This is a genomic window from Lacinutrix neustonica, assembly GCF_026625145.1.
GTDB lineage: Bacteria > Bacteroidota > Bacteroidia > Flavobacteriales > Flavobacteriaceae > Lacinutrix > Lacinutrix neustonica.
This window is the reverse complement of sequence record NZ_CP113088.1, coordinates 173,014-403,699: the sequence shown is the minus strand read 5'-3', so window position 1 is coordinate 403,699 and position 230,686 is coordinate 173,014. Positions and strand designations below refer to the sequence as shown.

Genomic DNA, 230,686 nt, shown 5'->3' with positions numbered 1-230,686 from the left:
CAGCTTCATTATACCAGGCATCGGTGAGATCATTGACTTAGCGTGGGCTCCAGCTTCTGCATGGTTAATGACTAAGATGTATAAAGGACCTGCGGGAAAAGTAGGGGCGGCTGTTTCTTTTATTGAAGAAATTATGCCAGGGTTGGACGTTGTTCCCACTTTTACGTTGATGTGGTTATATACTTATGTCTTTCATAGGCAAAGTGAAGCGCCTACTGACGAACAGGTTATAAAAATTAAATAACTCGAAAGCATACTATTAAGTATGCTTTTTTTTAATACAATAGTTTTCTAATGCCAATAAATATAAATATCATTCCTGAGTAGCAAATAAAAAAAGGGATGATGGCCGCTTTGTAACCAAGGACTAATAATACTGCAATAATTAATAATTGAAATCCTAAACCAAATGTGGAAATGGCCGTCATCAACCAATTTGGGAAGGTTTGTCCTTTCATCGCATTTCGATCTAGAAAATAGATGGTTTTATCAAAGACACCGTAAAGTAATTTATATAAGCCAAATAAAATATTAACATGCTGTTGTTTCTCTCCATCTAGCGCTTTGGGTGTCACGTTCTCAAAAATACGGCTTGTTGTGTCACCATCGAACTTGTTTCTTAAAATGACATAATAATAATTGTAAAGCGTCCCCTGTAATTGTACTCCAAAAAACGCTAATATGGTATACCATATATTATAATCTGTAATGTGCCAGATCGCTAGTAATATAAAAAAATTAAGAACAATATCGGCAACAGAGTCTAAATAGCGACCGGTATAAGAGGGGGTTTTTTTAAGTCGGGCTAATTCGCCATCAGCAGCATCCGAGAATGGATTTCAAAATCAAAAAAAAAGCGGCAAACCAATACCAACGGTAAAGTATACACACGATGGCTATTACTCCTGAAATTATAAAGCCTATAGTTACATGAATAGGGGTGAGTTTCGTGTTTTTTAAGACTGCGGCAATGATTTTAGCAATCGGTCTTCCGTAATCTGATACATCCACAAATTTGTGGGCTTTAGGTAATTTTGACATTAATAGTTATACGCACTCTAAATTTTGTGGAATATACCTCTCTAGCACAAAGGACTAGTGAATTTGCTTTAATGTGAATATTAATCAAAGATACAACATCTTCTTTTGATGCTCTAAACCGGGTTATTAATTATTTAAATTTCTAAAAAAATCTATTACTATTACTTACAAATTATAAATACGCAGTAAGTGTCATAATGATCATTGTAAAAACCACTAAAATAATAAATAAGGGCATGATAAATTTTAGCCATTTATTAAAGCCTACTTTCACTATGGCTAAGGATGCCAAGATCAAACCTGTAGGGTTTATTAAATAAAATAATCCCATACCGTATTGGTAAGCATTAACTACAATTTCTCTACCAACACCTACCGTATCTGCTAGTGGTGACATGATAGGCATTGTTAGAACGGCCATTCCTGAAGAACTTGGAATAAAAAAAGATAGCATGGCGTAAATTCCTGTCATGGCACTTGCAAAGAAGCCTTTATTCATGCCATTGGTTACACCACTAGCATAATATAACATGGTATCACTAATCAACCCATCGGCCATGATTACGGTAATGCCTCTTGCGATACCAATAATTAATGCAACTCCTAATAAATCTCCTGCGCCTTTTACAAAAGTATCAACAAAATCGGATTCTTTAATTTTAGCAATAACCCCAATTACAATAGCGCCAACTAAAAAAGTGGCAGTCATTTCTACAAACCACCATTCTAAGAATACCACGCCATAAATCATAATCGCAAAACACATGGCGAAAATAAAAAGGGCTAAACGGAGACGTGTTGTGAATACTACCATTTCGGTTTTTACATTTCCAAACAACGCTGCTATTTGCTGACTTTGTTCATAAATAATGGATTGTGTTGGATCGCGTTGCACGCGTTTTGCATAACGCATAATATATATAATACTTATCACTAGGCAGGATAGGAGCATTACAATACGCCCAGCTACACCCGTGGTCCAATTAATACCTGCAGAATCACTGGCAATAATAGTACTAAAAGGGTTAATCGTGGAGCACATAGTGCCAATAGAAGACCCCACAAAGATACAGGCAACACCAACCAAAGCATCATATTTTGCTGCTAAAAAAACAGGAATTAAAATAGGGTAGAAGGCAATGGTCTCTTCTGCAAAACCGAATGTCGTTCCTCCAGCAGCCACTAAAACCGTTACTAAAATAATGAGCACAAACTCTTTACCCTTTAAAACAGTTGCTAAAGAAGCAATACCAGCATCAAAAGCACCAGTACTATTTATTATGCCAATAAGACCACCAATAATTAATACTAGAAAAATAATATCTGCAGCCTCTATTATTCCCTTTATTGGTGATTTTATAAATTCTAATACACCTTGTGGTTTGGCTTCTAACTTTTTATACGTGTTTGGAATGTTTATGGCTTTATAAATATCACCATTAGTGAATTTTTCTAATGGGATTTTAACAGTCAAAGCATCTAAGGTATTTTGAGTTGCAGGTAAACTTTTAGTATCCTCCATGCTAGTTTGTATAAAACGATGTTCTGTTTTATTATAGACTAACGTGTCGTATTTTCCTGCCGGAATAATCCAGGTTAATAAGGTAACTAATGCAGCGATAATTAGTAAAATGGATTGTGCAGATGGGAATGTAATGTGCTTCATATGTGTTATTTCTGCAAAGGCAGAAAACTGTTTTTAATAGCTATTAGTTAATTTGTTTTGGATTCGCTTAAGCTGAATCTTCGAGGTCTTACCTTCTTAGGGCGTACAAAATCGTGAAATTTCTTTAACAAGACTAAAGATAGTATTATTTTTAATCTGAATAATAAAAACGATGATAGCAGACATACACGACAGTTGGAAAGTGCATTTAGAATCTGAATTTGAAAAGCCTTATTTTAAAGCGCTTATGCAGTTTGTTTCTTCTGAATATAAAACGACACAATGCTTTCCACCGAGCCAACTCATTTTTAACACGTTCGAAAAATGTCATTTTGATGATTTAAAGATCGTGATTATTGGGCAAGACCCTTACCATAATATTAATCAGGCGAATGGCTTGTGTTTTAGTGTGAACGAAGGTGTAACGCACCCACCGTCCTTAGTTAACATTTTTAAAGAAATAGCAAACGATTTAGGAATCGCTTATCCGCAGAGTGGCAATTTAGAACGCTGGGCCAAACAAGGTGTGTTTTTACTCAATGCCACCTTAACTGTTAAAGCGCATGAGGCAGGAAGCCATCAAAATAAAGGATGGGAACGATTTACTGATGCGGTTATTAAAACGATAAGCTATGAAAAGGAAGGGGTTGTTTTCTTACTTTGGGGTGGTTTTGCTAAGAAAAAAGTAAAACTAATTGATGAAAAAAAACATCATATTTTAACTTCAGGACATCCCTCGCCATTGAGTGCAAATCGCGGGTATTGGTTTGGTAACAAGCATTTTAGTGAAACGAATAACATTCTAAAAAAGAAAAATTTAAAAACAATAGCGTGGTAGCTTAGTTTACAGTAAATGCATAAGCACCATTTGCATTGGCATCTACTATAGTTGAACTTATAGTTATTAATGCTTTCTCGTAAATACCGCCATCTATTCTTAGTTTACCATCATTATCTATTAAAAATCTACTTCCAGCTAAGTAAAATATTCCGGATTCGGTAAAGTGATACTGAATTTATTTTTGTAAGAGGCTCCATCAAAGATACTACGAGCAGTTATAGTTTGATTTTCAACTAGTGTTTCACCTTCAATAGTAGTAATGTTCTCTGAGGTTAGCGGAATTACAGCAATAGTACCAAACGATGTTAGTTTGTAAAGTGTAAGCGTATGTTGATATCCTGACTGTCCAGCCTCAGCATAATCATAATCTGTTAATAGAATATTTTGTCCGGTAGAGGTCATCTGCTCATCCAAAATATTGGTTTCTATGATAATACTTTCGTTTATGTTAAAAGTAGTTTCATTATTTTCAATTTGAACAACAGTATTGTTAATTATATCAATTTGAGTAGGGAAGAGTTCATCATCCTCACATTGGGTATTTGTAAAACATACAGTAATAACAATAAAAAAACTAAAAAGTTTGAAAGCTTTCATATGCAGTGCTATTTATTCTTTAGATGAACGAATAGCGTAGTGGTTGCGTGGAAAAGGCTAAAGTTTTTCAACCAAATCCTCATAGTCCCATTTTTCACGAATTATATTTAGTGCAAGTAGTTGATTCTGAACATTTTCTATAGTTTCTCTAGAAATATTCTTTTGAGACCAATTCGTTAAACTTAACCATTCCTGCACGTCTTCCAATTCTTGCTCATAACGATTAGCAATCATTTTATCGATACTCGGGATGTCTTTAAATTCGGATGTCGTATTGTTTACAATCTCTAAAATAGTCTTAACAGCCGCTTTATTAGATTTCAAAAAATCCTCACGAACCGCAATAACAAAACAAGGCCAAGGGCTAGGACAATTGCCAACACGCCTAAACGTGCCGTTATCAACCAAAGGTTTTGTTGTAAATTTTTCCCACAGGAAATAGTCGGCGCTTCCCTTAGTTAATCCTTCTACAGCACCCTCTAAATTTTTTATGACTTCAAAGTCAAGGTCTTTTTCTAGATTCCAATTATTTTTTTTAGCATTTATATAGGCCATTAAATGAGATCCCGAGCCATAACGACTAATGGCTGCTTTTGTTCCTTTGAGGTCTTTGATGGTTTGATATGGTGAATCACTAGCAACATGAATCCCCCATATAAGTGGCGATTCTACAAATACCTGGACAATTTTACTTTTATTTCCTTCTATTATATCTTTAATAATACCTTCAGTTAAAATAACGGCCATGTCTATGTCACCGTTACGCAAGCCTTTGCACATGGCACCCGTACCACCAAAGTAGTCTTTCCACCGAAAATTTATGTCTGCTGCTTTATACTCACCGTTTTTAAGTCCTAAGTACCAAGCCGATTAAAATGTTCGGGCACACCTCCAATATTAATCGTCTTCATCAATTATTCAACTATTTTATTTAATGTATATTCAATCAATCTATTGACTGTTTCTGTTGGGTTTTTACTGAACTCTCCTGTGGCACGATTCGCAATGATGGCATTCATTGATAATGCACGATGTCCTAAAAGTTTCGAAAGGCCATATATACCAGCTGTTTCCATTTCCAAATTGGTAATGCTTTTACCTTCAAAATTGAAGCTTGCCAATTTGTCGTTTAAATCCTTGTCCTGAAGCGCTAAACGTAATACACGTCCTTGCGGCCCGTAAAAGCCAACGTTAGTCGCAGTAAAACCTTTATGCGTTTTATTAGAAGCTAGTTTTTCCATGAGTTGCGCATCACCTTTTACCACATACGGACTAGATTTAGCCTCAAACCAATTGGTATGATGCATCAGGGCATTTGAAATATCTTTATACTGAAAGGCTTCGCTATCATAGAAATGTAATAAACTGTCAAAACCCGAGGCATATTCACTAATTAAAAAAGCATCTATAGGAATAGCCTTTTGAATGGATCCGAAGTCCCAATACGAATAATATCAAGGCTTTTTAGCGTTTTGTTGATTTCTCTGGTTTCCAAATTAATATTAACGAGAGCATCCAATTCATTAAAAACAATATCAATATTATCGGTACCAATTCCTGTAGAAAGGACGGTTATTCTTTTTCCTTTGTATACACCAGTTTGCGTATGAAACTCACGTTTTTGTGTTTGAAACTCAACAGAGTCAAAGTGCTTAGTGACACTAGCTACCCTATCTGGATCACCAACCGTAATGATAGTCGTTGCAATATGTTCGGACGTAAATTTAAATGATAAACACTACCATCTGGATTTAGTATGAGTTCTGATGCTTTAATGGGCATTTACTATTGTTTTTATAAGTTTATTTTCTTTTTTATTATACTGAAAATCTGTTTTATTAACCCCTCCAAATTGAAAATCAAACGCTAATGCTTTAATGAAATTTTTCTGATGTTCTATAGCCAAATGACCATTTCTATTGAGTACTAAGGCATCTTCAGTTTGATCATAAAACAAGGATAAATCATTAATCATGCGTTCTAGTTGAAGCTCGACAAAGCCATAATATCCTTGATAATGCAAACAATATCCAAGCAATTGATGCCGTGATTTAACTTGGTGTTTTTTAATAAGCATCAAGGTATTATACTCCAATGTGTTTAAACCGCTACGTGTATCGGGAAAGCGTCTCATATGTGCTTTCAGGCAATTACTTAAGTATTTAAAACTTGAAGGTCTAATAATTAACTCTGTGAATAGGTTATGGTCCTCTTCACAATAAATGCGCCATGCCTTTTGAGCGGTAGCAATATCGTCTACGTTAAGCTTAATCTTATTTTCATAATGAGTAAATAATTGTTTTTCTGTTAATCTTGCCGAGACTTTTTAATTCTTTTTCTCCTTCAACCCGACCACTGCAAACCAAGAATAATGGCAGTTTAATGTTTTTTTGTTTAATCAAACAAATGGCAGCAATTAAATTAATGTGGCAAAATAAATTGTATTCAAACCATAAAACAATCTCAGAATATTTTGAGGTGTCCTTTAGTTTATCAAACTCATTTTTAATTTTTTCCACATCATATTCAACATTATAAACACGCTCAAGAAACTTTTTTCTTAATTTAAAAAACGCTGGTGTATTGATTTCTTTTAAAGTAGGGCCTTCACACAGCATTTCATGCCAAGTTAAAATATCTCCTTCAAATTTAAATTTTGTGAGATCGTCTGTTATACTTGAATCATTAACGATATGAAGTGTTGTTTTTGACATGATTAGCCTCCAACGCGTTTTACATTAAATCCTTTTTCTTTTAAGATTTCCATGATTTTGTCACGATAATCCCCTTGAATGATTATTTTATCCTCTTTAAAACTTCCCCCGACACTCAATTTTTGTTTTAACTCTTTTGCAAGTGCTTTAAAATCCTCGGTAGCACCTGTATAGCCTTCCAAAATAGTAATGGGTTTACCTTTACGTTTTTCATATTTACAAATAATCGGGTCGTCTTGTAACCACAAAGAAGCTGTTTCTTTACTTGGCTCAACTTCCTTTTCTTGGTGCTCCGGAAAGAGATTTTTTAGCTGATCTTTTAAATCCATTGTCTTTAGTATGCAATTGATAGTATTCAGTCTACAGTGTATGCGTTTGAAAAAATCACCTAATGTAACCTGTGTACTGTTTACTTTTTTAAACCCAATTCAATCAAACGCTCCTCTAGAAACTCGCCAGCGGTGATGTCTTCAAATTGTTTTGGGTGTTCTTTATCGATACAACTCTCTAATACATCTAATTTCATTTCACTAATAGGATGCATAAAGAAAGGAATAGAGTAGCGGCTGGTTCCCCAAAGTTCTCTTGGTGGATTAATCACTCGGTGAATCGTTGATTTTAATTTATTGTTCGTATGTCGTGATAACATATCACCAACATTTATCATGAGCTCGTCTCGGCTCTGCAATAGCATCAATCCACTCTCCTTTATGGTTTTGCACCTGCAAACCACGACCTTGAGCGCCCATTAGTAAGGTTATTAAATTAATATCACCATGTGCAGCTGCGCGTTCGGCAGCTTTAGGTTCTTCTGAAATTGGCGGATAATGTATAGGTCTTAAAATAGAGTTTCCATTATGTATGTAATCATCAAAATAGGTTTCTTCCAAATCCAAATGCAAGGCTAAAGCACGAAGTACATATTTCGCCGTTTTTTCAAGCATCTGATAGGTTTCTTTCCCTACTTCATTAAACGCTGGAAGTTCTTTAACTTCTACATTTTCCGGGTATTCTTTGGCACGTTCTCGATCATCGTCTACATACTGGCCAAAATGCCGAATTCTTTTAAATCCCCTTCTTTTTTACCTTTGGCACTTTCTTTTCCAAATGATACATAACCACGCTGGCCGCCAATACCAGGTATTTCATACTTTTGTTTTACCTCTAAAGGAAGGGAGAAAAAGTTTTTTATTTCACTATATAATCTATCCACTAGTGCTTCATCTAAAAAGTGTCCTTTTAAGGCCACAAATCCTATGTCTTGATAGGCTTGACCAATTTCATCTATAAATTTTTGCTTTCTTACTGGATCATCAGATAGAAAGTCTTTTAAATTAACACTCGGGATACTTGTCATTATAATAATATTTTAATAGTCTTCTATTACAAATGTAGCGAAAAACGAGCAAATTATATAATTGATAATTCTTATTGTTAATAATTGATTTTTCGGCAATAATCTTATATTTGACAAACTTTTTTTATGAAGTCTAAAACACTTATGGAACCAAATATTACTTATCAGAAGCATACCCTTTCTAGCGAAATTTTAATAGCACTGTACAAGAATATGCTAAAGCCTCGGTTAATTGAGGAGAAGATGCTTATTTTATTAAGACAAGGAAAGATTAGTAAGTGGTTTTCCGGCATTGGGCAAGAAGCGATTTCAGTTGGAGTCACTATGGCACTGCGTCCTGAAGAATACATTCTTCCCATGCATAGAAATTTAGGGGTTTTTACGACGCGTGAGATCCCATTACATCGGTTATTTAGTCAATGGCAAGGGAAAGCAAATGGTTTTACTAAAGGACGTGATCGTTCTTTTCATTTTGGCACACAAGAATACAATATTGTAGGCATGATTTCGCATTTGGGACCACAATTTGGTGTTGCAGATGGCATTGCACTAGCGAGCAAATTAAAAAACAAACAGCAGGTGACTGCTGTATTTACAGGAGAAGGTGGTACCAGCGAGGGGGACATACACGAAGCATTAAATGTGGCTTCCGTTTGGGAATTACCAGTCTTATTCTGTATTGAAAATAACGGCTACGGGTTATCAACACCAACACATGAACAATACAGGTGTAAGGATTTAGCAGATCGTGCTTTAGGTTACGGGATGGAATCGCATATTATTGACGGTAACAATGTCATCGAAGTGTATTCTAAGATTTCAGAGATAACCGCTAGTATGCGCAGCAATCCACGGCCCGTTTTAATAGAGTTTAAAACGTTTAGAATGCGTGGTCATGAAGAAGCGAGTGGAACAAAATATGTGCCTCAAGAACTCATGGATACTTGGGCCGCTAAAGATCCTATAGATAATTTTCGTTCTTATTTGATAGCCAACGAAATACTTTCAGAAAAGCAAGACGCTATTTTTAAAGCACAATATAAAGCAGAAATTGACACCGATTTGGTCGCGACTAACGCGGAATCCCTTATTATAGCTTCTGAAAGTGATGAATTAAATGATGTATTTCAAAAATTTGAATATCAAGAGTTTGCTGAAAATAACAAAACAAAAGAACTGCGTTTAATAGACGCGATATCTGAAGGTTTAAAACAATCTATGGAGCAGCACGATGATCTGGTAATTATGGGACAAGACGTTGCAGAATATGGTGGTGTATTTAAAATAACCGATGGTTTTGTAGAGCAGTTTGGCAAAGATCGCGTACGTAATACACCCATATGTGAATCGGCAATTATTGAAGCCGCCATGGGGTTGAGTATTGCAGGTATTAAGAGTGTTGTTGAATTGCAGTTTGGCGATTTTATAACCTCAGGTTTTAATCCTGTGGTGAATTATTTAGCGAAGGCACATTACCGCTGGAATCAAAATGCAGACATTGTTTTGCGTATGCCTTGTGGAGCAGGCGTTGCAGCTGGTCCTTTTCACTCACAAACAAATGAAGCGTGGTTTACAAAAACGCCAGGTTTAAAAGTCATATATCCTGCATTTCCTAAAGACGCGAAAGGACTTTTGGCAACAGCCATCAACGATCCAAACCCTGTATTGTTTTTTGAGCATAAAGCGTTATATAGGAGTATTCGTCAAGAGGTTCCTACCGATTATTTCACTATTCCGTTTGGAAAAGCAGCCAGGCTTAGAGAAGGAGAAGCGATTACCGTTATCGCTTTTGGTGCTGCCGTACATTGGGCACTAAATGCTTTAGATAAACATCCAAACATCTCTGCAGACATGATTGATTTGAGATCGTTACAGCCGTTAGATACAGAAACCATATTTGCCTCTGCTAAAAAGACGGGGAAAGTGATTATTCTTCAAGAAGATTCCTTATTTGGTGGTATCGCTAGTGATATTTCAGCATTACTTATGGAAAATTGTTTCGAATTTTTAGATGCCCCTGTAAAACGTGTGGCCAGTATGGAAACACCAATTCCATTTATTAATCAATTGGAAGATCAGTATTTATCTCGTGATAGGTTTGAAGGAGAATTACTAAAACTACTTGATTATTAGTAGTTTTATGAAAAAATGTCATCTTTTATGAAAATTTTTCAGTTTTTTTAAATTGGTATTTTATTTGCTGTTATACGAGTAGATAAAATGTTTAATTTAAAATTATTAATTATGAGTAATTTAATTCCAACAAAACGTGGAGTAGATAGCTCCAGTAGATTCTAAATTAAGTACAATTTCAAATTTATCCACTTGGATGGACGATTTACTTTCAAGTAATTTTGGAAATGAATTTGTGTCAAACTTTAATACTGGGATTACGCTTCCTGCAGTAAACATTAAAGATAGCAGTGATGCGTTTATTGTTGAAATGGCCGTGCCTGGTTTAAAGAAATCCGATTTTGATATTAATTTAGATAACAAAATGTTAACGGTATCTGCTGAAATTAGAACGGAAAATAATGATGACAACGATTCTAATTTCACGCGAAGAGAATTTGGATATTCTTCATTTAAAAGGACATTCACACTTCCTGAAACAGTAGAATATGAAAAAATTAGTGCCACTTATAACGATGGCATATTATCACTGAGTCTTCCTAAACGGGAGGAAGCGAAAAAGAAACCCCCAAAATCTATAAGCATATCATAACCTTAAGATGAGCAGCATCAAAAAAGCCTGTAATTATATAATTACAGGCTTTTTTAATAAAATCGATCTAGCAAAATTAATGTGTATAGCGGGTTACGCCGCGCCATAGGCCATCTTTAGTGTTACTAAATTTAAAGACATTTTTATTTATAAAAAAATGGTGATTAGTAATTCTTCGCGATTTTCTTAAGGTATTAATGATTGCTTTCATGATTTTTATGTTTTTTGATTGATTGATGTATAATCGTTTGGGAGTGATTATCTGTGACGTCTTTTTAAGTTCCACGTATAACTTTTTGTACCTTCTAATCTTCCTGATAATTGATTGTTATTTAAAGTTCTCATGATATTGTGTTTTTTGATTGATTGATTGATTGATGATTTTAGGTATTATCTATGACGTCGTTTTGAATTCCACGTATTACTTTTTGTGCCTTGTAATCTTCCTGATAGTTGGTTGTTGTCTAAAGTTCTCATAATATTTTGATTTTAATTGATTGATAATTATTGATTTATACTCTATAGACGATGCAATTTCAAATTTGTTACAGTACTATGTAATACATAATACATTTTTAACAAATTTTAACATTTTAAGAAGGAGAGTAGTCCTTTAAAAGTCCAGTAGGAGGGTGTGATTTCATTAAAAACCCATTAAATTTTAAGACATTAATAAAATTTTAGCATTTAGGTATGGTTTTTGGTTTATTTTCGAAGAACCTTTGCATTACAACAGATGAAATTAAAATTGTTTTTCATACTCACTTTCTTAAGCACACTTTCTGTGAGTGCTCAAATAGATAGTAAAAATAAGTCTCTAGCCATTCCTGCTGAAAAAGTGGAAGATCCAAAGGCAGACAATGAACTCATTGTACAGCCTGCGGAGCAAAAGAATGCCTCGCCGGATGAGACCTCTAAAAAGGAGGTGACCTTACCAAAAACAGAAACACTTCCTGTTGCCGAAAGAAAAGCGTTTTCAATAACCAAAGACAATGAATTTCGAAATCCGGCAGAACTTTACCGAAGCAATTAAATAATGCACTTAAACTAAAAACGGAGCGGGAGCGTAAAAACAATGGTAGTTCCACCACACAATATCTAGGGGTGTATCTTACTAAAGCCAAGCGTATAAATGTGATGTATCGTGACCATAGCGCTGCAGATGGTGACCTTGTTAGGGTGTATGTGAATGATGATGTTATGGTGAGCAGAGAATTGTTAGAGTCTCATACTAAAGGCTTTTTTCTAACGCTAATAGAAGGTGACAACGTAGTAGATATTGAAGCCTTAAACGAAGGTAGCAGCGGGCCAAATACAGCCGAAATAATAGTTTTAGATGACAAAGGTGATGTGTTATTAAGGAGTCAATGGAATTTAAATACAGGTGTAAAAGCTACTTTTACTGTACGACTTATTAAAGACGAATAACCTAAACTTTAATATTTTCTTTAAAATATCAATCCAAATTCGTATTTTTACAAAAATTTTTGCTAATTCCGGCAATAATTAAATTATATACTTAAAAAAGAATGGCAAAGTCGCAACAGACATTTAACAAATTAGAAAAAGAAAAAAAGCGTCTTAAGAAGAAGGAGGACAAGAGAAAGAAGATGGAGGCTCGAAAGGCTGAAAGAGAAGAAAACGGAACAGATGGCATTCAGTTTGCCTATGTAGACTTTAATGGCAACCTGGTAGATACTCCGCCGGATCCGAGAAGATAAAATCAAAGTTAAAGCAGATAATATTGTTTTAGGCGTGCCTAAAAAAGAAGATTTGCCGTAACAAGACCCTATTAGAAAAGGAAAAGTTTCTTTTTACGATTCTTCAAAAGGTTTTGGTTTCATCATTGATGCTGAAGATTCTGAAAAATATTTTTGTCACGTGAGTGGTTTAATAGATGAAATCACAGAGAATGACAAAGTACAGTTTGAATTGGAAAAAGGTATGAAAGGTTTAAATGCCGTTCGTGTTAAGAAAATATAAGCTTACTTTTAATTTGTAAAAAAAACCTCAATTATCAATTAATTGAGGTTTTTTTTTGCGATCCCTACATAAATTCTAAGCGCCTTTATTTAAGGACTAAGTGAATTTCATTGTTTTCAATTAATAATGGCGGCACAACACTAACAGGCCTCTTGGTAGTATTAATAGCCCATGCTTTGGTTCTAATTATTAGTTACTGGCTCTAAGGAACGTCCCAATATATTATACAAGCGCGCTATAGCAATGAATTCTTTTATTTTAAGTGTGTTATCTTTAATTTGTGCATCAATTAATTTTTGTTCTCGAGCGTTGATTAGGAATAAAGAACTTTCTCCAAGAAAAAACTTGCGCTCTTCAGCTGCCACCATGGTTTCATAATCTTCTATAATGTCATTTATAAGCAGGTTTTGTTTTGCTAGTGATTGTATTTCTGCCTGTACGGCATTGATTTTATTTTTCAGGTTGAGTGCTATAGTCTTGCGTTCAAAATTAGCCTCATTTAATTTTAAATTCGCCAGCCTTAAATCCCCACGTTCTTTTCGCAATAAAATTGGAAAGCTAACATTTACAAAGGCTTTATAATTTGAGGTGTTAAAGGCGTTGATCTCATCGAATTGTGAGGATAAAAAATGATACTCTAAATCTATTTTTGGTAATAATTTATTTTGTTTGAGCGCGCGGTTTATGGTCAATCCACCAATTTTCGCATCGATACTTAATAATTTAGGATGGTTGTCCAACAAGGCAATGGTATCTGTGATACCCGCTAACACCAATGAGTTTTCTAGATTTTGTTTTGCGGGAAGTACAGGAATCGCATAGTCTTGTATTTCTAGAGGAATCGTATTTAACCACAAATAGTTACTCACTTTTAATGCGGCTTTTCTCCTTTTTAGTGATGCCTCTTCCGGATTAAGTGCTCTGTTTTTTAATATAATGCGGGCTTCAGTAACCTCTATCATAGCCTTTTCTCCTAATGCCGCGCTGCGTTCCACGGCTTTAAATCGGGTAGAAGCATTTTGAAGAAATGCCTCATAAACATTTTGCTCGTTAGTCGCTTCTAGCCATTCAAAATAAGCGGTACTCGCTTCAAAAATAAGGTTGTTTACTAGTAACTCCCGATCTGCTTTCGTTTGATCTCTAAAAAAACGGGCTTGTTTTAAGGCAGCCATACGTTCATTGATTAAAAAGCCTTGTGCTAATGAAAATGAAACACCCGCACTGTATAAGCCTCCATCAGGAACGGTTAGATTTGGATTTAGGTAGGCGCCTGAATTTTCTTCAAAATTGGCTTTAAACTCGATGCCATACCAAGTAGGGACTTTAAAAGCAGCATTAAGTTGATCATAATATGTTGTCTTCTTAAATGCTTTTCGGTCATAATCGACTTCAATTTTTGGATCAAAACCACCTCGTGCTTTTAACAAGCTAGCTTCCCCCATGCTTAGGGTTAAGTTTGCTTGTTTCATTACTGGATGGTGTGCTTTTACATATGCCAAATATTCCTCAAAAGACAATTCTTGTTTTAACCCACTATTTTCTGATTGGCCAAATACCATAACCGAGGTTAGAAGTAATAAATAAAGCACGTTAGTATTAAATGTTGTCATTTATTTCGAGTCTTTTTTTAGTTCCCCCTGTGGTTGATAATAATTAGGAGGGAAGCCATTAAGTTTTCGCCACAGTTCAAACCAAATGGGTACATCATCTAATAAACCAAGTGCTTTTACACCAGATCCGACACGAATAGCTTCAGGCCATGCATAATCGGTCTCATCTCGCGCCAACAGGATTCTAAATTTTCCATTATCACTAATAAAACTTTCTATGGCTACTACTTTAGCGCCATAGGTGCCAAAAGACACGTTGGGCCAACCACTAAAAACAACAGCCGGCCAGCCATCAAATTGCACTCTAAAAGTTTCTCCTAGGTGTACCAATGGTAAATCTATGGGTTTAATATATGTTTCTACTGCTATATCATAATTTGCAGGCATGATACCAACCAAGCGTTCTCCCTCCTTAAAACTTTCACCAATCCCTGTCTTTATGGCTTTATTTATATAACCATCTAAAGGTGCTTTGATGTAATACATCGCACGACGCATTTCATAATTGGCATAGTCATTTTCTAATTTTGAGACTTGTGCTTCTGTATCAAATTGATTTGACTTAGCCGTGAATTTATCACTTTGCGCTTTAGAGATTTTGTCAATATATTCTGCCTGAATGCGATTTATTTCTACTTCAGCATTTAGCACCTCGTTTTTAGCGGCTAGATATTTATTTTCTAAAGAGATTATTTTAGCCTGAGTTTCCTGAAGCTTTAGTCTTTTTTCTTCCACCTCGGTTACCGATTTTAACCCTTCATTTTGTAAGGTTTCTATGCGGGAAAATTGTTTTTCGGCGATGTTTAAATTGGTTTTAGAGGCTTCATAATCGATGCTATCACTCTTTACTTTAAGTTTGCTCTGTAACAGTTTGTTTTTAGCTTGTTCTAACTTTAAAAGGCGTTCTCTTTGGAGTGCGGCAATTTGGTTGTCTAAGGCATTAACTTTTGAGCCATAGCTTTCTACCGAAAAATTCTTAGATTGAATTTGCTCGCCAGTTCGTTTTACAAGATCTGGATTGAAATAATCATTCTTAACTTCAGAAACAAAAAGAATCGTATCTCCTTTTTTCACAAAATCCCCTTCCTTTACATACCATTTTTCAATGCGTCCTGGAATGGGAGATTGAATGCTTTGCGGTCTTTGATCGGGTGTTAATGTGGTCACGGCTCCATTGGCAGTAATGTTTTGTGTCCAAGGCAAAAACAATATAATCACGCAGAGTACGGCGAATAGTAATAATAACCTATTAAAATTTTTATAGTGTGATTTACCAAAAGCTCTTTTTGAAGATTCGTAATGCGATATATCAACTTTAGTATTTAATTTATTATCTGAAATATTTAACATATTATTTCGTGTTAATTATTTGTCCATCGTTTAAAATCACAATCTTATTGGCCTTCTGTTTCCATAGTTCATTTTGGCTCACCACGACAAGTGTCCAGTTGTGTGATTTGTCTGTTAAAAAATCTATGATTTGTTTGGCTTCACTGGTTTCAAATTGATCTAAGGGTTCTTTTAGTAATAGGAGTTTAGGGGCTCTCACAATGCTTCTAGCCAACATGATTTTTTTCGAAATGGTATATGAAATTTCCTTGCCTTCGGGATATAGTATGGTTTGTAGCCCCGTAGGCATTTCTTTTACGAAATTTTTTAATCCTACATTTTTTATCACACTTATCACTTGATCTGTAGTTATAGTTTTATCCCCAAAGGTGATATTTTCCAATAAGGTGCCTTCAAAAGGTGTTTCCTCGGTTAGTGTTTGCCCCAATTGAGAGCGATAAGAGTTTAAATTAATGCCAAGTAATGATTTATTGTTCACATAAATTTTGCCTTTGGTGGGTGCAATTAAACCAGCAATAAGTTTTAATAAACTTGACTTTCCGAGCCACTTTGGCCTGTAATTAATAGTGTTTGTTTGGGTTCAATTGTTAAGGAAATATTATCTATAATTGGAGCATCACGATTGGGAACAGTAAACGACACTTCATCTAACTCAATAGTTAAGGGGGCGCTATTGTCTTCTAAAATCTCACCGTTTTGAGATTCTAGTGGCTTATCTACAATTTTACCTAATTTTTCTATGGACGTTAACACATCATATATCGTTTCTAATCCCGAATTAATTTCTCTACCGAAGCAATAACTAAAAGGATGATGATCTCAGCGGCCACAAATTGACCAATATTCATTCTTTGGTTTAAAACCAATAAGCCCCCAATGATTAACAGTCCCGCGGTCACCAATACTTTAAAGCCTATAAGTTGAATAAATTGAATCACTAAAATTCTAAAATGATTTTCTCGTGTTTCTAAGTATTTGGCAACTAACTTATCATTTTTTTCCATGGCCAAACTGGTTTTTCCTGAGAGTTTAAAGCTTAAAATGGAACGCGCAATTTCTTGTATCCAATGCGCCACTTTATATTTGTTGTCAGATTCTTCCAAACTGGTTTCCAGTCCTTTTTTAGCCGTGAATTTAAAAACGACATACACTAGTATAAGTAAGAAAAATCCGTAAATAATAAAAAAGGGATGGTAAAAGGATAATAACATTAATCCGAAAATGATTTGTAATAGGGCCGCAGGAAAATCTATTAAAATCTTAGACAATCCTTTTTGTACTGTTAGTGTATCGAAAAACCGATTGGCTAATTCTCGCGGATAATAACCACTCAACCCACTCATTTTCATTTTTGGAAAACGGTAAGCAAATTCAAACGATGCTCTTGTAAATATTTTTTGTTGCACATTTTCAATGATACGTATTTGCATGAGTTGTAATACACCAACAAACACAACCCCTAAGGTTACTAGTCCAACCAAGACAATCCATGAAGTGCTAATTTGTGCACTTTGAAGTAAATTAATAATCGCTTGAATACCTAAAGGAAGAGATAAACTTACCAATCCAGCGAATATGGCGTAAAAGAAAATTTGTCGTATGTCTTTCCGGTCTAATTTAAGCAGGCCAATTAAACGTTGCCATGCGTTGATTACATTTTTCGCCATCTATTTTGTAGTTAAAACATTAAATATTAAATCTTTAAAAAAATCCTTAGGTTGAAGTGTGGTATTACATTCTGTTATGGATTGAAAATGCGCTTTTAAAAAATGTTGATGCATAGCCCCTTCAATAACGGTACTGGCTAAGGTTAACGGATATTTGTATGAAGCATCTACTTCAACAATCATATCCTTTAATCTATTAACCAGGCGCTTATAAACAGAGAAATACCCTTCTTTATTTTCGCTATCGACTTCTTTTGTTAAGTAAGATTTTGAGTATTCATTAATAACAATTCGTTTTAATATAATCTCATCAATATGGCTAAAGGAAGAGTCTAAATTTGTTGTTTGGCTCAATACATCTATCGCTTTTTCTAATTTAGATATTCTATTGTCTATACTATTTGTAGACAATACTAATTGATACTCAAGCCAAGTCCAATACCAAGAGGTCAAGTAGAGTAGTAACTTATGCTTACTTTCAAAGTAGCGGTAAATAGAACTTTCATTGGATCCAATTTTAACACCCAATTTCTTAAATGTAAAGGCATCAAACCCAATGGTATCTATTAGAAGAATACTATGCTGAATGATCCGTTTTCCTAACTCTGAAGATTCAGGGTCTTTTAAATATATCTTTTCATTAATATTTATGGTTAAGTTTGAAAGTAAATATTTCATTATAATAAATTTGATTGCAAATATAATAGTATTACTATTAATACTGAAATCAAATTAACTATAAATTAACTTTTAAAAAACATGAGGGATTAATCGGTATGGCTTATGGCATTTTGCAACTCGAAAAGCTCCAACTCAAAATAAGGTACCGCTGCTAAGAAGTGGTCAAATAAATCGGACATCACGTATTCGTAATTTTCCCAGCGTTTGTCCTTACTAAAACAATAGATTTCTAGAGGAATGCCGTGAGCTGTTGGCTGCAATTGTCTAGCCATAAGCAACATGTTATTGTTAATGGCAGAATGTTGCTCTAAATAGGTTTGGATAAATTTTCTAAAAACACCAATATTGGTCATGTTTTTACCATTTATAAGCAAAGACTTATCTACTTTGAGGGCATTATTTTGTCTTCTTATTTTATTTTGCATTGTAGTAAGGTAATCTGAAATAACTTCAATTTCTTTTAACCGTTCCACATCTTCCGGTGTTAAGTATTTAATCGACGATTGCTTGATGAGCATGTGTCTTTTAATACGTCTACCATCAGAATTGGTCATGCCCCGCCAATTCTTAAACGAATCTGAAATCATGGCATAGGTAGGAATGGTTGTAATGGTATTATCAAAGTTCTGAACTTTTACAGTCGCCAAGTTAATTTCAGTAACATCACCATCGGCGCCATATTTTTCGAATGTAATCCAGTCGCCAATACGCACCATGTCGTTAATAGACACTTGTATACTGGCTACAAAACCTAAAATAGTGTCTTTAAAGATGAGTAAAATAATGGCCGAAGCGGCACCAAAACCAGTAATGAATTTCAAAAGCGAAACATTACTAAAAACGGCAACCGCAGCAAACATACCTGCAACCCAAGCAAAGATCATAAACACTTGGATGTAACTATCTATAGGTTTATCACGTAACCGCGGTAAGGTTTTAAAGTAGTCTTCCGAGTATGTAAAATACTGCGTACAATCCAAAGGGTTAAAATTATAAAAACGACTTGTAAAATTTTACGGATAGGAATTTCTATATACTCAAAATCCACAAAAATAATAGGCAGTAACTTTAATGCTATCATTAGGGGGATAATATGAGCCACATTTCTAGGCACTTTATTGGCTAGCAATAAATCATCAAATGGCGACTTGGTGTGTTTTGCAATACGTTCAGAAAGTGCGCGTAAAATTTTTCTAATAATGCGGTCTAACGTATAAACAAGAATAAAAGCAATTAGCAATAATGTTACCATGTTTAGAGACTTCGCCGAAAATTCAGTGAATCCGAAGCTTATATAGTAATCATAAAAAAAACAGGATATTTGCTCTTGCATAACGATTTCAATTTAGTGCAAAACTACTCAGATTTATTGACTTGCAACTCTTGAAAACCATAAATTCATCTTAAATATGAATATCTATGGCTTCTACTGTGCCTACCAGCATATCCTTTAATAAAATAGAGCCCACACGCACCCTTACTAAACGTAGTGTGGGACACCCTACTGCAGAGGTCATTTTGCGTACTTGTCTAAATTTCCCTTCGGTAAGTGTGATGGAAACCCATGAGGTTGGTCCATGACGTGCGTCCCTTATTTTTTTTGAGCGCTCCGGAAATTGAGGCGCTTCTTTCAATTTAAAGACCTGACACGGTTTGGTCTCGGTACTTTTTACCATCAAAACCAATTTCTACACCCTGTTGTAATGTCTTTATTTTTTCTTCAGAAATGACCCCATCTACTAGAGCATAATATTCTTTTTCTATGCCGCTGGAATTAATATAATCACTCAATTTACCATCTGTGGTTAATAAGAGTAGCCCTTCACTTTTTTCATCTAATCTTCCAATTGGCATAATACCCTCTCGGAAATGCATCAAGCTCACCTAAAAAACGTTTGCGTTTCTGTTGTGTAGAATTACTCGCGAACTGGCTAAGCATGCCATAAGGCTTATAGATTTTGAAATGTTGATGCTCCAAGGGCTTCACTGATTGGTTTAGATTAAAAGAGTTGTTGTGGCACGCGCGAAACGTGTTGAAGGACATTAATTACCATTTAAAATAGAATGTACTAAGACTTTGGTTAAGGGTTGCCCGTTAGCTTTTGCACGAATAGCCTCGTAGCTATATCTAAAATCACAGCCCTGTTGATAGTCACTGCAGCCATAGGCTGTTTTTCCTTTTATGATCGTGCCTTTTTTGCATTTAGGACAGGCATTCTCTCCGGGAGCGTTTTGGATTTTCGTTTTTCCTTTTTTAGGTTCAAATTTTAACTGAAAATGATCGTTAAAACGAATCAAGCCCTCAGAAGACTTCTCATTTATTTTAAACCCTTTTAAATTTACCGTAGATCCTTTTTGCAGCAAACGGATGTATTGCCTTTCAGAAATCGATTTGCCTTCAAATTTAAACGGCATTACAAAATTACAACCGGCTTTAAAAGCAGAACATCCATATGCCGATTTTCCTTTAATAATAGACCCTTTTTTACACTTCGGACAGATTTCAGATGCAATTCCAGCAGCTTTACTCGCTGGTTTTTTCTTTGCGGTTACCGGTTTATTATTGACTGCAGAAATGTTTGCTTTTTTGGTTTCACTGCGCACCTCATAGACCAAGCGGTCCACCATGTGCTTCATTTGTTTAATAAAACTAGCCGCACTAAATTCACCTTTTTCAATGTCTTTTAATTGTTTTTCCCATTTCCCGGTTAATTCAGCAGACTTTAACAATTCGTTTTGAATGGTGTCAATCAATTGAATACCAGTAGCTGTTGGTATGACTTGCTTTTTATTACGCTTAATATATTTTCTACGAAATAGAGTTTCAATGATATTGGCTCGCGTAGAGGGTCTTCCAATCCCGTTTTCTTTCATTATTTCGCGCAGCTCATCATCATCGACTTGTTTTCCTGCGGTTTCCATAGCGCGTAGGAGGGATGCCTCTGTATATTGATTCGGGGGTTTGGTTTGTTTTTCTAAAAAAGAAGGTTCATGCGGGCCTTTCTCACCTTTTACAAAGGTGGGGAGTATCCCGGTTTCCTTTTTATTTGCAGTCTCCTTAGTTTCAAACACCACGCGCCAGCCTTTCTCTAAAATCTCTTTCCCTGTCGTTTTGAAGTTCACCTTTTCGGCCTTACCAATTACGGTCGTGTTGGAGACTTTACAATCGTCATAAAACACTGCAATAAATCGGCGTGTGATAATATCGAAAACCAGTTGCTGGTTGTGCTGTAAATTCATTTGAACGCCGGTTGGGATAATGGCGTGGTGATCGGTCACTTTACTATCGTCAAAGACTTTTTTCGACTTTTTTATTTTCTTAGCTAAAACAGGAGCTGTTAAGGTGGCATAGTTTGTTAAATGTTTTAAAATGCCTGATACTTTTGGATACACATCATTGGGTAGAAACGTTGTATCTACTCTAGGGTAGGTGACCACTTTCTGTTCGTATAATTTTTGAACAATCTTTAGCGTGTCATCTGCCGAAAAGCCAAATTTCGTATTGCAATACACTTGTAACCCGGTGAGGTCAAAGAGTTTTGGCGCATACTCATTGCCTTTCTTTTTGGTAATCGAAACAATCTCAAAATCATGTTCTTTAACAATGTTGGCTAGCTTTTCACCATCTTCCATTTTTAAAAACCGCCCCTCTTCGTAACTAAACAAGGTGTCTCGATATAAGGTTTGTAATTCCCAATAGGGTTGTGGTACAAAGTTTTCGATTTCTTTAAAGCGATTCACTAACATTGCTAACGTAGGCGTTTGCACACGACCAACAGAAAGCACTTGCTTGTAACCCCCATGTTTTACCGTATACAACCGTGTGGCATTCATTCCCAATAGCCAATCGCCTATGGCACGAGAAAAGCCTGCGTAATAGAGGTTGTCGTAATTAGCTGAGGGTTTTAAATTATTAAACCCTTCCTTAATGGCTTCAGTCGTTAAAGACGAAATCCAAAGCCGTTGTACTTCTCCTTTGTAATTGGCTTGGTTAAGGACCCAGCGTTGTATGAGTTCTCCTTCTTGACCAGCATCACCGCAGTTTATAACCACTGAGGCTTTATCAAATAAACTTTTTACAATTTTAAATTGCTTTTGTATTCCGGAATCTTTTGATACTTTGGTTTCAAAACGTTCGGGAAGCATGGGTAAGTTATTTAAATCCCAGCTTTTCCAATAGGGTTTATAATCGTTGGGTTCTTTAAGGGTGCACAAGTGCCCAAAGGTATAGGTTACTGCATAGCCATTGCCTTCATAGTAGCCATCACGCTTCGTGTTGGCCCCTAAAACGGCTGCAATTTCTCTTGCGACAGATGGTTTTTCGGCAATACAGACTTTCATGATATACGGTCTCTTGTTTTTTTAAGGTCAAAAGTGACACTCTTAAAGTGAAAAATATAATTCTTTCCTAGATATCGCTTATTTATTCGCTTTATTTAAGACCTGCAAAATAAGTGAATTTCATAAGTTATAGACCGCAATTTGTCAGGAGTTATTAACGACGGTTTTAAATTTTATACAGCACCCTGCAAACTGATTAAAAACAAAAGGATTACCGTGATATGAACCACCGGAGCCCCTTCATTCCAAGATTTATGCTTTCCTAAAAGGATGACTAAACTGTGATAAAAAACAGCAACAAACAAGATTACTGCTATGCCAAAAAGAAATAGAAGACTTAAGTTAAGCCCATGTTTTGGTTGGTTGAAACCATAGTTAACGATAAGAAAAACCAATGTTATAAAGACATAATATACAGAGGTCTGTCTTATTCCTTTTTTCAATGCTCGTGTTTTTTAAAACTACAAAACACAAAATTTTGCAAGGTCTCAAATGGTGTTTTATGGTCTTCTATGACACAGCGCTTTTTTTCAAATCCATTTTCAAACGCCGAGGTTAATTGTGTTTCACTGTATTGTTGTATGTCTAGACCACTGCATTTTTCGGGACCGTTTTCAGAAAAAGTTCCAATAATTAAATAGCCTGTAACCCATGTTCCGGCAATGGTTTTATATTTTTCAATCTGCTCTGGTGTGGTTAAAAAATGAAATGCCGCTCTATCGTGCCAAAGATCAAATGGCATTTCCGGCTCATAAGACGTGATGTCACTCACCACCCAAGTCACTTTTTTTGCTCTTTCACCCAGGCGTTGTTTTGATTTTTCAAGGGCTTTCAATGAAATATCTAGTACGGTAATGTTTTCGAACCCTTGGTCCAATAAATAATCTACAAGTTTGCTATCCCCACCGCCCACATCTATAATACGTGCACGCCTTGAGAGACCTAAGGATTTTATGAGTTCAAGAGACGTTTTTGGGGTTTCTTGAGTCCAGCTTACTTGGTCCGGGTTTTTCGTTTCATAAACGGTTTCCCAATGTTCTTTTCTGTTATCAGCCATTATAATGAGGTTTTGGTCTTAGTGTTTAATGGTACAATGATATGAAATTGTTTTAAAATGTAATCCAGTTCCTTTGTTTTATCAAAACGCGACCTTTCAAGTCCGATCCATATCGTTAAGACACTTTTCATTAAACAAAATCAAATGATTCTATGGCTGTTTTGTTTAGAGATTTAAATTAAGTGATCTTATTTCCAGTAAAAGACAAGCTTTAAAGCATCGGTAAAAACCACAGGTAAAGTCAAGGAAGTAGACTAGACTAAAACGTTTTCTAATGTAGAGTCTACACAGAAAATAGCAGATATTCGCGATTCGTTCACAATATGAATCATGCTAGCCGTGTCCATACTAGATTCAACACTAAAAATATTAACATCTGCATTTTTGTAATTTTTAACGTTCTCTAAAAGCGGCCCATTCATGACGCTAATATTGGTTTTATTTGGAAATCGAATCATCGCTTTAAGGTCTTCCATATCGGTATTTGAAAATTTCAAATACTGAGCATCGTCAACTATAAACACGTCTATTTCACCTTTCCAGTTCTTACAAATTAAAAGCGAGAGGAGGGTTGCTAAATCGTTATTACCTATATCAAACGTTTGTTTCCAATTATTTGGGATCTTAGTTATCCAAAGATTTATATTTTTTTCAAGCGCTAAACTAGCGGTAGAAAACGGAATATAAATAATCATCCCAAAATTATTCTTTTTAACATCAGCTATTAATGTGTCGTAAAAATTTAGATTAACAAGTCCGGTGTCAATACTAACAAAGATAATATTAGGCTTAAAAAAAGCGGCATTAAGTGATTGCATGCTTATATTGATTGTTGTATTGAGTTCTCTATTTTCAACAAAAGCATAAGACATAGAAATACCACTTTCTTTATATTTTTGTGAGGCATTTTTTAAAAACAACTCGGTGTTTTTTTGTTCCTCCGGGAGCTCATGGAACAGCGATAAAATTTTAATAGAACCATTTGGATGAATGATAGAGTGAATGAGTTTGTAAGAACTTCTAATGTCCTTAGGCATAGTCATGGGAATCAAAAGATCGGGACGCCATGATCTCACTTCTTTCTGAGGACTGAGATTGCTAGATTTTTTGGTTGCCCACTCGGCCAGTGCAGTAAAAAGACCACTGCGTGAATCGCCAACCTCAGATTTTAATTTCAGATTAACCAAATAGAAGTAAAAAATAACAATGAATATCAGGGAGGTAAGTGCCACAATAACATTAATAACAAACATGATGGCTATGGATCCAAAAGCCCCCAACGCTGGGATAATTAAAGGGACTTTTAAAGTAGGCCTGTAACTCGGTAAATTTAAGGATTGCTCAACCAGCACAACAATATTAACCATGGCATAGGTAGTCATGAAAAACATGGTAAGGATGGGAGCAATGGTATTTAAATCCCGTAACGTGATGCCAATAAATACAATAACAGCAGTTATTAACATAGCATTGACGGGTTCTCCTTTTTTTGATAGTCTTGCGAGTTTCTTACTCTTTGGTAAAATTTCCTTTTCAGCTAGCGCCAGTAGAATACGTGGTGCACCAATAAACGATCCTAATGCCGAAGACAGGGTTGCGCCTAATAAACCCGCTAGTACTATGGGTCCGAAAAGTGCTTTGTCGATAAATAAATTATAGTTAGATACTAGTTCTTTTGGGGTTGCTATAAGGGCAGCAACAAATATCAAACTAATATAAATAAGGGTGGTTAAAAGGACTGCTGAGATAGTTCCCTTTGGGATGCTTTTTCGTGGACTGGTTAAATCTCCGGACATGTTTGCTCCCGCCATCACCCCTGTAACTGCTGGAAAAAATACGGCAAAAACAACCCAAAACGACGTGCCGCTAAAATCATTCTCGATAGAGCCTGTGTATTTGCCAAACCATTGGAAGTCGTAATTTAAATCGGTAAAAAATAGAGCGCCATAAATAGAAAGTAACGCGAGTACTATAATGCCAAGGATGACATATTGGATTTTAAAAGCAAAACTCGTGCTCACAAAGGCAATGCCCATAACCAATGAAAAAATACTCACATCTAGTAATAGTGCATTTATATTTGGTAATATAGAAACCGAGACCTTCTCTAAAACCAAAAACATACATGGCCACGGCTAATGCTTGTGCAATATAGAAGGGGATTCCAATAGCGCCTCCAATTTCCAAACCCAAAGATTTTGAAATAATACTAAAGGCCCCGCCAGTACCTATACGAACATTCGTGGTAATTGAAGATAAACTTAAGGCAGTAGTAAAGGTTATGGCCACCGAAATCAATAAAATGGTTAATGCCCCAATAACACCAGCATTACCAACCACCCAGGGTTGACGAATGAACATGATTACACCAAGTATTGTTAAAGTAGTTGGTGTAAAAACTCCAGCAAACGTTCCGAAAGTCTTTTTAGTCATCTAACTAAGTTCGACTATTTTTGTTAGAAAATCAAGCGACCCAATGGCGTTTGATGCAAGTTTCGTTGTTTTTAAAACCCTATGCTATTACCATGCGGTCACAAAACACTTAAAAATCTCACCGTTTTCAAATTTCAACCTGAGCATTGGAGAGTAGCCTTCTAATTCAGAAACTTTTAATATGGGCATTATGTCTTCATAATTTTTCCAATCAACATTAGGTGTGACCTCTAATAACCAATCAGTTTTTTTGGGTTTGTAAAATTTACACCCTTTAAATTTAGGCAAGGTATCATAGGAGAAATAAAAGCCATAAATGCACTCAGGGTTTAAGGTATTAAGTGTTATGGTTTTTCCATAAGGCACAAAGAGTTGTGCTTTAAAGTACAGTTGCTGTTTAAAATTAGAAGCCATAACATTTAAACGCTCTAGTAATGGCTTGGTTTCCGGCCGGTAGAGTAGTGGTAATTGCTTGTTTTTGAGTTTGCTTAACTTCTTATTTAACGTGTCTCTCCGCATGGGACCAATACAGTGATCTATTTCAGTGGTACCCACTGTGTCATCGTATAAATAGAATTTAAATTGAATTTCTAAATGGACAGGTTGCTTATCATCTAATAGCAAACAATCTAACTCTCCAATAGTGAGATTCGATTCTGTTTGAATTTGAATGTTTTCAGACAGAATTTCAATGTTATCAAGACAAGAAATTTCACAAGTAACAAAACGCTCCACCCGTTGCCCTAGTCTAATATTATAAGGCATAAACCCAAAGAATGCGGGGCTTTTACTAGGTTTTTTTAGAAACGGATCCATCCCCAAAACTGATTGTAAAAATAAGTGAGGGGTGTTAAAAAAGCCAATAAATTGTGGTTGTAAATTTTCTTGTTTGTCATTCATATTTCGGCTTAAAAGTAAGCATTATAATTTTTTTTTAAATATTATTCGTGTAAAGCCTTTAAATCGTTGTATTTTTGCACATCGCAAAATCTTAAAAAAATCAATTTCAGGCAATGGCAGTTACTACCTTAGAATTAGAAGAACGCAAAGAAGGCAAGAGTTTATATAGCTATCAAAAGGGTGCTATAGACAAAATCTTTAAGTGTTTTGAAGAAGCCGAAGAAGATTACCATCTGCTTTACCAATTACCAACGGGTGGTGGAAAAACAGTTATTTTCTCTGAAATAGTAAGACAATATTTAAAGCATCACAAAAAACAAGTGTTAGTGATGACACACCGTATAGAATTGTGTAAGCAAACCTCAAATATGCTTACCGAATTTGGTGTGACTAATAAAATTGTAGATTCCAAAGCAGATTTAAGTGATCAAGGCGATTATAACTGTTTCGTTGCCATGGTAGAAACGCTAAATAACCGTTTGAATGATGGGAAACTCGATATTTCAGACATTGGTTTGGTGATTATTGATGAAGCGCACTACAATTCGTTTACTAAATTGTTTAAATTCTTTGAGAAATCTTTCATTCTAGGGGTTACAGCAACGCCTTTGAGTAGTAATATCAATTTACCAATGAAAGACAATTACAACGAGTTAATTGTTGGTGAAACCATTCAATCTTTAATAGAAAACGAGTTTTTAGCGCGGGCGGAAGTGTATTCGTACAACGTGGGTTTAACCTCATTAATTGTGGGTGCCAATGGTGATTACACCGTAAAATCTTCTGAGGATTTGTATACCAATACAGACATGCTTACGAAGCTTATTCAGGCTTACGAAGAGCGTTGTAAAGGTAAGAAGACTCTAATATTCAATAACGGAATTAACACGTCGCTGCATGTTTACGACACGTTTAGACGCGCAGGATATCCTGTGGCCCATTTAGATAATAACAACACTAAAAAGGAACGTAAGGCCATTTTAAAATGGTTTAAAGAAACACCGAGATGCTGTTCTAACCTCGGTAAGTATTTTAACTACAGGTTTCGATGAACCTACAGTAGATGCGATTATTCTTAATAGAGCTACAAAATCACTAACTTTATATTACCAAATGATTGGTCGTGGTTCGCGTATTCTAAAAAGTAAGAATAAGTTTACAGTGATTGATTTAGGAAACAACCTACATCGTTTTGGTCCTTGGGGAAGTGACTTAGATTGGCATAAAATTTTTAGATCTCCAAATTTCTATTTAGATGGTATTTTAAGTGATGATGATTTAGAAAGTAACTTTAGGTATGAAATGCCTGATGAATTGCGTGCTGAATTTTCTAAATCTAAAGACGTCTATTTTGATATCAAGGCCATGTACATCCAATCGGTTAGAGAAGGGGATTCGTCTAAGGTTATTTTAGAGCGCTCTATTCATCACCACGCTTATATTTGTACTGAAAACAGTGAAGATTTGTGGGATGCATTAGCCTTAGCAAAACTATTAAAAGAAGACATCGATTACCGTATTCAGCGGTATACAAAATGTATTAGTAAGAGTACTTTTAACTTTGTAGAATGGCTAAAAGACGATTACAAGAAGAAATTAAACGCCTATCTACGTTCTAATTTTGATACCCTTTTTGAAGAGATTAATGGATTTCCTCCCGAGGATTAAAGCATACAGTACCGTTGCGTTAACGCCTATGTTCTTATAGGATGGCTACGTTTATTATTATATCAACTCATGTCTAACGACTAAAAACTACAGGCTACATGTCCACTTTTAAAGATTTAGGAATCAACAAAAACTACGTTAAGTCGTTAAAAGAATTAGGTATTAAAACCCCTACCGACATTCAAGAACAAGCCATCCCAATATTGCTTAATGCTAAAACCGATTTTATTGGTTTGGCACAAACAGGCACTGGGAAAACAGCGGCTTATGGGTTGCCAGTATTGCATAGGATAGATCCTAATAAAACAGCGGTGCAAGGCTTGATTATTGCACCAACACGGGAATTGGTTCAGCAAATAAAAAAACAGCTCTTTAAATTCACGAAGTATAACGATAAAAAAATTTTTATTGAAGGGGTGTATGGTGGTGAAAAAATAGACATCCAAATTGCGAATTTACGACGTGTTACGCATGTTATTGTCGCAACACCTGGTCGTTTGGTTGATTTGTTAGATAAAAATATTATCGATTTAAATCACATTAACACCGTAGTTCTAGATGAAGCAGACGAAATGCTTAGCATGGGCTTTAAAAAAGACTTAACAACGATTTTAAGTGCCACAAACAAGAGCGCACGAAATACCTGGTTATTTTCTGCGACCATGCCGGAAGATTTAAAGCTCATTGTGAAACGCTATATCTCTGCAACGGCTGCGAGTATTGAAATTAATAGAGAACGTATTGTGAATGCTAATATTTCACATCATTTTGTTCAAACCAGTATTGCTAACAAACCGGACACGCTAATCAAGTTACTTGAGGATCGGGAAGACGTACGTGGTATTATCTTTTGTAAAACAAAAGCAGGAACGCAAGCTTTAAAACAGCAATTACAAAAGGAAGGGTTTAATGTGGATGCCTTGGAGGGTGACATGACGCAAAAAGAGCGTGATAAGGTGATGCGTGCCTTTAAGAATACGAATCTTCAAATTTTAATTTCTACAGACGTGTCTGCCCGAGGTATTGATGTTGATAATCTTGGTTTTGTCATGCATCATCAATTGCCGTAACATTTAGAGTATTACACACATAGAAGTGGCAGAACGGCTAGAGCTGGCAAAAAAGGGGAATCTATTGCTTTAGTATTGCCAAATGAATTACAACAGCTTTACAACATAGAAAAAACCTTAGGCATTAAAATCAAAGAGTTGACACTATAATCTTATGTCGTTATTCACTGAAAGTATTACTTCAAATTACACCCCTAAACGACTAGCAGTCAAGTTAAACTCTAAAGGAGAGCAGTTTGTTTTGCAGGGGCATCCTTGGGTGTTTTCTAATAATATTACTAAAATTAATGACGACGCGAAGACGGGGGATTTAGCCATTATCTTCGGAAAAAACAAGAACAGAGTGATTGGTCTTGGTTTATATGATGCCCAATCACCCATACAAATTAAAATGATTTATAGTGGTACTGCTTCTGCTACTATTGATGCTGCATTTTTCCATAATAGCATTGAAACTGCTTTCGCCAAGCGGGACGCTTTACTAAAAACAAATACAACGAGTTACCGCTTACTTTTTGGTGAAAACGATGGTTTCCCTGGCTTGATTGCCGATGTTTACGCAGGGGTGCTGGTGGTAAAATTATATTCTGAAATATGGTTGCCTTATTTAGAAACCATTCTTAAAAGTTTGCAAGCAGTTTCTCAGGTTGAGACTATTGTGATTCGTTTGAGTCGTGGTTTAGAGCAATCTAAATTACACAAACTCACTAATGGAGAAGTCGTTTTTGGTGTTTTAGAAAATGAAGTGGTGCACTTCGTGGAGCACGGTGTTCATTTTTCGGCCAATGTGATTAAAGGTCACAAAACGGGCTACTTTTTAGACCACCGAAACAATAGAAAGCAAGTAGGTGCGTGGAGTAAAGGTAAAACCGTTTTAGACGTGTTTTCATATGCTGGCGGATTTTCGGTACATGCTTTAGCTAATGGTGCGAAGGAAGTTACCAGTTTAGACATTAGCAAGCAAGCTCTTCAAATCGCCTATCAAAACGGAAAATTAAACGTGTATTCCGGCACGCATAAAACCATTGCCGACGATGCCTTTGTCGCCATGAAGCGTATGATTGCTAATGGTGAGACGTTTGATGTTGTGGTTATTGATCCACCTAGTTTTGCCAAGCAACAATCGGAAATTGATTTAGCCAAAAAGAAGTATGCTCAATTGGCCGATTTAGGGATCAAGCTTACAGCAAAAAGAGGTTTGTTGGTTTTAGCGTCTTGTTCTTCACGCGTATTAGCACAAACTTTTTTTGATATCAACGCTCAAGTGCTAAGAGCGAGCAACCGGAGTTCTGATACCATTTTAAAAACAGGCCACGATCAAGACCATCCTATAGGATTTCCTGAGGGTGCCTATTTAAAGTGCGGCTACTACCGCTTTTTAGATTAGGTATTAATACGCTTGTATGTATTATTATAATTGATAGGAATAAAAAAACGACCCTTTTGGGGTCGTTTTCCTATTACTTTTAACCTATGTTTTTTTTAATTAATACGTCTGCATAGAATCTTTTCTTTTGTCTAATTGCTTTAACAAAGAATTTACTGTTTCCGCCGCGCTTTTATGAAAGGAATCTGTAGCTGTTTCTGCAAACAACCGTGGGCCTGGGGCACTCAATCGGATGGAGGTTTTCATTTTCTCATCTCTATCACTGGTGTTTTCGGTTTTAAAAAAAACATCGGCGCGGATTACAAATTCATACTTATTAAATAATTTTTCTAATTTTCCATTTACATAATCTTCTAATTCCTGGCTAGCTGTTACGCCATCATATTCATAATTCACTGTCATAGTTTTCTGTTTTTGAGTTATATTTAAAGATAGTAAAAACCCCCATAGCTTTATTCAATTTAACCTAAAATTATGAGTTTTGTCTAGCATGTATAAGACCATTCGCTACCATATTTTTCGTACTTTTATTAGACAAACCACTCACCTTGAAACAACTAATGGACAATAAGCCTATTTCTGACCTTCACAATCATCCCAGTTTAAAGCCTTACGGGAATGCTACGGCTATTAAAACCCTTTGGGATTTTTTCAGAAACAAACAGCCTAAAGATTATTTCAAGCAAATAAGCCTTCGTAAATGGATTATTAATATCGTTCTAAAGAAGATGGCGACGTATTCTCAGTCTAACCTAAACAGTTGTTTTGAAGGGCATAACCGCTTGGTATTTTGCTCGGTGTATCCTATTGAAAAGCCCTTTTTAAAACCCAATCGCCCGTTTTTAAAAAGCAAAGCCATCCACACTTTTATTTTAGGGGTAATATTTAAAAAGAAATGGAATAAAACCAGTATTGCTATCGATAAAAAAATAGTCTCTTTATTGTCCGGTATTTCTTTAAAAATGGCCAGTCGCCTCATAGACCCCATACATGACCCGCGTATTGATACCATAGATTATTTTAATGATTATATTTTTGAGTATCAGTACTTACTGCATGCTAGTGGGAGTCAATCGGAAAAAAGGATTCACGGTAAACTGCCCAAGTTTCAACTGGTGAAAAACTATGAAGATTTTATGAGTACTAGGGCAGACGATACTATTTGCGGGATTATGACTATCGAAGGCATGCATGCCTTAGGCGTGTATTATAAACGTGATCTGTTTGAAACGGCTCGTATTGAAGACTTACCCTTGGAGCGACAAAATAAGTTAAAGCTTTCTTTTATTGAAAACATACAAGCCATTAAGAAAGAGCAATTTCCGCCCTTTTTTATAACCTATGCGCATCATTTTAATAATTTACTAGTGGGTCACGCCAAAAGTTTTGCCGATGCCAAAGGTACTTTTGATCCTGGTTTTGCTGATATTTTTGACCAAAGTGTTGGTCAAGATCTTGGGATTTCTAGTTTTGGACTCACGCTTATAACCGATCATTTGCTCTCTAGGCATAACGGACAGCGTATTTTAATAGATGTGAAACACATGTCTGTTTTTGCTCGAAAAGCATATTACGATCTATTAGCCAATAACAGAGCAAAAAGCAGTCTTCTCATCGACAATGTACCGATTATAAGCAGTCACAGCGCCGTGAATGGTCTTGCGACTTTAGACGAGGCACAAGCCAAGAAAGACAGTTTTAAAGGCAATAAGAATTCTTATGTGAGTCTTTGGGATATTAACCTTACCGATGAAGACATAGTCGCGGTTTTTAAATCTGATGGGCTCATAGGGATTTGCATGCATGACGGCAGAATGCCCGGGAATCGCTTCAGGAAAAAATTAAAAGCCTCTAAAAACAATCCGTAAATTACTAATAAACTACATGTGCAAATGTTTCTTACCAATGTGTTTCATGTGGTGAAAGTGACTCTAGAGTACATTAGAAACCATAACAAGAGCAGTAACACATTGCCTATAGATGAAATAGAGGCTTGGAAAACGGTATGTTTAGGCAGTGATAATGATGGGATTATTGATCCCTTCGATAATTTTAAAACAGCTGCCGATTTGCCAGCCTTTAGAGCCGCTTGCTGTCAAGCGCTCAATGATTATGTGCTACCGGAGTACCAAGGCTATAATGTAGTCTCCTTACCCAATGAACACCAAATGACATTGCAAGAAATAGACGCTTTAATGATTAATCAACCCATTGTTGAAGCGATGGATAAAGTGTTTTACGATAACACCCACGCCTTTTTAAAAAAGTATTTTACTAAGCAGTATTTGGGCCAAGAAGCCTCCGATTTCATAGTGTAACGAGCGCCAGGTTTTGCCTTTTATAAGTTTCAAAAAGTCTACTGTTTTGGCTGCTCCGTAGCGCAAACACGCCTCTAAACCTGCTAGATGTTTTTATTTAAGTAAAACCTATTAAAATACTATTAACCAGTTAGTTACCATGTTTTTAATTCGTCATCACCCGCACACTATAGTCTTAAACGGATACATACCACATTAGAGATTAAAGATCGCGTCTCTATTTTTAATCGAGATGTAAAACAGCAGGCACCTGAGTGGTTAAATAAAGGGACACCTGATTTATCTTACCATTAAAAATAGGGCAGAAGGCCCCTTTAAAATTAGTGGAATACCTCAAGACGAATTATTTTAAAAGGCAGCACATAACGCCTGATTATCTTTTAAAACCTAATTAAACAACAGTACCCTTCCCTTTTTTAGGCTGTAGGGTTTAATAGGTGGTTTTAAGGGAGATGTGAAAAAAACAGGTCTTAAAATGTGTTAAATTTTAAATAAAAACTCCTAAAATAGTTTTAAAGCGCTTGACACGTATTGGTATCATTAGTATTTTAAAGCAAAACACTATTATTATGAAAACAGTACTACTAAGTTTTGCCATTGTGTTTAGCGGTCTTTTATCTGCACAAGATATTTATACACAAAAGAACACCGAAATCCATGATGCTGAAGCACAAAGAATAACCAATGCATACAACAGCCAATTGGCATTAGACGCCAATCAATTTTTAATTTTTGAGAAAAAAATTGAAGAATTCTTGATTAAACGCGCTAAAATTGAAGAACGGTTTAAGGGAAAGGAGAAGCTTGACATGCTATACAAAATGCAAGCACGCGAAACGAAGGAAATGAACGACATTTTAACTCGGCCACAACTGGCGCTTTATAAACGTATTAAGAGTGAGATCCAACCGTTAATGGTGGTGAAAGAGAAGTAAAGGATCCCTATATTAACCTAACTCGATACTTGTTACTAAGAGTGTCGGGTTTTTTTATGGATGGTAACAGCAGAACGTGTAGCCGCTTGGATGGTGTGACACCCTATCAATATAGTATCTTCTTTGGAATGCCTACTGGTTTACAGTCTGAGAACACCTTGGGTTAGTCTTGAATCATCATTTTATTGTACACGGCATGAAAGGCTTCTGTACCTTTTGTAGTTAACGCTGGACGTAATAAGCTAAAAAGGAGTTGCAGGTAGTATAATAGTTTTTGCTCATCCTCGGCCTTATTATGAAAATAAAGGGCGTCGGCAATCCAAGCATTAAAGACAATTAAAAGACCATGTATAAACATTTTTACCTGTTTATCATCCGTGACGTTGCGCATGTAGCCATTAGCCATTAGGAATTTAGAAATTTTAAAGAGAACACTTTGATAGACCCGGGCTCTTTCGATGCTTTTTTGCTTAATGCTAGGGTATTTGAGATGTAATTCGTTACTACTTAAAAATAAAAAGCGGTATTTCAGGGTGAGTTCCATCATGTGTTTTATACTAGACATCATAAAATCGAACTCAAAGATGTCGTCTTGCACCCGTTGAAAATGTTCATCCAATTCATCCAATAAGTTTTGATGCAAGCGCATGATAATGTCCTCTTTTTTTGGAAAATGGTAGCAGAGGTTTCCATAACTCATACTCAAATCTTCACTAATGGTTTTACTTGAAATGGTATTCAAACCTTTATCGTTAAAAAGGGCTAACGCCGCGCTAAGAATGCGATCTTTTGTATCCATGCCTCAAATATAGGCATTATTGCCTAATTACAAAATTTTACACTATATTTGCGTCTAGGCAATAATGCCTAATTACAAGTTGCCCTATAAAACAGCCATGGAAATAGCAGTACCACAGACCAAAGGAGGCGAGTTCCTTTTACAAAACACCAATACCGAGACTTTATACAGTGTGGAATACCGCTCTGAAGAAGCACAAATGATACAAGAGACGGTGCGTCAATTTCTATCGAATGAAATTTTCTCTCGTTTAGAGGTGTTAGAAACCCCGGAGGGGATGCAATTAACACCTCAATTATTGAAGCAATGTGGTACTTTAGGTTTGCTGGGGTTGGAGGTGCCTGAAACGCTGGGTGGCTCTGATTTGTCATTAACCAACACCTTGCATTTTGTAGAAGAAATGGGAAAAAGTTACAGTTTTGGTGGTGCAATAGGTTTGCAAACGAGTATTGGGATTTCACCCATTGTACACTATGGGAGTTCTTATATTAAAGAGAAGTACTTACCACACATGATCACTGGGGACTTACTCTCTGCGTTTTGCCTAACAGAACCCAATGCAGGCTCTGATGCCAATTCGGGAAAAACACGGGCGACCATGACTGCCGAGGGTAATTATGTGATTACTGGCCAAAAAGCTTGGATTTCTAATGGCGGTTTAGCACAGCTCTACATCGTTTTTGCTAAGATTGAAGACGACAAGAACCTCTCGGCATTTGTTGTAGAAAAGGCGTTTGGTGGCACCACTGTAGGGGCAGAGGAGCAGAAGATGGGCTTATCGGGTTGGTCTACCACCCCTTTGTTTTTTGACAAGGTGCTGGTCCCGAAGGAGAATTTACTTGGCGAACGAAATCAAGGCTTTAAAATCGCTTTAAACACCTTAAATACGGGGCGTATAAAGTTGGGTGTTTCTGCGCTTGGCATTAGTAAAATGACAGCCAATTACGCGGTGAATTATGCTATAGCCCGTGAGCAATTTGGACAATCGATAAGTGATTTTGGCGCTATAAAAGAGAAATTAGCCCAGTATGTACATTAAGATTTTTGCATTAGAAGCCTTGGTCTATCGTACGGCCAACGCTATAGATCTGTTACGACACGATAAGGTCGCACAAGGGCGCCCTTACATGAGGTCTAAAACCGAAGCTTTAAAAGATTTTAGTATAGAATGTGCTATTGCCAAGGTGTATGGTTCTGAAGTTCAGGATTATATTGTAGATGAAGGACTTCAAGTATATGGCGGCATGGGCTATTCGACGGAAGCACCTATGGAACGCTTGTACCGAAGCGTGCGCATCAGTCGTATTTTTGAAGGCACTAATGAGATTAACAGACTCTTAATCGTTAAAGAATTCCTTAAAAAAGGGCTTAAAGGAGAACTCGATTTGTTTACTCCCTTAACGGCATGCCTTGATTGGTTAGAGAAAAACGAAGGGGGAGACTACGGCAGTAGCCCCTGGAGTGAGCTTTTAACCATCGTTGCCCATTTAAAATCATTAACCTTAGTGGTAGCTGGCGTCACCGCGCAGAAATTCTTACAAGAGTTAGAAGAAGAACAAGAAATTGTAACCCATATTGCCAATTTACTCATTGAAATTTATGCCTTAGAAAGTGCGGTGCTACGGGTGAGGAAATTAAAAAACGATCCTAATCTGGAGGCCAAAGCGATACATATGGATGTGTTACATGCGTTAGCTTTTGAAACCAGCAGTAGGATGGAGGCTAGTGTAAAAGCGCTCATGTTTTCTTTTGATGACCCTGAGGATGCGGTACAGATTAAAAACGCCTTAGCGGCCTATTCAACAGTACCCCATCGTAATATTAAAAAACACAAAAGAGCGGTAGCCAATTATTTTATCGCTGAAACACGTTATACCCTTGGATAATATGAAAAAGATAGGATTAGTACTTTCGGGTGGTGGCGCTTTAGGGGTTGCTCATCCGGCCTTAATAAAAACCATAGAAGCCCATGGCTATCGGCCAAACTTAATATCAGGCACGAGTGCTGGCGCCTGTATAGGGGCCCTTTACAACTGGGACATGGCCCCGAAGCCATGCTTGATATTATAAGAAAAGAGCCTTGGTTTTTTATCGATTATAAGGTGTTGAAGCAACAGGGGATGTTAGACGCGCAAGAGCAATACCTTTCTTTTGATAAGTACATTCCGGAGGAATTCCCCAGCAATCAACTGTACATCACTACGTTTGATTTAATACAAGGGGAGTCCATTTATCACAATTCCGGTGATTTAAGAACGGTGTTAAAAGCCGCCTGTGCGTTATCTACATTTTTTAAGCCTATGGAATATGAGGGTAAAACCATTGTAGACGCTGGATTATCTAACAATTTTCCAGTAGAACCCTTAATAGGACAGTGTGATGTGTTGCTGGGCAGTTATGTAATGCCCAAATTGGCCCCACAAGATTTGCAATTGGAAAACACACAACATCTTATGAATCGCTTAATGACCATTAATAGTTATAATAATGCTCATGCGAAATTTGACCATTGTGATATGGTTTTTGACCATAATTATTTAAAAGACTATAAAATTTTGGATGCTCATAAACTGGATGAAATTTATGAGCAAAGTTTAATGTTTTGCGACGCCCAGTTTAAACAGTATTTAAATCAAACACCAAGCTCGGGTAATAAGATGCCGTTTTAAGGATATCGTATATTTTATCATACCAAATAAAAACAAAGAGAACGGGTTTAAAAAAATCCTATTTGACATAATATTAATTATATTACAAGAATAGCGTATAATCAAGTCTTTAGACAAATATGCGTTGTCTTATGCTAGATGAGAAAACACAGGCTCTAGAGGCTCAATTTGTAGCCTCAGAGGTCAACCGTTTAGGCTCTGAAAAATCTACAGATTTTTCCCTAGCTACTTATAGGGATTTCGTTGTCCGCTCTAAAGTTGGTTTTCGCTATATTCTTTATAAAATGCGCCGTGAAAGTCAAGCTATAATGGTAAAGTCTGAAAAGGAAGCTTTTGTAAATTCGGGTAAAAAACCGAACATAGAATTTTGTGGAAAAAACATAAAATATCAAACGGAAGCCGTCGAACTTGTTTTGAATGATAAAAAACTTCCGTGCTTCCGTAATTTGGCTATGTGCGGTCTTGTTTGGCGTTGTCCTATTTGCAGTATGAAAATATTGCAAGGACGGTCTGAACAACTTTCCGATATTTTGATTGAACACGAAAAAACAGGTAATAAAACTGGCTTTATAACGCTAACGATACCACATACAAAAAAAGACACCTTAAAAGAAACCCTCGATAAAATTAATGATAACTATAGACGTTTTCAGCAGACTCGTTGGTTTAGGAATCATAAAAAAAACATCATTGGTCAAGTTAAAGCCCTAGAAATAACCTACACTAACCAAAACGGATGGCATCCGCATTTGCACATACTTTATTTTTATAAAACTCACAATGTTAATCAAATACAATCTTTCCAAAAAGAGTTAGTTTCTAAATGGGTTGATTTTAGAGATAATAATGCTAGGCTTGTAGGTCAAGATTATCAACTATGTTATAATAACTCAATAGATTCTTATGTTAGTAAATGGGATATAATAAAGGAAGTAACAGCAGTCAACGTAAAAAAATCTAAAGGCTTCACGCCTTTTCAAGCACTTAAACGGCTTGTAATTAAAGATTATTCAAACTTTAATCAGCGTTTCTTTTTGGTTGAACGTTTTCGAGAATATTCAGAAACAACCAAGGGAAAACACCGTTTATCTATATCCCCAAATCTTTTTAAAGAGTATCCGAGAGGTTAAAAATAAATCAGATGAGGAACTATTGAACGAAATCAATGTTGAAAAAATAATATTAAAATTTCAATACATCATTTGGTTACAGATTGCTAAAAAGAACCTCGAACCTCATATAATTAATGCGTACTTATCTCAAGGCGAAAAAGGTGTATTATCCCTTATAAATTCCGTAGGAATTGATTTTGATGTTTTGCTAGATAACGACGAAATAAAAACCTTAATATAATGAAAAACTGTAAAACGTGTCATCATTTATCTTTTGCCGAGCATTATTCGAGTGTCGGTAGATGTGCCAAGTATCGGAAAATTGTCAATTTGGAAGATATTCAAAGTTGCCATTTTGACTTAGACCAATTTATACGTGAAGAACAAATGTTTAACTCTCGAATGATGCGTTACATAGACAGCGAAATACATTTTATAAATAAATCAAATGAACAATTAACACTTAAATTTTAAATTATGAAAACTAGATTACAAAAAAAAGCCCAACTCGAAATGGCGTTATTGCTTGATTTACCATTGTATGAAATTTTAACAGCTTTTGGCATTGAGCTTAAAGAAAAGTATTTTGTTAAGCAAAATTCATACGGGCTATTTGACGTTAGACGTCGGGTTCTCCTATTTTTTTCGCTTAGAGTTGGAAAAAATTTCCCTAACAAAAGTGAAGCGGTTGACTACTTATTAAAATTTACTAATTTGGAAAATTACCTACTTTAATTCTAATTTGTCATTGTTTTAACCCTCCCTAATGAACATGACGTAACATTCTTATATTATGCAAATAAATTCTAAACAAGTTAATCAATTATTACTACAACAAAGTAGGGATGTGAAGGTCGTACACAACCTTTACCCTGAAAATATTATATACCTTTTTTCTGACAATGTCAATATTAACCGCTAAATATTTAGTTCAAAAATTAGGAGTGTCTCTTACAACTGCAAAAACTTACATAAACGATATGAAAGACACCTATCCCAAAGCCAAACGGCTTACAACGGTGCATTATATCGATTATTTTGAAAATTTAGAAAGAGAAGACCAATAATGTAAAAAAAAGTTCAAATGTGTACAGATAAAGCCATAATTCCAATTATGGCTTTTTTTTGTGCCGAACTTTGTAAAAAAACTTAAACAAATTTTATCTATTCTCTTATGAAATTACATTACAAAACAGGCGTAACCGAGACGGGCGAATTACGCATTACTAAATCTACAGGCGCAATTCTTATCGGTTGTTCTAAACCTTTAAGCGACTTAACTAATGAAAGAATTACTATCCATATCGAAAAGGAAGGTGGTAACTCTGAATTGCATACTAATGTGCTTTTAAGGCATTTTATTGCTGAAAGCCTTTACGGTGACGGTAACCTAAAACAAACTACAGTAGGCGTCGATGTTTCGTTCATCGCTTTATGTGAATTAGGAAGAAACGGTTCAATTCCTTTAGGTGTTAACGAATCTATAAAAGTTGCAATTTCTACATTGGAAGCAGCAGAAACTTACAAAGTGTTTTCATTGGAATATCCGCAAATAGCTGAATCTATCTTTTATTCAGAAAAAAACACCATTTTAAATGATGAAACCTCTCGTAGTTTCAATGTAAGTAATTCACGTATGATGACTATTGAGGGATGGCAGTTTACACGTGATACGACGTTTACTTTTATCAATGGTCATAGAGTGAAGTATACGCGTGAAGAATTGGAGATGATAACATTTGATTTAGAATCTAGTTTAGGTGTTGATATAACAAACGGTCAAAACGTCAACGCTATAGGAGATGCACTAGTGCTATCATTAGAAGGTGTTGTTCAAATTGATTTTGAGAAAATTAAAGGTTTCCAAGAAGTAACTTTTGCCAATGAAATGCCAATCCAATAATCTCTGTAAAACCATGTTAAACAAACAATTAGTAACAGATAGTTACCCGTCAGGTGGGGTGGTTTATACCGCCCCTATTATGGGGAGTCTTCCTCCTAAAACAGGAGGTTATAAATTACCTATACCAAAACCGACTTTTATAAATCCCCTTTTAATTAAAGTGGCTCCGACTCAGCCCGTTCTGAGTACTGCTCCATTTGTTAAAAATGAGATTTCGACGGCTACTTCAACGCCTGTTTCGAGTCCAAAGGTTTTGCCAAGTGATGAAACACTAGTAAAGAAAATTACAGAAACACCCGAGAAAACGTCTAGTTTTTTAAATGGCACTTTGAAGAAGGTAAAATTCGGTAAAATTTTAAAATTCGCTATTCCTATAGGCTTTGCACTTTTAGTTATAGTTGGAATATACAAACAAATTAAAGTAAACAATAAATCTAAATACGCTTAAAAAATGGGATTCTTTAAAAATTTATTCAAGAAAAAACCCGGAGGAACATTCTTCGGTAACCTTTTACGAAAAGGGGCAAATGTGGCTACAGGGGGTATCTTAGGTAATGGTGCTGGTCTTGCTGCGTGGGAAGCTAAACAAGCACAACAACAAGAGCAAGCTGATATGATAGCTTGGCAGAACTCACAAAAAATAGGTTCAGCTTTAGGCAATATGGCAAAGCCATTTGTAGAACCTGTGATTGATAAAGGAAGTGAAGCAGGCGCAAAAGTTTGGTTGATGAAGAACTGGTGGAAAGTGCTTATTCCTGTAGTCGTGGTTATAACAGCAATTATTTTAATAGTAAAACGCAAACCCCGTAGAGGTTACGCATAATTCAAACAAATTTCAAAATGAGTCAAAATCAAAATAACGGAGCTGTCCGTTTAACAAAGGAACAACTTCAAGCGTTAAATAATGGCAATGGTCCAAAACGTTCGGAGCAACTTATAAAACTATTCAAAAAGGAAATTTTATAGGTTCAACTATTATAAATGCGTGGAATAAATCACGTGGTAAGGGTTTAATAACTGCTACGGTGTCTCCGTACCACAAGAGTAAAAATCATGTTGAAAGTAAAAAGGGAAATAAGTTTCAACCGATGATGTGTACTATAAAATACTCTAACTCTGGTCATGAAAAAATGTTTCCTGTATTAATGAATATCAACACAAAGGTTGTTGTTTTAGAAGAGGTTGGTATGGTCGTTACTCCTAACGGAAAAGGGCAAACTAGCGGTTTGAAATGGGCAACTGGTTACTTTGGTAAATTCACTCGATAATTATGAAGTCAGTTATAAAAGTAATGCGTTTAGTTTTAAAATATGGTGCTGTAATATTTACCGTAATTGAAATTATAGAGTTCGCAACCGAAAAGTTAGAGAAATATTCAGACACGAAAAATGTGTCTAACTCTCACAGAAAAATGAATCAAAATCTTTAAAAGTAGAATAGTATGTCAAAGTTACTCTTAATTCTAATCACGTTAACAGGATTAGTAATTGCTTATTTCAAGTTAAAAAAACCCGTTGAAACTAAATCAAGCGTTAATACCTCTGAAAAAACAAATTTCCTTAACGGCTTTGAATTAAGACCCGATGATGACTACGGAAGCGGTAAATTTGGGGCGAGCAGAAAAAGAACTTTATTGTCAGGTGAGGTAGTGAAATATTCTCACAGAGGCTTAGATGTTTCTTATCAACCGTTCTCCCCTCTGCCTGCTCCGTTTAAAGGCTATATTAATCGGTTAGGCTATGTCTATGAAGGCAATGACGAACTTCGGTTAATTGAATTTATAGGAGTTGGATTGTTTAGTGGTTACAAAATGAAAATGATGTATGCTAGTGTTCAATCCGGGTTTAGTAAGTTAAAAGTCTATAATCAGTATGAAACTATCGGTTATGTTCAAAACATGAAAAAGAACTATTCAAAGAACATGACAAATCACGTCCACTATGAGTTGTATGACCCTAGCGGAAAATTAATAAACCCCGAAAAATATGTATAATGGAGTTACTCATGGAATCAATTTTAACAGATTCGACCTTTACGATTGTTTTGAAGCTGTTGTTATTGTCTTTCTATGCCTATAATATTCACTTAAAAAACAAAAACGATAAAAATGATAAAAATCCTAAATTTAATTAAAAAACATTTCTTTGTTATAATAGTAATTATTATTGCTATTTCATTGGGCTTATTCAAATTCTTAAAAAAGAAACCAACCGACCAAAACGGTGTTGCATCAGGTTATTTAAACGATATGAACGTCCCCCAAAATGAGCATAAAGATTATAATCATGTTGCTTTGAATGTGGCCCATCATTTGGGAACTGCTTACTCAAAGTTTGACCCAAGGCATTGGACAGAAAACGACCAAGAAGTGTATTCGTTAATCAAGTTGTTAGATCAAAAAGGTTTTGATGTGGTATCTAGTTTATACTTTAATGTTTACGCAAAAGGTAACACGTTGTCTTCTGACTTGGCACGTTTGCTTGATGCTGAATACTATGAGAAATTAACCGTTAAATAAAATAAATAACAAAAATGAAAAATCTAAAATTAATATTATTACTATCGCTTTGCTTTTACTTTACACAGTCAACTAGTGAAGCTCAAAATTATGATAACATGAAAACAAAAGTTTTATATTTTGACGCTCTAGGCGTTGTTAAAGATGTAACTATTACACGCGGTTCAACTGCAACTATTCAAGATTCACATATTGTATGTGGTTTCTCTGACTTGGATAATAACATTATTGATGTGCCAACAAAACTACGTTCTCAATTAACCAATTATGAAAGGCTTATTTGTGAAAATAAGATGCCTATAGGCTGTCTTTTAGAAGGAAACTATAAAGAACATAGAACATTTAGTTTTGGTGACAGATACCAACCTTATTTGCAGTGGGAGGGCGTTTATTTAACATCTGCTAATGAATACCCAAAAATTAGAACCGCTCAAGTTACATTTACTAGAAACGATGATTCTCTTTTCGCTGTTTTTCTAGCCCCTTATTTAGATGGCGTTAATTATGCACTCAATCTTAGAAGTCTTGCAGATTTGAAAAAAGTTGACTATGTAAGATTATATTATTTTTTAAATGCAACGGATGAAGCTAACAACGTTGAATCAAATGCTTTTTTCTTTAAAGTTGCCCCTTACGACCTTATGGAGAATGAGTTGGACTCGGGTGTTTTGAATTTTATTCCTGAGTAATAAAGAGTAGGGGTAAGGCTAAAACCTTGGTTTTCAACTATGTTTCGTTATTTGGAAAATCAAAATTAATAGCTATATTTGGGGTGTCGAATTAAAAACTCTAAAAATATGATTACATCCTCACGAAACAATATGAGCGCACTTAGTGGAATACTTTGTGCGTTTTCTTTTTTAAAAACTTTTTTTTTTAATTTTTTTGATTTTTTTTCTCTGCATACGTAGCACGTGAAAAGGATTTGATTTTTCGAATTAAAATAACTACTTAAGATATAAAAGACAGCTTGCCTGTCTGACTTTCTTAAGTCGTTATAAATTTGAAAAATTCAAATGCTTTTTGTTTACACTTAACACCTTACTTTGATATGAATATAGACCTTAGAAACATTAATAGCGACTTTGAAAGTGCTATACTTAAAATTAAAAAAGCTTACAATTTCAAAACCAATACACAAGCGCTTGAACACGCTTGTACGAGATATTTAGAAATTGTCTTAAAGTTTGAAAAAGAATCTCACGAACATACACAGAGAACTTTGCAATATTATGATTTACTAGATCAAGTTGAAAATTACTTTGAAGTTAAAGAAAAACTCAAATCACGTGTAAAACAGAAATAACTTGTCAAATATCCATTTCTGCAGAAACGAAAACAACGTGAAAGTTGTTCCAGGGTTTTGTTCCTGGTAACCTTAAATCACGTTAAAAGTAAAAACATGACATAAAAAAAACGGTCATTGTGGGGTGTCGAAGTCCCTAGACCGTTTAAATTTCTAAAAATATGATACAAATATATATAAAAATAGTTTTACTTACTATTAATTATAGTACATTTTATAACAATTAGCGAAATAGCGCTTTTGGGCGATATTTTACATAATTAATGATATAATGTCTTTAGACTTATATCGAGTAATTATGTACAAGCTAATTGTGGGTCTTATCTCAATATTTAAATATATTTGTGAAATAGCGATATTTGACATACTATCTAAGTATAATTACCCTGTGGATTATTATACTTAGATACAATGCATTCTATGAATTTAAATATATCCTTATAGTTCAAGCTTATTGTGGCTCGAATCACAAGATATAATTGTAGCTTCGTTAGAATAATATAGATGTGTAGCTATAATGTCCCCAGCCGCATCAACTCGCAGTTTATAGCATTGATGTATTAATCCATTCTAAAACTCGTGTAAAATATCCCGAAGCATTTGTTTTCATTAGAATAATTGGAACTTGGGTCATTAAACTAATAAGCGGTTTGCTTCGCAGCGTTTATAAAACATTTACTCACGTATTTATTATTTAAAATATTTGAGTTCGTGAATACTAAGTATTTGTATCTATAATTTACTCACAGCGATACTATTTTATTGGAGTTCGTGATGTGCTTCGCAGTTGCCGTTATGTAAAATTACTCACAGCTTTAATATTTGATAAATCTGTGTTCGTGATTATAAATCATAGATTTATAGTTGCCGCTGCCAAACGCTCGATTGTTTAATAAAATCAAATTGCTCCGGCAATTTATTTTAAACACAAATGCGAAGCATTCATGAGCTCCTTATTAAAACAATAAAAATTTTGCGAATAATTTCCAACGCTTGCCAACGCCAAAAAAAAGCTAGCTTTTAACTATTATTGAAATTCTCGTATTCGATAAAATGTACTTTATAAAAAATTTAGACGATTACTCACGTCTTTAATATTGTTTTAGACGTGTTCGTGAATGCTTCGCATTTCTCGTAAGTTTGCCACAAGAGTATAAAATTTAAAAAAAATAAATTTCTATACACTTGCTCTATTTACAACTCCTACTAATGTCTTATTTTCATTACTATTCAAAATTCTATTTTACATAATGTTGATATTAATAATCACCAAAAAATATGATTAGATTTGTTCATATGTCTTATTGCTTATAAATAATGGAAATAAACCAATATCAAAAATTATTTGATTTTATATTTGATACTGTAAAACTACAGGAAGCTGATGTCATTAAAATGACCTCAAAGTTATCTGTGGATAAATATATTAAAGGAGATTTTATTCTTAAGCAAAATCAAATTTCTAAATCTTTAAAATTTGTTTTATCTGGTATTTATAGAGTTTACCAGTTAAATGATGGAAAAGAAATTACCAGCTATTTTAATTATGAACAAAGAAATCCTCTTGTAGCCTCTTTTGTTAGTTTATTAACTGAAAAACCAAGTGCCGAATTTATAGAATGTATTGTGCCAGGGAAATTAATTTCTATAGCGTATTCTGATTGGAAAGAATTGTACAAAACAAGCTTAGAATTAAACACTTTTGGCAGGCTGATGGCCGAAAAAAACTACTTATATGCTATACAACGCATAGAATCTTTGCAATATCAAAGCGCATCAGAACGATATGAAATATTTTTAAAACTCTACCCTAGCCTACTTAATCAAATACCACATCATTACATTTCATCTTATTTAGGAATAACTCCGAATCTCTCAGCCGTATTCGTAAGTCCTTGGTTAAAAAGTAAATCTTACCATACATCAATGCAACTACTTTTTATTATTCGGAAATTTGAATTATGGAAACGACAAACATAAATACTACTTGGGAAAAAAGATACCCGAAAGCAAGTTTAGAAGACATTGAGGACTGTTATTCACTAGTTGTGAAACATTATTCTAAGCCGAACAGACATTACCATAATTTAAATCATATTAAGTCCTTAATTAGTCAAATAAAACAATTATCTCTTACTACATATAATGAAAATATATTGATTAATGTAGCCATATTTCATGATGTTGTTTATGTTTCAGATAGAAAAGATAATGAACAGAAAAGTGCTGAATTTGCTAGAAATTGGTTATCAAAATTAAATATGGATGACAATACTTCTCAAATAATTTGTGATATCATAAGAGCAACATCTAATCATGAATCCAATGATTTTCTAACGCAGTTATTTATTGATATGGATCTTTCTATTTTAGGAGAAAACGAATTGAACTATCAAAAATATATCTCACAAATAAGAAAAGAGCATTATAAAGTTCCTAATTACTTATATAAAATTGGTAGAAAAAGATTTTTAACCAAAATGCTATCAAGAACTTTTATTTTTTCTACTCCAAAATATTATGAATCATTGGAGAAAATTGCTAGAAAAAATATAACGAATGAATTAAACTCTTTATAATCATGTCTATAAATATTGAATATATAGAGGGCTTACCAATAATAGAAATTGAAAATTTTATTTCAATAGATCAATGTGATTGTTTATTAAATAACAGGATAAATCAATTTGAAAGTGCTATTAGTCATTATCCTGATTATTATAGAAATAATGATAGACTTGTTGAAGATAATGATGACCTATCGCAAGAGTTGTTTGGGGTATTAAATGAATTTAATGAAAATTATTTTAATGATTTTGTTGGATTAAATAACCGATTACGGTTTTGTAGATATCAGAAAGATCAATTATTTTCTAAACACCAAGATGGTGTACATTACCCAAATGATAACCATGAGTCTAAATATACTTTCTTATTATACTTAAATGCTCCGGAAAGTTTTTCCAGCGGAAATACAGAATTTTTTATTTCAAAATATGATGAGAAACCTTGTAAAACAATTATACCTCAAAAAGGAAAACTAGTAATTTTTGACCATAAAATTTGGCATAAAGGTGCTAAAATTACTTTAGGCAACAAATATATTTTGCGCTCAGATATTTTTGTGAATAGACAAATGGAGTTTAAACATCATAAAGGTTATATATGGAGTTTATTAAGTAGTGATAAGAATCATTTTTTTAGCTGCGGAAGAGATACTACTATTAAACTATGGGATAATGAGTTAAGGCTTATCAATTCAATTAAAATTCATACTAAATCTGTATTAAAAATAGCACGATTGAATAGCGATGAATTTGTTTCTTGCTCTAGAGATTTTACATTAAAAAAATGGAATTATTCGGTACTATTTTAGCATCTATAGCTCTAAATGAAATGATTATAAGTATTATAGCTAATTCTAATAAAAAGCATATCATAGCTGTTGGTACAAGTGGTAGTGTTTATGTTTTTAGTTATGAACTAATATTACAAAAAACAATTAAGGTGCATAATAATTGGATTTGGGATGTTATACTATTAGATAATGATACTATAGTTACTTGTAGTGAAGATGGATCTATGGTTTTGACTAATTTAAATGCAGCATCTACTAAATGTCTTTACAAACAAAATGAAGCACTTTTCAGCCTTTGTAATACAACAAACTCTATTTTTATAGGAACAAAAAACGGTAACGTTATTTACTTTTCTTTAAAAGGCAATACAGCAAAAACAATACACTTACATAAAGATATTATTAGATCTATTAAGTATCATAAAAATGAAATTATAACCTGTGGTGAAGACAACAAAATAATGGCTTATAATCCTACAACAAAACTAAAACGGAAAATTGTACAAACCGATAATTTTATACAAGATACTATTGTGTTAAACAATCAGCTATATTCTGCTGGGTTTGATGGAAGTATTACTATTAGTGCGATATAGAGTATTTTGTTTATCCTCTATTCTATTTACATAATAATTTTAGTCTTTAGAATTTCAATCAATTCTTTAGAACCATATTTATAGATATCATTAATGTTCAGTACAGTTATTTTATTATAATAAGTATTTCCAAAAGCCTCTTTAATGGCTTTTAAATGCTTGTTTTCCATTACAAATACATTATCAGCTAAATCTAATTGTTCTTTGCTTATATAGTTTGTTCCAAGCTTATTACAAGTGTTTTTGTTGGTTCCAGCAGAATCAAAAGAAAAATTAGGATAATGTTTGCTAAAATAATCTTCGGCAGTTTTTGAACGGTCTTTATTAGCTGAACATACAAATAGTATACTTTTCATAACTAAAGTTTTACATTCTCTAAAGCATATTTACTTAATTCTGGAATTGCATTTGTAAATACACTAACTTCCCAATTGGATAAATGTTCTAACATTACATTATTGCTTTTAAATATAGAATTTGGATTTAAAAATTCTGTTGATGGAATTAAATATAAAACTCTCGCTTCGCTCTCAATTAAAAGAACTAAACTAATTAATAGATTTTCATTTAATTCTCCTAAATCTTGCTTTGAGATTTTAATAGATTTTTCTGTTCCAGCATCAATAGACTTAAAGAATAATTGATTAGAATTACCATTATTAACCTCAATATTATAAACTACTGCTTCTCTCCCACTTTCCTTTTGTGACAATTATATTTGAGCTTTTTTAAGCTCTGATTTCATAAAGTTTAATGCATTTTCATTGAGAGAATTCATAGATTACAAGATACTTTTTTAAGTTTAATATCTTTTGTCTTGAAACACTAATAATTAAAGATGTCTCGGTAGACATTTTTAAATTATTACAAAAACAAAAATCAAGTTAGGTATTTTAAAAATTGATACTCAATCAATTCTTTAAAATAGTATATAATTTTGGAAACAATTACGGCTCATTCGCTATATTTTAGGAAACATTGTAACTATTAACATTGCTTTGAAATCCGTTGTATAACTAGAATTCTTAAAAAACTGTATTACTAAACCCCTAAAATATATTGTTTTAACCAAAATTTTATGAGGCCAAGTTTAACATTAAGATTCTATTTTACATAATGTAATAGAATTAAACTAATAGATATTAATCACCTTTTGTGTGCTTATGCTTTTTTAATGGTGGATAATCTTTCTTTTTATCAGGAGAAACTCTTCTTCTTTTGTCTAATGAGCCATCATCCTTTTTAGGTTTTGGACCAGGTTTAATTGCTTCAATTGTAATCATAATTTTCTATTTATTAATTTGATAATAGTTTTAAAAACCAATCTAAAATTCTTCTGAAAATTGATTTTTTAGTTTGTTTTACTTCTAAATCGTCGTAATAGGCTTTTCTTTTTCTTGCTTCAGATTTACGACCAGCGATGATTTCCTCTTCGCTCCAATCATATGACCATTCAATATTTCCATTAGTAATCCAGTAGTGTGACCTACAAGGTAATTCCCAATTACCAATTGATGGATATAAAGTCGGCTTATTATTAGCTTCCTTAAAAGACCATTCGGATGGGTCTAATGGAGTCATTATTTTATTTTTACAGCCACATGGACACAAATGACCTGCAATACCATATTCTTCAGAAACATAAAGTATTCCTTGCTCTAAATCATTTGGTAAATATTTTACTTTTAATAGTTTAACTTTTTCCATTCTCCCCTACTAAATTTACTCCATCGACATTAAATAGCATGTGGAAATAAGAATTGTCATCCAAATAAAAACCTCTAACTTGTTTATATTTTATAACTGCTAAACATGCATTTAAAGCGTTTAGTTCTGAAATTTGTATATTACTTTTATAAACATCATCGGGAATATCACTTAAAGGAGCTAACCTTTTATCTATAATCTTTTGTGTAGATTCAACTGAAAAATATGTAGTACGTAGTGTGCCACTTATTAAACCCGTATCTTTATCTAATCCCATACCCACATCTATAAATGGAATTTTCATTTTCATAAGTAAATTGAATATTTCACCTCTAGAATCTCCACTATCCACACACACAAAAGCAAAAGTGACTCCAGTTAAATCTTCTTCCGAATCGCTTGTAATATAGTTTGGATAAATATTTATACTGTTTCGGAAATTTTGATAACGGTTTTTATATACTTCTGTTTTTCTTTTACCTAAATCTTCTTCATTTAATTTCCCAGGAGAACGGAATGCATTATGAACATGAAACCAATCTCCATCAAATCCTTTAATTTCTTTAACTGGAGTTTTAACCAAGAAATCCAAAAGGTAAGAACCTGTACCTCCAAGTCCAATTATAGCAATTGTATCTTGTTCAAGTTTAGCACTTAACTCTCCTATTTCTGCCCTACTTGTTAGAGTATCTCTAAATTTAAAAACAGATTTAGAATTTTCATCAACGACTCTAAAAGTATAAGGATTGGCATCAAATTTATCCATTGCTGGTCCGGAAATTATGGTAACATAATTTTCAATTTTTTCGAACCAATCTTTAAACTTCCCACTAGGAGGCTTGTTTGAAAACGACCTTTGCACAACTAAATCTTTTGAAGTCAAATGAACTGATGTCGCACCACCACCAAGATTTCTAATTGGCTTTCCGTTTAATTCATGAGGATGACTACCACAAAAGAATATTTGATGGTCTTTCATGCTCATTTTATTCTGCTAATAAAATTTACTATTGAAACTATTGCCCCAATTTTTAGGTTTCCATTATTGTCAAGATAAGGGATATCTCTAACAACAAGATGATTGCTATCTATTGCTAATGCATATCCCTTTTTTAATAATCTTTCAATATCCTGATTATTTTCTGCTAAACTTACTATCATTTCTATTTAAGATTGTCCAGTATGTTTCACTTTAAAAATCATTCCTTCTTTTACTCTAACTTTCCCACCTGGAGATAAAATTCCAGTTGGTTTATTTCCTTGTCCTCTTTCATAAGTAACCGAATAAGTTCTTTACGGATGTTGCGGGAAATCGGGAAATGCAAGTGTAACCAATTCATCATAAGTGATATCGTTCTTTTCTTCTTCATGAGGAGTTCCATTGACAATAATGGTTACCTTTTCTGTTTTTTCGTCTTTTACTAAATTTGAGACCATAATTTTACTTTTTTTGTTATTAAACAATTTTTTATGGTACAAATAAATGAATACATGGCGCAACCCATATGCGCCATTAATTTTTTTTATGATATTTTGTAATTTTCTTTAGCTTTATTAAAATTATTTCGAAATATATCTTTAATTTCATTAGGTGAGATTACCCTTGCATGACTGCAATAACTATAGATTTTTGAAAAGAATTCATATGATGGTTTAACTGTAACTTTTAAAATTAGTTCCTTTTTTGTATCCTTCAGGATTTCTTGAGTTGGATGAATTGGTAGTGTTTTTAGGTAGTGACCTTGTTCGGCATCAAATGAAATTGTTACTTCAACGGGTTCATCTTCAGAAACAGTGATACCAAATGAATATTTAAAATACTCCGCACTGTTAAATTTTATTTCCTCAAAAAAATCTTCAGTTGATAAAACATTTTTAACTCTGTCTAATGCGAATGTTATATAACTATCATACTTAATATTAATGGCTATCAAGTACCACATCAATTTATCTACTTTCAATAATATTGGTTTGACTCTATGTGTTTTAGATTCTTTACCAAATCTTTCATATTCCACTTCGATAATATTCCTTGATGAAATTGCTTTTAGCAAATCAACAATAAATTCTATTCCTGAAATTGGTGGATGTGTTTCTCGGCTCAATTAAATTTTTTAATCTAAATAATTTTTTTCGCTCTTCAGAAATGTTTGAGCTGTCTATAACCTTCTTCATGGCTTGAGATATATCTCTAAAAACAGGATAGTCTTGATATTGATTAATTGTTTTTGCATAAAATAGCAGCGCATCTATTTCTCCATCTTTTAGTTCTAAAGCAGTGAAAATCTCCGCTGGTATTCCTGTGCTATACCACTTCTTTTCTTTTTCATCATATTTAATTCCTAAATTTCTTCCAAAAATAGTCTCGTCATCCCTTAAGTCTTCCGGATCTTTTTGAACGGTTCGATATCCAACATCTATTCCGCTATTTAAACAGGAATGATAAATGTGTTTAGAAGTAAAACTTCCTTCTCTACTCAATACCTTTAAGATGATCCTATATCTTTTTAACGCTTTTTGGTTATCTGCCATTATAAAGTAATTTCCTTAAAGTGTTCATAAACCATAACCATAGCGAGAGTATCTAACTCACAATACTTGAATAAAGCTATACTCAATTCATCAATCTCTGCTTGAGTCATATCAGTATATTGCATTTTACTGTATGTTGTCAATGCCGCTCCTCCATCTGCTATTCCTTCAATTTCGGAAAGTGTGTTTACTAATGCATCTTCTGTCCAATCCTCAAAAACTGGAGGCAATAATTTATAAGGGTTTAATACGTTTCCATTCTCTTGTTTTAGCCATACATGATTATCAGAAAAATTCATGCTAGTTAGATTTATTTCACCAATTGATTGAGAATACTTTTTTAATAAATAAGGACTTGAATTAATTGAAGCTGGTAAAACTTCTTTTAGTGAATTTGAACCTTTAGTAAGAGGGTTATAATAGTAACACTTCTCTAAATCCCATAAATCCACCATATCTCTTTCTCCGAGACCATTCAATTGCACTACCACGTTTAGAATGTGATATGGTTTGGATAAAACTCATTAAGTCTTCTTTATCAGGTTCATCAGAATCTTTTAATTGAATATAAATAGCGTTTAAAATTGTATTTTCATGATGCGAGTATCTAAAAATAGTTCCCTCATAATTAATTAAAGCATCTCTTAAGGCTCTAACAAATTTAAAATTCGGAAACTCTCTTATCGTATTATTTATATACTGATTTGCATGTTCTACAATTCCGTTTTCATGATAAATGTGATGAGAAAATTGAAAAGCAACTTGTTCATATGGTTTGAGCCCTTTATTAAATGGTAAAGCAGACATACTCGTTTCAAAATCAATAAAATGCAAAGGGAATATCCATTTTTCTAATTCATTTTTTAAACCATCTTTGTCAACATAGTAGGAAGAATCATTATTTATTTCTTTTTCAATTTGCAACCATTGTCTATTTGATGTTGTAAGTTTTTCAGCTTCTACTTTTAATCCAATATTATCTACTGTCAAATCCTTTTTAAAAACAATGCCATCCTGAAATAATTTATTCCCTTTTCTAAAATCGTATATGTCAAATATGTTTGGTTGGTTAAACTCTTTTTCTCCCCATTTATGTTGTTTACTAAAACACTCCTTGAAACCAGACTTCAATTTCACATCATTACTTTGAGTTAATTTAAATTCGCACTTCTTGCAAGCACTAAAAGAAGTAGGCCAATTTGCGTAGGTTTCATTTTCATATAACTCTTTGAATATTAAAATAGACTCTTGAAAGGTCAAATTCTCATTATATTTATGCTTATTAGATTCAATACCATCTACAATTTCCGTAACATTTTTTCTACCTAGAACTGAATTGCCAATTTCCTCTATAGCATTAACTTTACTAATAATACCAGTACGATTATTTCCCTTTTTTGTAATCCTAAATAGTTGATTTAGTCCATCAACACTCGCAGTTTTAGATTTATCAGCCATCATTATAAAAGAGTTTATTTTCCAATGTGGATAACAAGATTGGATTACATGCTTTTGAAATGCGACATCAAATAAGTAGGGTTTCCAACCTGCAACCATTCCACCTCTTTTGCCAATGAATAAAAATTCATCATCTGGTAAAAATGATTTAGATTTCACTTCAATCAAATCAATTATATTACCCTTTTTTACTAAAATATCTGTTTTTATATATAATCCTTCAAATAGAAAAGCAGCTTCATAAATTATTACATTCTCTTGTTTTAAAAGCATTTGGGTCATATTCCATGCTTTTTTATACTCCCAAGTATCTTCGTCTATAAGTGTTCCTCCAGGAAAATGCAACCTTGCAAGTTCTTCAACTTGAAATCCGCCTTGAGCTAATGCTTCTAAAAAAGTGTCTTCCTTTTTAGCATTAGCATATTCTTTGTTACTAGTGTAAAAAAGTTTGTTCGGACATTCTAGCCCAAGTTTGAATCTTGACTTTGATAATACCCTCATAATTTTAAATACCGATTTTTACCATAGTTCAAAAACTATAGTCAGTTGAACTGAATAATTAATTACAGGGAGAGTTTAAATATACTAAAATTTAACACGTAATAGATTACGGGAAACCATAATTAGAGTAATTTGTATTAATAAACCATTCCACACACATTATGCTTCCCTCCTACGTCGTCGCATAAAAAGTGTTCTATTAACATCGCAGAAGAATCTTTTGAGAATAAATTTTTTTAAGGAACTGAAGTAATATCTTTCGCTTTTAACCAAAGCTCAAGTTACCCTTCGCCTAATGCTCAGGACAGGCGCCACGCAGAACATTATAGTACATTTTATAACAATTAGCGAAATAGCGCTTTTGGGCGCTATTTGACATAATCAAAGCTATAACCAACACGCAGTGTTTTATATCTGTATTGATTATGTCAAGCTAATTGTGGCTCGAATCATAACATATAATTGTGGCTTCGTTAGAATAATTTAGTTGTGTAGCACATCGAGATTCTATTTTGCATAATAAGTAAAGGATTTATAGTAACCTTTATTGAATGTGAATTTTGTTCATTTATACATAAACCATTCAAAAACTCCATCGTAAGCGAGCAAAAAAACTATTTCCTAACGGTTTATACTCTTCAAATTGAAAAAAGGACTGTCCTGTAAAATCAAGTTCCCAATTTGTGGCTATAGAATACCCTAAACTCGGGATTATAATAACTGATTGATTTGTAGGAGAATAAATAGTGCTGAACGTCCCCTTAAAAAGCGGTGTGAACTCTTTGGCGCATTGTAAAAATCCTGAAAATTCAAAAGGCATTAAGTTTTTAGCATTTAAATTGGTGTAAACCAATGTTCCTAAAGTATTGGATGCTTCATTATGACCACTAATATATAAAATAGAACCGTTGATATAGAGTCCTTTTTTAAAACCATAATCTACAGATAAAGAGGTGCTTAATGTGTTTTTTGAATTGAAATAGCGCTCATATGGCACAAAATAAGTGACTTCGCCTTTAAACCCAGCATTGTTTAAATTCCCAGCCCATCCCGCTCCAAGAATCCAATCTTTTTGGTAAACGCCTGTAATTAACTGAATATCATAAGACCCTGTATTGCATTTGTATAGGGCTGCAACGATATGATTATTTTTAGCACTCCCCTTTTTTACCGCTACTTCAATCTTGTTGAAATCCCCTAAATAATATTGAACGCGAAGCGCATCACTTCCAGGACGCTCTTCGTAATCAAAATCAAGCAGATTGTAGGTATTGAAAATATCGTTGGGGTTCCAGGCTAAATTCATTCCCCAATTAATACGTTGCCTACCCAAAGTGATATCCCAATTGCCTGATGTATAATTAATTAAAGCCCGATCTATAGTGGTATTTAACAGTAGGCTTCCATCATCGATGAGATTCCAAGATAAATCAACCGGACCAAGATCCTGAGAAATGAAATTTGAAAAACCGAATATGTTTTTAACATTATCACCATAAAACAGGCGATTTCTGAATTCTAATCTAACGGAAATTTCTTCCAAAGGCATATATTTAAAATTAAGCCGGTTGTGTAAAAAGGTAGTCCATTGCAACTGGTCGAGCCTATCCATAAAACTAAATTCATTAAGGTTCTTGAGATAACCGGATACCACGAACTGTTGTTCTTTTTCTTGCGCTAATGCATTAAAACTTATAAGCACTAAAGCGGTATAAACCAGGCCTTTTTCATTAGGTTTAACTTGGTGTTTGTAAAACATCTGAATCTATTTTACCATCCACCAATGTGATGACCCTTCCGGCCTTTTTAATCACTCTCCTGGTCGTGTGTGGAAAACAAGAAGGTGATTTTTTCTTCCTTATTCAGTTTTGCCATAATATCCAGCAAATTAGCAGCAGATTTCGAATCTAAGTTTGCTGTTGGCTCATCTGCCAGTATTATTTTTGGTTTAGACGCCAAGGCTCTCGCTACGGCAACACGTTGCTGCTGGCCTCCGGACAGTTCGCTTGGTTTACTGTTTATTTTATCTTCTAATCCAACGTCTTCCAATAACGATAGCACCCGTTTTTTACGGTCGTTTTTTGGCATATGCTGTAACTGCAAAACAAAGCCCACATTCTCTTTTGCTGTAAGTACAGGAATCAAATTAAAGGCCTGAAATACAAATCCTATATTGTGCAATCTAAAATCGATCAGCTTGTTTTCTGAAAGCGTTGTAATTTGAATCCCATCAATAAAAACAGTCCCTTCGGTGGGCTCATCCAATCCCCCCATCATATTCAGTAAGGTCGATTTTCCGGAGCCGGAAGGTCCAACTAACGCCACAAACTCACCTTCTTCTATATGCACATGCACATTTTGAACCGCATGAACGGGAATCGTTTTAGGATTGAATGTTTTACTCACATTATGTGCATCTATAATTGTTTTTGCCATAACTTTAAATTTTACGTATTGCTTCTGATGGGTTTAACTGCAAGGCTCTGTAAGCAGGGTAAATTGCCGAAAATATGGCCGTAATTAAACACATCAAGACGATAATTACATATTTTTCTTGATCTAATGCCGGATAAATCATGGCGCTGAATCCATAGGATGCCAATCCTTCTGAAAACATCGAGATGTTTATTCCTGTTTTCCCAAGCACTGTAACCGTCAACCACCCAAACAGCAGGCCTATTGGAGCCCCTATGAGTGTTAAATAAAAGGTCTCTAACATAATCATTAGAAATATCTTTCGTTTATTCAACCCAATAGCCATTAACATTCCCAGTTCTCGAATACGCTCTAGTACAGCCATAAGCATGGTGTTGATGATACCAAATGTTAAGGCTAATAGAATGATGCCGCTAATGATATAAGTGTACAGGTTAAAAGATTCTATAATCAGTCCTAACTCAGGCGACAATTCTTTCCAATCTTCAATTTTCCCTGTAGAGACTACCGTTTTACTATGGTTTTTAATGGCATCTAGTTGCGCGTCATCTTTTATCAAAATGGCTATTTCATGACTTTCAGAAGGCTTTAATTCTAACAAGTCCCTTAAATGCTTTTGTTGTACATAGACGTTGACTTCATCTAAAGAACTATTTTTAGACCTGTAGAGGCCCCCTACTCTAAAAGCTGCTGATACGATTTCTGAATGAACATTGGTAAAGGTTAACACGACTTTACTTTTCAATTTAATTTTAAGTTTTCTCGGCTAATTTTTCTCCGATAAGAATCTCATTATCCTTTCCTGAATTAAAATAAGTACCTTCTCTTAGGCTTTCTTTTAATCTCATTTGAGTAATTTCTGAAGCAGGATTAATACCATAAATTTTCACACCACTTGCTGTTGTTGGAGACTGTACCATTCCTGTTGCAATAACACGGGAACTTACCGAAGCGATGCGATCATCTGCTTGCAATGAGTTTACAACGGCATTTGTATTTGTAATAGTGAATTTAGAATCGTTCTCATCTTGAAATCTAGGATGGTGTATTTGAATATGAGATAATTGTTTATAAACCGACTCATCGATGTTGTTTTTATACAAACCCCAAGCAAAAGACAGAATAAACACTCCAGCCCAAACCCCAATGATAATAGAGCTTATCACCACTAGACTTCGGATGTATTCCGCCATATATTCCGCCAAGCAATTTGAAATAACATAACTAACTATTTATAGCTTCTACAGGTTTTAATGTCATCACCTTATACCCGGGATAAAAGGCGAGCAATATCGATAATAGTAAAACCACTAAAGTTTGAACAATAAAAATTTTCTCATGACTAGAGAAGTAAATGATGGATTCTATACCATAATCCTCATAAACTTCTTTGAGCTCACCAGTAAAATGAATGGGATACGCGGTAAACCATTTTATAACTAAAAAACCAGCAATAACACCTGTAAAACATCCCAATAAGGTGATCATAATGGATTCTAAAAAAAGGACAAATGCTAGTAAATGTTTTTTCATTCCGATAGCAATCAAGATGCCTAATTCGTGTTGTCGCTCAAAAATCATCATTAATAAAGTGCCAAATAATCCAAACGAAATAACAAAATATAAAATCCCGATAATGATATAATGTCCTGTGCTATCTGCTTCGATGAATTGATCCATTTCTCGCATCATTTCTTTCCAGGTCATCACTTCGTATGCATTAGCATCTATTGATTCTTTTAAAGACTGTTTTACCCTTTCGAGGTTTGTTGTTTTATCCAGCATTACCGAAACGGAGGTCAACCTGTTTGTGGCACCGTGCATATATTGCGCTTGTTGTAACGGCATATACACGACACTGTTATTCAATTCGATAGCTCCTAATTTTATGAGTCCTTTTACTCTAAATTTTGCTGCAGCACTACTGGCATGATAGCCTTGCCCTAAAAGCACCACGGTATCATTCACCTTTAATTTTAGTTGCGATGCTAAACCTTCACCTAAAACAACAGCATGATCAGTAGTGGTTACAATATATTGACCCTCTGTGATTTTTTCGTGAAGGTTGTTGACTGCTTTTTCTTTAGCAGGATCTATTCCTAAAATAAGCACACCTTTAGTTTTATCGGTATTCGATGCTAGTGCAAATGTTTGTAAACGAGGCATTAACTGTGTAACATTTGGATTATTAAGCAAATCTTGATAGAGTTGTCCATCTTCCTCAAATGTATTGTCAATAGATTGTTCTTCCCAATAGCCTTTCTGATGGATTTGTAGGTAACCAGATGAATAACTCACCACATTATGAATCATATTATCGTAAATGCCATCGGTTAACGAACGAAAAAGGATAGCCAATAACACCGCAAAAAACACAGAGGTGGCGGTTATGATGGTTCGACGCTTATTGCGCCAAATGTTTAACCAGGCTAGTTTTAGTAACATTATTTTAATTGTTTCATATTCCTCGTGACAAAGAAGTTATCGTTAATGGGCTTATCGAAAGTGATATCATTGTAAATTATTACAGTGCTGTTTCCTTCCTTATCAACTGGAAACATTTCAATTTTTGAAGTTATTTTCCTGCCTCCTATTTCTTTAACTTCACTGGAATTCATGATATTAACCAATTCACCATCTTCATCATAGAATTCAGCTTTTAACTGTAAAAAATCTTCAGAATCAATCCATACAATTACTTTTTCCCAAACAATAGCTGCTGAAGGCTTTGGAATCATTTCAATTTTGTAACAGTCTTTATTGAAAACCGTTTCATTTCTTAGTAGTTTATGATCATAATCAGAAACAGAAGATGCTTCTTTTACCAAATCATCATTGGTAAAATCGGTTCCCATCCAACTCTGAGACATCATGGATGGTGGTAGTTTGATATTGCGTTCAATAGATGGAATCCAATTCCAAACTTCCTTGATACGCTTTAAAAAAACAGTACCCTTTTCTTTTGCTGGACTCGTTACCAATATCATTGAATAATCATCGCCTTTTGTCCAAGCTTTCATGTTCATTTCTCGGCTCCAAGTAGGTCTAATAATTTTAATGGTTATGTCGGCCTGTGAAGTTTTACCACGCATATTATCATCAGCTTTTTTTACAATTTCTTTTGCTGAAAGATCTTGTTGGAGTTGCATAGACATCAATACTATTATGCAAACTAAATTGTATGCGCTAAATTTTATGAATTGTATTTTCTTCATAAAACCAAAGTTAATTGACTAAATAATATCGAACTATGATATATGTCAACTAAGAAGGACGTATCCGAAATGCTAAATATGTTTAGACAATAGTTTAAAATTTAAACCATTCCACACACTTTACGCTTCCCTCCTACGTCGTTTATTCATTGCTGGTCTATTTTATTAAATAGGAATTCATGCATCTCACAAGTTCGATGTCGTAAAAAGTGTTTATTCACAAGATTTCTATTGTTTTAGAGGAGTTCATGCATCTCGTACCTCGATGTCATTAACATTGTAGAGAAACCTTTGAGAATAAATTTTTTGAAGAAACTGTAGTTTGCCAAAGCGCCAGCTGGCCCATTCGCTAAAATAGTCCACAGGACTATTTCTTAACACGCTGTCCTGCTTTTACCAAATCGACGAAGGAGATTCGCGAATACCTCTAAAACAATAATAAAGAGGTGAGCAAAGCTCAAGTTACCCTTCGCCTAATGCTCAGGACAGTATAATTCAGATTTGAAGTTATAAACCGACATTATATAAAATGTCAATGTAACATTAAAAAAAACTTCAGTTTTATTGTATTGTGGAGAAAAAAATCTAGCTATAAATTATTTTCATAGTCCATACTTTGATTCAGTACACGAACAATCAAAATATCAATAGCTGTAGCCAAATAAAAAATAGTGTGAGATTTATAAGAAAATCGTTTTAAAGACAATACAAATTCTGAAACATCGCGTCCAAGACTGCTATTATCTGATAGCACTTGAAAAATATCGTGTATTCCAAATAAATAGCCTTGCGCCTGCTTTAATCCAAACGTTTCAATGCCATACTCATACATTTTGGCAAGATCAATTTCAGCTTTTCTAGATATTTTATAAACGCCCATCTGCTCGCATGCGTTCTTCGACTTCTTTCATAATATCCGGAACAGCTTTATCGCTAATACCGCTTTCCATACCATCTGTTATGGCTGCTTTTAGTGCAGAAAATTTAGCATTTTTTGCCTGATCACGTCTTACTAAATGACGAAGATATTCACTATCATTGGTAAAGTCCCCAATTGTAATTCGTGATTTTATCCACTCATCTTGTTTTTCTGTAAATGTTATTGTTTTTCTAATGGTAGACATAACGCTTCTTGTTTAAATAATCATACTATTGATGCAATTTAATGTGTTTGATTGAATATTACAAAAAAATAGAGTTCTAATTTTATGTGTTTAGTAACTATTTCCATTCCACACACATTCCTCACGCCTATCTATTGTTTTAAGAATTCGAGAATCTCACAAGTTCGATTTCCACTTCGCTCCTATCCCTTCGACTACGCTCCTATCCTTCGACAAGCGCAGGACTGCTTTGGGCAAAGCGTATTTACGCTAACCGCTTCTATTTTATAAATTAGGTGTTCGTGAACCGCAAGCGGTTTATTCGCAAAACTATAATTGTTTTAGAGGAGCTCATGAACCTCCTTAGTCGGTTTATTTGCAAGACTATTATTGTTTTAGAGGAGCTCATGAACCTCCTTAGTCGGTTTATTTGCAAGACTATTATTGTTTTAGAGGAGCTCATGAACCTCCTTAGTCGGTTTATTCGTAAAACTATAATTGTTTTAGAGGAGCTCATGAACCTCCTTAGTCGGTTTATTTGCAAGACTATTATTGTTTTAGAGGAGCTCATGAACCTCCTTAGTCGGTTTATTCGCAAGACTATAATTGTTTTAGAGGAGTTCAGTAACCTCCTTAGTCGGTTTATTTGCAAGACTATTATTGTTTTAGATGAGCTCAGGAACCTCCTTCGTTGGTTTATTCGCAAGGTTAATAGTATATATTGATCCTGTGGATGATTATATGTAATACAAAAACAAAAGCACTAAATATTATTAAGTACTAATAACGGTAGAAGCTAATTGTGGTTTCGTTAGAGTAATTTAGATGTGCAGCTATATTAAGTAAATGTCCGGCAGGCATTTTTAGCTAAATACGATTTAAAACAAGATTTTAGTAAAGTGTTGTATCCAAATAAAAGAAACTTACTACTTCCCTATTGTATATCTAATCAATCATCCACTGGATAATCGCTTAGAAATAGCCTATTGTTTTACCCAAATCGAGCTAGCGAGATTCATAAACTCAAATTTATCACATATAAAAACGTGAATAAAATTCTATGAGCACATTTTGCTTGGGTTATACTCATGCTTTCAATTTCTAAGACTTAAACAATTATATCTATATTTGTCGGCAACCATTTCCAATATGAAAAAAACTACTGTACTAATTATCGTGTTCCTCATTAGCCAAGTTTGTCTTGGACAATGGACAAATCTTAATTCTGAAATTGCAGATACACTTACAGACATTGTTTTCTTTGATCAACAAGGGGTTGTTACAGGAGAAAATGGCTTGTATTATACTTTAAATGGTGGTGAGGGAAGTGCCAACTGGCAGCGTTTTGAGATTACAGATAATACCCAATCGGCACAACTTTATGCAAATACAAAGTTTACCAGTTGCCACTCTAATGCAAACAGTTCACCAACAAATTTTACGGTTTATGCTGTAGGTGAAGATTTAGTAAACAACAAAGCTGTAATAATGAGTCTTGAATTTCCATCACTCAACTACAACATTGTTAGTTTAGATCTACCCAATAGCCGCTTAACCGATATTAAATATGGAAAGGAGTTTAGTAAGTATTATGCGGTTGGTAATAATGGATTATTACTTACATTCATGAATGATATTTCTAATTATGGAATTGTTAATAACAACATTACAGACGACTACACGGCTATTAATTTCAATACCGCTGGTTATTTAGCGCAGATAGGAAGTTATAATAAGTATTTCAGATTAAATACTTTTACAAACCAACTAGACGAATACAGCACACCTGATGAAATACATAACGATCTTACCTCAATTCCCTATTCTGTTAACGATAAATACATGAGACATAGTTTCACTACTAAAATTGTGTATTCTGAATATGACTATGGTCCAATTAACGGAAATACAATATTAGCTTCACGGAAGCAGAAATTTTATAGGTACAGATCATGGAATTTTCATGTCAAATACAGCTAAAGATATACTACAATGGCAACCAAGTTACGCGTACTTTAGAAATTAATGCCTTTTGGCGCATTAATAGTGCCTCAACAATGTATGCTTGTGGACCTAATGGCACCATCTTAAAACACGAATCGGCTAACGATGAAGCCAAACCTTATGTACGTATTCTTTTTGATGGTGCATGCCTTTCAGAGTCTTCTACCGAAATATCAGCTATTACAGGAGACACAACCACTTGCGCATGGTACATTGATGATGTTTTTGTTAGTTCAGATTGCGAATCATTTAGCTATTCATTTAGTACCGTTGGGACGTATACTATTAAGCTAGAAGCAACTTATAATGGCATAACTACCCAAACCACAAAAACAGCACACATTGTCAACGACCCACAAATTGATAAACCAATAAACATACTTGATAATATCTTATGTCACGAAGAGTCTATTCAAATCGAAATCAGTAATTCCGAACCTGATGTGGTTTACACGCTTCATAAAGAGAATTCAAATGCTATTTATGGCACAAGTGAAGTAGGAAATGGAGGTACTGTTACTTTAAACTCAATACCAGTAAATGAAACCGCTACCTTTCTTTTGAATTCGGCTAATGTTAACGCGCGTTCTTGTACGAGAACATTTACAGATACCTTTGAAATTATTGTAGAACAAACCCAAGCTAATTTTCATGTGGGTTTATTAAATGCCTCTACAAATGAAGACATCACATTTTATCAAACTAGTGCAGATGCTAGTATTTTTAATTGGTCTTTTACAACTGCTGCTAATTCACTTTCTACAACGGGAGAGAATCCAACAAATTCGTTTAATTCCACGGGTGTACATGATGTGACTTTAACCGCGAGTTCTGTAAACCAATGTGTAGACGGTATCACACTAAGCAGCCCAAACATTTATATAAAACCGTTAGAAACAAACGAATGTTGGTCTTACATTAACCAAAGTGAAAGTCCAACTACAGGAGCTAATAGTCATGACATTACGCATATAACGGAAGTCGAAGACGGCTATTTAACTGGCGGCTATTATAGAAATGAAATATTTGGCACTACTCATGGCATAGAGTATACTATCAATGATTCTAATGGAGGTTTCTTATCAAAGAGTGATGATAACGGGACATTAAAATGGTTGGTTTATACCAAAGGTTCTAGCGTCTCTTCCGTATTTTCTTCTGTGGAAGATCAAAATGGCGATATTTATCTATCTATTAACGGTAATGACTGCGAGTTCTTTGATAATTCAGGAAAGAGAGTCACATTTAATAAAGGTGGTAACATTGTAAAACTCAATTCTAAAGGCGAATTAATATGGTATATGGCCATTCGCACGTTTGCTCCTACAGGCTTAACTGTTGATAATAATAACGATCTACTTATATATGGATCCTATGATATTTATGGAGATACTCAGCACCATGTGTATTTAAATGATATACTTGTTGATGAGGTCGGAACTATTATTTTTCGAGAATCAGGAGGTAGGTTTTGTAACGGCATCATTAAAACAACTCCGAGAAGGCAGCATTCTATGGGATAATGAAATATTTTCAACTTCAGGTACTTTTGGAACAGACCAGCACACAAAGTATATTGGTGTAGATGCTAATAACAATTACTATGTAGAAGGACAATACAAAAACCACATGTACATCTATCATACAGGATCTACAGAATCTACCAATTTAGATTATCACCAATATTCTGCTGGCGGAAGTTATTATGCTCATGTTTTAAAGTTTAATACAGATGGCGCTTTACAATGGACTACAAGAAGCTACATCACAGAATATGGACTCTATAAAGGTGTTTTTCACCACGACGTAAAAACCGATAATGATGGTAATACCTACATAACAGGATCTAGTAATTATGGTGGTGCTGGTTTTAGTCATGTTCATAATGTTGAAAATGCAGATGGCTCTACATTTTCTTCCGATCAGGCACAGACCTTCTTTTTAAAGAAACTTAATGCAAATGGTTTTATAGATTGGATCATTGGTACCGAAGAAGATATCAATACAGAGTCAAAATACCCCTCCGGATGGCAATTAGAAGTAAAGAATGGTGTGGTTACCACTATTGGAAAAATAAAAGCGAATATTACAACGCCAGAAAATGTCATATTTAAATCTAGTGATGCTGGTAATATTACAGCCTCTTTAACTGCGAATGATTTATTTATTAATTCTTATACCACAGAAGGTATACTAAATAAAGTCACTATTTTTAATTCAATAATTGACGACCCTTATAATATATTATACAAAGGTTTAATTAGTAAAGATATAGACAACTATTATATTGGAAGTAATTTTGGGTCATCGTTTTCTAACAGGGATGGTCGAATTAATTTTTTAAATAGTGAGTTTTGTGGCACCATTTATAATAACACCTTATCTGTAGAAGAATTTGAAAATCAAGTTAAAGTATCTGTTATTCCGAATCCTAACAGTGGTGCGTTTAAATTACATTTGAACACATTCTATTCAAATTGTAAGGTGAGTTTATATAACGTTCTAGGACAACTTATTTCTAAAGAAGAGTTTATAAATAATTCTGAAATTAACCTGAAAATAACAGGAGAAATCGGTATTTATTTTGCCGAAATTAGTATTGATGATAATTTTAAACAAAGTGTAAAAGTGTTAGTTAAATAAGATTCTATTACAAAAATAAAGCAATAGAATATTTAGATTCACAAGAATATAGGTATCGGGTAGCTACTTTTAACACTCTTTTTGTGTTAAATAATGATTTAGGAGTATTCAGTAAAATACATTTTTAAAGGAAGGTATTGTTCCATCCTTTGTATAGTTTTATACATACTTAAAATCCACTATTCACCCATTTAAAAAAGCTTTGACTACTAAAAATTAAATAAATAATTTATTCAACACACATTACTCACGGCTACATATTGTATTAAGAATTCGTGAAGCTCACATGCTCGATTTACATGACACTCCTACGTTGTTTATTCATTGACTACTATTTCATTAAGAAGGAATTCATGCATCTCAAAAGTACGATGTCGTTAAAGCATATTTATTCAAAAGGTGCGCTAAGCAAAGTTATCCGCTACACATTCTTTTCGTCATCCTTGATTTAGACTAAGATACTCATAGTTAGAGTATTGCTATTTTGTTGATTTAAAAATAGCAATATTTAATCTAGTCAAAATTAACTGCATATCAGCAAATATCATTCGCATTCCTAACTTATATTTAGTACAATAATTCATCTAAAAAAACACTATGGAACTAAAAGACAAAGTAATAATTATAACAGGTGCGTCAAGCGGTATTGGCGAAGCCACTGCAAAAAAATTAGCTAAAAACGGCGCGAAAGTGGTGCTTATGGCACGAAGTGAAGACCAATTGAACACCCTTAAAAAAGACATCGAAAAAGACCATGGACAGGCCTTAGTGGCTGTTGGTGATGTGACTAAAAGTAATGATTTTAAAACAGCTGTAGAGAAAACAGTGAAAGCTTATGGCAAAGTGGATGGCTTGATTAATAATGCAGGCTTAATGCCTTTATCTTTTGTAGAAAAATTAAAAACAGAGGAATGGGACCAAATGGTTGATGTGAACATCAAAGGGGTTCTTAATGGCGTAGCTTCTGTGTTACCGAATTAATTAAAAGTAAAGGCGGCGCTATAATTAATGTTTCGTCTATGGCGGCACACCGTTATTTCCCGGGTGGCGCTGTTTACTGTGCTACGAAATCGGCTGTAAAAATGTTTTCTGAAGGTTTGCGTCAAGAATTGGCTCCAAAATATGGCATTAATGTGACTTCTATTGAGCCTGGTGCCGTTGCTACAAATCTTACAGATACCATTACCGATGAGGATATTAAAGAAAAAATGTCTGAAATGCAGGAAATGACCACCTTAGAATCTGAAGATATTGCCAATGCGATACATTATGCACTAACACAACCAAAGCGGGTTAACATTAACGATGTTTATATTGTACCCAGCGAACAAAAGTAGTACATAGCGACCCAATGCTTAACGACCATTAATATTCTAACTTATACCCTACACCATGGACGTTAGTCAGTTTAATGGAATCATCGTCTTGTAATAGTTTGCGCAGTTTAGAAATATACGTATCTAAACTCCTGCCAACAATAACACCTTTATCTTCCCAAACCTTTTTTGTTAGTGTATCACGTGTGACAATTTGGTTGGGATGCGCAATAAAAATGACTAGTAACTCACACTCCTTTTTAGACAAACTAATTTCAAGCGCTTCTTTAATGAGTTTGTTCTGTTACAGGTAAAATTTGTAGTTTCCTATAACTTCGAAGTTTTCGGTGACTGGTGTATGCGTTGTCTTTGCGTTTTGTTTATGTAGGACAACCATTAACAATACAAAACCCGCAGCTAAAACCCAAAATAATGAATCCCTTGCGGTTACCATTGGTTTTGGAGCTTTAGTAAATTTCACAGTAATGGTGTAACACCCCTTCTCTAAAACTCTACCAATACAGGGCACCATGCCTTTTTCAATAGTATCCTTCATTTGATAGCTGTAAGCCACTTGCGGATCTTTACATTGCAAAACTTCAGTCAAATAGTTTTGTGATACGTTTGCTTTTTTAAAGCTATTTGTCATGATGCGCACTAAACTATCGGGATGGATGATTAGGTGGTTTTCAAACGCTATTTGGTATTTGAATTCTTCTAAAACAATAATAGGTTTAACACGTGATGTTGCGTCTTGATTATTTAGTAATAGTTGATGGCCAACATCACGTAGCGCCACTTTTATAATATCGGCATTAGTGCTATTGCTCTGTGTTGTACACGATTGTATTAGAGTGCCTAATACAAGTATTAACAAGCTTTTAAATAAATAGGTGTTACGTTTCATCATAATTACTTGTAAATAACATACAATTTTAGCACATTTTACATGAGTTGACACTTCTTTTACATTCTTTTGACACTTTTTGAGTGAAGTAACTCTAGTTTTACTTGAACACTAAAAATAACAGTTATGAAAAAAGAAATGAAACTTTTAAGCTTGGTAATGATTACATCGAATCTCATGGTTTTGAGTTGTGACCAATGGCGCAGTGCAGAAGTAAAAGTACAAGTAGAAGAAACGGCATTTAACGTAGTGAATTTGCCTGCTAATCCTTTAAATATTAAGGAAACTAACAGTAATCTCTTTAGCGATTTTATTTATGATGTGGGCCCAAGGTTTCAACCGATGACGGTAAGTGATTTAAAAAAAGCGACTTCCATTCGTGATTTTATGTCTCCGAGAAACGTTTCATTCTATAATTGATTTAAAGTCTGTAGCGGTTGTTGCCATAAAAGATGATAAAACATTTAACCAACAAGAATTAGGGTATACCACAGACTTAACGCCTAAACAACTAGCACTTTTAAAAACTCCAAATGCTACTTTAGATTTTTATATAAGAATAGCATTTACAGCCATAAACTTACAAACGGGGCAGATAGAAGATACTTTTGATTCGCCACATTATTCTGTTGTACGAGATACACAAGCCACTTATGCAAATGGAAAAAAAGCGCTGCTTGCGTTTTTAAGAACAAGAGGCCAAGAAGCCGTTATTATTGAAAAGGTTGAAGCTAGAAAATTACAACCGGCGAAACTTCATTTTACAGTGACTAAGCATGGAACGCTTGATCATATTCGGTTGGACAGATCCTCAAATTATCCAAAGATTGACCAACTCATGATTGATTTAATTCAGCAAACACCAGATCATTGGATTCCTGCTAAAAATATAAAGGGTGAACAAGTGAATCAAGAACTCGTGGTCTCTTTTGGGTTATTGGGGTGTTAGTTACGCTCAGGACAACTGCCTATTTTACGCGTCGCGAAGGCACGAATCTCCCATTGGAGAAAAGGACACATTTAAGCCCGTTAACACAAAAGTTAACGGGCTTGTAATGAGTATTAGATTAATTCCTCTAACGTTTAAAATTAGTCTTATGGTTCTAGTGCAAAAGCGGCATTTTTACTGGCATCATGCTTTACACGACTTTGACCATCGGTAGCCATAGTATAGACATGTAAATTTTGACCGAAAGCCGCCTTACCTATACCACTGTTATAACAGGACCCTAGTAAGGCTTACGGTGTGAACTCCTGGCTATAAATTCCAGTAGCCGTATCTAAGTCATACACTGCGGTAGACGCGATCACCATACCGTTGCTATTAGCATTAGATACAGCACCACAAGTCCCTTTTACCACACCAAAACTAAACACCGCAAAATTGTTTGGATGCCTGGCCTCAAAAGTGATTTCAAGGTCCTCTTCTGCCCCATTTGGTTTGTATTTCACAAAGCCACAACAATCTACAGCAGCAGGAGCACCATCAACATTTATGGTGAATATATCGGCAACACAACTTTCATTGTCAAACCTCATGACCATCTTAAATGCATCTGCAGTACCACCAGTAATGGCATTTCCTGTGGGATCATCCAACAAAATATCTGGCGCATTTTCACTAAGGCCTGCATTGTCATATTTAGGGACCTTAAGAATATCTCTTTGAATATTGCTGAGCAGATTCCCAGCCTTGTCAAACAGTTCTAATTTGAATTCATATAAGCCATCACCACCTGGTAACTGAGTCGTATCAAAATTAATAGTACTCATATTATAGGTTTGCTGATGCCATTGTGGTTCTGACGATTGCGCCACATTAAAAGGGGCCTCACTAGGTGATTGTGGTGGAATGATATACAGATTGTCGTTATCTCCAACAGAAAAAGGACCCAATTTTACACTGTCCGGCCCGATTTGAAGGTCACCATTAGAATCTAAATATTCATAATCATAGCCTTTTCTCACTTCACCTCCGAGACGGAATCAAGGGTTTAAAGGAATCGGCTACTGCCGATAAATCTGCAGACCTTAACTGACGGTAACTCCATCTATAATGATAAATACCAGTATTAGGAAGGTCACTACCAAAGCCCATATAAAATGAAGGTTTGCCTCCAAACGGACGTTTATAATCGCCCACAACTGATTCTAATATACCGGGGTCACCCGTAGCACCTGCATCTGTTAAACCAATACGGTTATACGCTGTTGCTTGATTTGGTGGTGACTGAAAGTGGTCCGTTTGCTGAATATGTCGCACGCTCGTATGGTGGCTTATCGTTCTTAAAAAAACCAGATCACCTCCTATAGGACAGTTACAACAGCAATCTCCTGGTACCCGAGGATCGGTAATTGTTATGTTGATATTTGTACCACAGGCGTAATTCCAATAGGTATGACATGGAATTGGTGGCTTGTACACCGTTGTCCATTCGCCATTAATGAAATATTCTACCCGGATATAAATGTCCGGCTTATCACCAAAGCATGAATAGGTAATGCTGGTATCAAATCTTCCATTGGCATCTGTTTTAACGACGGCCAGTTCTTTACAACGGTAAAAATAAGGCCACCACCAAGGCCATAAACAAAACCACGGATGGAATAAGGTGTAATTGTTTACAATAGATTCTCTAATAGTGTTGAGATTCCCCGAGGCGAGTTGTTGTTTTATCTCTGACCCAAGTTTTGGCAATTGTGCTGTTATTTCTTGACGCTTCATTTTTGCTGATTTCGTATCAAAGATATTCACAGCTTGGGTTTGCCCTACTACAGCGGGATCCAAACGCTCAAATGGCGGTGGATCTGGAAAAGGTCTTGGCACTGGTTTTATAAGTTCAGGTTTTAATATGGCATCCGGGATTTTTGCAATAATATGGTCCGGAATCCTATGGATCCAAAACCGTAGGTGATCAATCTCACAAATATGTACTCCGGCATTACAAACAGCCTTATTTTCCCAAACAAAGCCACTGTTAAACCATTTTGATAATTTTCCTGTGACACGACATTTACAATACAGCCAAAATTGAGAGAGGCTCTCTGGTATGGGTTGTATTTCAACGGTACCACTTTTTATAGTGCTTAGAATAGGTTCGTAAGCTTTATAGCTTTCCATTTCCTGAAGATTCGTCACCTTTAAAATGCGTTTATCGGTTGCAGGAGCAATAAATAATCGCAATTGATCTAAATTAGGGGGTGCTTTACCCTTATCAGAATTGCGTGTTTCCAGTGTATTAAAAACAAGTGTATTGTTTTCAGCTATTTGCTGTTGAAGCAATAGCCCTCTACAGTTAAAAAGAAAGCCTATGAGGTCTATTTTCTCATTGGGTTTCTGTTCGTAGTTCAAAGGCACCTTGAACCATGGTTTCTGTTCTTTTGATTTTTTTTTCATAATAACGTGTTTTAAGATAAGCTGCACTATTTGAAGTCGCCAAAGGCATACTGAAGTGACAGCGTTATGGCGTGTTTACTAAATAAATACACATTAAAATTATGAGTTATAACTAGGTTAAACAAGGGGGAATTCACCCCTTTTCATAAGGGGTTATACTTGTATTAAGAAAAATAAGCAGGTTTTATAAGCCGCAATAATTTTGAAATAGAATGCCTTAAAATACTAGTTTTTAATAGCATTCCACACGTTATGCTTCCCTTCAACCTCATCTCTACTTTGATTGATCGTATTCCAGTAACTTACCTTATTGTATGCATTTATTCCGGATTTAATAGGTTATCAACAAAATTCTCATCAGAACGCGTTCCAAAGGGATCTATGGAAATGTATTTGGGTAGTTTATCCACAATTATTTTAAATGTCATAGTCTCTTTATTAATTTGATGTGGTTTTAGATACAAAATGGTATCCGCTTTTGTTATCGCGTTAGGATGCTTTAAGAAAAGACCTATAGTAATTGGTTCATTAATGGAAATCTGCTTTATTTCTCCACTATATAAACTTTCAAAACGTTTCGCTTTCAGTTTAACTGTTACTTCGAAAGTCCCATTTTCTAAAGCTTTATAAACACTATCCTCAATACTTAAATCATAGGTTATTACTTTTTTAAACCAATCGTCAATTAGTTTATGATGCTCTTGTGGTGAAATGTTATAAATGGCGTTTAAAAACTCTAAAGAATGCACACTCAAATGCGCGTCATCACGGTGGTTTGTTACCAAGGTTTTTAATACTTGATTTACTTTATCTTCACCAATCAAATCTCGCAAAGCAAGCATTACTGTATAGTTCTTCCCATAAGCTAAGTAGCCTTCTTCATCTACTAGATACAAAGGTGGCTCCGCTAAAGAGGCAGAAGCTCTACCCGAAAAATAACGCCTATTAGCCGTTTGACTCAATTGATAAACGGCTCGTTTACCGTAAATTTTTTCCATCACAACAGCTTCTGTATATTTAGCAAAACCTTCGGTGAACAGTGATCCTCCTTCTACAATTTTTGGTGTTAGTATATGCCCCCACCATTGATGTGCTACTTCATGAATGGTTCTTTTTGCAACTAAATTAAAGGCCTCTGTGTCTCTAACATCAGATAAGTACAACTTATCTTCTACCATACTAATCACGCCTGGATGTGCAAAGCCACCATAGCCTTTGGACAAGAATTAGAATCTGTAGGCACGCGATTTAAAAAAATTGGCGCTGTTGTGCGCTGTGATGAATTGATGAGCGGTAATAACACAGATAATGTGCTTGATGTACAGGTAGGATTGGCAAAGGTGGGCGTGCTTAGAGCATTAAGCGAAGCCATATTTCACTCCAATCCATCTAGTGATGATGACGCTGAGTTTTCGGGTCTGCCATTCTATCTTTCTACAACAAGCGCTCAAGAGGTACAATATGATACGGGTAGAGGTATGATTGGCGGCTTATCAGAACTTGAAGCTAGAGTCTGCCCTGGAGATGATGGGTTGGGTACTGGCGCCGATCTCTTTGTGATGTCTAGCAGAGCACGCTGGCGACTCATTAAGGAAATCGAAGATAAAGGGCTTAATCCGAGTTTTTCTTTTGTGAGCTCACTCAAAAAATTCAATTACACTTTCACGGTTTACCAGTCCTTACTGGCAGAGTACGAGAACCAGGTGGAGCCAGTGCAAGCCTTACGGAAGCATGGGCCTTGAAGTTATTTGGTCCTAGTGGTATTCGCATCCTTCATATTGGAGGGGATCATTTTGGACTTCATACCGATGAAGTTAATACTATGGCTACTATGGATGCTCAGGGCGAAGTGAGTTCAGCCTCTTCAGGCATTGCTGTATATGGCATCTATTCATTACTGGTTCCGGAACCACAAAGTGTGGCTCGCCTCCTTCAAGTGCCTACCCAAGATCCCTTTACGCTACCCTAAATAAAAAGAGCATGGGAAATTTTAAAACAGATTCAGAAATTGAAGCGTTGAATGAAGTGGACTTAGTGGCAGAAATCAAAAGCATTAAGGAACTCCTTTTTTATAACGAATTCGCATCTAATCAAGATAAGTTAGAACATGAGGCCTATTGGCAAAAACTAAATAATAGACTTAAAACCTTACGTAAAACACAGTTAAAAGAACGATTGTCCGTGGGTAGACATGTTGTTGCCCAAGATAACACCATACCACACAATGGGAGAAAACTAGGCCCTCCGGACATAATTGGTGAGCTTACCGAAGATGATTTGCGTCAAATTCTTGAAGCGTCTAAGGATTTAGAAAAACACGACCCACAGGTAAAGCACTCTTTACAGGCCATATTAACAAGAAGAGAGCAAGAACTTGACGCACTCGCTATACAAAACAACCACGCTGAAGGTCCCCAAGGAGACTTATTAAATCAAGGTCATTACAATGCGGAAAGAAGACGATTAAGCCGGCCTGCACATAATCAAGCATGGACAGAAAATGAAACTGAAAGACAGCATTATGGGAGTCAACGAAATCGGAAACCATTGCGCGAGAGCATGGTGTTGTTTTTATTCCTTTAGGAGATTTAAGCGATAGAGCGCAATATCAACAGGAATATGATAGGTTACAGCGCATGATCGCACAGCACGAATTAGCGCATCGCACTAGTAAAGATGCTTATGCGCATATGGATGGGTTAGATAAAGTTTTATTAGCCTTTAGTGAATTAAAAAATAGTGATATTCTCACTAATGATATTAAGGAAGAACTCAATAAATTATTACAGCCAGCCAATATCGCACTTTTTTCAGCCATTTTTGCCGCCTTTTTATTGTTACAATCTGGTGGCCCTTTAGCATGGATAGCTACTGGAGCAGGTATCGTTTTACTTATTGCTACTTTTGGTACCCATGTTATAGATTTAGGGCGGGCTCTTGCTGCTATTGCCAATGCAGAAAATGAAATTGAGTTTAGGCAAGGTGTAGAATTATTGGCACAGACCATAGCAAAACTGGGTATAGATTTTCTAATCACCATCGTTTCAATGGGTGCGGCTAAGATTGCTGGAAAAGCAGCATCAACTATTAGAGAGCGATTTAAGGTTCCTGAAGCACCAGCAACTCCAAATCCATCACCATCACGTTATCCACCAGGCGGAAGACGCTTACCCCTGTATAGAAAGCCACCTCCGCAGCTGGTATCACCTATACCACCTAATACAGGGCCCCCAAGATATCCTCTAGGAGGACGCAGATTAACAATGTATACTCCGGAAACGGTCCCGTCTAGGCCAGGAGGTGCACCTACTAAAGCCTCAAATCCGGCGACAGACCCGGAAGGCTATATGAAAGCCTGGGCGAGTGAAGCTGTAAGAGATAGAGCTTTAAGTCTAAAACAATTAATGGAAGCAAATCTTGCAGAACGCGCGTTTCGGTCTATAACCGCTGGCGTTGGAGCTTCTATAGAGTCCCTCGCGCCCGGATTGGTAACCAACCCGTCCGGCGTGGTTAGTCGTGAAATAGGTTTAGTACGGCTTTGGGTGTCTAGCTCAGGAAAGTATGTGCCAAGAAAACCATGGTGGCAAAATAATGTTTGGGAAGATCTCGTGCCTTGGATTAAAAAGGCAAATAAGGCTTCAAGAACTCACCATGCCGAGCGGCAGTTAATTACAGCCAATAGTAAAATATTTATTATTGGAGCTACAAAACCTTATTGCCCCCATTGTGCAGCACATCTCTATTTGAATAAAATAACTCCAGCTACAAACTATACTCGCATGGGAATAAAAAGACTGCAAGCTTTTCTTAATGAAATTGGTGTTTCGGGAAAAGTGTTACAAAAGCATGTTATTGCTTTACGTACACTTTTTGGCTTACAACCTCATTGAAACTGCAAGTGCTGGGGCATTTATCACTAAACCATGTATATTTCTATGATGTTATTCCATAGATATAGAATGGACGAATAACAAACTTTAGCCTACCGTTTGTTAGGTATGGAATAATTATTTAACAAACACACCCACCCGTTTTAATTTAACTCTGTCATGATTTCCGAGAATAATTCGTAAGAACGTATTCTGTCGTTTACCTCGTAAATATTGGTGACCGCGATAAGTTCATCGGCATTAGTTTTCGCTATAAACGCTTTTACTTGGGCCTTAACTGTGGCTTTACTACCAATAAAAGAATATTTTAGCATTTGATGTACTTGTGGGTGTTGCATCAAGTCCCTAAACTCATCTGTCATAGCTGTTGGAGGTTGTACATAATCCCGTTTACCTGTAAATATTCCAACAATCATACGAATTAAAGAAGTGGATAGGCGTTCGGCTTCTTCATCGGTATCTGCTATTATAATATTTACTCCAGTGATTACATAAGGTTTCTCTAAGTGTTTTGAGGGTTGAAATTCTTTACGGTAAATGTCAAGTGCTTCCCATAAATGCGTGGTTGCAAAGTGACTCGCAAAGGCATAAGGCAATCCTTTTTTTGCAGCTAAATGCGCACTATCTGTACTAGAGCCTAAAATATAAATAGGGACTTTAACACCCTCGGCTACGGTGGCACGCACTTTAGCACCTGCATTTTCGACAGAAAAGTAGGTTTCTATTTTTTCTAATTCCTTAGGAAAGGAATGGGCGGCTTGCATAAAATCCGAACGTATGGCTTGTGCGGTCTCCCTGTCGGTTCCTGGTGCTCTCCCTAAACCGAGATCAATGCGATCGGGATATAAAGCGGCTAAGGTACCAAATTGTTCCGCCACAAGTAATGGGGAGTGGTTGGGTAGCATGATTCCTCCGAGAACCAATGCGAAGTGTGGTTGTGCCTTGGGCAACATACCCAATTAATACAGACGTTGCACTACTCGCTATGTTAACGGCATTGTGGTGTTCTGCCAACCAATATCCGGTGTAGCCAAAGCTTTCAGCCCGTTGCGCCAATGCAAGCGCATTGTTATAGGTTTCTTTAAGCGTATGGTCTTTAGAAACTAAAGCAAGGTCCAAGATGGAGTATCGGGTGTGTTTGGTGTTCATAAACGTATAAGTGAGCTGTATTGTACGGTTTGAATCTAAAACGAAACAGAATGCGTCATTGCATCGCCGCGTTTATCACTTGTATTTACAAAGATACTATTTATGTGCAAAAGGGGATTTAGTCTAATGTGATTACCTCACTCTTTAAGACCCACTTCCCATTAATCTGCTCACTGCGTGTTACGGTAATCTTACTGGGACCTGTTTTTTTAAAAACATCGATAAGATCGAGGTTTTTATGAACGCTAGTATTTATTACAATAGGCTCGGTAAGTAAAGTTCCATTGGTTGCATTAAAAACATAGAGGGTCTTGGTATTGGGTTTAAAATCCCAAAAACCAATCTCGTCTGCACCGTCGTTATTAAGGTCTTTTAAATTTTCCAATTGTGATTGGTACGCCCCTTGGATTGTGATGGACTCTAAGTCCTTCGCACTAAAAGTAATTACACTGTTGCACGCCCCTTTACACGAAATCAGGGCGTCGCTTCCAGCCTCCGTTTTTGTAGTAGTGCTTATTTCCGGAGAGATCACCGTTGCATAGTCTGATATATCATCGCCGTTAAAATCACCGAACAGCTGCCTGTTCTCAGATTGAAAAGCCATATTTTCACGTGCACTGGGAAAAATGGGAGCATCAAGATCTTTAGCATTTTTAGCAACCCCTTCTCTTATTATTTGGAACGCACCATTTCTAAACATTACAGAAAGATAAGCGGGATAGTCTGCTTCTATTCCGTTATAGTTAACGCGTTTGGTGAAGGCTACTAAATAGCTTCCTGCCTCTTTCGTGATAACAAGGTCATCATTTAAAATACGCTGTGTATAGTCCGGAAACTGTTGAAACAGTAAATTCTTATCGCGTTGCACTTGGGGCCTGGTGCGCTCTTTGCCATAATAGTTTACCCTAGCCATATAGTCGCGTCCTAGATATGGTGCCTTGAGTTGTGTATGGGCTTCGTTCCATTTTTTTACAAATTGACGCACTTCTTTTTCACCTTCAGGATTGATCTCATTGCAACCAAGTAATAGTAAGACAAACAGGCAGGACATCAACGGGAAATACTTCATAGATTTAATGGAATTTTAGCTTTAAAATTGAATCATAAAGATACATGATTTTTTGTTGACTTTAGGTTTCATGTGTTTACATAAAAGCACTAATTTGATCATGCCTTTATGTAATTATATAAGATGGATGCTCTATTTTCCTATTCTGTAAGTGCAACAGACTGTTTTGATACTAAAAAAAAGCCACTTACACCAAGGTCCGTCTTTTTTGGTTTTTATAAGAGATCATGTATACTGATATAAAAAATTGCCAACGCAACAAAACAGATCTATTTAAAGTTTTATTGTTTTCTCTCACAGAAAGGTTTTATGGCAGGGTAAGAATGGTGAGAAAATAAAGTATATTGCCTAAAAACAGAATTAGAAACTAATTACTCCTAAATAAACCCTTATTTAAAACAACTACTCAATTTTAAAACAACTATTAAATGGATTTTACAAACCCGTTGGTTTATGCAATTCCTTGTTTTTTAGGCTTTATTGCAATAGAGCTTACCTACAGCAAAGCTTTTGATAACAAACAACTCTATAAATGGAAAGATTTGTTATCAAGTCTATCGCTTGGTATTGGGTCTGTAATAGTCGGTGCGCTCGTGAAAACAGTAGCCGTAGTCTTGGTTTTTAATTTTGCTTATGAACTATTCAATCCTATGTTAGATGGCGTTCGTACAAATATAATGGGCTATGAGTCTTTTGGATATGCCTGGTACCTGTGGTTGATTTGTATGCTTTTAGATGATTATTCTTATTACTGGTTCCATCGACAAAATCATATGATCCGCTTTTTATGGGCAGCACATATTGTTCATCATTCTTCAGACAATTTTAACTTAGGAACTGCTGTACGCAACGGTTGGTTCACTATTTTTTATAAGCCTTTTTTTTATGTTTGGATTGTAATCATTGGTTTTCCACCGGAAATGCTAGTTGTTTGTATGGGAATTGAGGCCATATGGCAATTTCAACTCCACACGCAGTACATAAAAAAAATGGGGTTTATAGAAAAATTTATAAATACCCACACCATGCACCAAGTACACCACGCGCGAAATATTGAATATATGGACAAAAACCATGGGGGGATTCTCAATATTTTCGATAGGCTTTTTGGAACTTGGAAAGAATTAGACGATTCCATCGCTATAGAATACGGGGTTTCTGTACCTCCGATTCGTATAACCTGTATGTTATTTTAACCCACGAATACAAAAACATTTGGGACGACATCAAGAAGTCAAGCAATTGGTATCATAAGTTTATGTATGTTTTTGGTCCGCCTGGCTGGAGCCATGATGGCAGTACCCTGACCATAAAGCAAATAAGGAGAGAAATGGTAAAAGCACCTGAAAGCAGCCTTGTAAAGACGGCCTTATCCTAAAACTATAAACAACCCTGTCTGATTCATTTTAGTTTTAGGGAAAAAGAATAGAAACAGAACGTGAAAGTGGGGTAATGCTTCTCTTTTTCCTTAACAAGACCAGTTGTTACTCATTGCTTATCAACACAGTAAAAACAATCCTTTTATTATATTAATAAAGGGCGTATTTGCAACTAATTTAATTATATTTGATAATACCAATAACTACTTATACGCTATTGAATGATGAAGAAAGAACTTGTGGTTCTTGATTTTTTTAAAAATAAATCTTTTTTAGATACTTTATTTTACCTGTCTATTTTTGTTTCAGTAATGGTTAGCTTATTTTTAGAAAAAAAGTGTTTATTGTACACGGTTCCTGTTGTTATTTTCATCATCTTTTTAAAATATATCAGTCTTACCAAAAAGAAAGCAAACCTTCTTTTTGTTTTTGCCTTGAGTACTGTAATCGTTTCAGATAGTTTAGCCTTTTACTGTTTTGAAGATTATTTTATGTGGATTACTCTATTTACTTCTGCTTATTTAGTGTGCTCTACAATCCTACTCATAAAATATTTAGATAAGCGCAAATTAAAATCATTATTATCTATATCCTTGCTTATCGGTTTTTTATTAGTGGCTTACCTATTGTATGCTATCCTTGAATTGCTAATGAACTATATTCCAGATCATTTACTTTTCTTAACTTTTTTATGTGCTTCTAGCCTCGCCGTTTATCTAATCACCATTTCAATGGTTTATGTCAATGATAATTATGGCAATGGCGTTTTGCTTCTAATATCTCGGACTTTTTTATTTTTTCCAGTTTGCTTTAAGTCCTATTAATGAGTTTTTATATTATAACAGAACGTTTACCGTGTTAATAATAATAGCTCATATTTTGTCCATCTATCTTTTTATGAAATTTATAGCTGAAACTAAGGTTATTACTTCCCGCGACATGAAAGAAAACTATTTTTAAGAATTAAGCGTTTCTGTTTTTATAGCGTTTCACAGCATCTTATAAAGATGATGTTTTAAAAATGGATGTTATAATTAACTTGAGAAACTTTATAAAAGGGCTGTTTCCCTATTAGTCTTCATTTTGCGTTAAAAGTGAATTGGCTAAGCCGTTAAAGGGACTCTCTTCATCTTTAGCCAATGCATTAAGTAATTTTTTAGATTTAGTAGTATTTAGGTAACTTAAGCCTGTTAGTGCACGTGTTTTCCAACCGTTTATTATGCTTTTTTTAATTTGAACCCTAGCGGAATCAAGAGACATTTCTGATGCAATTTGCAAGTCTTCTTTACTTAAACCAGTTTCAATTTTTTGTTCAGAAATTAGCTTTTGGTTCATACGCATCCGATTCAATTCGGATCCTGTTGTACTTTCTAGATATTGAGCAGGAGGTCCTTCCTGAAAACCATTAAATAACAGGGGTTCCGGATTAGAAACGTTTTCCAATAACAATTGGATAAGCGCTTTGTCTTCATTGATACCACAATTTGAAGTCTGCCATTCTGTATATATTTTGTTCGCATTCACATTGATTTGAGCCTGAGAAAAAAGACCTATAATCAAAAATCCTGTGATACAAATAATATGTTTTGTTTTAAATAAATACATGATTTTTAATATTAAATTGATTCTGAAATTAATTTGCAGGAAAAGCCCCATCTGTCCAAATACGCTTATCAATACTTAAACAAGTTGCAGAAGATGCATTATGCCCACAACCTCGGTAGGGGCTCCTGGTCTTGCATTGTAGACGCTATTTATAGCCGAATTAGATAACAAATGCGCCCGAAAAAGCTGCCCTTCAGTAATAAATTCCCTAGTGCTGCTAGCAGAATGCATGATTCCTGTCTGATTGAAATTGGCATTACTATTGGTATGAAACAATCCAAAATCATGCCCTAATTCATGTACGAGCAAATCTGAAAGTGTGTTTTCTCCCATAGCTACAAAATCACTACCAATAGAACACGCCTGCCCTCCGGAACTTCCTCCATCTACAGTCCCCACGTAATAAATATTAATTTTATTGGCATCCTTACCTATATCATTTTCAATCCCTGATTGAAGCGCACAGGTATAATTATAATACGTTGGGGCATCCGGGTCGCCTGTAGCATCTACAATTTCAAAAGGACTAAACCGCACGCCCATTCTTTCGGTATTCCAAACATTGGCCGTATAAATACAATGACTGATGGCAAGTGCGCGTTGTGTCGCAAAATTGCCTTTTACTATCCAAACTTTTACTGGAATCTGTATCATATTGTTAAAATTCAAATCGGGTTCATCACGATTGGCGGTCCAGTTTACTGGAGTTGTAATGGCCACAGGACGTTCACTATTAAACCCTATGATTTCCCCATTGGTACCCGCTCCTGTAAAGCTTCCTATATTTCTCAAATTAGAGGAAGCTGTAAAGCTATTATCATTTTGCTGTACGCCTCCCTTGATGCCATCAACTAAGATCCCTGTTTCACTGGAAGAAGCGTTATTGATTTTTACCAAATCATCATCCTGGGGCACAGGTGAGCAGAAATAAGAAAAGCGGCAATATCATATATTGCATGCCTTTAATTTGTTTTTTTTGATATAGTGTATGCATGTTTTCCCAAAATTTAATTCATTACAAACAAATTTAGGATATTGAAAATCAGATAACCACGGGTATTTCCCCTTTTTTTCACGGGACATTTCCCCTTTTTTTTTGAATTTTGGAGATGCAAAGTGATTACATTGAGCTGTCTTTCTTGCATTCAAACGTTACCGAGTCTTGAGTTTAACTTCTATACTGTTTGGTTAACTGGCGTGGTTTGATTAGATAAAATACGCTCAGATTATAAGTGTTTTTATTATGTATTTATTGTTTTTTCATGGCTCTTATGTTGTCAAACAATTCCTTGTACAACCCGCGAGCGATTAATACTTTCATGATCTCATTGGTGCCCGCATAAATTACGGCCACTCTATTATCGGCATACATTACGGCAATGGGGTACTCCCACATATAACCATAGCCGCCAAATAATTGTAGACACTCATCGACCACTTTACCATGCATGTCTGTGGCAGAAAACTTCGCCATCGAAGCACTTTCTGCCGTGAGTTGATTCTGTGATAATAAGCGTGTACAGCGATCTACAAATGCTTGATGTATTTGTAATTGCGTCGCACACTCAGCAAGTTTGAATTGTGTGTTTTGGAATCCAGCAATGGGTTTCTTAAAAGCGGTTCTTGTGGAGGTGTATTCTATGGTGTTTTCTATGGCGCCCTCTGCTCCTCCAATAGCATTAATGGCTACGGTTAAACGCTCCCTAGGCAATTCAGCCATCATGATTTTAAAACCCAAACCTTCTTCTCCTAATAGATTTTCTTTAGGAACTTTGACATTATCAAAAAATAATTCACAGGTATCTTGTGCTTTCATACCTATTTTTTTTAGAGGAACTCCTTTTTCAAAACCTTCAAAGTGACTCTCTATTATTAACAAAGACACGCCTTCGTTCGAGGTGCCGAGACTGGGTTTTTACTGCGACTATAGACATATCACTCATATACCCATTGGTTATGAAGGTTTTCTGCCCATTTACCAAATAATAGTCTCCTTTATCCTCGGCCGTTGTTTTAATGGCTTTCAAATCACTACCACAATTTGGCTCAGTCATACCTAAGGACGTAATCATTTTTCCTGTAGCCATTAAAGGAAGGTATTTTTGTTTTTGAGACTCGGTACCATATTTTAATAAATATGGAGCAATAATATCTGAGTGTAATGAAAACCCTGGACCACTGATGCCTTTTTTTGCCAATTCTTCAATAAATAATGCGCTAAAGCTAAAATCTAAACCACTACCACCATAGCGTTCCGGCATGTCGATACACAGTAAACCCAATGCGCCCGTACGTTCCCAAATCTCTCGGGAAACCATACCCTTTTTTTCCCATTCATCGGTGTGGGCTATAATTTCATTGTTGATGAAATCTTGAATCATTTGTTGCATCATGTGATGTTCTTCTGATGCATAGATTTCTCGTGCTAATAAAACATTTTGTAACATATCTCCTCCTCTATTAATGTGCTTTTTCTTATAAAATATAGTAGGCTTTCAAGGGTTTAAAAGTATTCTTTATAATAATAATTTTTAAAACCATTAGCGTCATCTTACATGTAAGCATTATTATAGACACAAATTACGGTTTACATCAAAATTAATGGGTATTTCTTTGAGATAATTGAGATTGGTGACGCTTTTAAAATAAAAAAAAGATGCTTCAATTATAAACTGAAACATCTTTTAGCGACTAATTAATTATTTTTTTATTTTACAATCAATCTTTTTACAATCGCATTATTGCCTTCAGATTTAATTTTTACAACGTAAATACCGGAACTAAGTCCTAAGCTGTTGGCCGAAAAAGTAGTCACACCAGACTGCAGTTTTGTTTCATGTTTTTGCTGTCCTAGAATGGAATAAATGCGCACCGTCATTGCTTTGCTGTTCATATGGCTCACACTCAGTGAGAATTGATCTCGTGTTGGATTAGGGGTCATTAGTATGGTTAACCCATCTTCATCTTCGGTGCCATACATTGGCGTTACACCAGTATAATCAGTCCCTTTTTGTGCTACTACAGAACCTCCACACGATCCTTCATAAATTTTGACATTGGAAAAAGTGGAGTTATTTCCGAGCCTGCATCATTATCATTAATAAATACTAATCGATCCATATTTCCAGTATAGAATGCCCCTACAGGAATGATATAGTTTTTAGTACCACTAACATAGTTATTATAGTTGGTGACTCCATAATTTTGATTTCCATGAACTTTGAAATATCTAGTGGACGATAATGTATTATCATTTTCAAAACCAAGCCCATGAATTTCTCCTTCAGAGGTACTACTAAAATCAAATGCGATCACTGTATTTGGAGTTACTGTATAATTTAGAGGGATATATTTCCATGTATTATTTTGTAAAGCTAATGTCGTTCCACTTGCTGTATAATTCCCTGCTGCATCTTGATTAGAAAAAGAAAGGAGTTGGAAAGCATCAAAATTAATAGAATCACATGTTGAAGGCGGTGTTACAGTATCATTTTGAATGTGTATCGCATCAATAGCGATATCACTTTGCCATCCACTACTGCCCGAACCGGTAACCGCATTAAAACGCAATTGGACGCTTGCTTCTCCAGCAAATGCAGAAAGTGCTATACTGGCTTGATTCCAATTGGCGCCTTGTGTTCCTGTTCTATTAAAGACAGGCACCCATTCGCCAGTGTTGTTGGTTCTTGCTTCGACATCTAAGGTTTCTATGGCTGTTCCCTGCATATGATATTGGAACACTAACGTGGGCGTATCGAGCGCGCTAAAATCTAAGCATGGAGAATTTAAAATGGCTCTTTTATTTGGGAATCCTGTGCCATCTCCTGAAGCTTCTACATAAAGGTAGAAGTTACCGTCTGCGCCACTACTAGGTCCTGTTCCGAGAAGAGGGTGTGCCGCCGAATCTCCTGGTCCAGTCCAAATCATCAACTGAGGTCTCTTGAGACCAATCTCCAAGGGTAGTTTCAAAACTTTCTGTGCTAGGGAAATTAGAAATGTTCCCTACACAGTCCGTAGACCCTGGGCCATCTATATTAGCACCTATTTGAATGGCATCAATAGCAACATCTCCTGTGTAATTACTGCCGGTAACCGTGTTAATTCTTAATTGTACACTTGTATTTCCTGCATAAGCATCCAGATCAATAATTACGGCATTCCAATCACTACCTTGTGCACCAGTTTTACTAAAAAGGCTCACCCAATTGCCGGCATTTCCTGTTCGTGCTTCTACAGTTAATGTCCCAATAGTAGCACCAAACATATGATATTGAAAACCAAATTTAGCCGTTGACAAACTACTTAAATCTAAACAGGGCGAATTTAAAATCGCTCTTTTTGTTGGATATCCTGTTCCATTTCCTGAGGCTTCCACATAGATATACGAAGTACCATCAATAGCACTGCTGGGTCCAGTACCAGTAGAAGGTGTGCCGCCTGAATTGATTGTCCAGTTTAAATCATCCCCAGTAGCTTGTTTCCAGGCACCTAAATTGCCTTCAAAACTCTCACTATATGGGAAAATAGATACATTTCCTGAACAAATCTCACCAGTAGGAGGAGATGGATCTAATGCACCATCAATATCAAATCGAGAAAAGAAATTCCAAATTTCTTGTGAAGTGTTTACGTTCCCTCCATTCCAGCTATGCCCTTTGCCTTGAACTGTAATAAATTCTGCCGTGACACCATTATCACCATTATCCCAAATAGCGCGTGTAGACCCACCTCCTAATTGAATAACTTCGGTGTAGCATCCCCATTGTTGTAATCAGACCAGTATTCCATTACATCCTTTATAGGTTTATTAGACCCGTTACCGTTTATAGAAATGGTACCATCATTAGTCCCTGTGATTTGTAATACCGCAGTTGGGTGTTGTGGTTGACATTGGTTAGTATCTATCCAACTTCTAGTCATACTTCCCGCTACCGAAGCCACAGCTGCAATTCTTGAACTTAATTCGCAGGCGAGTCTATAACTAAAAAAGCCACCATTTGAAAATCCAGTGGCGTAAATACGTTTATCATTAATATTATAATCCGATTGAATTTTATTGATTAAAGCGTCTGAAAACCCTAAATCATCCTCATTACCACCAAAACTATTATTTATAGCCCACCCGGAGAAAAATCCTCCTAAACCTTGAGGAGTGACAAATATAAATTGATTGTCTTCTGCCAATTGCTGAAAAGCACTTTGGTTATATTGAATATTAATCGTGTTTGTAAAGCCATGAAAATTTAATATGAGAGGCGCTGGTTTACTAGCATCGTAACTTTGTGGGACATAAAGACGGTATTGCCTTGTTTTTCCATCGTGTTGTAATGTGGCGTTAATAACTTGCTGTGCGTAACCAGAGAGTGTGGTTGAGAGGGTAAGAAGCAAAAGTACTAAAGTTCTTTTGGCGAGGGTAATTTTGGTGTTCATTGTAATGGTTTTAAGGTTAATTAATTAAAAAATATGATCTATTCATATAGATGTCATACTGTTAAAAAACAACAAAACACACAATTTACCTTACTAATATAGTTAATATATTGAATTAATTTTAATTTTATAAGTGTTTTTTTGTTGAATTAATAAAAATAAGCCTTTTCACAAATTAGAGAAAAGGCTTTCAGAATCAGCTAATACCATCTTTGTTTTTAGTTCGTTTTAAGGGGTTTAAAAGGAAAAATAAAGAAAGCGTAACATGTATCTTACGCTCTAAAATTAAATTGAGAGCTCATGGTAAAAGCGCTATTACATGGGGTGAATATACTTTGTAGTTGTCTTAAACATACATTACGTAAAAACGTTTACTCGCTATACTCTATTGTGATAAAGAGGTATTCGTAGCACTCCTTCTTTATATAGGAACTATAAAAAAAGAACAGCATCTAAAATCCTTATAGATGCTGTTCTTAACTGGATTTACTAGATTATTTTAAAGATTTCATATCAATTACAAACCTATATTTAACATCATTATTGGTAATACGCTCGTAAGCTGTGTTTATATCTTGCATGTCTATAAGCTCAATATCACTCGTAATATTATGTTCTCCACAAAAATCTAACATCTCTTGTGTTTCTTTAATACCACCAATTAGAGAGCCCGCAATTCGCTTACGTCCCATAATAATACTCCCACCATGAAATGGCTTTAAAGGCTCTACGGCACCAACTAAAACCATGGTTGCGTCAATTTTAAGTAACCCTAAATAGGGATCCATTTCATGACCTACCGGAATGGTGTTTAAAATAAAATCGAAACTCCCTTGGTGTTTTTTCATGTCCTCCTGATCTTTAGAGACTAAAACGTCATGAGCGCCTAAACGTTTGGCATCTTGTCCTTTTTCTCGGTGATGTTGTAATCATGACCACATGTGCCCCCAATGCATAGGCAAATTTAACGCCCATATGTCCTAAGCCGCCCAAACCAATCACGCCTACTTTGTCTCCTTTTTTCACTTTCCAGTGGCTTAATGGCGACCAAGTTGTCACACCTGCACATAATAAAGGAGCCGTTGCCGCGGCATCTAAATGTTCCGGAATACGTAGAACAAACTTTTCATCTACAACGACTGATGTTGAATAGCCTCCATAGGTTTGTGCGCCTTCAATATATTCATCTCGGACTATTATACGTAAATGTGGCTCCTTTTTCACAAAACTGTTCTAAATCTTGCTCGCAAGAGGAGCAGGTTTGGCAAGAATCTACCATACACCCTACACCTACTGCATCGCCTACTTTGTAGTTATTGACCCCATGACCAACTTCTACTACGCGACCAATAATCTCGTGTCCTGGCACTACTGGATATGTTGATCCTTTCCAGTCGTTTCTCACGGTATGTATATCACTATGACAGACACCACAATAGGTAATATTAATTTTTACGTCGTCTGTTCCTACAGCTCTTCTTTGTATGTTTAAAGGTTTTAAATCTGCTGTTGCTGCTGTTGCTCCATATGCTTTTACTGTTGTCGTTGCCATAATTATGCGTTTTTTAAAGTTACTTTTAATTCAATTTCTGTATTAATACTTTAGATACAGGGTGCACTTGTTTAGCTTTATGTGCTAATTACTGGAATTGTTCTACCTCAATATTTGGCACATCTCCTTCTAGGTTGAAGCAAATTTTTGCAATGCTTCCCTCTTCAAAAGTAACGCTTACATCAACCTCTAAAACTGTTACTGTAAAATTAGCTTCGTTTAGCAAGACATTTAATTCCATAGTAAAACAACCGGCATGCGCTGCCCCAATTAATTCTTCAGGATTTTGGTTCCTTGCGCTCCATCTTCAAAACGTGTGTGACAGGAATATTGTGTTTTATTTAGAGCTTTACTTCCTGTAGTAAGGTTTCCTAGTTCTTATATACCACTGCCTTTCCATTCTGCATTCTCTTTTCTTGTAAATTTCATCATGTGTTTTTAGTTAAACAGTTTCTTTAGCCGCTTTTGGATAATCTATATACCCTTTCGCTCCTGTGGTGTAAAATGTATCTTCATCCCATTCTGCTAGATCAAAGTTATTTTCAAAACGTTCTACTAAATCCGGATTAGAGATGTATGGCTTCCCGTAGGCGACTAAATCGGCATAGCCTTCCTCGATAATTTTATTTCCTTTTTCTTGATCAAACGCAGTGTTAATCATTAATGTTCCGTTATACAACGGCCGGAAATGCTTAGCGATTTCTGTAACAGCATAAGGTATTTCTGAAACATCGGAAAAAGGTTCAGAAAGATGCACATAGGCAAGATTATAATTGTTTAACTTTTTTATAAGGTATTCAAAGGTTGGGATAGTGTCTTCATTCATAGTCATACCAAACAAACCATCTAACGACGGATTAAAGCGTGCACCTATTTTTTCCTGTGGAATGACTTCTTTCATGGCGTCGAGGACTTCGAAAAAGAAACGGGTTTTGTTTTCAATGCTTCCGCCATAGGCATCGGTTCTTTTATTAGATAAACCATTAAAAAATTGATGAAACAAATAGCCATTAGAAGAGTGTATTTCCACACCATCAAAACCTGCTTTTACTGCATTTGCAGCTGCCTTTTGAAAATCTTTTACCGTTGTTTTAATCTCTTCAACAGTCATTTCTTTGGGCGTAACCGTATCTTTAAAGCCTTCTGGAGTATATGATTTAGCGTTTGGGTTTATGGCTGAAGCCGATAATGGTAACTTCCCGTTATGAAAATCGGGTGAGACATCCGTCCTACATGCCATAGTTGAATAAAGATTTTTCCACCGTTATCATGTACACGTTGGGTTACTTTTTTCCACCCTTCAACTTGCTCGTCTGAATAAATACCAGGAGTATTTACATACCCTACAGCTTGAGTAGACACTTGCGAGCCTTCAGTAATAATTAAACCTGCAGATGCACGTTGCTCATAATACAAACCATGCAAATCATCTGTTGGTATGTGGCCCGCATTATCTGCTCTACTACGCGTCATGGGTGCCATAACGACTCTGTTATTTAGGGAAATGTTTTTGTTATATGGGGTTAATAAATGTTGTTTGCTCATGTATTCATTTTATAATTTGTTAATGCAAACAAATATAAAGCACTACAACACCAATGGTATTGACCTAAATCAATTAGGATAGATTTAACTTTTTTCTAACTCTACTTAAGTTTTCCGGCGTGACCCCTAAGTAGTTTGCAATGTCATAATTTGGAACTCTGTCTTCTATATTAGGATAAGAGTTACAGAATTCGAGATAACGTTCTTGTGTGTTTTTTTCTTGTGCAGACAAAATTCGTTTGCGTTGCGCAATGAAAGCACTCGTGATTAAAATTCTAAAATAACGCTCAAAAACAGGGGCTTCAGCGTAAATTTTTTGAAGGCTATTATAATTAATGGATAGTAGTTGAGCGTCTTCTATGGCTTCTATATAAATATTTGAAGATCCTTGATTGTAAAATGCATCAAAATCACCAATCCACCAATTTTCTACTGCAAATTGAATGATGTGCCTGTGTCCTTTATTGTCTATGTAATAAGCCTTTAAGCATCCTTTTACAACAAAATATTCGTGTTTTACAAAAGTCCCTGGTTTTAATAAAAAAGCACCTTTTTTAACTGAAATTTCATTTAAAACCGAATTAAATAAGTGTATAGCAGGCGCTGTTGTATGGATATGATCTCTAATGTGTTTGGTGATTGAAGGATACATACTACAAAGATGATAAATTGATTGGCTTTTCGCAATACGAAAAGTAATGAATCACTGCGTTTATTTTAAATTCCAAAATTAGACTTTAGAACGTTACTAATTATTCCAAAAAGCATGTCTTGAGTTGAGGTTAGTGTGATTAATCTGCCACTTACGATTCATTCATTATTTTGAAATGACATCAAAAATTATTGGAACAGCATTAAGGATTGGTATAGAAAATAGTTGCACCATTTATTTAATAGTGCCTAGGCCAATAGCGTTTTTTAGAGATCGTTGACATAATTAAGGGTATTATAGTTTTAAGCTTTAAAATGTTAAAAAAAGAAATTGTTCTAAACTAGAATAGCCTTATGTGCTAGTGCCATTAGAAATACATTTTAGGTATCATACTTCTTAAACTATCATACTATGTACAAAATACAAAATTGAAAAAACAGTTTCTACTTCCTCCGGCGATGAACTCGCGACCTCTACTGCAGTATCAACAATAGTTTGCCAACCTAATCCAGCTGTAAATACTGGAATTAACTGCATCCATTTTGGTCTATTAGCATCAAAAGCATTTCTATAAACTGTTGGGAAAGCTACGACAGAAATTATTATTGCAAATAATACAAAGTAATAATCTTGGTACACTTCACTTGGAGAACCAAAGTTTCTCGCTTCCTTATAAAAGGCATAGAATGGCTGAATTAATACACCAATAAATAGTGCTAGCCATTGGAATATAGCTTTGGGTCCCGACGCAGGGTTCTCGCCGCCTACACCTGATTTGAAAATTGAAGGTTCGGAAGTGTTACGGTAAAGCGAAAAATAGTTTTGTGAATCCATAAAAATAAATTTAAAATATTAATTTACCTGAATTGTTATCGTTTTAGTTATACTATTAGAGAGGTCATCTAAAGCACTAACTTTAATAAAAACCGGTGTTGATAAATCAAAATCACCTGTATCGGTATGGAAAGTAACAGTCATATTCCCATATTGATCAGTTGTTGCATTATTAAGACCTGTAAATCTCCCGACTTCTACTTCTTGGTCTAAAATGGTCCGGAATGCTTTAAAATCAGCAGAAGTTCCTTCACTTACCACTCCTTCATTACGCGTTAAAAAGGTGTTTAAGGTCACCGATGAGGCCTGGGTAATAACGACAGCGGAAGGCTCAACAATAATATTATCTGCATAAGCCCTATGGGTTACAATATTAGATTCTGCAATGTAGGTTTTAGACTTTGCGGTAACCTTAGCATTAAAAAATAAAGGATCTACTCTATTGGGAATACGTACTGTTACTGTCGCGACTCCATTTGCATCTATAGGACGTGATGCTGTTGCTCCTGCTATTCCAAGAAAGTCGCCTGCAGATTTATTAAATTCAATGGTTTGAATATTATCTTCTGCTTCTGCAGAGATACTTGCTCTTAATACAATCAAAGACTCACCGTTAGCTAAAACAGAAGTAATAGATTCTTGACTTTCATTTTGTGTCTCTAACGTAATCACGTTGTCATTAAAACGGTCATCATCGTTATGACACGAACAAACAATGAGCGTTATAAAAATTAAATAGAAATATTTCATTATCGTGCTATATAAAAGTTTGTAAATGTCTTAATGCAATGACCGGTTCCCACCAGTATTTCCCTTTTGTACTATCTTCGGGGTATATATCTCCATTTTTATCGTCGTTTACTTTGACATCAATAACAACTGGAAGTTACGGAGTAGCATTTGCATTTTTAAATTTTATCTTAGTCCCAAACTCTTCAGAGAATTCATTAGTTTTACTATTGAAAGGAATTACTATTGTACTCTTTCCATCTTGAAAGGTAAAAAGGTTAGGATGCCTTAATGCACAAGTAATAAAACCATTAACAGGACCCGAATGATTGGGGTCCATTTTCACAACTATTTTTATTCTCACACTTTCAGTAGATATTTTTTCACCGAAGCCGAAGCGTTAAATAGTAAAATATTGTTAACTGGACTGTATGATATGCGGTTAAATGATAAGTTAGCTGACATAATTTATTGTGTTGTGTTTAATATTTTACCTACACTACCTAGCGCTTGTGCTATATCTAAATCGACAGAGAAAGATATGGTGGGTGAGACTTTAAAGGTTTGAGTATCTATTAACGGGTTTGGATTGGTTTTATAATGCATTAAGGCGCCTGCATTAATTCTAAACGTTCTGTTTAACCGCCATCCAACGCCAGTAAGTAAGCTGCTTTTACCAAATAAAGGCTCAAAATTGTCCGGCTTATCGGTTAAAAGTTGTGCCATTCCTAAATAGATGCTAAAGCGTTTAAAAAACGCATCCCAACCTTCTAAATCAGAAAACAAGGCTTCTCGGTTAACGGGTCTAAAATAGAAGTTAGTACCTTCATAGATAAAAACACTTTCTAAAGAAAAGGCATATACTAACCCTAAATCTATACCTATATAAGCGTTTTTTTTCGCGGTCAGGTCCATATAAATTGCTTCTTCTATAGAAATAATATCCCTTATAAAAGCATCATTTAATATATTTGGAATGGAAGACGCTAAGGCATTTATTTCGGCAGTTTTTAATTCAATTTTCTTTAACTGTTCTAATACATTAGAAATGGCATCTCTTATTTTTTTAATTTGAACGACTTCAGAGGCTTTAAGTATCGCTTTGTTTTCAGCATTAGTCACGTTTTTCGAGACTATTTTATTAAAAAAGGATTGTATAAGTATGATGGCGTTTTTATCTAATTTACCTTCTCGGTTCTAAAGTTGTACCAACTATTTTATATTTTCTATTCAGTACGGCATCTAAATTATACTTAAAATCATCAAAGAAATAGGAGCCAAAGCTTTCTATGGTCACCGTTCCGTTTCCTACAGCAGAAGCATTTACTGGCGATGCTAGTATCTTTGTTAATTTCTGTGAAGGTTTTACATCTCCATTGACTATCTTGAAAACAGTAGTGATAACACTTGTATCCTCTTCAACGGTTTCAAAGATCCGATTAATGGACCGTGAGAGGTTATCCTTTAGAGTACTCATCTCAACCGACTTATTGCCCAAACTGTCTATTGTGGGAAATAAATAAGACTCGTATAAGGGTAAATTAATAGACATTGAGATACCATCAGAATTATAGAAAGTATCTGCTTTCGCATACCTTTTTATAAGTTGTTTCAAATCAGATTTAAAATCTGCAATACTAGTCGCGCTAATAGTCTCTAGGTCTGAAAACCTCAATTTCACTAAGTTGAAAGTTTCAGCTTTTAAGCTTTCTTTATCGGTAATACTTAAATTAATTTTCTTAAAGGCTCTAAAATTAAATTGGTAAGGCACATTGGGATGCAGAGGCCTGATGGCTTCAGGAAATACGGCGACACCTACCGATTTTTTAATCCTTAATGGGAATGAATCACCTTTAAAATAATGCCAAGATTTCTTGACATTGGGATTAATTTCATAGGTGAAATAAATAGAATCGTATTCCGTTTTAAAGCTTTCAAATGTAAAGCTTTGATCGAATGGCAATACAGTGGCGGTTGCCTCAGTATTAATATCAATTTTTATATTTTGGTTTTTTTTGGTTTGACTCATTACTATGCTCATACATAATAATGTCGCACTAATTAGGAAAATGGTCTTTTGCTTCATAGTAATTAAATAATATATTTAACTCTTGGTTGGTAATCATTCTATTGCTATTAAAGCCTCTTGGGAGAGAATATTGTTGTCTTAGGGAAGTAATATGTAATAAATATAAAAAAAAATATCCATCGGTGAAATGAATCTTGCCTTTTTTATTGTTTTAATACGATTAATGCGTCGTGCTTATATTTATGATATTTGAAGTAATTAGCGTTTTAAACTTCCATTTCATGGGCAAACTATGAACAACATTGAGAATAATATTTAGTGAAATCCCGTCGCCCTCTTTTTGTTTTTTTAATATTTAAAACCCACTATCTGTAGGATTATAGTCCCAACCTGCAATGGTCTTCTCTCCTCTTGTTTGTAAGTACATGGTCTGTCATTACTAAATCTCGACACCCTTTGGTTTAAGTTTTTAACTCCTGATTAAGGCTAAAAAAAACCACTTTAAATAGTTTTAAAATGGTTTTGTCTAAAATTTTAATAAAAATTTTAACATTGATAAAGACCACTCCATGGATCATAACAACAAACTTTCTCACCATCTACCATTATAAACGAGCCGTCTCCGCCACATCTACGTGATGGTCGTCCTCCGCCAATTATACCTTTTTGCTCCTTTGAAGTTAATTTTTGAGCGCCTTCCAAATTTAATAGTGATTTTTTCATAATTTAAAAGTTTTATGTTAATAAATAAATCGAAATAAATTTAGTGATTATTTTATGTGTTAAAAACTATTACATTTTACAAATTATTTATCAAATTTTAAATGCTTTTGTTGTATTTATATTAATTTATTGGTAATTATTAAATTTAACATCATCATGAAGATTGTTTTTCTCCGTTCTGATCTGAGATCAAATCTTTTTATTTTGCTAATAATAGCAAGTATTTAGCGTTAATATTTTTCAAAACACTTATAGAAATTACTGTTCAAATTTTTATCCTTTATAGCCGTCTATAGTCTAATGCACTTTTTTAAAGGGGTTTAGCACTGCAGTTAACGAAATGTTGTAACCTATTATTTACTACACCTCACCATGCCTCACAACACTAATTAAATAGCGGACTAATGGTTTGTTTTCGTGATTACAAAGTACAATTTTGTAAGTTCCACATACCCTCTTTTAATTTTGGGATACGATTACTTTTCCTGAAACTATTGTTACAATATAAAATTTAGGTCGTCATCAAGGTAACCATCACGAACCACAAAATTTCTATAAAATGAAGCTAAAGCTAATACACCCCAAAACCTACTATATAGAATTTAAGCAATTGTTTAGATTCGTTGTCAACCCTATTTACAATTCCACCCAAGTATTGACTAAACCTCAAAAAATAGCGGGTACTTGGACCATGTTTGTCGTGAAGTTTGTATTGACAGTAATAGTGGGCGCATCCATTGGTGTATTTTACGATGCAGAAAATCTAACCACCAGCAACATGAAAGCACGATTCTCTCCTTTGGTCTTGTTAGTGCTCTCTCTACTTATTCTCCCTTTGCTTGAAGAAGGTGCCTATCGATTATCTTTGAAATTTAAACCAATATTTCCGGCCATAACGTTGAGTATATTCACTTATTACATTTTTAGTAAGGGGGTATACCACACCAAATTAAGTGATGTTTATTCCCATTTTATGGAACGATGTCTCATTGCTCTTTCTGTAGTGCTTGTATTCTATCCCTTATTTTCTATCCCTAAAATAAAACACGTTCTTGAATTATTTTGGACCAACCATTTTAGATGGATCTATTACGGTTCCTGTTTGCTATTTGCGTGGTCACACATAACCAACTACGAACTTACAATAGAACATTTGCTCCTAATGCCCTTAATTACAATGGACAAACTGGTTAGTGGCCTGTGTTATGGGTATACTAGGGTTCATTATGGTTTTTATTATTCATTTGCCATTCATATGCTCAATAACAGTATTGGTTTTATTGTGGCGCTTTTTTTAGTTTGAGATATTAAAAGAGACCAAGCGTAATGGCTTGGTCTCTTGTATTTGATTTTTATGATCTGGCTACTACTTAGGACTATTTGGACATCCGCTAATGCTAGTCCCATAATACCGATAAGAATTAGTCCCGTCTATTCCAGGAGCATTGCCTTCTTGAAACAGTAAAATAATATCTGAACCACCAAATAAGAAATACCCAAACTCCTCCCCTTTGGCTATATTTCTACCTTTTGTGGCCGACATATGAACACCTGAAACCTGACACATGCCAACAGGAACCACCGCTACAATACCCATATTACCCTCTTTAGATTGAGTAGTATCAATTGTAAGAATACCACGTGCTTGAGTAAATTGATACCCTGAATTAGGTGGTTTAGGTGAATTGGAGTCATCAGGGGCACTAAATTGATTCGTTTTGGGGTCAATGTTAACTTCCAAATACGTCAAGCCGCTAACAGCACGACATTCATCCACCATTCCTGAAACAGGTGCATGAAAACGGTGATAGGAATAGGGTCCTAAAAAGTAATGTACAAAAGTGCCATTGGCAAATTTGCTGGCATGCGGACTTCCTTTTAGTAAATCTGCCACATTACCTATAACATGTGTTTTTTTCAAAACCGACGTGGTTTTCTTTGAATCATCATCTAGAATATTAGAATTTTCATCAATGTTATACATTTTTCTAAAGGTGCAATCTGCGGGAGCCGTTATTACTGTATTATCTGTTGGCGCATCAATGGGACGTAATCCAGGATTTAATTCTCGAGCAAAAAACTGATTGAAGGTTAACCATCCACTTGGGCTGTTAGGCTTTCCGTTTACTAAAGAATCATCAATTCTATAATAAGGTGCATACTCTTTAAAGGATTTCCATATGTCGTCATTAAAAGATTCTGTAGTGTTTAAAAAATCGCCCCAAAGGTTCGCATAATCCACTAACCATTCTTTAAAACCATCAATATTTTGTACAATAATGTCTCCCTTTTTTCCTACCCCTTGGTCAATAAGAAAGTAAAAGTGACATAAATGGTCGTAGACTTCTTGTGCATATCCTTTATCTGCATCTCTCCAGCCTTTCAAATCTGTTTGATGTGGAATCCAGCGACTAAAGGTCGTGATGTAACTAATCCACTCATCTACCGTTGTAGGCCATTCTAAGACCTTGTATAAATCTGTGTTTAATTTCCCGTTGGCTTGACTTTCGGCTTTATTAATGGATTCTACTAATAATTCTGAAAGCCCTGGATCATTGTCTAGCCAGTCTTTGATATATGCAATGGCATCACTAGTACTTTTAAATGTTGTTGTTTTCATAATTTTGGTATTTAAATGGATTAATATTTATTTTAAAGAGAGTTGTTTGCAATAGCAATTTGAGCGCCTACACGTATGTAGGGTCCGTTATCTGAATCCACACCTGGCATAGGATTAACCACAGTAAACTGCTTTACAGCCCCTGGTTGAAAAACTAAACATAAACTAGAACCTCCATAACTAAACCAACCCAGTTGATCGCCTTTATTAATATAGTCTCCAACTTTTATAGGCTCGCCATTTTTTTTAACGATTTTAATTGATGAAATCTCTGTAATACCAATAGGCATTATAGCGACTAAGCCAATTTTTGGATCTTGATGCTTTATTATAATAAGTCCTCTGGTGTTCACATTGGCTTCATAGCCTTGAGAATAAGTACCGCCTGTGGGGTCCCAACCTTCGCTGGGTAATTCACTAAACATATACCCATTAATAACACGCGCTTCTACTACTTCCCCAGTAATTGGAGCATGCCATCTGTGATAATCGTGTCCACTTAGAAAGCTTTGCAGAACATCACCTCCTACAAAGGCGTTGGTGTACTGTGAATGATCCAACATATTCGACAAGGAATAGTTTTGACTCTTAGTTTCAAATTGGTCTGTAAGCTTCACACCTCTTGCTAAGCGATATACAGTACCATCATTTGCCGAACCAATGACAAAGTCATTATTTGGTCCGTCTATTGGTCGACATATAGGAATTACGTTTCTGTGGAAATAATCATTAAACGAGTTGAAACCCCAATGTGTTGGATCTTTCGTTTTGTCTTCCTTAGTAACAAACTGGTTTAAATTATTTGCAATTACCGATTCGGGAGACAGCCAACCCTCCGGTGACGTGGTTACCACACTAAGAGATGCGGTGCTATCCAAATAATCGCACCACGCTTGCAATATGAAGCGGAGCGCAGTATTAAAGGCAACATTCTTAAATACTGACCAGCCGGATGATGTCGCCATCATATAAACAAACAGGCCGAGACATTGGAAACGCCGTATGGCTTACTTTGGGTTCAAATTCCGGAGCCCTTTGTATGATATAATTCATGGCAACAAAAAGATCATCAAGGGATGCGATGGTATATTGCACATGGGGTTCATAGGCTTTATGAATGGCAAGTGCTTCATGAATCATAGCAGCGACTTGTATCTCTAAACTCCTGTTCTTTATAAGCATGGCTTTCATTTGCAAAATGGAATAAGCCATGGTGTACTCGGCGCCCTGTTTTTTCTTTTCTTTTTGCGCAGCTTCTGCGGTCGTACTTAACCATTTGCCAATATGCTGTATGTCCTTAGGTAGATAACCTGCAATGACACCAAAACGCTGTTTGTACTGTATTTTAGCGTCTTTTACAGGGTTTAAAGTCTCAATGGGTTTAGATTCTGTCATTTTCATACTGCTAGTTATTATATAATCTATTGCTTTTAGATACAACAAGGTCGTACTTTTTAGCGAACTATTTTAGCGTGTATATACCTGTTTTTTAAATAATTACAATTGTTTTGCTACCCTTTCGTTTGGTCTAAAACAATTATAAAAAACAGGGTTTTTTTTTAAATAGATTGTTATTGTTAGAAACCTGTGATATGTGTAACTCTTTTCTTTTATCATGTAACTGATTTACCCTTAAATAGAATGACCTTTACAGAATAACAAAAACAATAAAATTATGATAACGAAAATTTTGAAGAAATTTCAAATACTAGCAATGATCCCTTTATTATTGGTAGCAGGTTGCTCGAACGATGATGATGGTTCAACACCCGTTGTATCTCCAGCAGTGGTAGGTACTAATCCGGATGTAGACGGTATAGATGTAGCTATCAACACCTCTATTGAGATTAGTTTTAATAAGGCCATGGAAACTTCCACTATTAATACTTCAACCTATACCCTAGTAACGGAAACTACAAATGTAGTAGGTACGGTAACTTATTTAAATGAAACCGCTATTTTTAGTCCTGCAAGTAATTTGCAATGGAATACGGTATACACGGCAACCATAACGAGTGGCGCTAAAGACATATCGGGGAACCCATTAGCCGCTAATTATTCTTTCAGCTTCACCACAGGTATAGAGACTGATATTATTGCACCTACAGTTGTTTTAACAGATCCGATTGATAATGCTATTGATGTGGCTAGAAACAAAGCCATTGCGATTACTTTTGATGAAAACATGCGTGCAGCCTCTTTTACAGCGACCTCATTTTCACTAGTGCAGGGCACAAACACAATAAGTGGCTCCATAGAATATGCAAATAATACAGCACGTTTTATTCCGAGATACTATTTTAGATGCTGGCTTAAGTTACACTGCTACCGTTACTAATGATGTGACAGATTTGGCAGGTAATGCTTTAGAAACAGAAGTGTCATGGACCTTTTTGACGGGTACCACTACAGGATTGTCAGTAGTAAACTTAGGCGCATCGGGTAACTACGTTATTTTAGCGAAAACTGCAATAAATAACTCACCAACATCAGGGGTTACTGGTGATATGGGATTGAGTCCAGCAGCCACCACTTTTATAACAGGTTTTGGACTAACAGATGCTACAGGCTATGCGACCTCTCCACAAGTAACAGGTAAAGTATATGCGGCTGATATGGCTTCTCCTTCAAATACCAATCTAACTACAGCTGTTGAAAACATGATCACTGCTTATAATGATGCTGCTGGCCGACCAACACCTGATTATTCAGAGTTAGGGACTGGTAGTATTGGAGGGATGACCTTACAAGCCGGACTTTACAAGTGGACGAATACAGTAACTATGGCTTCTGATGTGACATTATCAGGTAGTGCAGACGATGTTTGGATTTTTCAAATATCCGGAGACATGATGATGAGCTCTGCTGTTAATATTACCCTAACGGGTGGCGCAAAAGCTGAAAATATTTTCCGGCAAGTAGCGGGTGAGGTTGTTTTAGGAACAACGGCTCATTTTGAGGGTGTTGTTTTAAGTATGACTGGTATTACCATGCAAACGGGAGCTTCAATGAATGGCCGATTATTAGCACAGACTGCTGTAATTCTAGATTCTAACACGGTTACAAAACCATAATTACAAAACGTGTAATTCATATATTAAAAAGGCCATCCTGCATTCGCAGGGTGGCCTTTTTAATATCTTCTAAATTTAGTTTGCGTTTAATTTGAGTTGTTTGTAGAACGATGGTGTTAGACCTGTTATTATTTTTGAGTTGGTTAGACCAATGAGCCGCATTACTATAATGTAGTATATAGGATACCTCTGCAAGATTCAATGCATCATAAAAAAGCAATTCTTTTACCCGTTCAATTTTATGTATAATTATAAATTGCTGAATCGTAATGCCTTTAATTTCTGAAAAGGTGTTGGCTAAATAGGTATAATCATAACCCAATTTTCAACTTAATATTCAGAGTAATTTAGCTTACCCTAAAACTCCTTTCTTACAGTCATGAGATGCTCCTTAAATGCATTAATTCACTGACATCCGCAATGCATTTAAAAATAGATCACCAAAAGCAGGACGGAGTCACTGCAAAACATCCTTTTTTGTATTATAAATCCTCTAATACGGTCTAAAACCGAAGCGTTTATACCAATTTAAAATTTAAGTACATATTTATGTTTATATCAAAAGAAATGATACATTCGCTTCATTTTTTAATCTACTTAATGGAACATAAAAAGGTATTGATTGTTTATAATGATTATGGCATTTCTTATTTATTTAAAAAAATTTTAGATAAACCAAATGTTACATACGTCACAGCAAATTCCTTTACTGAAGTGGAACAAATACTATTAGAGAGCTCTTTTGATCTTATAATAACAGATGTTACCATAGAAGGTGCTTTTACTAATGAATATCTTTATTATCTTAAAACCAAACTTCCAGGGACATCTATTGTTATTCTGTCTGAAATGAATCAAAATGACATCAAGAAAGAAGTCAAGTCACTGGGTATTCATGATTTTATAAGCTTGCCTACGACCGTTACTGATTTGAATAATAAGATTAATTGCTTTTTCTAATGGGACTACAAGACCTCATTGTTTTTATTTATTTCCTACTATTTATAATGGTATTACTATGGGCGGCTCTTGCCTATAGTCTTATTTATAGATATTTTAGAACGAAAGAACGGATTAAAATTAAAATGAAAGTTATAGATGCCATCGCGCTACGGTTTTTAGATCATAAAAGAGCGACTTATAAAATGCATTGGTTACGAAGGTATGTGCAATCTAAAAGACAACGATGGTTTATTGCTGGCATATTTTTAAAGGTCAATAATGTCATAACGACTCTAGATGACACCAGCTTAAAAACAATGGCTGCAGATATAGGTTTAACCAAGGTGCTGTCTCAGGATTTAAAAAGTTTGGTATGGCAAAAAAAAGCAAAAGCGCTTCTGTTTTGCTATGAGCTCGGACTCACAGAGCACCTTAAAACAATTACATCTTATAGAAATCATAGTCATATTTTGATTCGAAGAGAAGCTCAAATTGCATTGGTAGTCCTGTTAGGGTGGAAAAGTTTAAAATTATTTCCGTACATCACCTACCCGATTTCACTATGGCAGCAAATTAGAATCATTGAAAAACTAAAAATATACCATCCCGAACCCATTGAGAAATTTGTAATACTAGCTTGTCAGACCGAAAATCCTTACGTTATGGAGCTCCTAGTACGTATCATTCGTAGCTTTGATTTAGAACATTTTAAAGGTTACAGTATTGCTCAAATTGAATCTCCGGAACTGTTTTTAGCCGAAACTGCTTTAGAAACACTGCAATCGTTTGAATTAAATACATTAGATGTTAACCAAATTAATTTATCACTCCAACGCATGGGCCAGTCTCCCTTTAAGCTAAAAGTCGATGCTTTTATATCTCAACACGGAAACCGTCTTTCACAACAACTATAATACATGATTGAATTTATACGATACGGATTAGATTATTTCTTTTTTGGATATGGCATCGCCTTATTTTTATGCTACTTTGGTTTCGTTTTGCTTGCTATAGCGGCCATTAAATCCAATGCAAAACGTGCGGAATTCCTAAATGTAAACGACATTAAAGGCGCCAATGATTTACCTAGTGTAAGTTTGATCGCTCCTGCGTATAACGAAGGGAAATCAATAATCATAAATGTAAAATCATTACTCTCTATACAATACCCCTATTACGAATTGATTATTGTAAATGACGGAAGTAAAGACGACTCATTAGAACAACTCATCAAAGAATTTAGTTTAGAAAAAGCCATAGTTCCTCAAGTTTCAAATTTAATATCACATGCCAAAGTACGTGACGTATACCAAAGTAAAGATTTAAAATACAAACATTTAACCGTTATTGATAAGGATAATGGGGGCCGCGCAGATGCTTTAAATTGTGGGATTACTTATGCCAATACAAATTTAGTCCTTTGCACAGATGCCGATTGTATTATTGAACAGGATGCGTTGCTAAAAATGGTGCGTCCCTATTTAGAAGAAATAGACCGAGAAGTCATTGCTTGTGGTGGTGCTATAGGCATCGCCAATGATTCCATTATAAAAAATGGTACGCTAAAAGAACTACGGTTACCTAAAAATATAGTGGCTAGAATTCAAGTCGTAGAATACATCAGGGCGTTTTTATTAGGTCGAATGGCTTGGACTCAAATGAATGGCTTATTATTAGTGTCAGGTGCTTTTGGATTATACCCAAGACAGCGGGTGCTTGAAGTTGGCGGGTTTGATCATGCGACTGTAGGTGAAGATCTTGAATTATGCATTCGATTAAGAGCACATATGGAACGTTTAAAAAAACCTTATGACGTGGTGTATATTCCTGAAACCCTTTGCTGGACAGAAGCTCCTGCTTCTTTTAAAGTATACATTACGCAACGTGATCGTTGGGCAAGGGGGCTGTGGGAAACGATTAAAAAACACAAATACTTATTCTATAATAGAAAATATAGAGCTACTGGCATGTTGTTCTTCCCCTATTGGGTCTATTTTGAGTTGGGCGCCCCTATTGTAGAGTTTTTGGGTCTCATTTATCTTATTGTATGTGCTAGTCTCGGTATCATTAACTGGCCTTTTGCTATCGCTTTATTCGCCGCAGTATATCTTATAGGTTGCATTTTTTCAACGGTTTCAATACTGTTATACACTGTTAATTTTAAGCATTATGCCAAACCGTCAATGGTTATTAAGCTTTTGCTGGCGGCTTATTTAGAATCTTTTGTTACCCATCCCGTAATGGTGTTCGCTGAGATGAAAGGTTATTTTAAAAAAATATTTGGTATAAAATCAACTTGGGGCACCATGAGTAGAAAAGGGTTTACCACAATTAAATAAATCTATACTGCAGTGGTTTAAAATCTGTGCTTTATGCCAACCGTTCCAATAATTTGATTACCCTTTAATTCATTGTTTAAGTCTTCTTGCAAATAGCCAAAATTAATTGTGAAACAATAGTCTTTAAACCATTTATTTACGCCCACATTGACATATTTTGCAATTAAATCTGGATTATTGGCGACTTGAGTAAACCTCGACGCATCATCTGGTGAAATACCAGTACCCAATCGTATAAAAACATAATCTCCAGCGTCTTTTAAATAATATCGCGTGTTGAGCTGATAGTTCTGTATTAATTTTCCGTTTTTCTCTCGGACCAATATAAGCTCTTCCATTGACATAAAAACGACCCATATATTTGGTAGCACCAATAACAGGTGTAAAAAAAGACCCTGAATCGAATTCCAAATACCTAAATCCAGCCTCCATTTCTATGATGTTTTTAATAGAATAATATAAGGAAAGACTCCCGCCAAAGTTTTGGAAAAAATCGGATCCCGATGCATTTATACTTACATAAGAATAAAGTTTTTTAGAGAACACGGGGTAGCCCTCTAACTCATAGAGTATGCCATCCTTGTTAAATCTATCACTGTAAACAGCTCTTGCCGTTATAGCATGCTTTCCAATAAACCTCGTGTAATCTAGACTTACACCGTTCCATGATTTGTTTATTGGATACGCTTTTAAAAAAGAGATAAATTCATAATTCACACCTATTTGATTGGCTTTCATGCGCTTTAAAAGGTCCTGCAATCTATAATTTTGAGTATGGGTTAATGCTGCCGTCTGTATGGTATCTAGGATGCGTTTCGCTTCGTGAGACTCTTGAAAAGATAATAATGCTTCCGCTAATGATAAATTATAATCTACATCCGCAGTATAATATGTGCCTACTTGATTATGAAACGCGAGTAGTTTCTCTTTTGCTGTATAGCGCACTATTTGCTTTAAAACGGAAGGCTTTACCTCTAAAGTGTTTGATTTGGAAAGTAAATAGTTGATGTCCTTTTCAGCGTTCTCCAATTGTTCGTTGTCCTGTTCTAATTGAATTTGAAATACGCGTATCTCATGGTACTCGGGCGTTAAAAATAAAGCGTCACGGGTTAGTGATAAGGCCGAATCATACTGTTTGGCACTATATAACTGTCTCGCTTCATTATAGAGGGAGTCTACATCCACCTCTTTATTCTGAGCAAAAAAAAGGATTGGAGTCAGCACAAATATTATAATAGAACTCTTGAATTTATTCATTTTTTTAACCTTATAAATAGTTAGTAAATGAACAAATTAAAATCTAATATTTATAAAAAAATCAAGAATATATGTCCCGTGAAAACAATATATTTTTAATTATAAGCTAACACTATTTTAAGGAGTAATTACTTTAGCTTTCTTGGAACAAGCGATCCATGACGTCATCAAAAGTATGGTGTTTTGGCTGGGGAAATTCCAAATTAAAAAGTACCTTGGCGAGAAAATCTCATATTTATTCAATTACCATGGATTCCACCTATAAAAGCATCATAGAAACCGCCTACAAACAAACCAATTTACTTGAGAATAAAGGCAAGGTAGCGACGTATATCCCGGAACTTGCTAATGTAGATGACAGCATGTTTGGTGTGCACATAACGACCTTAGATGGAACAGGTTTTGGGATGGGGAATAATTTACAGAAATTTTCAATTCAGAGTATTGCCAAAGTGTTATCATTGACGTTAGCTTACAAAATTCTTGGTGAGAAAATCTGGACGCGAATAGATGTAGAGCCTTCAGGAACCAAGTTTGACTCCCTCCTATTATTAGAAACCTATCATGGCATTCCGCGCAATCCGTTTATAAACTACGGTGCTATTGTTATTTGTGATATATTACTCTCTCTTTTGGATGATGCTCGTGAAGAATTTCGCGAGTTTGTAAGGGATTTAAGTGATATTCCAGATCTTAATTATTCAGATAAAATTGCAGATTCTGAAAAAGCACATGGTTATAGAAATACAGCACTCTGTAATTTTATAAAATCGTTTGGAAATATAGAGAATGAACCCGCAGCAGTCCTTGACTTTTATTTTGATATGTGCTCTCTTGAAATGAATTGCCAACAGCTCTCTAAAACATTTACTTTTTTAGCTAATGGTGGACATAAGTTATTAGATAACAAAAAAATTATATCAAAAAGTAAGTCTAAACGAATTAATGCACTCATGCTTACCTGTGGGTTTTATGATGAATCCGGTGAATTTGCATTTAAAGTGGGTTTGCCTGGAAAAAGTGGTGTTGGAGGGGGCATTGTTGCCTTATATCCAGGCAACTATGCTATAGCGGTTTGGAGTCCAAGGTTAAACCCAAATGGGAACTCTTTTAAAGGCATGAAACTGCTTGAAAATGTTACCACACATTCTGAATTAAGCATATTTTAGAAAAAATTTGATAATACATGCTAGTACTATATATAGTTTATATTAAAGTGTTGATTAATGGTATTCGCAAGGGTGGATAGTTTATTTTTTGCCCTGTTTTTCTTGCCTCTAAAAACTTTTAAATATTAACGGTGACTCTAACAATACATTAACATAAAAGCACGTTTATATATTTAAATTTCGACCATTAAAAAATGAATATACTTCTTATGTTTTTATGAAATTAGTGATAACTGTCCTTCTCTTAATTGGAATTTCTTTAAGTGTAGGCGCTCAAAATGAGCAGGAACCAGCAGCTATGGCACCAGACTTTAGTTTTAAATCAATTTTAGACGCTGAAAAACCGGCAATTACAGCCTTAAAAGACACGCTGTTCCCTGTAGATCTTAAAGCCGAATATTGGGACCCTACCGTTTGTAACCCTTATAGGGATACTGCTGTTACATTTCCCGTGCAACTTCAATTTAGAGATTCTACTTACCACTCTCCTATTTTTAAAGACAAAATAGTTACCTCGCGTTATGGTTGGAGAAATGGAAGACCGCATAGAGGGATTGATATCGATCTAGTGACAGGTGATAGTATATTAGCCATGCTAGATGGCATTGTTAGATTGTCTAGAGCTAGTAAAGGCTATGGAAAAACAGTGATTGTAAGACATTATAACGGATTGGAAACGGTTTATGCACATTTGTCTGAATTTGGAGTAAAAGCGAATGATACCTTAGCTAAAGGCGATTATTTAGGCAAAGGAGGGGTTTCAGGAAACGCACGAGGGAGTCATTTACATTTAGAGGTCAATTATAAGGGTGTTTCTATCAATCCGGAATATGTGTTTGAGTTTGAAAATAACAACATAAGGGCTAAAGCGTTTTGGGTCACCAGCAATTGGACACGGCCTATTGAACACAATTCAAAGCGTCAAAGTGAGATAAAACTTTTATTAACAGAAGAAGAAGCGCTTGCCAGTGTAACAAAACAACGGTCTATATATATTGTTAAATCCGGAGACACCTTGTCTATGATATCGAAACAAAACAATATCTCTATCGCTTCGCTTTGTCAAGCCAATGCTTTAAAAAGCAATGCTATAATTAAAATTGGTCAAAAATTATTTATTGAAAAGTAACCAAAGTAAAAAAATAGGCCTATCTATGAGTTCCCCATTCTAGGATTTGCTTTCATTTTAATCTTTCTACTTTTAGAAATAATCATGCTACAAAAACCAAATTTCTCCGTGATGACTCCCATGCATTTATAAACCCCAAGACCATGTATTGGATAGTTATAAACGACTTCTGTAAAATGCACTGCATCAAAGTATTTTCCGTTTTTATCAACGAAGGTGCTTAACCGCATCAGTTTACCTTGCGCTGTTGTATTGTGCCTTGTATTAACCAAATTGCCATAAATAATGACTTGTTTATTTACATAATGACACATGTGTTCTGATAAGATATCGTTCTCCATGACTTCATCGATTAATTCAAAATAACCACATAATGGAAAGCCTAATAACGCCATTTCATCGTACGCATTTTCGGTTGTGCTGGTTTTTAATAAGGGTAATTTGAAATGTTTATGAGTGGCTTTAAATAATTTGGGCTGCTTAGTAGTCGTTTTAGTAGCGTTTAACTTAAAAATAGCTTGCCATAATAATTCTGTTTTCGATGTTTTAGTAAACCTAAAACACCCAATGCGTATTAAAATTGTTAATTGCTCAATACTAATGGTGATGCGATCTATAAAATCTTCTAAAGAGGTATAGCGACCGTGCAATTGACGTTCGCTCAACACGCGTTGAATTACTAATTTCTCTAAATTTTTTAAATAGCCAAAACCAAGAAAAATAGCTTTACCAATTACTTTATTGGGATGATCACTCGTATTAATACAGGGCAATTTAATGGTGGCACCTTGCATTTTAGCTTCATGCAAATAATGTTCTGCACTGTAAAACCCACCGCCATTATTTAAAACGGCGACCATAAACTCAATGGGGAAGTAACATTTTAAAAATAAACTTTGATAACTTTCTACCGCATAGGAAGCCGAATGCCCTTTGGCAAAGGCGTACCCTGCAAAGCTTTTAATTTGATTCCACACTTCAAAGATCAATGCGTCTGAGTACCCTTTATTTTTACAATTTGAAATGAATTTTTTCTCAACGCCAAGGAATTCTTCTCCGGATCGAAATTTCCCGCTCATACCACGTCTTAAAATATCGGCTTCTCCCAGTGTTAAATCGGCAAATTGATGTGCCACTTTTAATACATCTTCTTGATACACCATAACACCATACGTATCTCGGCATGATTTGCATAAGAATGGGGTGCGCCTGTTTTCTGTGTTCGGAAAACGGTGTCTTTTTATAAACTCCTCTTTCATTCCCGACCCGTAAACCCCGGGTCGTATTATGGAGCTCGCGGCAACCAAGCCTAAATAATCCTGAGTTTGTAACTTGGTCATTAAACCACGCATCGCTGGAGACTCAACATAGTACGCGCCTATTGCTCCTCCACTTCTGAGCAAATCATTAATCTTTTTATCCTTTTTAAAACGCTCTAAATCATGAATATCTATGGGTGGTACTTCCGGTCTGTTTTCTGCTATGATTTCTAAGGCATCCTTAATTTTAGCTAAACCCCTTTGCCCTAAAATGTCAAACTTAAAAACACCAACATCTTCTGCAATGAGCATGTCAAATTGAACCGTTGCAAAACCTTTTGGAGGTAAGAAGGTTGCCGAATATTGATGAACCGGTTTGTCAAGAATTAGAATTCCTGCAGAATGCACGCTTACATAGTTAGGAAAACCGTCAATCAATTTTCCATATTTTAAAACCAATTGCCCAACTTCGTCCTGTTGATTTTGCGGTAAACGCCCGTTACTTAATTTATCAATCTCTTCTTTTGGCAATCCAAAAACCTTACCCAATTCTCTAAAAACAGCCTTATATTTAAAGGTGTTATAGGTTGCCAAAAGTGCCGTGTTTTCAAACCTATTAAAAATATATTGTGTTACATCTTCTCTGTCTTTCCATGAGAAATCGATGTCAAAATCAGGTGGTGATGCTCTAAAGGGATTTATAAAGCGTTCAAAATATAAATCCAATTCTATAGGGTCTACATCTGTTATTCCAAGAATATAGGCTACTATACTATTCGCACCACTACCCCGCCCCACATGAAAATAACCTTTACGTTTCGCGTAAGAAATGATATCGTGATTGATTAAAAAGAAACTCACGAAATTTAGGGATTTAATCGTTTCTAATTCTCTGTTTAAGCGTTCATAGACCTTATCTGTTGGGTTTTCATAGCGTCCGGGCAACCCATCGTCGCAAAGTTTATGCAAGAGCGTAACATCGTCTTCAAAGGTGTTGGTATAGACACTTAGGTTTTGAGAGTGCCGCGCATTACCAAACCCAAAATGAATCTCGCATTGGTTCATTAGTTTGCGCGTGTTTTCTATAATGTGAGGGAAATCTGAAAAAGCCATGGCTAACGCTTCTTGAGACACCATTTTTTCATGCGGTTTGCATTCTTCAGCTTGCGGAAGCTTGCTTAATAAACAATTATTATCAATCGCCCTCAATAATCTATGGGCGTTGAAATCTCTTTTATTTCGTAGCGTTACGGGCTGTTGTATAACGAGTTTATTTTCAAGCGCTTTAAGCTTTGAAAAACGAAGTTTGCTAATTTCAGCAATAGAAATTCCTATAAACTCATGAGCTTCAAAGGATAACATGTCCTGCTCTAAAACAGTCTCAAAAGGATAAATAATATAGACGTTTGAGAGTTTTGGTGCTTTATCAGGAATCTTTATTTTATTTTCTAAATGCTGTGATAAAAAGCGGTTTAATTCAAAAAAGCCTTGATTATTTTTAGCAATACCAACAAATTGTTGTTTTGCCCCATTTCTAAAATCAATCCCTACTATGGGTTTGATGTCTTGTTTTTTAGATTGTCTAATAAAGTTTAAGCAGGCAGATGTATTATTAATATCTGTTAACGCCAAACAGGAGATATCATTTTCTTTGGCCAATTGTAGTAATTCAATTTCAGAAAAGGCCCCATAGCGAAGCGAATAATAGGTATGACAATTTAAATACATTATTGTTTTCTATGTGCTAATAAAATGGGAGGTTCACCATTAAAAGGATTTTGGAATCTTCCTATTGTTTTTGCGCCTATAGAAGAGGCTCGCATGATACTCAATTCACCATATTTCTCTCTTACGCCATCCATGGCTTTGTATAAATTGAGTAGTTCTTCTGTATCATCAAATAGATTTATTTGGTAGTTACCACTAACAATATCCGTCATTTTCACCCCTACTAAGCGTACTAATAATCTTCGATTGTAAAGTTTTTCAAACAACTCTAAAGCTATTGGAATAATAACATGGTCAGCACTTGAATAGGTTATTTTTACTTGTTTGCTGTAGGTATTAAAATCTGAATATCTAATTTTTATACTTAATGTTCCCGCTAATTTATCTGCCCTTCTTAATTGAAATGCCAAATTTTCGGCCATAGCAAAGATGGTCGTTCTTAATTGTGCCACATCTATGGTGTCTTTATTAAAAGTACGCTCGGTAGAAATCGATTTTCTTTCATGAAAAGGGATTAAAGGGGGATTATCTATGCCGTGGGCTCTTTTCCAAATGGTGATGCCGTTAACCCCTAACGCACTCGCCATCATCTCCACCGGCATCTGCTGCACCACACGCACCGTATCGACACCTAAATTTCTAAGAATTTGATAGGTCTTTTCTCCCACCGATGGTATTTTACGAATAGATAATGGCGCCAAAAAATCGCGTTCAAAACCCGTATCAATTTTTAACTGATTGTTGGGTTTTGCTTCTCCTGTAGCTACTTTAGAAACAATTTTATTACCTGACAAGCCAAAGGAAATGGGAAGGCCTGAATTTTTTATTATTTTTTGTCTCAATTCGGAAGCATATTTATAGCTGCCATAAAATTTATCCATGCCCGTTAAATCTGCATAAAATTCATCGACACTGGCTTTCTCAAATACCGGAACGTTCTCTTTAATTATTTCTGTAACTAAATGAGAATACTTAGTGTATATTCCGGAGTTACCCTTAATCACAACGGCTTCGGGACACAAACGCCTAGCCACTTTCATTGACATTCCTGAATGGACACCAAAGGTTCTCGTTTCGTAACTGCATGCGGCTACCACGCCTCGATCTCCTGTTCCACCAACCAGTAGCGGTCTGTTTTGTAGACGACTATCGATTAATCTTTCGCAAGAGACAAAGAAGGTATCCAAGTCTAGATGTAATATAGTATTTAGCACACTACAAATATAGTTTGGAAATCAAACAATGATTGTTTAATTTTGAAACATTATGAATAATTTCTCAAAAAATATTAAATACCTAAGAGATTTAAAACAGCTTTCTCAGGAAACGCTGGCTGAAGAATTGGGCGTTAACAGATCACGAATAGCAGCACACGAATCTAATAGAACAGAACCTAATATAGACATGTTATTAGCGCTTTCTAATTACTTTAAAGTGCCTATAGATGCTATTTTAAGAAACGATTTAAGTAAATCCAATGGCAAGTCTTTTATAGAGCTAGGCAACCAACGTGTGTTATTTCCTATCACCGTAGATAGCGATAATGAAAACCTAATAGAGGTGGTTCCTATCAAAGCCACAGCAGGCTATTTGTCCGGATATGATGATCCCGAATACATAGAACAACTTCAAAAAATAAAATTACCCTTTTTACCTACAGGAAAACACAGAGCCTTTCCCATTAAAGGTGATTCTATGCTACCCATGAAAGATGGGGCTTTTGTTATTGGCCGTTTCGTTGAAGATAGAAGTGAAATAAAAACAGGCAGAACTTATGTTTTATTGACGCTTAATGATGGGATGGTTTATAAAAGGGTCCTAAATAATATTGCTGTTGATAATTCTCTCACCTTGGTGTCAGACAACAAGGCTTATGATGCTTTTAAGGTTTCTATTAACGAAGTATTAGAGCTATGGGAATTCACTTGCAGTATAAATACACAGGAATACAGCGAAGAGGAACTGAAATTAAGTAGTATTATGAATATGTTTAACGAGCTTGGTGTGGAGTTAAAAGCTTTAGAAAAAATACTAAAATAGTCGTATTACTATTAAAAAAACTCTGAACTAAAACGCTTTAGTCTATGAATGTGTTAATTTACCGCCTGAATTTAAAAGTTAATTAATAAAGTATAATAGAAATATTTTTACCACCTTTAATCTTTTAACAGCTATTAAAAGACAGAAAAGAATACGGCTAAGAAGTCATGAAGGAAAATAAGAAACAAAAAACACTAGAAGTAAAAGAAAGTCCGGAGAGAGCGATACAATCTCTGTTTACTGTGGTGATAAGAAATCATATTCACTTAAGTAAGATTGCAGATAAAAAAGCTAATTTAATTATGGTCATTTGCTCTTTATTATTATCTATTATACTAACGAACTCCTATCGCTATATTGTTCAAGACGATGGCAATAGCAATAGTGTGCTCCGGATACCTACAGCCATATTTATAGTCTTTATGTTGGCGACCATCATTTTGTCTATTATTACCACGATACCCTCGGTTACAAAAAATGGGTTGAATAAAGAGGAAATCGTCGATAAAAAAATAAATTTAGCGTTCTTTGGGAATTTTTATCATATGCCTATAGAAAATTATGAATGGGCTGTAAAAGAAACATTTAAAGACAACTCCACCATATATACCAACCTCACGAAGGATTTATATTTCTTAGGTATTGTATTGAACAAAAAATTCAAACTATTGAATATCACCTATAATCTCTTTATTATAGGTTTAATCGTGAGTTCTATTTCTTTTATCATCGTTTTAGAGTTCTTATAGAAGACATTTCTGTCGTAAAATGACGTTGTGATTTATTTATCTCGGTTTGTTTGTACAAGTGAACCAATACACCTTTACTTTATTACAAAAATGCGAGTAAATGCATGTGTTACGTAGATGTGAGACAATGAAAACTTAGGGCTAACATTAATCTTCATTGTAGATATAGAAAATAATAAAAAGAGGACGTATTAGTCTTCAGCTTTAATTGCAATAACTTTGTCTGTGGTGATTATTTTTTGTTTAAATTTATCTACCCCATCTACCTCCAAAGCAAACTGTTTACCAATATAATCTCCATTTTCAAAATCATAGGTTTGTAAAGGCGCGTTATCTTTCTTTATAATTTGAACCGCTTTCTCTTCCTCGTCTGTGAAAAAATAGGAATCGCCTTCAAAACCATTAAATACTACCTTGATCGTCAATCGTTCCTTATCCAAAGAACTATTACTATTATTGGGGTCATTCTTTAGACCACCTAGAAAAAGTATTGTGCCAAATAAAATGAGTGAAATAATCGTTTTCATAGCTAATGGTTTTAATTAATTTTGATTATAAATAACAGTCATGAGGGGACTATTTAAAAGTAATAATTACTTGTTTATTTACGCTAATAATTAACTAATTTTGTGAGTTTTTAACGTGTTTTTAACGAGATATTTGTAACCTATCTAAAAGGTACTAAATTGTATCCAAAAACACTAGACTATTAACATTGCCCTAACACATTTATAGGTTTTAGATTTTGAAATTTAACCAATTAAAAAAATGTGCCGTCTCTTTTAATAAATAGAAATGATATTATAGCCCTAAGCCTATGATGGTACTTGGAAATAAAATTTCAGCAAAAATTAGCAGAATATAACAAATAAAAAAGCCCATCATTACTGATGGGCTTTTTGTAAAACTTGGAAGTATATGTATTAGATAACTTTTACGTTTACTGCGTTTAATCCTTTGTTACCTTCTTGTAAATCAAATTCAACTTGGTCGCCTTCGCGAATTTCGTCAACTAATCCGGAAATGTGTACAAAATGATCCTTGTCAACTCCTTCTTCAGTGATAAAACCGAAACCTTTTGCGTCGTTGAAAAATTTTACTGTTCCTTTACTCATTGTAATGTAATTTTAATATATTATTTATAATGCAAAGATGGCACCAATAATTTAATTAACAACAATTTAATTCATTAATTTTCAACTAAATAATTATTTTTTTGTGTAAACCTGCTATTTAAAAGCAATAAAAAAGAACTTTTAGATCTGCTAACGTCCTTTATAGCTGACGTTAATCCTAAAATTATGCTAAAAAAAATAAAATCATTCGGTTTAGTTCTATCTTGTAAGAAAACGATAAACCATGAATAAAAAAACAATTTTAATTACAGGTGCGGGATCAGGGTTAGGAAAAGGCACCGCATTAGGTCTTGCGGCTAAAGGTCATAACGTTATTGCTGGTGTTCATAAATGGGAACAAAAATCAAGATTAATTGAAGATGCACAAAAAGCGGGTGTTACGGATACTCTTGAAATTATAAAATTAAATATTTTAGACTTAATGGACTGCCGGAAGGCTTGGCAATACGACATAGACATCCTAGTAAGTAATGCCGGAATAGGTCATTCTCGGACCAGTTTCTGAGATGCCAGTAGGATTAATACGTGAAGTTATGGAAACCAATGTGTTTTCAAATTTGGAGTTTGCTCAACCTTTTATAAGAAAAATGGTAGCAAAAGGTAGCGGAAAATTAGTCTTCGTTTCTTCAGTTGCCGGACTGTCTACCACCCCCTATTTAGGCGCTTACAATGCTTCTAAACATGCACTTGAGGCTATAGTACAATCGTTACGAGATGAATTAACACCAATGGGTCTTACCGTTGCGACTATTAATCCAGGACCATATGACACTGGTTTTAACGATAGAATGTATGACAACTACGCACAGTGGTTTAATGAAGATACCCATTTCACACCAATAAAAAAGATTGAAGCCGCCGCGAAAGTCATGGCAGAAAATCAATTTGATCCTCAGGCCATGATTGACAAGATGATAGACCTCATTCCTCAAGAATCTCACGATTTCAGAACGATATTACCCGATAATTTTGTAGACCTATGTAAAAAGTATCAAGACAACCAATATAGCATACAATCGGATGCTGTAGATCCTTCAAAAAAATAGAATTTTTTAAGCATGTATGTAATACTCTCATGATTAGAATTCTTGGGAGTATTTTTTTATGAGGTATTCTTGATAAGCCTCATATAAATAGATGTCAGGCAATGCTCTATTTGCGATTCATTAAGTTATTGCCAATTACAACCATTTCTTTTTCTTAAAATAATACAACATGCCTATAGCAACAACAGCCATAACGCCCCACATAATAAAGTAACTGTATTCATATTTAAGTTACGGCACCACTTCAAAATTGGTACCGTAAATGCCTGCGATAAAGGTGAGCGGTATAAATATTACAGAAAATACCGTTAAAAACTTCATGATGTCATTTAATTTGGTGCTTATCGTGGTATGATAAATATTGAGTTGATCTGACAAGATTTCTCTATAACTTTCTGAGGTTTCTATCGCTTGATTAATATTGTCCTGAAGTTCTTTATAATGTACATGATTGCGATCTTCAATAAATTCTGATTCCATTTTTGATAGGTTTAGAATCATTTCCTTGGCAGGGTTTATGTTTTTTCTTAAAAAGTTCAATTCACGTTTATAACCATTAATTTTTTCAAGAACCCCTTGTTTTGGATCGAGAAGCAGGGACTCCTCAAGATTTTCTATGCGTTCACCAAGGGTGCTAATAATATAAATGTAATTGTCTACTACAATATCAAGCAAAGCATATAGTAAATAATCGGTCCCGTAATTCCGAATTCTTTTTTTCTGATTTCTAATACGTTCTCTAACAGGCTCAAAAACATCGCCTTTTTTTTCTTGAAACGAGATTAAAATGGACTTGGTTAGAATAATACTAAGATTCTCAACAGAAATCACACCAGTATGTTCATCTTGCTGAAGCATTTTAATAGATAAAAAAATACAGTTAACATATTCATGAACCTTGGGTCTCGGCATGAGTATCCATAACATCGGCTAAAATTAGTGTATCTAAATTAAAGCCTTTAGAAACCTCTTCCATGATAGATTTATTATGCAATCCATCTATGTTAAACCAAGTAACCGTATCCTTATATTGATAATCAATTACATCTTTAACGGTTTTGACACTGTCTTCCTTTTGGTTTTCGGAATCAAAATCTATAATACGAAGCAATACGGTCGCTATTTTTTGCTCGCCTCTAAATATAAATTCATCGGGAGATAATCCAATCTCTTGTTTGTGTTTTGTAGTAAACCTTGCCATGATTGTTAATTCCTGATTTTTTAAAGTATTAATAATGCTATTAAAAAGTCTAAAGTTGAAGGCAATCGAAAATCATTTCAAAACTACGACACCCTTACGTATACTAAACTAAAGAAAATAATTAGATAAGCCTAATTATCAAATGACAGTTCGTTCTAAGTTTATTTCGAGCTCTAATGGTATCAGGCCAGTCGCTTTCGGCTGGTAATAAAATAGACACCCGTTAACAATACCGCGGCGGCTATTATAGATTGCACACTTAAGGTTTCATCTAAAATATACCAGCCTAAAAACAGAGCGATTACGGGATTAACATAGGCTGAAGTCGCTACTTTTTCTGTAGAAACCTCCTTAAGTAAATAATTAAATGCCGTAAAGGCAATCACACTACCAAAAGTAATAAGTAAAATCATGGACCAGCTCACCTCCGTACTCCATTCTAAAGGTGAAATCCAAACTTCACCAAAAGACAAGCTAGCCACCGTTAACATCACACTAGCCAGTACCATTTGATAGCCCGTGCTCACAAAGTAGCTTTTTGGTAAGTTGGCTTTTGAAACAAAGACACTGCCGTAACTCCAGCCAAAAACGCAGGTGAAAATCATAAAAATCCCAAGCAAGGTGTATTCATTAGTGACTAATTCACGCTGACTCACCAATAAATACATCCCAATGATGCCAAGAGAAACTCCGACTAACGATTTGGTTTGCATTCTTTTATTGTCCATCAATCGCATTAGTAACAACACGAATAAGGGTTGCGTAGACGCTAATAAAGCGCCAAAACCACTGTCAATATATTTTAAGGCCCACACAAAAACCCCATTGCCATACACTAAGAATAAAAAAGCAACAATAACCGAATTAATAAACTGTCGTTTGGTAATCGATAAATCGAGTTTCATGATTTTCGAAATACCGAAAATCAAGAGACTCGCACAGAAAAAGCGAATAGCAGCCAAGAAAAATGGCGGTAACGCGGTCACAGCTATTTTATTGAGCAAATAGGTGGATCCCCAAATGACATAAATGGCGAAAAAGGCAACTATAATTAAAGCTTTTGAACTGAGTTTTGGCATCCTTATTAATTCAATTAAAGTAAAACTGTATTTATTTTTTGCTTTGTTGACACTCTAAATCTTACCAATCAATAGGAAAATAATCTTTTAAAAATTTTCCGCTCCAATGTTTCCCCGTATTAATCCCATCAATTAAAGGATCCATGACGCGTGCGGCACCATCAACAATATCTAAAGGCGGTTGAAAATCATGGATTTCGACTTTCTTTTTCGATAATTCTGCAGGATCTTCATCGGTTACCCAACCCGTATCCACAGCATTCATATAGATACCTGATTTTGCAAAAGTAGCCGACGAGGTATGGGTTAACATGTTTAAAGCCGCTTTCGCCATATTGGTATGTGGGTGGCGGTCTTCCTTTTTAAACCTATGGAATTTCCCTTCCATTGCCGACACATTAATAATATGTTTCTTGCCCGTGTTTTCTTTCATCATTAGGTTTGATAATCGATTACATAAAACAAAAGGCGCTACGGCATTTACCAATTGCACTTCCACCATTTCTGTGGTTTCAATTTCTCCCAATTTTAAACGCCAGCTATTTGTTTTTCTTAAATCTACTTGCTGTAAATCGGCATCTAATTTCCCTTCAGGGAACACTTCTGCTGTTTGTAACGAATTATCAAAGCTGTAAGGAATTTGAGAGAGTTCTGCTGAGTTTCTCAAGCCTATTCCTGGTTCTCGGGCCATGCCAGGTTACAGGTAAAACATTATTTTTACTGGTTTTTGAAGTACTAACGCTTAACGCCGATAATTCTTCCAAACACAAATGATGTTCTTTTAATAATTCTCTAGCTAGAATAGGTAATTGATCTACAGGAAGGCCTTCGTTTTCCATCATATGTTTATAAAAACCCGAAGGACGTCTTACGGTTTGTGCTGCATTATTAATGAGAATATCTAAACGGTCGTATTTCTGTTCGATATAATTACAAAAAATTTCTACACTTGGGATATGACGTAAATCCAATCCGTGAATATGTAATCTATGTGCCCAATCGTGATAGTCCTCTTCTTTGGCAAAACGTATGGCTGAATCTGCTGGAAAACGTGTTGTAGCAACCACTGTTGCACCGTAACGTAATAACATTAAGGTAATGTGGTACCCGATTTTTAATCGTGACCCCGTAATTACGGCTACTTGATCTGTTAAATCTGCCGTTTGAAAACGTTTGGCATAATTTAAATCGCCACAACTGGTACACATCGTATCATAAAAATGATGTAATTGTGTATAAACCGTTTTACAAACATAGCAGTTTCTTGGTGACTCTAATTGCTTTGGCTTTTCTTTTTGCACAGCTGCGGTTAATAGTTTTGGTGCTACAAAAACAGCGGCTTCTCTTGCTGAACGAATACCAGTTTCTTTTCGGGCATGCACATCTCGGGCAATCATTTTGCGTTTTGCTGCCTTTTTGGCATCTTTTCTTCTGCGTTGAAATTCATCACGATTTGGTCGTGATAATTCGCCAGCTACCTTAAATAGTGCAACGCGTTGTGTTTCTGGTAAATCAAAAAGCTGATTGGTATCCTCTAATAACTTCTGAAGTGTAGCGATACAAGAAGTGATGTCTTGATCTGAGATATTTTGACTCATAAATTATTTTATTATAAAGAAACACCAAAGTTTGTCTTAAAAAAAATGACTAAAAACAATCTTGCAATATTACTATTATCAAACAATATCACCGCGTTCTTTATCAATTATTTTCATTCCCTGCCCTTACTTTTTAATCTCTATATAAGTGCCGCTTTAACAGGTTATAATTTTTTGGCATCACTCTTGATTATATTATAGTAATTAAATTAAAATGAAACAGATGAATCTACTTACCCTAATGGTATTGGCAACACTCTTAATAATTTTAAGTAAGAAATTTGTTAAACTAAATTTACTAATTATGAAAAGCCTCACAAAACAAATAGCAATTGGTGCCACCCTTTTATTTATGGGGACACTTTATGCGCAACAAGAAAAAGGGATAACTGGTGAAGAAAACTGGTTAAATTCTTGGACAGAGTTTCAACCTAAAGCGGAGGATTATGGTTCCCCAACCCAAATCTTAACCGGTAATATTACCCAAGACACTAAATTAACAAAGAGAGAAACTTACTTATTGTCAGGAAGTGTGTTTGTTACCGATAGCACAACCCTCACCATAGAACCTGGTACGGTTATTTTAGGTGATTTCGCAACCAATGGTTCTCTAACCATCAGTAAAGGGGCTACTTTAATAGCAGAGGGTTCGGAAACAGACCCTATTATTTTCACCTCTAATAGAGGTGTTAAAAAAGAAGGTGATTGGGGTGGCTTGTTTATTCTTGGAGATGCGCCAACCAATAAATTTGGTAATGCCTCTGCCGTAGATTTTGGTTTAAAACCATCATCGTTTGCGTACACCAGCTATGGCGGTGATAATGCTGAAAGTAATTACGGTATTTTAAAATATGTAAGAATTGAATACGCAGGAAAAAGAACTAAAAACCATGGATATTATAATGGTCTTACATTAGCTGGTGTAGGGAATGCCACCGTTTTAGAAAACGTAATGATTAGTTACTGTGGCGGGAACGCTTTCAATATATTAGGTGGCGCAGTGAATTTAAACAAAATGATTTCTTATAAATCAAAGGGTACCGATTATACGTTCAATTATGGAACACAAAGTACGCTTAGTAATTCTTTGGCTATTCGATCCCCTTACGTGTCCGGTGTTAATGGCTCAAGGTGTCTGTCTGTTTCTTCATATATCACAAAAGAAGAAGTCGATTTCACTAAAAAACAGACCGCCGTTACGGCACAAAACCTAACCTTATTAAATCTTAGTAAAGATTTACAAGCAGACATTAATGTTGGGTTAGTAAACGAGGCCATCTACGTCTCTAACCATACGTCATTGGCTATGAGTAAAAGTGTAATTTCGGGTTTTAATCCAGCCGCTGTATTTGAAAAAAGTTTTGTTCTAGATAATGACACTTTGGAAAAAATAAAATTCACTAACATGTATTTTAATAATTGCAATGGCAATATTTTTATCGAAAACAACTCTAACAACGAAGATTTAGAAAACTGGTATGGCAATAGCGCCTTTTTTAATGTGTACTCTAAAACTTCAGATTCAGAAACCTTTATTGATTCAAAAAACAAGAGGTACCCAGATTTTAGATTACGCATCAATAAAATAGTAGCCTCTACTGAAGATTAATTATGGGTTTATAAGACAGAGCATGTGAGAAGCTTATTAAGAAAAAAGTGAGAATTTATATGATATAAATTCTCACTTTTTTCTTTTTTAGTCCGGTATTGTTTGTTTTGAGTACGAGCGCCTCTGCTTTATCTTGCGGCACAGAAACAAATGCACAATCTTGTTTTAATTCAATAACCCCTAATTCATTTTTCTGTAATCCCCCTTGTTTAAAAAATAAACCTGCAACATCACCTTTTGAAATCTTATCTTTTCGTCCGCCGAGAAATAAACAAGGTAGACCACTTTGAAATTATTTCTGCCGGTTTCGATTCTAGTTTTTCAATGTTGGGTATTTTAATAAAGTCTCGTAAATACTCCCCTTCCCATTGTAATACATAGGCTGTTCCTTGCGAATTCATTCTTGCCGTTCTACCATTTCTATGTGTGAATTCCTGCTCTTTTAGTGGCAATTGATAGTGAATGATATAGTTTAATTCAGGAATATCTAAACCTCGCGCCGCTAAATCTGTAGCAATGATGATTTGATGTGTTCCATTTCTAAATTTAATAAGTGCCCGTTCTCTATCTATTTGCTCCATGCCTCCATGAAAACAGCCATGCGGAATCGCATTCTCGTTTAAAAAATCACTCACATACTGAATAGTATCTTTAAAGTTACAGAAGATAATCCCTGGTTTGTTACCAATGTGATGGAGTAAATCCACTAAAATTTGCAACTTATTTTTATCTCGGAGAGACTACTTTTTTGAGGGCTAACTGGGATGTTTTTGAGTCTAAATAATCAATAATTATTTCGTCTTTTAATCCTACAAAACGTGGGATAACCATATCTTGAGTGGCAGAGGTTAACACCCGTTTTTTAATATGCGGTAATCGTGATAAAATCTCACTCATTTCCTTTTCAAAGCCGACTTCTAGAGATTTATCAAATTCATCTAAAACTAAGGTTTTGATAGCTTCAACACTAAAGGTTTCACGACGCAAATGATCGGCAACACGCCCTGGGGTTCCAATAAGTATGGCTGGTGGGTGGGCTAATTCTATTTTATCTTTAGTAAAGGGCCGACCACCGTAAACAGCATTTGCTTTATAGCCGAGCCCATTTCACGAATTACCTGCTCTATTTGAATCGCCAATTCACGAGAGGGGACCAAAATAAGAAGCTGTACGAGTTCGCTATTTTTATCTAAGCCTTCCATAGTGGGTAACAAAAAAGCAACGGTTTTCCCTGAACCTGTAGGCGATAACAACACGGTGTTTTCTACTGCACCAATAGATAAAAGAGCTTCTTCCTGCATGGGGTTTAGCGCTTCAATATTTAGTTTCGCTAAAATATCTTTCTGTGCTTTTATAATATTTGCCATAGGATTAGTGTTTCTTTTTCTTTTTAGTTATGGCTGGTTTTTCAATAATCGTTTTGGTTTCAGCAATATAATTTGCCGAAATTTTGTCCACTAACTCTTCTTTCGTTAAATGATGAAATATAGTTTTTATCTTCCCTTTAAAATCTTCTGAAACTTCGCGATTGGGTTTTATTTTAAAAATCTTTTTAGCCCACAACAATCCGTTATTCTCTTCAATGCTTTGTGCATCTGCTTTTTTGAATGGCTTAAAAATGATCCCTAATTCTGCTTCAAATTCCGGTATATCCTTTACTTCGTCTTCTTGAATCACACTTAACGCTAAACCGGAGGCTCCTGCCCTTGCTGTACGTCCACTGCGATGCACATACGCATCATAAGTATCTGGTAAGTGGTAATTAACGACATAAGACAAATCTTTAACATCAATACCCCGAGCGGCCAAATCTGTAGCTACTAAGATATCAATATGACCTTCTCTAAATTGTCCCATAATACGATCGCGAATGCCTTGAATTAAACTCCCATGAATGGCCCCGGATGAGAATTTATTAATCGCTAAATTTTTAGCAAGCTTGTTAACTGCTGCTTTCGTTTTGCAAAAAATAATACCGCGCGCTCCCACTCTCGCATTAAGAAAATGCATTAAAACATGTAACTTTTCTATGGGCTCTACGACGACATATTGGTGGTCAATCCCTTGATGACCAACAGTAGCCATCTCAGCTTCAATCTGTATCACCTTATTGGAAAGGTTGTTTTGAATTAATTGCTTAACAGTGCCTGGCAACGTCGCTGTAAAAAGTAGGGTTCTTCGCGATTTCGGAAGGACTTTAACAATGAGTTCCAAACTTTCTTTTAAAGCACTCACCATTTCATCTGCCTCATCCAGCACTAAATAGGAGCAATTTTTAATGTTAATGGCCTGACGCTCTATTAAATCGACTAAACGTCCTGGGGTCGCCACAACGATGTGTGTCTCCTTTTTAAGACGTTCTATTTGTGGTTTTACAGGCGTGCCACCACAAAGGCTAGCAATAGAAATTTCCGAACTATTAGTGGCATAACTTACAAGGTTATTATAAATTTGTTGTCCTAATTCTCCGGTTGGAGCTAATATAACGGCTTGAACCTCTGTGTTCTCTACATCAATTAACTGAAGTAATGGCAGGCCAAACGCTGCCGTTTTACCAGTTCCCGTTTTTGCTAAAGCAACCACATCGTCTTCTTTATTTAAGATCACAGGAATCACTTTCGCTTGGATAGCCGTAGGTTCTGTAATATTCAATGCGGCTAAACTTTGTTGTAATGCAGTATTAATCCCTAAGCTGGAAAATTGTTTTGACATGAAAATTTATTTGCGGCAAAGATAAGTACAGTTTTATTGGTTTTTGATAGTTTTTAAAAGATATAGTTATCGACCAGGTATAAAAAAGGCTTAAAAAATAAATTGCTGGGCTATTGAAAATCTCCTTTAGAATAAAACTAATGGCGTTGGGTTACGCCTTTTCTGTTTTATAAAAATATAAAACTTAGGATCACAAGGCCGACGTGCTTATTAAGAAATATAGTCTATTATTATATCAAAGGCAGCGCCGTTATGGGCGGTCTGCTGAAAAAGCGGTTTGGAATACGTTTCTTCAGAAAAAAAATGACTATTTTGCTAATTAACCTAAGACCGTTTCTCTTTATAGTATCTAATTTTCTGCGGAGAATCATTGGATAAAAAATCGCGATTGGCTAGGAACCATATCTTCTGTTAAAAGCAAAAAAATATCGATTATTTTTATGAGTAATACGTTTCTAAGTTTAGTAATAGTAGGTATTTTGATTGGCCATTTAGTAGCCGTTGTCGTGGGGTACAAAATATTGAAAGCAACAGTATTAATGTCTTATGTCAATGCTGTTGTGGCGATAAGTGTGTTTATTTTTTGGATTAACAAAAATTTGAGCATCAAGCAACATCACTTCGACATTAGAGAAGCGTTCGCATTAGGTTTTGAAGTCTGTATTTTAATAGTTGCGCTTTATTCCATAGTAGGCTATCACCACAACTCTTATGTTCAAGTTTTAAACTATATTGGCTTCGGTCTTCACGTATTGATAGCAATAGGAATGCTCCTTTTTATAGCAACGTTTCAAATGAACACGCTGTTTTAATCAAAAATACGTCGTGATTTTCAAGAGATCACAGTTATAATATGAACACTTACTCTTTATTCGTGGAAAACGAGGTGATCCTTAGCTTTAAAACAGATATAGAAATAAAAAAGCCCATCAATTTAAATTGATGGGCTTTTACTAAAAAGTAACTTATGTGTTATAAAACTTTTACGTTTACTGCATTTAATCCTTTTTTACCTTCCTGTAGATCAAATTCAACGTCATCGCCTTCGCGAATCTCGTCTACTAATCCAGTAAATGTGTACAAAATGTTCTTCGTTTGAACCTTCTTCAGTTATGAATCCAAAACCTTTGGCATCATTGAAAAACTTTACTGTTCCTTTACTCATTGTAATATAATTTAATTTTAATAATTACTATATAGAAGGCAATTAGTGTGCCATGTTTTGTAATCCTCTCTTTTTAATATTCACTTTTATTTTTTGAAGATTCACTAATGGTCAATTCAAAAAAGAATATGGGAAAGATGTGGGGAAATTGGGAGAACGCGACTTTTTTAATGACAAGGAGTTTTATACACCTGTGCTAGTGCTACTATTGACTGGTATTTTTTTTGAAATAGGGTATGTTTTAGATTTTTAGTTGTCTTAAAACACTAACACATTACAAGCATGATAAATTCTTAGCATCCCGCTTTAAATAATATTCAAAAACCAAAAAAAAAGCCCATCAATTTAAATTGATGGGCTTTTGCTAAAAAGTAACTTATATGTTATAATACTTTTACGTTTACTGCATTTAAGCCTTTGTTACCTTCTTGTAGATCAAATTCAACCTGATCGCCTTCGCGAATCTCGTCGATTAATCCTGAAATGTGTACAAAGTGGTCTTTTTCAACGCCTTCTTCTGTAATAAATCCAAAGCCTTTCGCATCGTTGAAAAATTTTACTGTTCCTTTACTCATAATAATAATATATTTAATTTTAATAATTACTTTATATAAGGCAATTAGCGTGCCACGTTTTTATATCTTATTCATATGAAACATCTGATAGTCTTACAATTGACAACTACCCTCCGATTAATAAACGGAAGCTAAAAGCCTCCGTTGCAATTTCGCAAATGAACTAAAACTAAACGTGTTTAAGCAAATTCTTTTAGGACTTTACTATTAATTTGCATGACAACTTAAAACAAAAAAACATGTCTTTACTAACTATTATTTTAAACCTTTTATTACCACCATTAGCCGTATTTTTAAAACATGGACTAGGTACTGCTTTTCTAATTAATCTTCTACTAACGATTTTAGGATGGTTACCAGGTGTTATCCATGCATTTATTGTAAATAATGATTAAAAATATTGTAGTAATTTAATCTCTTAATTATAAAGGAAGCGTATCATATGCCCTTCCTTTTTTTAATTGATCACTAGTTCCCCTCTCTACTTCTTCCCCTATCAAATATATTATGTGGTATAATATCTTTTATAAAGTATTGTTAAAAAAAGAATGAACGTTCATTTTTAATTTACCTTTACAAAATAAATACACCTCATGACTGTACTAAAAAAAAGCGAAATTAAACGGAACGCATTGGTTAAAGCCACGATCACTCTAGTAAATAACAATGGATTTCATGCCACACCAATGTCTAAGATTGCAAAAATGGCCAATGTGTCGCCAGCTACTATTTATTTGTATTTTGAAAATAAACAAGATTTGGTAAACAAAGTTTATATAGGCGTTAAAGCGGCGTTTACCGCTTACGCTTTTGCCACGTACCAAGACCATATGCCAGTAGCCCAAGGTTTTGAACTCATATGGAAACGAATTGCAGACTTTAAACTTAATGAAGGTGAAGAGGCGCTATTTTTAGCACAATGTGATAACACACCTGTAATTGACGAAGACAGTAGACAGGCTGGCATAAAACACCTAAAACCCCTACTCGACTTATGGGAACGCGGTAGACAAGAACGTATTATAAAACCGCTCTCAGATTACCTCTTATATGCCTATACTATTAATCCGCTATCCTTTTTAATGGTCATGCAAGACCGTGGTGCGTTCAAAATAGATAAAAATACAATAGAAGACGCCTATCAAGCGGCCTGGGACAGTATTAAACATTAAGTAAAAAAGAATATAACTATGGAATTATTAGATAAATTAAATTGGAGATACGCTACAAAGGCTATGAGTGGTGCCTTAGTGCCTCAAGAAAAAGTAGATAAAATTATTGAAGCAGCGCGATTGGCACCAACTTCTAGTGGTTTACAACCCTTTGAAATAATGGTGATTACCAACCGAGCAGGTAAAAAAGAAAATCAGGCCGGTTGCTTGGGACCAATCGGTGATTACAGAATGTTCTCACCTCTTGGTATTTGCGGCTTGGGATACCTACACGAAAGAACGAATTAATTACATGTTCGATTTAACAAACGACATCCGTGGCTTTAAAAATGAAGGCTGGGAAAATTACAGACAGCAACTTCTAAATTCGTATCCACAAAAAGATGCCGAAGAAAACTATAATCACGCTGCAAAGCAAGCTTACATTGCTTTAGGCATAGCTATGGTAGCCGCAGCATACGAAAAAGTAGATACCACCCCTATGGAAGGTTTTGATGCAGAAGCAGTAGATAAAATATTAGGGTTAAAAGAAAAAGGGTTACGTAGCACTGTTATACTCACATTGGGTTATCGCGCTCCAAAAGAAGACTGGTTGGATGACTTAGAAAAAGTGAGAAAGCCCACCGAAGATTTAGTGACACTAATCGACTAAAAATAATTCTTATGATACAAACCATCTTATTAAAAAACAGACCTATTGGAACGCCCAAATTATCAGATTTTGAATTTAAAGAAACAGATAAGGATCTCACGATTCAAGATGGTGAACTTCTGTTAGAAACCGCTTATGTCTCTGTAGACCCTTATTTAAGAGGAAGAATGAGTGACGCTAAATCATACATTCCGTCCTTTGAACTCAATAAACCCATACAATGCGGGATTGTCGCAAAGGTCATCGCCTCGAAAAATAAAAATTTTTCGTCCGGAGATTTTGTAACAGGTATGCTCTTATGGCAAACAAAACAAGTGTCTACTGGTGAAGGCCTTTTAAAAGTAGATGACTCTAAAGCACCTTTAAGTGCTTATTTGGGTGTTTTAGGAATGACTGGACTAACAGCGTATTTAGGTTTGAACGAAATTGGGAAGCCGAAAGCCGGAGAAACCCTCGTTGTATCGGGAGCTGCAGGGGCTGTAGGAAGTGTTGTTGGACAAATAGGTAAAATCCTTGGACTTACGGTTATAGGAATAGCAGGAACAGATGAAAAAGTAAACCTGTTAAAAACCAAATTTGGTTTTGATGCAGGTATCAATTACAATACGAGTAAGGACATTAGTGAAGATATTGCGAAAGCAGCTCCAAATGGGGTAGATATATATTTTGACAATGTGGGTGGCCCAATTTCAGATGCTATATTATTCAACATTAATCGATTTGCAAGGCTTGTCATTTGTGGTGCCATTTCTGTATATAACGCTACAGAAACCCCAAAAAGTCTTTGTGTACAACCTTTTCTTGTAAAAAATAGCGCTTTAATGCAAGGCTTTATTGTCTCTAATTATTCTGAAAAATTCCCGGAGGCCATGTCACACTTATCGCAGTGGTTAGCTCAAGAAAAGCTTACCTACTCTGAAACTGTTGTTCATGGTTTTGAAAAAATTCCTGAGGCATTCATTGCTTTATTTGAAGGAAAAAATAAAGGAAAAATGATTGTGAAACTATAAATTTTTATGAACTAACAAAAAGAAAACTAATAATGAACAATTTTGAATTTAAAAACCCCACCAAAATTATTTTTGGTAAGGACACTATAAAAACCTTAGGAAAGGAAATTCCGGCTGACACTAAAGTATTATTACTTTATGGAGGCGGAAGCATTAAGCAAAACGGCATTTACGACCAAGTAAAAACGGCTTTAGCTAAAGTTGAGGTTGTTGAGTTTGGAGGTATTCCTGCGAATCCGAGTACGCTGTATTAATGGATGCTTTACAAGTGATTAAAACAGAAAATATTACTTATTTATTAGCTGTTGGTGGTGGCTCTGTAATTGATGGCACTAAATTTTTATCTTCAGCTGCGGTTTATGAAGGTGAAACCCCATGGGATATTTTAACCAAAAATATTAGAACCGAAAAAGGTATGCCGTTTGGAACAGTATTAACCTTACCAGCCACAGGATCTGAAATGAATTACGGTGCAGTCATTACAAGAAAAGAAACACAAGAAAAACTCGCAATGGGAGGCCCCGGTTTATTCCCGGAATTCTCAATATTAGACCCTCAAGTGATTAGGTCTATTCCAAAACGTCAAATAGCCAATGGCTTAGCAGATGCTTTTACGCATGTTTTAGAACAGTATATGACGTATCCAACAGGTGCCTTATTGCAAGATCGCTTTGCTGAAAGCATCTTACAAACTTTAATTGAAGTCGCTCCAAAGGTGTTAAAAGATCCCACAGACTATAAAGCGGCCTCTAATTTTATGTGGAGTTGCACCATGGCTTTAAACGGATTAATTCAAAAAGGGGTGCCAACCGATTGGGCCGTTCATGCCATGGGGCACGAGTTAACGGCTTTGTTTGGGATAGATCATGCACGCACTTTAGCAGTCATTACGCCAAGTCATTACAAATTTAATTTTGAAGCCAAAAAAGAAAAATTGGCACAATATGCCACACGTGTTTGGAATATAACTGATGGAAGCATAGACGACAAAGCGTATGCTGCCATTGAAAAAACAGAGGCGTTTTTTCATGACTTAGGCATTGACACTAAGTTGTCTGACTATACGAAGGATTATGAAGGCACTGCCAAAAAAATAGCAGACCGTTTTATAGATAGAGGCTGGTTAGGATTAGGAGAACATCAGTCGCTATCGCCGAGATAAAGTAGAAAAAATTGTAAAAATGGCTTATTAATTATAACATATGAAAAGAATACAAACACTAGCCTTAGTGCTAACCATCATTACAGCTACGAGTTGTAAACAGGAAAAAACAGAACAATCCTCTGAAAAGGTTTCAGAAGAAACAACTAACATGAAAAAAGAAAAACAAATGAACGTATTATTCGTATTAACCTCTCATGATAAATTGGGAGACACAGGAAAAAAAACAGGGTTTTGGGTAGAAGAATTTGCAAACCCATATTACACATTAACAGACCAAGGGGTTAACGTAACACTGGCAACTCCAAACGGTGGGAAAGCACCCATTGACCCGAGCAGTACCACAGAAGATGCCAGCACAGAAGCAACGGAACGTTATAATAACGATGCCGCGGCACAAGCAAAGATTAACAATACACTCGTTTTAGCTGACGTTAACCCAAAAGAATATGATGCGGTATTTTATCCAGGGGGTCATGGACCTTTATGGGATTTGGCAACGGATGAGCACTCTATTACTTTAATAGAAACCTTTAATAAACAAGACAAGCCAATTGCTTTTGTATGTCATGCACCTGCGGCGCTAAAAGGCGTTAAAAATGAGGATGGCTCTCCTTTAGTTAAAGGTAAAAAGGTGACTGGATTTACTAATTCTGAAGAGAAAGCAGTAGGTTTAACAGATGTGGTACCGTTTTTAGTTGAAGATATGCTGAAAGAAAATGGTGGCATCTATTCTAAAGGTGACGATTGGAGTGTGCACGTTTTAAAGGACGGCAATTTAATTACAGGACAAAATCCTGCCTCGTCAGAGTTGGTGGCCGAAAAATTACTAGAAGCCATTAAATAAGCTAAGAAACACAATCAAAAAAAAGCCTGTAAACTTAAAGTTTACAGGCTTTTTTACTAATTAAACCTATAATAGGGATTGCATTAATTCTTATTCATTAAAATCGATTTGGAATTCACAAACTCTCGAATGCCAAACCCGCCATGCTCTCTACCATAACCAGAATCTTTTACACCGCCAAAAGGCATATTAGGATGTGCTAATCCGTAAGAATTAATATTAATCATCCCAGTATCGAAATGCATTTTAGCTAAGGCTATGGCTTTATCTTCATCTTTACTAAAAATGCCGCCTCCTAATCCAAAACGACTGTCGTTTGCAATGCGCATGGCATCCTTATTATCTTTGGCTTTAATTAAAGAGGCCACAGGTCCGAAAAGCTCTTCGTCATAGGCTGGTTGCCCTGGCTTTACGTTTCCTAATATAGAGGCTGGATAAAAATAACCTGTGCCTTCAGGTATTTCTCCACCACATAAAATCTCGGCACCTTGTTTAACACTATCTAAAACTTGTTGATGAATGGTCTCTCTTAAGTCTTCTCTTGCCATAGGGCCCATTTTAGCATCAGAATCCATAGGATTTCCATAATTTATTTTTTGCATCCCCTTCACAAAGCCCTTTTTGAATTCATCATAAACTTTGTCTACAACAATAAATCGTTTTGCAGCGACACAGGTTTCGCCATTATTATAGACACGTCCTTGAATACAGGTTTTTACCGCCAGTTCTATGTCTGCATCATCTAAAACGAGATAGGCATCATTACTGCCTAGTTCTAAAACCGTTTTTTTCAAAGCTTCACCCGCTATTTTAGCAATGTGTTTACCTGCTCCGAACTTCCTGTGAGTGTTACACCACGCACTAAATCATGGGCAATGATTTTATCTGACAAATCATGATCTAAAATTAAGACCGTAAAGAGGTCTTTTGGTACGCCTGCTTTTTCAAAAATAGTTTTTAACTGTAATGCAGAACCAGTAACGTTTTGTGCATGTTTTAAAAGGACTCCATTGCCTGCCATTAAATTAACTATGGCATAACGCACCACTTGATATGTTGGGAAATTCCAAGGTTGAATGCCATAAATCACCCCAAGAGGTGCTTGCTGAATGATTCCTTTACCTCCATCGGCCAGTGTGTGCTCTTCGTCCTGTAATTGTTTAACCCCTTCTGTTGCCGTGTACTCACAAATACCTATACACAGATCAATTTCCTGATAGCTGTGTTTAAGCAGTTTACCCATTTCATCTGTCATTATTTTTGATAAAACCTCTTTATTGTCCTTTAGAGCGGTACCAATCCCTTTGATAATCTTGGCACGTTCGTCTAGCGACTTCATTTTCCACTTCAGGAAAGCTTCATGACATAATTTTACGGCAGAAAATGCTTGTTCTTCAGTCATAAACTCATAGTGTTCTATTGGTTTCTCAGTCGTTGGATTTATGGTTTCAAATCCTTTGTTCTTTTTATCTGTACTCATACTTTTATTTTAATGGATTAATAATCGGTATATCCCTCGGCACCCGGAGTATAAAACAAGGCTTCCTTGGGCTGGGTTAATGCTTTATCGTTTTTTAATTTCTCTACCAAGTCGGGGTTGCTGATAAACGACCGGCCTATATAAGCCATATCAAAACCTTGGTCTAAAACATCTTGCGCTTTCTCTTTAGAGTGGATTTCTCCCCCCGTGATAACAGTACCAGCAAAAGCGCCTTTAATCGTCTTCTTAATTTCGGTTTTAAATTCAGGAGCGCCCATTTCTCCTCTATGATCTACAATATGGATGTAAGCGATACCCAGGGTTTTAAGCTCTGTAGCGAGATATACATACAGCTCGACCAAATCATCATAATCTGATTTAACATCATTCATCTCCCCATAGGGAGAGAAACGTATGCCTACATTTTCTGCGCCTATGGCAGCCACTACTTTCTTTGTTGTTTCTATAACAAATCGTGCCCTGTTTTTAAAATTTCCTCCATATTCATCTGCTCTTAAATTAGATTTGGGATTTAAAAATTGCTCCATTAAATAGCCATTTGCTGAATGCAACTCAACGCCATCCACCCCTACTCTAATAAGGTTTTTAGCACAGTTGACATACTCCATCTGTGCGGTTTCAATATCCTCAAGCGTCATTTTTTTAGGTGTTTCATGCTCTAATAAGCCTTTCGTATCTGTCATCATTTTTCCATCAGCTTTTACCGCACTTGGAGCCAACGTTTCTCCCATTTTTGGTAAATTTTCTGCAGAAGTTATACGCCCGCAGTGCATTAATTGTACAAAAAGTATACTCCCTTTTTCATGGATTGCTTCTGCGATAGCTTTCCATCCTTCTATTTGGGCAGGGGAATACGCACCAGGAATTCTTGGATAACCCAAACCATTAACGGATGGTGAGGTTCCTTCAGAAATAATGAGACCCGCTCCTGCTCTTTGACCATAATAGGTTGCCATAAGTTCATTAGGGATATTCTCAATCGCTCGGAACGTGTCATGGGAGCCATAACGATTCTATTTTTCAATGTTTTATTCTTTAATTTGAAAGGTTCAAATAGTTTCATTTGTTTTTGTTTTGGTTCTTTCCTAAAGTTAACATTCACAGGGGCTAATGCCAATTCATTTAAGATTATCTTAAGAAAAGCAAAGGCATTGGGTTATAAATAATTTGAAATGTGCTCGTTATGGTTTTATTTTCCAACTAGAGTCGTTGGGTCATTGGCTATGAGACCATTGAATTTAGTTAATGCATTAATAATTAATGTGTTTAAAGCAAGACATCTTTGTTTTTTATAATAATTTAAGGGGTTCTAAGCATAAAAAAAATATTAACTAAATACATCTTACTATGAAAACAAAAAATAAAAACAACTACAATTCAGATATTACCAAAGACGACCTAGACGCTTTAGGAGCTCGCAAAGAACATATACGATCTGATGAAGGTGACGACCAGCAACTAGAAGAAAGAGAAAAACCTGTTGATTTTACGGGTAAAGATTTAGACATTCCTGGTCGTGATTTACCGAAGGCTAAAAAACCAGGGGCCCTTAAAGATGAGGAAAACCAATTATATAGCCAAGGTGGGGACGGCAATGAGAATTTAGAACGAGATACAAACCATCTGAAATAGTAAATGACAGTGTCTATACCATTAAATCCTATAACATTGAGTTCAATGTTATAGGATTTTTTGTTACTATTCTACTTAACCTTAAATAGAGACCGTTCGTCTTTTAATCGAAAAAAGCAAAACCTATACCCAATAGTTTTGGACATAACCATTTAAATCCCGAATTTTACCCCGTTAATAAAACCCAAATAATTAATATTAAACACCTATGGAAGCTAACTTATCTTTATTCAATCAAATTAATAGTCTGTCCTATTGGTTCTTACTAGAAAGCAATTATAAGAGTTCTATTGTTTTTGATGCAGAAAAGGACACCTATTACGTTAGTATTAAGAAAAACGGCCAACCGCTATATTCACACCACATTAGCCATTTCAGCTCGAAAAACAAACGTTTTTTACAATTTGAATTGGTGGCTATTGTTAATAGTCTATTACATATAAAAGAAACGGTAATGGATCGCCTAAGAAAAAGTAGTTAAATTCTTAACTACATTATTTAAAATTAGTCCATTAAAAAACGCCACGATTGTGGCGTTTTTTATTTATATCTATTTTAGCAAACTTTTAATCTTCTAAAGTTACTTGTAGTGTGATGTCAGCCTTTAATAATTTGGATACAGGACAAACCTCTTTGGCTTTATTACTAATCGCTTCAAATTCTTTTTCACTAATACCGGGGACTTTTCCCTTAAGGCTTAAATCTATAGTTGTAATTTCTCCATCTCTAAAGGTCACTTTGGCGTCTGTATGCAAATGCTCCGCTGTATAGTTATTTTCATTTAGTAAAAAACTCAATTGCATGGTGTAACATCCTGCGTGAGCTGCGCCAATAAGCTCTTCAGGATTGGTGCCCACTCCATTTTCAAAACGAGTTCCAAAGGCATATTTTGCCTCATCTAAAACGCCACTTCCCGTATTTATCCGGCCTTTTCCCTCTTTTCCTGACCCTTGCCAGCTTGCTGACGCTTCTCTAGTAAATTTCATAGTATCTGGTTTTTTTGATTAATTTTTTAAACTTTTCATATCAATAACAAAGCGGTATTTTACATCACTATCCTGCACTCTTTTAAAGGCCTTATTAATCGCTTTCATATCGATCATTTCGACATCAGACACAATATTATGTTCGCCACAGAAATCTAACATCTCTTGAGTTTCCTTAATACCTCCAATTAGCGAACCAGCCACTCGTTTTCTACCCATAATCAGGCTCCCACCATGCATAGGCTCTAAAGGTTCTATCGCTCCAACCATGACCATTGTGGAATCACGTTTTAAAAGATTAAGGTACGGATTGATATCATGCTTTACAGGCACCGTATTTAAAAGAAAATCGAAACTGTTTTTATGTTTTTTCATGTCTTCCTCATTTTTGGAAATTAAAACGGCATCTGCTCCTAGTTTTTTTGCATCCTCCGCTTTTTCCGGAGAGGTCGTTATCATGTATGTTTCTGCTCCCATGGCATGCGCAAATTTAATTCCCATATGTCCTAAACCACCAAGACCAATAACGCCTACCTTATCTCCTTTTTTAATTTTCCAATGGTTTAAAGGGGAAAAGGTAGTTATTCCAGCACATAATAATGGAGCAACGCCTTTAATATCCGGATTTTCCGGAATGCTAAGTACAAATTCTTCTCTTACAACAATACTTGTAGAATATCCACCAAATGTTTGCTTGCCCGTATGTTTGTTTTTACCATTGTAGGTCCCGACCATGCCTTTCTCGCAAAATTGTTCCAAATCCTCCTTACAGGCACTGCATTCTAAGCAGGAATCCACCATACAACCTACTCCTACCAAATCACCGAGACTTATAATGCTTAACACTATCTCCTACTTGTATGACTTTACCTATAATTTCATGTCCTGGAACTAAGGGGTATTTAGAATTGCCCCAGTCATTTTTAGCTGCGTGGATGTCACTGTGACACACACCACAATATAAAATATCTATTTCTACATCATTGTCTTTAATGTCACGACGCTCAATCGTCATCTGCCCTAAATCTGCGTTATTACTCTCTGTTCCGTATGCTTTAACTTCTTTCATTGTTTGTTTTTTTTATTTAATATTATGCTTCCCCTCTTGCTGGATAGTCTTCTTCAATAACAAAATCAATAGCTTTCAAAAGGGCGTCAAATTCGGGTCTAGCAAAAGGCATGGATTGTATTGATACTGCATACAAGGTCTGATCTGGATTAATTAAAAATAAACCAGGCTCTATAAAAACATCAGGTTCTTTTTTAATGCCTTTTGAAATGTATAGCCCTAAAGCCCTTGCTTGTTCTATAGAGAAATTATGACCAACAGGAAGGTCTGCAATAGCCCACTCTTCATAAGTTTGTTTTGCGATGGCTTCGGTATCGCTACTAACTGCAATGACATGTATTCCTTTATCTATAAATTTAGTCAATTTACGTTGTAGTTCCTCTAAATATTTTTTGCAAACCGGGCAGTGATTACCTCTATATACCACTAGCATAGTAAATTGTTTAGGCTTTTGTTCACTGAGACTCCATTGTGTGTCATTCACCAAATCGATGGTGAGTTCCGGCATTTTTTCTCTTGGTTTAATCATTTTTTCGATTTAAATAGTTAACTGTCCTTCTTCTCCTATTTCTGCTTGCTTACCTGTAAGTGCGCCAACTCCCATTTTGAATAAAGTGACGAGTTTATTATGTTTAGGTTCCCAATAATGTGCTTCCTTAGGTTCGAATTGAATGGCGGTAAGATTAGGATCTTCTATGCCTTCAAACCAAAGATCGTCACTCTTTCCATAAAGTTCTTTTAGTATCGCGTGATCTTTTGTTATCTTCGCTTCTCCATATAATATCATAAAACTCATAGTACTTGGCTTTGAATACATGAGCTGAATGTTGTGGTCTTTTAAAATATCCTTATTGTGTTGGCTATCTTTTCCACTTAAAAACCAAATGGTTCCATTTTGATCGACTTTTTTCGTACTCATTGGAATAGCTGAAAATGGTTTATGCCCTAAATTAGTAGCCATCATTGTAAAATCAATGGCTTCTGCTAATGCTTTTATTTTTTCTTTTGCTTCCTTGTGGTATAAATTATTTGTGCTCATATTTTTGAATTTTATCAAAGTTATGAATCACTGTGAGTTAGCCTTATCTCAAATACCTGATATATTAGCCTTATTAAATAGTTTTCGTTAAATGTTTACTAAAATGATAACTGTGACGGTTTTTAAGAATCAAAAACGGTAGATGCTCATTTTGAGGTTTAAGTTTCAACTGACTTTTTAAGCGCTTTGTTTAATACATATTTATCTGAATACACTTTTGTGAAATGGGCTCCAAAATAAAGAATGAGACTAGAATAAGACACCCAAAGCATGATAAGAATGATGGAACCAGCTGCGCCATAAGTTGACCCTGGCTGCATGGTGTTAAAATAAATACCTAATAAATATTTTCCTATAACAAACAATACAGAAGTTAAGGCAGCACCTGCTCGAACGGATTTCCATGAAAGCGTTTTGGTTGGAAGGTATTTAAACATTGCAGCAAATAATAAATAAATAAAGCCCAAGGAAATAATAATATCAAAGATATAGATGAAATCGATTAAATTATCTCGGAAGGAAGCGGTGCAGTCTTTTGCTGAATGTGTTTAATAATGAGGTTAATACAAAACTAATCAATAATAAAAAACCAATGATTAAGATAAATCCGAAACTTTTCAATCTACTATAGATTACAACAAGAATTTCATTGGTTTGCGTTTGCTTAGACTCCCAAATACGATCAAACGCCGTCTGCAATTGAAAGAAAACACCTGTAGAACCATAAATAAGCGTTCCTATACCTACTACAGTGGCAAAAACTGATGTTTTTTCATTGCCTTGGTCTACTAACATCATCCTTATCGACTCGGCAGTTTCTCTCCCTATCGCCCTAGAAATCTCGCCTAATATTTCCCCTTGTACGATATCTCGACCCCATATAGCTCCAACAATATTGAAAATGATAATCATTAAAGCCGGTAGCGATAATATCGCATAATAAGCAATAATGGCACTGAATTGAAAGGGATTGCTGCTATACCATGATTTCGCTGCTTCTGATATAAGTGCCAAGGCATTTTTTACTTTCAACACTTGATTATCGTATTTGTCATAGCGTATATACTTTAATAATGTAAACCAATTATTTTACAACTTCACCTGAAGCTCTGTACTCTACATCCATATTTTTACCCTTTCGTTTAAACTCTACATCGTAGAACAGTCCTTTACTCGCCGAATCCACTTTTTCAATCTCTGTAATCTTTTCGTTACCATAATTAGATTTAATGGCCGTTCGAATAGGCTCCGGTAAATCCTTTTTATCAATATTTGTTTCAGTTTCTATCCATTCTCCCTCCGGAGAGAAATCTGCACGATATTTTACGCCATCAATCTTAAAATGAGACTCGTAATTTCCATTTGAGTCTATCTCCCAATCTGGATCATTTTCTCCTGGATATTTCGCTTGAAAGGCTTCTTGAACCTCCTTTGGTGTTTGACTTTTAACGGTGTTTTGACAGCCCAAAAAAGCCATTATAAAAGTCATTAACGCTAGGATATGATTCTTTTTCATGATACTGATTTTTAATTTACTATTGTGTGTTCATTACAAAGTTAAAAACTGAAAACTAAACTTTTAACAAAGTTATCTTAAAATGGGAATCGAAATACCGCATAAAACGCATTTGAGTTAATATTATATAGTGTTTGCGGCAATTTAATAGCTAATGTTATCATAAAACACACTGTAAAAATGGAATATTTAAGATAATTTTGCATCAATTAATAGAACACATATGTACAAAACGATACTTTTAATTTTAATGGTGTTTTTTACCTGCAGCTTTACTGGACAGGCACAGGAAAAATCAATTAATCAAATCCAACAACTCATAGAGACTTACAAAAAAGACCCCGGAGGGCCTTACCACCGTATTAAGTGGTTTTGTAAAGACGGAACAGAACGGGAACCAAAAGATCCCTGTCCTGATAATATAGGGGGTGGTATTCAGCATGCCAGTTTTAAAACATCTGCTCTTGATTTAAGGAGAACCAATCATTTGTTTTTTGGTGAAATTCTTGCCGATGCTAATAAATCTGATTTTTTAAATAAAAACGAAAACTACAGCCGATTAAAGCAATACCAATTAGGCAAGTATCTTGCCAGTGTTGATGATGGTTGGGTTTTAAGGAAGGCACAATTTTATAGAGGCGCCTTACAAAGTGAAGATGAAGAAGCTTGGGGAAAAGACTTTTTTGAATGGTTACTTAAAGACGAGCAATTTATCTATGCTAACTACTATTTTATTCGCCAGGCCCTAAAAGATATTCCTCACAATGGTGATGATAATATTGCGCAGTTGATGCGTAGTCAAAGTAAGACTATTTCTGAAGATATGAGTAAATTCATGGATATTCGTATTAAAATCCATGGTCAACCTGAAATAACAGATATCAATCCGGTAAAAGATTTTATAGTTGAAAACAAAATCCCTACTGATTTAAAGGATGACTTCGATGATTTAATTGAGACCATGAGGAAGTACTACGCGCCTATTGATTTTGTTATTTTAGAAAAAGAAATGCAACGCTTACCGGCGTCCAATACGACAACAAAAAAATTCAAACCTTTATTAAAGATAATAAAATGAAGCCATCGGCCTCTGCATTTGTCTCTAATATTGCGAATATTTTGGTTGAAATACGTCAGAATATAAACACTTATACCAGCAGCAAACATAGGCTGTTACTCCTTGATCTTTCAAATCAACTGGAACATACGTTGTTAACAGAGACTCAAAAGTGGGAAACGACGACCCTAGCTCAAAACTTAGACAAAATTAATAGTCTAACGTGCGCGGCCATGGGTACTGGTTTAATTGAACCTTGGGAATACCATGCCATTGAAAGTGACATTTCTAATAAAATTGCTGAAGAACAATTAAGCATTGCGCAATTAAATGAATTACTGACCATTAGCAGAAGCGTCGTAGAATGGAGTGCTTCTATGGTAAAAGCAAATTATCAGGAAGCTGTAGATAATTATACCACTTTTGAACCCTTAGCCTATGGCTTTATTGACGATCGCGTTCGCAGCAGCATTGCTTTGAGTTTGGGAGAGACGGTTAGCACACTGGGTGCATTTGTTGCTAAAACATCAAATATTAATAACGCAGTCATGACTATTGAAAGCCAAAGTGCTATTCGCGGATTAAATCCTGGATACGCTTATGGTGAATTGGTTGTGGTTGACGGAAATCCGGATGCGGTTGAAGTTAATACTAATAAGATTTATATTTTTGAAAAACCACCTTCAGACTTAAAACCAGTTGCTGGTATTATGACGGTCTCTGAGGGCAATTTAGTCTCTCATGTTCAGTTATTGGCAAGAAATTTAGGCATTCCTAATGCCGCTTTGTCTTATGACAATTTAAAAGCATTGAAGAAACATTCGGCAAAAATGTATTTTATGCGGTCTCTAATAAAGGGAATGTGATTTTAAAAGCTGAAGATGACATGTCTTCTGAAGAAAAAGAATTATTCAGCAAAAAGGAACGCAGTAAAAATGTTATTGCGGTGCCGGTAAATCAAATCAGGTTAGATCTCTGTGATGTGATTAACATGAGAGCTGTCGATGCGACAGATTCCGGTAAATTATGTGGCCCAAAAGCAGCGAATCTTGGTGAGTTGAAAAAATTATTCCCGGATCAAGTGGTAGAAGGTTTAATCATTCCGTTTGGAATTTTCAGATCACACATGAGTCAAAACATGCCAAATACAGGAAAAACCTATTGGGAATACTTAAATGATACGTTTGACAAAGCTAAAATATTAGCCGATCGTGGTGAAAGTGAAGCGGAAGTTGAAGCCTTTCAATTAGAAGCTCTTGATAAGTTACATAAGGCCATAATCGAGATGCCTCTGTCTACGGCATTTCATATTGATTTAAGGCAACAATTTAAGACCGTCTTTGGGCGTGCTATTGGTGAGGTCCCTGTGTTTTTACGTAGTGATACCAATATGGAGGATTTAAAAGAGTTTACAGGTGCAGGTCTTAATCTTACTCTCTTCAACATTAAAGATGAAGATGAAATTATTAGGGGCATTAAACGGGTTTGGGCTTCGGCGTATACGGAACGTAGTTTTAAATGGCGCCAAAAATACTTAAGCAATCCGGAAAACGTGTTTCCTTCTATTTTAATCATTCCAAGTGTGGATGTAGATTACTCTGGTGTCATGATCACAAAAGGCATTAATTCGGAAATGACGATGATTTAACTGTTGCGTTTAGCCGTGGCGCTGGTGGTGCTGTAGATGGTCAAAGTGCAGAAACCGGATTAATTACACCTCAATCAAGTGTGTTGTTAGCCCCAGCCGGACAGTCAGATTATATCAGATTACCGGAAACGGGTGGTACCAAAAAGTACATCACCACTTTTGACAGCCCCATCTTAAATGAGCAAAATATCGCAGACATTAGAACATTGGCGGCAAAAATAAGAACGACCATCTCTAAAGATTCTGAGAATGAAAATCAAGCCTATGATGTAGAGTTTGGTTTTAAAGATAATAAGCTGTGGTTGTTTCAAATTCGACCGTTTGTAGAGAACAAGCAAGCAAAAAGTTCAGAGTATTTAGCCTCGATTTCTCCAAAAATTGAAACCGAAAAAATGATTAACCTTTCAGAAAAAATATAATTATGAAAAAAGCATTCTATATAACCATGGGATTGTGTATTGCACTCTCTTTTGGTTTTATTTCTTACCCTATAGATGGTTACGAGCGTACCGGAATTAAACGTTTGTATCAATTACAAAAAATGCAAATAGACAGTGTACCCTACACACGTATCCCATTTGGGGCCTATAAAAAACTTGCAGATCTCAAGTTAAATTTAACGTCTAGAGATGAAGATAGTATTAACGACTTATTAATTTCAGATCCGGATTTTCAAAAACGTATAAACCGCTTAATCCCCAGTGGTGCTTATTCAGTGTCTGTTTTAGACATGACAAACCCGAACGCCCTAAAATACGCAGGACATCGAGAGAATGTGGGTTACCAACCGGGAAGTGTTGGTAAACTCGCCGTTTTAAATGCGGTATTTACACAAATGGCAAAGGTTTGTCCGGATTCTTGGGAGGACCGCATTATGTATTTGAAGGACATTAAAGTATCTGCCCGTTATTGGGGCACTGGAGATCACCATACGATTCCAATTTACGATATTGAAAAAGACAAGTTGATAAAAAGACAAGTGGTTGCCAGTGATAAATTTTCATTATTTGAATGGTTGGATCATATGGTTTCAGTGAGTAATAATGGTGCTGCGAGTGTGATGTATCGCGAAGCCATGTTAATGGCTGCATTTGGTTCAGACTATGTGAACTTAACAGAAGAACAAGGAGAAAACTATTTTAAAGAAACCCCTAGAGACTCACTAACTAATTTAGCTAATACGGTGGTTAACCAACCCCTAAGAGATTTGGGTATTTCTGAAGACGATTGGAGACTTGGCGGATTCTTTACGCGCCCAGCTGGGAAATATGTTGGAAGAAAAGGCGGTAGTATTGGTACTCCAAAAGGATTGATGAAATGGCTAGTAAAGTTGGAGCAAGGTAAAGTGATTGATGAAAATTCAAGCTTGGAAATGAAGCGTTTGATGTATTCTACAGACCGACGAATTCGTTATGCGAGATCACGCCGCTTAGACAGTGCTGCCGTATATTTCAAATCGGGAAGTTACTACAAATGTGATCGTGTTAAGAATCCAGGTTGTAGAGATTATGCTGGAAACGTGTTTAATTATATGAACTCAGTAATTATTGTAGAGCACCCTAATGGTACAAAATATATTGTTTGTCTGATGACCAATGTATTAAATAAAAATTCAGCTGGTGCGCATATGTATTTAGCCAGTAAAATAGACGATCTCATTACTGATGACCATGAAAAGCCGAGAAGAAAAATTAGATGAGAATTATAAAGACACAGAAGACCAAGACGGTGGTGATAATTAACGCCTAACATCTGTTAAACTTTCAATAGTATCATGAGCAAAGAACTTAACTTCTTTGTTCATGTGCTTTTTTAAAGGCGTAATTAAGGTTAAAAAACTCTTATCGTCCAATACTTTTATTAAATGTAAAAGCTCTAATTTAATACGCTTACCACGCTTTCTAAGTAGTCTTGAGATATAGACTTTCTCAGGAAGCGTTTTTATTTTCAATATATCTGAATGCAAATCGTCTTCTTCCATGATTGCATATTCAACTAATGGTAATACTTTTGTTTTGAGTTGACTTTTTAGTAAGTTATCTAAAAATTCTAAGGCATTCACTTTAGCCTCTTTGATGTCACTTAATAAACCGGAATAACTCACCTTAATATCTGCTTCATCGTAAATTAGACTCAATAATTTAAAAATAATTTTTAGGCTTGTTTCTAATTGTTCTTCCAGGACATCAATTAAGCTTTCTCTTGCTATGAGTAATTCTATATCATTGTCGTTTTTAGGCTCAAGAGAGGTGTTTTTTATATCGTTCTGTATAGAAAATATAGCATCAATAGTGTCCTTGTAATATTCACTCTCTTTTATAATTTCACGTTTTAATACACGTTTATTAAAAAACAAATTCTCATTTCTTGCTTTTAGCCTTAACAGCGACCGCGAAACTTGTAACCTAATAATCACATCATTACTCCGCAATAGTCTCAGTAAGACTTGAACGGCATTTTGAGTGCCAAAGGACTGTATGACTTTAGGCAGGTGTTCCTTTACATTGTCTCGAAGTATTTCTGATTTATCATAAGCTAAAATGGTTTTTGTTATACTTGAGCCATAATTTTTAAGGGCTTTAATCGTCGTTTTTCTAAACTCCTTTTCAGCTAAATATTCTAACAAATCTTCAATAAAACGTTCGCTAGCTGTGATACCTGCTGCTTTAATTGCATGCTTTGCAATGTAAGGATCTCTATTATTTAAGTGAACTGTTATAAATGTATAATGCTTTTGAATACGTGAATAAGCAATAGTAATTAACAACTCTGCCACGGCCTCTTTTCTACTAAACCCTTCGGGCGTATTTAAGGCACGTACCCGCTCATCAATTCTTTTATTAAGGCTATATTTTTCACTCAGCTTTGTGTTCTGTTCTGCTTCTTTAGCTAAACACAATAGTGCGGCATTGGAAATATAATCGTTTTCATGATTTAAATATTTATCGAAAAAATGATTCGCATTATTGTTCGAATGGTGAATAATATAGTCTAATGCCGTGTACACTAACCCATCATCCTTTTCATGAACTAAAGCTTCTACTTTTTCAATGGCAGTACCCTTATCGTATTTAAACAATTGCTTAATCGCCTCAGCTTTCACCTGGTGTGAAGGATGTTCCAGTAAATTAATAATACTCGACTGTAAAGCTAAAATTTTATAATCGCTTAATTGTTCTAACAAGCTTAAAATGTCTTCAGGCTTTTCAGCATTTAATATGCGTCTCGCGGCAACAATTGTGGTTTCATAGCGTTTTTTGTCATTTGTGCCTTCATCATTTGAAAGTAGGGTACGCTGAATATTGGTCCTAAAGGAATTAAAATATGCCTCTCTCAACCTGTAGATTAAAACAATCCATATAAATACGAAAAGAATGACAATTACGGTAATATAGGAGGTGCTTAAATTTAATTTTTTAATTAAAAATATCAACATAAAACCAGCAATCCCGGTGGCGACACTATCTACGGCAACATCAATAAAGGATTTTGCCTGATTTTTTATATTGTATGGGATGGGCATGATAGACAATTCTACAGCCGCTTTATTTAGAGATTGCTTAAAACTACCATCGATCCCTTTTATAATCACCAAAACCCATAATTCGGGAACGTTAAAAATAACAAGCACCCCAAGGCAATACCCAATGGCAATACCAGTAATGTTGTAGATACCCCAAAACGACTTAAAAATCTATTGGTCATAAAAAGCTGTAAGGCTAAAGCAATAACATTAAATGTGGAAAACCAAAAACCAAAAAAGGAGGCCAATTCATTGGTGTCTTGAATGGCTTTGTTTGCAAAATCACTAAATTGAAAATCTACTAATTTAGCGACAATCACACTTATTCCTGTTATAAGCGCTAAATACGTTAAATGTTTAGACTTAGAAATTAATTGTAATGAAGAAACTTGAGCATTGGAATCATTATATTTTCGTTGTTTTCTTATAAAAACATTCATTTTACGAATACGTAATTTCCATATTTTTCTAAGTATTGGAATACAAGAAAGGATAAGTACTGCCGCGATAAACATCGCTGCTTTATTCCCGTAAGATGACACTACAATACTGGTAAGATACCCACCAAATATACCTCCTGCTATCGCTCCTGCACCTATAAAGCCAAATAACCTTTTGGCTTCACGGGCATTAAACACCATATTAGCCAAAATCCAAAACTGCGACGTCGCTATAACAGCAAACAAAGACACTCCCAAATAATACAGATAAAGTACCCAATTACTTAAGACATTAAAATAAAGCACGGCACTTAAAGCTAAAAAGCCTAAACTAAAAAAAACTAAGGAGGTGTTGGTTACCTTGAGGAGTGAAAACTCCCTAATCGCTTTATTATAAAGAAAGGCCGTTAACACAGCCACTAAAGCAACTAGTAAATAGCCGTAAGGTAGCTGCTCTGCTCCTAGTCTATTTAGAAACAAAGCGTTAACTATGGGTTTGACAATAAGTAATACAGATATAATTATAAAAATATATAACTGCATTAAAAAAGAGATGTATATTTCACCATCTCTTAGTCCAAATGTTTTATTTATAATGTTTTTTAACAAGTTTTAATGTTCTGCTATTTTTTTAATGCTCTCGATTTTTTTAATACTTTTTCTATAGGTACTATTAAATTTCTAGTAATTTGCTCTCCTAAATTATCATCTATTAAAGCGACAATAATGTAGCGCCTTTCAAGCCCCCATACTAAGGCAGAGTCTGCATGAAAATTTTTCCAAGATCCTGACTTTCTATAAATAGTAGCTTTTGGAGCTACTTTGTCTAGCGTATTTACAAATTTATGATGTAATGCAGGATCTTTCATTATTTCTAACATTTCTTTAGATCTTTCATCGCTAATTAAATTCCCCAAAGCCAATTGGTAGTAAAAACTACACACTTGCTTTGTGGTAGCCGCATGACTTAAACCTTTCATAGGTTCAGGATATCTTCTTCCTCCAGCCGCATATCGTTTTCCAACCCATAAGCCACCGCCAACTTCTTCATCGTACAATTTATTTGCTGGGGCTCTTAGCACTTCTTCTATCTTCTCGTAACCAACACGATCAATCATTCTAGTAGACGCTGCATTATTAGATTTACTTATCATTAAGCGCATGTCTTGTCTCACTTCTTTAGTATCCTTTAGCTCTCCTTTATCTATGGCGTCCATTGCTGCAAGTAATATGGCTATTTTAGGTAAGCTAGCAGCATACATCATATGTTCGTCGTTAAGCCCTGCGTATTTAACATCTTGCAAGTTACTTAAATCTACAATTCCAATAGACATTTTTTTGTTCGCAATCAATTTTCTAAACTGTGAGTTAGAATTTATCTGATTCTCGAGGAGTGTTTGCAATCCTTTGTTTTGCAGTTCCGCCAAAGGATCGATTTCCATTTTCGTCGCAATCGGCAGGCTTTGTTGTCCAAAACCGATGAAAACCAAAAGCAATAATACAACTGTTAATTTTAATTTGGGTGTGTTGTTCATATAATTATTTGTTTTACTGATTTGACTTAATATATCATTAATTTTCCGCAAATGTAAATCAATATCTATAAATTAATGTTAATTTATAGTAAATTTAAATACACTTAAGTCATTGATTTTCAAAAGTCAAATCCATTTAATTTATTGTATTTCCATAAATATCCAACTCTACAATTTCTTTTCCGAATTTCTTTATTTCTTCAAATTGAGTGTCTTTATCACCCACTACTACATAAATCATACCCTTTTCATCTAAAAACATATTTATCGCATTCTTATAATCGTCTAAAGACATGGCTATTAACTCTTTTTGGTTGTCCTCCATAAACGATGTAGGCAAATTGTATTTGCTGATATTCTGAAGCATCCGTAATTGTGCCCCTAAACTTTCATAGGCTCTAGTATTCCCTTTTAAAATTTTATTTTTTGTTAATTCAACGTCCTTATCTGAAAACGCTTCAGCATAATTAGTAACCATATTTTGAATGATTTCCAAGGATTTTAAAGTGGCATTGGCTCTCACGCTGGTTCGAATTGTAAAAGGTGCTATTGTCTTACTCTCACTAATCTCAGAATACGCTCCATAAGTATACCCTTTCTCTATTCTTAACGTTTGAAAGAGTTTCCCACTAGAGCCACCGCCTAAAATCTCATTGGCAAAGTTTAACTTATTGGCAAAATCATGAGTTCTGTTTAATGCTAATTTTCCTATTTGAATAACCGATTGTTTCGCCCCAGGGAAATCAATAAAATATAGCAGATTTGCTTTTGGGTTTTCCGGAACTTGAAATTCAGGAATGGTAGCGGCTTCCGCGGACCAATTCTCTAGAGACCCTAAAACCTCTTTTGCCTTATTTTTCGAAATGGCTCCCGCAATATGAAATTTTGCCTGTTGAGGCGATAAGTTTTGGTAGTATTTCCGGAGGTCTTTCAGTGTGATATCTTTTGTAGTCTCCTGTGTTCCTGAGCTGGGAATAGATAAAATATGTTCCTCACCATATAACAACTTGTTATATACCATAGAAGCTATAACATTAGGATTCGCTTCTCTTCCTTTGATATTTGTGGCTTGTGCTTGTTTAAGTCTATCAAACTCCTTCTCATCCCAACGAGGTTCCAAAATAATTTCGTTTACCAAGGTCATGGTTTCTTTAAAATTCTTAGCTAAACAAGACCCTGTAATATGAAAATCTTCGTTTGTAGAGTATGTATATATATTTGCTCCTAACAAACCAATAGCCTCTTCTAATCCAGCCGGTGTTTTATTAGCAGTCCCTTCCATCATCATATCACTAAGTAGATTAGCCACACCAGATTTATCTTTAGGATCGAGTAAATGTCCCCCTGGAATGGTTAGATCGAATTGTATTAAAGGCACCTCGTTATTTTCAATACCATATATTTCCAATCCATTGTTTAATGAACTGGTCCAAACTATTGGAGATTTAAATAGTGGTAATTGACCAAATTCAGGCTCGCTTCTATCATATTTGGAAGGTGTTTTTTTGTATACGGCCTCCGCGCCTTGACTTACCTCTTCATTGGCAACCTCTTGTTTTACTTCTTCAAGCCATACCTTAGCTTCATTCGCTTCGGCTACGGCCAAATTTAGTTGGCCTTGAGGGACCACGCTGGTCATGACATAATTTTTATCTTTAATATATTTGTTGTAGACTATCATGATATCTTGAGTGGTGACAGCCTCCATGAGTTTAGCGGTTTGGGTAATATAGCTTGGATCGCCTTTAAACTCATTATCCTCTACTAGTTGAAAGGCTTTATTTAAAACCGTACTCATATCACGATATAAATTGGTCTCCAATTCTGCTTTAATTCGTTTTAAATCTTTTTCATTAACACCCTCTGATTCAAAACGATTTAACCCCTTATCTATAGCCGCTTTTACGGTATCAAGATCTATGCTATCATTGGCTCGTACCACAAAAACAAATTCGCCAGCCAGCTCACTACTATATTGATAGGAACTTACATTTGGTGCTAATTTTTCTTCTTCAACAATAACTTTATACAATGGGGCGTTTTTACTTTCGCTTAACAACTGTCCTAGTATTTGAAGGGCATATTTGTCTTTATTATAGTTTTCAACGGTTGGGTAAGTCATCCGTAACTCCGGGAGTTTTGCAAAGCCATCTTCAAAGTATAACGATTTTGTTTCGCTTAAAGCCACTGGCATTGGCGGCATTTCTTCTACTTGTGGTCCGCGAGGAATTTCACCAAACCATTTCTTGACTAATTTTTTTGTTTCTTCAATGTCTATATCGCCAGCTATCACCAATGATGCATTACTAGCACCATAATATTTAGCATAAAAAGACTTGACATCTTCAACCGTTGCTGCCTGTAAGTCCGGCAACGCACCAATAACCGTCCAATTATAGGGATGTCCTTCTCGATATAGGTATTGTCTCTTAATTTCTTCTGTATACCCGTAAGCTGCATTATCGACACGTTGTCGTTTTTCGTTTTTAACCACCTGCTTTTCACGCTCTAAAGCGGCTTTTGTAACTGTATTAATCATATATCCAAAACGATCTGAATCTATCCAAAGTATTTTTTCGAAAGCATCTTTAGGCACCACTTCATAATATACGGTATAGTCATTAGATGTGCCTCCATTACGGCTGCCTCCCCATTCTGGAATCATCTTTCTATTCGCGCCTACAGGAACATTTTCACTATCGTTAAAACTCATGTGCTCAAAAAAATGAGCAAAACCTGTCTTCCCTAGGGTTTCTCTATTTGAGCCCACATGCATCATCGTGGCAACTGCTACAATAGGGTCACTATGATCTTCATGCAGTATAACCTCTAGTCCGTTTTCTAAGGTGAATTTCGTATAGTTTATTTTGAAGTCATTTTCTGTTGTTTCATGAGACTTAGAAGCACATGAAGCTATAAGTAAAAGACAAATTATCATCGATGATTTTAACAAACGCATAAGGTATATTGCTTAAAATTGAACTTTAAAGGTAATTATTAAAATGAAATTGTTTTCTATTTCTTAACAGTTTTTATTAAGTTTACAGCATCTACAGAAAAGTGTAATAAAGAAAAGACCATGCTCAAAATTTTTAGAATTATCGCCTTTTTAGAAGGTATTTCATATCTTTTATTAATGTTAGCCGCACTTTACAAACGCATGCCTTCCGGAGATGATGCATTCGTTAAACTATTAGGTATGCCTCACGGCTTGTTGTTTGTGGCCTACATTGCTTTAGCTGTTTTTTTAAGAGCAACGTATCAATGGAATGCTAAAACATTTGTCATCATCTTGTTAGGATCTTTAATTCCTTTTGGAACCTTCTATGTGGACCATAACTATTTAAAACCACTGGCAGAGAAAAAAGGTTTATAGAAAACGAGTCCATTATTTTAACCTATTTTTAATGTATTCTATTTCTGTTTTGCCATGCGGTTTGACGTTACCTTTAGCATCTAAATTTACCATCACAATTTTCTCTAAGGTAATAATGGCTTCCCGCGTCATCATGTTGCGTACTTCGCAACGTAAGGTTAATGAGGCAGTTCCAAATTTAACCACTTCGATACCTATTTCTATAATGTCTCCGGTTTTGGCTGAACTTTTAAAATCTATTTCTGCAATATATTTTGTAACTACATGTGCATTTTCAAGTTGAACAACAGCATACAGCGCTGCTTCCTCATCAATCCATGCTAATAGTCTACCACCAAACAAGGTTCCGTTTGGATTTAAATCTTCTGGTTTTACCCATTTTCTAGTGTGAAATCTCATATGTTAAAATAAGTTTTTTTGTGTATTATTTAAATGATCATTGGGAATTGTTAATTCAGACCCCAATGCTGCATTAAGTCTTTTTATAAAATAAGCAGAAAGTAATGGGGACTCCACCTCTTTATTTTGATGAATAAAAAAATCAATTTCTTTAATGCCTTGAGTTTTCCATTGTTTCAGCCTTAGCACCCAATCATCAAGACGTGAATAATCGCTGTCATGATTCGCACCAACATACCTAACAAAAGCCGTGCTATTGGTTAAACGCATATGCATAACATCTCTTCTTCCAGCTGAATCTACAATGATATTCGAAACATTATTTGTTTCTAACAGCTGATATAAATCTGCTGCAATTTTTTCATCATTATACCAATTAGTGTGTCTAAATTCTACTGCCAACGGAATGGTTTTTGGCCAATTTTCAACAAAATGAACTACTCTATCAAAATCTTTTGGTGAAAAATTATTGTGCATTTGTAGGAATACTGTTCCTAATTTTTCTTTCAGATTAGAAGCGTTATACAAATAATTCTGCACGATAACTTCTGTATCTTGCAAGCGTTTCCAATGACTAATTTCTTGATTTAATTTAGGGAAAAACTTAAAATTTGGAGGTGTTTTATTGTACCATGTCGCGAACTGCTCTGCTGGAAAAATCCTGTAAAATGTAGCATTAAATTCTATCGCATTAAATTGCGTAGAATAATACGCTAATTCGTCTTTAGTGCCTCTAGGATAAAACCCTTTTAGATCTGCCCTATTCCATTTAGCGCAACCCACATAAATATCTCGGCAAACCCACTGCTTTTGTTAAACCTAATACGCGCTGCGTGTCCTTATGGTCCGGTGGTAGAGTGAAATCTACCAATTCGGATGTTCAACACTTCCAAATTTCATTTTGGTATCATTTTAGTGTTAAAGATAATTGTTCATAACACGGTTAACAAGAAAAATACGAATCAAAATTCAGTGTGTCCTTAATTAATATTTTTATATAAACTTATAATTATGATAACCTCTAGAGATCACCAATTATTAGCCTTAAGACCTGTAATTTCATCACTACGGATTACGGATAACATGAGTCATGAAGAACGTTTTCAAAACACGACATTGAGACCCATTATTAAATTACAAAATGATTTGTTAATTGAAGTCTTTAAAAACTACATTGCGAAACATAAAAATGTATTTTATCAACTCACTTTAGAAAGACGCCTCCACTATATTGAAAACGCCATACAAAAAGACATTAAATTTAGAAACGCATTAAAAGGTATGGTGATTGGTCAGTTCACCACGGTTGAATACCTCACCTATATTGAAAATTCTTCTGCTTTAAATAAGCGAATGATGACTATTGTTAAACAACGACTACAAAACAATATACAATTGTTTGAAACGTCAGACATTTTAAAGGCTGTATAATTAAACGCATCAATGACAACTAAACAAAAACTTTTGCAATACTGTTATGCGCATGTAGAACTACGCATTACTGATTATAAAAATGAAATAGAATTAATCAAGGACGCTATCGAGAGTAACCAAGGCAGTGCCGATGATGAAGACAGTGGCAACGGTAAATTGCTGAATGATTTAGAGAAAAACACAGGGTATCTTAATGAAGCTAGAAAAACTCATGAATATCTCAAGCAAGTGAAAATTAATTTACTATCTCCTCATGTTGCGTTGGGTAGTTTAGTGAAAACTAACACCTTACATTTTTTTATTTCTATAAGCTTAGGAAGAATAGATTTAGATGATGAAAGTTATTACGCGATTTCATTGCAATCTCCCATTGGTCAACTTTTGAAACAAAAAACTAAAGGAGACAACTTTGAATTTAAAGACAATAAATACACTGTTATTGAGGTGATTTAATTTTTGAGACTGATCCAAATACGACTCAAAACTTTAATTTTACAAAGATTAAAACGCTTTTATCAATCATTAACAGCGCATATCTCAACCTCTTTTAATCTTTAATTGTTGAAACCCCATTAAGATCTGTCGTTAAAACAGCACTCATGTAGTTAAAAAACGGACGTATGGTTTTAAAATTATTACTAACGGTTTCGGCAAAACCAGGAGCTATAACGTCTTTATTACTGAGTTTTTTAACGAAAATAAACTGTTTTCGTCGTATTAAATCTATGGCACTATGCGCTTTATCAAAACCTTTTGGAGCCGTTTTTAATTCTTCTCCAACTAAATCCCCCCAAATCGATTGTAATGTGTTATCATTTATGATATCTCGAATCTCACTATCATCCACTTCAAACTCTTTTCTAATTCTCAATAAATCTTCTTTTTCCGGATTCCAAAAACCAACTGCCATAAAATTATTATCTCGGCTCAATTTGCAAATAATACCCCCCTCTAAATCTGGGTTTTGTTCTATGAAAGGCTACGCCAAAATTATTTTTATAAGGTTGTTTGTTTTTAGAAAAGCGAACATCTCTATAAATTCTAAACAGCTTCATTTTCTCCAAATCATCATGACGTTGTAGGTGCTTGTAAATATCGGTAGTTATGATCTTTACTTCTTTCATGACCCTTTCATATTCAGACTTATTATCTGCAAACCATTCACGATTATTATTATTTTTTAATTTTTCTAGAAAATTTAAAACTGTTTTTACACCCATTATATACTTTATTTGAAGTCTGAAAATATAAAAGTCTCGATTGGTATCGAGACTTTATTATAAATAAAAACGGTTCTTTAATCTACTGCATCTTCAATATCATCTGCCATGTCTTCTACAGCATCTTCTGCTTTGCTTTCCTCTCTACACGATGTTAACACTGTTGAAAGAGAAAATAGTACTAAAAATAAATAAGATAATTTTTTCATAATAATTTAATTTTAAAGGTTGATTATTCATTAAATATAGTAATATATGAGCATTATTTTTGCTTCTAAACTAAATAAACCTTGTTTCATATATCACTATAGTAGATGTTAATTTATTATTTCTTTAGCCCACCTCTTAATAGAGATAGAATAAAAAGAACAATAAAAATAAAGAAAAGGATTTTAGCAATGCTTGCTGCTCCACCAGCAATTCCTCCAAATCCTAGAATTCCTGCAATGATTGCAATAATAATAAATGTAATAGTCCAACGTAACATAGTTTTAGTTTTTTAATGGTTAATAATTGTATTTAAAAATCTGGATTAGACCTTAGTATTAGTCATCCATAGTTTTAGATAAACTTAAATGGTTGTCAAATTGTAAGGTCCTAATTGGGAATGGGATATTGATATTTTCTTTATCAAAAGCTTTTTTAATCTCTATAATAGCGGTGCTTTTGGCTTTAATTTGTTCTAAGACACTTTTACCCTCAATCCAAAATCTACATAAAAAATTTATTGAACTTCCGCCAAACTCTTCGTAATAAAATTCTACTTCATCTCGGAGATTCAATATGATTAAATGTTTGTGATATGGTTTCTTTAGACAAAGTCCTAACACGTTCTAAATCTGATTCATAGCCTACACCACATCTTAGCATAACTCTCATTCTTGTAGTTAAAGAATAATTTTTTAATGGGCTCTCAAGTATTGATTTGTTAGGAATCATAACCATATTATTATCGGCCTCTTTAACCACAAAATTTTTTAAACTAATTTCTACTACTTCACCGTAAAACCCGTTCGTTTCAACCCAGTGTCCCAACTCAATGCTTTTTCTAAAGCTTAAAACGACTCCTGCAAACGTGTTACTCAGTGTCCCTTGCAAAGCAAGACCGATAACCAAGCCGTGAAACTCCAGCAGCCCCTATTAAAGTTTCAAGTGTTTTGCTTAAGTTTAAAACACCCAAAGCCAAAAATAAACCAACTGCTATTACCAAAACAGCAGAAATCTTTGTAATGATGTTTACAAGAGAATCTTGATTTACTTTTTTTGACACCAATTTGCCAACAAAACGAGAAATATATCTTGAAATGTAATAGAACACTACTAATACAAGCATTGCTATTACAAGATTGGGTATGCTCTTTATAAAAGCATTAAGCCATCCTATTAATTTTTCTGATAAAAGCTCTAGTGCTTTGCTGAATTCGTCTGACATAATAATTTTGAAGATTAAATTTAGTTTTATTAAAAAATCTGTTTTGCTTCAAAAGCATTAACTTTTAACTTCATCCCTTTTAAGTTGATCATTGGTGTTTTTTGACCAGGCGTTAAGCATCCAGCTTGTTTTTTCCAGCTCTCTAATATATGCCCCAATTAAATCTATGGTGCCTTCATCTCCTGCGGCATTTGCTTTCTCTATGATTTTACTCATTTGTTTAAGTATTTTTTTATGATCACTAAGTAACTCTAATATCATTTCCTGATCCGTAATCAAGCCTGACACCTCTTTTATTGAAGAAATTTTTAAATAATCACTAAAATTACTCACGGGATGGTGTCTCAAGGTTAAAATACGTTCTGCAATTTCGTCGATTTTTAACTTTGCATCATTATACATGGTTTCGAATTGAACATGTAGATCGAAAAAATTTTTTCCTAGAATGTTCCAATGAAAACTTCTCAATTTCTGATAGTAAACATTATAATTTGACAGTAGTGCATTTAATTCAACTACAACTGGAATTAGTTTTTCGTCCGGTATATTTAAGTAACTCATGGTCGTTTGCTTTAGTGGTTTTGTTTAACTACTACGAAACTACTACTAAACAGAACTGTCGAGAAATAGTTTAACCACCTTTAACAAATACCTAAACGTATTAACTTAAATTATGTTAACGAATTTAAGTCTATGTTAAATAAATTAACAGGCATTACTCAAAGTCTACAGATTTTAAAATTAAACCCGAAGCTGGAGCGATATAGTCCATTCTAATCGTATTGTTAGGTTCTAAGGATTGTTTTATATGGGCTAAAGTAAGTTTCCCTTTACCCAAATCTATTAATGTCCCCATCATTAAACGGATTTGATTTCTCATAAAACCTTTACCTCTAATTTTTAAAAGATAACTCACTTCGGAAAGAAATTTGCCGTATAAATGGTGTTTTCTATAATTTCACAGGTTAAAATTTCGCGATTGTAAATTCCATTATTTGATGGTTTATAACAATATGTTTTTAAATAGTGCTGCCCTTCAAATAGTTTCGCCCCCTGTTTCATCATGTCAATATCCAAATCATCAAGGATAGTTGTCAATATAGGTGCACAAAACGGATGAAATTTTTCCCCGAAAGCAAATAAATATAAATACTCTTTTACTTTTGGATTGTTTATAATATTAAAATCGGCATCCACTTCTTTTATTGTCAAAGCACGAATATCCTGAGGCAGATTGGTATTAAACAGACTTAAAAACGCCTCTAAATCTTCTAGCGGTTCATAAAGAAAAAGCTCTATAGCGGTTTCTTCAGCAGAGACCATAGCATCCGTTCTGCCGGAGGCTAAACTTTTAAAACGTTTGCCCTCTAAGATAAAATTAAACGTACGATCTACCATAAGATGTAAGGTTTTTACATCTCGGTTGCTTTTGCCAGCCGTGAAAACGATAGCCTAGATATTGAATAGTAATGAGGTAAAAATACTTTTTTTGCATAGTTTAAAAATGGATTTTCGAAAATAATCTATTCAGCCACATATGCCAAAATTTTTATACATTGTATTCTTATTAACCAATTATAAACTCAATTATGACAGAATTATCAAAAATTAAACCACCAATGTGGTTTTGGATTGTAAGTGTTGTTGCTCTTGTTTGGAACATTTTAGGTATAGGTGCTTTTTTTGCTCAAATAAGCATGACGTCAGAAATAATGGCGAATTTACCACAAGAGCAACAAGACATATATGCCAATTTACCATCTTGGTACACCTTTGTATTTGCCATCGCTGTATTCGCTGGAACATTAGGCAGCATGGCGTTACTGCTGAAAAAAAAATGGGCTTACCTCATATTACTTATTGGAGCTATAGCCGTAGTAATACAAATGAGTTATATCGTTTTTGGTCTCAATAAGGCTGATGTTATGACCCCTATAATAATTATCGTCGCTTTTGCTCTAGTATATTTTTCAAAATATGCCACAAAAAAAGGCTGGTTAAATTAAAATCCTTTAAAAGCATCAGAAATTCACTGGTGCTTTTTTATTTTTCCCGTCCTTTCAAGACGTTTACAACATCATTGAGCTTAAAGCCTTTGGCTTGTAATAACATTAAATAATGAAACAACAAATCTGCACTTTCATTTAAAAAAAGATGATCATCATTATCCATGGCTTCTATAATCACCTCTACGGCCTCTTCTCCTACTTTTTGAGCGATCTTATTGATTCCCTTTTCGAATAAGGAAGCGACATATGATTGTTCCCCGGTAGCATTCATTCTACGGTCTTCAATAGTGCTTTCCAGTTTAGAAATAAAACCAAAATTTTCATCGTTTTTTTCATCCCAACAGGTATCGCTTCCCTTGTGACACGTGGGGCCTTTTGGATTTACTTGAATGAGAAGCGTGTCGTTATCGCAATCCAACTTCAAATCAACCAAACTTAAAACGTTACCACTTTCTTCTCCTTTAGTCCATAAACGCTGCTTGCTCCGGCTAAAGAAAGTAACCAATTTAGTCTCTTTTGTTTTCTCAAGCGCTGCTTCATTCATATAGCCCAACATTAAAACATTTTTTGTTGTTGCGTCTTGAATGATAGCAGGAATTAAACCCTCCATATTTTTACTATAATCTATATTCATTGTAATTTTTTTTTCGATTTACTTACGATTTTCTTGTACTTTTTTTATGTAAAGCATAATAAATACTTTTGCTTGATGATCACACACATTGGAATTGGTTTTGTGAAATTTAAAGCCTAACCGCTATATTATTATTCCGTAATTCTTCTTTTAGTTCTAAAATAGGAATCTCTCCAAAATGAAACACGCTTGCCGCCAATGCTGCATCTGCCTTCCCTATTTCAAAGGCATCAACAAAGTGTTGGATAGTCCCTGCACCTCCCGAAGCAATAATAGGTATGTTTAGTGCATTCGATAGCTTTGCCAATGCGTCGTATGCAAAACCCATTTTTGTCCCGTCATTATTCATTGACGTAAATAAAATTTCACCAGCGCCTCTTGTTTCAACTTCTTTTGCCCAATCGAATAAATTCAATTTGGTAGGAATGCTTCCCCCAGCTAAGTGCACCATCCATTCTCCTGCTATCTGTTTCGCATCAATAGCCACCGTAATGCATTGATTTCCGAACTTATTGGATAATTCATTAATGAGTTCGGTCTTTTAATTGCTGAAGAATTAATAGAAACCTTATCTGCACCGGCTTTTAATAATCGGTCTACATCTTCTATAGATGAAATGCCGCCACCAACCGTAAAAGGAATATTAACTTGTTCTGCAACAGATAATACCATTTCTAAAGTTGTATTTCTACCTTCCAATGTTGCCGAAATATCGAGAAATACGAGCTCATCTGCTCCTTTTTCAGCATACTGTTTGGCAAGTGAGACAGGATCACCTGCATCAATTAAATTTACGAAATTAACCCCTTTAACAGTTCTTCCGTTTTTAATGTCTAGGCATGGAATGATTCGTTTTGTAAGCATCTTATAAAAAGCGTTGTAGTTGTTGTAAGCTGATTTTGTTTTCGTAAATCGCTTTACCAATAATCACGCCTTCACAGCCCATTTCTCTTAATTTTGGTAACTCGTCAATAGTTGAAATTCCTCCGAAGCAATCAACTTTATTGTTTGACCGTCACTATGACTACATTCTGCAATGATTTTTTGATACAATTCAAAGGAAGGCCCTTCCAACATCCCGTCCTTAGCAATATCTGTACAGATAACATATTTAATCCCTTTTTTCTGATAGTCTTTTACAAATGGTATCACTTCTAAATTACTTTCCATCTGCCAACCACTAATGGCTATTTTTTCGTTATTACAGTCGGCTCCCAATATAATTTTTTGTGCTCCATATTTGGACACCCAACCTTCAAATGTTTCTCTATCATTAACGGCAATACTCCCTCCTGTGATTTGTTTAGCGCCGAATTAAAGGCTATATGCAAATCTTCATTCGTTTTCAATCCACCACCAAAATCAATTTTAAGGTCGGTTTTGCTTGCTATTTGCTCTAAGACCCGGTGATTAACAATGTGTTTTGCTTTCGCTCCATCTAAATCTACTAAATGCAAATATTGAATGCCTGCCCCTTCAAATTCCTTAGCAACTTCTAACGGGTTTTCATTGTATATTTTTTTAGTGTCGTAATCTCCTTTGGTAAGTCTTACACATTTACCATCGATTATGTCTATTGCTGGTATTATTCTCATCGTTTTTATCCCCATAAAACGGGGGAATCTAATTAAATTAATTATTATTTTTCAAAAACAACACGATTGTACACAGTGTTGCATTCTCTTATTTTTTTTTATTAAATTCTAAAACATACTTTAGACAAACCTACTAAAGCGTCAAAAAATTCTTTAAAATTTGGGCTCCTGCAATACTACTTTTTTCAGGATGAAATTGGACTCCGTAAAAATTATCTTTTTGCAAAGCGGAGGCATAATCAAATTCGTAATATGTAGTAGCTATAGCCTCTTCACACGGTTCTGCATAAAAACTATGCACCAAATACATGAAAGCGTCTTCCTCTATGCCTTTAAATAATTCTGATTTTAAATTTGAAATCGTATTCCATCCCATTTGTGGTACCTTGACTGCATGAGAAAACCGTTTTATATCCACATCAAAGATACCTAAACCATTGGTATTACCTTCTTCAGAATGCTTACACATGAGTTGCATACCCAAACAAATACCTAAAACAGGTTGTGTTAGCGTAGGGATTAGCACGTTTAATCCTGAGTCTTTTAACATCTGCATGGCATTGCTCGCCTCGCCAACACCGGGGAAAATGATACTGTCTGCTGCTTTTATTTCATCCGGATTATTAGATAAAATGGCATCCACACCTAAGCGTTTAAAAGCAAATTGAATGCTTTTAATATTTCCTGCACCGTAATCTATTATTACTAATTTCATTTAAAACTTTTATTATCATTTTCGTGTCAACGAAAAATTTTAACCTTTTATATTCCTTGTAGACCCCACATTACATGGAGAATACCTAAGAGATTTAAAGCATTCCTTTAGTACTTGGTAAAATCATTTTTTCTACATCCCGCTTAACTGCCATTTTAATAGCTTTTGCAAATGCCTTGAATATCGCTTCAATTTTGTGGTGTTCATTACTACCTTGCGCTTTAATATTTAGGTTGCATTTTGCCCCGTCTGTAAAGGATTTGAAAAAATGAAAAAACATCTCGGTTGGCATCTTACCAATCATTTCTCTTTTAAATTCGGTTTCCCACACCAACCAGTTCCTGCCTCCAAAATCTATTGCCACTTGAGACAAACAATCATCCATTGGTAAACAGAATCCGTAACGCTCAATACCCAACTTATCACCCAAAGTTGCAGCGAATACTTCACCTAAAGCAATGGCTGTATCTTCAATAGTATGGTGTTCGTCAACTTCTAAATCACCATCTACTTTAATGATTAAATCCAATTGACCGTGGCGTGCAATTTGGTCTAACATATGATCGAAAAATGCTATACCGGTATCAATCTCACTTTTACCGGTTCCGTCCAAATTTAAATCAATTTGAATCTTGGTCTCGTTTGTGTTTCGGGTAACGCTACCTGTACGTTCTTCCGTTTTTAAAAACTTATAAATCGCTTCCCAATCATTACTTTCTAATGCGATAAAATCGTTTAAAGCCTCACGTTTTACAGTGATCTCATCTGTTCCCAAATGTGTATTATCGTTTATAAAAATCCCTTTGGAACCTAAATTTTTAGCCAGTTCTATATCTGTTAAACGGTCACCTATCACAAAAGAATTTTTTAAATCATACTCTTCTGTAAAATATTGCGTCAACAACCCAGTATTTGGTTTGCGAGTGGGCGCGTTGTCTTTTGCGAACGTTCTGTCTATAAATTGTTCTTTAAAAACAACCCCTTCAGCTTCAAAAGCTTTTAAAATAAAGTTGTGCACTGGCCAAAACGTGTTTTCGGGATACACCTCGGTCCCTAAACCATCCTGATTGGTAATCATCACAAGTTCAAAGTTTAAGTCTTTAGCGATTTTACTTAAATATTGAAATACTTTGGGATAGAATTCTAATTTTTCGAACGCATCAATTTGTTCGTCTGCCGGCTCTTTTATAATCGTTCCGTCTCTATCTATAAATAATACACGTTTCATCTACAATACTTTTAATGTTTCAATCAATTTATTATTTTCACTACTTGTCCCTACGGTAAATCGCAAACAATTTTCACACAGGGGTTGATTGGTTCTATTGCGAATCACAATCCCCTTAGTTATTAATTGTTCATATCTTCTTTGGGCATCATCGACTTTTACTAACAAAAAATTAGCATCTGAAGGGTACACCTTTTCAACAAAATGAATAGGCTCTAATTCTACTATTAGTTTTTCTCGCTCTTCTTTTAAAACCGTAATCTCATGGTTTACTTCAGCCATAACACTCAAGCGTTCTATTGCTTTTTGTTGGGTTAACTCATTAACATTATACGGCGGCTTAATTTTTTTTAAGGTCTCAATAATTTCAACAGAAGCATAGCAAATACCAAGTCTAATTCCTGCCAAACCGTATGCTTTTGAAAGTGTCTCGGGTCACTACTAAATTTGGAAACTCATGTAATCTACTCCCCCAGCTTTCTTCATTAGAAAAATCTATATAGGCTTCATCAATCACAACGACACCTTCAAATGCTTTTAAAAGACTTTCTATTTTTGAAGCGTCAAAACTATTGGCCGTTGGGTTGTTTGGCGAGCACAAAAACAAGATTTTAGACTTGTTATTTGAAGCCGCGATAATCGCATCCACTTTAGGCTGAAAACCATTGGACAACGCCACGTTTATAACGTCAATGGCATTTGTATTTGCCAAGACTTCATACATCCCGTATGTTGGCGGTAATGTGATCACATTGTCTTCATTGGGTTCACAAAAAGCTCTGAAGATTAAGTCTAAAACTTCGTCACTCCCATTACCAAGTAGTATGTTTTCTGTTGATATGCCCTTGATTTTAGACAGTAACTGTTTTACTTTTAATTGGTGCGGATCTGGATAGCGATTCATACCAGTATTAAACGGGTTTTCATTAGCATCAAGAAACACCATGTCTTGAGTTTCGCTATTGTATTCATCGCGCGCTGAAGAATAGGGTTTTAACGCATTTATGTTCTTTCTCACTAAGGCGTTTAAATTAAATATCTTTTCCATTACTGCGTTTTTTTAACTTGGAGCACGTGGCCTGCATTTCGATTAACTGTAGACCTTAAATTATTCATTTTTTAAATCTTTTAAGCGTATGGAAACTGCATTTTTATGTGCTTGTAAGCCTTCAGCTTCTGCCATCAATTCAATAGTATTCCCAATGGTTAATAGCCCTTCTTTTGATATTCTCTGAAACGTAATACTCTTTGTGAAACTATCTAAATTGACTCCTGAGTACGCTTTACTAAACCCATTGGTTGGTAAGGTGTGATTGGTTCCCGAAGCATAATCGCCTGCGCTTTCTGGCGTATAATTACCAATAAACACGGATCCTGCGTTGCTAATGTTGTTAATAAATAAATCTTCATTTTTACAACATATTATAAAATGCTCAGGGCCATATTCATTAATTAGTTCTAAAGCTGTAGTCTCCTCCTCAACGTAAATTAATTTAGAGTTTTCAATCGCTTTTGCGGCCATCGCTTTTCGGGAAGTACCGCTAACTGAGCATCAATTTCTTTTGACACCGCTGCTATTAATTTGTGTGATGTTGAGACTAAAATAACCTGACTATCACTACCATGTTCTGCCTGGCTTAATAAATCGGAAGCCACGTAGGCTGCATTTGCGGTATCATCTGCAACCACTAATAATTCACTAGGCCCTGCAGGCATATCTATTGCCACTCCAAATTTTGTAGCCAATTGCTTTGCAACAGTAACAAACTGATTACCTGGTCCGAAAATTTTATACACCTGAGGCATATTCTCAGTACCAAAAGTCATTCCCGCAATTGCTTGAATACCACCAACCTTTATGATTTTTGTGACACCACATAATTGAGCAGTGTACAAAATTTCATTCGCGATTTTACCTTCTTTATTTGGCGGAGAACACAAGACGAGCTCTTTGCAACCTGCGATGTTTGCCGGTGTGGCCAACATTAAAACCGTAGAGAATAAGGGTGCGGTACCTCCTGGAATATACAATCCTACTTTTTCAATTGGTCGTTTTTCTTGCCAACAGGCAATACCGGGCATCGTTTCTACATAAACTTTCTCTGTTTTTTGAGCGTTATGAAAGGTTTCTATGTTTGACTTTGCTTTTTTAATGGCTTGCTTCAAGGCTTCGGAATCTTACTCCCGCAGTCTTCTATTTCTTTTGAAGAGACGACATTAGACTCTAAATTCACCCCATCAAACAACTGCGTATACTTCGCAATGGCGCTGTCCCCATTTCTTTTTACATCATCGAAGATTTGATTAACCGTGGTTTCAATATCATCTACCGTTTGTGTTGGACGCTTTAAAAGCTCTGCCCAATCTTTCTTTTTTGGATTGTTTATAATGTTCATTAGAGTACCATTTTTTCTATTGGACAAACTAAAATGCCTTGTGCACCTTTTTCTTTAAGTTCATCAATGACTTCCCAAAATTGATTTTTATCAATGACTGAATGCACAGAGCTCCAACCCGCTTCTGCCAAAGGTAAAACCGTTGGGCTTTTCATGCCTGGTAGGACATTTATGATCTCTTCGAGTTTGTCATTTGGTGCATTTAATAGCACGTATTTAGAGTTTTGACCTCTTAAAACCGATTGAATTCTAAATTGTAATTTTTCTAAAAGCTTTTGATTGTCCTTTGAAATATTGGGAGAAACAGCTAAAACGGCCTCAGATTTTAAAAGGACTTCTACTTCTTTTAATCCATTTTTAAATAAGGTACTTCCACTTGAAACAATATCACAAATGCCATCAGCCGAGACCAATATTAGGCGCTATTTCTACTGAACCATTAATAATATGTAATTGAGCAGTCATGTTGTTCTGCTCTAAAAACTGATTCACCGTATTGGGATAAGAAGTCGCGATGCGTTGGCCTTCTAAATCTTTTAAACACTTCGCTTTAGAGGCTTTAGGAACAGCAATAGACACGCGACATTTTGAGAAGCCCAAACGTTCGGCAATAACTAACTCCTGCCCTTTTTCTATGAGCACATTCTCTCCAATGATCGCAACATCGACCACTCCGTCTCTTAAATATTGTGGAATGTCCCCGTTTCTAAGATAAAAAACTTCTAAGGGAAAATTAGCTGCGGCGGCTTTTAATTGGTCTTTACCATTGTCTATTGAAATGCCAATGTCTTTAAGAAGCGCCATGGAATCTTCATTTAAGCGCCCTGATTTTTGAACTGCAATTTTTAATTTACTCATAATGATTCCCGAGAAAGCGGGGTCTTTTATTAAATTTGAGCAAAATCAAAAAAGGTTAAAAATAAAAAACCCGCTTGATTCGCTCAAACGGGTTTAAAAATATGTTGATTTTATTCAATACACTTTCAGCTCGCTTGATGGCAAGTATGAAAATGATGATGATGTGATTGAATAAAGTTCATTTTGTTTTTGTTCTTTACAAAGATTGTAAAATAATTATTACAAATCCTAGTCTTTTATAATAATTTTATTGGTTGCCTAAAATAATTGGTAATCCGAATCTCCGAACCGATAACCACAATTTTACTGTTTGGTGATTCTGCTAATTTCATTGTGGCATCAATACCTTTATCTTGTAGAATTTTATCGGTTAAAGACGCACTTAAGATACGGTTCGATTCTGCTTTTCCTTCAGCTTCAATAATTACTTTTTCAGCCTCTTTAGCAGCAGTTACCAGTCTAAATTCATATTCTAAGGATTCCTGCTCTTGTTTTAGTTTACGTTCAATAGCATCTTTAATGGTTGCTGGTAACGTTACGTCTCTAACCAAAACATCATTAAGAATAATATACTGATCATCAAGAATTTTCTTTGTTTCATCAAAAATTTCATTTTGAATAATATCCCTTTTACTAGAATACAGTTGCTCCGGTGTATAACGACCAACGACACTTCTTGCTGCCGATCTCAATGCTGGTTTAATAATACGGTCTAGGTAATCTGCCCCTTTTTCTTGGTGCAATTTCCCTAAATCTACTGGATTTGGCATATACCAGGCCGTAGTTTCTAATATAATATCTAATCCATTTGATGATAATACTTTCATTTTCTCAAAAAGTTCTTGTTGACGTACTTCGTAAACAATCACTTTGTTCCAAGGTGCCACAATATGAAATCCTTCGCCTAAAGGTGGTTTGTTTGTAACCACACCATTGTCAAATGTTTTATAAAGTACACCCGCTTCTCCTGAGCCAATGGTTACTGCCGATTTTGCTAAAATAATAACAAGTATAATAAATCCTATAATAATTGGTATTCCTATTTTTGGTAATCTTTCCATGTGCTATTTTTTGTTTAAATTAATCCGTTATATTTTCTTAGAAACCACTCAATGGCTAAGGCTAAGACGATTAGGCCTAATAAGTATTTCCAATCGATTAAAGGTACAATATTTTTACTGCTTTTTTGGATTGGCTTAAAGCGATTGTCATTAATTAAATTGTCAAAAAGTGATGTATAATTGTTAATAAAATAGCTTTGCCCTTGACTGTGAGTCGCTAACCGCTTTAATTTGGCCACATCGGCATTCAAAAACTGCTGCTCTACATTATACTCTAAAATTTTAAAGTTTCCTGCCTTTGAAATGTTTTCGCTTGTTGCTTTTACTGTAAAACTATAGTCTGAAGCTGGTAAACTACTTAAATCGACTTGATAATTATTGTTTTTAAGAATCAAAGGAATGGTTCGTGACTGCTTTGTCAACTTATCTGTTACCGTAATATTCAAATTCTCACTGGTATCAAACTCATAATTTTTATTAAAAAACTGTGCTGAGATATTGACATTATTATTGCCTTGATAAAACGATTCATAATCCAAATTCAGCCTGTTTTTTCTCTTGTTAGATGACAGATACTGAACCAGTTTGCCTAAAAAATTATCAAACCCCATAAAGTTCTTATCGTTTACAAAACTTTGCGCTCTCCACTTCCAAATGTTTTCACCTAACAGAATCGCCTCTCGTTTACCATTGGTTTCAAAAGTGGCTAACAGCGGTTGCTTGGTCCGGAGGCTTCCTAATTTTTTATAAAGAATTGTTTCATGCGGAACAGAAAACTCAAGATCTCCAAAGGCGGAATGCAAAGGAGGGAACGATTCAAAATTTAAATCATCAACGATAAAAGTATTATAGTTTGTGTTTAAAGTCGCTTGATACTCTTCTTTTACACTATTAATATCTTGTTGATAATTCCGGCTTACTGTGTTTAAAAACCGCCAATCGGTTTTAGGTCCCGCGATAATAAATTGATTTTTATTTTGAAGCTCTAATGCCTCGAACAAAATTTTAAATGTCTGGTTTGGTTGATACAGGATAACGAGTTGAAAGTCATCTAAATCCTTTATTGCTTCCTGTGGTTTTAATAAGACCACTTGCCGCTGTTCATTACTTTCGATACTCTTTTTCAAAGCCCCTAAATCCGGGTGTAAAACACTACTTACTATCGCAACATTTGTTTTTTCATCAATGACTTCTACTGCGAAATTCCTACTATTATTACTCTTGTTTTTTTCGCTTACTACTGGATAAATGGTAGCGCGATAGGTTTTTACGCCAACACTGTTAGCTGGTAAAGTGAAGTTAAGAATTTGTGAATTATCAACTTTGCTCAACGTGATGGGTTTTGAGAACACTGTAGTATTGCCGAAGTCACTACAACTTTAGTATTGACAGTCTCGTCTCCATTATATATCACAATCGTTTCTACAGGAAACCTGTTTTTTAAAAAAGCATATTTATTAACGTTAAGTTGCTTGATTTTTAAATCGACATACGTTGTTGTATCCCCTACTACAACAGGATAAACCGGTTGCTTATATTGCTTTGCAGAATACTCGTAATCATTACCGTAGGTTTGATTACCATCTGTTATTAAAACGGTTGGCGCTATGGTGTTTTTATATATCTGATTGAGCGCACTAAAGACTTTGTCTATGTTTGTTTGTTCTTCAGTAAAATGTAGTGAGTCATTCGTACTTAGAACGCTACCAAAAGAAAATACATCAATATTGAATGCTTTATTTAATGCTTCGTTGTTTTTAATAGCTGCTACAATCTCCGAGACCGATTCTGCTTGTTTTAAATGCGGAATAGACTTAGAGTTGTCTACCGCAACGACCAAATTAGGCTTCTCATTATAAACCGTGACTTGTTCAAATTCGGGATTAATAAGTAGCAATAAAACCCCAAAAACGCTTATAAAACGTAAAAAAGCAAAAAGACCATTCTTTTTAGAATCGCCTTTTGCTTTGTACTTATATTGGAACCATGCTAATAAAAGCGCGAGGGTTCCAGCTAGAATGATAAATATGAGTGTTTGTAAAGACAATGGCTATTACATATTATTTAATTTAAATGAACTGAAAAACTTTTTAATATCTTCATTTTCATCATTTTCACTTAAGCAAATAGTCTGAATAGCATATAAGGCATTGTTTTTTACATACATATTCATATACATAAAAGCCCCTTGCACTTCAATTTTAGCCTCCCGGCCCGGACTACCATTTAATTCCGTTTTATTAGCATAAACAAGTTTTCCTTGCACGTTACCAACCGCTCCATCTACAGAACCATCTAACATAGTTTGAACATCACTCTCCTCAAGCTTATCTCGGATTGACAGGGTATTCAGTATGAATAACCATATACATTAGGTTACTACTCCCCTCGTAAACAGAAGCATCGACCATAAACATACGCATCGTTAGATCGCCAACTTCTGTTGGCACCTCTTGCTCCATTGTTTTTGGCTCACCAGGTAAATCTACACTGAAATTAAAGTCTTTATTATGGTAAGTCGTCCAATCTTGCGAAAAAACAACCGTATTTATAATAAGTGCTAACACTAGTAAAATGCTTTTCATTTGCTTTAGTTTTAGTTTAAATTTTAAGTTAACATGCCTCCATCTACGTTTATGGTTTGCCCAGTGACATAAGCAGACATATCACTAGCTAAGAACACACAAACATTGGCAATATCTTCACGTGTACCACCACGTTTTAAAGGAATAGCATTTCTCCAACTTTTCACTGTTTCTTCATCCAATTTAGCAGTCATTTCAGTTTCTATAAATCCAGGCGCAATCACATTACTTCTAATATTTCTAGATCCTAGCTCTAAAGCTACCGATTTTGAAAAGCCAATAATTCCTGCCTTAGACGCTGCGTAATTGGTTTGTCCTGCATTTCCTTTAACACCAACAACCGAACTCATATTAATGATTGAGCCTTTGCGTTGTTTAAGCATGGTGCGTTGTACCGCTTTTGTCATGTTGAATACAGACTTCAAATTCACTTCAATTACAGCATCAAAATCTTCTTCACCCATTCGCATTAAAAGATTGTCTTTTGTAATCCCGGCATTATTAACTAATACGTCAATACTTCCAAACTCTTTTAATACTACTTCAGCTAATTCTTGAGCCTCATCAAAACTTGCCGCGTTACTCTTATATCCTTTCGCTTTTACTCCTAAAGCGTTTAATTCTTTTTCTAATTCATTAGCTGCTTCAACTGAAGAACTATATGTAAAGGCTACATTTGCACCTTGTTGTGCAAAAACTTCCGCTATACCTTTACCAATGCCACGACTTGCGCCTGTGATTATTGCTGTTTTACCGTCTAAAAGTTTCATTAATTTTCTTTAATTTATTAGTCGTTCAAATATAGTAATTACAATGAGTATTAAATAAAAAACCTCATAATTTGTTTTCAATTATGAGGTTCTATTGCAATTACCCGCCTTATTAAGGGCGCCAAAATAGCTGTCGTTTTATAGTTCTAATTTTTTATAATTAAATAAACAGCATGTCTACCTAATTTTGTGAAGTGTACAAACGCAATCTGGTAGATTTATAATTTATATATCATTAAAACCGAAGACATCTAGTTGTTCTGTGGTATTATAAGCCTTTGTGTTGTCACTCTCGGTTTTGCAACTAAAATAGTAGCAAAAATAAAAAGCATACCACCAGCCTTAAGTGCTTCATTTTTGGTTATTTATTGATCAAAAAAAAGTTCGTTAACTAAAAGACAGTCAACGAACTAATAACGTTTCTAAATTATATTTTTTTAACAGGGAAAATCCTATTATTAAAATGTTATCCTAAAACTTCTTTTACTTTCTTACCTATTTCAGCAGGTGAATCTACCACATGAATACCACAAGCTCTCATGATTTCTTTTTTAGCTTGGGCTGTATCATCACTACCTCCAACAATGGCTCCAGCATGACCCATTGTACGACCTGCAGGTGCTGTTTCTCCAGCAATGAAACCAATAATTGGTTTTTTACTGCCACTTTCTTTATACCAGTTAGCTGCGTCTGCTTCTAATTGGCCTCCAATTTCGCCAATCATAACCACACACTCGGTTTCCGGATCATTAATTAACAATTCAACAGCTTCTTTAGTCGTAGTTCCAATAATTGGATCTCCACCAATACCTATGGCAGTAGTAATTCCTAACCCTTGCTTTACCACTTGGTCTGCTGCTTCATAGGTTAATGTTCCTGATTTTGAAACAATACCAACTTTTCCTTTTTTGAAAACAAAACCTGGCATAATACCAACTTTTGCTTCCCCTGGTGTGATAACACCTGGACAGTTAGGTCCTATCAAACGACACGCTCTTCCTTTTATATAATTTGAAGCTTTGATCATATCTGCCACTGGAATGCCTTCAGTAATACAAATAATTACTTTTATTCCAGCATCTGCAGCTTCCATAATAGCATCTGCAGCAAAAGCAGGTGGCACAAAAATAATACTTGTATCTGCTCCCGCTTTTTGAACCGCTTCTTCAACAGTGTTGAAAACAGGCCTGTCTAAATGGGATTGCCCTCCTTTTCCTGGAGTCACTCCACCAACAACATTTGTTCCATATTCAATCATTTGTTCAGCGTGAAAAGTCCCTTCACTACCTGTAAAACCTTGAACTATTATTTTTGAATCTTTGTTTACTAAAACGCTCATTTGTTTAATTTTTGTCCCATTGTCTTTTAGACATTTCCTTAAAGGAAATCAAAATGGAGTTGTTTTTATTTAATTCGCCACAAAAGTAAGTTTTTGATAGCGATTTTTTAAATCTATTTTAAATTTTTATTTCCGAAAATGAAGATATGCCCTTAGGATTATCATCGACCAATTGACTTATCTCCCAGCATTTATATAATTTTTTATTCTTAACTTCCCAAATAGAGATAAAATGCGCTAAAGCATCTTCTTTATGAGGCGTTTCAATGCTTGTGGTATATATTGTATATCCGGCAGTTACCGTATTTCCATCCTCTAATAAATGACTTAGTTTGTATTTGAAAGACAAAAATGATTGACGCACACTTAGCAACATGTCACTAATCTCATTGTAATTCAGCTCGGTAAACCCCTTGCTACTACTCCAATGCATCACACACCCTTTGTGTATCATGTCTATCGCGGTATCTTCTTTTGCTAAATCTAAGCTATAAAAGGCTTTAACTATTTCTTTTGCAGACATCTACTTGCTTTTTAATTGATCAATAATATTAGGGATTTGCTTGACATACGCCAGTTCCTTTAATTTCACTCTAGATTCTTCAATAGGAGTCCCAAAATAACTTTTACCTCCTACAACAGATTTTGTTACTCCGGTTTGACCAAGAATTACTGCTTTTTTACCAATGGTGATTCCACTGTTGGTACCCACTTGCCCCCAAATAGTCACTTCGTCTTCTATAACGCAACAGCCAGCAATACCAACCTGAGAGGCTATTAAACATTTTTTACCTATGATGGTATCGTGCCCCACTTGAATTTGATTATCCAATTTAGACCCCGCTCCAATAGTTGTATCCCCTGTAACTCCCTTATCAATAGTACATAAAGCGCCAATATCGACATGGTCTTCAATCACGACGCGTCCGCCGTAAATTAATGGATCGAAACCCGTAGGTCTGTTTTTATAATAAAAAGCACTAGCGCCCAGTATAGTCCCGGAATGGATGGTAACATGGTTTCCAATCACGGCGTCATCATAAATCGTGACGTTGGCATGTATAACACAATTATCACCTATCGTAACATTGTTACCAATAAAGCAATTGGGTTGTATGATGGTGTTTTTCCCGATTTTTGCTGAAGGAGAAATGCTCACATTCGCGCTTTGAAACGGTTTAAAATATTGCGTTAATAAATTGAAGTCCCTAAACGGATCATCACTAATTAATAAAGCCTTCCCTTCAGGGCAGTCTACTTCTTTGTTTATTAAAATAACTGTTGCTGCAGACTGTAGTGCTTTATCGTAATATTTAGGGTGATCGACAAAAACAATATCCCCAGTTTCGACGACATGAATCTCGTTCATTCCAAAAACCTGAAAATCGTCTGCGCCAACATAATTACAATTTATAATTTGTGCTATTTCCTTGAGAGTATGTGATTTAGAGAATTTCAATGAAAATTATTCTTTAACACGTTCTTTATAAGTTCCTTTATCGGTTTCAATTTTAATTTTATCTCCTTCATTAATAAATAAAGGGACATTTACCTCTGCTCCTGTTTCCATAGTAGCTGGTTTAGTGGCATTAGTTGCCGTATTTCCTTTAACCCCTGGCTCTGTAGCAGTAACTTCTAAAACCACACTTGCAGGTAGGTCTACTGAAAGCGGCATGTTATCTTCAGTATTAATTAATACGGTAACCACCTCACCTTCTTTCATTAACTCCGGCTTATCTAAAGCCGCTTCTAACAAACGAATTTGAGTATAATCTTCCTGATTCATGAAATGGTAAAACTCCCCATCATGGTATAAGAACTGAAATTTATGCGTTTCCACACGAACATCTTCAATCTTATGTCCTGCAGAAAAGGTATTGTCTAAAACTTTTCCATTCGTAACACTTTTCATTTTTGTTCTTACGAATGCTGGGCCTTTTCCTGGCTTCACATGTAAAAATTCAATAATTTTATAAATATCATTATTATATTTGATACATAATCCGTTTCTAATATCTGAAGTACTCGCCATAATTTTTATTTTAATTTTTAATTTGATTTGAAGTAACCTTTCATAATCCCTCGGTGAGAATTTTTGATAAACTGCAGTATTTCATCACGCTCAGTGGTTGCTTCCATTTCTGCTTCAATGATGTTTGAAGCTTGCGTAGTGTTATAATTTTTTTGATATAATATTCTGAATATTTCCTGAATCTCTCTTATCTTATCTGTTGTATATCCTCTTCGTCTCAAGCCTACAGAATTAATACCCACATAAGACAATGGCTCACGCCCAGCCTTTACAAAAGGCGGTACATCTTTTCTTACTAACGACCCTCCCGTAACAAAGGCATGATTACCAATAGAACAAAATTGGTGAACGGCTGTCATTCCAGCCAATACCACATAATCTCCAACATTAATATGACCTGCTAAGGTGCTGTTATTCGAGAAAATACAATTATTACCAACCACACAGTCGTGTGCAATATGGCAATATGCCATAATCAAGCAATTGTTACCAATAACCGTTTTCATCCGGTCTGTCGTACCACGATTAATGGTAACACACTCTCTAATAGTAACGTTATCTCCTATTTCGGTAGTGGTATCTTCATCATTAAATTTTAAATCTTGAGGCACTGCAGAAATAACTGCGCCTGGAAAAATATTACAGTTTTTACCTATACGAGCACCTTCCATGATGGTAACATTACTACCAATCCAAGTGCCTTCACCAATAGTAACATTATTAGAAATTGTTGTAAAAGGCTCAATCACTACATTTTTAGCAATTTTAGCTCCTGGGTGTACGTATGCTAGGGGTTGATTCATTTTTATAATATAATTTTTTAATTGGTAAAAATGAGTTTGCATTTTAAAGGTTTTACTTCATAGAGAAACCTGTGATATGCTCTGTTCATTTTAATAGTACTCCTTTATTAATTGGTGACAACGTATTCGCAATTTAGTGTTTTACTTCTAAAAAATATAATGCGACACCGGTACTGTTGTTTTTAAGATTATTTTACTTTTGTAATTTGCGCCATTAGCTCAGCTTCAGCACAAAGTTTACCATTTGCGTATGCATATCCTTGCATGTGGCAAATACCGCGTCTTATTGGTGTAATGAGAGAACAATTGAAGATTAAAGTGTCACCAGGGACCACTTTTTGTTTGAACTTCACTTTGTCTATTTTCATAAAAAACGTTAAATAATTTTCAGGATCTGGAACTGTACTCAATACCAATATACCTCCTGTTTGTGCCATCGCTTCAACTATTAAGACTCCTGGCATAACTGGAGCTCCTGGAAAGTGTCCTGCGAAAAACGGCTCATTCATTGTCACGTTTTTCATTCCAACCACTTTGTTTTCCGAAAGTTCAAAAATTTTGTCAATTAATAAGAACGGCTGTCTGTGAGGCAGCATGTCCATAATTTGATTCACATCCATTACAGGTGTTTGGTTCAAATCAACCTCGGTACATTATTTCTTCTTTCGTTTTTAATAATTTTTGAAAGTTTCTTTGCAAACTGTGTATTGATGTAGTGGCCTGGTTTATTGGCTATCACTTTTCCGCGAATACGTGTCCCTACCAAAGCCAAATCACCAATAACATCTAACAATTTATGTCTTGCTGCCTCGTTAGGGTGGTGCAACGTTAGATTATCAAGAATACCATTTGGCTTTACAGAGATACTATCTTTACCAAAGGCAATTTTTAGTTTTTCCATAGTTTCAGGAGACAATTCCTTGTCCACATAAACTATAGCATTATTCAAATCACCTCCTTTAATGAGACCGTGCTCCAACAATGATTCTAATTCATGTAAAAAACTAAAGGTTACGGAATCTGAGATATGTTCTTTAAACTCAGATAAATGGTTTAGCGTTGCATTTTGAGTGCCAAGAACCTTGGTTCCAAAGTCTACCATAGTAGTAACTTGATATTCCTTTGATGGCATTACTAAAATTTCACTTCCCGTATCCTCATCTGTATAAGAAATAACATCTTTGACCACGTACTCTTCACGATAGGCTTCTTGTTCCACTATCCCTGCCCTTTCAATAGCCTCTACAAAAAACTTAGAAGAACCATCCATAATTGGAGGTTCGGCACTATCGAGTTCAATTATGGCATTGTCAATATCCGGACCAGTAAATGCTGCAAGCACATGTTCACAGGTTTGAATAATGACTCCGTTTTTTTCTAAACAGGTGCCACGTTGAGTATTGGTGACATAGTTGACATCTGCTTCAATAATAGGATTTCCTTCTAAATCTATACGTTTAAAAGCGAAACCTGTATTTACAGGCGCCGGTTTAAATGTTAGCGTTACTTCATTTCCAGTGTGTAAACCAACACCTTTTAAAGACACTTCTTTGTCTATGGTTTTTTGTTTTATGTCTGAATTAACTATCGCCATTTCCTTTTTTTCTAAATCGTTTATGGTTTTTGCCAGTTTAGGCAAGTTTTTAAAATATACATAAGACTTATTCCAATCACCATAACTAAAGGCCGGTGATCCTTGTAAAATCTCATTATCCTTGATGTTTCTGCCAATCCCGGATTGCGCTTGTATTTTCACGTTATTGCCAATGCTTATATGCCCCGCAAATCCCACTTGTCCTCCTATTTGGCAATTGTCTCCTATTTTGGTAGATCCAGCAACACCTGTTTGCGCCGCAATAACCGTATTTTTACCTATTTCAACATTATGAGCGATCTGAATTTGATTATCTAATTTAGCACCACGACGAATGATTGTAGAACCCAAAGTCGCCCTATCGATAGTTGTTGCCGCACCTATATCAACAAAATCCTCTATAATAACATTTCCTATTTGGGGTATTTTACTGTATTCGCCAGCTGCATTAGGTGCAAACCCAAAACCATCTGCTCCAATAATAGCTCCGGAATTAATAACACAATTCTTGCCGATTATCGATTCTGAATAAATTTTAGCACCTGCAAACAAAACAGTATTAGTATCAATCGTCACATTATCTCCAATATAACTGCTTGGGAAAATTTTTACGTTATCTCCAATTTTTACATTCTCACCAATATATGTGAACGCACCTACATAAATGTCCTTCCCCAGTGATGCCGATTTAGCAATAGATACGGGTTGCTCTATTCCGAATTTATTTAATTTAACTTGATTGTAATATTCTAGTAGTTTTGAAAATGACTTATAAGCATCTTCAACCCGTATTAAAGTGGTTGAAATAGCTTGTTCGGCTTAAAATCTTTACCTACTATAGCTATAGTTGCTTTCGTTGTATATATATAATGTGTGTATTTAGGGTTTGCCAAAAAGGTCAAGGTCCCTTCAACACCTTCCTCGATTTTTGATAACTTAGAAACTTCAGCCTGTGGATTACCCACAACCTCTCCTTCTAGTATACCTGCTATTTGTTCTGCTGTAAACTTCATCTCACGCAAAAATAGAAAAAATAATCACAATTTTTCCTTTGGATAACAGATATAATATTTAGTCACTGTTTTAGACAGCGCTTTTAAATTTAATTGGTCTGATGCTTTAACGATATCTTCAATCTTTCCGTTTTTATGTAAAATATTTATTCCTTGCTTTTTTAGTGTGTATGCCTGATTTGAAATCTCGCCAGTGAACACAAAGTAATCTGCCTCTGTTTCAGAAATATTATATTTTTCAATTAATTCTTTTTTATGTTGAAGTAATAAAGACGGCTTAATAGCTTTCTTTTTAATTTTAACCTTCAGCAAATCTCTATTTATAATCATACTACAGAGATTTTTCAACACAAAATCTTCATGATATTGCCATTCTTTCATGGCCGAAATAACGTCATAATCATCTAATTTTGAAAACGTCTCAAGGCTTTCTAGGGTAAAATCCATTAACGCAATTTCATTCTGAAGAAAATACTGTAAGGGCTTACTTGCAGACAAAACTAGACCCTCTTTAGTCAATTCTTTAGCACGCTTTAAGACACGAATGAGTAACTGCTCTGCAGACAAACTTGTTTTATGCAAATAAACCTGCCAGTACATTAAACGTCTTGCCACCAAGAATTTTTCTACAGAATAGATGCCTTTATTCTCCACCACTAGCGCATCATTTCTAACGTTAAGCATTGTTATCAGGCGTTCACTATTAATATTACCTTCGGCAACTCCCGTATAAAAACTATCCCGCTTTAGATAATCTGCTCGATCCATATCTATCTCGGCTGGAAATTAACTGGCACATAAATTTACGGGGATAGTCCCCTTTAAAAATTTGAATAGCCAACGTTAAATCGTTGTTAAATTCTGTGTTTAATTCTTCCATAAAAAGCATTGAAAGATGCTCATGGGAGATGCCATTTACAATGCTATGCTCCATGGCATGTGAAAAGGGGCCATGACCAATGTCATGCAATAAAATTGCTATTAATAATGCGTTTTGCTCATCATTATTAATTTCAACCCCTTTAAAGCGAAGCACTTGTATTGCTTTTTGCATGAGATGCATGCAACCTATGGCATGATGAAAACGGGTGTGATGGGCTCCTGGGTAGACCAAATAACTCATCCCCATTTGCGTGATACGGCGTAACCGTTGAAAATATTTATGCTCGATTAAATCGAAAATTAAAGAATTAGGGATAGTAATAAATCCGTAAATTGGGTCGTTTAATATTTTGAGCTTGTTACTTAGTTGCAAGACGTTTTTTTTTAATGATTTAGATAAACAAATATACATGGATAAAATAAAAGTACTTTGGGTTGATGATGAAATTGATTTATTAAAACCACACATCCTGTTTTTAGAACAAAAAAATTATAATGTTACCACTTGCAAAAGCGGTACTGAGGCATTAGAAATACTTGATGAACAAAAATTTGATATTGTTTTTTTAGATGAGAACATGCCTGGTTTAACTGGTTTAGACACGCTTAATGAAATTAAGGAAAAAGAAAATGAGTTGCCTGTTGTCATGATTACCAAGAGTGAAGAAGAATATATTATGGAGGAAGCGATTGGGAATAAAATTGCAGATTACCTCATAAAACCTGTAAACCCACATCAAATTTTGTTAAGTTTAAAAAAGAATTTAGATCATTCTCGTTTAGTATCAGAGAAGACGACTTCAAACTACCAACAAGAGTTCAGAAAAATAGCGATGGATATGGCCATGGTAAACTCTTATGAAGACTGGATTTCCCTTTATCAAAAATTGGTCTATTGGGAAATGCGATTAGAAGACATTGAAGATTCAGGAATGTTTGAGATTTTAGAATCGCAAAAAAACGAGGCCAACATTCAATTTGGAAAATTTATTGATAAAAACTATCCTACGTGGTTTGAAGCTAATACAGAGTCTCCTACCTTATCTCACGTTTTATTTAAAGATAAAATTGTTCCGGAATTAAGTAAGGAGCAACCTACTCTTTTAGTGGTTATAGACAATTTACGTTATGACCAATGGAAAGCCTTCGAACCCAGTGTCACGAATCACTATAAGAAAGTAAGTGAAGAAGCTTTTTATAGTATTTTACCAACGGCAACACAATATGCAAGAAATGCGATTTTCTCCGGATTAATGCCAAGTGATATGGAAAAACTTCATCCTGAATATTGGAAAAACGATACGGATGACGGCGGAAAAAACTTACATGAACATGATTTTCTAAATGCACAGATGAAACGCTTGGGCTTAACACACTTAAAGCATGAGTATTACAAAATCACCAATTTAAAAGATGGTAAAAAATTAGCTGAAAATTTTAGAGGACTCAAGGACAATGATTTAACTGTTGTGGTTTATAACTTTGTAGACATGCTTTCACATTCAAAAACTGAAATGGATGTAGTAAAAGAATTGGCTTCTAATGATAAAGCCTATCGCTCACTTACGCAAAGCTGGTTTAAAAACTCACCGTTGTTTGAAATGATACAACAAGCACAACAAATGGGTTTTAAATTAATTTTAACCACAGATCATGGTACTATTAATGTTAAGAATCCTTCAAAAGTTATTGGAGATCGTGATACCAGTTTAAACTTGCGCTATAAAACGGGACGCAGCTTAAGTTATGAAGAGAAAGACGTACTAGCCGCAAAGGATCCTAAAACCATTCATTTACCTACAATATCTATGAACAGTTCTTTTATTTTTGCGAAAAGTGATTTGTTTTTTGCATATCCTAACAACTATAATCATTATGTAAGTTATTATAGGAACACCTACCAACATGGCGGTGTTTCCTTAGAAGAAATGATTATTCCTTTCGTGGTTTTAAGTCCTAAATAGAAGCAGCATGTTAAGGGGTTTTTTTTCTGTAAATTCACTTTATATTAAAACAATTGATATTAACGCAATTTTGTTATTTTCGTAGAAAATAAACACCGTGCAAATTACATATACATTAGACGAATTAGATCTTGTTGCCAACAAAATTATTGAGAAATCTACCTCTAAAGTTTTATTATTCGATGCTGAAATGGGCATGGGAAAAACCACACTTATAAAAGCCATTGTTAGAGCCTTAGGGAGCAAGGATACCGTAAGTAGTCCCACTTTTTCATTAGTAAATGAGTACCAATTAAATAAACGTCAGGTATATCATTTCGATTTATATAGAGTAGAAACTGAAGAAGAATTGTATGATTTTGGTATTGAAGATTATTTAAACAAAGACGCTTGGTTATTAATAGAATGGCCGTAAATAATTACACCCCTTTTATTAGAAGCGTATCATACTATTAAAATATTTTCGAGCAAAACAGATGAGAGAACACTCCTCTTAACCAATTAATCACCTCATACTAACTGTTCTTTTTTGTCGTAAAAAAGTGTATTTTTGACTCTATTACGGTTTAAGCCGTAATAAAAACTTATGAATAACATATTATTTAACGTTTGTTTAACGTTTGTTGCTTCTTGGTATTGTTGATTTAAATATATTTAGGTTAATAACTAATTATTTAAAATCCCTATTATTATGAAAGCAAAAAAGTATGTTATCACATTAGTCATTTTCGGTGGATTAATATTTACTGGAAACCCAACCAATACCATTGACCTAAATGACCAAACAGAAACCGGAATTGATAAATCCAAAATTAAAATTCCAAGTAACGGATAAAAAAGTTTTAACCGTGAAATATTATTACGGGGAGTCTTCTTGCCACATTTATTGGTTTGACTCCCTTTATTTTTTACATGTATGAATTAGTCCCTCAGACTGAAAGTTGGGACACATGGTTATTTACTTTCAAAAGTGGATTCTACGGCAATGCCCAAGTAGCCATATGGACTATAATGATGAAAGTCATTCCGGTAATTTTACTTTTCATTTGGTTTTTTACATGTAGGCATTGGTGGTACCATTCTATTATAGTACCCATTGCCATGTATACGTACCAGATCTTTGGCGCCATAAACCAAGAAATTGATTACGTAGATGAATTTCAACTCTTACATTTAGTCCCTGTCATGGCAGTTGTTATCCCATCTATATATCTTATAAGAGCCAAACTTTTTAATAGTATTAACTCCGTAAATAAAACCACTCAACAATTAGAAGACGAAATAACCTACAGACCAAAAACGATTTGGGAAAAAATTAAGCAGTATTTTTAATTACATTATCACAATTCAATATTTTATTGTAATTTAAATCCTTATAAAATTGAACAGCTAACAATGTCCAAATCCATTACACCTTTTTCTAAAGCACAATTACTACCGCAAGAAGAAACCCTTGAAATACTAAAGCACAAAAGCTCATTATTTATAGGCATTCCAAAAGAGACGGCTTTTCAAGAAAAAAGAGTCTGCCTAACTCCGAGACGCCGTTTCGGCGATCGTAAATAATGGCCATCGGGTACTCATTGAATCTGGTGCAGGAGAAGGTTCTAAATTTAGCGACAGAGATTATAGTGAAAATGGTGCTGAAATTACTAACGATCCTGCAAAAGTGTATGGTTGCCCTATGATTTTAAAGGTCGAACCACCGACTATTGATGAGCTAAAACTAATCAACCCGCAAGCGATACTCATTTCTGCATTACAAATTAAAACTCAAAATAAAAAATACTTTGAAACCTTAGCTTCTAAACGGATTACTGCATTAGCTTTTGAGTTTATTCGTGACAATGACGGCGCATATCCTGCAGTGCGTGCCTTAAGTGAAATTGCTGGTACCGCATCCATCTTAATTGCTGCAGAATTATTAAGTAATTCAAGTGAAGGTAATGGTTTAATGTTTGGCAATATTAGTGGCGTCCCACCTGTAGAAGTCGTTATTTTAGGCGCTGGAACTGTTGGTGAGTTTGCTGCTAGAAGTGCTATTGGATTAGGTGCTAATGTTAAAATATTTGATAACTCTATTACTAAACTGCGATGTGTACAAACAAACTTAGGAAGAACATTATACACGTCAACCATTCAACCTAAATATCTAAACAAGGCTCTCAGGCGTTGTGATGTTGTCATTGGTGCCGTTCGTGGCAAAGAACGCTCCCCTATTCTTGTGACCGAAATTATGGTGGAACAAATGAAAAAAGGAGCAGTCGTCATCGATGTTAGTATCGATATGGGCGGCTGTTTTGAAACTAGTGAAATAACGACTCATAAAAAACCAACATTTAAAAAACATGGTGTTATTCATTATTGTGTTCCAAATATTCCCGCACGTTATTCACGTACAGCGTCAGCTTCAATAAGCAATATATTCACGCCATATTTATTGAAAATTGCTGAGGATGGTGGACTTGAAAACTCGTTAAGAATGGATCGCGGATTGAAAAACGGTCTTTACTTCTACCATGGTATCTTAACCAATCGAGCCGTTGGGGAGTGGTTTGATTTAAAATATAACGATGTTAATCTTTTAATTTTTTAATCTTCTTGCTACAGTAGAACTTTAATTCAATTAATATTTAAATAGTATTAAAAAGTCATAATAAATGACGAATTTTGCCGTCTCTAATTAGATTCTCATAAATACGAGAATGACGTATACAATGTTTCAATGAGCTTACTTAAAAGGTTTGGATATTATTTTGGTGGATTCGCTGTTGGTTTAGTGATTTTAGCATTCTTTTTAAATGGAAAAAGAGTGTCCTGTGATTATGGACCGGATGCTCGAGTTCTAAAAAATATAGGCACTAAAGAACTCGTGTTTTCTGAAGAAGCCAAAGTCTTTATAGCTTCACAGCATATTGATACCACTCAGATTAACTACATGCTATACAAAGGCGACGTGAATTTTTCTAAAAGTGACACTAAGAAAAGTCCTTGCAAAATGTATTACATTGAAGGCGAACTCCAAGCAAAAGAAGCTGCTTTAACCATTGAGAATTGTGAAAAGCAAGCCGTTTTAAAAACCATTGAATTTTTAAATTAAACTAATTTCCGCCGCGCTCTTTCTTTTTTTAGGAGTGCCAACTCTCTTCCTGTTTGTCCAGCAACACTAGTGTTTTCTTCGGCTCTACGAATTAAATAAGGCATCACATCTTTAACAGGACCAAAGGGCAAGTATTTAGCAACATTATACCCTAATTTCGATAGGTTAAAACTAATATGATCACTCATGCCATAAAGTTGGCCAAACCAAACTCGAGAATCATTTTTTACTATGTTTAATTCTTTCATCATTTTCAATGCGATGTAAGTACTTTCTTCATTATGAGTTCCTATAAAAATAGAAATATCATCCAAATGAGATAAGATGTATTTTAAACAGGCATTAAAATTTTCATCAGTAATAACTTTAGAGTCACAAATTGGAGATTTATAATCCTTCTCTTCGGCGCGTTCCCGCTCTTTTTCCATATAAGCCCCTCGCACAATTTTTAAACCTAAACTAAAACCTTCTGCCTTAGCCCGTTCATGAGACGCCCTTAAGAATTCAAATCTATCCCAACGGTACGTCTGCAATGTATTGTATACAATCGTGCCATCGGTATTATATTTTCGCATCATATCTTCAACCAGCTCATCTGCTGCGTCTTGCATCCAACTTTCCTCTGCGTCAATAAGCACTTCTATTTCTTTTTCCTTGGCTAATTTGCATACGGCATCAAAACGCTCAACAATTCTGTTCCATTCCTCTTGCTCTTTCTCAGAAAAGGCACGGCCTTCTCCTTTTTTTTGATAGAGTGCAAACCGCCCAAATCCTGTTGGTTTAAAAACCACTATAGGAATCGCCTCTTTTTCCTTAGCAAATTGAATGATACGAATAATTTTATCTTTAGCTGCTTCAAAATAAGTCTCTGTCTCTTTGCCTTCAACTGAAAAATCTAAAACAGAGCTCACCCCTTTAGAATACATTTTATCAATGACTGGCTCACAATCGCTTTCATTAACTCCTCCACAAAAATGATCAAAAACGGTGGCTCTAATTAAGCCTTCAACAGGTAAATTAACCTTTAATGCAAAATTTGTTGCAGCCGCACCAATACGAACCAAAGGTTGTTTGGAGATCATCTTGAATAAAAAATAGGCGCGTTCGAGTTCAGAATCACTTTTTAAAGCAAAAGCGACTGCTGTGTTATCAAATGTGTTTTCTTGACTCATTCAGTGTGTTAAAAAATTTACGCAAATATAATCTAAGTATATCATATTTTTTTTGAAAAGTCTTTCTATTTTTACATCTTAAATACACTGTTTTAATGACATCAATTTCTACCCAAGACTACACCATTCATTTCAATGAAACGGGCTACAAAGCACTAAACGAGCACCTTAAAGCCGTTCGCTATTCTAAAGTTTTTATTTTAGCCGATGAAAATACAAATATGGATTGTGTGCCCTTTGTTTTAGGCAACATTGATACCGAAATTGAATACGATATTTTAGAAATTGAGCCTGGTGAAGAGCAAAAAAATCTTGATATTTGTTTAGGCCTTTGGGAAACCTTGTCTGAATATGGTGCAGATAGGAAAAGTGTTATTATAAATATTGGAGGCGGTGTTATCACTGACTTGGGCGGTTTTGTTGCGTCTACCTATAAACGTGGGATTCCTTTTATAAACATCCCTACTTCTTTGCTCGCTATGGTTGATGCATCCATTGGCGGAAAGACTGGAGTCGATTTAGGGCATTTAAAAAATCAAATTGGCGTTATTAACACACCGGAACTTATTGTTGTAGACACGTCATTTTTGGCTACATTACCCCAGTTAGAAATGCGCTCCGGACTTGCTGAAATGCTTAAACATGGGTTGATATTCGATGAAGACTATTGGAATAGACTTCAAGATTTAAGTGCTTCAACGCTTGCAGATTTAGATGGTTTAATATACGAGTCGATAATAATTAAAAAAAATATCGTTGCCCAAGACCCAACAGAACAAGGGGTTCGAAAAACATTAAATTACGGCCACACTATAGGACATGCCATAGAATCTTATTTTTTAGAACATTCAGAATATAAACGCCTTTTACACGGAGAAGCCATTGCTATAGGCATGATCATGGAAACCTATTTATCAATAAAATATTTAGACTTTTCAGCAGAAGAAGGTAAAAAAATAAAATCTGTTTTTAAATCCATTTATGGACATGTTACCATTTTAGATAGTGACCAAGCCCCTATTATTGAACTCCTTAAGTATGATAAAAAAAATGAACATGGCAATATAAACTTCGTCCTATTAGAAGCTATTGGCAAACCAAAAGTAAACTGTATTGTTGATAACAACAGTATTATAGAGGCTTTTGAATTTTATAATTGATCCTTATAAAAAGATACCCGTCCTACTCTTTTTAAAATTAACCCTAATCAAATAGAAATTCACTAAGCATAATTGTTTTTCAATTAAAAAAAGTTGTAATTTTATAAGTGTTACCACTAATACCTTGTACCTAAACTAATTGCTAACATTTTAAAATTTTTTAGTTATGCGAAGAGTTATTGTCGATTATAAAAAACTCACCCCGAAGTGTTGAATCTCTTGACACAAAAATATCCTGATGGCTATGGTGATGATGACATTATCGTTTTTGACAACCACAAAAACGAAATCGTTGAAGCGGTGGAGGTTAAAACGGAAGACACAACCTACCTTGTTAAGGTGAGCAGTAAGTTACATTATACCATGACTAACTTTGATGAGAATGAAGTGCTCGAGCTTAACGATTCAGGACATATAGTTGTAGACTTTAATTTTGATGAGGAAGAATAATTATAAATAGCGTTCATTGATGACGCACTGATGGTGTTTTTCGTGACCAATTATTAAAAAGCCTAATGCCCTAACCGAAACCACTCCTCCACTGGCTACCCCTTGACATATTAACATCTTGTTATTAAAACTATTAAATAAACTTATTGTCGATTGTCTTTGCGTACAAAACTCAACCACCAAATCACTTAATTCTCTATCATTAGCCAAACTTGATGGCACATATTTATTTTCGTCAAAACCCAAAAGAGCAGTTTTATCTTCCCTAGCAAAACGTAAAGCACGGTAACAAAAAATGCGTTCGGTGTCCACTAAATGACTGATTACTTCCTTTATAGTCCATTTATCTTCTGCATAGCGATATTCTAATTTATTTGGTGGAATGGCTAAAAAAAATGCTTTCATTTCTATTAACCCTTTTTCTAATCCTTCAATAAGTCCAACAGCACCCGCTTGATCGATGTAATTTTTAAAATAAGGAAGGTATTCGTTTGAATCTAATTGGCTGGCTGTCATTAGTACTGTTTTTTAAATAAAAAAGTCCTTTAGTGGTATCACCAAAGGACTTTGTGTGTTTTTATTAGTTTTACTATAAAGCATTAAAAATATCATGCATGAGGCGTCGTTTATCATTGATGCTCTCTTCTAAAGAAATCATCGTTTCCGTTCTATACACCCCTTCAATATCATCCAGTCTAAAGATAATATCCTTAGCATGTTCTGTATTCTTTGCTCTAATTTTACAGAAAATATTAAATTTTCCTGTAGTCACATGGGCTACGGTTACATAAGGAATTTCATTTATGCGTTGTAATACAAACTTTGTTTGCGAAGTGTTTTGAAGAAACACACCTACATAAGCAATAAATGAATACCCTAATTTCTTATAATCAAGAGTTAAAGAAGAACCCTTAATTATTCCTGCATCTTCCATTTTTTTTACTCTTACGTGTACTGTTCCTGCAGAAATCAATAATTTTTTTGCAATGTCTGTGAAAGGTACTCTCGTATTATCAATCAGCATATCAAGGATTTGATGATCAATTTCGTCTAATTTAAATTTTGCCATTTACACTGTTATATTAAATATAAATCAAAAATAATACATTTTCGATGAATTATCCACATTCAAAATCGAGTTTATTCAATATTTAATGAAAACTTTACATTAGAAATGTTTACGAAATCGATTTCGTCTCCAATAGAAACCTGTTGGTCATTTAATGTTAGCACTTCATTTTTATTGGCTTCCAAGGTTTTATGGGCATAAAATTTATCTAATTTCTCAATTTTTTCAATTATAGGAATAAAATGTAGCTTATTTTCGATTAAACGTTCATGGTATTGTATAGCAATATCCATTATTTCATTTTTATACGTTACATTTTTTATAATAATATCGTAAAAAAGTTTTTCGTTTAGAGGGATTGCAGCATACTCCTCATAACTCTTTCCCTTTATTTTATTAGATGCTATGGCATCAACAGCGACAATTAACGATTGAAACATAAGCCTTCTGACTTCTTCTCTATTATAATCATTTTTATAGTGTCCTGCTTCAAAGAGAACCGTAGGCACGTTTAAGGATTGAAACGCGTCACCAACACAATTAGCATTATAAGCATCATCGTAAAGCCCCACCTGATTAGGAATTTCAAATTGAAGCATCCTATTCATGTATTTAATTATAGACATCGCGACCTGCCTATTATCTGTTACAGTGCACCTGGCATCTTGAGCTGGTGATAAAAAAGAAACTGTGGCCGGATTATTCGTTTTTCCTGCACTAAAAATAGTACGCTGGCCATGTAAGTTGAAACAAAAATGGGGTTTAAACGAATTAAAACACTCACGCAATACCCTACTTTCTGGTTGTGATAGGTTTTGCGCATCACGATTTAGGTCTACATTATTAGCATTTAATCTAGTATAAGCCACGGCGCCATCGGGATTTAATATTGGAATAATAGTTATGGTACACTCCTTTAAAACCGCTTCTGAAAAGTCATTTGCGTGGTTAAACACATTTAATACATCGAAAACCGCTTTTGTAGTCGTCGATTCGTTACCATGCATTTGGGACCACATGAGAATTCTTTTAGGTCCACTACCAATAATTATTGATAGAATGGTTTCACCTAAAACAGAGTGACCAATAGGTTGAATCTTAAAAGTCTTGTTATGTTTTTTAAGAAGCGGGTTAATATGAGCGCTATGTATGTAACGCCCATACAGCGTTTCTTCTTTGCAAATTTTAAAAAGTTGTTTAAGTAAAGGTATGTCCATGAGAATGTATTGCGTTACAAATGTAAACATTATCTTTTTTACAAATGTAAACAAACTAGATTACAATTGTAATTTACATATGTAATCAAAAGAAGGCATTTAATTAATAAATAAAAGTCTATTAAAGCGCTATAGGTAGCGGTTTTTTAATTATAAGCTTAAATAGCACAATATCAGCATATTAAAAGCTATTAACTAAAGTAAACAATTAAGAAAATAGGCGGTTATTTAGGGAGTAATCGCTACTTTTATATGATAAATATACAATTGTAAACAGGTTGTTATCATCTTTTTGTTTACATTTGTATCATCATGATAAACAACGAAGAATTTACAAACAGGCTTAAAAAAGTTATAGAATACTATAGCGAAAGCGCCTCTTCCTTTGCTGAAGAAATTGGTGTACAGCGCTCAAGTATTTCTCATATACTTTCCGGCAGGAATAAACCAAGTTTAGAATTTGTTCTTAAAATACTCTCTACTTTTCCTGAAGTGGAATTATATTGGCTAATGAATGGTAAAGGGAAATTTCCTTCCGAAAAAAATACGCCGGTACGTCTTGAGGAAAAAGTAACATCTGAAAAACAAGATTTATTTTCTGAACCCCTTTCTCACAATCCAAATGTAGAAGCACCACAAATTCAAAAACAAATAGGTTCTTCCAATAAAGAAATTGATCGTGTCATCATTTTTTACAAAGATGGTAGTTTTTCAAATTTTGAAAATTCGTAACTAAGTCCATGACATTTTCAAATACGCGATTTATGAGCAGGAGAAATAAATGAAAATAATTCGATGCTTTTTTACTGAATGGATTTCTAACCATTCAAATTCATAAACAGCCCAAATTCAAAACAAATTGGTTCTTCCAATAAAGAAATTGATCGTGTCATCATTTTTACAAAGAGGATACTTTCTCAAATTTTCAGAATTTGCAACTTAGTCCATGACATTTTCAAATACACGATTTATAAGCGGGAGAAATAAATGACAATAATTAGATTTTTATTTTCTGAATCGATTTCCAACCATTCAAATTCATAAACAGCCCAATTTCAAAAACCGATAGATGCTTCCTAAAAAGAAATTGATCGTATCTTCATTTTTTATAAAGAGGGTAGTTTCTCAAATTTTGAATATTCGCAACTAAGTCCATGACGTTTTCAAATACGCGATGTATAAGAAGGTGCCAAAAAGTAAAAATAGTTCAAGACTTTTTGCGATAAAACGCATCCTCAAATTTTTCATTTTGTAATTTTGCTTTAAATGAAAATTTATGAGATTATTAGTCCTTTTATTATTGGTTATAACTTTATATAATTGCAATCTACCCGAACGTCAATGTAAAGATTATAAGACTGGAAGCTTTTATTTTGAATATTCACATAATGGCGAAACAAAAAGGGGCTATATTGAAAGAACCGAAACCCTTCAAATAGAAAGGTATGATACCAAAATTGATTCTTCAGAAGTGCGATGGGTTAATGATTGTGAAGTTATTTTTAAAACCATTAATCCCAAACGCATGGTTGATAAAAAAGATATTCATTTAAAAATTATAACTACAACAGATTCAAGTTATAGTTTTGAATACAGTTATGTTGGGAAGAGCAAAAAGCAAAAAGGAACGGCCGTGGTTAGTACTTCTCCCGCACCAATTACTATTGAAAACAAATCTAATCTTTTTAGAATTACAGAAAACACCTTGGTCCATGACTCTGATTCTCTTTCTAGCTTAGAAATTAATGATGGAAAAATAACAATGCTTTATAAGGGACGAAGCTTAGGGAAAGATGATCGTTATGATTATAAAATTACTTCTCAAAAAAACACCTTGACCCATAAACCAAATTATTTTTTAGAACTTACAAATGAAACCGACACTCTTAAATATGAAATTTTAGAAAATTCTAAAACTAATTTATCACTTATGTATTTGCCCACTGGAAAAATTCATCACTATTCTACTAAAAACTAATGTATTATGCTCGACTTCTTATTAACCTCTGATGCTGTATTTGCATTATTGACTTTAACGTTTCGAAATCATATTAGGAATTGATAATATTGTTTTTATTTCTATTGCGGCGAATAAATTACCAGAAGAACAGCGTGGCAAAGTGACAAATATTGGTTTACTACTTGCCATGGTGCAGCGTATAATTTTATTGTTTTTTGTGTCTTTTTTAGTGGGGTTATCAAAACCATTTTTTACTATAGATACAAGCTGGTTACATTTAGAAATCAGTTGGCAAGCCATTATTTTATTCGCTGGGGGACTGTTTTTGATTTATAAGTCTACGTCTGAAATTAGAGAAAAGGTAGAAATGCCTCACCATGATGAGGATGAAGTAAAAGGAAAAGTCATTAAATCTTTAAAGCAAGCGATTGTTCAAATTCTAATAATCGATTTTATATTTTCTATCGATTCCATATTGACGGCCGTTGGCATGACTAATGGATTATCTGACAATCAAAATCACAACTTAGTTTTAATGATTATAGCGGTTGTCATTTCTATAATCGTCATGATTGGTTTTGCAAATAAAATTAGACGTTTTATAGATAGTAATCCCAGTATTCAAATTTTAGGTTTATCGTTTTTAATCCTTATTGGTTTTATGCTAATTACAGAAGCTGGGCATTTATCGCACACCGCGTTCTTTGGAAAAACGGTTGGCGCTATACCAAAAGGGTATTTATATTTCGCTATCGCCTTTTCTTTATTTGTGGAGTTTTTAAATCAGAAAATAGGTAAATCTTTAAAGAAAAATGAGAAAAAGAAGCAAGGCTAACCAAAGAAATATTTGAATGCTTTCAGAATTGATTGATTTGTTTAAAAAATAGAATACTAACAGTTATCCTATAAGAAATGGCTTAATTTATCCTTACGAAATAGCCAAATTCTAGTAATTGTCCTCTATTTTTTATTTCTCGAAGAAAGCCATCTTTTAAAAACACGACTTTGTCAGCTAAATTTAAAACATTTTCATAGTCATGATCTGTGATTATAATTCCTTTTGCTTTTTTAGCTTCTAAAATGCAAGCTACTATATATTCCTTTAGTATTGGACTGAGCCCATTGAAAGGTTCATCCAATAATATAAATTCCGATTTAGAATGAATGATCAATAAAATTTCGATTATTCTCCTTTGACCTGCTGAAAGTTGTTGACTTGTTTTTGTTAGGAATGGCACAATAAAATCATGGCTAATTAACGCATGCGCCTGTTTTTTTCCAAGAAATAATTTAATAATTGTTTCAATTTTAACACTGGTAGGTAAAAAATGTTTCTGTGGCAACTAACTAATCCTTTACAATGAGAGTTGGCTTTTATTAATTTGTTATCAATTTTAACAAACTTATGGTCTGCATTTTCAACGCCAAAAATAATCTTTAGTAAAGTAGATTTACCACATCCATTTCTGCCAATTAATCCCACAACTTCACCTGATTTACAGGACAGATATACATCTGTCAATATCTTTTTGTTGTCATAAGATTTAACGACACTGTCTACATAAAGATACCCCATATTAAAGTAAAAGTAAGGCCATTTAAAACACCTATAAAAAGTGTTGAAAACCAAAGGTGTAACCTTGTAAGTCCTAGATTATAGTAATAATAATATTCGTTTTTGTTCTTAATTTCATAAATAAAGAAGTGCAATATTAGCATAACAAAACAAACTGAAACTCCAACAGAGCTAGTGGCACCTAAAAAAGCAATAGGTAGCGATATAATGTAGGCTGTGAAAAATATTTTCCTTTGAAATAGCAGTATATTTTTAAATAGTCTCAATTCAATAAATTTTATTAAAACCTAAAAATAGGTTTCAAAAAACTAAAGCATCAAAATATTAAGTTAATTTTATTTAAAACAACCGTGGCTGACCGTCGTCTTCATCTTCAGAATCTGAATCGGTAGATTTGCTCTCTTTTTTACCTTTTGTTTTCTTCTCCGCTTTTGAACTGTTCTTATTTTCTATGGTTTCCTCTTCAGAAACTTCAACTTCATCTACCACTTCCAAATCTTCGGCATGGATTTCTTCGGGAGCTTCGTAGGGCAAAGGATCGAGCAAATCGATAGTTTTAATTTTTTCTTTGGTTAACTGATTTCCTAAAGCAGAAATTCCTTTTACCGTAATAAATTCTTCCAAATTCACTTCCAAATCATCTTTACGATCTTTCCCTCTTTCCTTGGCAAAAATAACATTTGCCATTGGTTTCCAATTTGTTGAAACAATTTCTAATTGTGATTTAGGATCTTCGGTGATGAATAATTCTTCTTTATTTTCATTTTCAATTAAAAAACGCTTAACAAAGTATTTTTCTTTTTCCCCATCAAAATAAATAGCAGATACGGGTTTTTTTGGAATCCACTTTTCCATTACAATCATATCATCATCAAAATGGGTGGTCACTACGGTATAATCGTTTTCGCAATGCCTTTTTGATTGATGATTAAAATACGATCTTCCCCTCTAAATTCTCCAACTAACTCTCCGCGTCCATCAACATTTAGACGTTTTACCGTATCATCAAACCAGATCTTACGAGGCTTTAATGTTGAAATTCCTTTTTCTTTTAATTCAATAGACTTAATAGCATATTTAGTAACAACATTTCCTTTAGAGGCGCGACCTTTAATTAAAATCTCCGCAAAATCAACATCCCATTTTAGTTTTTTGATACTGCCAACCTGACGTAAGTAAATGGTAATCACTTCTGCTTCACCGTTAGGATTTGCCGAGAAATACCGTAGTTTTGACCCTTTGCTACCATTGGTTAAATCGTATTCTTTATCTCTTGTTATTGAGGTTACTGCAAACCGTTTAATATACGATGCCCCCTTTGCACCATCGCGATAGATCATGTTGTAAATGGTACGTTTATCTTTCTTTTTAAAGACCGCCACATGAATAATATCTTTACCAATAAATGTTTTGGAGTCTACCTTAGTGACCATCATTTTACCCTCTGCAGTAAAGGCTATAATATCGTCAATATCACTACAATCGCACACGTATTCATCACGTTTTAAAGAGGTTCCAATAAAACCTTCTTCCCTATTAACGTACAGTTTGGTGTTTCGAATGACTACTTTAGTCGCATCAACATCGTCAAACGCTCTTAACTCAGTTTTACGTTCTTTACCTTCACTATACTCTTTTTTTAATCTTTTAAAATAGGCAATAGCATAAGCGATTAGGTTTGCTAAATGGTGTTTTACTTCCGCAATTTGCTCTTCTAAAGCGTCTATTTTCTGTTGCGCTTTATCAATATCAAATTTAGAAATACGTTTGATTCGAATTTCTGTTAACCGAGTAATGTCCTCTTCGGTAATCGCCCGTTTCAAATGTTTAATGTGTGGTTGTAACCCCTTATCTATGGCTGCAATAACACCTTCCCACGTTTCTTCTTCTTCAATATCGCGATAAATTCTGTTCTCTATAAAAATACGTTCCAAACTCGCAAAATGCCATTGTTCTTCATGTTCGCCAAGTTTAATTTCCAATTCTTGACGTAATAAATCTACCGTATTATCTGTACTGCGACGCAGCATCTCAGTCACGCCAACAAACAAAGGTTTGTTGTCTTCAATCACACAGCCTAAGGGCGAAATGGAAGTTTCGCAAGCCGTAAATGCATAAAGCGCATCAATGGTTTTGTCCGGGGATAACCCCGATGGTAAATGAATGAGAATCTCTACATTAGCCGCCGTATTATCGTCTATTTTTTTTATTTTAATTTTTCCTTTCTCATTTGCTTTTAGAATAGAATCTATAAGTGTTGTGGTGGTGGTACCAAAAGGAATTTCGGTAATCACTAATGTGTTTTTATCTAATTGAGAGATTTTAGCGCGTACGCGTACTTTACCCCCTCGCAAACCATCATTATACCCGCAGCAATCTGCGATTCCACCTGTTGGAAAATGCGGTAAAATGGTAAACCGTTTCCCTTGTAAATGCTTCACAGAGGCGTCAATAAGTTCGATGAAATTATGTGATAATATTTTGGTGGAAAGCCCCACCGCTATGCCTTCTCCACCCTGTGCCAATAATAACGGGAACATCACTGGAAGATTCACAGGCTCTTTACGCCGCCCATCGTAGCTCTGCTGCCATTCGGTAATTTTTGGATTAAAAACCACATCTAGACCAAATTTAGAAATACGTGCTTCAATATAACGTGCTGCGGCAGCTCTGTCACCTGTTAAAATATTACCCCAGTTTCCCTGAGTATCTATTAACAAATCTTTCTGCCCTATTTGAACCATGGCATCTGCGATACTCGCATCCCCATGCGGATGGTATTGCATGGTATGCCCCACAATATTTGCAACTTTATTGTAGCGACCATCATCCAAATCTTTCATAGAATGCATGATACGACGTTGTACAGGTTTAAACCCATCTTCTATAGCGGGTACTGCACGTTCTAAAATAACATAGGACGCATAATCTAAAAACCATTCTTTATACATTCCAGTAATTCCGGTAATGGTTTCTTGTGGTTCTTGGTTGTCTAAATTGTCGTTAGTTAGGTCGTCGTTTTCTTCTATCATATTTTTTTGTCATTCCTAGAAATAGGGGTCTTATTCTTTATTTTGTGGATTCCGCATCAAATGCGGAATGACAAACATTTTATTTATTAACGTCCTTTCTCATAAAAGGATATTTTTCTTTTCTTTTCTATTTTGAAATTTCTCGGCTCTGCAGTAACTTCCCGGCTCTATAAGATCCAACTCCACCTTCAAATTATCAATAATAAACTCTTGTCGCGTAGGCGTATTTTTACCCATATAGAATGACAATAAATCTTCAATAGACATATTATCATCTAACATTACTGGATCTAAACGTATATCATCCCCGATAAAATGGACAAATTCGTCTCGGTGATATTTCACCTAATCCTTTAAATCGTGTAATTTACGGCTTTGGCTTTAGTTTTTCTAAGGCATCACGTCGCTCTTCCTCTGAATAACAATAAATCGTTTCCTTTTTATTTCTCACTCTAAATAAAGGGGTTTGTAAAATATACAAATGCCCTTCCTTTATCACTTCAGGAAAAAACTGAAGGAAAAAGGTGATCAATAATAATCGAATATGCATACCATCCACGTCGGCATCTGTGGCAATGACCACATTGTTATAGCGCAGATCTTCAAGGGATTCTTCAATATTTAAAGCAGCTTGTAACAAATTGAACTCCTCGTTTTCGTAAACGATTTTCTTTGTGAGTCCATAACAGTTTAGAGGCTTACCTTTCAAGCTGAAAACAGCTTGTGTATTGACATCACGTGATTTCGTAATGCTACCGAAGCGGAGTCGCCCTCGGTAATAAATAAGGTAGATTCTAAATTACGTTCGTTTTTAATATCGCCAAAATGCACCCGACAATCACGTAATTTTTTATTATGGAGACTGGCTTTTTTAGCCCGGTCTTTGGCTAATTTACGAATTCCTGAAAGCTCTTTACGCTCACGCTCGGCTTGCATGATTTTACGCTGAATTTTATCGGCTGTTTACGGATTTTTATGTAAATAATTATCTAATTGTGTTTTTAAAAAGTCTGAAATGTAGGTTCTTACCGTTGGTAAGTCCCCCCCCATATCTGTAGAGCCTAATTTTGTTTTGGTCTGACTTTCAAAAACAGGTTCCATAACTTTGATGGCAACCGCAGAAACTACAGACTTCCTAATATCTGAAGCGTCATATTGTTTTCCAAAAAATTCACGAATGGTTTTTACTAGACCTTCCCTAAAGGCATTTAAGTGCGTTCCGCCTTGTGTCGTGTTTTGTCCGTTAACAAAACTATTATATTCTTCGCTATATTGCGTTTTACTGTGTGTGAGCGCTACTTCAATATCATTACCACGGAGATGAATGATGGGATAAAGCAAATCGCTTTCTGCTATTTTTTCAGATAAGAGATCTTTTAAACCATTTTCACTGTAGAATTTTTCACCATTAAAAACTATCGTTAAACCTGGATTTAGGTACACATAGTTTTTTAGCATCTTTACTATATATTCATTTCTGTATTTATAGTTTTTAAAGATTATTTCATCTGGAATGAAAGACACCTTGGTGCCTTTACGTCTAGAGGTATCGTCTAATAAATCTTGATTGGTAAGATTCCCTTGTTCAAATTCTGCTGAGGCACTTTTATTATCACGGGTAGATTCTACTCTAAAGAATGAGGATAACGCGTTTACAGCTTTGGTACCAACCCCATTTAATCCAACCGATTTTTTAAAGGCTTTAGAATCATACTTTCCACCCGTATTCATTTTTGAGACCACATCTACCACTTTCCCTAAGGGGATCCCGCGACCATAATCCCGAACAATGACTTTACTGCCTTGAACCGAAATTTCAATGGTTTTACCTGCCCCCATAACGTACTCATCAATAGAGTTATCTAGGACTTCCTTAAGCAAAATATAAATACCATCATCTCGGAGAAGAACCATCTCCCAATTTTCCAATATACATACCTGGGCGCATACGAATATGTTCTTTCCAATCAAGCGAGCGTATATTATCTTCGGTATATTTGGTTTCTTCAGACATAGAATTGAGTAAAATTTCGTGATAGGTTGCTAATATAATATAACGCTATAAAAAATGAAACACTGCATTGATAAAGTAATTAACAATGTTTTTTGATAAGTAGCGTTAATCGATTCGTTCGGTATTGATATGCCTAGATTTGAGCTTTATAAGTTAAACTATTACTAAAAATGCATTTAAATGTTCACTATTAATTATTCTCAATTATTTTTGATAAATGTTTTAAACTTATGAAAAAGACTATACTTATTCTACTTCTTTTACCTTTAATTCTTGTAAAGACTTACGCTCAAAAAAGCAGCTCTACCTATTAGTGGGATTGGACAAGAGATGGTATATGGACTGGAACGGCTTTAGCAGGAAGTGTTGGTGGTTTATTAATTATCGCAGATAAAGACCCTTTTACCGCTGCAGAATTGGCAGCCTTCCAAAATAAAGTCAATGACATTAATTTTATTGACCGTTGGGGTGCTGGGAAGTACTCTGAAGAAGCCAGTAAGTTTAGTGATATCCCCTTCGGCTTATCTTTTGCGACTCCCTTCGTGTTGCTTTTAGATGATGAAGCTAACGATCATTACGGGCAATTGTTTGGTATTTATATAGAAAGCTTAGCGACCACTTCTGCCTTGTTTTCTGTAACTGCTGGTTTAACCAATAGAGCTAGACCTTACGTATACGGTAGTGATGAACCACAGGATAAAATAGAAAGTACCTCTGCCACACGATCTTTTTACTCTGGTCACGTTGCAGCGACCACTACAGCCACTTTTTTTGCGGCAAAAGTGTATCAAGATTTTAATCCGATTCGCCTGCCATTCCCTATATTTGGGTTGGAGCGGCTGCCTTACCTGCTAGTGTAGCCTATTTTAGAATGCAAGCTGGACAACATTTTTTATCGGACGTTTTATTAGGTTATGCTCTAGGAGCACTTGCAGGATATTACATTCCGAATTACACAAAAGAAAAGAGGTTGCCGCTATAGGTTTCAATCCTATTATGGGACAAACACGATTTGGAGATAAGTATCAGGGTTTGAGTTTGAGTTACACGTTTTAAAGTGCTTCTATTTGTTTTTTTAAAAATTGATTTCTGGTCTTTAGTAAATGCGTCATATAACGTGTTAAGAACACCCTATTTGCTAAATTACCTAAAATTCCCAAAGGCGATTCAAATTGAAATGGGTCAGTCATGATTGTGTAGTTCTTGTCCTCCTCAAAAAGATGCTCATGCTTGAAGGACTTAAAGGCTCCAGCTACCATTTCATCTACACAAAAGTTGGGGCCTCGAACGCTTTGATTTTTGATGTTAATTGCTATCTAATTCCAAAATGAACCGCTTCCCATGTCGCCCATTCATGCAAACCAATGTGTCCCGAAGTCTTTCCTGCTATAGCTCTTTCTTTCGAGTGTTTCATGAATGCCTTATGAAAATCAATATGGCGCCCCATCAAAACAGGTTTGAATGTCGGCATGTATTTTTGTTTTAATGTCTATTAAAGGCATACACTCTATTTACCGTAAAAATAGAAAACGTCGTAACGTTAGTAACCGTTACGACGTTTTGTTTTTTATGATATAATAATGACTCTAGTAGTCGAATATGTTAAAGTTATAGATTACACATTAAATAGGAAATGCATGACATCACCATCTTTTACCACATAACTCTTCCCTTCTACTCTCATTTTACCAGCTTCTTTAACCTTCGCTTCGCTTCCAAACTGAACATAATCATCATAAGCAATGACTTCTGCACGAATAAAGCCTTTTTCAAAATCGGTATGAATAACACCTGCCGCTTGTGGGGCTGTGGCGCCTACATTAATGGTCCAGGCACGCACTTCTTTTACACCAGCAGTAAAATAGGTTTGCTGGTTCAATAACTTATAGGCAGAACGTATTAATTTAGCAGACCCTGGCTCATCTAAGCCTATATCTGCCAAGAACATTTGGCGTTCTTCGTAATCGTCCAACTCTGTAATATCGGCTTCTGTACCAACAGCCAACACTAATACTTCAGCTTTTTCATCTTTTACAGCTTCTCTTACTTTATCTACATAAGCATTACCGGAAACAGCAGCACCTTCATCTACATTACAAACGTACATCACAGGCTTTTCGGTAATTAATTGTGCGGGTTTAACAAAATCAACATACTCATCATCCGAAAATTCTAAAGCACGAACAGATATTCCTGCCTCTAAACCGTTCTTAATTTTTAGCAGCACCGCTTCTTCTTTCTGCGCCTCTTTGTTTCCTGTTTTTGCAGCGCGCTTAACTTTATCTAATTTTTTTCTACAGTATCTAAATCTTTTAGCTGCAACTCAATATCTATAGTCTCTTTATCTCTAATGGGATTAACATTTCCATCAACATGCACAATATTATCATTATCAAAACAACGCAACACGTGTAAAATAGCATCAGTTTCACGAATATTGGCTAGGAATTGATTTCCTAACCCTTCGCCTTTACTTGCTCCTTTTACTAAACCGGCAATATCAACAATCTCAACAGTTGCAGGCAACACACGCTCAGGGTTTACTAATGTTTCTAACTTTTGAAGTCTAGGATCTGGAACATTTACTACACCAATATTGGGCTCTATGGTGCAAAATGGGAAGTTTGCGCTTTGCGCCTTTGCATTAGACAAACAATTAAATAACGTGGATTTCCCTACATTTGGTAAGCCTACAATTCCTGCTTTCATTTACTATGTATTTGATTATTTTAAGGATGCAAATATACTACTATATTAGACATAATCTGAATTTAATAAATAATCATCTTTTTAACAGTTATTAACATAATATTCGACGTTAAAGTTAATTAAAATATAAAAATATTTAAAAATACGACCAATTAATAATTATATTTGGTAAATGACAGACAATCAATTTGAAAAATCGGTTTGGGATTCTTTTTTAGATGGTAACAAGTCTGCTTTTTCAACACTGTTCAAATTACACTATGCTAGTCTACATAACTATGGTTTAAAAATTTCAGGGAACATTGATTTTACTGAGGATTGTCTACAAGATTTTTTTGTTTATCTATTTGAAAACAGAGCACAAATAAGCGCCATTAATTCCATCAAATCTTACTTATTTATTTCTTTTAGAAGGGCTCTTTTAAGAGCATTAAAGAAGGAAAGGCAATATGTAAACTATGACATACCTTTAGAACTGCTTTTAAGTTTTGAGTTTTCATCTGAAGAAATTGCCATAAAACAAGAGTTTACAGTTATAAAATCCAGCGTGTTAACTAACCTTCTAAATGCATTAAGTGTTAGAGAACGAGAAGCTATTTATTTAAAATACTACAGTAACTTAAAACTATCTGAAATTGCTTTGATAATGAATATTTCTTATCAAAGTGTTTTAAACACGCTTCAAAAGGCCTATGTTAAACTTCGGAAAAACATTGAAACAAAGGCACTTCAAGACGTTTTAAAAAATAATTAAAAATAGCAGGGTATAAAATTAGAGTTACTGTCTCTTTATTAGTAGAGGGGTAACAGGACATACCAAAACTATTTTAATGAGTAAAACAAATAAGACTTTTATTGAGAAACTATTAAATGATGATTCATTTATTAATTGGGCTAAAGAAACCAATACTAATGACATCGCTTTTTGGAGTGCTTGGATAAATAAACATCCAGAGCATATTGATGCAGTCTATACGGCAAAAGCCATGCTATTAGGTGTCGTATTTAATGAAAAAAAGCTAGACAAGACCAAAATTAATATGGAATTGACAACTGTATTAAACCGTATTAATACAGGACAAAAACAGAGCAATAGTCATTCGAAACAATATAAATTAAGTGCACATATTAAATACGCTGCTGTCGCCCTTATTACTTTATTCATTTCCATTTTTAGCATCGCTACGATCTACAATTCCAAAACAATAACACATCAAACCTCTTTTGGCGAAATCATTGACCTTAAACTTCCCGATGGCACCTCTGTAGTATTAAATGGTAACTCTTCCATTAAATATAACAAAGATCAACCGAGAACAGTATTTTTAGAAGGAGAGGCCTATTTTAAAGTAAAACCTATGCCATCAACGCAAGCAAAGTTTTGGGTAAATACACAGGATCTAACGGTTGAAGTGTTTGGTACACAGTTTAATGTAAATACAAGACAAGACAAAACGAGTGTGCTGTTAGATGAAGGCTCCATTCACTTACTGCTTAAAAATGGGGATTCTAAAATAATGAATCCAGGTGAAATTGCTTCTTATTCTAAGGAAGAACAGAAAGTATCACATAAAAAAATAACAAAGAAAACATCCTACGCGTCATGGAAAGAAGGTACTTATATCTTCAATAACATTACCCTAGATGACGTCATGCAACACATAGAAAACACCTATGGTATGTCTTATGAATTTGTAGACAAATCATTGAAAACGAAATTGGTATCAGGAGGCATCCCCAATGAAAACTTGGACATCTGCTTATTGGCTATTCAAAAATCGACTGAAGTTAAAATTTTAACCAAGGAAGATAAACTCTATATATATAAATTAGAAATCAACTAACAGTAATTTAAAATTAATCCATTATGAAAGTAAAACAAATCCCTAAACTGTTTTTAGTGTTATTCCTATTAATAGGAGTTACAAATACGTATGCAAATACTAAAAACACAGTAGTAACTACAGAGGATAAATCGATCCCTCTCGCTGAATTTTTAGACAGATTAAGTGAAGAATACAATGTGTTTTTTACTTATAATCCGGAGTTAGTCTCTGGAACTATTCTTGATCCTAAAAAATATGATTACAACAAATTGGAAAGAATTATTCGAAAACTAGAACATAAAACCAGATTGGATTTCGAATATTTAGGAAACAAGTATTATGTGATTTATAATAAAAAAAGCGATACTCCGGAAGTAAAAGGTCTCATTAATAACCTAGACACTTCAAACATTACAGTAGATAACATCCTAGACAACCTTCAAGAAACGGTGTCTCGGTAAAATAACAGATACCGATGGCAATGGTCTCGCTGGCGTAAATATCGTTGAAAAAGGCACCTCTAATGGAACCGCTTCAGATTTTGATGGTAACTATTCGTTAACAGTTAGTAGTTCTAGCACTCTAGTGTTTAGTTCTGTAGGCTATTCTAAAAAAGAAGTAGCCGTTAATGGTCAGGCTATTATTAATGTGACCTTATCTGATGGTGAAGCCTTACAAGAGATCATTCTGGTAGGATCACGTACAGCTCCTAGAAGTAGTGTAGATACACCCCTTCCGGTAGATGTAGTTGCTTCTGAAGATTTAATATCAACAGGACAGGCAACTTTTGATAAGGCTTTACAATATAGAATTCCTTCATTTAACACCGTACAAACACCAGTGAATGATGCGACATCGCTTTTAGATCCCTATGAAATTAGAAACATGGGACCTTCTAGAACCTTAATTCTTATTAACGGTAAGCGTAAAAATTTAAGTGCCTTATTATATACACAAACTTCTCCCGGTCGTGGTGAAACGGGAGCCGATATCTCGGCCATACCAACAGATGCCATTGAGCGTGTAGAAATACTTCGTGACGGTGCCTCTGCACAATACGGATCGGATGCTATTGCTGGGGTTATGAACATTATTTTAAAGGATAACGTGAATCAAGGTTCGGCTACTTTAAGATCAGGAATGACGAGTGAAGGCGATGGAGAAATGATTGGCATTAGTGTTAATAATGGGTCGGAAATTGGAGACAATAAGGGCTTTATAAATTATACGATTGATTTGTCTAAAACAAATTTGGCTAACAGACCTGGAACAGTAGATGCTGAAGGCGAATTTGGTGATTTTGTTTATGTGGATCCAAATGACGAGTTTGGTAACCCAAAACCAGATGCAGCGAATATTATTACTGGAAACAATGTAGGAATGGCATCAGTTAACGACTTCTTAACTCGTAATCCGGATGCCAACAACATTAATGGATCTCCGGAAACGGCGTCATCTAAATTCTTAATCAACGGTGGTTTCGATTTAAGTGATAACACCGAACTTTATTTTAATACGGCTTATGTCTATAAAAAAGTTAATAGTTTTGCTAACTATAGAACCCCATATTGGAGACGTTCTCGAGCTTTTAATCCGAGATGATGTTGAAGGAGTTGACTATTTCCCATACTTAAATGACTTCTTTCCTGACGGTCCTAATGGTATATACGAAGGATACGTTCCTACCTTTGAAGGCTTATTAAACGATTATAATGGTACTGCAGGAATAAAAACAAAGATCAATGACTGGAACGTGGATTTGAGTTATACCACAGGTGGAAATACACAAACGTATAAGGTTAACCAGTCCCACAACCGAAATGCCGTTTTTGTTCCAAGTTTTAATGATGCAAATGGAAATGGAATGCCTGATCCAGGAGAAGAGTTTGAACCTTCAGAATTGTATCGCGAAAACAGCCCGCAATCCTTCGATCCAGGAGGAACTAAGTTTACCCATAACGTAGGGAATATTGACATTTCAAGGTTGTTATCTGATAAAGTGAGTATTGGTTTTGGTGCAGAGTTTAGAAATGAAACCTTTGAAGTGATTGAAGGTGGTTTAGCTTCTTATGACGGTGGTGGCGCCGATTCTTTTGCTGGAAATAGTCCGGAAAACTCGGCAAATTTAACCGTTACAACTTTGGAGGTTATTTCTCTTTAGATTTTGATGTGAGTGATGCTTTCTTAGTAAGTGGAACGATTAGAACTGAAAATTACTCAGATTTTGGCAACACCTTTGTTTATAAATTAAGTTCTCGCTTAAAAATTAATGATGAATTGACTGCAAGAGCTTCTGTTTCATCAGGATTTAGAGCACCTACATTACATCAAATTTACACACAAAAAGCGCAGTATAGCTTTATTGCAGGTTCTCGTATTCAGGTGGGTGGTCTTATAAATAATGTCTCTACTCAAGCGAAACTTTTAGGAATTCCTGAATTGGATGCTGAAACCTCTAACAACTTTACAGTAGGCTTCGGTGGTAAATTTGATAACAACCTAAGCTTCACTATAGATTACTATAATATTGCAGTTAAAGATAGAATTGTGCTAGGTGCAGAAATAGGACCAAGTGGAGATCCTACAAACCCATTAGATATACTATTAGCAGAAAACAACTTAAGTGATATTAGTTTCTTTTCTAATGCCATAGATACGAGAACTTCGGTATTGATGTGGTTTTAAGTAAGAGAAATATTATATTGGGCGGAGGGGAATTAGATCTTAATTTATCTCGGAAACTATACCATTCAAAATGAAAGAGAGGGTGCTGTAAAAGATATTCCTTTAGTCGCTAACTCAGGTCAATCTGTTGTTAATGATACTCAAGAAGCGCTATTCTTTACCTCTAGGCCGAAACGAAGTGGATTCTTGGTGCTAACTATGACATCAATAAATTTGGTTTCTCTTTAAACAACACGTACTTCGGGAAAACAACCTTTAAACAACAAGGTATGAGTAACGATTTAAGAACAGAATTTATTCCTAAGATTGTTACAGATTTAGGTATTAACTATAATGCTACCGAAAAACTAACCATCGCATTAAACGTCAATAATTTATTAAACGTTTTACCGGAATGGGAGTTTAAAGCAGAGAATGCAGCAGGCGAAGCGATTTTAGCGGATCCAGCGCAAACTAAAAATCAATCTAACTTGATTACATTTAACCAACGTTATTCTCAAATGACGTACGATGGGTATCACTTTAGTCAATTAGGAACCATGTTTAACTTATCGTTAAACTATAAATTCTAAAATTTCAAGTCTTTTTTAATTATTTAAAATGCTATTCCAATTTGAGTAGCATTTTTTTTATCTTTAAAATATGCAAAGTCTCTACACAAACGGATTGGAGCACCTCTACGATGCCATGTATCAAACCTTCATAAACTATGAAGAAGAATACCTGTTTTATAGTACGCTACTAAATAAGTACAAAAAAAACCAGGTGTTAGAAGTGGGTTCAGGAACTGGAAACTTGGCAAAACATTTTATAGTCAATAATTATAATTATAATGGCTTAGATTACAGCGAGGACATGGTTGCTCTCGCTAAAAAAAAACTCGCTTGCAATCGATTTGTACAAGGTGACATGCGTCATTTCAAATTAAATCAAACCACACAAAGTGTTATTATTACGGGTAGAACTTCAAGCTACTTACTTTCAAACGAAGATGTTCATAACGCGTTGCAGGCTATTTATAACAATTTAGAAAATCAAGGGATTTTGTGTTTCGATTTTATTGATGCAAACCGGTTTATTAAATCTATTAAAGGTGGGGTTAAAATGGTGCACCATGCCACTTTTAAACAAAAGACGTATTACCGAGAAAGTCTTTTAACACCAACGACTTCAAATAATTTCATGTTCTATTGGAATGCAAAATACTACGAAATAAATGCCGACAGTAGGAAACTAATTACACAAGATGATTCTGAAGTACGAGCTTTCACTAAAAACGAATGGGAATTATTTCTATATCTCAATAATTTTGAACTCATGGAATGTATAGACAAACCGTCGTATATGTTTGACACGTATGTCGTGGTTGCGGGAAAAATGGCATAAAAAAATCCTAACATAATGTAGGATTTTTTTATTAGTGGATAATACCGTATTAATTAATCTTCTCGGATGCATAAATTTTTGCTTTCCTAATAAAACGTCTTCGGTCTCTACATGCGCATCGTCTGGTACACAACAGTCCACAGGACATACTGCTGCACACTGCGGCTCATCATGAAATCCAACACATTCCGTACATTTATCGGGTACGATGTAATATATTTCATCGCTTAGAGGTTCTTGAGCTTCCTCTGCATCCACTGCTTTACCATTAGGCAAAACTATACTTCCTTCTAAACTTGTTCCGTCTTTATATCTCCAGTCATCAGCACCTTCATAAATCGCAGTGTTTGGGCATTACGGCTCACAAGCACCACAGTTTATACATTCGTCTGTTATAATAATCGCCATATAGCTTATTTTTATCTAAATTTGCATTGCAAAAATAATGACAAAACAAGTCTTACGCAAATAGCTGATGGAATTACAACAAAGAATTAACGCTTTCTCAAAATTAGGTGCTTTTATTAAACAATTCACTGGTGAAGCCTTTCGAAAGGAAGAACATATTTTACATAACGATTTGTTTTTTGAGGGCTTTAAACACCAAATAAAATTAGCTCAAGAACACAACGGCTGGTTTACTAAAAAAAATATCGTTTTTGCTTTAAACGGGTGGGCGAATGAACTTACAGAAAGCGCATTAAATCAATGGACTTCTCATTATAATTTTAGTAAGGTCAAACCACAAAAAGTAGCCATCATCATGGCCGGAAATATCCCGTTAGTTGGATTTCATGACTTCTTAGCGGTACTAATTTCAGGACATCATGTCGTGGTTAAGCAATCGTCAAACGATAAACATTTATTACCCTTTTTAGCAAAATATCTAGAACAAATTGAACCTGAATTCAAGGGTAGGATAACATTTACAGAAGGAAAACTTAGTGATTTCGATGCTGTGATTGCTACCGGAAGTAATAACACGGCACGTTATTTTGAATTCTATTTCAAAGATAAGCCTTCCATTATAAGGAAAAACAGAAACTCTGTAGCTATTTTAAATGGTAAAGAAACTAAGGAGCAACTTGAAAACCTCTCTGATGATATCTTTAGATATTATGGCTTAGGCTGTAGAAACGTATCAAAATTATTTCTTCCTAAGGACTATTCTTTTGATGCTTTTTTTGAAGCCATATACAAATGGCATCCCATCATCAATGAGGCCAAGTATGCTAATAATTATGATTATAATAAAGCCGTTTATTTAATGAGCGAATTTGAGATGTTAGAAAACGGATTCCTCATGATTAAAGAAGATGAAAGCTTTGCTTCTCCCATTGCAACGGTGTTTTATGAGTATTATGACAGTGAGGAAACCCTTCACGTAAGATTAAAAAACGAGTCAGACAACATTCAATGCATCGTCGCAGAGGGTTTTTCTAAGGAAGAGATAAAGTTTGGAAACACACAAAAACCAGCCCTTTGGGATTATGCAGATGCTGTAGACACCATTGCGTTTTTGTTAAAATTATAGGGCATAATTTATCATTTTCATAACAAAATTTCATAGATTATTTAGCACCTTTGTAACGCTAAAAACAACACGAATTAATTATGATGATACATAACTTTAGCGCAGGACCTTGCGTTTTGCCAAAAGAAGTAATTTTAAAAGCCTCAGAAGCCTTATTAGATTTTGATAACGGATTATCCTTAATCGAAATTTCGCACAGAAGTAAAGCTTTTGTTGATGTCATGGAAAAAGCAAGGGCGTTAGCTCTAGAGCTTCTTGGTCTTGAAGGTAAAGGCTATAAAGCATTATTTTTACAGGGTGGTGCTAGCACACAATTTTTAATGGTTGCGCTTAACTTATTAGAGAAAAGAGCCGGTTACTTAAATACAGGAACCTGGGCGGATAAGGCGATGAAAGAAGCTCAAATTTATGATGATGTGTATGAAGTAGGCTCATCTAAAGCCTCAAACTATAACTATATTCCAAAGGGTTACGATGTGCCTTCAGATTATGATTATCTGCACGTCACTTCAAATAATACTATTTTTGGAACACAAATGAAAAGTTTTCCAAAAGTAGACATTCCTTTGGTGTGTGATATGAGTAGTGATATTTTTTCTCGAACACTTGATTTTTCACAATTCGACTTAATCTATGCAGGGGCTCAAAAAAACATGGGTCCAGCAGGAACGACTTTAGTGGTTGTTAAAGAAGAGGTTTTGGGAAAAGTGTCCCGTAAAATCCCCTCAATGATGGATTACAAGGTACACATTTCTAAAAATAGTATGTTCAATACCCCTCCCGTTTTTGCCGTATACACGTCGATGTTAACATTGGAATGGCTAAAAAATCTTGGCGGTATTAAAGCGATTGAAGAAGTGAATGAAATGAAAGCCCGAATCATGTATTCAGAAATTGATTTAAATCCATTATTTAAAGGATTTACAGCAAAAGAAGACCGTTCGAACATGAATGCTACTTTTACTTTAGAAAGTGAAAACTTGAAAGAAACCTTCGAAACCATGGTTAAAGAAGCTGGAATTAACGGTATTAATGGACATAGAAGTGTTGGAGGCTATAGAGCATCCATGTATAATGCCTTGTCAATTGATAGTGTTAAGGCGCTGGTCGAAGTCATGAGCGAATTGGAAGCTAAAGCCTAACTATATTCCATTTGAAGTCGTACTAGTTAAAACCACTTCAACTTAAGAATTAAAAATTAATACATTCCCTCCTTTTGGGAATATAAAATAAACGTTTTCAATGAAAGTATTAGCAAACGATGGTGTTTCTCAAAGCGGAATTAACGCGTTAGAAGCCGCAGGATTTGAAGTGATTACTACAACAGTAGCACAAGAGCAATTAATTAATTACATTAACGAGAATGACATCACCGTACTTTTAGTAAGAAGTGCAACCACCGTTCGAAAGAATTTAATTGATGCTTGTCCTAGTTTAAAGATTATAGGTCGTGGTGGCGTAGGCATGGATAACATCGATGTCGATTATGCTCGGGATAAAGGATTAAAGGTCATCAATACGCCTGCTGCTTCGTCACAATCTGTGGCCGAGTTAGTATTCGCGCACCTTTATGGCGGGGTTCGTTTTTTACACGACTCTAATAGAAATATGCCATTAGACGGTGATACACAATTTAAAACATTAAAGAAAAACTATGCAAAAGGCATAGAGCTAAGAGGTAAAACGCTTGGCATTGTTGGTTTTGGTCGTATTGGACAAGAAGTTGCCAAAATTGGTTTAGGTGTGGGAATGAAAGTTATTGCTACCGATAAATATATTGATGGCGCTGAAGTTACTGTTGATTTTTTTGATGGGCAATCTGTGAGCTTCAATATTAAAACGCAACCTATGGAGGAGGTTTTAAAGCAATCTGATTTTGTAACACTACACGTCCCTGCTCAAAAAGACTATACCATTGGTAAAACAGAATTTGATTTAATGAAAAATGGGTCTGTAATCATAAACGCTGCTCGCGGTGGTGTAGTAAATGAAGTGGAACTAGTAAACGCTTTAGAAAGTGGTAAATTAGCTTTTGCTGGCTTAGATACGTTTCAAAATGAACCCACGCCTGCTGTCCAATTATTAATGAATGGTAGGATTTCGTTGACACCACATATTGGTGCAGCTACTAATGAAGCACAGGATAGAATAGGCACTGAATTGGCCACACAGATTAAAGAGATTCTACTTTAAAACATTAATTGCTGTATTTGGTAAATAAGATAAACCATTTATTTTATAAAAAAGCCTTAATAACTGAATTAAGGCTTTTTTTATGTACCTTTTTAACCAATTATTAAACTTAAATAAAATAAAAATGTCGGGAATTTTAGATGTATTAGATAGTGATTTAGGACGTACAATTATTAGCGGTGTTGCCAGTTCAACAGGTAACGATACCACTAAAACCAGTCGCGTTTTAACGATGGCTTTACCTGTTTTAATGACTGCAATGAAACGTAACGCCGCTACACCTCAAGGAGCAGAAGGTTTAATGGGGGCGATACAAAGCAAACACGATGGGCGTATTTTAGACAACCTTGGTGGTTTATTTAGTGGTGGGGTTGATGACAACATAAAACAAGATGGTAATAAAATTTTAGATCATGTTTTAGGATCAAAAAAAAGTGGTGTAGAAAAAGTAATAGGAGAAAAATCCGGATTAGATGCTACAGCAGTTGCCAATATTTTAAAGGTTGCGGCCCCTTTGTTAATGGGTATTTTAGGAAGACAGGCAAAACAGCAAAAGGTTAATTCTCCCAATGATCTAGGCAGTATACTTGGTGGATTATTAGGCGGCTCGTCTGCTCAAAAAGAACAAAGCTTTTTAGAATCTATTCTAGATGCAGATGGTGATGGAAGTATTGTGGATGATGTGGCTGGAATGGTATTAGGCAACTCTAAGAAAAAAGGTGGCCTTGGAGGTTTACTTGGTGGTCTCTTTGGTGGGAAATAACGCCTTTAGTATAAAATTAATTAAATCTAGAACAACTGAAGGTTGTTTAAAAAAAATAGCGTTTTTAAACAACTTTTTTTCGTTTTTAATGAAACGACTTTATTTGTATCTTTAGTAAAAATTTAACTATGAAAAATTTAATATTAGCCGCATGTATATTAACTATTGCTTTTGGATGTCACTCAGCAAAAGATACCGCTGAACAAAACCCGATAGAGAAGCCTGAAGCGCAAGTTGGAGATACCTTGAAAATTTCTAGTGATAAATTAGAGTATGATATTATTATTATAGAACCTGGTTTTAATACCTGGTTAACATCTATGGCAAAACCAAAAGAATTTTACACACAATCCTATTTAGAGGATAAGAATAGTCGTTACGTGCAAGCCTGGAACTCCGCAGTTTTACAACCGACTCGGTTTAATAGTAATTTGTATGAACTTCAAATAAATTACAAGGATGATATTGATTATGGCTATGATGTAAATTATAAGCTCTTTAATTATTTTATTTACTTTCAGAACACCTATAATCAAAATCTTTTAGGTGGTAGAGTTCCTCAAAATTAATTTATATTTGCACCCATAAAATTTGACTATGGAGCAATTTAAACAGCGTTGGGAAATTCAGGAAAATTGGCAACTACTCTTTCCTTTTTTAGGCTTTTTAGGGCTTTTTTACTCATCCTATAAAATTACAGGGTTGTTTCGTGAAGAATATTTTGTAGGTTTTAAAATAGCATTCGCGCTACTTATCACCTTTTTCTTGGTAAGACTTTGCCTCCTTATTTTTAAAAAATTAGAACAAAAATGGGTGGTTAAATACCGTTGGGAAATGATTCGTATTTTTATTGTTTTTGCGATTACGGGATCTTCCTCGCTTTTTGTTGGCAGGCCTGTTATTCAACTCCTTGGAATTACTAAAGAAAACTTAAATATATATGTTTATTGGATATTATATATTATTATTGGACTCATTTTCTACCAAATCCTGTTGGTAAGCTTTGGTTATATTTTAGGCCAAGGTAAATTTTTCTCGGAGTTCGAAAAGAAAATGATACGCCGTTTTGGATTAGGGCGTTTTGTAGATTAAATGCAACATATAAAGCAACATATCATCATTAAATCACTGGCTATAATACTCGTTTTAGCCGTATTGTTGCCTGCTGCTGTTAAGTTTAATCATATTTTTGAGAACCACAAACATGAGGTTTGTGACAATCCACAAGATACCCATTTTCATAATATCGATTTAGATTGCGAATTTTATAAATTCAATTTAAATACGGTTTATACTGTTACTTTTAAAGAAATCGAATTTGGTTTCACAGAAGATAATCACAACATATTAAGCTCTCAATACGAATTTGTTAGCGCCTTTCAAAAACTTCCGTTTTCACTTCGTGGCCCGCCACAATTAGTTTAATACCTTATTTTTTCTTTGTTGAAATGGCAACATTTCAATTTTATTAAACTAAACTTTATTTAAATGAAATATCTATTCACGATAGTACTGTGTACGGTGATATCAAGTGCTTTGGCACAAAATACTATAAATGGTCTTATTACAAACAATGAAACAAACGAAGCTTTAGAATTTGTTTCCGTTTATATTCCGCAATTAGAAAAAGGCACAACAACTGACGAAAATGGCACTTTTTCTTTAACCGAAATACCTCAAGGCACTCAAACACTAATCATTTCTATCATTGGCTTTGAGACGGTTTCAAAAAAAATTACAGTCCCAACAACCGAAACCTTAACCGTCCAACTAAATCCTTCTGCTATAGAAATGGAGGAGCTTATTATTTCCACGCCATTTCATAAATTACAATCTGAAAATGTCATGAAGGTTGAACGAGAAGCCCTTTCAGAATTGCAAAGACAAGGTGCAGTAACCTTATCTGATGGTTTAACCAGTATTGCGGGCGTAGAGAGTGTCTCAACTGGTGTTAGCATAGGAAAACCTGTTATTCGCGGACTTTCGGCCAATCGTGTTTTGGTTTACACCCAAGGCATTCGATTAGAAAATCAACAATTTGGAGATGAGCATGGCTTAGGGATTAATAGCGCTGGTATTGAAAGTGTAGAAGTTATTAAAGGCCCCGCTTCTCTACTCTATGGTAGTGATGCTTTGGGTGGTGTGTTATATTTTAATCCTGAAAAATATGCTTTAAAAAACACTAGTGAAGGTGAAATTGGTGGGAATTATTATAGTAATACCCAAGGCTATAATTCATCGGCAGCTTTTAAAGCATCCGCAGAAAAAGTAAAATTCCTTTTTAGAGCGGGTCTTTCAGAACATTCAGATTATGATACTGAAGATTACCGCGTGACTAACACGCGTTTTAGAGAGCAAGATTTTAAGGCAAGTATTGGGTATCAAACTATTGGATTTAATACAGATTTTCGCTATAACGTTAACCGTTCAAAATTAGGTATTCCTGAAGCTATTGGCGAGCAATCTACAGCACGAACTCCTTTATTGCCTTATCAGGATTTAACCAATCATATCTTTAGTTTGAAATCTAAAGTATTTCTCAATAATTCTAGCTTTGATGTTAATCTGGGGTTTACTTATAATAATCGAAAGGAATTTGAAGAACATCACGATCATGAGGAAGATGCAGAGGAAACAGCAGAAATGCATGAAGAAGAAGAAATAAGCGAAGCTGCATTGCAAATGAAGCTGAAAACGGCGAGTTATGATGTGAAATATAATTTACCAACCTTAGGTAAATTTGAAACGATTGTTGGAGTGCAAGGCATGCATCAAGTCAATACCAATTACGGTGAAGAAACTTTGATTCCGAGATGCAACTACTAATGATGTTGGTGTTTTAGCGACTGCACACATTCATTTTGATAAAGTCGATGTGCAATTAGGTGCCAGGTTTGACACTAGAGCAATTAGAGTTTTAGAGGGTATAAATCGCGATTTTAGCAGTTTCAATGGTGCTTTGGGAGCAAAGACAGCTATCACACCAAACATCGTTGCCGGACTGAATTTAGCCTCCGGTTATCGCGCACCAAACTTAGCCGAGCTTACCAGTTTTGGAACACACGAAGGGACTAACCGTTTTGAAATAGGTAATAACAATTTAGAAAACGAACAAAACTTTCAAACCGATCTATCTTTAGAGTTTAAAAATGAGCATGTAGAACTTTTCGTTAATGGCTTTTACAACAGCATTTCCAATTATATTTACCTCTCACCTACTGGCGATGTGATAGACGCTGCACCTGTTTATGATTATTTGCAACAGAATGCCAATTTATATGGTGGTGAAGTTGGCTTGCATATCCATCCGCACCCTTTAGACTGGTTACATTTTGAAGCCAGTTTTGAAACCGTCACTGGAAAACAAAGTAACGGTGCTTTTTTACCTTTAATTCCTGCAAACAGTATAACGAATACCATTAGAATAGAATTTGAAAAACCTTGGATTAACAATGGCTATTCCTTTGTTAAATTACGAAACACTTTTAAACAAACCAACGTGAGTGTCTTTGAAACACCAACCAATGGTTATGCGTTATTAAGTGCTGGTTTTGGTGGTGATTTTAAACTATTTGATAACATACTTTCTTTTACGCTTTCTGGAAATAATATAACGAATAAGAGTTATGTGCATCATTTATCACGTTTAAAAGCCGATGGCATTGCTAATATTGGACGTAATATAAGTCTAGGTTTTATCTATAAAATATAAATTATTTTATTTATTAAAAGTTTGAGTCTGTAAGCTCACACTTTTTATTAGAGATCTCTTAAACATTCTTAAAAGTATTAATAAAAGCACAAACCTTTTTGTTTGTGCTTTTTTGATTAACACTACTCTATTTTAGTTGTCTTTTCGAGTAATTTTGAAGCATGAAAATTGTTTGTAAAGTCTCTGAAAATTCACTAATCTACAAAACTCTACCGATTAACATATGTTAACACTACATGTTAAAAACTTTGTTTTCAAAAGTTTAAAATCGCTATATTTCTCAATTTCAAAAAACTAACTTCGCTTAACGTATGATGAAAAACACTTGTGACCAGCTTGACTGGTTATTAAAACGAATTTTATCAGTTGATCATTAGCTACAAGGCAAAATCTGAACGGAATACAGAAAATTAATGAATAAAGAAAAAGCAATAACTTATAGTTTACTAACTCATATTAGAAATTTTGGAACATTAGTAAAAGGGCCAATTGATATTTTTATACCACTTATAAAAAGAACATTGTCTAAAATGAATTCTAAAGGAATTTTTAAAGGAAAGAGTCTTTTAGAAATTAAAAATACAGCTAACGAATTATATTGTATCGATTTTCCAATTCCTGTATTAAAAAAAATATTAACTGAAATATCGAAAGAAATTAACACAGATGACACAATACATTTTGTTTTATACCAAGATGGAGCTTTCAGTTTAAACCAGTATACATTTACAGATTTTGAGGAGATTATTGAAAATCAAACAAAGGAAATTGATGAGATTGAAGTTTTATTTAAATCATTCTGTGAATCTTCAGAATTGAAAATTGAAAACAGTGATTCCATTTTTAAATTTATAGAAAAAAATAAATTTAATCTATCAAAATATATTTCAAATAGTGAATATAAAAATGGGGAGGACTTCACAGCTGAAGCACAATTTATTGATTTCTTCAAAAAGATTCCTTCCATTTATGACAGAATAAAAAACATCTATTTAGGTTCAATTATTTCTACTTATTTAGAGTATAATTCCGATGATGCTAATAGAGATATTGAACTACTGTTCGATACGAACTTTTTAGTAGGTTTAATTGATTTAAACACACCTGAATCGACACATACTTGTAGAACACTTTTAGAAATAGCGAAAAAACAAAATTTCAAAATAAGGGTTCTTAAAGATACAATTGAAGAAACGACAAATCTTTTAGAAACTAAAGCAAGATTTTTTGACAAATCTTTCCTTCAAAAAAAAGTCAATCCAGAGGATGTATATAATGCTTGTGATAGACGTAATCTAAATAAAACAGACTTAGAAAGAATAGCAGATAATCTTGAAACTACATTAGGAAAACTTGAGATATCCATAATTTACAATACTGACAAGCTAAAAGGAGAAGCTAAATACACGGAAGAATATAAAATATTTGACAGTTTAAGAGCTTCTAAAAAATCAGCCTTACACGATGCTATTGCTATTTTACATATAAAGAAAGCAAGAAAAAAAAGATTTAGAGACTTTGACAAAGTCAATGCTTGGTTTGTAAATAATTCAGCATCTATTGAGGGTAATAATATTTTTATGAAAAATGGTTATCAGCCGGAAACTATAAAAGCTGATGATTTATTAAATATTCTTTGGTTAAGTAATCCAACTGTAAATAAAGCAATAGAAGGTCATGATTTAGCTGATATTGGTTTAACTTCTACTCTATCTTTAACCTTAAACAGTAATCTTCCTAAATCTCATATTTTGAGAGAATTAGATGATAATATTCATAAATACGCAAAAGAAGATATTAGCGACACAGATATAATTCGAGTTGCAACGAGAATAACAAATAAACAACTAAAAGATATTGAAGAACTTAACGAATTAGCGGAACAAGAAGATAAAACCTTATTTGTTAAACGCCTTGAAGAAGAAGCAAATAAGCAAAAGAAAATAGAAGAGATAAGAATTAAAAAACTTGAAAGTCTTTTTAAAAATATTTCCATTCGCACAGAAGAATTAGAAAAATCTAAAAAAGAATATATAGATAAGTCAAAAAGCATTGATAAAACTGTAGAAGAAAAAGACGATGTCAAAAGTGAAGTTTCTAAACTGAAAGAATCTCTTTTACTTGAGCAAAATCGAAATAGAAAAATTAAAAGAGATGAATGGATTAAAAGTCAGGTAAAAAAATGGAGAACTAAAACTTGGATTGAATTTGCACTATTGTTAACGATATTAATTTCACGGTATTTTATACATTCTTTATCAATCAAATTGGAATATTTCAAATTCTATTAAGTTCTTAAAAGAATTAAAATCTAATATTTTATTTAGCGGAGGAATATCGTTCCTTGTTTTTATTTTCACAAGTATTACAGTAAAGACTTTGTTTAATAAGTATAGAAATCACTCAAATATTAATAACTACAAAAAGGGACTTGAAGTGCCGGAAGAAATGAAGGAATTAAAGAAAGCCCTGTAGCTTATAACGTATACAATTTATTGTTAATTCTAGCCTACTTACGAAAATCCTCGCGGATTTTCTATTTGGTTTGTACTTGCTAAATTTGTTACTTTACCAAGCAACAAACCATATACAACACGTTAAGCGAAGACCATCAAGATTCCTAATCTCACAACTATTCCTTAACTTGATTCTCTAATAAAAGCACTTATTTTTAGTCCTCATTTTTCATAGGAAAAGATAAATTTACCAAAAATAACTTTTTTACAATAATGAATGAATTCGAAAAGAATGTTATTATCTATGCCAAAATGGGAGCGAAAATTTCTTTTACTATTGGAAGTATAATATTTTTATTATTCTTAATATTCAGTATACAAGCAATAGCTTATTTAGGCATACTATTTATCTTAATTTCAAGTGTTTACAATAGCTGCATCCTATTAGAGTTAATAGATATATGGCTTTGGAAAAAAAACAGAAATGCGGATCTTAGAAATACAATACTACTCGTTTTAGCTAACATACCTATTGCGCTCATATTTATGAAATTTTCAGCAACTTTATTTAATGAAAGATTTGGAATGTAACCGTGCATCTCAAAATTCCTATTCTCACAACTATTCCTTAACTTTGACTTTGCTAAGAAAAAGAATTACGAATTAAAGAAGAAGATTCCTGCTTTCGCAGGAACTAAAGATGATTAACATCCACACAAAAACATTACAAGATTTAGAATTCGCTACGGTTTTAGAACAGGTTAGCGAGTATTGCGTGACCCACTTAGGTAACCAAAAAGCGTTAGCTATAGCACCCTATCAAGACAAAGAAACACTACTCAAATCCTTACAATTAACCAATGAATATGTGTCCTCTTATTACAACGATAATCGCATACCTAATCATGGGTTTGATGCCATTACTAAAGAATTACAATTACTACGCATAGAAAACACCTATTTAGAAACCCACAGTTTAAAGAAAATTGTTTCCATTTCGCTTACTGCAAATGAAATTGTTACTTTTTTAAAGAAGTTTGAAGAATATTATCCAAACTTAAGACACTTCTCGCAACGTATAGAGGTCACTACGGCGCTTATAGAAAAAATTGACAGTGTGGTTGATCGTTTTGGAGATGTAAAAGATAATGCGTCTGCATTACTTCAAGAGATTCGGCAAAGCATGAATAAACTTAAGGGTAAAATTAATTCTAGTTTTACTTCAGCTTTAAACCAATATCACAATCCGGAATATTTAGATGACATTCGAGAATCTGTGGTCGATAACAAACGGGTTTTGGCAGTAAAAGCTATGTATAGACGTAAGGTTAAAGGTGCTATCATGGGTGGCAGTAAAACAGGAAGCATTGTTTATATCGAGCCGTAAACAACGTTACAGCATACACGAGAACTTAATAACTGGAGTACGAAGAAGGTGAAGAAGTCGTGCGTATATTAAAAGATGTCACGAATTATTTACGTGATTTTTTACCATTAATAGAACAATACCAGGCCTTTTTAATTGCTATAGATGTGATTGCTGCCAAAGCAAAATACGCCAAATCTATGGATGCGATTCTACCGGAAATTAGCGAAAATAGAGCGATTTTATTGCGTGATGCATATCACCCACTACTCTACTTAAATAATAAAGAGAAAAAGGAAAAGACCTTCCCGCAGACTATAGAATTACATCAAGAGAAACGTATTATCGTGATCTCTCGGTCCTAACGCTGGAGGTAAAAGTATTACCCTTAAAACCGTTGGTCTGTTACAGCTTATGTTGCAAAGTGGCATGCTTATACCCGTACACGAGCGCAGTAAGGTGACTGTTTTTGATCGTATTTTAACAGATATTGGAGACAACCAATCCATAGAAAACCATTTAAGCACCTACAGTTACCGCTTAAAACAGATGAATTACTTTTTAAAAAAGGTAAATAAAAACACCCTGTTTTTAATAGATGAGTTTGGTACAGGATCTGATCCCGAATTGGGTGGTGCTTTAGCTGAAACTTTTTTAGAAGAGTTTTATGCTCGTGACGCCTTTGGTATCATTACCACGCATTATGCTAATTTAAAAATGCTAGCAAATGAGAAACCAGTAAATGATTAATGCGAATATGATGTTCGATGAACGTACTTTAGAACCGATGTACAAATTGGCTTTAGGCCAAGCTGGTTCTTCTTTTACTTTTGAAGTGGCACAGAAAAATGGGATTCCGTATAGTTTAATTAATCGATCTAAAAAGAAAATTGAACGGACAAAAGTGCGGTTTGATGCCACCATTGCAAAGCTTCAAAAAGAGCGTGCCAAGCTGGAAAAAACCGGAGAATCTCTAAAAATAAACGAAAAGAAAAAACAATCTGAAGCCGATAAACTTGAGGAAATTAACGGAAAGATTCAAAAAAAACTGGAAAGTTATCAGGAATTATATGATAGTAATCAGCGTTTAATTTATCCGGGACAAAAGGTAAATGATATTTCAGAGAAATTTTTCAACGATAAGAAAAAGCGTGAGCTCATGGCAGAGTTGTTTCGCCTCGTACAAATAGAGAATTCAAAGCGTAAAAAAGTATCTGTAAAACAGGCTAAAGCTGAGAAAACGAAAGAGCAGAAAGTCAAACAAGAAGCAGAAAAAAAGGTAGAAGTTATTCGTGAAAAGAAAAAGGAAGCCAAGCTAAAAGCCATTCCTGTAGCAAAACCAAAACCTATTTTAAAGGTAGGAGATCGCGTGAGAATGCATGATGGTAAAGCGATTGGAAGTATTGACACGCTTGAAAAAGGCAAGGCCATTGTGAATTACGGGATGTTTACTACGAATGTAAATGCCGACTTATTAGAATTGGTTGAAGCGGTTAAGAAGTAAAATTCTATCATTTTTTAGAAGGCTATAATTCATAATAAAGTATAAATCCGGGAGGTTCTTGCCTGGGTAAAAATGACGAAATAACTCTGCTCGAACAGATGACCGAGACGGTACCAATATTAGTAACAAAATTTGTATTTTTATATGGTGATAAAAGGACTTCCAAAACATAAAAAATTAATCCTATTTGATGGTGTATGCAACCTCTGCAATGCATCGGTGCAGTACGTTATTGAACATGACCGCAAAAATCAATTTATGTTTGCGGCGCTACAAAGTGACGTGGGACAACAAATTATTACTCATTATAAAATCGATCCTTTAGAAACCGATTCCATTCTGCTTTATTCTAAAGAAAATGGTTTAAAAGTTAAATCTTCAGCGGCACTACATGTTGCTAAAGCTCTTGGTTTTCCTAGAAATCTAATGTCTGTCTTCTTCATAGTCCCTATATTTATTAGAAACTGGGTCTATGATTATGTTGCTAAAAATCGCTACAAGTGGTATGGCAAACAAGCTTCCTGTTGGGTACCTACGCCGTAATTAAAGTCTAAGTTTTTAGACTAATGGTTTTTTCTATTTGTAATATGGCCATATCAATACACCGTTTTCCATTAGGCTCGACATTAATAACAGACAATTCAGTACAACAAATCATAACAGTGGATTGGGCCTTGTAGACTTCTAATAGAGTTCTAAACGCTAACACATCTGCTTCCGTTTCTTCGCTATCATACACTTTTTTCCTCAGCGTATCAATACTTTTTTGATCTTTAGGTGTTGGTGTTTCAACTTTAATACCAGCCTTCTCAAAGCCTTTCACCAAATAATTGGCATTCATCGTATAATGAGACCCTATAAGTGTGATTGTCGATTGACCGTAATCCTGTAATTTTTCAATGGCCAAAGTTCGCGGATGAATGAGTGAACCTGTTACTTTCATTACTTCTAACGTCTCATGAAGTGTTATGTTTGGAACTACTAAATAGTCTATAGAAAACCGTTCCAAGCTGTTCATTACTGGTTTTAAATTGGTAATGAGCTCAGCTGTGTTATCAGGTAGATAAGGATTAATCGTGTTAAAATTGATATTGTATAACACACAGGGAAAGGTACTGTAGCCTTTCTTTATCTTCTGATAATAAGCATTTAGGGTGTGTAAATAAAATGTGGTGCTCCTACTCCCTAACCCTAAAAGACCAACAGTAATTTTACGGGTCATACAGCCGATTTATTAAAAATATAATTGGCAAAGTAATTTTTTGAATCGGTGAGTTTTTCTACGATTTCAAAATCTGAATCTCCTATCAAGGTATTAACAATAGCATCGTTGTATTTACGAGAAATTTCAACATTAATGGCTTCGCCTTTTTTAAAATGGAACACTTTATCCAAATGCCCTATCCTTACCGTTTGGTCTGCTTTGCTTACAATATAACTCCTAGCAATACCTGTATCTTCGGAATAACACGCTTTATGATCGAAAGTGTCAATATTAAAATTGGCCAGCAATTCTTTATTAATACGTGAAAGTAAATTAAGATTAAACGCTTTTGTAATGCCCGCGGCATCATTATAAGCTGGTAAAACGATAGTCTCAGACTTAATTAAATCTAATCCCATTAATAATTTATCATTTACCGCTAGTGCATCACTTAAGGCTTGCATAAATAACTCCGCTTGCGCATCTTCCATATTACCTATGTTAGACCCCGAAACAAAACCACTTTTGGGTTTTTGTTGGCTTTAATAGTTTCTAAAACCTCAAAATAGTCACCTTGCCTTGTAGCGATGTTTAAGGTTTTAAATGCGGTTTTTAAATGGTTCTCTAAAAGATTTAAAACATTACTTGAAATATCTATTGGAACATAGTTAAAATTATAGTCATGCTTTAGCAGGTAGCCTAATAACTCTTTGGTTTTTTTGCCATCTCCAGCACCTAACTCTACTAAATCAAACGCCCTATCTTTAGTCAAGGCTAAACTCTTAACTATGGTTTCGGTTTGTTGGCTTAAAATTTCAAATTCAGAATCGGTTAAATAATATTCCGGCATGTGCATTATCTTTATAAATAATGCATCACCAATGGCATCATAGAAATATTTTGAAGATAAGGTTTTAGGATAGGCACTGAGACCGTTATCCACATCTTTCATAAAGGTGTTGTTCATTTTTTTAAATCTATTTTACTAAGCGAATGCCGGAGAGTTGCCATTGCATATCTGGGCTAAAAAAGTTTCTATACGTTTGGCGGCTATGGTTTGGTGCGGTAGCTGTCGATGCGCCACGAAGCACCATTAAACTGATCATGAATTTGCCATTATACTCGCCCACTGCGCCTTTTGAAATTTTAAATTTTGGATAGGGTAAGTATGCAGAGTTGGTCCATTCCCATCGGGTGCCCCAGTTAAAGTGTTTTGAAGCTATTTCCCACTCAAATTCTGTAGGTAGTCGGTGTCCGCGACCAAAAAGCAAAGGCTTGTGCTTCATAAAATGAAACGTGACTCAATATGGCCTTTTCATCTAATGGCATAAGTCCGGAAATTGTATACTGAAACCAGTCACCATTTATTTTTTTCCAGTACAAGGGTTTTGTCATGGTATTGTTATTGATCCAAGACCAACCATCATCTAACCAGTATTTTGGATCGTGGTAAGCGGCAGCCTCTATAAATTTTAAATACTCACCATTTGTGACCAAAGCTTTAGAAATTTCAAATGATTCTAAAAACGTACGATGCACGCCAAATTCATTGTCAAAAGCAAAACCATCCCCTTGATGGCCTATGGTATAAACCCCTTCTGAAATAGATATCCAATCATCTCCTTGGGTGTTTTCAGCATCCCTATCTGAAATCAAATTCAAATCAGACAGTTTCGGATACGTCGGGTTGTGTGATAAAGAATATTTAAGATCGGTAATTAATAATTCTTGATGTTGTTGCTCATGGTTTATTCCTAAAATGAGGAGTGTTTCTAATTCCGGACTAGCAGGAGACTCTAATAATCGTTCCATGAACTTATCTACATGACTTCTATACTTCAAAATAACAGCACTGGCAGGTCTAGTAATTAAACCTCTTTCATGACGTGAGATACGCTCACCTAGACTATTGTAATAACTATTAAAGAGAAAGGCATAAGTATCATCATAGGTTTTATATGCTTTAAGAAATGGCTTTAATACCATTTCTTCAAAAAACCATGTGGTGTGTGCCAAGTGCCATTTAGGAGGGCTTACGAAAGGTGCTGCTTGCAATGAAAAGTCTTCTCGGTTCCAACAATTCGCAAAGCTTAACCGTTTGAATTCGGGTTTCAATGTACTTCTTAAATAGGTCGTTTTGGTTTTCCATTACTATTTTTAATTCCAATAAAAACCCAAATCCTGCTTTATTACAAAACTGGGATCAACCCATTAATGATGAAAGCATCTTAGAATTGACGTTCTAATTTAAGGATTATCAAAAACATTTGCATAGAAAGCCAACGGATTTAAGATTTATATAACATTCTTGTTTAATAAGAAGTATTAAGAATGTGATTGGATTAAAAAATAAAGGCCTTAAAATAAAAAAGTCTGAATAGCGACTTTCAGACTTTAACTAATACATGTGTAATGTAGGATTGATTTAATTAATATGCTATTAGCACATTTGTGGTTCTTGTTTTTTAAAAACAATTAGGCTTAGATAGTTTGATTTATTATAATTTTCAATGTCAATTTCTTCCATTGTTTTAATTCCTTTTACATTAATTACTAAAACAGGGGTACTATCCATCGTAATGGATTCAAATGCAATTATGGCATGTGTTTCTTTATTATGATCTTTAGCAGAAGCCATAGATACAGAAAGTAGTAGAAGTACTGTTAACAACAATTTCATAGGTTAGGGCATTTAATTAATAATAGCACAGCGAATATATGCTGGTTAAGTTATACTTCATTAAAAAAACCGATAAACGACCAAACTATTTGATTTACAACTTATTTCTGTAAATAACACCGACGAATGACATTCACGGTTGAGCACACTAATTTAAAAGTAGCATTCACTCACTGAAACCATCGCTTTACTCATTATGGCTTTTATATGCCGTAGGTTTCTGTTAGTTTTATATAGGTTGAGAGGGGTTAGAGTCTCAAAGCTCATAATAATTAGTTTAGCCTAAATCACAGTGACTTAGGAACGAATAAGCTCTTTTAAGGTTTATAGTCTACGCTTTAAAAGCTTCAGTTTTAGATACTGATTGGATGACTTATGGCTTTGAGACTCTTTTATGAATAAAGGGTGAAATAGTATATGCTTTAAAAAATTAACAGGCCTTTACTTGAAGCTATAAGCACACGACTTACATCATCTAGAAACAGATACCGTTTTATAACTCTTATTTCTTTAAAATTTTACGCAAATACATAAAAGTCGTTTCTTCCATCTCATCGGCTTCCCCATCGGCGTATAACATTAATTTAATATCTGTAAATAACTCGGCATAATCATTTTTAAAATAATCATGAGATTCAACCCCTTGAATTATTTTTTGAAGACATTGATAATCATTATCATTATCAAATTCTGCATGAACATCTGCAAAGATTTCTCTATTGACTTTAGACATGATGAAATCCTTTTCACCATTACTTTCTTGAAGATCTGAATTGGCTACATAAAGCAAAATGTAAGCCAGTAGTTCCTCTTTAGTCCATTCTTTAGGTGTTTCCATAATTAGGTTATTTTTAAGGTGCCATATTCTGACCATGAGCCATCGTAAACGCTGTTCTTGTACCCCGCAATCGTTGCTGCTAAACTTAATACAGAAGCTGTTATTCCGAGCCACAAGAAAACACCAAGTGTTGATTGTCTTTTACTACCTCTTTAAAAATTAATTTCAATGCTGCTTCAGTTTTTAACATTCCACCAGTAAAGGACCTGAGTATAGGGTAAATTTATTGAATTTGGTATCTTTCCACTTCGTAATCCGGCTCTTGGCTCTGCAACCACACCATTAAACCGTTCCATTGAGCGTGCATCGATGATTTTAAATTGTGGGTCCTTACCAATGGACTCTAAATCGTCAATATACACCACATGTTTTGCCTTATATTGGGCTTCAAAATTTCCAGTGGGTTTGTTATTTGCTTGTTTCGATTCTGTTTTATAGCCTTGATTAATCCATTCGGTAAACCACCATCTAAAATGGCGACATTATCGTGCCCAAATGTTTTAAATAGCCACCGAGACGCGCGCACTTGAATACAGGCCTAAATCGTCGTAAGCGATAATAAAACTGTCCTTATTAACACCCAATTTTCTTGCTTCCTCTTGAAATTGTTTTTCAGATGGAATGGTATTGGGAAACGGAGCTTCTGTATCACTAAATTTATTTTTAATATCGAAAAATTGTGTGTAAGGAATTTGCACGTCCCTTCCATCACTCTTGTCCGCCGTAACTTTAGGCATACTGGCATCGAAAACTAGAATGTTTTCTGCTTCTAAATGGTCGTGTAACCATTGAGCTGAAACCGAGTTACTGTTACACATGATTCTTGACATAGTACTGTGGTCTAAAAAAATACGATTACTTACCGACACATGCCTAGAATTCGATTCCCATATAGCCATTGGCCATTATGTAAAACGAATTAGAAAACGCTGCCTGCCCGGACAAGCCATTTGAATTTTCCTTAAGGAACATTTATAGTTATGGTTTGGATTCCTTTTTATAAATTTAAAAAGAATATTCTGTTTTCTGAAATTATTTTACTGCTTCATAATTATCATCCCATTCTTTTGGTTTTGGATCATGCAATTTATCTAATGATTTTGCCACCATCATAGATACGGTAGCATCACCAGTAACGTTAACTACTGTTCTACACATGTCTAATGGTCTATCTACGGCAAAAATCAAGGCCAATCCAATTGGAAGTAATTCGGCCGGAAAACCAATAGATTCTAATACAATAACCAGCATAACCATCCCCGCACTTGGCACTGCAGCACTTCCTATGGATGCTAATAAGGCCGTGGCTATAATTACCAATTGATTCGTAAAAGTTAACCCTTCCGGCCAAATCACTTGCATGATAAATACGGCTGCAATACCTTGATACAAACTCGTTCCATCCATATTCACGGTTGCTCCTACAGGTAAAACAAAACCAGGAGACTTCCTTGTCAACACCTAAATGCTCTTCTACACGTTCCATGGTAACTGGTAAAGTAGCGGCACTCGAACTTGTTGAAAACGCTAATAATTGTGCTGGACTTATTTCCTTTAAAAACCAAAGTGGTGATTTTTTGGTATATACTTTTATTAATATAAGATAAAAACCAATCATTAAGGCTAAACCTGCTACTACACAGAACGCATAGTTTAATAACTTTAATAGAATTTCGGTGTCATCGAAAGCAATTATAACATTAGCCATTAATGCAAATACGGCATAAGGAGCAAAAAGCATAATGAGATCTACCATCTTCATGACCACCTCATTGAGTGAATCGAAAAAATCGATTAATGGTTTTGCTTTCTTCTCCGGGATTAACAACAAACAAATACCAACAAATAAAGCAAAGAATATAACCTGAAGCATGCTAGCATCACCTAACGATTGAAAAATATTACTAGGGAAAATATCGACCAAAGCCTGCAAAGGTCCAGCGTCTTTTTGTTCAGAAGCTTTCATTAGCTTATCGCTAACTCCTGCATCATTCTCATATTTTAATTTTATTTTTTCTATAGTATCCTGTGGCATTCCCGCTCCAGGCTTAACTACATTAACAATTGAAAGCCCTATAATAATAGCTATCAAAGTTGTTCCCACATATATCAGGATGGTGCGTAGCCCCATTTTTTTTATTTTGGAAATGTCTTTTAAATCGGAGATCCCTTTAATTAAAGAGGCTAAAATTAATGGTACAGCTATGAGTTTTAGAAGGTTGATAAAGATCGTTCCGAAGGGAGCAATCCAGTCGGTAACAAAACCTTTTCCGCCACTTACAGAATTCATTAAGAACCCGAAAAGGATACCTAAGACCATGCCTATAATAATTTTCCAATGTAGTGCTAGTTTTTTCATGTAGTCTCTTTTGTCTTTTCCACGAAGGTGGAAATCTTATTGTTTGTTAATTATTTTTTTTATATAAACCTATTATTCAAAGTTTTACACTTAGTCTCTTTCTCTTTTGTCAGTTTCCAGCATGGCATATTCGTAATTATCCGACCAACCTGATTTTAAAGGTAGTACCTGCCTACCGCGACCCTCCCTAATCATGCCTGCTTTTTCCATAACTTTAAACGACCCGACGTTATCTACGGCACATCCAGCTTCTATTCTATGTAATTTAAGGGTATCGAATCCGAAATTGATCACTGCTTTTAGGGCTTCTGTTGCATAGCCTTGACTCCAATAATCAGGATGGATTTTATACCAAACTTCAGCTCTGTTATATTTTTTATTTCCAACTTTTAGACCAAATAATCCAATAAACTCCTCGTTCACGTGGGTTTTAATTTTAAAAGTGAAATTTTTTATTTCATTTACTCGGTGCGCTTCAATCCACGGTTCAATGATTGATTTGGTTTCTTTAATATTTTGCGGAATCCCTAATGCATTATATTTATCCGTTTCAGGAAAAACATGTAAATTATGGATTGCCTCTAAATCATATACCTCAATCAATCTTAATGATGTTCTTGTAGTTAATATTTTAATTTTGGTCATGTATTATTAAATAAGCATTTAAATCACAACATAAACAGTTCTAAATCAGTCCATTCACTTAGAAATCTACTCGTACTCTAATGCTTAATATAGTTTATTCAGTAACCAAAAATCGGCAATCACTAAGGCTGCCATGGCTTCAACGATAGGCACAGCTCTTGGTAATACGCAAGGATCATGACGACCTTTTCCTTGCATTTCAACGGTTTTTCCCGCTTTGTCTATGGTTTCGTATTTTTGAATCAATGTCGCTACTGGTTTAAAGGCGACTCGGAAGTAAATGTCCATGCCATTACTTATACCGCCTTGTATCCCTCCGAGAAAAGTTCGTTTTTGTAGTTCCATCAGAATTAAAAGCATCGTTATGTTCACTTCCTTTCATTTTTGCTCCACAAAATCCGCTACCATATTCAAATCCTTTAACCGCATTTATTGACAACATGGCTTTACCCAAATCAGCATGCAATTTATCAAAAACAGGTTCACCTAAACCAACAGGTACGTTTTGAATAACACAGGTAATTGTTCCGCCTATAGTATCACCTGCTTTTCGAATGTCTTTAACCTTTGCAATCATCTTTTCTGCAGTCGCTGTATCTCGGACAACGAATATCATTTGATTCTATTTTTGAAAAATCTAAGTCCTGATAGGGTTTGTCAATAAAAATATCACCTACCGAAGAGGTAAAGGCATTTATTTTTATGCCTTTTAAAACTTGCTTTGCTATTGCACCTGCCACGACCCGACTTGCTGTTTCACGAGCCGAACTTCGGCCGCCGCCTCGATAGTCACGATGTCCATATTTTTTATCGTAAACATAATCGGCGTGACTTGGTCGATACGAATCCTTTATATGCGAATAATCCTGTGATTTCTGATTGGCATTTTCAATAATAAAACCAATAGGCGTTCCTGTCGTTTTACCTTCAAAAATACCAGATAAAAATTTAACTTCGTCTCGGTTCTTTTCGTTGTGTAACAATGGCAGACTGCCCAGGCTTACGCCTGTTCATTTCTTGTTGAATGGCCTCAAAATCAAGTGAAATATTGGGTGGGCATCCATCAATCACACCACCAATGGCAACACCATGAGATTCTCCAAATGTTGTGAGATTAAAAAATTTTCCAAATGAATTTCCAGCCATATACCTGTATTTAGTATGCTAATGTAAACGTTATTGCAGAAAAAGAAAAATTGTACTTCCATTTTCTAATTTTAAGTTTAAAATCTTTAATTTAACGTCTTTAAATTCAAAATGATGACATACAACATAAAAATTATATTCCTTTGTATTTCAACGGCTTTAATGCTATCTTGTTCAAACGAAGGCGTGGATGTCGGTAATAACACCTCTAGTGAATCTAGCGTTGAAGGTAATTATTTTCCCAGCACTGTAAACGATTTCCGGAATTATGAGGTATCAAATACTACGACTTTAAATATGGAAACCACTATAAGTAGTGATAGTTTGTATGTGGTGTCTCAAAATGGAACTACTTTTATGCTGGAGGTGAATGAAGGTATGCCCGCCAATGGTATACTGTGTGGCATCTTGTCTTCCGGAACTTTGACACGATCAAATAGTAGTTTAGCATTAAATGGCAGCTTTTCATTACCCGAAGAAATCGCCTCTCTTTTCAACTTTGAAATTGCATTAAATAATCTCGTTCTCTTTGATGCCTCCGCCGAAAATAATACCGTGTTATCAACAACTACCAATACCATTTCTCAAGATTTTAATGGGTTACCGGTTACAATTACCTATTTATTATCGACCACAGCGCGGGGTAACTTTGACAACCTCATGCTTAATGACGCGATATATAATACGGTGACTGCATCTCAATTAGCACTTAACCTTTCTGTATCAACTACTATTTCCGTTGGAGGTTTTCCTATAACCATTACTCTTTTAGAGCCTCAGGACATACTCATATCTACCAATTATTTTGCTGACACCATTGGGTTGGTTCAGGCTTCCTCAGAAATAAAGTATCAAATAAGTGCCACCGCCATTGCCGCATTAGAGGCTGCAGGTCAAACCTTGACCATTCCTGCTTCAGGATCTTCAACAAACATTCAGAATTTAACTACATTTTCGGTGACTGAATAATACGCTGTTAACATTGTAATCATTCTAATAATAGTTAGTTAACTTAAACCTATTACTTTAATAATTTTAGCTTCACCTTTAGTTAATACCACATCATTTAATTTGTATAGAATTAAATACATCCTTTTTTGAACCTAAAACGAAAAGTAGAAGTAGCAGTAATCTCAGATGTTCATCTTGGAACCTACGGCTGTCATGCTAAGCAATTGCTTACTTATTTGAATAGTATTAATCCTAAGACGCTCATTCTTAATGGCGATATTATAGATATCTCGCAGTTTAGTAAACGTTACTTTCCAAAATCGCATTTACAGGTCATCAAGAAAATAATGGATTTTGCTGCAGATGGTGTAGACGTTATATATATTACTGGAAATCACGACGAAATGCTGCGGAAATTTAGCGGTACCAAAATTGGTAATATTTCTATTGTCGATAAAAAGATTATGCATTTAGATGGTAAAAGAGCCTGGTTTTTCCATGGGGATGTTTTTGATGCTTCTATTCAAAATGCAAAATGGTTAGCCAAATTAGGGGGTTATGGCTACGACCTACTAATTCTTTTCAATCGCCTTATAAACTGGATCTTAGTTAAGATGGGAAAAGAACGGTATTCACTTTCTAAAAAAATAAAGAACAGTGTCAAAAGAGCCATAAAATACATTAGTGATTTTGAGGAGGTTGCAACAGACTTGGCTATTGAAAAGGGATATGATTATGTGGTTTGTGGTCACATCCATCAACCAAAAATGATTGTAAAAAAGAACAAAAAAGGCGAAACGATCTATTTAAACTCTGGTGACTGGGTAGAAAATTTTACCGCATTGGAATACCAATTTAAGCGTTGGAAAATATACAATTACAATACCGATAAACGTTCCGCTTTTTTTGCAGATGAAGATATTAAAACGATGGACATCCAGGATTTAATTTCGGCAATCACTATTTTTAATCCTAAAGCGGTTAAACGGCAATAATCTTTAGTATTTAGTCACTAAAACCCCAACAATAGCGTATATTTATATCAAACACACTACTATTTGATAGTCTTTAAAATCATCTTACTATTTACCAGTTTTGCATTTGCCTATTATGGGTACAATTGCTTGCGAACCAATCTCATGATTAGTGAATTCAAACGTTTTGGGCTTACAAAAAAACAAAGACAACTTACTGGTATGCTACAAATTATTGGCGCTACAGGATTAGTACTAGGCTTATTTCATTCATGGATTGGTCTTTTTGCTTCGGGAGGACTAGCCGTATTAATGGTTTTAGGTTTTGGTGTAAGACTAAAAATAAAAGACAGCTTTTTACAGGCCATACCCTCATTCGTATTTATACTTATTAATGGATATTTATTTTATGTTTTTTTACGACTTATTTAAATCCGAGATGATAACAAGAGATAAGACTAGAAAGATAAACGCAGGCATAGTTTTTTTTAGGGAATCTCCTATTTTTAAATGCATCCCTATAGCACCTAGCATTAAAATAGCAATACCTCCTGCAGCAAAGTCTTCAATACTCCTATAAAATATTGAAATTAATAATACTAGAGATAGTAAAACCTTTAAAGTACCTACAACTTTCAATACCCATTCAGGTAAACCATAGGCTGTAAATTCTTCTTTCATAGTTTCTGCACTTCCTCCTCGATAAGGCGATGATTGTTTATAGCGCAATAACCATACATTAAGAATACTAAGTGCTATGATTATTTTAATTAAAATATTTAAATAGAGCATCATCTGTTTTTTTACTAAAGATAAAAAAAAACAACTGAAACATGCTATAGCACCGAGTGAGAAAAAGACTTTTATAACTTATTTATATAAGTGCTTGACGAAGGACACTAACAGGATGTAATGCCTCACGAGATGTTCCATCTCTAATCTGATGTCTACAACTCGTCCCATTAGCAGCAATAATAGTGGTTTTTGACGCTTTTCTCACTGCAGGAAAAAGCGTTTGCTCCCCCACTTGCATACTCACTTTATAATGCTCTTTTTCGTAACCAAAACTTCCTGCCATACCACAGCAACCGCTAGGTATTATCGTGACTTTGAAATTCTTAGGGAGATTTAATAAATGAAAGCTGTGTATTTGATTGCCTAATGCTTTTTGATGGCAATGGCCATGGAATTTTATAGTTTTAGTGTCTCCAGTAAATTGAGAGGGTGTGATATTCCCAATAGCTATTTCACCGCTTAGGAATTCCTCTATTAAAAAGGTATGTTCAGCAATCGACTTTGCAGCGACTTGATCCTGGGCTAATTTGAGATACTCATCTTTGAAGGTTAATATTGCTGAAGGCTCAATCCCTATTAAAGGGGTCTCCTTAGAGATCACATCCTTAAATAGTTTAACATTACCATTGGCCACTTTTTTGGCTTGTTCCAAGAAGCCTTTAGACAGAAAGGCACGACCAGATTCAAAATTATCAATCAGTTTTACATCGTAATTTAATGCGTGTAGTAAGGCAATAGCATCCATCCCAATGGAGGTGTCTAAATAATTTGTGAATTCATCATTAAACAAATATACCGTTTTTATAAAGCGTTTTGTATTAGTCTTTTTTTCTAGGTTTTTAAATGCCTTACTTAAACTTTGATTTGAAATTAATGGTAAACGTCTCTGTTTAGCAATTCCGAATATTGTTTTAATTATTGAAGATGTAACCCCATTAGAAAACATAAAATTTGAAAAGCTATAAAATTGACTTCCTAATGCATTCCATTTATTATTATGGGCAAAGAGTTTTGTTCTTAATGTCGTCCCATTGGCTTTTTGATACTGGTATTGAAATTCAGCTTTTAATGCCGCGACATCAACACTACTAGGACATTCTGTAGCACAAGCTTTACAACTTAAACATAAATCGAAAACCGTTTTAAGTTCTTTATGATCAAATTTATTGGTTTTGGTGGACGTTGTTAAAAATGCCCTAAGCGCATTTGCTCCGGCTCGCGTCGAATCCTTTTCGTTACGAGTCGCGCGATAACTTGGACACATAGTACCACCAAATTCCGGCAACTTTCTACAATCGCCGGAACCATTACATTTTTCTGCTTCCCGCAATATGCCTTGAGAGGCAGAAAAATCTAGTATTGTTTTTATCTCGGGTTCTGCTCTGTCTGCTTCATAACGGAGATTCTGATCCATAGGAAACGCATCTACAATTTTTCCTGGATTCAAGAGGTTTTGAGGATCAAAACTTGATTTTATTCGTTTTAAGAGTTGGTAATTTTCTTCACCAATCATAAAAGGAATAAATTCTCCCCTTACTATACCATCGCCATGCTCACCACTAAAAGAGCCTTTATATTTTTTCACTAGGGCCGCGACGTCTTCCGTTATTTTTCTAAACAAAACCACGTCACCTTTTTGCTTTAAATCTAAGATGGGTCTTAAATGCAATTCACCAGCACCCGCATGTGCATAATAAACAGCCTCCTGTTTATACGCTTTCATTAATGCGGTAAATTCAGAAATGTAATTTGCTAAATCGGGTAAAGCCACGGCGGTATCTTCAATACAAGCGACAGCTTTTTTATCACCTATAATATTACCTAATAGACCCAAACCCGCTTTACGCAATTCATTAGCGCTGTCTATGTGATCTCCTTCTAATACGACATTCGCATAACTTAAATCTAAAGCTTCTAAAGTGCTTAACAAAGCTTGGGTTTGCTCTTTTAAACCGTCTATGGTATGCGATTTTATCTCTAGCATTAAAATGGCTTGTGGATCCCCGGAAATAAACTGACGGTTATTATGTTGCTGTATGTTCTGCTTCGTACAGTCTAAGATGGTTTTATCCATCATTTCACAATTATACAAATCATGCACCATTACCGGTGCTACTGCTTTTAAACACTGTTCAATACTTTCAAAATGAGCAGCAATCATCAGTCTTTTTTCTCGTGGCAAGTCGTCTAATTGAAGTGTGATTTCTGTAGTAAACGCTAGCGTTCCTTCGCTTCCCGTGAGCAATTTACAAAGGTTAAAAGCTTCAGTTGATGTTGAAAAAACAGCAGTGCTTAAAAGCGCATCTACCGCATACCCAGTATTTCTTCTATGTATTTCAGATCTAGGAAACTCATTTTTTATATTATTTTGAATGGTTGTCGAAGATAATTCATCAATAATGGTTTTATAAATAGCTCCTTCTAAAGTGTTTAATTCTATTTTTTTTTGAAGTTCCTCTAAAGTTAGAGCAGAAAACAGCACGTCACTCCCATCACTTAAAAGCGTTTGTAACGCATTAACTTTGTCCCGAGTCACTCCATATTTTATGGACGTTGTTCCGGACGAATTATTACCCACCATACCTCCAATCATGCATCGATTTGAAGTTGAGGTGTTGGGGCCAAAAAACAACCCAAAAGGTTTTAGATAATTATTGAGTTCATCACGCACCACACCAGGTTGTACCGTCACTGTTTTTTGTGTTTCGTTGATGTTTAAGATTTTAGTAAAATGTTTAGATACATCAACAATAATACCCCTTCCAACACATTGCCCAGCCAAAGAAGTCCCTGCTGTTCTAGGAATTAAGGACGTGTTGTTTTCTTTTGCAAACGCAATTAACTTCTTAATATCTAACTTTGACTTAGGATAGGCGACTGCCAAAGGCAACATACTATATACAGAAGCATCAGTCGCATACACGGTCCGCATTAAATCATCAAAATGCAATGTGCCTTCAAGTGTTTTTTGAAGTTGTAAAAGTTGAGACGTGTTAATTGTTGAAGTCATTTACCAATTGTAAATTTAATACATCCTCGCAAATATTAACTAAAAATTAGCGTTATAATTCAGACATAACTCAATCTAAATTGTATTTTTATTCAACTAAAAAACTTAAAATTTATGAAAAAATTATTTTTATTAGCACTAGCTGTTATAGGATTCTCAGCTACTTCAATGGCACAGAACATATCAAAAAATGCTATTGGTTTAAGAATTGGAGATAACGACGGTTTAGGCGCAGAAG

The 230,686-nt window shown here is 35.0% G+C and carries 221 protein-coding genes and 47 pseudogenes (2 of these 268 running past the window's edge); 111 read left to right on the top strand and 157 right to left on the bottom strand.

Features of this window, described 5'->3' with window-relative positions:
* Positions 1-244 carry the 3' portion of a hypothetical protein gene (locus tag N7U66_RS02220; protein WP_267677140.1) on the top strand. The gene continues 71 nt to the left of window position 1, outside the view, so the window shows 244 of its 315 coding nt (coding positions 72-315); the start codon falls outside the window, past its left edge; it ends in the stop codon at positions 242-244.
* A 31-nt stretch (positions 245-275) separates the two neighbouring features.
* On the opposite strand, the pseudogene N7U66_RS02215 reads toward N7U66_RS02220, so the two are convergent.
* A pseudogene (locus tag N7U66_RS02215) lies at positions 276-1,041 on the bottom strand (CDP-alcohol phosphatidyltransferase family protein).
* A 172-nt stretch (positions 1,042-1,213) separates the two neighbouring features.
* The gene (locus N7U66_RS02210) at positions 1,214-2,707 is read right to left on the bottom strand and encodes a YfcC family protein (protein ID WP_267677139.1); all 1,494 of its coding nucleotides are present in this window, start codon (positions 2,705-2,707) and stop codon (positions 1,214-1,216) included.
* 172 nt (positions 2,708-2,879) lie between these two features.
* Between N7U66_RS02210 and N7U66_RS02205 the strand changes: the two genes are divergently transcribed.
* A complete protein-coding gene (locus tag N7U66_RS02205) occupies positions 2,880-3,545 on the top strand; it encodes a uracil-DNA glycosylase (RefSeq protein ID WP_267677138.1) in 666 nt (221 codons plus the stop codon).
* Between the two features lie 138 nt (positions 3,546-3,683).
* On the opposite strand, the gene N7U66_RS02200 is transcribed toward N7U66_RS02205, so the two are convergent.
* From N7U66_RS02200 to N7U66_RS02170, 7 genes and pseudogenes are all read right to left on the bottom strand, one after another.
* Positions 3,684-4,145 carry a hypothetical protein gene (locus tag N7U66_RS02200; RefSeq protein WP_267677137.1) on the bottom strand — a complete coding sequence of 154 codons (462 nt, stop codon included), beginning with the start codon at positions 4,143-4,145 and terminating at the stop codon, positions 3,684-3,686.
* A gap of 57 nt (positions 4,146-4,202) precedes the next feature.
* Positions 4,203-5,056, bottom strand: a pseudogene (locus tag N7U66_RS02195) (substrate-binding domain-containing protein).
* Between the two features lie 3 nt (positions 5,057-5,059).
* Positions 5,060-5,927: pseudogene (locus N7U66_RS02190) on the bottom strand (nucleoside phosphorylase).
* Entirely contained in the window at positions 5,917-6,279 is a 363-nt protein-coding gene (locus N7U66_RS02185; RefSeq protein WP_267677136.1) for a hypothetical protein, read from the bottom strand. Before N7U66_RS02185 ends, N7U66_RS02190 begins: the two are co-directional and overlap by 11 nt.
* A 145-nt stretch (positions 6,280-6,424) precedes the next feature.
* The gene (locus N7U66_RS02180) at positions 6,425-6,859 is read right to left on the bottom strand and encodes a DUF1835 domain-containing protein (protein WP_267677135.1); all 435 of its coding nucleotides are present in this window, start codon (positions 6,857-6,859) and stop codon (positions 6,425-6,427) included.
* A 2-nt stretch (positions 6,860-6,861) separates the two neighbouring features.
* Positions 6,862-7,188, bottom strand: coding sequence for a translation initiation factor (locus tag N7U66_RS02175; RefSeq protein ID WP_267677134.1), 327 nt, complete (start codon positions 7,186-7,188; stop codon positions 6,862-6,864).
* Positions 7,189-7,268: 80 nt separating this feature from the next.
* Positions 7,269-8,216, bottom strand: a pseudogene (locus N7U66_RS02170) (isopenicillin N synthase family dioxygenase).
* 144 nt (positions 8,217-8,360) lie between these two features.
* Between N7U66_RS02170 and N7U66_RS02165 the strand changes: the two are divergent.
* The 5 genes and pseudogenes from N7U66_RS02165 to N7U66_RS02145 all read left to right on the top strand — a co-directional run bounded on the left by N7U66_RS02165 (position 8,361) and on the right by N7U66_RS02145 (position 12,924).
* Entirely contained in the window at positions 8,361-10,349 is a 1,989-nt protein-coding gene (locus N7U66_RS02165; RefSeq protein WP_390886672.1) for an alpha-ketoacid dehydrogenase subunit alpha/beta, read from the top strand.
* Positions 10,350-10,545: 196 nt separating this feature from the next.
* Positions 10,546-10,941 carry an Hsp20/alpha crystallin family protein gene (locus N7U66_RS02160; protein ID WP_267677132.1) on the top strand — a complete coding sequence of 132 codons (396 nt, stop codon included), beginning with the start codon at positions 10,546-10,548 and terminating at the stop codon, positions 10,939-10,941.
* A 736-nt stretch (positions 10,942-11,677) separates the two neighbouring features.
* Positions 11,678-11,974 carry a hypothetical protein gene (locus N7U66_RS02155; protein ID WP_267677131.1) on the top strand — a complete coding sequence of 99 codons (297 nt, stop codon included), beginning with the start codon at positions 11,678-11,680 and terminating at the stop codon, positions 11,972-11,974.
* Between the two features lie 101 nt (positions 11,975-12,075).
* A complete protein-coding gene (locus N7U66_RS02150; RefSeq protein ID WP_267677130.1) occupies positions 12,076-12,369 on the top strand; it encodes a hypothetical protein in 294 nt (97 codons plus the stop codon).
* 101 nt (positions 12,370-12,470) lie between these two features.
* A pseudogene (locus tag N7U66_RS02145) lies at positions 12,471-12,924 on the top strand (cold-shock protein).
* Between the two features lie 182 nt (positions 12,925-13,106).
* Here the strand turns inward: N7U66_RS02145 and N7U66_RS02140 are convergent.
* The 12 genes and pseudogenes from N7U66_RS02140 to N7U66_RS02085 form a co-directional block, all read right to left on the bottom strand.
* Entirely contained in the window at positions 13,107-14,534 is a 1,428-nt protein-coding gene (locus N7U66_RS02140; RefSeq protein WP_267677129.1) for a TolC family protein, read from the bottom strand.
* Positions 14,535-15,884 (bottom strand): HlyD family secretion protein, encoded by a 1,350-nt coding sequence (locus N7U66_RS02135; RefSeq protein WP_267677128.1) that lies wholly within the window; start codon positions 15,882-15,884, stop codon positions 14,535-14,537.
* A 1-nt stretch (position 15,885) separates the two neighbouring features.
* A pseudogene (locus N7U66_RS02130) lies at positions 15,886-17,551 on the bottom strand (peptidase domain-containing ABC transporter).
* A complete protein-coding gene (locus N7U66_RS02125) occupies positions 17,552-18,229 on the bottom strand; it encodes a TetR/AcrR family transcriptional regulator (protein ID WP_267677127.1) in 678 nt (225 codons plus the stop codon).
* A gap of 89 nt (positions 18,230-18,318) precedes the next feature.
* Positions 18,319-19,565: pseudogene (locus tag N7U66_RS02120) on the bottom strand (mechanosensitive ion channel family protein).
* Between the two features lie 70 nt (positions 19,566-19,635).
* Positions 19,636-20,171 (bottom strand): annotated as a pseudogene (locus tag N7U66_RS02115) (pseudouridine synthase).
* 104 nt (positions 20,172-20,275) lie between these two features.
* Positions 20,276-22,573, bottom strand: a complete 2,298-nt coding sequence (locus N7U66_RS02110; RefSeq protein WP_267677126.1) for a type IA DNA topoisomerase — start codon at positions 22,571-22,573, stop codon at positions 20,276-20,278.
* A 173-nt stretch (positions 22,574-22,746) separates the two neighbouring features.
* Entirely contained in the window at positions 22,747-23,016 is a 270-nt protein-coding gene (locus N7U66_RS02105) for a hypothetical protein (protein WP_267677125.1), read from the bottom strand.
* Positions 23,013-23,630 (bottom strand): class I SAM-dependent methyltransferase, encoded by a 618-nt coding sequence (locus N7U66_RS02100; protein ID WP_267677124.1) that lies wholly within the window; start codon positions 23,628-23,630, stop codon positions 23,013-23,015. The genes N7U66_RS02105 and N7U66_RS02100 overlap by 4 nt, the downstream gene beginning before the upstream one ends.
* A gap of 254 nt (positions 23,631-23,884) precedes the next feature.
* Complete coding sequence (locus N7U66_RS02095) at positions 23,885-25,687, bottom strand: amino acid permease (protein ID WP_267677123.1); 1,803 nt, start codon at positions 25,685-25,687, stop codon at positions 23,885-23,887.
* Complete coding sequence (locus tag N7U66_RS02090; RefSeq protein ID WP_267677122.1) at positions 25,629-26,063, bottom strand: hypothetical protein; 435 nt, start codon at positions 26,061-26,063, stop codon at positions 25,629-25,631. Before N7U66_RS02090 ends, N7U66_RS02095 begins: the two co-directional genes overlap by 59 nt.
* Positions 26,064-26,150: 87 nt before the next feature.
* The gene (locus tag N7U66_RS02085) at positions 26,151-26,963 is read right to left on the bottom strand and encodes a DUF1853 family protein (protein ID WP_267677121.1); all 813 of its coding nucleotides are present in this window, start codon (positions 26,961-26,963) and stop codon (positions 26,151-26,153) included.
* 113 nt (positions 26,964-27,076) lie between these two features.
* Between N7U66_RS02085 and N7U66_RS02080 the strand changes: the two are divergent.
* The 3 genes and pseudogenes from N7U66_RS02080 (at position 27,077) to N7U66_RS02070 (ending at position 31,088) form a co-directional block, all read left to right on the top strand.
* Positions 27,077-28,631: pseudogene (locus N7U66_RS02080) on the top strand (DEAD/DEAH box helicase).
* Positions 28,632-28,729: 98 nt separating this feature from the next.
* Positions 28,730-29,851, top strand: a pseudogene (locus N7U66_RS02075) (DEAD/DEAH box helicase).
* A 4-nt stretch (positions 29,852-29,855) separates the two neighbouring features.
* Entirely contained in the window at positions 29,856-31,088 is a 1,233-nt protein-coding gene (locus tag N7U66_RS02070; RefSeq protein ID WP_267677120.1) for a class I SAM-dependent rRNA methyltransferase, read from the top strand.
* A 99-nt stretch (positions 31,089-31,187) separates the two neighbouring features.
* Here N7U66_RS02070 and N7U66_RS02065 read toward each other — a convergent pair whose 3' ends face one another.
* The gene (locus N7U66_RS02065; RefSeq protein WP_267677119.1) at positions 31,188-31,490 is read right to left on the bottom strand and encodes an HPF/RaiA family ribosome-associated protein; all 303 of its coding nucleotides are present in this window, start codon (positions 31,488-31,490) and stop codon (positions 31,188-31,190) included.
* Between the two features lie 146 nt (positions 31,491-31,636).
* Between N7U66_RS02065 and N7U66_RS02060 the strand changes: the two genes are divergently transcribed.
* The 3 genes from N7U66_RS02060 (at position 31,637) to N7U66_RS02050 (ending at position 34,341) form a co-directional block, all read left to right on the top strand.
* A complete protein-coding gene (locus tag N7U66_RS02060; RefSeq protein ID WP_267677118.1) occupies positions 31,637-32,956 on the top strand; it encodes an amidohydrolase family protein in 1,320 nt (439 codons plus the stop codon).
* A 24-nt stretch (positions 32,957-32,980) separates the two neighbouring features.
* Positions 32,981-33,406 carry a hypothetical protein gene (locus N7U66_RS02055; RefSeq protein WP_267677117.1) on the top strand — a complete coding sequence of 142 codons (426 nt, stop codon included), beginning with the start codon at positions 32,981-32,983 and terminating at the stop codon, positions 33,404-33,406.
* A gap of 569 nt (positions 33,407-33,975) precedes the next feature.
* Positions 33,976-34,341, top strand: coding sequence for a hypothetical protein (locus N7U66_RS02050; protein ID WP_267677116.1), 366 nt, complete (start codon positions 33,976-33,978; stop codon positions 34,339-34,341).
* Positions 34,342-34,504: 163 nt separating this feature from the next.
* Here the strand turns inward: N7U66_RS02050 and N7U66_RS02045 are convergent, their stop codons facing one another.
* Complete coding sequence (locus N7U66_RS02045; protein WP_267677115.1) at positions 34,505-35,140, bottom strand: TetR/AcrR family transcriptional regulator; 636 nt, start codon at positions 35,138-35,140, stop codon at positions 34,505-34,507.
* 97 nt (positions 35,141-35,237) lie between these two features.
* Here N7U66_RS02045 and N7U66_RS02040 point away from each other — a divergent pair, with 97 nt between their 5' ends.
* The 21 genes from N7U66_RS02040 (at position 35,238) to N7U66_RS01940 (ending at position 48,602) form a co-directional block, all read left to right on the top strand.
* The gene (locus tag N7U66_RS02040) at positions 35,238-36,179 is read left to right on the top strand and encodes an acyl-CoA dehydrogenase family protein (RefSeq protein WP_267677114.1); all 942 of its coding nucleotides are present in this window, start codon (positions 35,238-35,240) and stop codon (positions 36,177-36,179) included.
* Positions 36,169-37,026: an acyl-CoA dehydrogenase family protein gene (locus tag N7U66_RS02035; RefSeq protein WP_267677113.1), complete on the top strand. Its 858-nt coding sequence runs from the start codon at positions 36,169-36,171 to the stop codon at positions 37,024-37,026. Before N7U66_RS02040 ends, N7U66_RS02035 begins: the two co-directional genes overlap by 11 nt.
* A gap of 1 nt (position 37,027) precedes the next feature.
* Positions 37,028-37,210 carry a patatin-like phospholipase family protein gene (locus tag N7U66_RS02030; protein WP_267677112.1) on the top strand — a complete coding sequence of 61 codons (183 nt, stop codon included), beginning with the start codon at positions 37,028-37,030 and terminating at the stop codon, positions 37,208-37,210.
* Positions 37,195-37,809, top strand: a complete 615-nt coding sequence (locus N7U66_RS02025) for a patatin-like phospholipase family protein (protein WP_267677111.1) — start codon at positions 37,195-37,197, stop codon at positions 37,807-37,809. Before N7U66_RS02030 ends, N7U66_RS02025 begins: the two co-directional genes overlap by 16 nt.
* A gap of 131 nt (positions 37,810-37,940) precedes the next feature.
* Positions 37,941-38,939, top strand: a complete 999-nt coding sequence (locus N7U66_RS02020) for a protein rep (protein ID WP_267677110.1) — start codon at positions 37,941-37,943, stop codon at positions 38,937-38,939.
* 22 nt (positions 38,940-38,961) lie between these two features.
* Positions 38,962-39,162, top strand: a complete 201-nt coding sequence (locus N7U66_RS02015; protein ID WP_267677109.1) for a hypothetical protein — start codon at positions 38,962-38,964, stop codon at positions 39,160-39,162.
* A gap of 236 nt (positions 39,163-39,398) precedes the next feature.
* Positions 39,399-39,656: a hypothetical protein gene (locus N7U66_RS02010; protein ID WP_267677108.1), complete on the top strand. Its 258-nt coding sequence runs from the start codon at positions 39,399-39,401 to the stop codon at positions 39,654-39,656.
* Positions 39,657-39,823: 167 nt separating this feature from the next.
* Positions 39,824-39,988 (top strand): hypothetical protein, encoded by a 165-nt coding sequence (locus N7U66_RS02005; RefSeq protein WP_267677107.1) that lies wholly within the window; start codon positions 39,824-39,826, stop codon positions 39,986-39,988.
* A 107-nt stretch (positions 39,989-40,095) separates the two neighbouring features.
* On the top strand, positions 40,096-40,824 hold the full coding sequence (locus tag N7U66_RS02000) for a hypothetical protein (protein WP_267677106.1): 729 nt from the start codon (positions 40,096-40,098) through the stop codon (positions 40,822-40,824).
* A gap of 13 nt (positions 40,825-40,837) precedes the next feature.
* Positions 40,838-41,272, top strand: coding sequence for a hypothetical protein (locus N7U66_RS01995; protein WP_267677105.1), 435 nt, complete (start codon positions 40,838-40,840; stop codon positions 41,270-41,272).
* Positions 41,273-41,275: 3 nt separating this feature from the next.
* Positions 41,276-41,647, top strand: coding sequence for a hypothetical protein (locus N7U66_RS01990; protein WP_267677104.1), 372 nt, complete (start codon positions 41,276-41,278; stop codon positions 41,645-41,647).
* A gap of 202 nt (positions 41,648-41,849) precedes the next feature.
* Positions 41,850-42,092 carry a hypothetical protein gene (locus N7U66_RS01985; protein ID WP_267677103.1) on the top strand — a complete coding sequence of 81 codons (243 nt, stop codon included), beginning with the start codon at positions 41,850-41,852 and terminating at the stop codon, positions 42,090-42,092.
* A 2-nt stretch (positions 42,093-42,094) separates the two neighbouring features.
* Complete coding sequence (locus N7U66_RS01980; RefSeq protein ID WP_267677102.1) at positions 42,095-42,253, top strand: hypothetical protein; 159 nt, start codon at positions 42,095-42,097, stop codon at positions 42,251-42,253.
* 12 nt (positions 42,254-42,265) lie between these two features.
* Positions 42,266-42,817, top strand: a complete 552-nt coding sequence (locus N7U66_RS01975; RefSeq protein WP_267677101.1) for a hypothetical protein — start codon at positions 42,266-42,268, stop codon at positions 42,815-42,817.
* Between the two features lie 114 nt (positions 42,818-42,931).
* Entirely contained in the window at positions 42,932-43,342 is a 411-nt protein-coding gene (locus N7U66_RS01970; RefSeq protein ID WP_267677100.1) for a hypothetical protein, read from the top strand.
* 14 nt (positions 43,343-43,356) lie between these two features.
* Positions 43,357-44,031 carry a hypothetical protein gene (locus N7U66_RS01965; protein ID WP_267677099.1) on the top strand — a complete coding sequence of 225 codons (675 nt, stop codon included), beginning with the start codon at positions 43,357-43,359 and terminating at the stop codon, positions 44,029-44,031.
* A gap of 362 nt (positions 44,032-44,393) precedes the next feature.
* Positions 44,394-44,648, top strand: coding sequence for a hypothetical protein (locus N7U66_RS01960; RefSeq protein WP_267677098.1), 255 nt, complete (start codon positions 44,394-44,396; stop codon positions 44,646-44,648).
* Positions 44,649-45,965: 1,317 nt separating this feature from the next.
* Positions 45,966-46,628, top strand: coding sequence for a Crp/Fnr family transcriptional regulator (locus tag N7U66_RS01955; RefSeq protein WP_267677097.1), 663 nt, complete (start codon positions 45,966-45,968; stop codon positions 46,626-46,628).
* A complete protein-coding gene (locus N7U66_RS01950; RefSeq protein WP_267677096.1) occupies positions 46,610-47,227 on the top strand; it encodes an HD domain-containing protein in 618 nt (205 codons plus the stop codon). Before N7U66_RS01955 ends, N7U66_RS01950 begins: the two co-directional genes overlap by 19 nt.
* A 2-nt stretch (positions 47,228-47,229) precedes the next feature.
* Positions 47,230-48,024: a 2OG-Fe(II) oxygenase gene (locus N7U66_RS01945; RefSeq protein WP_267677095.1), complete on the top strand. Its 795-nt coding sequence runs from the start codon at positions 47,230-47,232 to the stop codon at positions 48,022-48,024.
* Complete coding sequence (locus tag N7U66_RS01940; protein WP_267677094.1) at positions 48,000-48,602, top strand: WD40 repeat domain-containing protein; 603 nt, start codon at positions 48,000-48,002, stop codon at positions 48,600-48,602. The genes N7U66_RS01945 and N7U66_RS01940 overlap by 25 nt, the downstream gene beginning before the upstream one ends.
* Positions 48,603-48,628: 26 nt before the next feature.
* Here N7U66_RS01940 and N7U66_RS01935 read toward each other — a convergent pair whose 3' ends face one another.
* From N7U66_RS01935 to N7U66_RS01845, 19 genes are all read right to left on the bottom strand, one after another.
* On the bottom strand, positions 48,629-48,958 hold the full coding sequence (locus N7U66_RS01935) for a low molecular weight phosphatase family protein (protein WP_267677093.1): 330 nt from the start codon (positions 48,956-48,958) through the stop codon (positions 48,629-48,631).
* A 2-nt stretch (positions 48,959-48,960) separates the two neighbouring features.
* Complete coding sequence (locus N7U66_RS01930) at positions 48,961-49,314, bottom strand: hypothetical protein (protein WP_267677092.1); 354 nt, start codon at positions 49,312-49,314, stop codon at positions 48,961-48,963.
* 430 nt (positions 49,315-49,744) lie between these two features.
* Positions 49,745-49,885 carry a hypothetical protein gene (locus tag N7U66_RS01925; protein ID WP_181256222.1) on the bottom strand — a complete coding sequence of 47 codons (141 nt, stop codon included), beginning with the start codon at positions 49,883-49,885 and terminating at the stop codon, positions 49,745-49,747.
* 13 nt (positions 49,886-49,898) lie between these two features.
* Positions 49,899-50,309: a DUF6527 family protein gene (locus N7U66_RS01920; protein ID WP_267677091.1), complete on the bottom strand. Its 411-nt coding sequence runs from the start codon at positions 50,307-50,309 to the stop codon at positions 49,899-49,901.
* A complete protein-coding gene (locus N7U66_RS01915; RefSeq protein ID WP_267677090.1) occupies positions 50,296-51,288 on the bottom strand; it encodes a ThiF family adenylyltransferase in 993 nt (330 codons plus the stop codon). Before N7U66_RS01915 ends, N7U66_RS01920 begins: the two co-directional genes overlap by 14 nt.
* Positions 51,289-51,290: 2 nt before the next feature.
* Positions 51,291-51,470, bottom strand: coding sequence for a DUF6791 domain-containing protein (locus N7U66_RS01910; protein ID WP_267677089.1), 180 nt, complete (start codon positions 51,468-51,470; stop codon positions 51,291-51,293).
* 132 nt (positions 51,471-51,602) lie between these two features.
* Positions 51,603-51,746 (bottom strand): multiubiquitin domain-containing protein, encoded by a 144-nt coding sequence (locus N7U66_RS01905; protein ID WP_267677088.1) that lies wholly within the window; start codon positions 51,744-51,746, stop codon positions 51,603-51,605.
* An 86-nt stretch (positions 51,747-51,832) separates the two neighbouring features.
* Positions 51,833-52,414 (bottom strand): helix-turn-helix transcriptional regulator, encoded by a 582-nt coding sequence (locus N7U66_RS01900; RefSeq protein ID WP_267677087.1) that lies wholly within the window; start codon positions 52,412-52,414, stop codon positions 51,833-51,835.
* Entirely contained in the window at positions 52,365-52,841 is a 477-nt protein-coding gene (locus N7U66_RS01895) for a hypothetical protein (protein WP_267677086.1), read from the bottom strand. Before N7U66_RS01895 ends, N7U66_RS01900 begins: the two co-directional genes overlap by 50 nt.
* The gene (locus tag N7U66_RS01890) at positions 52,841-53,296 is read right to left on the bottom strand and encodes a hypothetical protein (protein ID WP_267677085.1); all 456 of its coding nucleotides are present in this window, start codon (positions 53,294-53,296) and stop codon (positions 52,841-52,843) included. The genes N7U66_RS01895 and N7U66_RS01890 overlap by 1 nt, the downstream gene beginning before the upstream one ends.
* Positions 53,256-54,800 carry a DUF2779 domain-containing protein gene (locus tag N7U66_RS01885; RefSeq protein ID WP_267677084.1) on the bottom strand — a complete coding sequence of 515 codons (1,545 nt, stop codon included), beginning with the start codon at positions 54,798-54,800 and terminating at the stop codon, positions 53,256-53,258. The genes N7U66_RS01890 and N7U66_RS01885 overlap by 41 nt, the downstream gene beginning before the upstream one ends.
* Positions 54,801-55,383: 583 nt before the next feature.
* Positions 55,384-56,559 (bottom strand): hypothetical protein, encoded by a 1,176-nt coding sequence (locus N7U66_RS01880; RefSeq protein WP_267677083.1) that lies wholly within the window; start codon positions 56,557-56,559, stop codon positions 55,384-55,386.
* Between the two features lie 47 nt (positions 56,560-56,606).
* Complete coding sequence (locus N7U66_RS01875; RefSeq protein WP_267677082.1) at positions 56,607-57,236, bottom strand: ABC transporter ATP-binding protein; 630 nt, start codon at positions 57,234-57,236, stop codon at positions 56,607-56,609.
* Between the two features lie 4 nt (positions 57,237-57,240).
* Entirely contained in the window at positions 57,241-57,981 is a 741-nt protein-coding gene (locus N7U66_RS01870; protein WP_267677081.1) for an ABC transporter permease, read from the bottom strand.
* Between the two features lie 7 nt (positions 57,982-57,988).
* Complete coding sequence (locus N7U66_RS01865) at positions 57,989-58,429, bottom strand: ABC transporter permease (protein ID WP_267677080.1); 441 nt, start codon at positions 58,427-58,429, stop codon at positions 57,989-57,991.
* Between the two features lie 31 nt (positions 58,430-58,460).
* On the bottom strand, positions 58,461-59,681 hold the full coding sequence (locus N7U66_RS01860) for an ABC transporter permease (RefSeq protein WP_267677079.1): 1,221 nt from the start codon (positions 59,679-59,681) through the stop codon (positions 58,461-58,463).
* Positions 59,681-60,385 (bottom strand): outer membrane lipoprotein-sorting protein, encoded by a 705-nt coding sequence (locus N7U66_RS01855; protein WP_267677078.1) that lies wholly within the window; start codon positions 60,383-60,385, stop codon positions 59,681-59,683. The genes N7U66_RS01860 and N7U66_RS01855 overlap by 1 nt, the downstream gene beginning before the upstream one ends.
* 655 nt (positions 60,386-61,040) lie before the next feature.
* On the bottom strand, positions 61,041-61,331 hold the full coding sequence (locus N7U66_RS01850) for a type II toxin-antitoxin system RelE/ParE family toxin (RefSeq protein ID WP_267677077.1): 291 nt from the start codon (positions 61,329-61,331) through the stop codon (positions 61,041-61,043).
* Positions 61,318-61,575, bottom strand: a complete 258-nt coding sequence (locus N7U66_RS01845; protein WP_267677076.1) for a type II toxin-antitoxin system ParD family antitoxin — start codon at positions 61,573-61,575, stop codon at positions 61,318-61,320. Before N7U66_RS01845 ends, N7U66_RS01850 begins: the two co-directional genes overlap by 14 nt.
* Before the next feature lie 1,128 nt (positions 61,576-62,703).
* Between N7U66_RS01845 and N7U66_RS01840 the strand changes: the two genes are divergently transcribed.
* The 4 genes and pseudogenes from N7U66_RS01840 to N7U66_RS01825 all read left to right on the top strand — a co-directional run bounded on the left by N7U66_RS01840 (position 62,704) and on the right by N7U66_RS01825 (position 67,538).
* A complete protein-coding gene (locus N7U66_RS01840) occupies positions 62,704-63,534 on the top strand; it encodes a hypothetical protein (RefSeq protein WP_267677075.1) in 831 nt (276 codons plus the stop codon).
* The gene (locus tag N7U66_RS01835) at positions 63,507-65,081 is read left to right on the top strand and encodes a PKD domain-containing protein (protein WP_267677074.1); all 1,575 of its coding nucleotides are present in this window, start codon (positions 63,507-63,509) and stop codon (positions 65,079-65,081) included. Before N7U66_RS01840 ends, N7U66_RS01835 begins: the two co-directional genes overlap by 28 nt.
* Positions 64,987-66,201: a T9SS type A sorting domain-containing protein gene (locus tag N7U66_RS01830; protein ID WP_267677073.1), complete on the top strand. Its 1,215-nt coding sequence runs from the start codon at positions 64,987-64,989 to the stop codon at positions 66,199-66,201. Before N7U66_RS01835 ends, N7U66_RS01830 begins: the two co-directional genes overlap by 95 nt.
* A 597-nt stretch (positions 66,202-66,798) precedes the next feature.
* Positions 66,799-67,538, top strand: a pseudogene (locus tag N7U66_RS01825) (SDR family oxidoreductase).
* A 28-nt stretch (positions 67,539-67,566) separates the two neighbouring features.
* Here the strand turns inward: N7U66_RS01825 and N7U66_RS01820 are convergent.
* Positions 67,567-67,785 carry a helix-turn-helix domain-containing protein gene (locus tag N7U66_RS01820; protein ID WP_267677072.1) on the bottom strand — a complete coding sequence of 73 codons (219 nt, stop codon included), beginning with the start codon at positions 67,783-67,785 and terminating at the stop codon, positions 67,567-67,569.
* A gap of 36 nt (positions 67,786-67,821) precedes the next feature.
* Complete coding sequence (locus tag N7U66_RS01815; protein ID WP_267677071.1) at positions 67,822-68,478, bottom strand: hypothetical protein; 657 nt, start codon at positions 68,476-68,478, stop codon at positions 67,822-67,824.
* Positions 68,479-68,550: 72 nt separating this feature from the next.
* On the opposite strand from N7U66_RS01815, the gene N7U66_RS01810 reads away from it, so the two are divergent.
* Positions 68,551-68,844: a hypothetical protein gene (locus tag N7U66_RS01810; RefSeq protein ID WP_267677070.1), complete on the top strand. Its 294-nt coding sequence runs from the start codon at positions 68,551-68,553 to the stop codon at positions 68,842-68,844.
* Complete coding sequence (locus tag N7U66_RS01805) at positions 68,804-69,373, top strand: energy transducer TonB (protein WP_267677069.1); 570 nt, start codon at positions 68,804-68,806, stop codon at positions 69,371-69,373. The genes N7U66_RS01810 and N7U66_RS01805 overlap by 41 nt, the downstream gene beginning before the upstream one ends.
* Positions 69,374-69,663: 290 nt before the next feature.
* On the opposite strand, the gene N7U66_RS01800 is transcribed toward N7U66_RS01805, so the two are convergent.
* The 3 genes from N7U66_RS01800 to N7U66_RS01790 form a co-directional block, all read right to left on the bottom strand.
* Positions 69,664-70,392 (bottom strand): hypothetical protein, encoded by a 729-nt coding sequence (locus N7U66_RS01800; RefSeq protein ID WP_267677068.1) that lies wholly within the window; start codon positions 70,390-70,392, stop codon positions 69,664-69,666.
* A 1-nt stretch (position 70,393) separates the two neighbouring features.
* On the bottom strand, positions 70,394-71,821 hold the full coding sequence (locus N7U66_RS01795; RefSeq protein ID WP_267677067.1) for a hypothetical protein: 1,428 nt from the start codon (positions 71,819-71,821) through the stop codon (positions 70,394-70,396).
* Positions 71,822-72,141: 320 nt separating this feature from the next.
* Positions 72,142-73,044 carry a M1 family aminopeptidase gene (locus tag N7U66_RS01790; RefSeq protein WP_267677066.1) on the bottom strand — a complete coding sequence of 301 codons (903 nt, stop codon included), beginning with the start codon at positions 73,042-73,044 and terminating at the stop codon, positions 72,142-72,144.
* Here N7U66_RS01790 and N7U66_RS01785 point away from each other — a divergent pair.
* Genes N7U66_RS01785 through N7U66_RS01770 form a run of 4 tightly spaced genes read left to right on the top strand, consistent with a single transcriptional unit; the run spans position 73,015 to position 75,711 of the window.
* Positions 73,015-73,563 carry a hypothetical protein gene (locus N7U66_RS01785; RefSeq protein WP_267677065.1) on the top strand — a complete coding sequence of 183 codons (549 nt, stop codon included), beginning with the start codon at positions 73,015-73,017 and terminating at the stop codon, positions 73,561-73,563. The two genes, N7U66_RS01790 and N7U66_RS01785, sit on opposite strands and share 30 nt — an antisense overlap.
* The gene (locus N7U66_RS01780; protein ID WP_267677064.1) at positions 73,560-73,790 is read left to right on the top strand and encodes a hypothetical protein; all 231 of its coding nucleotides are present in this window, start codon (positions 73,560-73,562) and stop codon (positions 73,788-73,790) included. Before N7U66_RS01785 ends, N7U66_RS01780 begins: the two co-directional genes overlap by 4 nt.
* An 11-nt stretch (positions 73,791-73,801) precedes the next feature.
* Complete coding sequence (locus N7U66_RS01775) at positions 73,802-74,404, top strand: hypothetical protein (RefSeq protein WP_267677063.1); 603 nt, start codon at positions 73,802-73,804, stop codon at positions 74,402-74,404.
* A gap of 53 nt (positions 74,405-74,457) precedes the next feature.
* Positions 74,458-75,711, top strand: a complete 1,254-nt coding sequence (locus tag N7U66_RS01770) for a hypothetical protein (protein WP_267677061.1) — start codon at positions 74,458-74,460, stop codon at positions 75,709-75,711.
* Between the two features lie 143 nt (positions 75,712-75,854).
* On the opposite strand, the pseudogene N7U66_RS01765 reads toward N7U66_RS01770, so the two are convergent.
* Together N7U66_RS01765 and N7U66_RS01760 are read right to left on the bottom strand one after the other, a co-directional pair.
* Positions 75,855-76,860, bottom strand: a pseudogene (locus N7U66_RS01765) (LLM class flavin-dependent oxidoreductase).
* Positions 76,861-76,978: 118 nt separating this feature from the next.
* The gene (locus N7U66_RS01760; RefSeq protein ID WP_267677060.1) at positions 76,979-77,929 is read right to left on the bottom strand and encodes a hypothetical protein; all 951 of its coding nucleotides are present in this window, start codon (positions 77,927-77,929) and stop codon (positions 76,979-76,981) included.
* A gap of 428 nt (positions 77,930-78,357) precedes the next feature.
* On the opposite strand from N7U66_RS01760, the pseudogene N7U66_RS01755 reads away from it, so the two are divergent.
* Both N7U66_RS01755 and N7U66_RS01750 read left to right on the top strand, forming a co-directional pair.
* Positions 78,358-79,307 (top strand): annotated as a pseudogene (locus N7U66_RS01755) (sterol desaturase family protein).
* A gap of 222 nt (positions 79,308-79,529) precedes the next feature.
* Entirely contained in the window at positions 79,530-80,132 is a 603-nt protein-coding gene (locus N7U66_RS01750) for a hypothetical protein (RefSeq protein WP_267677059.1), read from the top strand.
* 247 nt (positions 80,133-80,379) lie between these two features.
* On the opposite strand, the gene N7U66_RS01745 is transcribed toward N7U66_RS01750, so the two are convergent.
* The 19 genes and pseudogenes from N7U66_RS01745 to N7U66_RS01660 form a co-directional block, all read right to left on the bottom strand.
* On the bottom strand, positions 80,380-80,913 hold the full coding sequence (locus N7U66_RS01745) for a hypothetical protein (protein WP_267677058.1): 534 nt from the start codon (positions 80,911-80,913) through the stop codon (positions 80,380-80,382).
* Positions 80,914-80,988: 75 nt separating this feature from the next.
* The gene (locus N7U66_RS01740) at positions 80,989-81,828 is read right to left on the bottom strand and encodes a M66 family metalloprotease (protein WP_267677057.1); all 840 of its coding nucleotides are present in this window, start codon (positions 81,826-81,828) and stop codon (positions 80,989-80,991) included.
* 334 nt (positions 81,829-82,162) lie between these two features.
* A complete protein-coding gene (locus N7U66_RS01735) occupies positions 82,163-82,729 on the bottom strand; it encodes an acyl-CoA dehydrogenase family protein (protein WP_267677056.1) in 567 nt (188 codons plus the stop codon).
* Positions 82,730-82,766: 37 nt separating this feature from the next.
* Entirely contained in the window at positions 82,767-83,360 is a 594-nt protein-coding gene (locus N7U66_RS01730) for an acyl-CoA dehydrogenase family protein (protein WP_267677055.1), read from the bottom strand.
* 260 nt (positions 83,361-83,620) lie between these two features.
* Entirely contained in the window at positions 83,621-83,893 is a 273-nt protein-coding gene (locus N7U66_RS01725; protein WP_267677054.1) for a T9SS type A sorting domain-containing protein, read from the bottom strand.
* A 38-nt stretch (positions 83,894-83,931) separates the two neighbouring features.
* A complete protein-coding gene (locus N7U66_RS01720; protein ID WP_267677053.1) occupies positions 83,932-84,840 on the bottom strand; it encodes a hypothetical protein in 909 nt (302 codons plus the stop codon).
* Complete coding sequence (locus tag N7U66_RS01715) at positions 84,782-85,288, bottom strand: hypothetical protein (RefSeq protein ID WP_390886614.1); 507 nt, start codon at positions 85,286-85,288, stop codon at positions 84,782-84,784. Before N7U66_RS01715 ends, N7U66_RS01720 begins: the two co-directional genes overlap by 59 nt.
* Positions 85,289-85,309: 21 nt before the next feature.
* Positions 85,310-85,438: pseudogene (locus N7U66_RS22410) on the bottom strand (hypothetical protein); the annotation flags it as partial.
* A gap of 206 nt (positions 85,439-85,644) precedes the next feature.
* On the bottom strand, positions 85,645-86,343 hold the full coding sequence (locus N7U66_RS01710; protein WP_267677052.1) for an alpha/beta hydrolase family esterase: 699 nt from the start codon (positions 86,341-86,343) through the stop codon (positions 85,645-85,647).
* 494 nt (positions 86,344-86,837) lie between these two features.
* Positions 86,838-87,895 (bottom strand): annotated as a pseudogene (locus N7U66_RS01705) (NAD(P)-dependent alcohol dehydrogenase).
* An 88-nt stretch (positions 87,896-87,983) separates the two neighbouring features.
* Entirely contained in the window at positions 87,984-88,136 is a 153-nt protein-coding gene (locus N7U66_RS21230) for a hypothetical protein (protein WP_313791373.1), read from the bottom strand.
* Between the two features lie 201 nt (positions 88,137-88,337).
* Positions 88,338-89,440 (bottom strand): annotated as a pseudogene (locus tag N7U66_RS01695) (alkene reductase).
* 73 nt (positions 89,441-89,513) lie between these two features.
* Complete coding sequence (locus N7U66_RS01690; RefSeq protein WP_267677051.1) at positions 89,514-90,092, bottom strand: Crp/Fnr family transcriptional regulator; 579 nt, start codon at positions 90,090-90,092, stop codon at positions 89,514-89,516.
* Positions 90,093-90,488: 396 nt separating this feature from the next.
* Complete coding sequence (locus tag N7U66_RS01685) at positions 90,489-90,926, bottom strand: hypothetical protein (RefSeq protein ID WP_267677050.1); 438 nt, start codon at positions 90,924-90,926, stop codon at positions 90,489-90,491.
* Positions 90,927-90,944: 18 nt separating this feature from the next.
* Positions 90,945-91,676, bottom strand: a complete 732-nt coding sequence (locus N7U66_RS01680) for a hypothetical protein (RefSeq protein ID WP_267677049.1) — start codon at positions 91,674-91,676, stop codon at positions 90,945-90,947.
* Positions 91,677-91,812: 136 nt separating this feature from the next.
* The gene (locus N7U66_RS01675; RefSeq protein WP_267677048.1) at positions 91,813-92,019 is read right to left on the bottom strand and encodes a hypothetical protein; all 207 of its coding nucleotides are present in this window, start codon (positions 92,017-92,019) and stop codon (positions 91,813-91,815) included.
* A 104-nt stretch (positions 92,020-92,123) separates the two neighbouring features.
* Positions 92,124-92,777, bottom strand: a complete 654-nt coding sequence (locus N7U66_RS01670) for a hypothetical protein (RefSeq protein WP_267677047.1) — start codon at positions 92,775-92,777, stop codon at positions 92,124-92,126.
* 61 nt (positions 92,778-92,838) lie between these two features.
* Positions 92,839-93,684 carry a hypothetical protein gene (locus N7U66_RS01665; RefSeq protein WP_267677046.1) on the bottom strand — a complete coding sequence of 282 codons (846 nt, stop codon included), beginning with the start codon at positions 93,682-93,684 and terminating at the stop codon, positions 92,839-92,841.
* A 546-nt stretch (positions 93,685-94,230) separates the two neighbouring features.
* Positions 94,231-94,407, bottom strand: a complete 177-nt coding sequence (locus N7U66_RS01660; RefSeq protein WP_267677045.1) for a hypothetical protein — start codon at positions 94,405-94,407, stop codon at positions 94,231-94,233.
* A gap of 559 nt (positions 94,408-94,966) precedes the next feature.
* Here N7U66_RS01660 and N7U66_RS01655 point away from each other — a divergent pair.
* Positions 94,967-95,710, top strand: coding sequence for a CPBP family glutamic-type intramembrane protease (locus tag N7U66_RS01655; protein ID WP_267677044.1), 744 nt, complete (start codon positions 94,967-94,969; stop codon positions 95,708-95,710).
* Positions 95,711-95,773: 63 nt separating this feature from the next.
* Here N7U66_RS01655 and N7U66_RS01650 read toward each other — a convergent pair whose 3' ends face one another.
* From N7U66_RS01650 to N7U66_RS01640, 3 genes are read right to left on the bottom strand one after another with little or no spacing between them, the layout of a single operon-like run.
* On the bottom strand, positions 95,774-97,027 hold the full coding sequence (locus tag N7U66_RS01650; protein WP_267677043.1) for a phosphatidylserine decarboxylase: 1,254 nt from the start codon (positions 97,025-97,027) through the stop codon (positions 95,774-95,776).
* Between the two features lie 32 nt (positions 97,028-97,059).
* Entirely contained in the window at positions 97,060-97,995 is a 936-nt protein-coding gene (locus tag N7U66_RS01645; protein ID WP_267677042.1) for a phosphatidylserine decarboxylase family protein, read from the bottom strand.
* Positions 97,961-98,428: a phophatidylserine decarboxylase associated domain-containing protein gene (locus N7U66_RS01640; RefSeq protein WP_267677041.1), complete on the bottom strand. Its 468-nt coding sequence runs from the start codon at positions 98,426-98,428 to the stop codon at positions 97,961-97,963. The genes N7U66_RS01645 and N7U66_RS01640 overlap by 35 nt, the downstream gene beginning before the upstream one ends.
* Before the next feature lie 274 nt (positions 98,429-98,702).
* Between N7U66_RS01640 and N7U66_RS01635 the strand changes: the two genes are divergently transcribed.
* Both N7U66_RS01635 and N7U66_RS01630 read left to right on the top strand, forming a co-directional pair.
* Positions 98,703-99,365 carry an Ig-like domain-containing protein gene (locus tag N7U66_RS01635; protein WP_267677040.1) on the top strand — a complete coding sequence of 221 codons (663 nt, stop codon included), beginning with the start codon at positions 98,703-98,705 and terminating at the stop codon, positions 99,363-99,365.
* Positions 99,289-100,101 carry an ice-binding family protein gene (locus N7U66_RS01630; RefSeq protein WP_267677039.1) on the top strand — a complete coding sequence of 271 codons (813 nt, stop codon included), beginning with the start codon at positions 99,289-99,291 and terminating at the stop codon, positions 100,099-100,101. The genes N7U66_RS01635 and N7U66_RS01630 overlap by 77 nt, the downstream gene beginning before the upstream one ends.
* 16 nt (positions 100,102-100,117) lie before the next feature.
* Here the strand turns inward: N7U66_RS01630 and N7U66_RS01625 are convergent, their stop codons facing one another.
* Positions 100,118-100,423 carry a helix-turn-helix domain-containing protein gene (locus N7U66_RS01625; protein WP_267677038.1) on the bottom strand — a complete coding sequence of 102 codons (306 nt, stop codon included), beginning with the start codon at positions 100,421-100,423 and terminating at the stop codon, positions 100,118-100,120.
* Between the two features lie 245 nt (positions 100,424-100,668).
* Between N7U66_RS01625 and N7U66_RS01620 the strand changes: the two genes are divergently transcribed.
* The 3 genes from N7U66_RS01620 to N7U66_RS01610 are packed head-to-tail and all read left to right on the top strand — an operon-like array spanning position 100,669 to position 103,382.
* Positions 100,669-101,061: a response regulator gene (locus N7U66_RS01620; RefSeq protein ID WP_267677037.1), complete on the top strand. Its 393-nt coding sequence runs from the start codon at positions 100,669-100,671 to the stop codon at positions 101,059-101,061.
* On the top strand, positions 101,061-101,957 hold the full coding sequence (locus tag N7U66_RS01615; RefSeq protein WP_267677036.1) for a hypothetical protein: 897 nt from the start codon (positions 101,061-101,063) through the stop codon (positions 101,955-101,957). Before N7U66_RS01620 ends, N7U66_RS01615 begins: the two co-directional genes overlap by 1 nt.
* A gap of 3 nt (positions 101,958-101,960) precedes the next feature.
* Entirely contained in the window at positions 101,961-103,382 is a 1,422-nt protein-coding gene (locus tag N7U66_RS01610; RefSeq protein ID WP_267677035.1) for a glycosyltransferase family 2 protein, read from the top strand.
* 17 nt (positions 103,383-103,399) lie between these two features.
* Here the strand turns inward: N7U66_RS01610 and N7U66_RS01605 are convergent, their stop codons facing one another.
* Together N7U66_RS01605 and N7U66_RS01600 are read right to left on the bottom strand one after the other, a co-directional pair.
* Complete coding sequence (locus tag N7U66_RS01605) at positions 103,400-103,612, bottom strand: hypothetical protein (protein ID WP_267677034.1); 213 nt, start codon at positions 103,610-103,612, stop codon at positions 103,400-103,402.
* Entirely contained in the window at positions 103,587-104,639 is a 1,053-nt protein-coding gene (locus tag N7U66_RS01600; RefSeq protein ID WP_267677033.1) for a YaiO family outer membrane beta-barrel protein, read from the bottom strand. The genes N7U66_RS01605 and N7U66_RS01600 overlap by 26 nt, the downstream gene beginning before the upstream one ends.
* A 248-nt stretch (positions 104,640-104,887) precedes the next feature.
* On the opposite strand from N7U66_RS01600, the gene N7U66_RS01595 reads away from it, so the two are divergent.
* Together N7U66_RS01595 and N7U66_RS01590 are read left to right on the top strand one after the other, a co-directional pair.
* Positions 104,888-105,808 carry a glutaminase gene (locus N7U66_RS01595; protein ID WP_267678593.1) on the top strand — a complete coding sequence of 307 codons (921 nt, stop codon included), beginning with the start codon at positions 104,888-104,890 and terminating at the stop codon, positions 105,806-105,808.
* Between the two features lie 217 nt (positions 105,809-106,025).
* Positions 106,026-106,937, top strand: a complete 912-nt coding sequence (locus N7U66_RS01590; protein WP_267677032.1) for a M23 family metallopeptidase — start codon at positions 106,026-106,028, stop codon at positions 106,935-106,937.
* Between the two features lie 23 nt (positions 106,938-106,960).
* Here the strand turns inward: N7U66_RS01590 and N7U66_RS01585 are convergent, their stop codons facing one another.
* Complete coding sequence (locus N7U66_RS01585; RefSeq protein ID WP_267677031.1) at positions 106,961-109,924, bottom strand: DNA polymerase III subunit alpha; 2,964 nt, start codon at positions 109,922-109,924, stop codon at positions 106,961-106,963.
* The gene (gene dinB, locus N7U66_RS01580; RefSeq protein WP_267677030.1) at positions 109,924-111,138 is read right to left on the bottom strand and encodes a DNA polymerase IV; all 1,215 of its coding nucleotides are present in this window, start codon (positions 111,136-111,138) and stop codon (positions 109,924-109,926) included. Before dinB ends, N7U66_RS01585 begins: the two co-directional genes overlap by 1 nt.
* A 52-nt stretch (positions 111,139-111,190) precedes the next feature.
* On the opposite strand from dinB, the gene N7U66_RS01575 reads away from it, so the two are divergent.
* Both N7U66_RS01575 and N7U66_RS01570 read left to right on the top strand, forming a co-directional pair.
* The gene (locus N7U66_RS01575; protein WP_267677029.1) at positions 111,191-111,964 is read left to right on the top strand and encodes an XRE family transcriptional regulator; all 774 of its coding nucleotides are present in this window, start codon (positions 111,191-111,193) and stop codon (positions 111,962-111,964) included.
* 167 nt (positions 111,965-112,131) lie between these two features.
* Entirely contained in the window at positions 112,132-112,713 is a 582-nt protein-coding gene (locus N7U66_RS01570) for a Pycsar system effector family protein (RefSeq protein WP_267677028.1), read from the top strand.
* Between the two features lie 191 nt (positions 112,714-112,904).
* Here N7U66_RS01570 and N7U66_RS01565 read toward each other — a convergent pair whose 3' ends face one another.
* Positions 112,905-113,240, bottom strand: coding sequence for a hypothetical protein (locus N7U66_RS01565; protein ID WP_267677027.1), 336 nt, complete (start codon positions 113,238-113,240; stop codon positions 112,905-112,907).
* Positions 113,241-113,636: 396 nt separating this feature from the next.
* Positions 113,637-113,828 carry a cold-shock protein gene (locus N7U66_RS01560; RefSeq protein WP_033958492.1) on the bottom strand — a complete coding sequence of 64 codons (192 nt, stop codon included), beginning with the start codon at positions 113,826-113,828 and terminating at the stop codon, positions 113,637-113,639.
* A gap of 244 nt (positions 113,829-114,072) precedes the next feature.
* Between N7U66_RS01560 and N7U66_RS01555 the strand changes: the two genes are divergently transcribed.
* Together N7U66_RS01555 and N7U66_RS01550 are read left to right on the top strand one after the other, a co-directional pair.
* Entirely contained in the window at positions 114,073-114,354 is a 282-nt protein-coding gene (locus N7U66_RS01555) for an SDR family NAD(P)-dependent oxidoreductase (protein WP_267677026.1), read from the top strand.
* Position 114,355: 1 nt separating this feature from the next.
* On the top strand, positions 114,356-114,895 hold the full coding sequence (locus N7U66_RS01550; protein WP_267677025.1) for an SDR family NAD(P)-dependent oxidoreductase: 540 nt from the start codon (positions 114,356-114,358) through the stop codon (positions 114,893-114,895).
* Positions 114,896-115,126: 231 nt separating this feature from the next.
* Here N7U66_RS01550 and N7U66_RS01545 read toward each other — a convergent pair whose 3' ends face one another.
* From N7U66_RS01545 to N7U66_RS01530, 4 genes and pseudogenes are all read right to left on the bottom strand, one after another.
* Positions 115,127-115,822: a magnesium and cobalt transport protein CorA gene (locus N7U66_RS01545; protein ID WP_267677024.1), complete on the bottom strand. Its 696-nt coding sequence runs from the start codon at positions 115,820-115,822 to the stop codon at positions 115,127-115,129.
* Complete coding sequence (locus N7U66_RS01540) at positions 115,785-116,096, bottom strand: hypothetical protein (RefSeq protein WP_267677023.1); 312 nt, start codon at positions 116,094-116,096, stop codon at positions 115,785-115,787. Before N7U66_RS01540 ends, N7U66_RS01545 begins: the two co-directional genes overlap by 38 nt.
* Positions 116,097-116,278: 182 nt before the next feature.
* Entirely contained in the window at positions 116,279-117,175 is an 897-nt protein-coding gene (locus tag N7U66_RS01535; RefSeq protein ID WP_267677022.1) for an EamA family transporter, read from the bottom strand.
* 61 nt (positions 117,176-117,236) lie between these two features.
* A pseudogene (locus N7U66_RS01530) lies at positions 117,237-118,773 on the bottom strand (SDR family NAD(P)-dependent oxidoreductase).
* A gap of 304 nt (positions 118,774-119,077) precedes the next feature.
* Here N7U66_RS01530 and N7U66_RS01525 point away from each other — a divergent pair.
* Positions 119,078-120,382 carry a hypothetical protein gene (locus N7U66_RS01525; RefSeq protein ID WP_267677021.1) on the top strand — a complete coding sequence of 435 codons (1,305 nt, stop codon included), beginning with the start codon at positions 119,078-119,080 and terminating at the stop codon, positions 120,380-120,382.
* A 55-nt stretch (positions 120,383-120,437) separates the two neighbouring features.
* Here N7U66_RS01525 and N7U66_RS01520 read toward each other — a convergent pair.
* Together N7U66_RS01520 and N7U66_RS01515 are read right to left on the bottom strand one after the other, a co-directional pair.
* Positions 120,438-121,749, bottom strand: a pseudogene (locus N7U66_RS01520) (DEAD/DEAH box helicase).
* A 4-nt stretch (positions 121,750-121,753) separates the two neighbouring features.
* Positions 121,754-123,094, bottom strand: coding sequence for a DEAD/DEAH box helicase (locus N7U66_RS01515; RefSeq protein ID WP_267677020.1), 1,341 nt, complete (start codon positions 123,092-123,094; stop codon positions 121,754-121,756).
* A gap of 440 nt (positions 123,095-123,534) precedes the next feature.
* Here N7U66_RS01515 and N7U66_RS01510 point away from each other — a divergent pair, with 440 nt between their 5' ends.
* Positions 123,535-123,906: a hypothetical protein gene (locus N7U66_RS01510; protein WP_267677019.1), complete on the top strand. Its 372-nt coding sequence runs from the start codon at positions 123,535-123,537 to the stop codon at positions 123,904-123,906.
* 160 nt (positions 123,907-124,066) lie between these two features.
* Here the strand turns inward: N7U66_RS01510 and N7U66_RS01505 are convergent.
* Positions 124,067-124,259 (bottom strand): annotated as a pseudogene (locus N7U66_RS01505) (cold-shock protein).
* 383 nt (positions 124,260-124,642) lie between these two features.
* Positions 124,643-124,834, bottom strand: a complete 192-nt coding sequence (locus N7U66_RS01500; RefSeq protein ID WP_267677018.1) for a cold-shock protein — start codon at positions 124,832-124,834, stop codon at positions 124,643-124,645.
* Between the two features lie 239 nt (positions 124,835-125,073).
* Between N7U66_RS01500 and N7U66_RS01495 the strand changes: the two genes are divergently transcribed.
* The 6 genes and pseudogenes from N7U66_RS01495 to N7U66_RS01470 all read left to right on the top strand — a co-directional run bounded on the left by N7U66_RS01495 (position 125,074) and on the right by N7U66_RS01470 (position 129,677).
* A complete protein-coding gene (locus N7U66_RS01495) occupies positions 125,074-125,229 on the top strand; it encodes a YqaE/Pmp3 family membrane protein (protein WP_267677017.1) in 156 nt (51 codons plus the stop codon).
* Positions 125,230-125,427: 198 nt separating this feature from the next.
* Positions 125,428-126,006, top strand: coding sequence for a TetR/AcrR family transcriptional regulator (locus N7U66_RS01490; RefSeq protein WP_267677016.1), 579 nt, complete (start codon positions 125,428-125,430; stop codon positions 126,004-126,006).
* Between the two features lie 18 nt (positions 126,007-126,024).
* Positions 126,025-126,658, top strand: a pseudogene (locus tag N7U66_RS01485) (NAD(P)H-dependent oxidoreductase).
* Positions 126,659-126,669: 11 nt separating this feature from the next.
* The gene (locus N7U66_RS01480) at positions 126,670-127,668 is read left to right on the top strand and encodes an NADP-dependent oxidoreductase (RefSeq protein ID WP_267677015.1); all 999 of its coding nucleotides are present in this window, start codon (positions 126,670-126,672) and stop codon (positions 127,666-127,668) included.
* Between the two features lie 32 nt (positions 127,669-127,700).
* Positions 127,701-128,861, top strand: a pseudogene (locus N7U66_RS01475) (iron-containing alcohol dehydrogenase).
* 9 nt (positions 128,862-128,870) lie between these two features.
* Positions 128,871-129,677, top strand: coding sequence for a type 1 glutamine amidotransferase domain-containing protein (locus N7U66_RS01470; RefSeq protein ID WP_267677014.1), 807 nt, complete (start codon positions 128,871-128,873; stop codon positions 129,675-129,677).
* Between the two features lie 83 nt (positions 129,678-129,760).
* On the opposite strand, the pseudogene N7U66_RS01465 reads toward N7U66_RS01470, so the two are convergent.
* From N7U66_RS01465 to N7U66_RS01455, 3 genes and pseudogenes are all read right to left on the bottom strand, one after another.
* Positions 129,761-131,157 (bottom strand): annotated as a pseudogene (locus tag N7U66_RS01465) (NAD-dependent succinate-semialdehyde dehydrogenase).
* A 17-nt stretch (positions 131,158-131,174) separates the two neighbouring features.
* Positions 131,175-132,134: an alkene reductase gene (locus tag N7U66_RS01460; RefSeq protein ID WP_267677013.1), complete on the bottom strand. Its 960-nt coding sequence runs from the start codon at positions 132,132-132,134 to the stop codon at positions 131,175-131,177.
* Positions 132,135-132,193: 59 nt separating this feature from the next.
* A pseudogene (locus tag N7U66_RS01455) lies at positions 132,194-132,241 on the bottom strand (hypothetical protein); the annotation flags it as partial.
* Positions 132,242-132,525: 284 nt separating this feature from the next.
* On the opposite strand from N7U66_RS01455, the gene N7U66_RS01450 reads away from it, so the two are divergent.
* Both N7U66_RS01450 and N7U66_RS01445 read left to right on the top strand, forming a co-directional pair.
* Complete coding sequence (locus tag N7U66_RS01450) at positions 132,526-132,810, top strand: hypothetical protein (RefSeq protein ID WP_267677012.1); 285 nt, start codon at positions 132,526-132,528, stop codon at positions 132,808-132,810.
* Positions 132,811-133,018: 208 nt separating this feature from the next.
* Positions 133,019-133,291 (top strand): hypothetical protein, encoded by a 273-nt coding sequence (locus N7U66_RS01445; protein ID WP_267677011.1) that lies wholly within the window; start codon positions 133,019-133,021, stop codon positions 133,289-133,291.
* Positions 133,292-133,376: 85 nt separating this feature from the next.
* On the opposite strand, the gene N7U66_RS01440 is transcribed toward N7U66_RS01445, so the two are convergent.
* The 7 genes and pseudogenes from N7U66_RS01440 to N7U66_RS01410 form a co-directional block, all read right to left on the bottom strand.
* On the bottom strand, positions 133,377-133,796 hold the full coding sequence (locus tag N7U66_RS01440; protein ID WP_267677009.1) for an OsmC family protein: 420 nt from the start codon (positions 133,794-133,796) through the stop codon (positions 133,377-133,379).
* A gap of 18 nt (positions 133,797-133,814) precedes the next feature.
* Positions 133,815-134,865, bottom strand: a pseudogene (locus N7U66_RS01435) (NAD(P)-dependent alcohol dehydrogenase).
* Between the two features lie 22 nt (positions 134,866-134,887).
* Positions 134,888-135,394: a peroxiredoxin-like family protein gene (locus N7U66_RS01430; protein ID WP_267677008.1), complete on the bottom strand. Its 507-nt coding sequence runs from the start codon at positions 135,392-135,394 to the stop codon at positions 134,888-134,890.
* 9 nt (positions 135,395-135,403) lie between these two features.
* Complete coding sequence (locus N7U66_RS01425) at positions 135,404-135,904, bottom strand: pyridoxamine 5'-phosphate oxidase family protein (protein ID WP_267677007.1); 501 nt, start codon at positions 135,902-135,904, stop codon at positions 135,404-135,406.
* Between the two features lie 158 nt (positions 135,905-136,062).
* Positions 136,063-136,341 carry a YihY/virulence factor BrkB family protein gene (locus tag N7U66_RS01420; protein ID WP_267677006.1) on the bottom strand — a complete coding sequence of 93 codons (279 nt, stop codon included), beginning with the start codon at positions 136,339-136,341 and terminating at the stop codon, positions 136,063-136,065.
* A 70-nt stretch (positions 136,342-136,411) separates the two neighbouring features.
* Entirely contained in the window at positions 136,412-136,939 is a 528-nt protein-coding gene (locus N7U66_RS01415) for a YihY/virulence factor BrkB family protein (protein WP_267677005.1), read from the bottom strand.
* A 49-nt stretch (positions 136,940-136,988) separates the two neighbouring features.
* Positions 136,989-137,420: a PepSY-like domain-containing protein gene (locus N7U66_RS01410; protein WP_267677004.1), complete on the bottom strand. Its 432-nt coding sequence runs from the start codon at positions 137,418-137,420 to the stop codon at positions 136,989-136,991.
* A gap of 223 nt (positions 137,421-137,643) precedes the next feature.
* On the opposite strand from N7U66_RS01410, the gene N7U66_RS01405 reads away from it, so the two are divergent.
* The 5 genes from N7U66_RS01405 to N7U66_RS01385 all read left to right on the top strand — a co-directional run bounded on the left by N7U66_RS01405 (position 137,644) and on the right by N7U66_RS01385 (position 141,824).
* Entirely contained in the window at positions 137,644-138,498 is an 855-nt protein-coding gene (locus tag N7U66_RS01405; protein WP_267677003.1) for a hypothetical protein, read from the top strand.
* Complete coding sequence (locus tag N7U66_RS01400) at positions 138,495-139,343, top strand: hypothetical protein (RefSeq protein WP_267677002.1); 849 nt, start codon at positions 138,495-138,497, stop codon at positions 139,341-139,343. The genes N7U66_RS01405 and N7U66_RS01400 overlap by 4 nt, the downstream gene beginning before the upstream one ends.
* Positions 139,340-140,125, top strand: coding sequence for a PEP/pyruvate-binding domain-containing protein (locus tag N7U66_RS01395; protein WP_267677001.1), 786 nt, complete (start codon positions 139,340-139,342; stop codon positions 140,123-140,125). Before N7U66_RS01400 ends, N7U66_RS01395 begins: the two co-directional genes overlap by 4 nt.
* 80 nt (positions 140,126-140,205) lie before the next feature.
* Positions 140,206-140,544, top strand: a complete 339-nt coding sequence (locus N7U66_RS01390) for a PEP/pyruvate-binding domain-containing protein (RefSeq protein WP_267677000.1) — start codon at positions 140,206-140,208, stop codon at positions 140,542-140,544.
* 2 nt (positions 140,545-140,546) lie between these two features.
* Entirely contained in the window at positions 140,547-141,824 is a 1,278-nt protein-coding gene (locus N7U66_RS01385) for a serine hydrolase (protein ID WP_267676999.1), read from the top strand.
* A 39-nt stretch (positions 141,825-141,863) separates the two neighbouring features.
* Here N7U66_RS01385 and N7U66_RS01380 read toward each other — a convergent pair whose 3' ends face one another.
* From N7U66_RS01380 to N7U66_RS01365, 4 genes are all read right to left on the bottom strand, one after another.
* Positions 141,864-143,720 carry a hypothetical protein gene (locus N7U66_RS01380; RefSeq protein ID WP_267676998.1) on the bottom strand — a complete coding sequence of 619 codons (1,857 nt, stop codon included), beginning with the start codon at positions 143,718-143,720 and terminating at the stop codon, positions 141,864-141,866.
* Positions 143,714-144,697 carry an NTP/NDP exchange transporter gene (locus tag N7U66_RS01375; RefSeq protein WP_267676997.1) on the bottom strand — a complete coding sequence of 328 codons (984 nt, stop codon included), beginning with the start codon at positions 144,695-144,697 and terminating at the stop codon, positions 143,714-143,716. The genes N7U66_RS01380 and N7U66_RS01375 overlap by 7 nt, the downstream gene beginning before the upstream one ends.
* Positions 144,698-144,711: 14 nt before the next feature.
* Positions 144,712-145,623 (bottom strand): serine hydrolase, encoded by a 912-nt coding sequence (locus N7U66_RS01370; RefSeq protein ID WP_267676996.1) that lies wholly within the window; start codon positions 145,621-145,623, stop codon positions 144,712-144,714.
* Positions 145,624-145,759: 136 nt separating this feature from the next.
* Positions 145,760-148,561, bottom strand: a complete 2,802-nt coding sequence (locus N7U66_RS01365) for a M16 family metallopeptidase (RefSeq protein ID WP_267676995.1) — start codon at positions 148,559-148,561, stop codon at positions 145,760-145,762.
* Between the two features lie 141 nt (positions 148,562-148,702).
* Between N7U66_RS01365 and N7U66_RS01360 the strand changes: the two genes are divergently transcribed.
* Positions 148,703-148,999, top strand: a complete 297-nt coding sequence (locus N7U66_RS01360; protein WP_267676994.1) for a DUF3817 domain-containing protein — start codon at positions 148,703-148,705, stop codon at positions 148,997-148,999.
* 12 nt (positions 149,000-149,011) lie between these two features.
* On the opposite strand, the gene N7U66_RS01355 is transcribed toward N7U66_RS01360, so the two are convergent.
* Together N7U66_RS01355 and N7U66_RS01350 are read right to left on the bottom strand one after the other, a co-directional pair.
* Entirely contained in the window at positions 149,012-149,398 is a 387-nt protein-coding gene (locus N7U66_RS01355; RefSeq protein ID WP_267676993.1) for an acyl-CoA thioesterase, read from the bottom strand.
* A 3-nt stretch (positions 149,399-149,401) separates the two neighbouring features.
* Positions 149,402-150,298, bottom strand: a pseudogene (locus N7U66_RS01350) (DUF72 domain-containing protein).
* A 114-nt stretch (positions 150,299-150,412) separates the two neighbouring features.
* On the opposite strand from N7U66_RS01350, the gene N7U66_RS01345 reads away from it, so the two are divergent.
* Together N7U66_RS01345 and N7U66_RS01340 are read left to right on the top strand one after the other, a co-directional pair.
* A complete protein-coding gene (locus tag N7U66_RS01345; RefSeq protein WP_267678592.1) occupies positions 150,413-150,829 on the top strand; it encodes a glyoxalase in 417 nt (138 codons plus the stop codon).
* A gap of 12 nt (positions 150,830-150,841) precedes the next feature.
* The gene (locus N7U66_RS01340; protein ID WP_267676991.1) at positions 150,842-151,285 is read left to right on the top strand and encodes a hypothetical protein; all 444 of its coding nucleotides are present in this window, start codon (positions 150,842-150,844) and stop codon (positions 151,283-151,285) included.
* A 94-nt stretch (positions 151,286-151,379) separates the two neighbouring features.
* Here N7U66_RS01340 and N7U66_RS21225 read toward each other — a convergent pair whose 3' ends face one another.
* The 9 genes and pseudogenes from N7U66_RS21225 to N7U66_RS01310 all read right to left on the bottom strand — a co-directional run bounded on the left by N7U66_RS21225 (position 151,380) and on the right by N7U66_RS01310 (position 154,979).
* On the bottom strand, positions 151,380-151,742 hold the full coding sequence (locus N7U66_RS21225; protein WP_313791372.1) for a DUF2461 family protein: 363 nt from the start codon (positions 151,740-151,742) through the stop codon (positions 151,380-151,382).
* 7 nt (positions 151,743-151,749) lie between these two features.
* Positions 151,750-152,052 carry a DUF2461 family protein gene (locus tag N7U66_RS21220; RefSeq protein WP_313791371.1) on the bottom strand — a complete coding sequence of 101 codons (303 nt, stop codon included), beginning with the start codon at positions 152,050-152,052 and terminating at the stop codon, positions 151,750-151,752.
* A gap of 77 nt (positions 152,053-152,129) precedes the next feature.
* Positions 152,130-152,261 (bottom strand): hypothetical protein, encoded by a 132-nt coding sequence (locus N7U66_RS01330; RefSeq protein ID WP_267676990.1) that lies wholly within the window; start codon positions 152,259-152,261, stop codon positions 152,130-152,132.
* Positions 152,262-152,377: 116 nt separating this feature from the next.
* Positions 152,378-152,539 (bottom strand): DUF1328 family protein, encoded by a 162-nt coding sequence (locus tag N7U66_RS01325; RefSeq protein ID WP_044397776.1) that lies wholly within the window; start codon positions 152,537-152,539, stop codon positions 152,378-152,380.
* Between the two features lie 58 nt (positions 152,540-152,597).
* Positions 152,598-152,834 carry a mechanosensitive ion channel family protein gene (locus tag N7U66_RS21215; protein ID WP_313791370.1) on the bottom strand — a complete coding sequence of 79 codons (237 nt, stop codon included), beginning with the start codon at positions 152,832-152,834 and terminating at the stop codon, positions 152,598-152,600.
* Positions 152,818-153,087: a mechanosensitive ion channel domain-containing protein gene (locus N7U66_RS21210; protein ID WP_390886612.1), complete on the bottom strand. Its 270-nt coding sequence runs from the start codon at positions 153,085-153,087 to the stop codon at positions 152,818-152,820. The genes N7U66_RS21215 and N7U66_RS21210 overlap by 17 nt, the downstream gene beginning before the upstream one ends.
* Before the next feature lie 43 nt (positions 153,088-153,130).
* Positions 153,131-153,484 carry a mechanosensitive ion channel family protein gene (locus tag N7U66_RS21205; protein WP_313791368.1) on the bottom strand — a complete coding sequence of 118 codons (354 nt, stop codon included), beginning with the start codon at positions 153,482-153,484 and terminating at the stop codon, positions 153,131-153,133.
* Positions 153,485-153,541: 57 nt separating this feature from the next.
* The gene (locus tag N7U66_RS01315; protein ID WP_267676989.1) at positions 153,542-154,045 is read right to left on the bottom strand and encodes a Dps family protein; all 504 of its coding nucleotides are present in this window, start codon (positions 154,043-154,045) and stop codon (positions 153,542-153,544) included.
* Between the two features lie 154 nt (positions 154,046-154,199).
* Positions 154,200-154,979 (bottom strand): annotated as a pseudogene (locus N7U66_RS01310) (tRNA pseudouridine synthase A).
* Positions 154,980-155,073: 94 nt separating this feature from the next.
* On the opposite strand from N7U66_RS01310, the gene N7U66_RS01305 reads away from it, so the two are divergent.
* Positions 155,074-155,490 carry a hypothetical protein gene (locus N7U66_RS01305; RefSeq protein ID WP_267676988.1) on the top strand — a complete coding sequence of 139 codons (417 nt, stop codon included), beginning with the start codon at positions 155,074-155,076 and terminating at the stop codon, positions 155,488-155,490.
* A gap of 37 nt (positions 155,491-155,527) precedes the next feature.
* Here N7U66_RS01305 and hisIE read toward each other — a convergent pair whose 3' ends face one another.
* From hisIE to N7U66_RS01200, 22 genes and pseudogenes are all read right to left on the bottom strand, one after another.
* Entirely contained in the window at positions 155,528-156,127 is a 600-nt protein-coding gene (gene hisIE, locus N7U66_RS01300) for a bifunctional phosphoribosyl-AMP cyclohydrolase/phosphoribosyl-ATP diphosphatase HisIE (RefSeq protein WP_267676987.1), read from the bottom strand.
* Positions 156,128-156,236: 109 nt separating this feature from the next.
* Positions 156,237-156,991 (bottom strand): annotated as a pseudogene (gene hisF, locus N7U66_RS01295) (imidazole glycerol phosphate synthase subunit HisF).
* A gap of 1 nt (position 156,992) precedes the next feature.
* A pseudogene (hisA, locus tag N7U66_RS01290) lies at positions 156,993-157,722 on the bottom strand (1-(5-phosphoribosyl)-5-[(5-phosphoribosylamino)methylideneamino]imidazole-4-carboxamide isomerase).
* Between the two features lie 133 nt (positions 157,723-157,855).
* On the bottom strand, positions 157,856-158,437 hold the full coding sequence (gene hisH, locus N7U66_RS01285) for an imidazole glycerol phosphate synthase subunit HisH (protein WP_267676986.1): 582 nt from the start codon (positions 158,435-158,437) through the stop codon (positions 157,856-157,858).
* A 94-nt stretch (positions 158,438-158,531) separates the two neighbouring features.
* On the bottom strand, positions 158,532-159,665 hold the full coding sequence (gene hisB / locus N7U66_RS01280) for a bifunctional histidinol-phosphatase/imidazoleglycerol-phosphate dehydratase HisB (RefSeq protein WP_267676985.1): 1,134 nt from the start codon (positions 159,663-159,665) through the stop codon (positions 158,532-158,534).
* Positions 159,666-160,713, bottom strand: a pseudogene (hisC, locus tag N7U66_RS01275) (histidinol-phosphate transaminase).
* A 60-nt stretch (positions 160,714-160,773) separates the two neighbouring features.
* Positions 160,774-162,061: pseudogene (hisD, locus tag N7U66_RS01270) on the bottom strand (histidinol dehydrogenase).
* Positions 162,061-162,919, bottom strand: a pseudogene (gene hisG, locus N7U66_RS01265) (ATP phosphoribosyltransferase). The pseudogenes hisD and hisG overlap by 1 nt, the downstream one beginning before the upstream one ends.
* A 247-nt stretch (positions 162,920-163,166) precedes the next feature.
* Positions 163,167-163,980: pseudogene (locus tag N7U66_RS01260) on the bottom strand (prohibitin family protein).
* 14 nt (positions 163,981-163,994) lie between these two features.
* The gene (locus tag N7U66_RS21200; RefSeq protein WP_313791367.1) at positions 163,995-165,311 is read right to left on the bottom strand and encodes a hypothetical protein; all 1,317 of its coding nucleotides are present in this window, start codon (positions 165,309-165,311) and stop codon (positions 163,995-163,997) included.
* Positions 165,308-166,027, bottom strand: coding sequence for a hypothetical protein (locus tag N7U66_RS21195; protein WP_313791366.1), 720 nt, complete (start codon positions 166,025-166,027; stop codon positions 165,308-165,310). The genes N7U66_RS21200 and N7U66_RS21195 overlap by 4 nt, the downstream gene beginning before the upstream one ends.
* Before the next feature lie 6 nt (positions 166,028-166,033).
* Positions 166,034-166,282 (bottom strand): hypothetical protein, encoded by a 249-nt coding sequence (locus N7U66_RS01250; protein ID WP_267676984.1) that lies wholly within the window; start codon positions 166,280-166,282, stop codon positions 166,034-166,036.
* Between the two features lie 25 nt (positions 166,283-166,307).
* Complete coding sequence (locus tag N7U66_RS01245; protein WP_267676983.1) at positions 166,308-166,565, bottom strand: hypothetical protein; 258 nt, start codon at positions 166,563-166,565, stop codon at positions 166,308-166,310.
* 23 nt (positions 166,566-166,588) lie between these two features.
* Positions 166,589-167,335, bottom strand: coding sequence for a 3-oxoacyl-[acyl-carrier-protein] reductase (gene fabG / locus N7U66_RS01240; RefSeq protein WP_267676982.1), 747 nt, complete (start codon positions 167,333-167,335; stop codon positions 166,589-166,591).
* A 466-nt stretch (positions 167,336-167,801) separates the two neighbouring features.
* The gene (gene sucD / locus N7U66_RS01235) at positions 167,802-168,674 is read right to left on the bottom strand and encodes a succinate--CoA ligase subunit alpha (RefSeq protein ID WP_267676981.1); all 873 of its coding nucleotides are present in this window, start codon (positions 168,672-168,674) and stop codon (positions 167,802-167,804) included.
* A gap of 118 nt (positions 168,675-168,792) precedes the next feature.
* Positions 168,793-169,197, bottom strand: a complete 405-nt coding sequence (locus N7U66_RS01230; RefSeq protein ID WP_267676980.1) for a nuclear transport factor 2-like protein — start codon at positions 169,195-169,197, stop codon at positions 168,793-168,795.
* Positions 169,198-170,133, bottom strand: coding sequence for a UDP-3-O-(3-hydroxymyristoyl)glucosamine N-acyltransferase (locus N7U66_RS01225; RefSeq protein WP_267676979.1), 936 nt, complete (start codon positions 170,131-170,133; stop codon positions 169,198-169,200).
* A gap of 6 nt (positions 170,134-170,139) precedes the next feature.
* Positions 170,140-170,706 carry an elongation factor P gene (gene efp, locus N7U66_RS01220; protein WP_267676978.1) on the bottom strand — a complete coding sequence of 189 codons (567 nt, stop codon included), beginning with the start codon at positions 170,704-170,706 and terminating at the stop codon, positions 170,140-170,142.
* 17 nt (positions 170,707-170,723) lie between these two features.
* Positions 170,724-171,509 (bottom strand): acyl-ACP--UDP-N-acetylglucosamine O-acyltransferase, encoded by a 786-nt coding sequence (lpxA, locus tag N7U66_RS01215; RefSeq protein WP_267678591.1) that lies wholly within the window; start codon positions 171,507-171,509, stop codon positions 170,724-170,726.
* A 188-nt stretch (positions 171,510-171,697) separates the two neighbouring features.
* A pseudogene (locus tag N7U66_RS01210) lies at positions 171,698-173,103 on the bottom strand (bifunctional UDP-3-O-[3-hydroxymyristoyl] N-acetylglucosamine deacetylase/3-hydroxyacyl-ACP dehydratase).
* A 3-nt stretch (positions 173,104-173,106) separates the two neighbouring features.
* Positions 173,107-174,116: pseudogene (gene lpxD / locus N7U66_RS01205) on the bottom strand (UDP-3-O-(3-hydroxymyristoyl)glucosamine N-acyltransferase); the annotation flags it as partial.
* A gap of 24 nt (positions 174,117-174,140) precedes the next feature.
* Positions 174,141-175,371 (bottom strand): annotated as a pseudogene (locus N7U66_RS01200) (HD domain-containing protein).
* A gap of 37 nt (positions 175,372-175,408) precedes the next feature.
* On the opposite strand from N7U66_RS01200, the gene porX reads away from it, so the two are divergent.
* The 6 genes and pseudogenes from porX to N7U66_RS01170 all read left to right on the top strand — a co-directional run bounded on the left by porX (position 175,409) and on the right by N7U66_RS01170 (position 180,062).
* Positions 175,409-176,962, top strand: coding sequence for a T9SS response regulator signal transducer PorX (gene porX, locus N7U66_RS01195; RefSeq protein ID WP_267676977.1), 1,554 nt, complete (start codon positions 175,409-175,411; stop codon positions 176,960-176,962).
* 97 nt (positions 176,963-177,059) lie between these two features.
* Positions 177,060-177,377 (top strand): tRNA (adenosine(37)-N6)-threonylcarbamoyltransferase complex ATPase subunit type 1 TsaE, encoded by a 318-nt coding sequence (gene tsaE / locus N7U66_RS01190; protein ID WP_267676976.1) that lies wholly within the window; start codon positions 177,060-177,062, stop codon positions 177,375-177,377.
* Positions 177,378-177,653: 276 nt separating this feature from the next.
* Positions 177,654-177,797 carry a hypothetical protein gene (locus tag N7U66_RS01185; protein WP_267676975.1) on the top strand — a complete coding sequence of 48 codons (144 nt, stop codon included), beginning with the start codon at positions 177,654-177,656 and terminating at the stop codon, positions 177,795-177,797.
* A gap of 56 nt (positions 177,798-177,853) precedes the next feature.
* Positions 177,854-178,294 (top strand): hypothetical protein, encoded by a 441-nt coding sequence (locus N7U66_RS01180; protein WP_267676974.1) that lies wholly within the window; start codon positions 177,854-177,856, stop codon positions 178,292-178,294.
* Between the two features lie 63 nt (positions 178,295-178,357).
* Positions 178,358-179,558: pseudogene (locus tag N7U66_RS01175) on the top strand (alanine dehydrogenase).
* A 129-nt stretch (positions 179,559-179,687) separates the two neighbouring features.
* Positions 179,688-180,062, top strand: coding sequence for a hypothetical protein (locus N7U66_RS01170; RefSeq protein WP_267676973.1), 375 nt, complete (start codon positions 179,688-179,690; stop codon positions 180,060-180,062).
* Here N7U66_RS01170 and N7U66_RS01165 read toward each other — a convergent pair.
* The gene (locus tag N7U66_RS01165) at positions 180,059-181,234 is read right to left on the bottom strand and encodes a proline dehydrogenase family protein (protein WP_267676972.1); all 1,176 of its coding nucleotides are present in this window, start codon (positions 181,232-181,234) and stop codon (positions 180,059-180,061) included. The genes N7U66_RS01170 and N7U66_RS01165 overlap by 4 nt on opposite strands.
* 95 nt (positions 181,235-181,329) lie before the next feature.
* On the opposite strand from N7U66_RS01165, the gene aroB reads away from it, so the two are divergent.
* Positions 181,330-182,394: a 3-dehydroquinate synthase gene (gene aroB, locus N7U66_RS01160; protein WP_267676971.1), complete on the top strand. Its 1,065-nt coding sequence runs from the start codon at positions 181,330-181,332 to the stop codon at positions 182,392-182,394.
* 166 nt (positions 182,395-182,560) lie between these two features.
* A pseudogene (locus tag N7U66_RS01155) lies at positions 182,561-182,844 on the top strand (hypothetical protein).
* On the opposite strand, the gene N7U66_RS01150 reads toward N7U66_RS01155, so the two are convergent.
* The 3 genes from N7U66_RS01150 to N7U66_RS01140 form a co-directional block, all read right to left on the bottom strand.
* Positions 182,845-183,360: a DinB family protein gene (locus N7U66_RS01150; protein WP_267676970.1), complete on the bottom strand. Its 516-nt coding sequence runs from the start codon at positions 183,358-183,360 to the stop codon at positions 182,845-182,847.
* Positions 183,361-183,433: 73 nt separating this feature from the next.
* On the bottom strand, positions 183,434-183,913 hold the full coding sequence (locus N7U66_RS01145) for an Lrp/AsnC family transcriptional regulator (RefSeq protein ID WP_267676968.1): 480 nt from the start codon (positions 183,911-183,913) through the stop codon (positions 183,434-183,436).
* A gap of 71 nt (positions 183,914-183,984) precedes the next feature.
* On the bottom strand, positions 183,985-185,160 hold the full coding sequence (locus N7U66_RS01140; protein ID WP_267676967.1) for a M14 family zinc carboxypeptidase: 1,176 nt from the start codon (positions 185,158-185,160) through the stop codon (positions 183,985-183,987).
* Positions 185,161-185,442: 282 nt separating this feature from the next.
* Between N7U66_RS01140 and N7U66_RS01135 the strand changes: the two genes are divergently transcribed.
* The 3 genes and pseudogenes from N7U66_RS01135 to N7U66_RS01125 all read left to right on the top strand — a co-directional run bounded on the left by N7U66_RS01135 (position 185,443) and on the right by N7U66_RS01125 (position 187,925).
* Positions 185,443-185,862, top strand: a complete 420-nt coding sequence (locus N7U66_RS01135; protein WP_267676966.1) for a helix-turn-helix transcriptional regulator — start codon at positions 185,443-185,445, stop codon at positions 185,860-185,862.
* 544 nt (positions 185,863-186,406) lie between these two features.
* Complete coding sequence (locus N7U66_RS01130) at positions 186,407-187,108, top strand: hypothetical protein (protein ID WP_267676965.1); 702 nt, start codon at positions 186,407-186,409, stop codon at positions 187,106-187,108.
* Positions 187,109-187,114: 6 nt separating this feature from the next.
* Positions 187,115-187,925 (top strand): annotated as a pseudogene (locus tag N7U66_RS01125) (TerC family protein).
* 82 nt (positions 187,926-188,007) lie between these two features.
* On the opposite strand, the gene N7U66_RS01120 reads toward N7U66_RS01125, so the two are convergent.
* The 4 genes and pseudogenes from N7U66_RS01120 to N7U66_RS01105 form a co-directional block, all read right to left on the bottom strand.
* Complete coding sequence (locus N7U66_RS01120) at positions 188,008-188,433, bottom strand: ATP-binding cassette domain-containing protein (protein WP_267678608.1); 426 nt, start codon at positions 188,431-188,433, stop codon at positions 188,008-188,010.
* Positions 188,346-188,666, bottom strand: coding sequence for an ATP-binding cassette domain-containing protein (locus N7U66_RS01115; RefSeq protein ID WP_267676964.1), 321 nt, complete (start codon positions 188,664-188,666; stop codon positions 188,346-188,348). The genes N7U66_RS01120 and N7U66_RS01115 overlap by 88 nt, the downstream gene beginning before the upstream one ends.
* A gap of 339 nt (positions 188,667-189,005) precedes the next feature.
* Positions 189,006-191,698: pseudogene (locus tag N7U66_RS01110) on the bottom strand (DNA gyrase/topoisomerase IV subunit A).
* 99 nt (positions 191,699-191,797) lie between these two features.
* A pseudogene (locus N7U66_RS01105) lies at positions 191,798-193,712 on the bottom strand (DNA topoisomerase IV subunit B).
* A gap of 416 nt (positions 193,713-194,128) precedes the next feature.
* On the opposite strand from N7U66_RS01105, the gene N7U66_RS01100 reads away from it, so the two are divergent.
* Positions 194,129-194,572, top strand: a complete 444-nt coding sequence (locus N7U66_RS01100) for a phosphatase PAP2 family protein (RefSeq protein WP_267676963.1) — start codon at positions 194,129-194,131, stop codon at positions 194,570-194,572.
* 11 nt (positions 194,573-194,583) lie between these two features.
* Positions 194,584-194,694, top strand: a complete 111-nt coding sequence (locus N7U66_RS22405) for a phosphatase PAP2 family protein (RefSeq protein WP_390886610.1) — start codon at positions 194,584-194,586, stop codon at positions 194,692-194,694.
* Positions 194,695-195,024: 330 nt separating this feature from the next.
* Here N7U66_RS22405 and N7U66_RS01095 read toward each other — a convergent pair whose 3' ends face one another.
* Entirely contained in the window at positions 195,025-195,183 is a 159-nt protein-coding gene (locus tag N7U66_RS01095; protein WP_267676962.1) for a hypothetical protein, read from the bottom strand.
* 144 nt (positions 195,184-195,327) lie between these two features.
* Positions 195,328-196,421, bottom strand: a pseudogene (ychF, locus tag N7U66_RS01090) (redox-regulated ATPase YchF).
* 172 nt (positions 196,422-196,593) lie between these two features.
* On the opposite strand from ychF, the gene N7U66_RS01085 reads away from it, so the two are divergent.
* From N7U66_RS01085 to N7U66_RS01065, 5 genes and pseudogenes are all read left to right on the top strand, one after another.
* Positions 196,594-197,175 (top strand): RNA polymerase sigma factor, encoded by a 582-nt coding sequence (locus N7U66_RS01085; RefSeq protein ID WP_267676961.1) that lies wholly within the window; start codon positions 196,594-196,596, stop codon positions 197,173-197,175.
* A gap of 76 nt (positions 197,176-197,251) precedes the next feature.
* A complete protein-coding gene (locus N7U66_RS01080) occupies positions 197,252-198,265 on the top strand; it encodes a FecR family protein (RefSeq protein WP_267676960.1) in 1,014 nt (337 codons plus the stop codon).
* A gap of 23 nt (positions 198,266-198,288) precedes the next feature.
* A complete protein-coding gene (locus N7U66_RS01075; protein WP_267676959.1) occupies positions 198,289-198,708 on the top strand; it encodes a hypothetical protein in 420 nt (139 codons plus the stop codon).
* A 1-nt stretch (position 198,709) separates the two neighbouring features.
* Positions 198,710-201,504, top strand: a pseudogene (locus N7U66_RS01070) (TonB-dependent receptor).
* 70 nt (positions 201,505-201,574) lie between these two features.
* Positions 201,575-202,318 (top strand): class I SAM-dependent DNA methyltransferase, encoded by a 744-nt coding sequence (locus N7U66_RS01065; protein WP_267676958.1) that lies wholly within the window; start codon positions 201,575-201,577, stop codon positions 202,316-202,318.
* 66 nt (positions 202,319-202,384) lie between these two features.
* On the opposite strand, the pseudogene N7U66_RS01060 reads toward N7U66_RS01065, so the two are convergent.
* Positions 202,385-202,726 (bottom strand): annotated as a pseudogene (locus tag N7U66_RS01060) (4Fe-4S dicluster domain-containing protein); the annotation flags it as partial.
* A gap of 67 nt (positions 202,727-202,793) precedes the next feature.
* Between N7U66_RS01060 and N7U66_RS01055 the strand changes: the two are divergent.
* From N7U66_RS01055 to N7U66_RS01005, 12 genes and pseudogenes are all read left to right on the top strand, one after another.
* Positions 202,794-203,852: an acyl-CoA reductase gene (locus tag N7U66_RS01055; RefSeq protein WP_267676957.1), complete on the top strand. Its 1,059-nt coding sequence runs from the start codon at positions 202,794-202,796 to the stop codon at positions 203,850-203,852.
* Between the two features lie 80 nt (positions 203,853-203,932).
* Positions 203,933-204,994 carry a 3-phosphoserine/phosphohydroxythreonine transaminase gene (serC, locus tag N7U66_RS01050; protein ID WP_267676956.1) on the top strand — a complete coding sequence of 354 codons (1,062 nt, stop codon included), beginning with the start codon at positions 203,933-203,935 and terminating at the stop codon, positions 204,992-204,994.
* A gap of 100 nt (positions 204,995-205,094) precedes the next feature.
* The gene (locus tag N7U66_RS01045) at positions 205,095-206,045 is read left to right on the top strand and encodes a D-2-hydroxyacid dehydrogenase (RefSeq protein ID WP_267676955.1); all 951 of its coding nucleotides are present in this window, start codon (positions 205,095-205,097) and stop codon (positions 206,043-206,045) included.
* A 124-nt stretch (positions 206,046-206,169) separates the two neighbouring features.
* Positions 206,170-206,808 (top strand): DUF937 domain-containing protein, encoded by a 639-nt coding sequence (locus N7U66_RS01040; RefSeq protein ID WP_267678590.1) that lies wholly within the window; start codon positions 206,170-206,172, stop codon positions 206,806-206,808.
* Positions 206,809-206,936: 128 nt separating this feature from the next.
* Entirely contained in the window at positions 206,937-207,377 is a 441-nt protein-coding gene (locus N7U66_RS01035) for a DUF6146 family protein (protein ID WP_267676954.1), read from the top strand.
* Positions 207,378-207,405: 28 nt separating this feature from the next.
* Entirely contained in the window at positions 207,406-207,900 is a 495-nt protein-coding gene (locus N7U66_RS01030; protein WP_267676953.1) for a DUF6787 family protein, read from the top strand.
* Positions 207,901-208,233: a hypothetical protein gene (locus N7U66_RS01025; protein WP_267676952.1), complete on the top strand. Its 333-nt coding sequence runs from the start codon at positions 207,901-207,903 to the stop codon at positions 208,231-208,233.
* Positions 208,234-208,296: 63 nt separating this feature from the next.
* The gene (locus tag N7U66_RS21190; RefSeq protein ID WP_313791365.1) at positions 208,297-209,634 is read left to right on the top strand and encodes a TonB-dependent receptor; all 1,338 of its coding nucleotides are present in this window, start codon (positions 208,297-208,299) and stop codon (positions 209,632-209,634) included.
* A 28-nt stretch (positions 209,635-209,662) separates the two neighbouring features.
* Entirely contained in the window at positions 209,663-210,520 is an 858-nt protein-coding gene (locus N7U66_RS21185; protein ID WP_313791549.1) for a TonB-dependent receptor, read from the top strand.
* Between the two features lie 413 nt (positions 210,521-210,933).
* Positions 210,934-212,811, top strand: coding sequence for a coiled-coil domain-containing protein (locus N7U66_RS01015; protein ID WP_267676951.1), 1,878 nt, complete (start codon positions 210,934-210,936; stop codon positions 212,809-212,811).
* 865 nt (positions 212,812-213,676) lie between these two features.
* Positions 213,677-215,846: pseudogene (locus N7U66_RS01010) on the top strand (endonuclease MutS2).
* Positions 215,847-215,990: 144 nt separating this feature from the next.
* Positions 215,991-216,389 (top strand): thiol-disulfide oxidoreductase DCC family protein, encoded by a 399-nt coding sequence (locus tag N7U66_RS01005; protein WP_313791364.1) that lies wholly within the window; start codon positions 215,991-215,993, stop codon positions 216,387-216,389.
* A 7-nt stretch (positions 216,390-216,396) separates the two neighbouring features.
* On the opposite strand, the gene N7U66_RS01000 is transcribed toward N7U66_RS01005, so the two are convergent.
* The 11 genes and pseudogenes from N7U66_RS01000 to aroC all read right to left on the bottom strand — a co-directional run bounded on the left by N7U66_RS01000 (position 216,397) and on the right by aroC (position 224,718).
* Entirely contained in the window at positions 216,397-217,068 is a 672-nt protein-coding gene (locus N7U66_RS01000) for an aspartate/glutamate racemase family protein (RefSeq protein WP_267676950.1), read from the bottom strand.
* Positions 217,065-218,002, bottom strand: a pseudogene (locus N7U66_RS00995) (L-histidine N(alpha)-methyltransferase). Before N7U66_RS00995 ends, N7U66_RS01000 begins: the two are co-directional and overlap by 4 nt.
* 25 nt (positions 218,003-218,027) lie before the next feature.
* Positions 218,028-218,336 (bottom strand): SUMF1/EgtB/PvdO family nonheme iron enzyme, encoded by a 309-nt coding sequence (locus tag N7U66_RS21180; protein WP_313791363.1) that lies wholly within the window; start codon positions 218,334-218,336, stop codon positions 218,028-218,030.
* On the bottom strand, positions 218,281-219,165 hold the full coding sequence (locus N7U66_RS00990) for an SUMF1/EgtB/PvdO family nonheme iron enzyme (RefSeq protein WP_313791362.1): 885 nt from the start codon (positions 219,163-219,165) through the stop codon (positions 218,281-218,283). The genes N7U66_RS21180 and N7U66_RS00990 overlap by 56 nt, the downstream gene beginning before the upstream one ends.
* Positions 219,166-219,490: 325 nt before the next feature.
* Positions 219,491-219,730, bottom strand: a complete 240-nt coding sequence (locus N7U66_RS00985; RefSeq protein WP_267676949.1) for a hypothetical protein — start codon at positions 219,728-219,730, stop codon at positions 219,491-219,493.
* A gap of 502 nt (positions 219,731-220,232) precedes the next feature.
* A complete protein-coding gene (locus N7U66_RS00980; protein ID WP_267676948.1) occupies positions 220,233-220,568 on the bottom strand; it encodes a hypothetical protein in 336 nt (111 codons plus the stop codon).
* A 176-nt stretch (positions 220,569-220,744) separates the two neighbouring features.
* Entirely contained in the window at positions 220,745-220,933 is a 189-nt protein-coding gene (locus N7U66_RS00975) for a rhodanese-like domain-containing protein (RefSeq protein WP_267676947.1), read from the bottom strand.
* A gap of 135 nt (positions 220,934-221,068) precedes the next feature.
* Positions 221,069-221,398: a rhodanese-like domain-containing protein gene (locus N7U66_RS00970; RefSeq protein WP_267676946.1), complete on the bottom strand. Its 330-nt coding sequence runs from the start codon at positions 221,396-221,398 to the stop codon at positions 221,069-221,071.
* Between the two features lie 202 nt (positions 221,399-221,600).
* A pseudogene (locus N7U66_RS00965) lies at positions 221,601-222,927 on the bottom strand (dicarboxylate/amino acid:cation symporter).
* 90 nt (positions 222,928-223,017) lie between these two features.
* Positions 223,018-223,572, bottom strand: a complete 555-nt coding sequence (locus N7U66_RS00960) for a GNAT family N-acetyltransferase (RefSeq protein ID WP_267676945.1) — start codon at positions 223,570-223,572, stop codon at positions 223,018-223,020.
* Between the two features lie 84 nt (positions 223,573-223,656).
* Positions 223,657-224,718 (bottom strand): annotated as a pseudogene (gene aroC / locus N7U66_RS00955) (chorismate synthase).
* Between the two features lie 111 nt (positions 224,719-224,829).
* Here aroC and N7U66_RS00950 point away from each other — a divergent pair.
* The 3 genes from N7U66_RS00950 to N7U66_RS00940 all read left to right on the top strand — a co-directional run bounded on the left by N7U66_RS00950 (position 224,830) and on the right by N7U66_RS00940 (position 227,075).
* Positions 224,830-225,687, top strand: coding sequence for a hypothetical protein (locus N7U66_RS00950; protein WP_267676944.1), 858 nt, complete (start codon positions 224,830-224,832; stop codon positions 225,685-225,687).
* Positions 225,688-225,815: 128 nt separating this feature from the next.
* Complete coding sequence (locus tag N7U66_RS00945) at positions 225,816-226,664, top strand: UDP-2,3-diacylglucosamine diphosphatase (protein ID WP_267676942.1); 849 nt, start codon at positions 225,816-225,818, stop codon at positions 226,662-226,664.
* 63 nt (positions 226,665-226,727) lie between these two features.
* Positions 226,728-227,075 carry a DoxX family protein gene (locus N7U66_RS00940; RefSeq protein WP_267676941.1) on the top strand — a complete coding sequence of 116 codons (348 nt, stop codon included), beginning with the start codon at positions 226,728-226,730 and terminating at the stop codon, positions 227,073-227,075.
* Here the strand turns inward: N7U66_RS00940 and N7U66_RS00935 are convergent.
* Together N7U66_RS00935 and N7U66_RS00930 are read right to left on the bottom strand one after the other, a co-directional pair.
* Positions 227,061-227,438: a DoxX family protein gene (locus N7U66_RS00935; RefSeq protein WP_313791361.1), complete on the bottom strand. Its 378-nt coding sequence runs from the start codon at positions 227,436-227,438 to the stop codon at positions 227,061-227,063. The two genes, N7U66_RS00940 and N7U66_RS00935, sit on opposite strands and share 15 nt — an antisense overlap.
* 79 nt (positions 227,439-227,517) lie before the next feature.
* Positions 227,518-230,448 carry an FAD-binding and (Fe-S)-binding domain-containing protein gene (locus N7U66_RS00930; RefSeq protein ID WP_267676940.1) on the bottom strand — a complete coding sequence of 977 codons (2,931 nt, stop codon included), beginning with the start codon at positions 230,446-230,448 and terminating at the stop codon, positions 227,518-227,520.
* A gap of 114 nt (positions 230,449-230,562) precedes the next feature.
* Between N7U66_RS00930 and N7U66_RS00925 the strand changes: the two genes are divergently transcribed.
* A protein-coding gene (locus tag N7U66_RS00925) for a hypothetical protein (protein WP_267676939.1) crosses the window boundary here: on the top strand, positions 230,563-230,686 show its start. Its footprint extends 359 nt past the window's final position; the window shows 124 of its 483 coding nt (coding positions 1-124); its start codon is at positions 230,563-230,565; its stop codon lies beyond the right edge, outside the window.

What these genes read in the sequence shown, in the direction of transcription:
- N7U66_RS02005 (WP_267677107.1), top strand. Translation starts at nt 39,824, where the DNA reads ATGTCAATATTAACCGCTAAATATTTAGTTCAAAAATTAGGAGTGTCT.
- N7U66_RS01585 (WP_267677031.1), bottom strand. Translation starts at nt 109,924, where the DNA reads ATGTATTTAAATTGTCATACCTATTATTCGCTTCGCTATGGGGCCTTT.
- N7U66_RS01325 (WP_044397776.1), bottom strand. Translation starts at nt 152,539, where the DNA reads ATGTTACGTTGGACTATTACATTTATTATTATTGCAATCATTGCAGGA.
- N7U66_RS02035 (WP_267677113.1), top strand. Translation starts at nt 36,169, where the DNA reads ATGTACATTAAGATTTTTGCATTAGAAGCCTTGGTCTATCGTACGGCC.
- N7U66_RS01135 (WP_267676966.1), top strand. Translation starts at nt 185,443, where the DNA reads ATGATAAACAACGAAGAATTTACAAACAGGCTTAAAAAAGTTATAGAA.
- N7U66_RS01450 (WP_267677012.1), top strand. Translation starts at nt 132,526, where the DNA reads ATGAAAACAAAAAATAAAAACAACTACAATTCAGATATTACCAAAGAC.
- N7U66_RS01810 (WP_267677070.1), top strand. Translation starts at nt 68,551, where the DNA reads ATGAAAAAAGAAATGAAACTTTTAAGCTTGGTAATGATTACATCGAAT.
- N7U66_RS01130 (WP_267676965.1), top strand. Translation starts at nt 186,407, where the DNA reads ATGAGATTATTAGTCCTTTTATTATTGGTTATAACTTTATATAATTGC.
- N7U66_RS01185 (WP_267676975.1), top strand. Translation starts at nt 177,654, where the DNA reads ATGAAAGCAAAAAAGTATGTTATCACATTAGTCATTTTCGGTGGATTA.
- N7U66_RS01535 (WP_267677022.1), bottom strand. Translation starts at nt 117,175, where the DNA reads ATGCCAAAACTCAGTTCAAAAGCTTTAATTATAGTTGCCTTTTTCGCC.
- N7U66_RS01540 (WP_267677023.1), bottom strand. Translation starts at nt 116,096, where the DNA reads ATGGCAAGGTTTACTACAAAACACAAACAAGAGATTGGATTATCTCCC.
- N7U66_RS01775 (WP_267677063.1), top strand. Translation starts at nt 73,802, where the DNA reads ATGGGAAATTTTAAAACAGATTCAGAAATTGAAGCGTTGAATGAAGTG.
- N7U66_RS01040 (WP_267678590.1), top strand. Translation starts at nt 206,170, where the DNA reads ATGTCGGGAATTTTAGATGTATTAGATAGTGATTTAGGACGTACAATT.
- N7U66_RS01750 (WP_267677059.1), top strand. Translation starts at nt 79,530, where the DNA reads ATGATGAAGAAAGAACTTGTGGTTCTTGATTTTTTTAAAAATAAATCT.
- N7U66_RS00935 (WP_313791361.1), bottom strand. Translation starts at nt 227,438, where the DNA reads ATGATGCTCTATTTAAATATTTTAATTAAAATAATCATAGCACTTAGT.
- N7U66_RS01430 (WP_267677008.1), bottom strand. Translation starts at nt 135,394, where the DNA reads ATGATTAAACCAAGAGAAAAAATGCCGGAACTCACCATCGATTTGGTG.
- N7U66_RS01245 (WP_267676983.1), bottom strand. Translation starts at nt 166,565, where the DNA reads ATGAAAAGCATTTTACTAGTGTTAGCACTTATTATAAATACGGTTGTT.
- N7U66_RS01035 (WP_267676954.1), top strand. Translation starts at nt 206,937, where the DNA reads ATGAAAAATTTAATATTAGCCGCATGTATATTAACTATTGCTTTTGGA.
- N7U66_RS01630 (WP_267677039.1), top strand. Translation starts at nt 99,289, where the DNA reads ATGCAAATAATACAGCACGTTTTATTCCGAGATACTATTTTAGATGCT.
- N7U66_RS01920 (WP_267677091.1), bottom strand. Translation starts at nt 50,309, where the DNA reads ATGGAAAAAGTTAAACTATTAAAAGTAAAATATTTACCAAATGATTTA.
- N7U66_RS01095 (WP_267676962.1), bottom strand. Translation starts at nt 195,183, where the DNA reads ATGCCGACATTCAAACCTGTTTTGATGGGGCGCCATATTGATTTTCAT.
- N7U66_RS01745 (WP_267677058.1), bottom strand. Translation starts at nt 80,913, where the DNA reads ATGTATTTATTTAAAACAAAACATATTATTTGTATCACAGGATTTTTG.
- N7U66_RS01385 (WP_267676999.1), top strand. Translation starts at nt 140,547, where the DNA reads ATGAAAAAAGCATTCTATATAACCATGGGATTGTGTATTGCACTCTCT.
- N7U66_RS02025 (WP_267677111.1), top strand. Translation starts at nt 37,195, where the DNA reads ATGCTTGATATTATAAGAAAAGAGCCTTGGTTTTTTATCGATTATAAG.
- lpxA (WP_267678591.1), bottom strand. Translation starts at nt 171,509, where the DNA reads ATGAATCAACCCCTAGCATACGTACACCCAGGAGCTAAAATTGCTAAA.
- N7U66_RS02155 (WP_267677131.1), top strand. Translation starts at nt 11,678, where the DNA reads ATGAAATTAAAATTGTTTTTCATACTCACTTTCTTAAGCACACTTTCT.
- N7U66_RS01840 (WP_267677075.1), top strand. Translation starts at nt 62,704, where the DNA reads ATGAAAAAAACTACTGTACTAATTATCGTGTTCCTCATTAGCCAAGTT.
- N7U66_RS02030 (WP_267677112.1), top strand. Translation starts at nt 37,028, where the DNA reads ATGAAAAAGATAGGATTAGTACTTTCGGGTGGTGGCGCTTTAGGGGTT.
- N7U66_RS00985 (WP_267676949.1), bottom strand. Translation starts at nt 219,730, where the DNA reads ATGAAATTGTTGTTAACAGTACTTCTACTACTTTCTGTATCTATGGCT.
- N7U66_RS01565 (WP_267677027.1), bottom strand. Translation starts at nt 113,240, where the DNA reads ATGAAAACGATTATTTCACTCATTTTATTTGGCACAATACTTTTTCTA.
- N7U66_RS01945 (WP_267677095.1), top strand. Translation starts at nt 47,230, where the DNA reads ATGTCTATAAATATTGAATATATAGAGGGCTTACCAATAATAGAAATT.
- N7U66_RS02100 (WP_267677124.1), bottom strand. Translation starts at nt 23,630, where the DNA reads ATGGCTGATAACAGAAAAGAACATTGGGAAACCGTTTATGAAACGAAA.
- N7U66_RS02055 (WP_267677117.1), top strand. Translation starts at nt 32,981, where the DNA reads ATGTTTCTTACCAATGTGTTTCATGTGGTGAAAGTGACTCTAGAGTAC.
- N7U66_RS01725 (WP_267677054.1), bottom strand. Translation starts at nt 83,893, where the DNA reads ATGTATGGCACCGAAGATGAAGATGGGTTAACCATACTAATGACCCCT.
- N7U66_RS00960 (WP_267676945.1), bottom strand. Translation starts at nt 223,572, where the DNA reads ATGACCAAAATTAAAATATTAACTACAAGAACATCATTAAGATTGATT.
- N7U66_RS01955 (WP_267677097.1), top strand. Translation starts at nt 45,966, where the DNA reads ATGGAAATAAACCAATATCAAAAATTATTTGATTTTATATTTGATACT.
- N7U66_RS02085 (WP_267677121.1), bottom strand. Translation starts at nt 26,963, where the DNA reads ATGAATGACAAACAAGAAAATTTACAACCACAATTTATTGGCTTTTTT.
- N7U66_RS01405 (WP_267677003.1), top strand. Translation starts at nt 137,644, where the DNA reads ATGTACAAAACGATACTTTTAATTTTAATGGTGTTTTTTACCTGCAGC.
- N7U66_RS01515 (WP_267677020.1), bottom strand. Translation starts at nt 123,094, where the DNA reads ATGTCAAAACAATTTTCCAGCTTAGGGATTAATACTGCATTACAACAA.
- N7U66_RS02010 (WP_267677108.1), top strand. Translation starts at nt 39,399, where the DNA reads ATGAAAACTAGATTACAAAAAAAAGCCCAACTCGAAATGGCGTTATTG.
- N7U66_RS01660 (WP_267677045.1), bottom strand. Translation starts at nt 94,407, where the DNA reads ATGAAAAAATCACTATTAAATTTGGAAGGCGCTCAAAAATTAACTTCA.
- N7U66_RS21225 (WP_313791372.1), bottom strand. Translation starts at nt 151,742, where the DNA reads ATGGCAGTTGGTTTTTGGAATCCGGAAAAAGAAGATTTATTGAGAATT.
- N7U66_RS01795 (WP_267677067.1), bottom strand. Translation starts at nt 71,821, where the DNA reads ATGAAAAAAAAATCAAAAGAACAGAAACCATGGTTCAAGGTGCCTTTG.
- N7U66_RS01545 (WP_267677024.1), bottom strand. Translation starts at nt 115,822, where the DNA reads ATGTTATGGATACTCATGCCGAGACCCAAGGTTCATGAATATGTTAAC.
- N7U66_RS01410 (WP_267677004.1), bottom strand. Translation starts at nt 137,420, where the DNA reads ATGAAAAAGAATCATATCCTAGCGTTAATGACTTTTATAATGGCTTTT.
- N7U66_RS01460 (WP_267677013.1), bottom strand. Translation starts at nt 132,134, where the DNA reads ATGGCAACCTATTATGGTCAAAGAGCAGGAGCGGGTCTCATTATTTCT.
- N7U66_RS01600 (WP_267677033.1), bottom strand. Translation starts at nt 104,639, where the DNA reads ATGAATAAATTCAAGAGTTCTATTATAATATTTGTGCTGACTCCAATC.
- N7U66_RS01855 (WP_267677078.1), bottom strand. Translation starts at nt 60,385, where the DNA reads ATGCAACTCCAACAAGATCTTTCAGCAAAAGAAATTGTAAAAAAAGCT.
- N7U66_RS01055 (WP_267676957.1), top strand. Translation starts at nt 202,794, where the DNA reads ATGGAATTACAACAAAGAATTAACGCTTTCTCAAAATTAGGTGCTTTT.
- N7U66_RS01045 (WP_267676955.1), top strand. Translation starts at nt 205,095, where the DNA reads ATGAAAGTATTAGCAAACGATGGTGTTTCTCAAAGCGGAATTAACGCG.
- N7U66_RS01000 (WP_267676950.1), bottom strand. Translation starts at nt 217,068, where the DNA reads ATGACCCGTAAAATTACTGTTGGTCTTTTAGGGTTAGGGAGTAGGAGC.
- N7U66_RS01490 (WP_267677016.1), top strand. Translation starts at nt 125,428, where the DNA reads ATGACTGTACTAAAAAAAAGCGAAATTAAACGGAACGCATTGGTTAAA.
- N7U66_RS01555 (WP_267677026.1), top strand. Translation starts at nt 114,073, where the DNA reads ATGAATAAAAAAACAATTTTAATTACAGGTGCGGGATCAGGGTTAGGA.
- N7U66_RS01615 (WP_267677036.1), top strand. Translation starts at nt 101,061, where the DNA reads ATGGGACTACAAGACCTCATTGTTTTTATTTATTTCCTACTATTTATA.
- N7U66_RS02110 (WP_267677126.1), bottom strand. Translation starts at nt 22,573, where the DNA reads ATGAAAGTCTGTATTGCCGAAAAACCATCTGTCGCAAGAGAAATTGCA.
- N7U66_RS01230 (WP_267676980.1), bottom strand. Translation starts at nt 169,197, where the DNA reads ATGTCTGCAAAAGAAATAGTTAAAGCCTTTTATAGCTTAGATTTAGCA.
- hisB (WP_267676985.1), bottom strand. Translation starts at nt 159,665, where the DNA reads ATGAAACGTGTATTATTTATAGATAGAGACGGAACGATTATAAAAGAG.
- N7U66_RS02125 (WP_267677127.1), bottom strand. Translation starts at nt 18,229, where the DNA reads ATGAAATATTTACTTTCAAACTTAACCATAAATATTAATGAAAAGATA.
- N7U66_RS01880 (WP_267677083.1), bottom strand. Translation starts at nt 56,559, where the DNA reads ATGTTTTACAAACACCAAGTTAAACCTAATGAAAAAGGCCTGGTTTAT.
- porX (WP_267676977.1), top strand. Translation starts at nt 175,409, where the DNA reads ATGGATAAAATAAAAGTACTTTGGGTTGATGATGAAATTGATTTATTA.
- N7U66_RS01760 (WP_267677060.1), bottom strand. Translation starts at nt 77,929, where the DNA reads ATGAAGTATTTCCCGTTGATGTCCTGCCTGTTTGTCTTACTATTACTT.
- N7U66_RS01065 (WP_267676958.1), top strand. Translation starts at nt 201,575, where the DNA reads ATGCAAAGTCTCTACACAAACGGATTGGAGCACCTCTACGATGCCATG.
- N7U66_RS01590 (WP_267677032.1), top strand. Translation starts at nt 106,026, where the DNA reads ATGAAATTAGTGATAACTGTCCTTCTCTTAATTGGAATTTCTTTAAGT.
- N7U66_RS01400 (WP_267677002.1), top strand. Translation starts at nt 138,495, where the DNA reads ATGAAGCCATCGGCCTCTGCATTTGTCTCTAATATTGCGAATATTTTG.
- N7U66_RS01425 (WP_267677007.1), bottom strand. Translation starts at nt 135,904, where the DNA reads ATGAGCACAAATAATTTATACCACAAGGAAGCAAAAGAAAAAATAAAA.
- N7U66_RS02165 (WP_390886672.1), top strand. Translation starts at nt 8,361, where the DNA reads ATGGAACCAAATATTACTTATCAGAAGCATACCCTTTCTAGCGAAATT.
- N7U66_RS01935 (WP_267677093.1), bottom strand. Translation starts at nt 48,958, where the DNA reads ATGAAAAGTATACTATTTGTATGTTCAGCTAATAAAGACCGTTCAAAA.
- N7U66_RS02160 (WP_267677132.1), top strand. Translation starts at nt 10,546, where the DNA reads ATGGACGATTTACTTTCAAGTAATTTTGGAAATGAATTTGTGTCAAAC.
- N7U66_RS02065 (WP_267677119.1), bottom strand. Translation starts at nt 31,490, where the DNA reads ATGACAGTGAATTATGAATATGATGGCGTAACAGCTAGCCAGGAATTA.
- N7U66_RS01845 (WP_267677076.1), bottom strand. Translation starts at nt 61,575, where the DNA reads ATGTCTACCATTAGAAAAACAATAACATTTACAGAAAAACAAGATGAG.
- N7U66_RS01355 (WP_267676993.1), bottom strand. Translation starts at nt 149,398, where the DNA reads ATGAGATTTCACACTAGAAAATGGGTAAAACCAGAAGATTTAAATCCA.
- N7U66_RS01860 (WP_267677079.1), bottom strand. Translation starts at nt 59,681, where the DNA reads ATGTTACTAAAACTAGCCTGGTTAAACATTTGGCGCAATAAGCGTCGA.
- N7U66_RS01885 (WP_267677084.1), bottom strand. Translation starts at nt 54,800, where the DNA reads ATGAGGGTATTATCAAAGTCAAGATTCAAACTTGGGCTAGAATGTCCG.
- N7U66_RS00980 (WP_267676948.1), bottom strand. Translation starts at nt 220,568, where the DNA reads ATGGAAACACCTAAAGAATGGACTAAAGAGGAACTACTGGCTTACATT.
- N7U66_RS01940 (WP_267677094.1), top strand. Translation starts at nt 48,000, where the DNA reads ATGGAATTATTCGGTACTATTTTAGCATCTATAGCTCTAAATGAAATG.
- N7U66_RS01170 (WP_267676973.1), top strand. Translation starts at nt 179,688, where the DNA reads ATGAGCTTACTTAAAAGGTTTGGATATTATTTTGGTGGATTCGCTGTT.
- N7U66_RS02070 (WP_267677120.1), top strand. Translation starts at nt 29,856, where the DNA reads ATGTCGTTATTCACTGAAAGTATTACTTCAAATTACACCCCTAAACGA.
- serC (WP_267676956.1), top strand. Translation starts at nt 203,933, where the DNA reads ATGATGATACATAACTTTAGCGCAGGACCTTGCGTTTTGCCAAAAGAA.
- sucD (WP_267676981.1), bottom strand. Translation starts at nt 168,674, where the DNA reads ATGAGCGTTTTAGTAAACAAAGATTCAAAAATAATAGTTCAAGGTTTT.
- N7U66_RS01145 (WP_267676968.1), bottom strand. Translation starts at nt 183,913, where the DNA reads ATGGCAAAATTTAAATTAGACGAAATTGATCATCAAATCCTTGATATG.
- N7U66_RS01340 (WP_267676991.1), top strand. Translation starts at nt 150,842, where the DNA reads ATGACAACTAAACAAAAACTTTTGCAATACTGTTATGCGCATGTAGAA.
- N7U66_RS01990 (WP_267677104.1), top strand. Translation starts at nt 41,276, where the DNA reads ATGGGATTCTTTAAAAATTTATTCAAGAAAAAACCCGGAGGAACATTC.
- N7U66_RS01950 (WP_267677096.1), top strand. Translation starts at nt 46,610, where the DNA reads ATGGAAACGACAAACATAAATACTACTTGGGAAAAAAGATACCCGAAA.
- N7U66_RS01360 (WP_267676994.1), top strand. Translation starts at nt 148,703, where the DNA reads ATGCTCAAAATTTTTAGAATTATCGCCTTTTTAGAAGGTATTTCATAT.
- N7U66_RS02175 (WP_267677134.1), bottom strand. Translation starts at nt 7,188, where the DNA reads ATGGATTTAAAAGATCAGCTAAAAAATCTCTTTCCGGAGCACCAAGAA.
- N7U66_RS01850 (WP_267677077.1), bottom strand. Translation starts at nt 61,331, where the DNA reads ATGGGCGTTTATAAAATATCTAGAAAAGCTGAAATTGATCTTGCCAAA.
- N7U66_RS01445 (WP_267677011.1), top strand. Translation starts at nt 133,019, where the DNA reads ATGGAAGCTAACTTATCTTTATTCAATCAAATTAATAGTCTGTCCTAT.
- N7U66_RS01915 (WP_267677090.1), bottom strand. Translation starts at nt 51,288, where the DNA reads ATGAAAGACCATCAAATATTCTTTTGTGGTAGTCATCCTCATGAATTA.
- N7U66_RS01030 (WP_267676953.1), top strand. Translation starts at nt 207,406, where the DNA reads ATGGAGCAATTTAAACAGCGTTGGGAAATTCAGGAAAATTGGCAACTA.
- N7U66_RS02045 (WP_267677115.1), bottom strand. Translation starts at nt 35,140, where the DNA reads ATGGATACAAAAGATCGCATTCTTAGCGCGGCGTTAGCCCTTTTTAAC.
- N7U66_RS01570 (WP_267677028.1), top strand. Translation starts at nt 112,132, where the DNA reads ATGAAGGAAAATAAGAAACAAAAAACACTAGAAGTAAAAGAAAGTCCG.
- N7U66_RS01635 (WP_267677040.1), top strand. Translation starts at nt 98,703, where the DNA reads ATGATAACGAAAATTTTGAAGAAATTTCAAATACTAGCAATGATCCCT.
- N7U66_RS01655 (WP_267677044.1), top strand. Translation starts at nt 94,967, where the DNA reads ATGAAGCTAAAGCTAATACACCCCAAAACCTACTATATAGAATTTAAG.
- N7U66_RS02020 (WP_267677110.1), top strand. Translation starts at nt 37,941, where the DNA reads ATGCTAGATGAGAAAACACAGGCTCTAGAGGCTCAATTTGTAGCCTCA.
- N7U66_RS21230 (WP_313791373.1), bottom strand. Translation starts at nt 88,136, where the DNA reads ATGGAATTAAATGTCTTGCTAAACGAAGCTAATTTTACAGTAACAGTT.
- N7U66_RS00930 (WP_267676940.1), bottom strand. Translation starts at nt 230,448, where the DNA reads ATGACTTCAACAATTAACACGTCTCAACTTTTACAACTTCAAAAAACA.
- N7U66_RS01640 (WP_267677041.1), bottom strand. Translation starts at nt 98,428, where the DNA reads ATGAAAATGACAGAATCTAAACCCATTGAGACTTTAAACCCTGTAAAA.
- N7U66_RS02050 (WP_267677116.1), top strand. Translation starts at nt 33,976, where the DNA reads ATGAAAACAGTACTACTAAGTTTTGCCATTGTGTTTAGCGGTCTTTTA.
- efp (WP_267676978.1), bottom strand. Translation starts at nt 170,706, where the DNA reads ATGGCGAGTACTTCAGATATTAGAAACGGATTATGTATCAAATATAAT.
- N7U66_RS02180 (WP_267677135.1), bottom strand. Translation starts at nt 6,859, where the DNA reads ATGTCAAAAACAACACTTCATATCGTTAATGATTCAAGTATAACAGAC.
- N7U66_RS01440 (WP_267677009.1), bottom strand. Translation starts at nt 133,796, where the DNA reads ATGAAATTTACTAGAGAAGCGTCAGCAAGCTGGCAAGGGTCAGGAAAA.
- N7U66_RS21220 (WP_313791371.1), bottom strand. Translation starts at nt 152,052, where the DNA reads ATGGGTGTAAAAACAGTTTTAAATTTTCTAGAAAAATTAAAAAATAAT.
- N7U66_RS01995 (WP_267677105.1), top strand. Translation starts at nt 40,838, where the DNA reads ATGTTAAACAAACAATTAGTAACAGATAGTTACCCGTCAGGTGGGGTG.
- hisIE (WP_267676987.1), bottom strand. Translation starts at nt 156,127, where the DNA reads ATGAATATAGATTATAGTAAAAATATGGAGGGTTTAATTCCTGCTATC.
- N7U66_RS01315 (WP_267676989.1), bottom strand. Translation starts at nt 154,045, where the DNA reads ATGAGTTACTTAAATATACCGGACGAAAAACTAATTCCAGTTGTAGTT.
- N7U66_RS02210 (WP_267677139.1), bottom strand. Translation starts at nt 2,707, where the DNA reads ATGAAGCACATTACATTCCCATCTGCACAATCCATTTTACTAATTATC.
- N7U66_RS01150 (WP_267676970.1), bottom strand. Translation starts at nt 183,360, where the DNA reads ATGACAGCCAGCCAATTAGATTCAAACGAATACCTTCCTTATTTTAAA.
- N7U66_RS02200 (WP_267677137.1), bottom strand. Translation starts at nt 4,145, where the DNA reads ATGAAAGCTTTCAAACTTTTTAGTTTTTTTATTGTTATTACTGTATGT.
- N7U66_RS01525 (WP_267677021.1), top strand. Translation starts at nt 119,078, where the DNA reads ATGAAAAGCCTCACAAAACAAATAGCAATTGGTGCCACCCTTTTATTT.
- N7U66_RS01895 (WP_267677086.1), bottom strand. Translation starts at nt 52,841, where the DNA reads ATGGCAGATAACCAAAAAGCGTTAAAAAGATATAGGATCATCTTAAAG.
- N7U66_RS01015 (WP_267676951.1), top strand. Translation starts at nt 210,934, where the DNA reads ATGAATAAAGAAAAAGCAATAACTTATAGTTTACTAACTCATATTAGA.
- N7U66_RS01370 (WP_267676996.1), bottom strand. Translation starts at nt 145,623, where the DNA reads ATGAACAACACACCCAAATTAAAATTAACAGTTGTATTATTGCTTTTG.
- N7U66_RS01620 (WP_267677037.1), top strand. Translation starts at nt 100,669, where the DNA reads ATGATACATTCGCTTCATTTTTTAATCTACTTAATGGAACATAAAAAG.
- N7U66_RS01480 (WP_267677015.1), top strand. Translation starts at nt 126,670, where the DNA reads ATGATACAAACCATCTTATTAAAAAACAGACCTATTGGAACGCCCAAA.
- N7U66_RS01925 (WP_181256222.1), bottom strand. Translation starts at nt 49,885, where the DNA reads ATGATTACAATTGAAGCAATTAAACCTGGTCCAAAACCTAAAAAGGAT.
- N7U66_RS01420 (WP_267677006.1), bottom strand. Translation starts at nt 136,341, where the DNA reads ATGTTTAAATACCTTCCAACCAAAACGCTTTCATGGAAATCCGTTCGA.
- N7U66_RS01610 (WP_267677035.1), top strand. Translation starts at nt 101,961, where the DNA reads ATGATTGAATTTATACGATACGGATTAGATTATTTCTTTTTTGGATAT.
- aroB (WP_267676971.1), top strand. Translation starts at nt 181,330, where the DNA reads ATGACATCAATTTCTACCCAAGACTACACCATTCATTTCAATGAAACG.
- N7U66_RS01975 (WP_267677101.1), top strand. Translation starts at nt 42,266, where the DNA reads ATGTCAAAGTTACTCTTAATTCTAATCACGTTAACAGGATTAGTAATT.
- N7U66_RS01650 (WP_267677043.1), bottom strand. Translation starts at nt 97,027, where the DNA reads ATGAAAACAACAACATTTAAAAGTACTAGTGATGCCATTGCATATATC.
- N7U66_RS21180 (WP_313791363.1), bottom strand. Translation starts at nt 218,336, where the DNA reads ATGAAGCACAAGCCTTTGCTTTTTGGTCGCGGACACCGACTACCTACA.
- N7U66_RS01550 (WP_267677025.1), top strand. Translation starts at nt 114,356, where the DNA reads ATGCCAGTAGGATTAATACGTGAAGTTATGGAAACCAATGTGTTTTCA.
- N7U66_RS02000 (WP_267677106.1), top strand. Translation starts at nt 40,096, where the DNA reads ATGAAATTACATTACAAAACAGGCGTAACCGAGACGGGCGAATTACGC.
- N7U66_RS01785 (WP_267677065.1), top strand. Translation starts at nt 73,015, where the DNA reads ATGTGCAAAGCCACCATAGCCTTTGGACAAGAATTAGAATCTGTAGGC.
- N7U66_RS01025 (WP_267676952.1), top strand. Translation starts at nt 207,901, where the DNA reads ATGCAACATATAAAGCAACATATCATCATTAAATCACTGGCTATAATA.
- N7U66_RS01560 (WP_033958492.1), bottom strand. Translation starts at nt 113,828, where the DNA reads ATGAGTAAAGGAACAGTAAAATTTTTCAACGACGCAAAAGGTTTCGGT.
- N7U66_RS01730 (WP_267677055.1), bottom strand. Translation starts at nt 83,360, where the DNA reads ATGTTACAAAATGTTTTATTAGCACGAGAAATCTATGCATCAGAAGAA.
- N7U66_RS01970 (WP_267677100.1), top strand. Translation starts at nt 42,932, where the DNA reads ATGATAAAAATCCTAAATTTAATTAAAAAACATTTCTTTGTTATAATA.
- N7U66_RS21205 (WP_313791368.1), bottom strand. Translation starts at nt 153,484, where the DNA reads ATGTCAGACGAATTCAGCAAAGCACTAGAGCTTTTATCAGAAAAATTA.
- N7U66_RS22405 (WP_390886610.1), top strand. Translation starts at nt 194,584, where the DNA reads ATGCAAGCTGGACAACATTTTTTATCGGACGTTTTATTAGGTTATGCT.
- N7U66_RS01690 (WP_267677051.1), bottom strand. Translation starts at nt 90,092, where the DNA reads ATGTATCCTTCAATCACCAAACACATTAGAGATCATATCCATACAACA.
- N7U66_RS01830 (WP_267677073.1), top strand. Translation starts at nt 64,987, where the DNA reads ATGAGGTCGGAACTATTATTTTTCGAGAATCAGGAGGTAGGTTTTGTA.
- N7U66_RS01980 (WP_267677102.1), top strand. Translation starts at nt 42,095, where the DNA reads ATGAAGTCAGTTATAAAAGTAATGCGTTTAGTTTTAAAATATGGTGCT.
- N7U66_RS01510 (WP_267677019.1), top strand. Translation starts at nt 123,535, where the DNA reads ATGAGTAATACGTTTCTAAGTTTAGTAATAGTAGGTATTTTGATTGGC.
- N7U66_RS01735 (WP_267677056.1), bottom strand. Translation starts at nt 82,729, where the DNA reads ATGAAAGCACAAGATACCTGTGAATTATTTTTTGATAATGTCAAAGTT.
- N7U66_RS00950 (WP_267676944.1), top strand. Translation starts at nt 224,830, where the DNA reads ATGATGACATACAACATAAAAATTATATTCCTTTGTATTTCAACGGCT.
- N7U66_RS01165 (WP_267676972.1), bottom strand. Translation starts at nt 181,234, where the DNA reads ATGAGTCAAGAAAACACATTTGATAACACAGCAGTCGCTTTTGCTTTA.
- N7U66_RS01680 (WP_267677049.1), bottom strand. Translation starts at nt 91,676, where the DNA reads ATGAAATATTTCTATTTAATTTTTATAACGCTCATTGTTTGTTCGTGT.
- N7U66_RS01685 (WP_267677050.1), bottom strand. Translation starts at nt 90,926, where the DNA reads ATGGATTCACAAAACTATTTTTCGCTTTACCGTAACACTTCCGAACCT.
- N7U66_RS01500 (WP_267677018.1), bottom strand. Translation starts at nt 124,834, where the DNA reads ATGAGTAAAGGAACAGTAAAATTTTTCAACGATGCGAAAGGCTTTGGA.
- N7U66_RS01960 (WP_267677098.1), top strand. Translation starts at nt 44,394, where the DNA reads ATGAATATAGACCTTAGAAACATTAATAGCGACTTTGAAAGTGCTATA.
- N7U66_RS01115 (WP_267676964.1), bottom strand. Translation starts at nt 188,666, where the DNA reads ATGGGGTATCTTTATGTAGACAGTGTCGTTAAATCTTATGACAACAAA.
- N7U66_RS01910 (WP_267677089.1), bottom strand. Translation starts at nt 51,470, where the DNA reads ATGATAGTAAGTTTAGCAGAAAATAATCAGGATATTGAAAGATTATTA.
- N7U66_RS01365 (WP_267676995.1), bottom strand. Translation starts at nt 148,561, where the DNA reads ATGATAATTTGTCTTTTACTTATAGCTTCATGTGCTTCTAAGTCTCAT.
- N7U66_RS02205 (WP_267677138.1), top strand. Translation starts at nt 2,880, where the DNA reads ATGATAGCAGACATACACGACAGTTGGAAAGTGCATTTAGAATCTGAA.
- fabG (WP_267676982.1), bottom strand. Translation starts at nt 167,335, where the DNA reads ATGAAACTTTTAGACGGTAAAACAGCAATAATCACAGGCGCAAGTCGT.
- N7U66_RS01865 (WP_267677080.1), bottom strand. Translation starts at nt 58,429, where the DNA reads ATGGCGGAATACATCCGAAGTCTAGTGGTGATAAGCTCTATTATCATT.
- N7U66_RS01595 (WP_267678593.1), top strand. Translation starts at nt 104,888, where the DNA reads ATGGATTCCACCTATAAAAGCATCATAGAAACCGCCTACAAACAAACC.
- N7U66_RS01305 (WP_267676988.1), top strand. Translation starts at nt 155,074, where the DNA reads ATGACAGAATTATCAAAAATTAAACCACCAATGTGGTTTTGGATTGTA.
- N7U66_RS01720 (WP_267677053.1), bottom strand. Translation starts at nt 84,840, where the DNA reads ATGATTTGGACTGGACCAGGAGATTCGGCGGCACACCCTCTTCTCGGA.
- N7U66_RS01665 (WP_267677046.1), bottom strand. Translation starts at nt 93,684, where the DNA reads ATGAGTCAAACCAAAAAAAACCAAAATATAAAAATTGATATTAATACT.
- N7U66_RS02135 (WP_267677128.1), bottom strand. Translation starts at nt 15,884, where the DNA reads ATGTTAAATATTTCAGATAATAAATTAAATACTAAAGTTGATATATCG.
- N7U66_RS01710 (WP_267677052.1), bottom strand. Translation starts at nt 86,343, where the DNA reads ATGAACACCAAAATTACCCTCGCCAAAAGAACTTTAGTACTTTTGCTT.
- N7U66_RS00970 (WP_267676946.1), bottom strand. Translation starts at nt 221,398, where the DNA reads ATGTCAAGAATCATGTGTAACAGTAACTCGGTTTCAGCTCAATGGTTA.
- N7U66_RS01575 (WP_267677029.1), top strand. Translation starts at nt 111,191, where the DNA reads ATGAATAATTTCTCAAAAAATATTAAATACCTAAGAGATTTAAAACAG.
- N7U66_RS02090 (WP_267677122.1), bottom strand. Translation starts at nt 26,063, where the DNA reads ATGACTAAAAAGACTTTCGGAACGTTTGCTGGAGTTTTTACACCAACT.
- N7U66_RS01835 (WP_267677074.1), top strand. Translation starts at nt 63,507, where the DNA reads ATGGAATTTTCATGTCAAATACAGCTAAAGATATACTACAATGGCAAC.
- N7U66_RS01965 (WP_267677099.1), top strand. Translation starts at nt 43,357, where the DNA reads ATGAAAAATCTAAAATTAATATTATTACTATCGCTTTGCTTTTACTTT.
- N7U66_RS01140 (WP_267676967.1), bottom strand. Translation starts at nt 185,160, where the DNA reads ATGTTTACATTTGTAACGCAATACATTCTCATGGACATACCTTTACTT.
- N7U66_RS01250 (WP_267676984.1), bottom strand. Translation starts at nt 166,282, where the DNA reads ATGTTAGATGGTTCTGTAGATGGAGCGGTTGGTAACGTGCAAGGAAAA.
- N7U66_RS01080 (WP_267676960.1), top strand. Translation starts at nt 197,252, where the DNA reads ATGAGTAAAACAAATAAGACTTTTATTGAGAAACTATTAAATGATGAT.
- N7U66_RS01330 (WP_267676990.1), bottom strand. Translation starts at nt 152,261, where the DNA reads ATGAAAAAATTATCTTATTTATTTTTAGTACTATTTTCTCTTTCAACA.
- N7U66_RS01875 (WP_267677082.1), bottom strand. Translation starts at nt 57,236, where the DNA reads ATGGCAAAAACAATTATAGATGCACATAATGTGAGTAAAACATTCAAT.
- N7U66_RS01770 (WP_267677061.1), top strand. Translation starts at nt 74,458, where the DNA reads ATGATCGCACAGCACGAATTAGCGCATCGCACTAGTAAAGATGCTTAT.
- N7U66_RS01470 (WP_267677014.1), top strand. Translation starts at nt 128,871, where the DNA reads ATGAAAAGAATACAAACACTAGCCTTAGTGCTAACCATCATTACAGCT.
- N7U66_RS01005 (WP_313791364.1), top strand. Translation starts at nt 215,991, where the DNA reads ATGGTGATAAAAGGACTTCCAAAACATAAAAAATTAATCCTATTTGAT.
- N7U66_RS02185 (WP_267677136.1), bottom strand. Translation starts at nt 6,279, where the DNA reads ATGAGACGCTTTCCCGATACACGTAGCGGTTTAAACACATTGGAGTAT.
- N7U66_RS21190 (WP_313791365.1), top strand. Translation starts at nt 208,297, where the DNA reads ATGAAATATCTATTCACGATAGTACTGTGTACGGTGATATCAAGTGCT.
- N7U66_RS02140 (WP_267677129.1), bottom strand. Translation starts at nt 14,534, where the DNA reads ATGACAACATTTAATACTAACGTGCTTTATTTATTACTTCTAACCTCG.
- N7U66_RS01905 (WP_267677088.1), bottom strand. Translation starts at nt 51,746, where the DNA reads ATGGTCTCAAATTTAGTAAAAGACGAAAAAACAGAAAAGGTAACCATT.
- N7U66_RS01085 (WP_267676961.1), top strand. Translation starts at nt 196,594, where the DNA reads ATGACAGACAATCAATTTGAAAAATCGGTTTGGGATTCTTTTTTAGAT.
- N7U66_RS01890 (WP_267677085.1), bottom strand. Translation starts at nt 53,296, where the DNA reads ATGGTGGATTTATGGGATTTAGAGAAGTGTTACTATTATAACCCTCTT.
- hisH (WP_267676986.1), bottom strand. Translation starts at nt 158,437, where the DNA reads ATGAAATTAGTAATAATAGATTACGGTGCAGGAAATATTAAAAGCATT.
- N7U66_RS01495 (WP_267677017.1), top strand. Translation starts at nt 125,074, where the DNA reads ATGTCTTTACTAACTATTATTTTAAACCTTTTATTACCACCATTAGCC.
- N7U66_RS02040 (WP_267677114.1), top strand. Translation starts at nt 35,238, where the DNA reads ATGGAAATAGCAGTACCACAGACCAAAGGAGGCGAGTTCCTTTTACAA.
- N7U66_RS01075 (WP_267676959.1), top strand. Translation starts at nt 198,289, where the DNA reads ATGAAAGTAAAACAAATCCCTAAACTGTTTTTAGTGTTATTCCTATTA.
- N7U66_RS01645 (WP_267677042.1), bottom strand. Translation starts at nt 97,995, where the DNA reads ATGATGGCGACATCATCCGGCTGGTCAGTATTTAAGAATGTTGCCTTT.